The sequence below is a fragment of the Micromonospora sp. NPDC047738 genome (assembly GCF_040642675.1).
Taxonomy (GTDB): Bacteria; Actinomycetota; Actinomycetes; order Mycobacteriales; family Micromonosporaceae; genus Micromonospora.
Window position 1 is genome coordinate 112724 of sequence record NZ_JBEYSO010000002.1, and the last position, 226237, is coordinate 338960.

Here is a 226237-nt window from a genome sequence, read left to right on the forward strand (position 1 = left end):
GGCCGGAGCGCTGCTCGCCGCCCTCCAGCGGGGGGCGGGCGGCCGACCGGGCAGCCTCGTGGCGCCGCTGCACGACGCGGGTGCGGTGATCCGCCTGCCGGGTCGCCGTACCGGCCGGGGGCGCGCCGCCACGTCGGCGTCCGCTGCCGGCCAGACCGCCGACGAGTCCAGCCACCACTGATCCCCCGGCGTAATCCGCCAGCTCTTGGCGGTACGCGGAACCCACCGCCGCCGGCCGGCCCTGCGACGAGGAGCACGACCCGGGCGCCGGGGCGCCCGTCTGCCAGACTGGGCCGCGTGATCGTCGACCCCGATCGAAGCTTCCGTCGCTGGCGGGCCGTGGACTCCGCCGCCGGCGGGCTCGCCCTCGACCTGGGCCTCTACGCCGTCTCGGCGGTCTTCGCCGGGGTCACCGCCGCCACGTCCACCCTGCTCCCGCACCGGGCCTGGGGCACGTTCGCCGCCGTCGGCTACCTGGTGGCCGCGCTCGCCGTGGCCGGTCAACTCCTCGCCCGGCGGCACCGCTGCGACGCACCGCTCACCGGACTCGGCGCCCGCTGGGCGGTCACCGGGTTCGCCTGGGCCACCACCGCGCTGCTGCCGGTCGTGGCGCAGAGCATCCAGCGGGCGGCCGGGCGTACCGACCGGGCGCAGGAGGAGGTGGTCGTGGTCGAGCACGCCGGCGCCCGGCTGGCCGAGCACGGCACCCCCTACCTGGGGCACGACGCGATCGCCGCGCTACCTCCGGCGGAGCAACTGCTCGGCTACACCCCATACCAGCCGGGCATGGCGCTGTTCGGGCTGCCCCGGGCCGCCGTCGACGCCTGGTGGACCGACGCGCGGGTCTGGTTCGCCCTGGTCACCGCCGGTGTGCTGGCCCTCGCGGTGGCCACGCTGCGCAGCCGGCCCGCCCCGGCCGCGCCGCGCCGCCACGCCGCGCTGCTCCGGGCCGTCCAGGCGGCCACGGTGCTGCCGGTCTGCGCGCTCACCCTGGCGACCGGCGGCGACGACCTGCCCGTACTCGCGCTCTGCCTGCTCGGGCTGGCCTTCGCCGCCGCCGAGCGGCCCGGTCGGGCCGGCCTGGCGGTCGGCGCGGCGGGCGCCCTGAAACTCTTTGCCTGGCCGGTCGCGCTCGTGCTTATCTGCTGGGCTGCCACCCGTCGGGCCGGCCTCCGCACCGCCCTCGGTGCCCTCGGGCTGCCGGCGCTCGCACTGGTCCCCGCCCTGCTGGTCGACCGTGACGCGCTGGTGGAGAACGTGCTGCGCTTCCCGCTCGGGCACGGGCTGGTGACCAGTCCCGCGCAGTCCCCGTTCCCCGGCCACCTGATCGCCACCGCGCTGCCCGCCGGCCGGATCGTCGCCGCCGCGCTGCTGGTCGCGGCCGGGGCGGCGATCGCCGTCCGGCTCCTCCGCCGGCCACCGCACACCGCCGCCGCCATCGCGCTGATCTGCGGGTACGGACTGCTCGCGGCGATCCTGCTGATGCCCTCGACCCGTTTCGGCTACCTGCTCTACCCGGTCGCCCTGCTGGTCTGGGCCCCCGCGCTGGCACTCCCGGAAGCTGCGGTACGCCCGGAGGCGCCCGCCGGGGCCGCTTCCGCCAACTCCCGGACGCGGCCGGTCGGCAGGGCGTAAACCTGAGGACATGACCACCTATCGCGATCGAGCCGAGGCGGGCCGCATGCTCGCCGACAAGCTCACCGACCTCGCCGGGCGGCCGGGGGTCGTCGTGCTCGGGCTGGTACGCGGCGGCGTGGAGGTCGCCCGGGTGATCGCCGAACGGCTCGGCGTGCCCCTCGACGTGCTGGTGGTCCGCAAGCTCGGCGTGCCGTTCGCACCCGAGGTGGCATACGGTGCGCTCGGCCCCGGCGGCGTGCAGGTCCTCAACGAGATGGTCGCGAACCGGCTCAGCGAGGTCGACAAAGCCGAGGTCCGGCAGCGGGAACAGGCTGAACTGGAGCGCCGCGAGGGCCTGTACCGGGCCGGCAGGCCGCCGCTCGACCTCACCGGGCGAACGGCGGTCATCGCCGACGACGGGCTGGCCACCGGCGCCACCGCCCGCGCCGCCGTGCAGGTCGCCCGCCACATCGGTGCGGCCCGGGTCGTCGTGGCCGTGCCGGTGGGCTCCCGGGAGGCGTACGAGATGCTGGCCGGCGAGGCCGACCAGGTGGTCATTCTGGAGACGCCGCCCGACTTCATGGCGGTCGGCGCGTACTACGAGGACTTCCACGAGGTCTCCGACAACGAGGTGACGGAAACGCTGAAGGCCACCGCGTGAGGTCACCGGGTACCGTCGGTGCCATGCAGCTCACCTGTCCCAAATGTCATGGCGAAATGCGCCAGTACGAGCGCAGCGGAGTGATCATCGACCAGTGCGGCGAGTGCCGGGGCATCTTCCTCGACCGCGGCGAGCTCGAGAAGCTGTTCGAGGCCGAGGCGAACTGGAACCAGCAGCACAGCCCCCAGCCGGCCGCCCCGGCCGCCGGCGGCTACGCCCCGCCGCCCCCACCGCCACCCGCCGCAGCCCCGCACCAGCCCGGCTACGGCGCCGTCCCGCCCCCTCCGCCGCCGCCCGGCCACGGCTACGCGCAGCCCGCGTACGGCCACGGCCAGCACCACGGCTACCACGGCCACTACCGCCGCAAGAAGCGCCACGGCTTCCTCGGCGAGCTCTTCGACTGACCGGTGCCCGGCAGGGCCGGGGCGCATCCCGGCCCGCCGCGCGGCACCTCCGTCGAGGTGCCGCGCGGCGTTTCGTGTGCGACGCTCACCCCCATGAAGCCCACCGGGCAGCACATCGCCCTGGCGCAGGCCTACGACGGCATCACCCGAGTGGTCGCCGATCTCGACGACGCCGACCTGCAACGACCGACCCGCTGCCGGGGATGGCTCGTCGCCGACCTGCTCTTCCACATCCTGTGCGACGCCCAGCGGGCCCTGGTCGCGCTCGCCAGCCCCGCCGACCGCCCGGCCGACGTGGACGACGTCAGCTACTGGCGCGCGTTCACCCGGGGAGGCGGCGACGAGGCCAGCGTGCGGCACGCCTGGTGGGTCCGCCGCTCGGCCGCCGCCTTCGACCGGCCCAGCGAGGTGGTGCGGCTCTGGTGCGACACCGCCCCCGCCGCCGTCCGCGCGGCCGGCGCGGCCGTGCACGGCGCTGATCCGCACGCCTGCGTCACCACCCAGGGCCAGGTGATCGCCGTACCCGATCTGCTGGCCACCCTCACCACGGAGGCCGTCGTCCACCACCTCGACCTGGTGGTCGATCTGCCGGACGCACCGCCACCCGGCGCCGCCGCCGTCAGCGTCGCGGTGACCACCGTCGACGGCCTGCTCAGCGACGACGCGGTCCGGCCGACCGGCTGGGACGACCGGGAGTATCTGCTCAAGGCCACCGGCCGGATCCCGCTCACCGACCGCGACCGGCGGGACCTGGGCGAGTCCGCCGGCTGGTTCCCGCTGCTCGGCTGAACGCGGCGGGACGGGTCAGACGATGGCCATGTCGACGAAGCGGGACAGGTGCAGCTGGGCCGCGACCGTCACAGTGTCGGTGGGGCCATTCCTGTGTTTGGCAACGATGAAGTCGGCTTCCCCGGCCCGCGGCGACTCCTTGTCGTAGTAGTCGTCGCGATGCAGCAGGATGACCACGTCCGCATCTTGCTCAATTGATCCCGATTCACGCAGATCGGACAATTGGGGCCGCTTGTCGGTGCGCTGCTCGGGGCCACGGTTCAGCTGGCTCACCGCGATCACCGGGCACTCGACCTCCTTGGCCAGCAGCTTGAGGCCACGGGAAAGGTCGGCCACCTCCTGCTGCCGGCTCTCGGTGCGCTTGGGCGAGGTCATCAGCTGGAGGTAGTCGACCACGATCAGCTTGAGGTCGTGCTTCTGCTTGAGCCGCCGCGCCTTGGCCCGGATCTCCATCAGGTTCATGCTCGGCGTGTCGTCTACGAAGAGCGGCGCCTCACTGATCTCGCCCATGCAGCGGGCCAGCTTGGTCCAGTCGTCGTCGGAGAGCTGGCCGCTGCGCAGCACGTGCAGCGGCACGCGCGCCTCGGCCGAGAGGAGTCGCATGACGATCTCGACCTTGCTCATTTCCAGCGAGAAGATCGCCGACGCGTGGTTGGAGCGAATGGAGGCATTTCGGGCAAAATCCATACTTGCCGTCGACTTGCCCAAACCGGGCCTACCGGCCACGATGATGAGTTGGCCCGGGTGCAGGCCGTTCAACAGCCGGTCGAGGTCGCTGAAGCCGGTCGGCACCCCGGTCATCACGCCGCCCTGGGCACCCACGGCCTCGATCTCGTCCAGCGTCGGCTGGAGCATGTCGGCCAGGATGGCGAAATCCTCGCTGACCCGCTTCTCGGTCACCTCGTAGACCGCCTGCTGGGCGAGGTCGACGATGTCGTCGACGTCCCGGCTGCCGCCCTGGCCGGTGCCGTACCCGAGCTGGACGATCTTGGTGCCGGCCTCGACCAGCCGACGCAGCACCGCGCGCTCGCCGACGATGCGCGCGTAGTAGGCGGCGTTGGCGGCGGTGGGCACGCTGGCGATCAGCGTGTGCAGGTAGGGCGCGCCGCCGATCCGGGCCAGGTCGCCGGAGTCGGCCAGGGCGGCGGCGACGGTGATCGGGTCGGCCGGCTCGCCCCGGCCGTAGATGTCGAGGATCGCGTCGAAGATGGTGGCGTGCACCGGGCGGTAGAAGTCGTTGGACTTCAGGATCTCCACGACATCGGCGATGGCGTCCTTGGAGAGCAGCATGCCGCCGAGGACGCACTGCTCAGCGGCCACGTCCTGGGGCGGGGTCTTCTCGAACTGCGCGTCCCGTTGTGCCTGTGCGGGCGGCGGCCCCCCGGTCCGCTCCGTCCGCGCGTCGTCGGTGACCGACACGGGTCCCCCCTCGCTGCGTCGGATCGAGTCCAGCTCTACCGCCGGGGTATGACATCTCCGACGACCCTCCGGTCGATCGGGGGCCACCGCCCGGACGGTCGGGGGACCACGATACGGAACCCGAGGTCAGACCCTCAACAATGCCGGTGGACGAGCCTCGGGACAACCTGTGGACGCCCGGGGACGGACATGTGCGCAGCGTGTGCACAGGGTGTGGACAAGTGCTGGAGAATCCTGGCTCGACCGCCTCTGACCTGCGGTTCTGCAATCCACAGCCTGTGGACGACAGATTTCCGGTCGGGCCTGGGCACCGTTCGTCCCGTACCATCACCGCGAACGGCTACACCTGGGCAGCTGATTGCATTTTGGTTGAGAAGGGGTCACGCTCCGGCCGTGAGACACCGGGACTGGGGAGGCGGGGAGGGCAGCCCGCGCGAGCGCCAGCCGATCTCCCCGTGGGACGAGCCCGCCGAGTCGTTCCCGGTCGCCTCCAGCTCGGCGTCGTACGCGCCCGAGCGCTACCGCACCCCGAGCCGCCGCGCCATCGAGCGCGGCCAGCAGGAGCCGGTGGACACGTACCTTCCGCAATGGGCGGTGGAGTCGGGCGTCCGCCGGGCGGACGGCAGGGGTCGCCACGCCGCGCCCGACGACGATGAAGACGTCGAGCCGCCGTACCCGGATGGTGGCTGGCGGCCGGACGTCGGATGGCGCCGGGAGGCTGCCCGGCGCGGGCTGCCGGCCGGCGACGCCGGCCCAGCCGGCGAGCACACCGCCGAGTGGACCCTGGACACCCCGCAGGAGCAGGGGTACGTCGGGAGCCGACGGGCCGAGTCCACCGAGGACGAGCCGGGGTCGGGGCCGGCCGTGCGGAGCCGGCCGCGCCGCGCGCAGTCGCGCCGGCCGCCGGTGACCCGGTCGGGCCTGGAGGACAGCACCGCCTCGGGCGGGCAGGAGGACCGGTCGGATGCCGGGCGGAGCCGGCGGGGGGCCTCGGAGTCCTGGTCCCGGCCGGCGGTGGACCCGTGGGAGCGGGGCCGGTCGGCCGAGCCTGATCCGGTGGCGCCGCCGGTGGTCGACCCGTGGGACGCCTCGGGTGTGCACGCCTGGGCCCGTTCGGCCACGGGCCGGTGGGACCAGGCGGAGGGCGCCGACCGCTGGGACCGGACGGAGCACACTGGCGAGCAGGACCGGCTCACCGACACCGGCGAGTGGGGCCGGTACGCCGAGGTCGACCACCGGACGATGCCGCCGAAGCCGGTCCGGGAAGGTTGGGCGTCGCCGGAGCAGGCGGAGGGATTCTGGTCGGGGACCCGGCTGGCCGGTGACCTGCTGGATCCGGATCCGGGCGGTCCGGTCCGGTCGCTGGTCTACACCGCCGCCTGTTATCTGGTGCCCGCGCTGCTGGTCTTCGTGGGGCTGCTGTTCCTCGACGGGCAGGCCCCAACGGGGTGCGTCACGGACATCACCGGCGGGGGTTGTGATTCGCCGCGGGCGCACGCGTTCGCCTCGCTGGTCGCGGGTGCGCCGCGGTTCGGGCTGGCGCTGCTGAGCAGCCTGGTCGTCGCGGTGGTGCTGCGCGGTTTCGGGGCGACGTGGCGGTCGGGGGCGGTGGCGCTGGCGGCGGCGGTGGTCGGTGGCGGCCTGTCGACGGTGATGATCAGCGTGGTGACCGGGCAGCCGATCGGCTGATCGGCAACGGCGAAGTCGCCGGACGACGGCTCCAGGTCGCGGCGCGGCGTAAGACGCGCCGCTCTTGCGTTGTCGCAAGGAGCATGCGGAAGGGCCCGCACCGGGAGACCGGTGCGGGCCCTTCCGTCGTGCTGTCCGCTGTCAGCTCGGGGTGACGTTCAGGTTGAACTTGGCGGTCACCTCGGGGTGCAGCTTGATGCTCACCGGGTAGGAGCCGGTCGACTTGATGTGACCGGGCAGTTCCAGCCGGCGGCGGTCCAGGCTCGGACCACCGGCGGCCTTGACGGCCTCGACGACCTCGGCCGGGGTGACCGAGCCGAAGAGCCGGCCGCCGTCGCCGGCGCGGGCCTTCAGGTTGACCTTCAGGCCCTCGATCTGGGCCTTGACCTCGTTGGCGTGGCCGAGGTCGCGGATCTCCCGGGCCGCGCGGGCCCGCTTGATGACCGTGACCTGCTTCTCCGCACCCTTGGTCCAGGCGATCGCGAAGCCCTGCGGCAGCAGGTAGTTACGGCCGTAGCCGTTCTTCACCTCGACGATGTCGCCCGGAGTGCCGAGGCCGGACACCTCCTGAGTCAGGATGATCTTCATGTCCGTGCCTCCTCTCAGCGGGTCGTGGCCGTGTACGGCAGGAGCGCCATCTCGCGGGCGTTCTTGACCGCACGGGCGATCTGCCGCTGCTGCTGCGAGGTAACGCCGGTCACCCGCCGAGCACGGATCTTGCCGCGGTCGGAGATGAACTTGCGCAGCAGCGCGGTGTCCTTGTAATCGATGTAGGTGATCCCGTCCTTGTCGAGCGGGTTCACCTTCTTCTTCGGCTTGCGCAGTGCCGCAGCCTTGGCCATTGCTCTTGCTCCTGGTTTGCGATCGCGGGCGCTCGGCGCCATTAGAACGGGGGCTCCTCGTCGAAGTTTCCGCCGCCCGAACCACCGCGCGAGGGAGCCGGGGCAGCCGAGGCCCAGGGGTCGTCGAAGTTGCCTCCGCCGCCGCCCTGGCCGCCACCACCACCGAAGCCGCCACCGCCACCCGAGCGGGACATCTTCTGCACCTTCGCCGTGGCGTAGCGCAGCGACGGGCCGATCTCGTCGACCTCCAGCTCGATGACGGTGCGCTTCTCACCCTCGCGGGTCTCGTACGACCGCTGACGCAGCCGGCCGGACACGATCACCCGGGCGCCGCGCTGCAGCGACTCGGCGACGTTCTCGGCGGCCTGCCGCCAGACCGTGCACGAGAGGAACAGCGGCTCGCCGTCCTTCCACTCGCCGGACGCCTTGTCCATGAAGCGGGGCGTCGAGGCGACCCGGAACTTGGCGACGGCCGCCCCGGAGGGGGTGAACCGCAACTCGGGGTCATCGGTCAGGTTGCCGATGACCGTGATGGTGGTGTCTCCTGCCATGACCATCTCCTCGCGCACTCATCGTGTTGCCCTACAGGCTCTCAGAGCCCTCCGACACCATCGACGAGGCTTGATCCGGACGTGCCGGGTCGAATGTCAGCGCATCTCCGGCCGGATGACCTTGGTGCGCAGCACGGACTCGTTGAGCCGCAGCTGACGGTCCAGCTCGGCCACCGCCTCAGGCGTCGCCTGGAGGTCGATGACGGCGTAGATGCCCTCGGCCTTCTTGCTGATCTCGTACGCGAGGCGCCGGCGGCCCCACACGTCGGTCTTCTCCACCGAGCCACCCGCGGTCCGGATCACGTTCAGGTACGTGTCGAGCGACGGGGCGACGGTGCGCTCCTCGAGGCTGGGGTCGAGGATCACCATGATCTCGTAATGACGCAAGACGTGCTCACCTCCTGTGGGCTAAGCGGCCACGGTCCTTCCGTGGCAGGAGGTCGTGCGTCGTGGCCCGTGACCGGCAGCGGGGGGACCCGGCCGGGCGCGGACAACCGGACCAGGATACCCGGTCCGGACGATCATGCCCGGGCCGGTCGTGCGCGGCGCCCGGGCGCGGCGACAGGGGCCCACCGCCGGCGTCGCGTACCGGTGGTGGGCCCCTGTCCACAGGGCCGCGGGGCGTCCCGTCCGCATTCCTTGGGTGGGACCTGGGGAGGAACGACCACACCGATGAGGTTGGATCGAGGACGCCCCGCGGAGCTTTATCGTGTTGTCATCTGGTCTGACCATACAACGGCTCTCGTCACCTCTTGGGGGAAATGGAGGAATTTGCCCCACCGACCGGATGCTTGGCCGTCGGGTCTGACGAGTCGGAGGATCCCGCCCCGTCGTGCCGGGCCGCACGGCGGGGCGTCCCGTTTCCGGGGGTCTCCCCTGCACCAGTACCCGCTGTGGACCCGGGCCCGGGTGCAGGGTTGACCGTCGATCCCACCTGGAAAACGAGCGCCCGGCCGGCGGGTGACGCCCGGCGCGACGTGCCCGTCACACGCCGCCGTCGGTACGCCGGCCGGCTGCGGTCACCCCGCTCGTCAGGGGCGCGACGTAGGCTGCCCTGCATGCGAATCGGAGCCCACGTCGATCCGTCCGACCCGTTGGCCGAGGCCGCCGCCCGGGACGCCGAGGCCGTGCAGTTCTTCCTCGCCGACCCACAGGGTTGGAAGGCCCCGAAGCCACGGGAGGACGCCGACCGGCTACGTGACGCGGGCGTCGACCTCTACGTCCACGCGCCGTACGTCATCAACGTGGCCACCCTGAACAACCGGATCCGCATCCCCAGCCGCAAGCTGCTCCTCGGCCACGCCACCGCCGCGGCGGCCGTCGGTGCCAAGGGCCTGATCGTGCACGGCGGCCACGTCAACGCCGGCGACGACCTCGCCGCCGGATTCGACAACTGGCGCAAGACCTTCGCGTACGCCGCGGACTCGGGCGGCTTCCCGCTCCCGGTCCTGATCGAGAACACCGCCGGCGGTGACAACGCCTGCGCCCGTCACCTCGACGCCCTGGCCCGGCTCTGGGACGCCCTCGCCGACTACGAGGTGGGCTTCTGCCTGGACACCTGCCACGCGTACGCCGGGGGTGAGGAACTGCTCGGGCTGGTGGACCGGGTGAAGGCGATCACCGGCCGGATCGACCTGATCCACGCGAACAACTCCAAGGGCGCCTTCAACTCGGGGCAGGACCGGCACGACAACCTGACCGGCGGGACCATCGACCCTGAGCTGGTGGTGGCGGTGATCCGGGCGGCCGGCGCGCCGGTCATCGTGGAGACCCCGGGCGGCGTCGCGGGCCAGGCGGCGGACATCGCCTTCCTGCGGGAGCAGTTGGGCAAGGCGGCATGACCACCGAGCAGTCCGACACCACCGACGGCGGCCGCCCGGCCGGGAGCGACGGTCAGCCGACCGCCGGCGGCAGCGACCCGGACGGCCCCGTCGCGGCGACGCCCGAGCCGGTCATCCGGCAGCCGGGCGCGGACACCGCCACGCCGGCGAAGGAGCCGGCCACGGGTCAAGCCGCCACGTCGACGAAGGAGTTGACCACCGAGCCCGCCACCTCGAAATCCGCCGGCGGCAAGGCGAACGGGACGGCTCAGCCGACCGACGGGAACGGCACCGGAAAGTCCGCCGCGGAGCCGGCCGGAAAGGCTGGCCGCGACGACACCGCCGCCGACGCGTCCGGAAGAGCCGACGCGTCCGGGAAAGCCGACGCGTCCGGAAAGAAGGCCGACGGCAAGTCGGATACGGCGGCCGATCCGTGGTCCGCCTTCGGCCCCGCTCCGGACCCGGTGCTCACCCGGCCCCGCCGGGCGGTCCGCGCGGTGGGCCGCTTCCTGATCCACGAGTGGACCCTGGCCACCGTCGCCTCGCTGGCGGTGGCCGTCCTGATGACCTGGCCCACGCTGCGCTACCCGAACTACACGCTGCCGCAGGACTACTGGGACCCGAGCCTTCAGGCCTGGCAGATGGCCTGGTCCGGGCACATCCTGCTGACCAACCCGGCTCAGCTCTGGCACTCGAACAGCTTCTTCCCCGAGACCTGGAGCTTCGCCTTCTCCGACACCCTGCTCGGGTACGCCCCGGCCGGCATGCTCGGTCACGGTCCCGAGGCCGCCGTGCTGCGCTACAACATCATGTTCGTGCTGGCGCACGCGCTCGCCACGCTCGGGGCGTACGCACTGGCCCGGCAGTTGGGCGCGGGCCGGATCGGGGCCGCGGTGGCCGGTGCCGGCTACGCGTACGCCCCGTGGCTGCTCGCCCAGGCTGGGCACCTGCACATCCTCTCGAACGGCGGCATCCCGCTGGCGCTGGCGATGCTCGCCCGGGGCCACGGCTGGTCCCTGCGCTACGGCTACCGTCCGCACCGCCGCCACGCCGGTTGGGCGTTCACCGGCTGGCTGGTGGCGGCATGGCAGCTCAGCCTGGGCTTCGGCATCGGGCTGCCGTTCGCGTACCTGCTGGCCGGCGTCGTACTGGTCTCGGCCGTGATCTGGTTCGCCCGGCGCTGGGTGGTCGGGCGGGTGAAGCGCCCGTTCGGTTGGCGGCTGCTCCTCGCCGACGCGCTCGGCGGGCTGCTCTTCGCCGCGGTGGGCGCGCTGTTGGCGCTGCCGTACTTCACGGTTGCGCAGCAACACCCGAACGCGGCCCGGACCCTCGCCGACATCGAAATCTACTCGCCGCCGGTGAGCGGCTTCTTCACCGCCCCGGCCGAGTCACGGATCTGGGGTCCGCTGCACGAGGGGGCGCGGGCGGTGCTGCCCTGGCACCCCGAGATGACGCTGCTGCCCGGCTTCGCGCTGTACGCCCTGGCTGCCGGCGGGCTCTTCTTCTCCGTCTGGCGGGTCCGGCACCGGCTCTTCCTGCTCGCCGGGGTGCTGCTGACGATGGTCCTGGCCATGGGCACGCGGTTCTTCGGCGGCCGGTTCAGCTACGTGCCGCTGTTCGACTACCTGCCCGGCTGGAACGGGCTGCGGACCCCGGGCCGGATGATGCTCTGGACCACTCTCCTGCTCGGCCTGCTGGCGGCGGGTGCGGTGACCGCGTTCTGCGCCCGGGTACGCGAGGTGGCCGCCGAGCGGGTGCCGCCGTGGCCCGGCCCGTGGCTGCGCCTGGCCACTCTGCTGCCCCTGCTGCTGGTGATCGTGGAAGGGCTGAACGTCACCCCGCACCCGGTCGTGCCGGCGCAGCCGGCGGCGATGCGTACGGTCGACGGCCCGCTGCTGGTCCTACCCAGCAGCCAGAACCTGGACCAGCCGGTGATGCTCTGGTCGACCAGCCGGTTCCAGGAGATGGTCAACGGCGGCAGTGGCTTCACCCCGGACAGCCAGGCCCGGGTCCGCGACGCCGTCGTCAGCTTCCCCGACCAGCCCAGCATCGCCTACCTGCGCGAGCTCGGGGTGAAGAACGTGGTCGTGTTGCCTGGGAAGCTCTCCGGTACGCCGTGGGAGGGGCTTCTCGACCGACCTTCCGACGGGCTGGGGGTGACTCGCACAGAGGTCGGTGACGCTGTCGTCTTCCGCCTCTGAGGTGCTTGTTGCTCGCGGTGGGGCAACGGCAGGCCGTCCGGTACTTGTGTGGGCATGGGGACGACTCGGCTTGGTTCGGTCGTCCTGTCTGCGGGTCAGGCGGTGACGGGCTCGGCGGGACGGTCTGTGGCTGCGGGGCGATGGCGCCACCGGACGAACCAGGGGGCGTCGTCGGCACCGTTGAGGACGCCGCCGTCCGGGTCGTCGGCGTAGGTGGCCCGGACCGCGTCCCGCTCGGGGCGCAGGATGTCGCGGATCACCAGGCCGCAGAGCACCGCGACGGTGATCAGGCGCAGGCTGGCGGCCAGCACGAAGACCCCCTCGGGGAAGACCGGTCGACTGGTCGCCGCACCGAGCAGCTCGCCGTAGAAGGCGGCGAAGTAGCAGACCTCGGCGACCTGCCAGGCCAGGAACGCGCCCCAGCGCGGCCGAGCGAGCACCGCGAGCGGGAGCAGCCAGAGCACGAACTGCTGCGACCACACCTTGCTGAAAATCAGGAAGGCGGCGACCACCAGGAAGGCGAGCTGGGCGAGCCGGGGCCGACGCGGGGCGAACCATGCCAGCGCGGCCACGCCGAGGCACGCCAGGCCGAACAGCAGGTACGACACCCAGTTGAGGGTGGCGATGTGGGCGTTCAGCCACTCGAAGGGCCCGAGGTCACCGGGCGCTGCCGGGCTCACCTTGCCGTCCAGGTACCGGCCGATGTACCAGAGGGTGCCCCAGTCGATCGGCCGGGTGGTGTTCAGCTCGAAGAACCGCCCCCAGTTCTCCCGGTAGGGAATCGCCACCGGCAGGTTCACCACCACCACCGTCACCGCAGCCGTGATGACGGACAGGAGGGCGGCTCGGGCCCGGCCGGCGCGGACCGCGAGCACCAGGATCGGCCCGAGGAGGAACAGCGGCCACAGCTTCGCCGCGCCGCCGAGCCCGATCAGCACCCCGGCCAGGGCGGCCAGCAGGGCACCGATCCGGCCGGGTCCGGTACGCGCCCAGGCCAGCAGCCCGAACGCGGCCAGCCCGACGGCCAGCAGGTCCCAGTTGACCGTGGCGGTGAGCAGCAGCGCGGGGGCGAGCGCGAACATCGCCGCGTCCCACGGTCGTCGTCGGCGCAGCCGGAGGATGACCGCCACGGTGGCGACCGCGAGGACGCTGAGCACCAGCGCATTGAGGTTGTAGAACCACCGCCCCTGGTTGATGCTCGGGTTGTCCACACCGAGGGCGTGCACCGGCAGCCCGAGCGCGCCCATGAAGTAGCCGGTCAGCACCGGGTATTCCACCGGGTGGTCGGCGTAGGGCACCTTGCCCTCGTTGAGCCCTTCGGCGTAGTACAGGGCGAGCACATCCGTGTAGCACATCCGGGTGTACTGCGTGTTGTTCTGCCAGGCGCCGTCCTGGCAGGGCGACTTCTGCACCCAGTGCAGCGCCAGCGTCAGGCAGGCCAGGGCCAGCACGATCCGGGCGGCGGTCCAGAACCGTCGCTCGCCGCCCGCCGGCCGGTCCAGGGCGGCGGCATGGTCGCCCAGCGGGCCGCCGATCAGTTCCGAGGTGCCCCGCACGAAGCCATCCGAGCGGGACGGATGGTCGGCAGTCCCGGTGTCGTCGATGCCTGCCGTCGACTGGGTGCTCATGGAGAGGCATCCTGCCGTACGTCGGGCCTTCGCGTCCCGCCGCGACCACAGATTTCCGGTGCCCGGATACGCCGACGGCGGCCGGACCAGTGGTCCGGCCGCCGTCGTGGGTGCTGCGGTCAGTAGGTCTGCCGTGGAGGTGTGCTCGGCAGGATGCCGCCGCCTCCTCCACCACCGCCGTTGCCGGGTCCGGGTCCGGGCGGGAAGCTCGGGAAGCCACCGCCGTTGTTGCCGCCGCCGTTGTTCCCGCCGCCGTTGTTGCCACCACCGTTGTTGCCACCACCGTTGTCCGGGCAGAACAGGCCGAGCGGGTTGTCACAGCCCGGCTGGGTCGGGGCCGGTGGCGGCGGCATCTCGCCGTTGCCAGTGTCGTCCTTGCCGACGTGCGCGGCGGGTGGGAAGTCCATCTTCTCCTTGCCCTTGAGCGCGTCGTTCATGAACCGCTGGAAGATGGCACCCGGCATGCCGGCACCACTGATCTTCGTCCGGCCGTCCTTCATGACGAGCGCCAGGCGCTTGTCCTTGTTGCCGACCCAGACGGCGGTGGCGAGCTGGGGCGTGTAGCCGATCATCCAGGCGTCACCGTTGTCGAGCGGCTTCTTGTCATTCAGCTCCCAGGTGCCGGTCTTCTCGGCTGCCTTCCGGCCGCCAGCGAGTCGCCGTTTTACCTGTTCCGGGTACTGCTCCAGCACCGAGGTCACGTCGGCCACGATGTCCTTACCGATGCGCTGCTGCGGCTTGAGCTTCTCGCTGCCGACCTGCTTCCACGTGCCGGTCTGCAGGTCCTGCTTCTCCACCTTCCGCACGAAGTGCGCCTTGTTGTAGACGCCCTGGTTGGCAAAGGTGGCAACGCCATTGGCATGGTCCAAGACCGTGATCGGGTACTGGCCATAGCCCACCACGTGGTAGAACGGGTCCGGTGCCACGTCCTTCGGGTCCTTCTTGGTGAGGTCGTACGCCGTGGCCGGGTTGGTGTCGGTCCGCCACATCGTCGTGACGCCGGCACGCTTGGCCATGTCGATAACCTTGTCCGGGCCGATCTCCTGGGTCACGTAGTAGAACGGCACGTTCAGCGACAGCAGCGTCGACTTCTCCAAGGTGCAGGAGTTGCCACAGGACGGGTTGTCCTTGCCGGCGTTGCTGACCTTGAATTCGACGCCCTCCGGCGTGAACGCCTTGCCCTTCCACCGGGACTCGATGGACTTGCCCGCCTCGAGGGCTGCGGCCAACGTGTAGATCTTGAAGCTCGAACCCGGCGAGTGGCCGCCGCTGACCACGCCGCCGTCGTAGTTCTTGCCGGCGTAGTCGGTGCCGGTGCCGTTGTCGCCGCCGTAGTAGGCGAGCACCCGGCCGGTCTTCGGATCGACCGCCACCACGGCTGCCATCAGGTTCGGCTTCTGGCCATCCAACTCGGAGCCCTTGGTGGCCCGCTGGGCCGCGTCGAGCGCGGCCTGTTGCATCTTCGTGTCGATGGTGGTGGTAATCCGGTAGCCACCTCGGCTCAGCGCCTTCGAGCAGAGCGGCTTGTCGGCCGTGGCCTGGGCCTCGTTGTCGGTGCAGAGGTTCATGTCGCGCATCTCCTGCGCGACGTAGTTGACCACGTTGCCGTACGGAGTGTCGATGCCGAAGCCGCCACCGGCGCCCTTGGTGGGCTTCTTGATCGTCTTCGGGTACTCGGTGGGGTGCTGCTGCTTGCCCGGCGCGTCGAGCCACTTCTCGGTGATCATGCCCTGGATGACGTAGTTCCACCGGTCCAGCGCGGCCTGCGGGTTGATCGCCGGGTCGTAGCCCTGGTGGGTGGCGCTCGGCTCGGGCTGCTTGATCAGCGCCGCGAGCACCGCCGCCTCCGCCACGGTCAGCTTCGACACGTCCTTGCCGAAGTAGGTCTGCGCCGCGGCCTGGATGCCGTACGCGCCCCGGCCGAAGTAGATCACGTTCAGGTAGTGCTGCATGATCTCCGGCTTGGAGTACCGATCGTTCAGCTTGGAGGCGAGGATCGCCTCCTTCACCTTGCGCCCGTACGTGTCCTGGTTGAGGTTGTCGAACGCGTTGCGGGCGTACTGCTGGGTGATGGTCGAGGCGCCCTGCTTGTCGCCGCCGGTGAGGTTGTTCCAGGCGGCCCGCGCAATGCCCTTGTAGTCCACCCCGGAGTGCCGGTAGAAGTTCCGGTCCTCCGCCGCGGCCACCGCGTTCTGCACGTACTCCGGAATCTGGTTGATGGTGACGAACTGCCGGTTCTGGTCACCGACCTTTGCGATGGTCTTCTTGTCCGCCGAGAGGATCGTGGTGGACAACGGCGGGACGGTGTCCTGGGGCAGGACCACGTTCGTCGAGTAGTAGGTGAAGCCCACGACGCCGATGCCGGCAAGCATGATGAAGACGGCGAAGCTGGCGATCAGCAGGTTGATCCGCCGGCGCTTCTTCGCCCGGGCCACCGCGCCCGGGTCGTCACCGCGACCCCCGCGACCGCCCCGGCCAGGGCCGGTCGGGCCGCCCGGCCCACCCGGACCGCCGCCCGCCATGCCGGGCACACCGGCCCGGGCCACGGTGGCCCGGCCACCGACGGATGCCGAGCCGACGCTCGCCCGGCCGGCCGTACCCACGCTGGCCGCACCGACCGAGGCGCGCCCCGCCGGACCGGCGGGGGACACCGGCACCGAGGCGCGGCCCGCGCCGGCCTGGCCCATCGAGGCCGAGGCGCCGCGCGGCGCCGGGGCGACGCCGCCGACGGAGGCGCGCCCGCCGGACGCAGCGCCCCGGGGCGTCACCGAGGCACGGGCCGAGGCATTGCCTTCGGACCCGGATGACCAGCCGTTCCCGTGTGGGCCACCGCCGTAGTCGGGGTCACCGCCCGGGCCCGGGATCTGGGCCCGCCCACGCGAAGAACTGGAATCGCCGTAGTTCATTCCTCACACCCTGCCGCTCGCGGTGGGGCGCGAAGGCGCCGCCACCCGGTTGCCGTGAGCTGGAACACGAGACGCTACACCCCGGGCTTGCCGGGGCGCAGCCGTCGAATCCGACCTAATCGGACCAATCAGACCTAAAAGCTGTCGGTCGTCCCGCCCGGGGATCGGGCCGGATACGACCGGACCAGCCAAGTTCACCGTTGCGCCTCTCGCCTTCGACGAGGGGTGGAGCCGGCCGGCGCGGCCGAGCCGCTCACCGCTCCCTGCTCCGACCCGTCCTCCGTGCCGCCGGCCAGCCCGTCCCGGCCGAGCAGGAACTGCTCGACGAGATGGTTCCAGTCGCAGCCGGGGCACACCTCCACCACGAAAACCTGGAACTCACGCAGCGTCATCGCCAGCAGCGACAACTCGGCTCGGCTGCGCGCCTGGCCGGCGGACTGCTTGAGTTCGTCGCCGTAAATGTAGTGGACGTGGATGAGGTTCTCGCTGCGACAGATCGGGCAGCGCTCCTCGGTGGGCTCGCCGTGGAACCGGGCAGCGTTTTTCAGGTACGGCGAGGCGTCGCAGACGTCGTACGTGCCGATCCGGTTGGCGAGGAGGTCACGCAGCACCGCTCGCTTCCGGAGCGAGTAGTCGACGACCTGGCGCTGCGTACGCATGCGGCAAAGGGTACGCGACCCCGCCGGGCGAGGCGACCGTCGTCACGATCCGTGACGACAGGACCGCGTAAACGAGGGTTTGCCCTGATCATTCGTCTCCGCTAACGTGCGATGTATCGGTCCGATACATCGCGGCGGTTACGACTCCGCGCCGGGGGTAAGAAGGGGTGGCCCATGCTCGAGTTCGCCATCCTCGGCCTCCTGCAGGAGGCTCCGATGCACGGCTATGAGCTGCGCAAGGAGTTGGCCGCCAAGCTCGGCGCCATCCGGGCGGCGATCAGCTACGGCTCGCTCTACCCGACCCTGCGCCGGTTGCAGGCGGCGGGCTGGATCACCGAGGCCGCCGAGACACCCGCGACCGCCGAGGAGGTTCCCGCGCTGACCAGCCGACGTGGTCGGGTGGTCTACACCATTACCGCGGAGGGCAAGGAACGGTTCGCCCAGCTCATAGCGCAGGCTGGACCCGAGACGTATGACGACACGGGCTTCGGCGTGCACTTCGCGTTCTTCGCCCGGACCGACCAGGCCACCCGGCTCCGGATCCTGGAAGGTCGCCGTCGCAAGATCGAGGAGCGTCGCGAAGGCCTTCGTGACGTGCTCGGCCGGGCAGCCGAGCGGCTCGACGCGTACACCCTGGAGCTGCAGCGTCACGGCCTGGAGGCCTGTGAGCGCGAGGTCCGCTGGCTGGAGGAGCTCATCGCCAACGAGCGCTCCGGCCGAGCCCCGACGGTCCCGGAAGCCGGGACGGCCGGCGGCCGACGAGAAAACGACAGCCCGCCCCCGCCTGGCGAGTCCAGGAAAGAGCGGCCGTGATGAAAGAAGAAGGAGGCAGACGCTATGGGCTCCGTCCGCGTCGCCATCGTCGGCGTAGGTAACTGCGCCTCGTCCCTCGTGCAGGGCGTGGAGTACTACCGCAACGCCGACCCGACCGACCGCGTCCCGGGTCTCATGCACGTCACCTTCGGCGACTACCACGTGTCCGACGTGAAGTTCGTCGCGGCGTTCGACGTGGACGCCAAGAAGGTGGGCATGGACCTCGCCGAGGCGATCGTCGCCAGCGAGAACAACACCATCAAGCTGTGCGACGTGCCGCCGACCGGTGTGACCGTGCAGCGCGGCCCGACCTTCGACGGTCTCGGCCAGTACTACCGGGAGATCATCGAGGAGTCGGACGCCGAACCGGTCGACGTGGCCCAGGCGCTGCGCGACGCGCAGGTCGACGTGGTCGTCTCCTACCTGCCGGTGGGCTCCGAGCAGGCCGACAAGTTCTACGCCCAGGCGGCGATCGACGCGGGCTGCGCGTTCGTGAACGCCCTGCCGGTCTTCATCGCCTCCGACCCGGAGTGGGCGAAGAAGTTCTCCGACGCCGGCCTGCCGATCGTCGGTGACGACATCAAGAGCCAGGTGGGCGCCACCATCGTGCACCGCGCCCTGGCGAAGCTCTTCGAGGACCGCGGGGTCGAGCTGCTGCGCACGTACCAGCTCAACTTCGGCGGCAACATGGACTTCATGAACATGCTGGAGCGCAACCGCCTGGTCTCGAAGAAGATCTCGAAGACCCAGTCGGTGACCTCCCAGATCCCGCACGAGATGGCCAAGAGCGACGTGCACATCGGCCCGTCGGACCACGTGCCGTGGCTCGACGACCGCAAGTGGGCGTACATCCGCCTGGAGGGCCGCTCCTTCGGCGACACCCCGCTCAACGCGGAGCTCAAGCTCGAGGTGTGGGACTCGCCGAACTCGGCCGGCGTCATCATCGACGCCGTCCGGGCCGCGAAGATCGCGCTGGACCGGAAGATCGGTGGCCCGATCCTCTCCGCCTCCTCGTACTTCATGAAGTCCCCGCCGAAGCAGTACGCCGACCACGATGCGCACGCCGCCGTCGAGGCGTTCATCAAGGGCGAGGTCGAGCGCTGACGCGCTGACCGTCGCACCGTCGAGGGCCGGGTCCGCTGCGGACCCGGCCCTTCGCGCGTCCCGGCCGGTCTGCCGGGTACGTCAGGACCAGGCGCGTTGCAGGGCCACGCCCGCTTCCAACTCCAGCAGCGTCACCTTGCGCGGCAGGCCGCCACCGAAGCCGACCAGCTTGCCGCCGGCACCGACGATCCGGTGGCAGGGCACGATCACCGGCACCGGGTTCCGGTTGCAGGCCACCCCGACCGCCCGGGCCCCGCCCGGATCCCCGACCGCCTTCGCCACCTCGCCGTAGGTCCGCGTCTCCCCGTAGGGGATGAGGGCCATCTCCCGCCACACCGCGCGCTCGAACTCCGACCCCCGGGGCGCCACCACCGGCACAGTGAACTCGGTCAGCTCGCCGGCGAAGTACGCGCGCAGCTCGGCCAGCGCGCGGGCGGCCACCTCGTCGCCGGGCCGGTCGGTCGCCGACTCCACCCGGCCGAAGTGCGCCCCGCGGACAGCCTCGTCGTCGGTGGCGACGGAGAACTCCCCGATCGGCGAGTCGAGCACGGTCCAATGCATGACCCGATTGTCCCGCCCGGAGCTCGGCCGCCACCACCAGACTCACCGTCCGGGCAGCGCGACACCGAGCAGCGCCCCGCTGACGCTGAGGTTTCACCACTTCTCCGATCGATGGGGCAATATTCCGCGGGCGACGCGCGTCTTCCATACGGAGGTGGGCGGTGGCAGAGGTGACCGACGGGGAGTTCACCGCGTTCGTCAACGAACGGGGGCCCGCCCTGCTGCGCGTCGCGTACGCGCTCGCCGGGAACCAGCACGCGGCGGAGGACCTGCTGCAGAACGCCCTGGCCAAGGCGTACGCACGCTGGCCGCGGATCCGGGGCGACGCCGAGCCGTACGTGAAACGGATCCTCTACCACGACCAGATCTCCGGCTGGCGGCGCCGCTCACGGCGCCTGGAGGTCCCGGTCGCGGAGCTGCCGGAGCGGGCCGCGGTGGGGGACAGCGGCGACGACAGCGACCTGCGGCTGCTGCTGCGGGCGGCGCTTCGGTCGCTGCCGCCCCGGCAGCGGGCCGTGCTGACCCTGCGCTATCTGGAGGACCTCAGCGTCGAGCAGACCGCGGCGCTCCTCGGCTGCCGGGCCGGCACGGTGGCCAGCCAGTCCGCCAAGGCGCTGGCCCGGCTGCGCAAGTTGGTGCCGGGGCTGGACGAACTGACGAGCCGCGCGGAGGTGACGCGATGAGCCGGGCCCTCGACGCGACCCTGCGGGCGGCCGTGCACGACCTCGCCGACGAGGTCCGGCCAGCGCCCGACCTGGCCGCCGGCGCGCTCGGCCGGGGTCGCCGGCTGCGTCGCCGCCGGCGGGTCACCGCAGCCGGTGCCGCCCTGCTGGCGGTCGTCGCCGTGGCACTGCCCTTCGTGCTGCTCCGGCCGAGGCCAGCCGCGCACCCTGCCACGCCGCCCGTGACGGCCACCGCCACCCCCTCACCGACCATGCTGCCCATGTCGGGGCCGGACTGGACGAAGAAGCCGTTGCTGCTGCCCGGCGACTGGGTGGTGACCAGGGCGCAGGCCAGGGGCGGTTCCGGCACGGGCTTCCTGCTGGACCGGGGGCGGGGCCGCTACTACCCGACCGACCGCTACGACGGCATCTTCCCGGCGCCCACCGGCTCGCTCGTCGCGGTCACCGACGAAACCCGCCCCCGCGACGTCGGCCTGATCGACCTCACCGACGGAAACACCCGCTGGTACGAGGTGGGCCGGGCGCTCTCCAACCCGCAGTGGTCGCCAGACGGCCGTCGGCTGCTCTTTACCACCCAGCAGGTCGACCGCTTCGGCTTCATCGTGCTCGGCACGGACGGCACCAGGCACACATACCCGGTGAACAAGAGTGAGTTGCGCTTCCTCTGCACCGACTACTGCTTCTTCGTCTGGACGCGCGACGGCCGGGAGGTGGCGCTGCAACAGACCGACCCGAATAAGTCCCGGTCCGAAGCGGCCCGCCACCCCCGTCGGGGCGTGCAGCTCTTCTCCGTCGACGACGGCCGGCCGACCCGGTTCGAGCCGATGCCTGGGGACCCTGCCGGCCCGTGGGCCTGGTCGCCGGACGGGAGGTTCGTCGTGGTGCAGGGGCAGCAGGAGCCGCTGCTGGTCGAGACGGCGACCGGGCGGGTGGTGAACCCGCTGCCCGCTGCCAACGTGGCCTGGGTCTCCGCCGACCGGCTGCTCTATCGCAGGCCCAACGGGTCGGGGGATTTCGTGCTCGCCGACCTCACCGGTCGGGAGCTGGTCCGTCAGCCACTGCCGAAACAGCTGGTCGATCTTGAGCTGACCGTTGCTCCGCGCTGAGCGTTCGGACAGCCGTCGACCTTGCGCGACATCGATACGGTGCAGGTCGTGGCCACGGGGACGCTTATCTTCCTGATCATCGGTGGGGTCGGGGTCGGCGTGCTGGCGCTCGCCCTGCTCGGTACCGAGCTGTTCACCTTCGGCCATCCGGACGTCGACGGTCCGGTGTCGCTGGAGGCGGTCGCCGGGTTCACCGGCGCGTTCGGCTTCGGCGCCGCCATCGTCAACGAACTGCTCGGCGGGCGTACCCCCGGGATGATCGCGGCGGCGGTGGCCGGCGGCGTGTTCGCCGCGGTGCCCACCGGATGGCTGGCGGCCCGGCTCAGCCGAGCGGCCCGCAACATGCGCACGGATCCCACGCCAACCCGGGACCACCTGGTCGGCGCGATCGGCCTGGTGGTGACCCCGGTCCCCGCCGGCGGCTACGGCGAGGTCCGGGTACGCCTCGCCGGCCAACCGGTCAAGCTCAACGCCCGCGCCGACCAGCCGATCCCGGTCGGCGCCCGGATCTTCGTGGTCGAGGCGCTGAGCGAGACCAGCGTGCACGTCGAGACCTACTGATTCCCCCATCCAGAGACGGGAAGTCCCATGCTCCTGCTCGTCGCCATCGGCGGCGCGGTCCTCCTCGCCGTCCTCCTCATCCTCTTCGTGCTCTCCCGGATCAAAGTGGCCGGACCGAACGAGGCGTTCATCGTCACCGGCCGCAAGGGCCGGACCACCCAGACCGCCGACGGCGGACGCTCCACCGACATGTCCGGGCAGAAGGTCGTGCTCGGCGCGTCGGTCTTCGTCCTGCCCGTGGTGCAGAAGCTCCAGTCCCTCGATCTGTCCAGCCGCCGGATCGACGTCGGCATCCGGGGCGCGGTGAGCAAGCAGGGCATCCGGGCCGACCTGCACGGCGTCGCCATCGTCAAGGTCGGCGGCACCGAGGACGCGATCCGGGCCGCCGCCCAGCGGTTCCTGCACCAGCAGGACGAGATCGACAACTTCACCCGCGAGGTGCTGGCCGGTGCGCTGCGCTCGATCGTCGGCCGGCTCACCGTCGAGGAGGTCATCCGGGACCGGGCGGCGTTCGCCAGCGCAGTGGCCGAGGAGGCGGAGCACTCGATGACCAACCAGGGCCTGGTGCTGGACACCTTCCAGCTCCAGGACATCCTGGCCGAGGGGTCGTACCTGCAGGACCTGGGTCGGCCGGAGGCGGCCCGGGTGCTCAAGGACGCCGCCATCGCCGAGGCCCGGGCCCGGCAGCAGGCCGAGCAGGAGCGGCTGCTCGCCGAGGAGGCGATCGCCGAGGCGAACCGGAACCTGTCGCTCAAGCAGGCCGCCATCCAGGCTGAGATCGATGCCGCCAAGGCGAAGTCGGCGGCGGCCGGGCCGCTCGCCCAGGCCGAGCGGGACCAGGCGATCCTCTCCGAGCAGCAGAAGGTCGCCGAGCGGAACGCCGAGCTGAAGCAGCGCCAGCTCGACACCGAGGTGCGCAAGCCGGCCGACGCGGCCCGTTACAAGGTCGAGCAGGAGGCCGAGGCGGCCCGCAACGCGGCGGTGCTGCGGGCGGACGCCGAACGGCAGGCCACCATCGCCGCCGCACAGGCCGCCGCCGAGCAGGCCCGGCTCACCGGTGAGGGCGAGCGGGCCCGCCGGGCCGCGCTGGCCGAGGCGAACGCGATCGAGGGCGCCAAGGAGGGTGAGGCCGAGCAGCGGCGGCGTACCGCGATCGCCGAGGCGATCGAGCGCGAGGGCCAGGCCGAGGCCGCGGCCATCCTGGCGAAGGGGCAGGCGGAGGCGGAGGCGATGGGTCGCAAGGCCGAGGCGTTCGCCGCGTACGGCGAGGCCGCCGTGCTCGACCTGCTGGTGAAGGTGCTGCCGCAGGTGGTCGAGGCGGCCAGCGCGCCGATCGGCGCGATCGACAAGATGACCGTGATCTCCACCGACGGCGCCTCCTCGCTGACCAAGTCGGTGGCCGGCAACGTGGCCCAGGGCCTCCAGCTCGGCAGCGACCTCACCGGCATCGACCTCGCCGGGCTGCTCGCCAAGCTGGGCGGTACGCAGGCCAACGGCCGGACCGCGGTGGACAGCAGCGCGGTCGAGCACTGACCGGTGGCGGCCGGGCCCGTGGCGGGCCCGGCCGTCGCACCGGAGCAACGACGGCGCCCGCCGGAACCACCCCTGCTCAGGGGACTCCGGCGGGCGCCGTCGTGATCGTCAGTCGAGGACGCCCTGCTCCCGGGCCCACCGCAGCAGCGCCGCCTCGGCCTCCTCGCGGTCCAGCGGGCCGTGCTCCAGGCGCAGCTCCTTGAGGTGTTGCCACGCCTTGCCGACCAGCGGTCCCGGCGGCACGCCGAGCAGTTCCATGATCGCGTTGCCGTCCAGGTCGGGCCGGACCCGGGCCAGGTCCTCCTCGGCGGCGATCCGGGCGATCCGCTCCTCCAGCGCGTCGTAGTCGGCCGCGAGCTGGGCCGCCTTGCGCCGGTTGCGGGTGGTGACGTCCGAGCGGGTCAGCTTGTGCAACCGGGGCAGTAGGTCGCCGGCGTCGGTGACGTACCGGCGCACCGCCGAGTCGGTCCACTCGCCCCGGCCGTACCCGTAGAACCGCAGGTGCAGTGCGACCAGCTTGACCACCTGGGCGGTGACGTCCTTGGGGTAGCGCAGGGCCTTCATCCGGGCCTTGGTCAGCCGGGCGCCGACCACCTCGTGGTGGTGGAAGCTGACCCGGCCGTCCGGGCCGACCGCCTTGGTGGCCGGCTTACCGGCGTCGTGCATCAGCGCGGCCATCCGGAGCACGAAGTCGCAGCCGTCCGACTCCAGCGCCATCGCGTTGCTGACCACGGTGAGGGTGTGCTCGTAGACGTCCTTGTGCTGGGCGTGCTCGTCGATCTCCAGCTTCAGGCTGGAGAGCTCGGGGATGAACCGGTCGGCCAGCCCGGTGTCGACCAGCAGCCGCAGCCCGGTGATCGGGTCCGCGCCGCAGAGCAGCTTGGTGAACTCGTCCCGGATCCGCTCGGCGGTGATCCGGTCCAGGTCGGCGGCCATCCGGGTCATCGCCTCGCGGACGTCCGGGTGGACCGCGAAGCGGAGCTGGGCGGCGAACCGGGCCGCGCGCAGCATCCGCAGCGGATCGTCGCCGAACGACTCCCGGGGCGTGCCCGGGGTACGGATGATCTTGGCGGCCAGGTCGGCCAGCCCGCCGTACGGGTCGGTGAACCGGTGGTCGGGGACACTGACCGCCATCGCGTTGATGGTGAAGTCCCGGCGCTTGAGGTCGTCGACCAGGCTGGTGCCGTACTCGACGATCGGGTTGCGGCTGACCTGGTCGTACGCCTCCGCCCGGAAGGTGGTGATCTCCAGACGGAGCCCGGCGCGCTGGCAGCCGATGGTGCCGAACTCCCGCCCGGTCTCCCAGATCGACTCCGCCCAGCCCCGGACGATGTCGAGCGTCTGATCCGGGTGGGCGTCGGTGCAGAAGTCGAGATCCTCGCCGAGGCGACCGAGCAGCGCGTCCCGGACCGATCCGCCCACCAGGTGCAGTTCGTGACCGGCCCTGGCGAACCGCCGGCCGAGTTCGTCGGCGACCGGCGAGACGCGGAGCAGTTCGGCGACGGCGTTACGCTGCGCGGCGGTCAGCTCGCGGCGGTCGGCGGCGTGGGAGGCGGAGGCTTCGGACATGGGATCGCCAGCCTATCGGTCCGGGCCGGAGGGTACTGCGCCGGGCGTGGGTAAGCGGTCGAGGTTGACTAAGGTCATGGGCGTGCGGGCCCGGTGGTCCGGCTCCGACGTAGTACCCCTTGGAGGCTGGAGATGAGCGGCGGGCTGTACCGCAGCGCGAACGCGCACGGTGGCGGCCAGCCGCCGGACGACGGGGCCACCTTCATCTCCGCGGAGCCACTGAACCAGCCGGGCGTGGCGGCCACCGCGCCCCCGCAGGAGGTGGTCGCGGAGACCAGCGCCGCGGCGAACAGCGCGGTGATGGCGATCGGCAGCCTGGTCAGCCGGGGTACGGGCTTCGTCCGCAACCTGATGATCGGCGCCGCCCTCGGCAACGCGGTCGGCAACGTCTACACCACCGCCCAGTTCCTGCCGAACCAGGTGTACGAGTTCCTGCTCGGCGGCGTGCTCACCAGCGTGCTGATCCCGGTGCTGGTCCGGCGCCGCAAGATCGATCCGGACCGGGGCGAGGCGTACGCGCAGCGGCTGCTCACCCTCGCGGTGCTCGCGCTGGCCGGCGCCGCGCTGCTGGCGGTGGTCTCCGCACCGGTGCTCACCGCGATCTACGCCAGCGGCAAGGACGCCACATACAAGGGATTGGTCAACGACCTGTCCTACCTGATGCTGCCGATGCTGTTCTTCACCGGGGTGAGCGCGCTGATCGCCGCCGTGCTGAACACCCGGGGGCACTTCGCCGCACCCATGTGGGCGCCGATTCTGAACAACCTCGTGGTGATCGGCGTCTTCGGCCTGTACATCGGCGTCTACGGCGCCAAGGCGCTGCAGCCGGGGCAGATGACCCCTGGTCGGATCCTGCTGGTCGGCGGCGGCACCCTGCTCGGCGTGGCGGTGCAGGCCGCCGGCCTGCTGCCGGCGCTGCGCAAGGTCGGTTTCCGGTGGAAGTGGCGGTTCGACTTCCGCGAGCTGGGCCTGCGCGAGCTGGGCCGGCTCGGGGCGTGGATGTTCTGCTACGTCGCGATCAACCAGCTCGGCCTCTTCGTGGTGGTCAACCTGCTCACCCGGGCCGCCGGCAAGGAGAACGCCGGCCTGCTGATCTACAACAACGTCTTCCTGCTGCTGATGATGGCGCACGGCATCATCGCCGTCTCGATCATCACCGCGCTGATGCCCCGGATGAGCGCCGCCGCCGCCGAGGGCCGGTTCCGCGACGTCACCGCCGACCTGTCCCGGGGCACCCGGATGGTCAGCGCGGTCCTCGCCCCGGTCGCGGTCTGCTACGCGGTGCTGGCCGGCCCCATCTCGGTCGTGATCTTCCGGTACGGCGCCTTCACCGGCGAGAACGCGGTGGCCACCTCGACCGTGCTGCTGGTGGCGGCGGTCGGCCTGGTGCCGTTCGCGATCAGCCAGCTCTTCACCTTCGCCTTCTACGCGCTGCCGGACACCAAGACCCCCGCCATGATCAACATCCCGGTGGTGGCGCTGCGGGTGCTCCTCCAGATCGGCCTCTTCCTCGCCTTCTCGGCCACCTTCGCGGCCGCCGGCATGATGCTCGGCAACGCCATCTCCTACCTGGCGGCGGCGGTGGTCTCGGCGATGCTGCTGCGCCCCCGGGTGGGCCGGATCGGGCTGGGTGCGATCATGCGGACGCTGGGCCGGGTAGTCGTCGCCGCGCTGGGCGCGGCCCTGGTCGGGCTGCTGGTGGTCCGGCTGCTCCCCGGCGACCCGGCGAACCTGAGCTGGCTCGCCGCCGCGGTTCAGTTGGTGATCGGCGGCGTGGTGATCGGCGGGACGTACCTCGGGCTGGCCATGGCGCTGCGGATCGGTGAGATCACCGAGGTGGTCGGGATGGTCCGCCGCCGCCTCGGCCGCTGACCCGACCAACCTCGGCGACGGACAGTGAACGAGGATCACCAGCCTGGGGATACGGCTGTGGATAACTCGAAGTTTCCCGGCCCAGTGGGCCACTCGGCCTGTGGACAACCAACCGTAAGGATGAGGATGACCCTCCTGACCGGGGGAATCCGCCAAGGCGTCGCGGGGGCCTGCCCCACCGGGCGACGGCGCCAGGTCGCGGTGCGGCGCCAGACCGGCCTTCATTCGGTCCAGAGCACCGCGGCGGCCGAGTTGTGGCCGGCAGCCGAGCCGGAGTCGTCGAAGCCCCTGCGCCGACCAGTTGTCGCCAACCTCTAGATTGGCTGGTGCGTGTGCCAAGGCCGAAATGGGACGCGACCGTGACCCGGTCGACCGCCCCGGTCACTGGCGTCCCACCGGCTACGGCGGGAAGATGACATGTCGAGGAACCGGGCATCCCGGGTAAGGTCGGTCTCGACGGGTACGGCAGGTGGCGACGGGGACGTCGACGCCGGTGTGCCGGTTCCTTCGATGGCAGAGCAGGAAGCCACATGCCCAGCAGCACGGGTCCATCGATCGACACGATCACCGAGGGAGGACGGGTGACCCAGGTCGGCGAGGGTCAGGAGGCGGAGGAGACTGCCCCTCCGGTCATGACCTTCGGTGCTCCCACGGTCGGTGAGCTGCTTGCCGAGCGGTATGAGCTGGTCGAGCACATCAACAACGACAGTGCGGGTCGGCTGGTGTGGCGCGGTGTCGACGTCGTGCTGCGCCGTCCCGTCGCGGTGGTCCTCCGCTACCCGGGTGGCGACTCCGCCACCGAGATGCTCCAGGCCGCCGTCGCGGCCAGCCGGGTGATCCACCCCAATCTGGTCGGCGTCTACGACGCCATCGACGAGGCCGACCGGGCGTACGTCGTGCGCGAGTGGGTGGACGGCCAGTCCCTGCGCGAGATGGTCGCCGCCGACGGTCCGCTGGACCCGGCCCGGGCGACCGCCATCGGCAACGCCGTGGCCAGCGCCCTCGCCGCGGTGCACGCCACCGGCATGGTGCACGGCAACCTGCATCCCGGCACGGTCATGATCAGCGACGACGGCCGGGTGGTGCTCGCGGACGCGCGTACCGACGGCGCGGACAGCCAGGAGAACGACCTCCGGGCGGTCGGCGGGGTGCTCTACTTCGCCCTGACCGGGCACTGGCCGCACGGCGAGGCCCCGCTGCACGGCGCCACCGCCGGGCACGGCCGCGCCGCGATCCCGGACGCGGTCCGCGACGCCAGCGGCGCCATCGCCGCACCCCGGCAGGTACGCGCCGGCGTGCCGGCGTACCTCGACGACCTCACCATGGACCTACTCGACCCGGAGATCGCCCCGCCGTCGTCGGACGTGCTGGCCGCCGAGCTGAGCCGGCTGGACGTCCCCACCGACGACCACTTCCTGGAGCCGACCGGCCCGCTGCGCTTCACCGCCGAACCGGGCGAGGAGCCGTCGCCGCTGGCCGTCGCCGGTGGCCGCAAGGTGGCCGTGGGTGTCGCCGGACTGCTGGCGGTGGCCCTGGTCGGGCTGCTCATCGGGATCAGCATGCTCGGCGGCGACGACAAGAAGCAGCCGACCGAGCCGGTGGCCCGTCCGTCCAGCAGCGCGCCCGCCGGGGCCGGGAGCACGCCGGCCGCCCAGGTCCGCAAGCTCACCATCCAGGACGTCCGGATCATCGACCCGGTGGGCGACCGCCGCGAGGTGCGCGACGCCGAAAAGGTGATCGACGGCAACGTTGACGAGGGCTGGGCGACCGCCACCTACCGGAACAACGGCAAGTTCGGCGGGCTGAAGAAGGGCATGGGGGTCTGGATCGACCTGGGTGCCCCGCACACGGTCAAGTCGCTGGAGGCAGTGCTGTCGTCCCCCGGCGCCTCGGCCCAACTGCTCACGGGGACCGGAGACTTCCAGTCCAGCAAGTCCGGCGACACACAACTCGTCGCCAGCTACACGACCCAGATCGGCCAGCCGTTCGAGAAGCACAACGGCAACAAGATGACGTTCGTCGCGTTCGACCCGGAGCAGAAGTACCGCTACTTGCTCTTCTGGATCACCGAGCTGCCGGAGAAGGACAGCGGGGACGGCTGGAAGCTGGAGGTCCAGGAGATCACGGTCCAGGGGTCGTGAACCGTCAGCCGCGGCTTCCGCGCCGCCTCCCGTGGACGTGGTGATGGCGGGTCGCGGGGGGCGGACGCCCGAGCCGTCGACCGGGGACGGATCGCCGGCCGGGGGGTCCGACCTCGATCTGCTGCGCGCGCACGTCGCCGGCGACCGGGACGCCTTCAGCGAGCTGTTCCACCGGCACCGGGACCGGCTCTGGGCGGTGGCCCTGCGTACCCTCGGCGACCGCGAGGAGGCCGCCGACGCGCTCCAGGACGCCCTGCTGTCGGCGCACCGCGCGGCGGCCCGGTTCCGCGGCGACTCGGCGGTGACCACCTGGCTGCACCGGATCGTGGTGAACGCCTGCCTGGACCGGATGCGGCGACGCCAGACGCACGCCACCGTCCCGCTGCCGGACGGCGTGCACACCGACGGGGAGCCCGGCCGGCACACCGGCGGGGTGGAGCCGGCCGCCCCGGCCCACGACCACGACACCGCCCTGGTGGTTCGCCAGGCCCTGGCCGAACTGCCGGTCGAGCAGCGGGCCGCGCTGGTCCTCGTCGACGTGCAGGGCTATCCGGTGGCCGAGGTGGCCCGGATCCTCGGTGTCGCCGAGGGGACGGTGAAGAGCCGCTGCGCCCGCGGGCGGGCCCGGCTGGCCGTGCTCCTCGGGCACCTGCGTACCGGTTCCGACGAGAAGAGGGACGTGCCGCGCGTCACCGGGGGGAACCCCCGACCGCCCGAGGGCGTCGGATCGACGTCGGGGTGGTCCCGGCGGGACGCCAGCCAGGAGGAGACGTGACTTCCCGGGAGTTCAGCGGGGTCGACCCCGACCTGCTCGCCGACTACGTCGGCGGCGCGCTGGACGGCACCCCGGAGCAGGCCACGGTGGCCCGGCTGATCGAGTCGGATCCGGCCTGGGGCGACTCGTACGCCTCGCTGGCGCGGGCGGTCGACCTGGTGCACGCCGACCTGGCCGACTGGGCCGCCGCTCCCGCGCCGGAGCTGCCGCTGGCTGTGGCGGAGCGGATCACGGCTGCGCTCGCCGGCGCCGGGCCGGCCCCGACGGACGCCGCCGGGTCCGACGCCGAGGAACCGGCCGGCGTGCCCGCGCCGGGCGGCCACGAGGTAGTCGGTTCGGATCCGGACTCCTCCCGTCCGGCCGAGGTCCGCGCCGCTCGGACGTCGCCGCCGGCCGTCGTGCCGACGCAGCCCCGGCGGGCGGACGGGGCGACGCGGCCGGCCGAACGCCCGGCCCGCAACACGGGACCGGGCCGGCGCTCCCGGCGCTGGGCCCGGATCGCCGGGCCGGTCGCCCTGGCGGCCGCCTCGGTCACCGCGGTCGGGTTCGGGATCAGCCACCTGGTCGCCAACCGCGGCGTGACGTCGATGGCGGACAACGCCGGGCCGGCCGCCGGCCGGGCGCAGCCGGAGCTGGCCACGGCGGCCGGCGCGCCCTTCCGGACCGCCGCACCGCCCCAGCACAGCGGCACCAACTACAGCCCGGACCAGTTGCCCGGGAGCATCATGACGCTCACCTCGCCCTCGGCGGTTCACGGGCCGGGGTTGGCGCCCGACGACCGGCGCCAGTCCGACGCGGCCGGGCTGGAGCGGCTCACCCGCCCGGAGGCGCTGGAGTCCTGCCTCGGGGCGATCAGCGCCGAGCACCGAGCCGGGTTGATCACCCTCGATCTGGTCGACTACGCGTCGTTCCAGGGCCGGCCGGCACTCGTCGTCACCTTCGTCGACGGGAGTGGCGAGCGCTGGGCGTGGGTGAGCGGAGCCGAGTGCGGGGTGCCCGGGTCCGGCGCGGACACCCGCTTCCGCACCCGGGTAGGGTGAGGCCACGGTCACCCGGGCGTGTCCCGCCACGTGACGTGACCCACCGGATGACCGGCTCGGGAATCCCCACTTCGTACGATGACGTTCTGCAAGTCAGGCGCCGACGCCGCTGAGCCGTCGGCACTCGGGATCGACATCGGTGCGCGCCGGTGACGAACACACACATCGGGAGACGGCAGTGGACGAGGTCCGCAACCTGATCATCATCGGCTCCGGGCCGGCCGGTTACACGGCGGCGGTCTATGCCGCGCGCGCCAACCTCAAGCCGCTCGTCATCGAGGGCGTGCAGTCCGGCGGCGCGCTGATGACGACCACCGAGGTGGAGAACTTCCCCGGTTTCGCGGACGGCATCCTCGGCCCCGAGCTGATGGACAACATGCGCAAGCAGGCCGAGCGGTTCGGTGCCGAGTTCCTGACCGACGACGTGACCCGGGTCGAGCTCAAGGACACCGGCGAGACCGGCTCGGACGCGGTGAGCACCGTCTGGGTGGGCGAGACGGCCTACCGGGCGAAGGCCGTCATCCTCTCCACCGGCTCCGCCTGGCGCCCGCTGGGCGTGCCGGGTGAGCAGGAGTACCTCGGCCACGGCGTGTCGTCCTGCGCCACCTGCGACGGCTTCTTCTTCCGCAACCAGCACATCGTGGTGGTCGGCGGCGGCGACTCGGCGATGGAGGAGGCCAGCTTCCTGACCCGGTTCGCCGAGTCGGTGACGATCATCCACCGCCGGGACTCGTTCCGCGCCAGCAAGATCATGGCCGACCGCGCGCTCGCCAACGACAAGATCAAGGTCGAGTGGAACACCGTGGTCGAGGAGATCCTCGGCGACGACGGCAAGGTCAGCGGCGTCCGGGTGCGGAACGTGCACACCGGCGAGGCCAAGGTGCTCGACGTCACCGGGGTCTTCGTGGCGATCGGCCACGACCCGCGCAGTGAGCTCTTCCGCGGGCAGATCGAACTCGACGACGAGGGGTACGTGAAGGTTCAGGCACCGAGCACGCGGACGAACGTGCCGGGCGTCTTCGCCGCCGGTGACGTGGTCGACCACACCTACCGGCAGGCGATCACGGCGGCCGGTACGGGTTGCGCCGCCGCCCTGGACGCCGAGCGCTTCATCGCCACCCTGCAAGGCTGAGAAACATCTTCAGAAAAGTCCCGGAGGAGGGGTTCATAGTGGGAGCAACCAAGGCGGTCACCGACGCGAGCTTCGCGAGCGACGTGCTGAAGTCCGACAAGCCGGTCCTGGTCGACTTCTGGGCGGAGTGGTGCGGCCCGTGCCGCAAGGTCTCGCCGCTGCTCGAGGAGATCGCGGGCGAGATGGGTGACCAGGTCACCATCGTCAAGCTCAACATCGACGAGAACCCCGAGACCGCGCGGACGTACCGGGTGATGTCCGTGCCGACCCTCACCATCTTCAAGAACGGCGAGCCGGTGCAGTCCATCGCCGGCGCCAAGCCCAAGGGCGAGCTGGTCAAGCTCATCGAGTCGGCGCTCTGAGCCGATCGACGACCACCGGAACCCCCGTCGCCACCCGGCGACGGGGGTTCCTGCTTCCCTGCTCGGGTATCCCGACCTGCCCGAACGGGAAGCCGATAGTGACCGGCCACGGTACGCTCCGTAAGCGTCCCCAGCCATGGGGGCCACCTCCGTCGGAGTCTCCGGCCAGCCAGTGTCCGTGCAGAGGGGGTCGTCGTGCGTCCCATCCGACCCGGTGACCGGGGACCCGCGGTGACCGAGATCCGTACCGTCCTCACCGGCCTCGACCTGCTTTCGGCCGATGGAAAGGGCGACGACTTCGACGCCGAGACCGAGCGCGCCGTCCGGGCGTTCCAGCAGTCCCGCGGGCTGAGCGTGGACGGCCGGGTCGGGGCGGAGACCTGGCGGGCGCTGGACGCGGCCCGCTGGCGGTTCGGCGCCCGGACCCTGTACCACGCGGTGCCCGAGCCGCTGATCGGCGAGGACGTCCGGTCGCTCCAGGAACGCCTCCTGGAGATGGGGTACGACGTCGGCCGGGCCGACGCCATCTACGGCATCCGCACCTCCCGGGCGGTCGCCCAGTTCCAACGGGAAATGGGGCTGAAGCCGGACGGCGCGTGCGGCCCGCACACCATGAACGCGCTGCGCCGCCTCGGCCGGAAGGTGGTGGGCGGGCGGCCGCAGTGGCTGCGCGAGTCCGACGCCATCCGCCAGGCCGGGCCGACGCTGGTCGGGCGAACCGTGGTGATCGACCCGGGACACGGCGGCACCGACCCGGGGGTGGTGGTGCCGGACGGCCCGCTCCGCTGGACCGAGGCGGACATCGTGCACGACCTGGCCAGCCGGCTGGAGGGGCGGCTCGCCGCAGCCGGCGTACGGGTGCAGCTCACCCGCGGCCCGTCGCCGGAGACCTGCCTGCCGGACGCCGATCGTGCCCAGCTCGCCAACTCGCTCGGCGCGGACGTCTTCATCTCGCTGCACACCGACGGGCACGCCAACCCGGCGGCCAACGGGGTGGCCACCTACCACTACGGCACCGACAACGGCGTCACCTCGGCGACCGGGGAGCGGCTGGCCGGGCTGGTGCAGCGGGAGATCGTGGCCCGGACCGGGCTGCAGAACTGCCGTACCCACGCCAAGGCGTGGGATCTGCTGCGGCTGACGCGGATGCCGGCGGTCCGGGTCGAGGTGGGCTACCTGACCTCACCGGAGGATCGGGGCCGGCTGGTCGACCCGCGGTTCCGGGACAAGGTCGTCGAGGCCATCGTCGCCGCCGTGCAGCGGATGTACTTCCCGATCGAGCGGGACGTGCCCACCGGCTCCATCGACGTGAGTGAGCTGCGGGCGATCGTCGCCGCCGGCACGGTGGTGGACTGACGGCGCGGAGCCGCCACAGTGCGGGCTGGGCCGGGTCAGCGCATCGACCGGGTGGCCGGGGCGGGACGCACCGGCCGGAGCAACGTCTCCGGGCTCATCGAGCCGAGCAGCTTCTCCAGCGCGTACTCGACGTCGGACTTCCAGCTGAGCGCGGTGCGCAACTCCAGCCGCAGGCGAGGGTAACGGGGGTGCGGGCGGACCGTCTTGAACCCCACCGAGAGGAAGAAGTCGGCCGGCGCGAGGCAGGCCCGGGTGGGGTCGTCCCCGTCGTCCCCGAACTTCGCGTCGCCGAACGCCTCGATCGCCTTGATGCCGCGTTTGGTGAGGTCCCGGGCCACGCCCTGAACCAGCATCCGGCCCAGGCCGCCGCCGGCGAAGGCGGGCACCACGTTGGCGGTCATCAGCAGCGCGGCGTCCGCCGAGACCGGCGAGGTGGGGAAGGCCATCGAGCGTGGAACGTAGGCCGGCGGGGCGTACATGACGAAACCGGCCGGCATGCCGTCGACGTACGCGAGTTTGCCGCAGGAGCCCCATTCCAGCAGCGTCTGGGAGATCCAGGCCTCCTTCTCCAGCCCGGGGTCGCCGGCGGCGCACGCCCGATCGGCGGAGACGGGGTCCAGCTCCCAGTAGACGCACTGCCGGCACGGGCGGGGCAGGTCCTCGAGAGTGTCGAGGGTCAGACTGACCAGACGTCGCGACATGAGCGCCATCCCCACCAGTAGGCTCGGAGCGGGAACCAGCGACGGCTCCAGGTCGCGGCGCGGCGTCAGACCGGCCGTCATTCGGTCCGGACCGCCGCCCAGCGGCGCGGAGGCCGAACTATGGCCACCAGCCGAGCTGGAGTTGCCGGAGCTGACCACTCCGCCGCGTCCCTGCCCCCGACGAGCGATCGTACGCCGTTGTCCGCCGGTACGGGAGAGGACGCGCGTAGGCCCACCCGGGACGGGGAGGGCCGGTCCGGGATGTGGACTTTCTTCACATGGCGGCGCAGGTGGTGGGGGTCACGGACTACGATCGACCAACCGGTGTCCCGGGCCGCCATGGTTGCCGGTATCGCGGGTACCACATCCGGGCGGCAGCCCCGCCGACACCCGATCGAGGTGATGTCATGACCGGCACGACGCTCGACGACTACACCGACCGGTACGCCCGCCGGGTCCGGGGGATGACGGCCTCCGAGATCCGGGCACTCTTCGCGGTGGCCAGCCGGCCGGAGGTGGTCTCACTCGCCGGTGGGGCCCCGTACATCGCGGCGCTGCCGCTGGACGCGGTCGGCGAGATGCTCGGCCGGCTCGGCTCCGAGCACGGCGTCACCACCCTGCAGTACGGCATCGGTCAGGGCACCCTGGAGCTGCGCGAGCGCATCTGCGAGGTGATGTCCCTCTCCGGGATCGACGCCTCGTGCGGTGCCTCGCCCGAGGACGTGGTGGTCACCGTCGGCGGCCAGCAGGCGCTCGACCTGGTGGCCCGGCTCTTCCTGGACCCGGGCGACGTGGTGCTCGCCGAGGGCCCGACGTACGTCGGCGCGCTCGGGGTGTTCCAGGCTGCCCAGGCCCAGGTGGCCCACGTGCCGATGGACGAGCAGGGGCTGATCCCGGAGGCGCTGGAGAGCGCCATCGCCGACCTGGCCCGCGCCGGCCGGCGGGTGAAGTTCCTCTACACCATCCCGACCTACCAGAACCCGACCGGCGTGACGCTGAGCGAGGAGCGGCGCGAGCGGGTGCTCGACATCTGCGAGCGGGCCGGCCTGCTGGTGGTCGAGGACGACCCGTACGGCCAACTCGGTTTCGAGGGGGACGCGCCCGCGCCGCTGCGGGCCCGCCGGCGGGACGGGGTCTTCTACCTGAGCACCTTCTCCAAGACCTTCGCCCCCGGCCTGCGGGTGGGTTGGATCCTCGCGCCGCACGCGGTCCGCGACAAACTGGTCATCGCCAGCGAGGCGCAGATCCTCTGCCCCAGCGGTTACGCACAGGCCGCCGTCTCGACGTACCTCGGCACCATGCCCTGGCGGGAACAGCTCAAGGTCTACCGGGAGGTCTACCGCGAGCGCCGGGACGCCATGCTCGCCGCGCTGGAGGATCTGATGCCGGCCGACACTACCTGGACCAACCCGGGCGGCGGCCTGTTCGTGTGGGCGACCCTGCCCGACGGGCTCGACTCGAAGGCGATGATGCCGCGGGCGATCTCGGCCCGGGTCGCGTACGTGCCGGGCACCGGCTTCTACGCCGACGGCGCCGGCAGCGGCAACATGCGGCTCAACTTCTCCTTCCCGTCGCCGGAGCGGATCCGGGAGGGCGTCCGCCGGCTGGCCGGCGTGATGGAGCAGGAGATCGCGATGCGCCGGGTCTTCGGCGCGGTCGGCGGCTCGGGGCCGCGGCGTCGGCAGGGCGGCTCGGACGCGCCCGGTCCCGACTTGGCATGATTCCCGCATGGCCCTCAGCCCTGCCGAGCACACTTCCGTGACCGAATCCGCCGTCACCGACGAGCTGCACGTGCTGGTGCTCGCCGGTGGACTCTCGTACGAGCGGGACGTCTCCCTGCGATCCGGCCGGCGCGTGCTCGACGCGCTGCGGGCGGTCGGTGTGGAGGCCGAACTGCGGGACGCGGACGTGGCCCTGTTGCCCGCCCTGGCCGCCGACCCACCGGATGCCGTGGTGATCGCACTGCACGGCGCCACCGGCGAGGACGGCTCGCTGCGCGGGGTGCTCGACCTGTGCGGCGTGCCCTACGTCGGCTGCGACGCCCGGGCCTCCCGGCTCGCCTGGGACAAGCCGTCGGCCAAGGCCGTGCTGCGCGAGGCCGGCATCCCCACCCCCGACTGGGTGGCCCTGCCGCACGACCGCTTCTCCGAGCTGGGCGCGGTGGCCGTGCTGGACCGGATCGCCGACCGGCTCGGCCTGCCGCTGATGATCAAGCCGGCGCAGGGTGGCTCCGGACTGGGCGCCGCGGTGGTCCGGGACGCCGCGTCGCTGCCGGCCGCCATGGTCGGTTGCTTCGCGTACGACCAGACCGCGCTGGTGGAGCGCTACGTGCCCGGGATGGACGTGGCGGTCTCGGTGGTGGACCTAGGCGAGGGACCGCAGGCGCTGCCTCCGGTCGAGATCGTGCCGCGCAACGGCGTGTACGACTACGCCGCCCGCTACACCGCCGGCCGGACCACCTGGCACGCACCTGCCCGGTTGGACCGGGAGACGACCGAGCGGGTGGCCGAGGTGGCGCTCGCCGCCCACGGCGCACTCGGCCTGCGCGACCTCTCCCGGGTCGATCTGATCGTCGACGCGGACGGCCAGCCGCACGTGCTGGAGGTGAACGTCTCCCCGGGGATGACCGAGACCTCGCTGCTGCCGCTGGCCATCCAGGCCGCCGGGCTGGATTTCGGGCGGGTGCTCGGCGCACTGGTCACCCGGGCCGCCGCCCGTCGCCCGTAAATCGCCAGCTCGGTCGCTCAGCCGGCGGGCTCCTTGCCCGCCTGCTCCTTGCCCGCCTGCTCCTTGCCCGCTGCCGCTTGCTCGCGCTCCAGCTCGGTGCTCGCCGCCGGATCGCTCTCCGGCTCCGGGATCTCCTCCGCCGCCTCGATCACCGACACGCTCTCCTCCTCCTCGGCCGTCACCCGCTCCGGGGACGGCGAGGAGAGGCTCGACGGAGCCTGCCACTGGATGCGGGGCGGCTCGGCGAGCGGGCGGCCGCCGAACTCGGCCAGCCACGCGGCGACCAGGGCCAGATTTTCCCGCCACTGCGACTCGGCGATCGGGGGCAGGATCGAGTCCCACAGGGAGAGAAACGTGCCGCGCAGTTGCAGGCGCCCGTACGGCCGCGCCAGGAACCACATGTGCAGGTGCGCCGAGCCGTCGCCCCAGCGGTTGACGTGTACCCGGGCGACGCCGTCCAGCGAGCGGATGGCCCGCTCCAGGCGGACGGTCATCACGCCCAGCTCGGCGGCGAGCAGGTTCGGCAGGTCGCCGAGATCGAGATGGGAGCGGGACTCCAGGATCAACACCATCGGCAGGCCGGTGGGTCGGTCCATCGCGCGCACCCGCCACCGCTCACCGACCCAGATGTACGCCTCGTCCGGGGCGTTGCAGGCGGTGCATTCCCGGTTTCCCTCGCCCCGGCGGGGCGGTTCGACCGGTACCGGATCGTCGAGCTGCTTGACACGGAGGTCGCCCTCGAAGGGGAAGGAGGGCCACTGGGTGAAGTCCGGCACTGAGGGAGGGGTGTCCTGCACGAGGCTGACCCTAACCGAGTCGGCGACGCCTGTCCCTACCCGTTTCGTCGGTTGACGAGCGTCCGTCGTCGGCCACCGCGATGTTTGTCCACCGCGTTGTCCACAGGCCGCTGAGCTCACCACCACACCGCGTCATCCACAGCTCAACACGGCTTTCGCAGCGCTGTTTCACGTGAAACGAGGGCACCCTGTGGACAACGACTGTGGATAACCCACCGGGGATCGAGGCTGGTTGTCCACCGGATGTTCACCCCATGGCCGGGCCTTCCTACCTAACGAGCGACGGGCCGATGGGCATCGGCCTCGCTCGTTTGGTTCCAGGGCCGGGCTGCCCTGGTTCGGCCCTGACCAGATGCTCGGCTTGACTTCCCGAGGCTGCCTCCCGCCCTGCCGCGCCTCGCCCCCGGAGGCGGTTCTGTCCCAGCCGCGAACCCGGCCGACGGCGCTCCGCCTCGGATGCCCCTGGGCGTTGCATCTGCCCCGCCCGCAGGGCTGAGGCGGCACCGGTTCGCCGGGCGGCGTCACATGGGGCCCTAGCTCCGGACGCCGGTGAAGCGCGGTCGGCTTCGGCAGCGTGCGTTGGCTCGGCCTCGGCCAATCCGGCCGGATCGCGATGGGCACCCGCATACCGTGCCGCCGGGCCGGTTGGCGACGGTGAGGTGGGCCACCGGGGCGTCGCCGTGGAGGCCCTCAACAGGGTGCGCCAGCGGCCCTTCGTCGTCCGACACCGCCCGTCGGCCAGCCCATACCCCCCGATCGGGGCATCAGCCGCCTCCCGACTCGCCGGGGCCGCCGCACTCCATGGGGGCCGCCGTGCGGGCGATGGTGCTGCCACGACCGCCACGGCCACGGCCGGTCCCGCCCGTCGGGGGGCGCGCCGGTGACGGCACGCCTCGGCGGTGGGGACCCCGGGCGCGGCCGGCCGGAGGTAGACCAACGATGCGGACGGCCGGAGGACGACCAAGGGTGCGGACGGCCGGAGGACGACCAACGGTGTCGCCGACGGGCGATTCGGCTGCACTCCAACCCAGCCCGAGCCGGGGTCGTCGCCGGGGTCGTCGCCGGGGTCAGGTCCGGCGCCCCGGAAGGCCGCCGGGCGGGCATGGGTGTTCACGCCCGCGAGGTCGGACTTCCCCGGCCAGCGGAACCACGTCTTCCCCTCCGCCACACAGGGGCGGAGTGCCGGTTGCGCTCGCGAGCGCGCGATGCGGCTTTGCACTGCGGCCCGGTCGGCGGTTCGCGCAACGTCGGGTCCGGGTCAGTGGTGCAACTGTCGAGGCGGCCGAGGAAGCCAGCTGACTGCTGACCGCCGGCCGCCGGCGGCGACGCGCGCGGCAGCCGTTGACGGCAGGTCCTTGGCACCGCCGCCACCATGTCCGGCCTGAGTCGACCCCTGGTGGGCTCCGCCCGTGCCGACGCCGGCGACCGCTGCTCGTTGCTCTGAAACGCGCCGGTTACTCCTCCCGCCAGCTCGCCTGTTTCACGTGAAACGGCCGGCCTGCCGACGTGGCTTTGTTCCTCGCTCCGCCCGTGCCCCTTTGAGCAGGGACGGCAAGGCGGGGACCGGGCCGCCGAAGAAAGGGAGGCGGGCACTGACAATAAGTTGGGCCCAGAGCCACGTTAGAGCGCCGCGCGTCACATCACGGAGGCAGGCAGAAGGCAGGCCCTAGTGCGGTGCTGGCGACGACCAAAGTCCGGCCAGCGAGCGACCTGCAATCGGTCACATGCCGGCGAGCGCCAAGGACCAGGTTCTGCTCTCGCCCGGACGAGCGGCCTCGTTTCACGTGAAACCAGCGAGTGCGGGGATGGACCCGAAGCGCCCTACGTCCTACCGGCGCAGCCGGCCCGACACACGGCCGGCTTCGGAGCCGAGGCGCGCGCCGGCGCAACCCCAACGGCCAACCCCGCAACCACCACCCACGTCGGACCGCCCACGCCGGCGTCGCGACTGGCACGTCGCCGCGCACCGCGCTACCGGCCTGCGCCAATCCGCTCCGCCGGTGCCGTTTCACGTGAAACCCGCGATGCTCCGGCCGATGATGCCGGTGAGCCCGCTGAACAGCCGGCCTACCCAAACCGCCGCCAACCCCGGTAACCCCCAGCAGCCTCTCCTCGCCACCGCTCCACGTGAAGCGTCGGCCGCAAGCGTCAGCGGTCCCCACGATGGACTAGAAGCGCCAGAGCGACCGGGACTCCTCGACGAGGCCGCCTGTCGATCCACCGACCCGGAGGTGTGCGCCCCACCGTCGGCCACGCTGTGGATCGCGGCGAGCAACTCTGCGAGATCACCCGGCTCGAGTCCTTCACGCGGACCGCCAAGGGCCCGCTACCTCGCCGTCCGAGCCTCCCAGAGGCCCGTGAGCACAACGGCAGGGCAGCGGGCCAGTAGAGGGCACCTCCACGCCGGAATTGGCGGCAGGCGGGCCGCAGAGCGGGGTCGTCTGCATTCCGGCGCCAGCCAACCGAGCCGCGGCAACCGAGCGGCGGCAACCGAGGCGTCCCGGCAACAGCCAGTCCGCCTTCCCGTATCCCGCCACAGGCTCGCCCGTCCCGGCGCCGGGCGGTGCCGGTGTCGCCGGACGGCGGGACGCGGCGCAGGCCGCCGGGGCCATCGGCATCAACGGACCACTCTCCGGCGACCTCGACGAGCAGTCGCAGCCCCCAGACAAGTCGGCCGCGCCGCCACAGGGACGACGCGGCCGAAACCGACGAGCTGGTGCTCACTCGCCTGGCTGTTCCTCCTGGCCCACTCCGATGATCCCGACGATCCGCTCCAGGTCGTCGACCGTGGCGAACTCGATCGTGATCTTGCCCTTGTTGCGGCCGATGTCGACCTTCACCCGGGTGTCGAACCGGTCGGAGAGCCGGTCCGCGAGGTCCGTCAGCGCCGGCGCGTGCGGCTTCGGCCGGCGCTTCGCGGTCGACGTCTTCGCCGGCCCGTCGGCGAGCGCGAGGGCCACCATTTCCTCGGTGGCGCGTACGGAGATGCCCTCGGCGACGATCCGCTTGGCGAGCTGTTCCTGGGCCTCGGCGTCGTCGAGGCTGAGGAGCGCCCGAGCGTGGCCGGCCGAGAGCACCCCGGCGGCAACCCGGCGCTGCACCTGAGCGGGCAGGTTCATCAGCCGGATGGTGTTCGAGATTTGCGGCCGACTCCGGCCGATCCGGCGGGCCAACTCCTCGTGGGTGGCCCCGAACTCCTCAAGGAGCTGCTGGTACGCGGCCGCCTCCTCCAGCGGGTTCAGGTTGGCGCGGTGGATGTTCTCCAGCAGCGCGTCCCTGAGCATCGCATCGTCCTTGGTGTCCCGGACGATGGCGGGGATGCTCTCCCGGCCCACCGCCTGGGCCGCCCGCCAGCGCCGCTCGCCCATGACGAGTTCGTACTTCTCGCCGTCGAGCTGGCGTACGACGATCGGCTGGAGGAACCCCACCTCCTGGATCGAGGTCTTCAGCTCTTCCAGGGCCTCCTCGTCGAAGACCTGCCGGGGCTGCTTGGGGTTCGGCACGATGGCGTCGACCGGGATCTCGGCGAAGCGGGCTCCCGGCACCGGGCTCAGCTGCGGCTCGGACTCCTCGACCGCTGCCGCCGCCCCGAGGACGGCAGCGGCGGCGCCCGCCACGGCGGGGGGCGGTACCGGCGCAGCCGCCGTACTTTCGGGCTCGGCGACCGTCGGGCTGCTGCCCGGCACCGGCCCGGTGGGGATGAGGGCACCCAGCCCTCGGCCCAGACCGCCGCGAGGACGGTTCTTCATGCGACGCCTCCCAGCGACTTCTTCGCACTACGCATTCCGGCTCACCGGCTCCTTGACGCCTCGCTCGGCGATCTCCTGGGCGGCCTCGAAGTAGCTCGTGGCCCCGCGGGAACCGGGATCGTAGGTCATCACCGACTGCCCGTAGCTGGGGGCCTCGGAGACCCGGACGTTCCGGGGGATCACGGCCTGGAGCACCTTGTCCCCGAAGTGGTTCCGGACGTCCTGCTCCACCGCGTCGGCCAGCCGGGTACGCCGGTCGTACATGGTGAGCAGGATGGTGGAGACCTCGAGTCGCGGGTTGAGGTGCTGGCGGACCAGGTTGATGTTGTTGATCAGCTGGTTGAGGCCCTCCAGCGCGTAGTACTCGCACTGGATCGGAATCAGCACCTCCTGCGCGGCGACCAGCGCGTTGACGGTCAGCAGACCGAGCGAGGGCGGGCAGTCGATGAACACGTAGTCGAAGTGCCCCGGGTACGCGGCGATGGCGCGGGCCAGCCGGGACTCCCGGGCGACGACCGAAACCAGCTCGATCTCGGCGCCGGCCAGGTCGATGGTGGCCGGTACGCACCACAGGTTCGGGATGCCCTCGACCGTCTGGGCGACGTCCGCCAGGGGCACGCCCTCGATGAGGCAGTCGTACACGTCGGGGACGCCGGTGTGGTGCGGGACGTTGAGCCCGGTGGAGGCGTTGCCCTGCGGGTCGAGGTCGACCACCAGGACCCGGTTGCCGTGCAGGGCGAGCGCCACCGCCAGGTTCACCGTGGTCGTGGTCTTCCCCACGCCGCCCTTCTGGTTGGCGACGCACATCACCCGGGTCCGTTCGGGCCGAGGCATGGTCACCTCGCCACTGGGATTCAGGATCTGCACGGCGCGCATAGCCTCCATAGCCAACGGTGGATCATCCTCTTCGCGCGTCGGGGTTTCACCTGAAACGTACGTGCTGTCGGCGACTTCGGCACCGTAGGCGGCGGCCGGTGGCGTGTCGGCCGCGACATCCGGGGCGCTCTGCGGAGTGAGCTGCTGCGGCACCGCCGAGACCGGCGGCTGCGGCTCGTAGCGCCCCGGAACGCCCGCGTTGCCGCGTACCGGGGTGGGACGCGAGCTGGGGGCGTTCACGGGGTGCCCGGTCGGCTCGTGTGGATCCCGGGTCGGCGGCACGTTCGCCGTCACCGCCGAGGGGGGCCGGGTGCCTGCTCCGGCCGGTACGTCCCGGCGTGCCTCCGGGTCGACGTCCGGCGGGCGCGTGGACGGGTCGTGGGACTCGCCACTCGCCGGCCAGCCCGGGTAGTCGGTTTCACGTGAAACGGGGTCGGCGGCAGAGGGTCGTCCTCCTGGCCCGGTCACCCGTGGATCTTCGTACCTGCCGTCGTCATGCACCTGTCATCCCTGCCCGCTCCGGATGGTCGGTCCGCACCCCGTCAATCAGGCCCCCGCGCTCGCGGCGCGGCCTACGGCCCGGCGGGAACGTCGGGTTCGGTGCCACCCGGCACCGCCGTTCCACATTATCGACGCGCGGCCAGCCTACGGCCGACGGGCGCAGCCGGTCCACGTCGGGTTCGGATCGGTCGGCCATCTCGCGTCGCGGCAACGGCAAAATCGGCGTCAGCGATCCCGGCCGTGCCCACCACGGCGGCGGCCGCCGCGCGAGCGCTTGGGGCCCTTCTTACGGACCGAGCCGACCACTCGCTCCCGCACCACCTCGATCACCGTGGCCGGCGGGTCGATCACGCCCACACCGCACCGGTGCAGCTCCGGCTCGCCACCGCCGAGCCGGGCGACCGCGTCGGCGTGCTCGGCGATCTCCTCGGCGGCGGAGGCCCCCTTGAGTGCCACCAGCCGGCCGCCCGGCGCCGTGAGCGGCAGGCACCACGCGGCGAGCCGGTCCAGCGCGGCCACCGCCCGCGCGGTCACGATGTCCGCGCTGAGCGCGGCGACGTCCCGGGACCCGGCCGCCGCCTCCTCCGCCCGGCCCCGGAAGACCCGGACCGATGCAGTCAGGCCGAGCTGCTGCACCGCTTCGATCAGGAACGCGGTCCGTCGGGCGAGTGGCTCGACCAGCGTGACGGTGAGGTCGGGACGGGCGATCGCCAGGACCAGGCCGGGCAGTCCGGCGCCGGAGCCGACGTCAATCAGGCTCGCGCCCTCCGGAATCCGCTCCGCCATCGCCGCGCAGTTGAGCAGGTGCCGCTCCCAGAGCCGCGGCGTCTCGCGGGGGCCGATCAGGCCGCGCACCACGCCGTCCGTCGCGAGCAGTTCGGCGTACGCGGCAGCCAGGTCGAGTCGGTCGCCGAAGAGGGTGCGGGCGGCCGCCGCCAGCTCGGGCGGCAGCGTCGCCGTGCCCGGGGACGGCGTCCCCTCACCGTTACCGCCCTCTGGAAGGGAAGGCGTCGCCGGCTCGGCGAACACCGGTTCGACGGCACCCACCGGCGCCGCCGGGGCCGTTTCCTCTTCCGCCACCGGTTCGGTCGAGAAGGCCGGAGTCACGGCATCCGAGGAATCGACCGGAATCGAAGGCTCGTCAGCAGGTCCGCCACCGGAGAAGGTGGGGTCCGCGGCCGACGGCGTGCCGGTAAACGACGGCCGGGCCGGGGAGGCGGCGTGGTCGTCGGAGAAGATCGGGTCGACCGTCGGGTCGGGCCGGACAGGCGACGGCCCGGGCGGCGTACCACCCGGGCCGGCCACGGCACCCGCCGTCGTCTCGTCGTGGGTCACCCCGTCAGTCCGCCGCCGGCCGGACAACGATGCGGCGGTTCGGCTCGACGCCCTCGGACTCGCTCTCCACGCCGCTCATCGCGTTCACCACGTCGTGCACGCACTTGCGCTCGAACGCGGACATCGGCTCCAGGCGCACCGGCTCGCCGTACTCCTTGACCTTCTCCACCGCGTTCTTCGCGACGGCGGCGAGTTCCTTGCGCCGGGCGGCCCGGTAGCCGCCGACGTCGAGCAGCAGGCGGCTGGGCGAACCGGTCTGCCGGAACACCGCCAGCCGGGCCAGCTCCTGGAGCGCCTCCAGGGTGGCGCCGCGCTGACCGATCAGGTTCTGCAGGCGGCCGCCGACCACCTCGACGACCGGACGGCCGCCGGAGACCAGCTCGTCGATGTCGCCGTCGTAGTCGAGGATGTCGAGCAGACCCTCGACGTAGTCCGCCGCGATCTCGCTCTGCCGGAACAGGTCGCTGTCGGCCGGGGCCTTCTTCTCCGCGGCCGCCGACTCGGCCTCGGTCTCCTCGGCCTCCTCGGTGGGCACGGTCTCCTCGTCCAGGGACTGCTCGGCGCTGGGGATGCTGGTGTCGGTCACGGTCTCATCTCCGTACTCGCTCGGCCGGACCGTCGGGTCCGCTGGTCTCCCGGGGCGGCGCGGGGTTCGCCGATGCCCTCGGGCACGTCTGTACGGGCCAGTTTCGCCCGTGACCGCGCTCCGCGCGGCGGTTCCGGCCCGGCGCCGACCGTACGGCGGCAGCTCGGGGGCCGGAACGGGCCGCCACCGGGATCCCGGTGGCGGCCCGGAGGCTCAGCCCTGCCGCTTGGCGGGGCGGTTCTTCTTCGGGTTGGCCGGCTTGGCGCCGGGCTTCGGGCCGGCCACCTTGGGCGCGGTCGCCGGGGCCTTCACCGCCGGCTGGGCCTTGCGGCCGAGCAGGCCACCGGTCTTGGCCGGCTGGGCCGTGGTGCGGGCCGCAGCGCCGGTCTTCGCGGTGGGCGGCGGGGGGAACTTCCGCAGCACCCACTGCTGCTGGCCGAGGGTGAAGAGGTTGTTGGTGACCCAGTAGATGATCACACCGATCGGGAAGATCGCGCCGGACACCAGCAGCGACACCGGGATGCCGTAGAGCATCAGCCGCTGAACCATCCGCTGCTGCGGGTCCTCCGCCCAGCCGGTCTTGAGGATCATCTGACGGCTGGTGAGGTACGTCGTGGCGATCATGATCAGCACCAGGACGCCGGCGATCAGCTTCACCGTGTGACCGTTCGCACCAAGGCTGGCCAGCTCGGCCGGGGTGGAGCCGAACTTGCCGGAGATCGGGGCGGTGAAGAGCTTGGCGTGCGAGGCGCTCTCGAACTGGTCGACCGTCCAGCCGTAGAGCGTCTTGGCCTGCTTGTTGGGGTCGAGGCGCCGCAGCACGTGGAAGAGGCCCAGGAAGACCGGAATCTGGAGAAACATCGGAAGGCAGCCCATCAGCGGGTTGGCCTTTTCCTTCCGGTAGAGCTCCATCATCTCCTTCTGGAGCGTCTCCCGGTCACCCTTGTGCTTCTCCTGGAGCTCCTTGACCCTGGGCTGGAGCGCCTGCATCGCCCGCTGCGACTTGATCTGCTTGACGAAGACCGGGAAGAGGATCACCCGGACCGTCACCACCAGGAAGACGATGGCGAGGATCCAGGGCCAGTTCGTCCCGATCACCGCCTCGGCCGGAACGATGGCGTCCCAGGCCGAGTGCCAGGTCAGCAGGATCCACGAAATGGCGTAGTAGACCCAGTCGAGGCTAAACACTCAGGCTCCAGTCACGTCGGCACGGCGGCGGTCGCCCGGCTCCGGCACCGGGTCGTGTCCACCAGGGTGGAAGGGGTGGCAGCGCGACAGCCGCCGGACCGTCAACCAGGCTCCCCGCAGTGCGCCGTGCCGGGAGACCGCCTCGACGGCGTAGGCACTGCACGACGGGTAGAACCGGCAGCGGGCCGGCAGTGCCGGACTTATCCACCGACGGTACGCGATGATGGGCACCAGCAGCATGCGGGCACCGCTAGTCGTCGGCCGCGGCGCGGCGTTCCCGCCGCTCACCGGGCCCGCCGACCCCGGGGGGTACGCGCGGCGGCGACGGCGGCGTCAAGGTCGGCCCCCAGCCGGGCGTACGACACGTCGGCGGCCTGAGGCAGTGCGCGTACCACCAGCGTGGCACCGGCCGGCAGGTCCGCCAGGCGCTCGCGGACCAGGTGCCGCAGCCGGCGTCGGACCTTGTTGCGGACCACCGCGTTACCGACCGCCTTGGACACGACGAAGCCGGCGCGGCTCGGTGCGGTGGACTCCGCACCGCTGGCCCGCGCCGGCTCCGGCGAGGTTGTCGCGGTGGGTCCGGTCTGCTCGGGGAGGGTCAGGTGCACCACGACGGCACCACGGCCGACGCGTCGGCCACCCCGGACCGCTGCGGCGAAGTCGCTACTGCGCCGCAGTCGCTGCGCGGCGGCCAGCACCTCTGCCCACGTCCCCGGACCGGACCGGTCGGCCTCAGGCCGCCAGGCGGGCGCGGCCCTTGGCGCGACGGGTCGAGATGATGGCGCGGCCGGCACGGGTGCGCATGCGCAGCCGGAAGCCGTGGGTCTTCGCGCGCCGGCGGTTGTTCGGCTGGTAGGTGCGCTTGCTCACGTCAGGCTCTCCGTTGTCGTACGCCCCGCGCGGGGGATCGCCCGGGGTCGTGTGGTGGTCCAGGCCACCTTCCCGGTGACCTCCGATCGGTGCTGCCCGACGACGCGGGACCTCGGCGATACGGGGAAGCGACCGCGGACAGCAAGCACCCATCACCCTAGCAGAGGGCGAGAGAGCAGCCGCTCCAGCCTACGCAGGGGGGCAATAGCCGTCAAACATCACACACTCCCACCCCGGCCGCCCTTGGGAGCGCGACCGAAGGGGCGGTTTTCGCGGATGTTGACAAGGCTGCCACGGTGTCGACGGTTGAACGCGCGGGGTCCCCGCTGTTAGCGTGCCCGATTGCGGTCAGCGTCGGGCTCCGGGTTGTCGCTGATCGGCAAGACCGGACAAGGTAGTGAATCGTTCGGCACGGTGAACCCGCTTCAGCGCCTCCCGGGAACCAGGGGGCAGGTCCGACCCGCGTCCGGTGGGCGGCCACAATCGGTCGGTACACACAGGCTGTGGATAACTTGTGGATGACGACCGGTCAGCCGTCCGGGTGGGCGTGGCGTACGCCCGCGCGTACGCGGTGGCGGGCCGGGACTGCCGATGGACAGCAGCGGTGGTCGGGAGCAGAGGCGAGGGGGTGGCACGACGGTGACCGGAGCGACCGACCTTGCCGCGGTGTGGACGGCGACGACCGAGGAACTCGCCGACGAGATCATCTCCGCGCAGCAACGGGCGTACCTCCGGCTCACCCGGCTGCGGGCGATCGTCGAGGACACCGCCCTGCTCTCGGTACCGGACGCCTTCACCCGGGACGTGATCGAGTCGCGGCTGCGCCCGGCGATCACCGAGGCCCTCAGCCGGCGGCTCGGCCGGCCCATCCAGGTGGCCGTCACCGTGCGGGTCGCCGAGGAGGCGGGCAGCCGCGCGGCCGGCACCGTCTACCGCACCGGTCCCGAATCGGCGGACCGCGACGTCCCGCTGGACCTGCTCGCCGGCCTCGAGCCCGGCCCGCCAGTCGAGGCACCCGGTTTCCCCAAGCTCGGCTACCCGGGCCGGCCCGAGGCCCCGCCGTACGCCGGTGAGCCGGCCGACCTCCCGATCGAGGAGCCGGCGCCGCGGCAGCGCACACCCGACGGCGGCCGGCCGCACCTGATCCCGGCCAGCCGGGACGGTCAGGACACCCTGTTCAGCACGGCCTTCACCGAGCCGATGCGCGCCCCCGAGCGCCGCGGCTTCGACGAGCGGTCCCGGGTCGAGCCCCCGGCTCCCGACGCCGGCGGGTACGAGCCCCGCTACCGGGAGCACCCCGGCCCGGCCGACACACCGCTGCGCGGGCTGCCCCGGGACGGCGCCACCGACAGCGGGCCGGGTCGGAGTGGCCCGGACCACCGCCCCGGCGGCCAGGCCGACCGGCGGCTACCCGGTGGCGGGGAGACCGGCGGCAACCGGCTCAACCCGAAGTACATGTTCGAGACGTTCGTCATCGGCTCCTCGAACCGCTTCGCGCACGCGGCGTCCGTCGCGGTGGCCGAGTCGCCGGCGAAGGCCTACAACCCGCTCTTCATCTACGGCAGCTCCGGGCTGGGCAAGACCCACCTGCTGCACGCCATCGGGCACTACGCCACGACGCTGGGCAACGCCCGCTCGGTCCGGTACGTCTCGACCGAGGAGTTCACCAACGACTTCATCAACTCGCTACGCGACGACAAGACCAGCGCGTTCCAGCGCCGCTACCGGGACGTGGACATCCTCCTGATCGACGACATCCAGTTCCTGGAGAACCGGGAGCGGACCCAGGAGGAGTTCTTCCACACCTTCAACACCCTGCACAACGCCAACAAGCAGATCGTGATCACCTCCGACCGGTCGCCGAAGCAGTTGGCGACGCTGGAGGACCGGCTGCGGACCCGGTTCGAGTGGGGGCTGCTCGCCGACATCCAGCCGCCGGACCTGGAGACCCGGATCGCGATCCTGCAGAAGAAGGCGGCGCAGGAGCGCCTGTACGCGCCGCCGGACGTGCTGGAGTTCATCGCCTCGCGGGTGTCGAACTCGATCCGGGAACTGGAGGGCGCGCTGATCCGGGTCACCGCGTTCGCCAGCCTCACCCGCTCGTCGGTGGAGCTGTCGCTCGCCGAGGAGGTGCTGCGGGACTTCATCCCGGACGGCGCCGGCCCGGAGATCACCGCCGACCAGATCATGGTCTCCACCGCCGACTACTTCGGGGTGAGCCTGGAGGACCTGCGCGGCCACTCCCGCTCCCGGGTGCTGGTCAACGCCCGCCAGGTGGCCATGTACCTGTGCCGCGAGCTGACCGACCTGTCGCTGCCGCGGATCGGGCAGGCGTTCGGCGGCCGGGACCACACCACGGTCATGCACGCCGACCGGAAAATCCGCCAGCAGATGGCGGAGCGGCGCTCGCTCTACAACCAGATCGCCGAGCTGACCAACCGGATCAAGCAGACCACCTGACTCCTTCGCCGCCGCAGAACGGTGGCGCAGGGCCCGGCCGGACTTCCGGCCGGGCCTTTTTCGTGCCGGCGGACGTCGGAAACTTGACCCTCCACCCGGTCGAGGGCCCACGATCGGCGTCGGGTTCGTCCACAGCACGGCTTCGTTGTCCACACCCCCTGTTCCACAGACGGTGGAAAACCACGCTACGTCCCGGCACGGTTACCCACAGACTGTGGACAACTCCTGGGGACGACGCTGTGGACGCCTGGGGACGACGGCCGGGTTGTCCACGGCCGACGGTCGGCCTGTGGGCGGCCTGTTGAAGGTTCTGGGGATGACGTCGATCGACGCGGGCCAGCCCGTCCACAACACTGGGGAGAAACCCCGTGGATTAGCGGTGGACAACCGGTGGACAACCGTGGACAACCTGGGGGCCGGCGCGGGCTGTGGACCAGAACACGGGTTGTACCCCTGGTTCTCCACAGCCAAACCACTGGTGGATAACCTGTCTGACCTGCGCGGACGCCGGTTCTCCACAGTTTGCACAGGTGCGATGAAGACGATGAGTTATCTCTTCTAAACAACAAAAACCAATCATCACCGTTGGACTTCCTGTGGATCGGGCCGGAACGCTGCCATCGGCAGTCGCCCCGGCACCTGGATCCACGGGGTCGGGCGCACAGCCGATGCCCGCGCGACCTAAGGTGCGAGGGGTACCCGCCGGTCGGGCGGGACGGGTGGCAGCGGTCGGCATGAGAGAGTTGTCGCTGACGTCGACGCGGAGGCATTGATGAAGTTCCGAGTGGAGCGCGACGCGCTCGCCGAGGCGGTCGCGTGGACCGCCAAGAGCCTGCCCAACCGACCCTCCGTACCGGTGCTGGCCGGAGTGATGCTCCGGGTCACCGACGGCAATCTCCAGGTCTCCGGTTTCGACTACGAGGTCTCCAGCCAGGTCACCGTTGAGGTGCAGGGCGACGCCGACGGCGCCGCGCTGGTCTCCGGCCGCCTGCTCGCCGAGATCACCAAGGCGCTGCCGGCCAAGCCGGTGGACATCGCCGCCGTCGGTGCCCACCTGGAGCTGGTCTGCGGCAGCGCCCGCTTCACCCTGCCGACCATGCCGGTCGAGGACTACCCGGCCCTGCCGGAGATGCCGGAGAGCGCCGGCACGGTCGACGCCGCCGCCTTCGCCGCCGCGGTGGCCCAGGTGGCGGTCGCCGCCGGCCGGGACGAGACGCTGCCGATGATGACCGGCGTCCGCATCGAGCTCTCCGGCAGCACCCTGGCGATGCTCGCCACCGACCGCTACCGCCTCGCGCTGCGCGAGATGGAGTGGAACCCGGACGACCCCGAGGTGAGCCTTAACGCGCTGGTGCCCGCCCGGACCCTGCACGACACCGCGAAGGCCCTCGGCCCGCTCGGCGGCCAGGTGACCATGGCGCTGTCCCAGGGGGGCGCGGGCGAGGGCATGATCGGCTTCTCCGGTGGCACCCGCCGGACCACCAGCCGGCTGCTCGACGGGGCCAACTACCCTCCGGTCCGCTCGCTCTTCCCGGCCAGCCACAACGCCGAGGCCCGGGTGCCCGTCAGCACGCTGATCGAGGTGGTCAAGCGGGTCGCGCTGGTCGCCGAGCGGACCACACCGGTGCTGCTGAGCTTCAGCGCCGATGGCCTGGTCGTGGAGGCCGGCGGCACCGAGGAGGCCCGGGCCAGCGAGGCCATGGAGGCCACCTTCACCGGCGACGCACTCACCATCGGCTTCAACCCGCAGTACCTGATCGACGGCCTGGCCAACCTCGGCGCCCAGTACGCCCTGCTCTCGTTCGTCGACGCCTTCAAGCCCGCGGTCCTCTCTCCCGCGGGTGAGGATGGCGAGGTCATCCCGGGGTACCGGTACCTCATCATGCCGATCCGCGTGTCCCGCTGATCGCGCCCCAGCAAGACAGACGTACGGAGGTAGGAGCAGATGCAGCTCGGCCTGGTAGGACTCGGCCGGATGGGCGGCAACATGCGGGAGCGGTTGCGCGCCGCCGGCCACGAGGTGGTCGGCTACGACCGCAACGCGGAGCTGAGTGACGTCGCGAGCCTCGCGGAACTGGCCGAGAAGCTGGAGTCGCCCCGTGCGGTCTGGGTGATGGTCCCGGCCGGAGTCACCGACGCCACCATCGACGAGCTCGCCGGCGTCCTCGGCGAGGGCGACATCATCATCGACGGCGGCAACTCCCGGTTCAGCGACGACGCCCCGCGCGCCGAGCGCCTGAACGAGCAGGGCATCGGCTACGTCGACGTCGGCGTCTCCGGCGGCGTCTGGGGCCGGCAGAACGGGTACGCCCTGATGGTTGGCGGCGCCCAGGAGCACGTCGAGCGGCTGATGCCGATTTTCGAGGCGCTCAAGCCGGCGGGTGAGTTCGGCTTCGTGCACGCTGGCCCGGTCGGCGCCGGCCACTACGCCAAGATGGTGCACAACGGCATCGAGTACGGCCTGATGCACGCGTACGCCGAGGGCTACGAGCTGCTGGCCAAGTCGGAACTGGTGACCAACGTGCCGGGCGTCTTCAAGTCCTGGCGCGAGGGCACGGTGGTCCGCTCCTGGCTGCTCGACCTGCTCGACCGGGCGCTGGACGAGGACCCGGAGCTGGCCGAGCTGAGCGGCTACACCGAGGACACCGGCGAGGGCCGCTGGACGGTGGACGAGGCGGTCCGGCTGGCCGTGCCGCTGAACGTCATCGCCGCCTCCCTGTTCGCCCGGTTCGCGTCCCGCCAGGACGACTCGCCCGCCATGAAGGCCGTCGCCGCGCTGCGCCAGCAGTTCGGCGGGCACGCCGTCGTCCGTCGCGCCAGCTGACCGGTATCCACCGCCTGTGTACGTCCGCCGGCTCGAACTGGTCGACTTCCGCTCGTACGAGCGGGTCGGCGTCGACCTGGAGCCGGGCCCGAACGTGCTGATCGGCCCCAACGGGGTCGGCAAGACCAATCTGGTCGAGGCGCTCGGCTACGTGGCGACCCTGGACTCGCACCGGGTCGCCACGGACGCCCCGTTGGTCCGGATGGGCGCCGCCTCGGCGGTGATCCGTTGCGCCGTGGTGCACGAGGGCCGGGAGCTCCTGGTCGAGCTGGAGATCGTCCCCGGCAAGGCCAACCGGGCCCGGCTGGGCCGGTCACCGGCCCGGCGCGCCCGGGACGTGCTGGGCGCGCTGCGGCTGGTGCTGTTCGCCCCGGAGGACCTGGAGCTGGTCCGCGGCGACCCGGCCGAGCGCCGCCGCTACCTCGACGACCTGCTGGTCACCCGGCAGCCCCGGTACGCCGGGGTGCGCGCCGACTACGAGCGGGTGGTCAAGCAGCGCAACGCCCTGCTGCGGACCGCGTACCTGGCCCGCAAGACGGGCGGGTCGCGGGGTGGGGACCTCTCCACCCTCGCGGTCTGGGACACCCATCTGGCGCAGCACGGTGCCGAGCTGCTCGCCGCCCGGCTGGAGCTGGTCGCCGCGCTCGCCCCGCACGTGGCCAAGGCGTACGACGCGGTGGCCGCGGGCAAGGGCGCGGCGGGGATCGCCTACCGGCCGTCGGTGGAGCTGACCGAGCCGACCACCGACCGTACGGTGCTGGCGGACGCGCTGCGCGCCGCGCTGACCGAGAACCGGTCGGCGGAGATCGAACGCGGCACCACGCTGGTCGGCCCGCACCGCGACGACCTGGCTCTCACCCTCGGTCCGCTGCCGGCCAAGGGGTATGCCAGCCACGGCGAGTCCTGGTCCTACGCGCTGGCCCTGCGCCTCGCCGGGTACGACCTGCTGCGCGCCGACGGCATCGAGCCGGTGCTGGTGCTGGACGATGTCTTCGCCGAGCTGGACGCCGGCCGCCGGGAGCGGCTGGCCGAGCTGGTCGGCGGTGCCAGCCAGCTCCTGGTGACCTGCGCGGTCGACGAGGACGTGCCGGCGGCCCTGCGCGGCACCCGGTACGCGGTGGGCGAGGGGACGGTGCGCCGTGTCGGATGAGGTCCAGCTTCCGCCGGCCCGGCTGGGGCCGGGACGCGGCGGGCGTACCCCCGAGGACGGCCGCGGTGCGGACGGCGCCGCTGGTGTCGAGTCGGGCGCTGCGGGCGATCTGCCGGCCGGGGCGTCCGGGCCGGAGCTGGCCCGGGCGGTGCTGGACGCGGCGAAGGCCCGCCGGCAGGCAGCTGCCACTAACCGCCGGCGCAGCGCGGTACGCGGGGACGGGGAGCGGCGGCTGCGCGGTTACTCCGGTCCCGGACCGGATCCGCGCGACCCGCAGCCGCTCGGTGCGGTGCTGGACAAGCTCGTCAAGGCGCGCGGCTGGCAGCAGCCGGCGGCCGAGGCGACGGTCTTCGGCGCCTGGGAACGCGTGGTCGGGCCGGAGGTGGCGCAGCACAGCCGGCCGGTCAAGCTCGAGGACGGCGAGCTGACCGTGGAGGCCCGCTCCACGGCGTGGGCGACCCAGCTGCGGCTGCTTGCCGGCTCACTGCTTCAGCAGATCGCCCGCGAGGTCGGTCACAACGTGGTGCGTAAACTCCACATCCACGGCCCGGCCGCGCCGTCCTGGTCGCGCGGCCCGCGCCGGGTCCGCGGCCGCGGACCCCGCGACACTTACGGCTGACCGTCCGGCGGCCCGGGTCGACGGCCACCTCGCCGAGGTGGCGGCTTCCGAGCGCGGCCGACCCCGCCGCTTCGCCGACCTGCGGACATCCGGCCGAGACCGATCCCCTCCCCCGGGAGGGGCAGCGGCCGGGGGAACAGGCGTCGGTCAGGCGTCGGCGTAGACGGCGAAGCCGCGGTCGGCGCAGCGCCGGTAGAAGGCCGCGAGCACGCCCAGCTCGGCGCAGGTGAAGTTCCACTGCGGCGGGTCGCCGTTCTCGTCGCGCAGCCGGTCGAGCCGGCTGTCCAGCCAGCGCAGCTGCTGCTCGGCCAGGCGGCCGTCGCCCAGCAGCGACCGGAGCACCTCGCTCACCGACTCGAAGGTCACCGCCTCGCCGATCGGCCGATGTCGGGCGACGAACTTCTCCAGCCCGTCGGCGATCCAGGAGCAGCCGTCCGGGTCGATCACCGGGTCCTCGTCCTCGGCCGCGTTCTCCGTGGCGTAGAGCACATTTTCCAGGCCGAGGATCAGGTCGACCAGCTCGGTGTACGCGGTCGCGCGTACCGTGCCGGTCTTGGCGATCAGCTCGGCGAGCGCCGCGGTGGGGGCGGAGATCCGTGGCAGGTCCACGATCTCGCCGAAGTCGACGAACTCGGCCGGCGCGACCGGGTCGTAGAAGCGGCCGGTCCGCGGCCAGTGCACCGCGACGTTGTCCAGCCCCATCTGGCGTCACCTCTTACCAAGCGCGTTGTCGGACCGATCGGGTCGATCGTCCCGGTTCCGTCCGCCAAAGATCAAGACCGCTGCGGCGGCGCCGCAAAGGTACGGCACGGCGGGGCCCGCCGCGACCCCCGGTCGGTTACGCGCCGGTACCGATGGGATGGCACCCTGGATCGGGGCGCAGCGACGCTTCAGCTCGACTGGCGGCCACGATCCGGCCTCCGGTGCCCCCGACCGAATGAAGGCCGGCCTGAAGCCCCGCCGCGACCGGAAGCCGTCGTTGGTGTGTAGGGGGAGTCGCGGACGACGCGATTCGGCCGGCTACGGAGTTCTCAGCCGCCGCGCAGGGGTGCCGAGTGGCGGTTTAGTCGTGCGCGCAGAGTAAGATTGACGGCGAGACGAAAAACCCGACACGGAGCGACGGACAGGGGCCCGAGGGCCCTTGATCATTGTCCCGGATCGGGTCGAGCCGATCGCGATCCGCGGGCGACCGCGGCGCCCGGCGCACGCGATCCGTGACCTGGAGATCCGGGGACCGGTACGTGCGCCGACGTCGCGTGCTGTCCGCCGAACCCGCGCCCCGCGCCCTGGCGTGGTCGGTGCGAGAAAGTGGCCGAGGGTGGCAGCGGAGGACAACAAGAAGTACGGCGCCGAGTCGATCACCGTTCTCGAGGGGCTGGAGGCGGTCCGGAAGCGGCCCGGTATGTACATCGGCTCCACCGGCGAACGCGGTCTGCACCACCTCGTGTGGGAGGTCGTCGACAACGCGGTGGACGAGGCGCTGGCCGGATACTGCGACACCATCGACGTGGTGCTGCTGGCCGACGGCGGCGTACGGGTCACCGACAACGGGCGTGGCTTCCCGGTCGACCTCCACCCGAAGCTGAAGAAGCCGGGTGTCGAGGTCGCGCTGACCGTGCTGCACGCAGGCGGCAAGTTCGACGGCAAGGCGTACGCAGTCTCCGGTGGTCTGCACGGCGTCGGCGTGTCCGTGGTGAACGCCCTCTCCACGAAGATGGCGGTGGAGATCCACAAGGACGGCTTCGTCTGGCGGCAGCAGTACCACCACTCCAAGCCGACCACGCTGGAGAAGGGTGAGCCGACCGACCGCACCGGCTCGGCGGTCTCCTTCTGGCCCGACCCGGACGTCTTCGAGACCGTCGACTTCGACTTCCAGACCATCTACCGGCGCCTGCAGGAAATGGCCTTCCTCACCCGTGGCCTCACCATCCACCTGCTCGACGAGCGGGTCGAGGAGACCGAGGAGGGCAAGCCGCGCGAGGTGACCTTCCATTACGAGGGCGGTATCGCCGACTTCGTCCGGCACCTCAACGCGTCGAAGACCCCGATCCACAAGACGGTGGTCGAGTTCGGCGCCGAGGAGGAGGGCATGTCGGTCGAGATCGCCATGCAGTGGAACGAGTCGTACGGCGAGTCGGTCTACACCTTCGCCAACAACATCAACACGCACGAGGGCGGCACCCACGAGGAGGGCTTCCGGGCCGCGTTGACCAGCGTCGTCAACCGGTATGGCGCGGACAAGAAGCTGCTCAAGGGCGACGAGAGGCTCTCCGGCGAGGACATCCGTGAGGGGCTGGCCGCGATCATCTCGGTCAAGCTGACCAACCCGCAGTTCGAGGGCCAGACCAAGACCAAGCTGGGCAACACCCCGGTGAAGAGCTTCGTGCAGCGGGTCTGCAACGAGTCGCTGGTCGACTGGTTCGACCGGAACCCGGCCGAGGCGAAGATCATCATCACCAAGGCGTCCCAGGCGGCCCGCGCCCGGATCGCCGCGCAGCAGGCGCGGAAGCTGGCCCGGCGCAAGTCGCTCCTGGAGTCCGGCTCGATGCCGGGCAAGCTGGCCGACTGCCAGTCCACCGACCCGCGCGAGTCCGAGGTCTTCATCGTCGAGGGTGACTCGGCGGGCGGCTCCGCCAAGCAGGGCCGCGATCCGCGTACCCAGGCGATTCTGCCGATCCGCGGCAAGATCCTCAACGTGGAGAAGGCCCGGATCGACCGGGTGCTGAAGAACAACGAGGTCCAGGCGCTGATCACCGCGCTGGGCACCGGCATCCACGACGACTTCGACATCGAGAAGCTGCGCTACCACAAGATTGTGCTGATGGCCGACGCGGACGTGGACGGCCAGCACATCCAGACGCTGCTGCTCACGCTGCTGTTCCGGTTCATGCGGCCGCTGGTCGAGCTGGGGCACGTCTACCTGGCCGCCCCGCCGCTCTACAAGATCAAGTGGAACAAGAAGGGCGACGACGCCCAGTACGCGTACTCGGACCGGGAGCGGGACGGGCTGATCGCGCTGCGCCAGCAGAAGAAGCCCAACGCCAAGCCGGACGACATCCAGCGGTTCAAGGGTCTCGGCGAGATGAACTACCCCGAGCTGTGGGAGACCACGATGAACCCGGCCACCCGTACCTTGCGCCAGGTGACGCTCGACGACGCCGCAACCGCCGACGAGCTGTTCAGCGTTCTGATGGGTGAGGACGTCGAGGCACGCCGTTCGTTCATCCAACGCAACGCCAAGGACGTGCGGTTCCTGGACATCTGACGGGTCCGGCCGGGCCGGCCGGAGATCCACCGGCCGGCCCGGCGGTCCACAGAGTTATCCACAGTCTGGCCGGTTTCCACAGCCGTTATCCACAGCACGAACACGACTCTGAGTCTGATAAGGGTTAACAGTGACCGATACTCCCGAGTCCACCCCGAACGAGCCGGAGACCCCGGAGACACTGGCCGCGGTCGTCGCGCACGACCGGATCGAGCCGGTCGGCCTCGAGGTCGAGATGCAGCGCTCGTACCTCGACTACGCGATGAGCGTCATCGTCGGGCGGGCCCTGCCGGACGTCCGGGACGGGCTCAAGCCGGTTCACCGCAAGATCCTCTACGCCATGTTCGACTCCGGCTACCGGCCGGACCGCGGCTACGTGAAGTGCTCCCGGGTCGTCGGCGACGTGATGGGTCAGTTCCACCCGCACGGTGACTCGGCCATCTACGACGCGCTGGTCCGGATGGCGCAGCCCTGGTCGCTGCGCTACCCGCTGGTCGACGGCAACGGCAACTTCGGTTCGCCCGGCAACGACCCGGCCGCGGCCATGCGGTACACCGAGTGCAAGCTCGACCCGCTGGCCATGGAGATGCTGCGGGACATCGACGAGGACACCGTCGACCTGCAGGACAACTACGACGGCCGGGCCAAGGAGCCCACGATCCTGCCGTCCCGCATTCCCAACCTGCTGATCAACGGCTCCGAGGGCATCGCGGTCGGCATGGCCACCAAGATCCCGCCGCACAACCTGCGGGAGATCGGCGCGGCGGTGCAGTGGTGCCTGGAGCACCCGGAGGCCGACGAGCCCACCACGCTCGAGGCGCTGCTGGAGATCGTCAAGGGCCCGGACTTCCCGACCTACGGTCTGATCGTCGGCCAGGCCGGCATCCAGGACGCGTACCGGACCGGGCGCGGCTCGATCCGGATGCGGGCCGTGGTCGAGGTCGAGGAGGACAAGCGGGGCCGCCCGGCGCTGGTGGTCAGCGAGCTGCCGTACCAGGTCAACCCGGACAACCTCGCCGAGCGGATCGCCGAGCTGATCAAGGAGGGCAAGCTCGGCGGCATCGCCGACATCCGCGACGAGTCCTCCGGGCGTACCGGCATGCGGATCGTCCTGGTGCTCAAGCGCGACGCGGTCGCCAAGGTGGTGCTGAACAACCTCTACAAGCACACCCAGCTCCAGGAGACCTTCGGCGCCAACATGCTGGCGCTCGTCGACGGCGTGCCGCGCACGCTCAACCTGGCCCAGTTCATCCGCTACTACGTCGAGCACCAGATCGAGGTCATCCGCCGGCGGACCGCGTTCCGGCTGCGCAAGGCGGAGGAGCGGGCGCACATCCTGCGCGGTCTGGCCAAGGCTCTCGACGCGCTGGACGAGGTGATCGCCCTGATCCGGCGCTCGCCCACGGTCGAGGACGCCCGCCAGGGCCTGATCCGGCTACTGGAGATTGACGAGGTCCAGGCGACCGCGATCCTGGACATGCAGCTGCGCCGGCTGGCCGCCCTGGAGCGGCAGCGGATTCTCGACGACCTGGCCAAGCTCGAGCTGGAGATCGCCGACCTCAAGGACATTCTGGCCAAGCCGGAGCGGCAGCGGAGGATCGTCTCCGAGGAGCTGGGCGAGATCGTCGCGAAGTGGGGCGACGACCGGCGCACCAAGATCGTGCCGTTCGACGGCGAGGTCTCGATGGAGGACCTCATCGCCCGCGAGGACGTCGTCGTCACCATCACCCGCACCGGGTACGCCAAGCGCACCAAGGTCGACCTGTACCGCTCGCAGCGGCGGGGCGGGAAGGGCGTCAGCGGCGCCACCCTCCGTCAGGACGACATCGTCAGCCACTTCTTCGTATGCTCTACGCACGACTGGATCCTGTTCTTCACCAACAAGGGTCGGGTCTACCGGGCCAAGGCCTACGAGCTTCCCGAAGCCAGTAGGGTGGCCAAGGGCCAGCACGTGGCCAACCTGCTCGCGTTCCAAGCGGACGAGCAGATCGCGCAGATCATCGAAATTCCGAACTACCAGGTGGCGCCCTACCTGGTACTGGCCACGAAGAACGGCCTGGTGAAGAAGACGCGGCTCGAGGAGTTCGACTCCCCCCGGTCAGGCGGCATCATCGCGATCAACCTGCGCGATGAGGACGAGCTGGTCGGTGCTGCCCTGGTGAGTTCGACGGACGACCTGCTGCTGGTCTCCAAGAACGCTCAGGCCATCCGCTTCAACGCCACGGACGAGGCGCTGCGCCCGATGGGCCGCGCCACCTCCGGTGTCATCGGCATGCGGTTCAGCGACGACGACGAACTGCTGGCCATGGAGGTCGTCCGCGAGGGTATGGACATGGACGTGCTGGTCGCGACGAACGGCGGATACGCGAAACGTACCCCGATCGAGGAATACCCGGTCCAGGGCCGGGGAGGTAAGGGCGTGCTGACTGCGAAGATCACCGAGCGACGTGGCGGTCTGGTCGGAGCTGCGGTGATCAGCCCCGACGACGAACTCTTCGCTATCACCAGCAACGGGGGCGTCATCCGGACTCCGGTGAAGCCTGTACGCCGTACGCGTGATCGGAACACAATGGGGGTCAAGCTGATGGACCTCCCGGACGGCGTGACTATCGTGGCAATTGCTCGCAATGCCGACGAGCCTGACGAACAGGACTAGTTGATGACGGAGACACAGGCGAAGTCGGGGAACACGGGGGCCTCGGCCAACCCGGTCGACGAGGAGGCCGCGCAGGGCGGTACACCAGCGTCGGGCCGGGCGGCCGTGGGCCGGGCCACGGTCCCCGCCGACGCGCCTGCCCCGAAGTTCACCCGGGCCCCCGGCATGGCACCCCCGCCGGACAAGCCCGGGGAGGACTCGGGGACGAGCGAGAAGGCCGAGAAGGCCCCGGTCGACGCCCCGACCTCCGCCGACGGGCCGGCCGGGCCGTCGGTCACCACGGCGAAGCCCGGCACCACCCAGGCGATCAAGACACCGGGTACGGGCCGGCCGTCGCCCGGGACTCCCGGCACCCCGCCGAAGGTGGGCGCCGGTCTCGGCACCGCGCCCAAGCCGTCGCCGGACGGCGCCCGCGCCGGCGCCACCGGCCGCCCCGCCAACGGTGGTGGCCTGCCGCCGAGTATCAGCGGTGCGGCCGCCGTCGGGGCCGCGCGCGTGGGTGAGGCGGTACGCGCTGCGCGTACCTCGGTCAGCTCGGCCGCGTCGCGCGGACCGCGCCGGGCCCGGCTGAACCTCAAGCGGATCGACCCCTGGTCGGTGATGAAGTTCGCGTTCGCGGTCTCGGTGGTGCTCTTCATCGTGGTGGTCGTCGCCACCTCGGTGCTCTATCTGGCCCTGGACGCGATGGGCGTGTTCAAGAGCGTCAACGACAGCCTGACCGACCTGGTCAACGCAGGTGGCGGCTCGGGCGGCTCCGGCGGCTTCCAGATCACCGCCAAGGGCGTGATCCTGAGCTCCGCGCTGATCGGCCTGGTCAACGTCGTGCTCTTCACCGCGCTCGCCACGCTGGGCGCGTTCGTCTACAACGTCTGCGCCGACCTGGTCGGCGGGATCGAGTTGACGCTCGCCGAGCGGGACTGACTCCGACGACGCCGGGGCACCGCGTAATGCGGTCGCCCCGGCATCGCATATCCGGGTAGGTTCTTCATTGGCGCGGCGCACCGGCCCCCGATTTGGGGCCGGAGGCGGCGATGGGTTAACCTTGCTCGTCGCTACGCGGGGCTATAGCTCAGTCGGTTAGAGCGCAGAGCTGATAACTCTGAGGTCGCTGGTTCGATTCCAGCTAGCCCCACCGCACATCGTCCGACGATAGTCGAGCGCGAGGGGTCGGCCCATGTTCAAGAAGCTCCTGATCCTGGTCGGCGTGGTCGGGGTGGCCGCCATGGTGGCCAAGAAGGTGAAGGCGGCGAACGACGAGCGCGCTCTGTGGCACGAAGCGACCACCGCGCCTGACCTGCGCTGAGCGTTCCCTCCGACTGCCAGCACCGGGCGACTCCGCCCGCCTCGGGGCCCTAGCTCAACTGGCAGAGCACTGCCTTTGCAAGGCAGGGGTTAGGGGTTCAAGTCCCCTGGGCTCCACCATCTCCACTCCTCACCTGCGGTTTCTTAACCGGCATGATCGACTAGCACAACGGCAGTACAGATCAGGCTTGATCTTGGATTGAGAGCGCCGCCCGTAGGGCCGCTCCCGACGATGCCGCGCGGTCGGTCCCGCTTCGGCCACCAGTGCACGTATGTCTCCAGCGTGATCCGCAGCGTCTTGTGCCGGAGCGTCCGTTGGACCTCCTGCGGCTCGGCGTGGTTCGTGATTAGCGTCGTGGCGAAGAAGTGCCGAAGCGCGCCTGATCGTCGCTGATCACGGTCACCTCAAGCGCCGGCTAAGACCGATGCGCGGCCGGCCGGCAGCTTGATCGGTATGGCCAGCGAGGCGAATGCGTACCCGAACGGGGGTCCACCACCCGCAGGTCCCACTGCGCGACGCACTCCGCCAGTTGGTCCGGCAGCACCGCCCGCCAGGGCCGGCCCGCCGGGATCTGGTCGGTCCACCGAAGGCTCTCAGGGATCTCCATCCGGCCATCCTCGGGCCCTTTTCCATGATCGCGTACAACCGTTTCCGGCACGGTGCCGTCTGGAACAAGTGAACCCCAGGGAGGTAGCCGGATGCCGGACGCATCGGACCAGGAATACGTCGAGTACGTCACGGCGCGCCTGCCGGCGCTGCGGCGGCTCGCGTACGGACTCTGCGGCGACCGCGACCTGGCCGACGACCTGGTGCAGGAGACCGCCACGCGGCTCTACCTGCGCTGGGCGCGGATCGCCGAGGTCGAGCAGCTCGATGCGTACGTCCGGACGGTGCTGGTCCGGCACTTCCTGGACACCCGGCGGCGCGGCTGGTGGCGGGTGCACCTGTTCGGCGGGCCACCCGACGTGCGGTCCACCGAGGACCGGAGCGTCGAGGAGCAGACCGTGCTGCGCGACGCACTGGCCAAGGTGCCGCCCCGGCAGCGAGCGGTGCTGGTGCTGCGTTTCCTGCACGACCTGCCAGTGGAGGAGGTGGCCCGGACGCTGGGCTGCTCGCCCGGCACGGTGAAGAGCCAGACCTCGCATGGTCTGGCGGCGATGCGACGGCTGCTCGGGGACCGCGAGATGGCTGGCCGGACCGGAAAGGAGCGGTGGGCATGAGGACCGATGACGAACACGTCGCCGACCGGCTGCGGTGGCTGGACGACGAGCCGCCCGGCCCGCCCCGGATCGACCTGCCGGGGGCGATCCGGGAGGCCCGCCGGCGGCGGCGCAACCGCCGGGTGGCGGCGGCCGGGGCGGCCGCGCTGGGTGTGCTGGCGATGGCCGCGCTGCCGGCGGCGCTGGGCGGGGACGGGCGGGCGGCGCCTGCGCCGGCCGCGAGCCCCAGCCCGTCGATGCCGTTGCCGGACCCGCAGCTGACCGGCCCGTGGCAGGGGGTGTGCACGGCCACACTGCTGCCTGTGCCGGGCGATCCACGGGCCGCGGTCACCGGCGGTGACCCGGACGGCCGGTGGCTGTTGGGCCGTCGGGCCCCGCAGGGGCAGGGGCGCATGGATTTCGGCCTGCTGATCTGGGAGGGGGACCGGGTCCGCGAGGTCGAGCTGCCGGGCTCGATGCAGAAGTTGACGGATGTGAACCGGGCAGGCCTGGCTGTGGGTTCGTCGTTAGGGGCCGGCAACGAGGGGCGGGCGTGGGCGGTGCGCGACGGCGAGGTCATCCGCCTGCCCGGGGGAACGTCCGAGGGCGCGACGGCCGTCAACGACGCTGGCCGGATCGTCGGCTACCGCAGCCTGGGGGCTCCCTGGGAGCCGGGGTTCAAGCAACTGCCGGTGGTCTGGGACTCGTACCAGAGCCGGCCGGTCGACCTGCCACTGCCCGGCCCGCAGTGGGAGGGCACGGCCATCGACATCGACGAGGACGGCACCATCCTGGGCGCGATGTCCGACGGGCATCCGGACAAGCCCACCCGCGCGGTGGTGTGGCGTCCGGGCGCCGCCCGGCCGGAGGTGCTGCCGCTGCCGCAGGTGCCCGGCGGGAAGGCCGACCGGTTCCTGCCCCTGTCGTTGGCCGGTGGCTGGGTGACCGGCACCGCCGAACGCGACACCAAGGTGGTTCCCCGGAACGGCATACCCCGCTACCCGGTGCGGATCGACCTGCGGACCGGGCAGGCGGACGTACTGAAGGGCGTCCTCTGGGCCGGGACCGGCAACGGTCGGGGCTGGATGGCCGGTTGGGTCTCCGATGATGTCCCCAGCGTGATCACCGACACGAGGTCGGTGAAACTGCCCATGCCGGACGGCTGGCGCGGCCAGCGGCAGGGCGCGGTGACCAGTTTCAGCGACGACGGTCGGGTGCTCGGCGGGAAGCTCGAGTCCGACGACCAGGTCCGGCCGGTGCGCTGGACCTGCCGGTGACCGGTCCGGGGGCGGCCCCGCACCGCCCCCGGACCGGAGCCATTCAGCGCGGCCGGCGGATGTCGCCGTACGCCCGGTGGGCGAGACCGTCAATTGGGCGGAAGCCGGTCGGCAGGGGCGTTCGGGGTCTGCGGCCAACGCCAACGCAGGTACCGCCGTAGACGCTACTCACGACAGTCTTCGAGTATCGGGGCGGGCGAACGGTTAGTTCTGTCGGCGCCGGATCCACCAGAAGCAGGTACCGGCCAGCGCCCCGGCGAGCACGAGGAAGATCCCGGTTTCCATCCACTGCAGGGGCCAGTAGTTGCTCGCGGGGTGGTAGGTGACTGTCTGGTGGAGGTTGTCCTTGGCGAGGCAGGCGCCGATCTGACTCAGGTCTGGGGCGTCGCCCTGGCTGCTTGGGAAGCATTCGGGGTAACTGTCGATGCGGACCACCTGGCCGGCCGGGTTCTTCACGGGCGGCTGGGATGTCAGCCAGGCGCCTCGCGGTGCCGGCAGGTCGAAGTGGAATTCCGTCTGCGTGCCCCGGAAGTCGTGGAACTGGCTCGTGCTGGCCTGGTTGATCGGGAAGGTGGTTGTGGTCGAGGAAAGCAGGTGGGGTCGGATAAGGGTGGGTACGAGAATCTGGAAGGCGATGAACACGGCGAGGGTGATAGCCATGGCCGGCAGAGTGCGGCGCAGCAGTAGTCCCAGCGTGGTACCCAGGGCGAAGGCGAACGCGGTGTAGCCGAGCGGGACGATGTCGCGTGAGGCGAAGGTCATCGCCGCCCACCGGTTGCCGTTGAGGTTGTCCAGCGGCCCGGCCCACCAGGTCAGCAGCCAACTGAGGATCGCGGTGGTGGCGATCGCGGTGACGCCGACGACGGTGAGTTTGACCGCGAGCCACCGGGTGCGCGTGACGGTTTGGTTCCAGGCGAGTTGGTGCGTGTCGGTTTCCAGTTCCCGGCCGATCAGCGGCGCGCCCAAGAAGATGCCGATCAGCGCCGGTACGGCGATCACGAGGAGTTGCAGGAGCATCAACATGGGCTCATAGCTTCGCTGCAACTGGCTGAGCTGGGCACCCAACGCCCGCGCCGCGGGGGTCGCGCCGTCGCAGGCGTCCAGCGGGGCGCACGCGGCCAGGGCCGCGGTGTAACTGTGGTGCATCGGCAACCCGGTGACCAGGAACACGATCGCCGCGGCGGCGAGCAAGGCCAGGACGGTGAGGGCCTGGGCACGGAACTGCCGCCAGGTCAGCCAGAGCATCGCGCTTCTCCCGTCGGTTGCATCGCGGTATCGGCGCCGTGGTCGACGGGCCGCTCCAGGTAGGTCAGCACGAGGTCCTCCAGTTCGAGGTGTTCGGCGGACCAGTCCCCGGCGGGCAGTTCGCTTTCGCTTCGCACCACGAACGTGGACTGCCGGTCGGTGTGCTCCGCCGAGATGACCTTCAACCCCGTGGGCAGGTCGGACTCCTGGCGCCGCGTGCACACGATCCGGTGGTGCTGCGCGAGCAGATCGTCGGTTTCGCCGGCGAGCTGTACGCGGGAGGAGACCAGCACGACCAGGTAGTCGCAGACGCGTTCGAGGTCGGAGACCAGGTGCGAGGAGAGGATGACGCTGGTGTCGTGCTCGGCGACCGACTCCATCAGGTGGCGCAGGAAGTCGCGGCGGGCCAGCGGGTCGAGGCTGGCGACCGGTTCGTCGAGGATGAGCAGTTCGGGTCGCTTGGCCACCGCGACGGTCAGGGCGAGCTGGGCGCGCTGCCCGCCGGAGAGCTTGCCCGCCTTCTGCTTCGGGTTCAGGCCGAGTTGCTCGATGCGGGCCTGTGCGAGCTTCGCGTCCCAGGCCGGGTTCATCTTGGCGCCGAACTTCAGGTGGTCGGCGACGGACAGGCTCGCGTAGGTGGGGGTGTCCTGGGCGACGTACCCGACCCGGGCCAGTTGCGCGGTTGCGCCGTTGGGTTGTTCGCCCAGCACCTCGATCCGCCCCGTGGTCGGCGCGAGCATGCCGCAGGCGATCTTCAGCAGGGTGGTCTTGCCCGCGCCGTTGGGCCCGATCAGGCCGACGACGTGTCCCGGTGGGAGCTCCAGGGTGCAGTCGGCCAGCGCCTGGCGCTGGCCGTATCTCTTGCCTAGCGCGTGGGCTTGCAGGATCGCGTTCATTTCTCCCCTTCGGCGCTCTCGCGCAGGGTGTTCTGGAACATCGCCTCGATGCCCGGCTCGGTCAGGCCCGCAGCGCGGGCCTTGTCCATCCAGGCGCGCAGCTCCTGCTGCAGCGGACCGTGTTCGGTGAGCGATGCGTGGCCGAGCGATTGGGTGATGAAGGTGCCCACCCCCGGCTTTCCCGCGGCCAGGCCGAGGTGTTCGAGTTCGCGGTACGCCTTGCTCACGGTGTTCGGATTGATCGCCACCTTGGCGACCACCTCCTTGACCGTGGGCAGCTTGTCGCCCTCGGTGAGCAGCCCCAGCAGCAGCGCTTGCCGTACCTGCCTGACGATCTGCAGGTACGGCGCCATGCCCGAGCGCGCGTCGACGTGGAAGTCGATCACCCATAATTCCGTTTCACTAGATTACTAGTGAAATCAGGATGTATGAATGCCGGGTGCGTGTCAAGCGGTGAGCACCCCGGTGTCCATGCCTGACCCAGCAGGCCGGCCAGCGCATCCTGGACGGCCCGCTGACGCCCTGAGGATCCCGTCAGCAGGCGGCGTCGGCGAGGACCTCGGCCAGCGCGTGCGACGCCTGACGGACGATCCCCGGGTTGGTGTCCCAGTAGTACGGCAGCGCGTTCACCGCCTGGACCAGGGCCCAGCCGCGGCCGCGCAGCCACGAGGCGTCGTCCACGTCCAGCTCGGCGCGGAACCGTTCCCGGCTGCGACCGGCGAAGACGTTCCAGGCCGGTTGCAGGTCGCAGGCCGGGTCGCCGACGTTGAGCCCGCCGAAGTCGATGACGGCGGAGAGGCGGCCGGCCACGACCAGCAGGTTGCCGGGCAGCAGGTCCCCGTGCACCCATACGCCCGGCCCGTCCCACGCCGGGGCGTCCAGCGACTCCTGCCAGGCGCGCAGCGTCGCCGCGCCGTCGACGCGGTCGCCGAGCTGCGCCACCGACCGGCGTACGCCGTCGTCGAACTCGACCAGGTCGCTGCCCCGGCCGCCGGGCTTCCGGGGATACGCGCCGGTGGTGTCGATTCCCCGCAGCGCGGTGATGAACGCGGCGAGGTCGACCGCCGCCTGGTCCAGGTCGGCGAGGGTGCCGTTGGCGTTCTCGCCGGGCAGCCACTCGTACACCGACCAGTCGAACGGGTAGCCCTCGGCGGGGCGTCCGCGCACGAGTGGCACCGGCAGGGCGAGCGGGAGGTGCGGGGCCAGCCGGGGCAGCCACTCGGCCTCCCGCGCCGCCTGCTCGGTAGCCCAGCCGATCCGGGGCAGCCGGACCACCAGATCCGCGCCGAGCCGGTAGATGTCGTGGTCCGTCCCGTACGAGGGGACCAGCCGGATCGCCAGGTCGGCCCAGTGCGGGAACTGCCCGGCGACCAGTCGACGGACGAGGGCGACGTCGGTCTCCACCTCGTCGACATGCATCTTCACCCGGGCCATGGCGAACATCCTGGGTGGTTCCGCCGAGCCGGACAACCCGGTTTCGGGGCCGACGGCAACAGCTCGGTCGACCCGGCGCGACCCGCCTCCGGCGGCAGGCTAGCGTCGGGGCGTGAGCACCGGATCCCCGCGCGTCCTGCCGGCCGACAGCGGCATCGCCGAGGCCGCCTCCGTCCTGCGAGCCGGTGGGCTGGTCGCCTTTCCCACCGAGACGGTCTACGGGCTGGGCGCGAACGCCCTCGACGCCCGGGCGGCCGCCCGCATCTTCGAGGCGAAGGCCCGGCCCAGCTTCGACCCGCTGATCAGCCATCTGGCCGACGCCGCCGACCTGGCCGGCCTGGTCGGTGCGGTGCCACCGGCGGTCGCCGCGCTGGTCGAGCGCTTCTGGCCCGGCCCGCTCACTCTGATCGTGGACCGGCCGGCGGCGATCCCGTCGATCGTCACCTCAGGCCTGGACACCATGGCGGTCCGGGTGCCGGACGAGCCGTCCGCCCGCGCGCTGATCGCTGCCGCCGGGGTGCCGGTGGCCGCGCCGAGCGCCAACCGGTTCGGGCAGCTCAGCCCGACCCGGGCCGAGCACGTGGTGGCCGGGCTGGGCGACGCGGTGGACGTGGTGCTGGACGGCGGGCCCACCCGGTGCGGGATCGAGTCGACGATCGTGGACGCCCGCGGCGAGCGCCCGGTGGTGCTTCGGCTGGGTGCGCTGCCGGTCGAGGCGCTGGCCGAGGCGGTCGGGCCGGTCGAGGTACGGCCGGGCAGTTCGGGGCAGCCGGTGGCACCCGGGACGCTGGCCGCGCACTACGCCCCGCGTACCCCGTTGCGGTTGGGGACGGCGGAGTCGGCGCCGGGGGACGGCGGCCGGCGGGGTTTCCTGGCCTTCCGTGAACGCCCGACGGCCGCCGGGTGGGCGGCGGTGGAGGTGCTGTCGCCCGAGGGTGAGCTGACCGCAGCGGCCGCGCGGCTCTTCGACGCCCTGCACCGGCTCGACGCGGCCGGGGTGACCGAGATCGTCGCCGAGCCGGTCCCCGAGGTCGGCGTGGGTCGGGCGATCAACGACCGGTTGCGGCGCGCCGCCGCCACCTGGCACTGACCGTCACAGGTCCAACTCGCCGACCACCTGGTCGCCGCTCGTCTCACCGGTCAACCGGAAGCCGAGCTGCCAGTAGAACCGCTCCGGACCGTGGTCGCCCGGCACCCAGGTGACGGTCAGCCTGGTGCAGCCGCGCTGGCGGAGTTTCGCCGCCAGCGCCTGGACGGCGAACCGCCCGTACCCCTTGCCCTGCTCATCGGCGGCGATGTTGAGCCGCCAGAGCCCCGAGCGGACGTCGGTCGGATCGTCGTCGGGGCGCCACGGCACGTCGAGGAAGCCCATCACGAAGCCCACTGGACGGTTGCCGTCAACGATCAGCCGTGGCCAGGCGACCGCCGGCTGGGCGTACGCCTCGGCGAGCGATCGGGCGACCGGCGCGACCAGGCCCTCCTGGTCGGGTCGGATCGCGATGGCGCAGGCGGCCAGGACGTTGTCCGGCGTGATCTTCTCGAGGCGGGGCGAGGACATGCCGGCACTCTAGTGACGGTCGGCGACGACGGCCGATGGCATTACCGGGCATGGCTGCCGTGCTGCGGGAGGCGGTCGACCAGCCGGGTGAGCGCGCCGTTGGCGAAGGTCGCGCCGAGCGCGGAGCCGGCGGCGATCGTCCAGCTCACCGGGCCGAGCGGGGTGCAGCCGAAGAACTGGCTGACCCCGGGCGTCTGCACCACCGCGACCAGGACGCCGATGGACGCGGCGGTGGACGCCAGCACGGTGGGGCTGGTGCCGCCGGCCAGCACGGTCTGGCCGAGTTGTGTGCCCACGAGCGAGGCCAGCGCGACCGTGCCGGCCGTGCGTTGGCTGCCGGTCCACCGGGCCAGGCTCCAGCCGGCGGTCGCGCCCAGCGTGGTGGCGCTCGCCCGCAGCCCGATCTCCCGGGTCATCGTCGCGCCGAGTGAGGTGTCCGGCCCTTCCCGCAGCAGGTGGTCGGCACCGTGGGCGGCCGGCGGGCGGACCGCGATGGCCAGCGCGGGTGCCAGGTCGGTGAGCAGGTTGACCAGCAGCAGTTGCCGTCCGGTCAGCGCGGACCGGCCGGTGGCGGCGGCGGTCAGCACGCTGAACGCGATCTCGCCGAGGTTGCCGCCGACCAGGATGCTCAGCGCGTGGCGGACCGACGACCACATCGCCCGCCCCTCCACCAGCGTGGCGATGATCGTTTCCAGCCGGTCGTCGGTGACCACCAGGTCGGCAGCGGCGCGAGCCGCCGGGGTGCCGCGCTGGCCCAGCGCGATGCCCACGTCGGCCAGCCGGATCGCCGGAGCGTCGTTGGCGCCGTCCCCGGTCATCGCCACGGTCCGGCCGCGGCGCTGAAGCGCCTGGATGATCCGGACCTTGTGCGCCGGGGTGCAGCGGGCCACCACGTCGGTCGCCATGAGCCGCTCGGCCAGCGCCTCGTCGTCGAGCCGGTCCAGGTCGGTCGCGGTGACCACCCGCTGACCGCCGTCGGCGGGGCTGATGGTCGCGGCGATCGCCTCGGCGGTCGCCGGGTGGTCGCCGGTGATCATGATGGTGTGCACGCCGGCCTGCCGGATCCGCCGGACCGCGGGCTTCGCGCTCTCCCGCACCCCGTCGGCGAGCGCCAGGAAGCCGACGAAGACCAACCCCTCGACGTGCTCGTCGGTCACCGACTCGCTGTCCACCGGGCACTCTGCGACGGCGAGGATGCGGTTTCCGGCCGCGGCCCGCTCGGCGAGCATCGCGTGCAGCGCGTTCCGGCCCGCCTCGTCCAGCGGCTGGTCACCACCGGCGGCACGCCGCGCCGCGCAGCGCGGCACCACCGACTCGGGTGCCCCCTTGACGCTGAGCAGCAGGCCGTCCGGGGTCCGGCCGATGGTGGCGTGGTAGCCGCGGGACGGCTCGAACGGCAACCCGCCCACCGCCGTCCAGTCCGCCGCGCCGGTCTGCTCGACCACGCCGGCGGTGTCCGCGCCCCGGCGTACCGCCCGGTCGGTCTGCTGGGGCAGCTCGTCCGGGTCGGCCGCCGCCGGAGTGGCCCGCAGCGCCGCAGCCAGGGTCAGTCGCAGCGGCTCGTCCAGCCGGTCCGGTGGCGCGTACCGGTCGCCGGCACCGTCACCCACCCCGGCGAGCAGCAGCTTGCCCTCGGTGAGGGTGCCGGTCTTGTCGAAGCAGAGCACGTCCACCCGGCCCAGCGCCTCAATGGTCCGCGGGTTGCGGACCAGCGCGCCGTGCTCGGCCAGCCGCCGGGCTGCTGCCAGCTGCGCGGCGCTGACCAGGAATGGCAGTCCCTCCGGCACCGAGGCGACGGCCAGGTTCGCGGCGGTCGCCGCCGTCTCCGCCAGGGGTACGCCCCGAAGCAGTCCCGCCCCGGCCACCGCGATCGCCGAGCCGGCGGCCAGCGGTACGGCGGCACTGGTCAGCTTCCCGAGCCGCGCCTCCACCCCGCTGGGCGGCGGGGCCTCCCGGGCCAGGGCGAGACTGCGCCCGGCCTCGGTCTCCTCGCCGGTCGCCACCACCACGGCGGTGCCCCGGCCGGCCGCGACGGTGGTGCCTTCGTACAGCATGGAGCGCCGCTCGGCGACGGCTGCCGCCACCACCGGTTCGGCGGTCTTGCTCACCGGCAGCGACTCGCCGGTCAGGGACGACTCGTCGGCTTCCAGCCCGTCCGAGCTGAGCACCCGGCAGTCCGCCGGGACCGCGTCGCCGGGGCCGATCGCGACCACGTCCCCCGCCACCAGCTCCTCCGCCGGCACCACCTGTTCGGCGCCGTCGCGGAGCACCCGCGCGGTCACCGCGGTGCGCGACAGCAGCTCGGCCAGGGACCGCTCGGTGTTGCGCTGGTGCACCGCGCCGATCAGCGCCGAGCCGCCGACCACCCCGCCGACCAGGGCCGCGTCGACCAGCGAGCCGAACGTGGCGGAGAGCACCGCCCCGGCGGCGAGCACCGGGGTGAGCGGGTTCGTCAGCTCGTCCACGAACGCCTTCAGCAGACCGGCCGGGCCCGCGTGGTCCCCGGCGACGGCCCGCCGCCGGCGGCCCGCCTCCGCACTGGCCAACCCGGCCGGGCGGGTGCCCAGCTGGTCGAGGACGGTCTCCACCGGCATCAGGTGCCAGGCGGTCAGCGCGGGCACCGGCGTGCGGGTCCGGTCCGGCAGCCGGCGGGCCCGCCACACGCCGTGCCCGAAGGCGAGCGCGCCGGCGGCGTTCACCGCGGCGAGGGTCCGGCCGGGCAGCAGCATCGGGTCGGCGGTGAGCGCGCCCAGCGCCCCGAGCCCGCTGCCGGCCATCGAGATCCGGATGTTCTGCCTGGTCATCCGGCGGGCAACCCCGGCCGCGTCGATCAACAGTGCGGGGATCCGCAGGTCGTCGCCGACCAGCAGGTGGGCACCCCAGGGCGGGAGAGCCTCCGGGGCGGAGACGCCGAGGGAGCAGTCGGCGGCACTGAGCGCGGCGCGGTCACCGGAGATGAGCATGACCACCGCACCGTCTCGTTGGAGGGCGCGTACCGAGTCGACGAGCTGGTCGCCGCCGGGCACCACGGCGTCGGCGAAGCCGTACCGCTCGTAGTCGTCCGCGGCCACCACGAGGCGCAGGCCCGCCTGGCGGGTGGCGGTGGGCAGGGCGTCGACCCCGGGCGCGGGTTCCGGATCCACTCGGAGCACGGCGGCGAGCGTGTCGCCGTCCGCGAGGCCGAGCAGTAGCCCGCCGTGCTCGGTGAGCCGGCGCCGGTCCGGGGTGTCCCCGGGGTCGCGGGCGTCGATCCGGTCCAGCGGCCCGAGCCGCCAGCCGTCGGCCTGCTGTACGGCGTCCGGGGCCTCCGGGTCGAAGAGGGCGAACGCCCGGGCGGCCACCTGCCCGGTGTCGGCCCCCGCCAGCGGCGCCAGGTCGGCCAGCACGCCCCGGTCCGAGCCGAGGATCGCGCTGTCCAAGACCACCGTGTCGATGCCGTCCAGCTTGCGCAGCACGCTGCGGTCCATGGCGATCACGCCGCGCCGGGCCAGCATCCGACCGAGCTGGGCCGCGTACCCCTCGCGTCCGTTGTTCGGCGCCTTGGGCAGCGCGGACAGGGCCAGCGAGGCGGCCCGCTTCGGGCCCACCACGGGCACCGCCGCCGCGCCGGCCGCCGCGCCGGCGGCGAGCACCCGCTTCACGTACCGTTCGGCCGGGCCGTCGGGGACCGGACGGGGCCGCTCGCCCTTGGGCACCCGGGCCACCGCCCGCTCCGGGTCGCCGGTCAGCCTCGGTTCGGCCTTGGTCCAGGCGGAGAGTTGGGCTCGCGCCTCGCCCCATTGCACCACCCGCTGCGCGCCGTCCAGCACTATCCCGGCCCAGCCGCCGGTGAGGCCCTGCACCACCGCCTCGGCGAGCGGGAACAGCACGTCGGCGCGGGGGTCGGCGCGCAGCCCCCGGTCGGCCAGGGCGTGCAGTTTCGGGTGCAGGTCGATCGCGGCGAGGAAGCCGGCCACCTCGCCGGGGACCGGGGTGAACGGCAGGATCCGGGTGGCCGCGGAGATGGTCAGGCCGAGCGCGTCCGAGACCAGGCCGCCCAAGGTCCGGGGCGTACGTGGGCCCTCCTCGGCCGGGTGCGGCGGGGGGATCTCCGGGTCCGGCTCGTACGGGCAGACCCGCTCGGTACGCGCCACCGTGGCGATCAGGTCGCGCAGCCTCGGCTTCGGCTCCTCGACCGCCACCACCACCCGGCCGGAGGGCGCGTTGACCCGGGCCCAGGCCACCCCGGGCATTCGCTCCAGCGCCTGCTCGACCTGCCGGGCCAGCTTGTTCGCGCCGTCCTGGCACACGCCGTGCACCTCGATGTGGTGCCGGCCGTCCCGGGTCCAGACCCGGCGCTTGCTCAGTCCGGCCAACTGGGCCAGCCGGGCAGCTCCGTGGCCCACCTTGCCCGCCGCCTCGGCGACGCCGCGCGGCACGGCGGCTCCGCCGGCCCGGGCCGCTCCCGGCAACGCTTGCGGCAGGGCCGACCCGACCGTCCGGGCCGCGTCCGGCACGGCCCCGACGACGGTACGGGCGACCCGCGCGACGGCGTCCGGCGCGAGCAGGAGGCCGGCGTACCGGCCCAGCGAGGTCATCGAGGCGTACGGCCGAGCCGCCGGCCGCGCTCCCCGGTGCTCCCGCCGCCGCGCCAGCCGTACGCCATCTCGCCTCCCGTACCCCTCGTCCCCGGCGGCCCCGACTTCCCGGCGTCGCGTCCGTTATGCCCCCTGAGCGAGGGAAGTTTCCCGGCTGCGTGGGGCATGGACCGGGTCGCCGGTGGAATGCCTGGTCGGACATCGATGTGGTCGTCGGATCCGGGGAGGCGGAATGAGCGCAGTGACGCGACATCTCGGCGGGACGTGCGAGATGGTCAGGAAGTACAACCGGCGGGTGGAGATCCCGGTGCTGGGCGAGGTGGCGGTGCCGCCGCCCGACAAGCTCGCCTACTACGCGGGCCTGGGCGTGCTCGCCGCGCTCCAGGTGATCGAGTGGCCGATCGCCCTGGTCATCACCGCCGGGCACCTGCTGGCCGACCAGCACCTGTCCGGGGTGGCGAAGGGGGTCGGCGAGGCGCTGGAGTCGGCCTGACGAGACCGGTGTCACCGTTGACCTCAATCCGGGTTGAGGTCGCAGGCTTGATCCCATGTCGACCGCACGTACGCCGGGCCGCCGGTGACCGCCACCGCCGCGCCGGCGGCCCCACCCGCGCACCTGTACTCCCCGCGGTTGCGGGCGATGACCGTGGGCAGCGTCGCCCTGGTGTCGCTGCTGGCGTTCGAGGCCCTGGCGGTCGGCACCGCGATGCCCACCGTCGCCCGCAGCCTCGACGGGCTCACCCTGTACGCGCTGGCCTTCGGCGGCCCGTTCGCCTCCGGTGTGGTGGCGATGGTGGTCTCGGGGATCTGGTGCGACGCGCGTGGGCCGCGCGCCCCGATGTGGCACGGGGTGGCCTGGTTCGTGGCGGGGCTGGTCGTCGCGGGCGCCGCCCCGACCATGGGGTTGCTCGTCGTCGGCCGGGTGGTGCAGGGCTTCGGCTCGGGTCTGCTGTCGGTGGCGCTCTACGTGATCGTCGGGCAGGCGTACCCGGAGGAACTGCGGCGGCGGGTCTTCGCCGCGTTCGCCGCGGCCTGGGTCGTGCCGTCGCTGGTCGGCCCGGCGCTGGCCGGCCTGATCGTCGAGCACCTGGGCTGGCGCTGGGTCTTCCTCGCGGTGCCGGCCGTCGCGGTGCCGGCGGTGCTGCTGATCCAGCCCGGGCTGCGGGCGCTCGGCGCTGAGGTCCCGGTCCGGCCACCGGCCGGGGCCCTGGCCCGGATCGGCTGGGCCTGCGGGGCGGGGGCGAGCGCCGCGCTGCTGCATCACGGGGGGCAGCAGCGCGGCGTGCTCGGCGGGGCGCTGGTGGCGGTGGCGCTGGCCGGCCTGCTGGTCTGCGCCCCGCGCCTGCTGCCGGCCGGCTTCCTGCGCGCCGGCCGGGGCCTGCCGACGGTGATCGGCCTGCGTGGGCTCGCCTCGGCGGCGTTCGCCGGCGCGGAGGTGGTCATTCCACTGATGCTGTCCCGGGAACGCGGCTTCTCACCGACCGCGGCGGGCCTGGTGCTGACCGTCGGCGCGCTGTCCTGGTCGGTGGGCTCGTGGCTGCAGGGCCGGATCGCCGCGCCGCGCTCGGCCGCCACCCTGCCCCGGACCGGGCTGGGCTGCATCGCCCTCGGTACGGCCACCGTCGCGTCGGCCGTCCTGCCGGGGGTGCCGGTGGCGGTGGCGGTGCTCGGCTGGGCCGTCGCCGGACTCGGCATGGGCCTGCTCTACCCGTCCCTGTCGGTGCTCACCCTGGAGCTCTCCGCCCCCGGCGAGCAGGGGCGCAACAGTTCCGCCCTGCAACTGGGCGACTCACTCGCCGCAGCCACCGTGTTGGCGCTGACCGGCGCGGTGCTGGCTGCGGGCCCGGCCCCCGGTCCGGCGAGCTACGCCGCCACCCTGGCCGTGGCGGCCGGCTGCGGGCTGCTCGGCGTGCTGATCGCCGCCCGGGTGGTGGTCCGCCCGGCCACCGCCTGACCGGGTCGGCCGGAGGCGCTTGTCACGAACCGCGTTGCCGGCCCGTCCGGGGTGTCCCGGTCACGACCACGGTGGGGCGGATGCTGATCAGCCTCGATGCCGACGATAGCCCTGTGCAGCTGCTGTCCGCGCCCCCCCCGTGCCGTGAGTGGGCACCGTGCACACTCCGCTGAGGAATCCGAGCATCGTGCACGGTGGCTGCGGCAGGATGCCGCGTCATAGCGTGCTCCCTGTGCGGACAAGTCCCGAGTGCAGCCCGCAGGTTGCTGCTCACCTCCGGCGCCGGGATCACCGCCGGAAAGCTGCCTGACCACAAGGCCAGGCCGGAGTAGTAAGAGAAGGAGCACCATGTCCGTGAAGAACCGGCTCATCCCGTCCGCCCTCGGCCGCAGCACAGCATCTCGCGCCGCAGTATGTGCCGTTGCCGTCGGCGCCGCGGTTTTCGGCTTGCCGTCACCGAGCTGGGCCGACGACAACTACTACGGCTCTTGCTCCTACTCCTTCGTTGCGTGTCAGACCGGAGTCGAGGTAAGCCCGCCCACTGGCGTCGATTGGTGCAAGTCGAAAGACTACGCCGCCGACACGCAGGTCTGCATCAAATTCGACGGCGACATCGTCTATGTGAAGGATGGCAAGTCTGACGGCCATTCGGCAATGGGGTGGATTGGCACGCCCTATGCGGGCTCTCTTTCTGAGCGGTTCTGCCGTAACCCCCATGGGGCTGGCACGTGGGCCAAGTGCAACTTTGACTGGGTAGAGGACACCACGAAGGACGTCATGGGCGGGATTCGTAAAGACTCCAGCACGATGGATCTCTATCCGTATGGGGCGTTCTACGACGGCTAGTGTGAACGGTGACCACGATTCGCGGCCTTGGCGCGGGCCGGCGAGCTGCCCACCGGGCAGCGGGCGGGGCGATGGCCGGCGGCGCTGGTCGGCCTGCTGGTCTGCGTCGCCCTCGGTACGGTCGCGGCGGCCGCCTGAGACAGGGTCGCCTCGGGTGTCCGCCTGTCACGAACCGCTTGGGCGCTCCGTCCCTGAGAGGGTACGTCGGGGAGAGGAGCGGGCGATGCGGGTGCTGGTCACCGGGGCGAGCGGGCGGCTCGGGCGGGTGGTGTTGCCGCGCCTGCGGGACGGATTCGCCGTGCGGGCGGTGAGCCGGCATCCTCGCGGGGGCTCCGACGTGGAGTGGGTGGTGGCCGATCTCGCCACCGGCGAGGGGCTGACGGCTGCGGTCGCCGAGGTTGAGGCGGTGCTGCACCTGGCGTCCTCGCCGACCCGGCGTACCCACGAGGTCGACGTGCTCGGCACCAGGCGGCTGGTGGAGGCGGCCGGTCAGGCCGGTGTGGGGCATCTCGTGTTCGTCTCGATCGTGGGCGTCGACCGGGTGCCGTTCGCCTACTACCGGCACAAGATCGCCGCCGAGCAGGTGGTGACGGCCGGCCCGGTGCCGTGGAGCATCCTGCGGGCGACCCAGTTCCCGGAGTTCCTGGAGGAACTGCTGCGCGCCGCCGGCCGGCTCGGCCCGGTGATCGGGGACCCGGCGGTGCTGGCCCAGCCGGTCGACCCGGCCGACGTGGCGGCCCGGCTCGCCGGGATGCTGGCCGCCGGCCCGTCGTACGCGGTCGAGGAGTACGGCGGCCCGCAGGTGCTGCGCTTCGACGAGGCGGTCCGAGCGTGGCGGGCGGCCAGCCGCTCCCGCCGCCCGCTGCTGCGGGTACGCATCCCGGGGCGGCTCGGCCGGGCCCTACGCGCCGGCGGGCTCACCACCACCGCCACCCCGACCGGCACCCGGACCTGGGCCGATCACCTCGCTGACACGTATGGGGGAACCGGCCGAAGATGAAACCTTCAGCCGCTCATGTTCGCCTTACCGTGGCCGCATGCTGGTCTTCGTCACCACGGTGATCCTGTACGTGTTCGGTTTCGTCTTCCTCTACGGCGTGGTCCGGCTGGGTGTCCGGCACGGCATGGAGGACGTCGAGGCGCATCGGCCCGAGGTACTGCAGCGGGCGCATCTCGCTTCCGCCCAGGACCGCGAGTTCGCCCGCGAGAACGCCTTCCTCTCCAACAACTGACGCTGGTCCCGGGCCGCCCGGCACCGGCGCGGCGGACAGGTTTCCCGACCGGCGGAGTCTCCCGACAGGCGGGCAGGGCGGCAGGTCAGTGAGCGGAACCCCGTCACGGATGCGAGGATCGCAGCCGTGATGGGGACGCTGAAGACAGAGCCGGCCCGTACCCGGCTGGACCTGCTGGCACCGCCGGTCGCCGCCGCGGTCGAGCGGTGGCCGGGTGAGGCGCCGGTGGACGTCGACGACGTGCTGGTCGCCCCGATCGACGCGGAGCTGGCCGACACGGCCGCGTTCTGCGCCGCGTACGAGGTGGGGCTCGAGGAGTCGGCGAACTGTGTGGTGGTCGCCGGCAAGCGGGGTGGCGAGACCCGGTACGCGGCCTGCGTGGTGCTGGCCACCACCCGGGCCGACGTGAACGGCGTGGTCCGCCGGATGCTCGACGTCCGCAAGGCGAGCTTCGCGCCGATGGCCGACGCGGTCGAGTTGACCGGGATGGAGTACGGCGGGATCACCCCGATCGGCCTGCCGGAGGAGTGGCCGATCCTGGTCGACTCGCGGGTGGTCGCGATGCCGCACGTGATCATCGGATCCGGCGTACGGCACAGCAAGATCGCGCTGCCCGGGCCGGCACTCGGCGTGCTGCCCGGGGCGACGGTGGTGGAGGACCTGGCCAGACCGGCCTAGGGAGTCAACATCATCGATCTTGTTTCACGTGGAACAAGATCGATGAAGGTTGCTCGCCCGACTCGCGCTGCTCGACCTCGCGCAGGGCGGCGAGCAGGGTCTCCGGCTCCTGGGCGCCGGTGACGGCGTACTTCCCGGCCAGCACGAAGGTCGGCACGCTGGAGACTCCGAGCTGGCGCGCCTCGGTCAGGTCGGTGGCCACCTCGCGCCGGCCCAGGTTCGACTCCAGGTACTCCCGGGTCTCGGTCTCGTCCAGGCCCACCCCGGCGGCGACCTTGACCAGCGCGTCGGTCGAGCCCACGTCCACCCCGTCGGTGAAGTGCGCCTGGTAGAGGGCCTCGACCAGCTCGGCGGCGCGGCCCCGCTCGGTGGCGAACCGGATCAGCCGGTGCGCCTCGACGGTGTTGGCGTGCACCGCGCGGTCGAAGTGCAGGTCGAGCCCCACGCCGGCGGCGACCTGGGTTACGTGGGTGAACATCCCCTCGGCCCGCTCCCGGCCGCCGAACTTCGCGGCCAGTGCCTCCACCAGCGGCTTCGGCTCGGTCACCGGCGTCGGGTCGAGCTGGAACGGCCGGAACCGGACGGTCACCTCACCGTCGTACGACGCCAGCGCCTGCTCCAGCCGGCGCTTGCCGATCCAGCACCACGGGCACACGACGTCGGCGTAGATCTCGATCTCCATGACCGGGAACAACCCGTCGATCAGGAATTCTGTTCCCGGACCTGGCGCTTGAGCCGGGCCAGGATCGCCGTGCCGCCGCGTACCCGCAGTGGGCTGATCGCCTGGGCCAGCCCCATCCGCTGGTAGAGGTCGTCCGGCACGGCCAGCACCTCGTCGGCGGTCGCCCCGGCCAGCCCCTCGGCCAGGATGCCGGCGAACGCGCGGGTGGTCGGTGCCTCGGGCGGGCAGTCGAACCAGGTGATCACGGTGTCGTCCGGCTGGACCTGGGCCCGCAGGAAGAAGGGTGTCTGGCACTCGGGCACCTGCTCCATGCCCTCCCGGTCCATGCCCTCCGGCAGGGGCGGGATGACGTCGGCGTACTCGAGGAGCATCTCCAGCACGACGTCGCGGGGCGCGGCGGCGAACTCGTCGACGATCTCGGCCAGCTTGCTCGGCATCTCGGGCATTCCGCCAGGCTACCGCCGGCCGCACGCCGGCCGGGTCGCCGCCGTGGGGAGGGGTGGAGAGGGCCTCGCCACTACCGGAGGCGTCAACGGGCCCCTCCACTCACATGTTCGGGGCGGCCTCGCTGATGTCGCTGAGGGCGGAGTTCGGGTCGAGCTGCATGGCCAGGTCGCCGAGGCTGACGATGCCGACGAGCTTCCGGTCGCTGTCGCAGACCAGCACCCGCCGGATGTTGCGCTCCCGCATCAGGGTGGCCGCCTCGCTCGCCGTGGCGTGCTGCTCGATCATCACCACCTCGCGGGTGATGACCGACCCGATGGTGGTGGTCGCCGGGTTGGCCCGCTCGGCGACCGCCCGGACCACGATGTCGCGGTCGGTCAGCATGCCGGCGAGGGTCGCCCCGTCAGTGACGACCACATCGCCGATGTCCGACTCCTTCATCACTCTGGCCGCCTCGTCCAGCATGGTCTCGGCCGGCAGGTAGACCACCTGCTTGGTCATCACGTCGCTGACCCGATACATGAGAGCCTCCGAAACACTCGATCCGGGAGCGGTACCCGGTGGCGCGTCCGCTACACCCGGTCGCGGCGCGTCCCGGGCACCTCGTCGAGCAGGCGCTCGACCAGGCCGTCCACCGGCAGCTCCATCCGCTCGCCGGAGGACCGGTCGCGCAGCTCGACGTACCCGTCGGCGAGCCGGCGGCCGACCACCACGGCGCGCGGGATGCCGACCAGCTCGGCGTCGGTGAACTTGACCCCGGCCGAGACGTGCGTGCGGTCGTCGACCAGCACCCGCAGGCCGGCGGCGGAGAGCCGCCCGCCGAGGTCCAGCGCCGCGTCGAGCTGCGGCCCCTTCCCCGCCGCCACCAGGTGTACGTCGCACGGCGCGACCGCCGCCGGCCAGACCAGCCCCCGCTCGTCGTGGTGCTGCTCGGCGACCGCCGCGACCGCCCGCGAGACACCGATGCCGTAGCAGCCCATGGTGGGCCGGACCGGCTTGCCCTCCGGGCCGAGCACGTCGACGGCGAAGGCGTCGGTGTAGCGGCGGCCGAGCTGGAAGATGTGCCCCACCTCGATGCCCCGCCGCATGGTCAGCTCGCCGGTCACGCAGGCCGGGCAGGGGTCACCGGGCCGCACCTCGGCGGCCTCGATCGTGCCGTCCGGGACGAAGTCCCGCCCGCACACCACGTTTACCGCGTGCCGGCCCGGCTCGTTCGCCCCGGTCAGCCAGGCGGTGCCGGCGACCACGCGGGGATCGACCAGGTAGCGGACGCCGTGCTTGGCGAGGATCTGCGGCCCGAGGTAGCCGCGGACCAGCTCGGGATGGTCCGCCCAGTCCTCGAAGACCGCCACCGTGGCCGGGGCGAGCACCGCCGCCACCCGCTTGAGGTCCACCTCGCGGTCCCCCGGCAGCCCGATCACCAGCAGCTCCGCCTGTTCGGCGCCCGGCCGGCGGACGGTCAGCACCACGTTCTTCAGCGTGTCGGCGGCGGTCCAGTCCGTCCGGCCGCCGAGGGCCCGGGCGTTGGCCAGCTCGACCAGGGCGGCGATGGTCGGCGTCTCCGGGGTGTCGTGCACCTCCATCAGCGGGTGCGCATCGGGATCACCGGCGGCCGGCGCGCGGGTCACCACCGCCTCCGTGTTGGCCGCGTAGTCGCAGGCGGTGCAGCCGACGAAGGTGTCCTCCCCGACCGGGGTGGCGGCCAGGAACTCCTCCGACGCCGAGCCGCCCATCGCCCCGGACATCGCGTGCACGACCGTGAAGTCCAGCCCGAGTCGGTTGAAGATTTTCTCGTAGGCCGCCCGATGCCGCTCGTAGGCTTTCCGGAGCCCGGCTTCGTCCAGGTCGAACGAGTACGCGTCCTTCATCAGGAACTCGCGCCCGCGTAGCAGCCCCGCCCGGGGCCGGGCCTCGTCCCGGAACTTCGTCTGGATCTGGAACAGGGTCACCGGGAAATCGCGGTACGAGGTGAAGAGGTCCTTCACCAGCAGCGCGGCGATCTCCTCGTGGGTCGGGGCGAGCAGGTGCTCGGCGCCCTTCCGGTCGGCGAGGGTGAAGATGTCGTCGCCGTACTCCGTCCACCGTCCGCTGGTCCGGTAGGGCTCGGCCGGCAGCAGCGCCGGGAAGTGCACCTCCTGGTCGCCGATCGCCGCCATCTCCGCCCGGACGATCTCGGTCACCCGGTCCAGCACCAGCTTGCCCAGCGGCAGCCAGGTGTATCCGCCCGGGGCGGCGCGGCGGACGTAGCCGGCGCGGAGCAGGAGGCGGTGGCTCGGCACCTCGGCGTCGGCCGGGTCCTCGCGCAGGGTCCGGAGCAGCAAGGTCGACATGCGCAGCAGCATTGCCGCAGCGTACGGCGGGCCGGCCGGACCGGCGAACCTATTCCGGACGCGTTGCTTGATCGACTCCGGGGTCGCCGATGTCGCGGTATCCGACCGACCGGTATACCGCGACATCGCGTATCTGGAGTGGGTCAGGCGATGAGCTCGGCCAGGTCACGGAGCCGGCGGTAGTACGCGGCCTCCTGGCCGGCGAGCAGTGGCTGGACGAGATCGAGTTGGCGTAGGCAGGACGCCACGGCTGTGCGCCGCCAATCGTCGAGCTGGCCGTTGCTGTCGAGCCAGACGCTGACGCAGCCGGCGATGTCGGCGTCGAGCAGGATCATCTCGACGCCGGCGATGTCCAGGCCGCGTAGCCGAGGCGGAAACGGGGCCCGCAGGTGTGCTTCCCACAGCCGCGCGACCGCCTCGATCCGCTGGTCCGCCGGCAAACCGGCGTAATCCCCGGCGCGATCCGCCGCCGCCGATCCTGCGTCCTGCCCTTCGATCACCGGCACATCATGTCGCCTCACCGGGAAACACATGACCCCATGCCGGCACGGCTCAGGTCGGCGACGGCGACGGCGACATGCGGCACGGTCCCGCCGCAACCTCATCCAGGCCCGCATCGACACCGAGGGCAGTTGTCGGGTACGCAAACACAGCGTGCTGATCACGGCCACGCGCTGACGAAGCCGGTGGACTTGTGCTCGGCCGCCTGGCTCTGGCCGCCTTTCTCCGGCCGGGACAGCCACCGCTGGTCAGACACTACGAACTTGATGGCGTAGACGATTCAAGCGCTACCGCGGTCGCCCGGTCCGGAGTCGCCCGGCCTTGATCGTCTGCGTCGTCAAGTCTCGTTGGCGGAGTGGAGAGTCGTCGTCGGATCAGGAGCGCTTGACGTGTTCGACGAAGGCGCGCCAGGTCCGGGGGTCGAAGGCGAGGACCGGGCCGGCCGGGTCCTTGCTGTCGCGCACGCCGACGACGCCGGGCACGTTGTCGGCCACCTCGACGCACTCGCTGTTACCGCTGCGAGTGGCCTTGCGCCAGGTAGCGCCGATCAGCTCCATGACGTCATCACTTCCTTCATCAGCTCGATCGACTGCCGGCGAGGCAGCGCCTCGCTGCGGACGCTCTCCCATCTCCCGACCACGATAGCCACGTCCTCGTCCTTGTCGACCGTCGTGCCGCCGAGCTGGTTTTCCAAGTAGCCGATCCACCCGCCGTCGTCGCCACGTGCCAGGGTGAACGGGCCGGCGAGTCCCACGTGCGTGCTGACGTCCGCCGGGATGACGTGCACGCTGATGTGCGGCCGCTCGGTGCACTGGATCAGGTGGGCGATCTGCTGCGTCATCAGCCCCCGGAAGCTCTCGTCGGCTCGGCGGAGCGCGGCCTCCTCGATCACCGCCACGAGCTTGGGCGGCTGTGGCCGGCTTAGCACGGCCTGCCGATCGAGGCGAACAGCCACCCGCCGCTCCACCTCGTCGTCGCTCAGCATGTCGTCGGCTCGGATCACCACGCGTGCGTAGTTCTCCGTTTGCAGCAGACCGGGAATGAGTGTCGGGTGGTAACACCAGAGCTGCTGGGCATCGCGCTCGGCGTCAAGCCAGGGTCGTAGCCAGCTCGGTTGGCCGTCCCGTTCGGCCATTTTGAGCAGCGCCAGCAACAGGCCGCCGGTGTCCAGCACCTCATCGGCGCGCTTGAGGAAGAACCGGTCGAGCGGCCGTTGCCCCAGCTCGACGGCGGACACCTGCGAACCCGAGAAGTGCACGAGCTTCCCGAACTCCTCCTGGCTCAGCTCGGCCTTCAACCGCAGCCGCCGGAGTTGTGCCCGGATCAGCTCTGCGGTCGGTGCACTCTCCACGCGTCCTCCACGATTCCTCGGCGACCTCTGCGGCGCTTCCGTCCATTCGCGACGGCCGACCTGACCCTGCCCGGACCGGCCCCGACGGCTTCCGAGCGTAGTGCCGCCTTCAGCAGACTGTCACGCAGCGAGCCGTCTCCCGTCCGGCCCGCTGCGGGGCCGCCCTTGGATCCCCCGATGCCGGGGCGGCCCCGCCCCGTACCGAAAGAGGAGGTCGGAATGCGCAACCCGCTCCGCTGGTTCCGGTGCCGAGACACCGTGCCCCCGCCGGCGCTGCCCCGCCGGGCGAAAGGCGCCAACCTGCCGGACTGGATGCGCGAGCCGACCCGAGTCATCCCGACCATGCGGCCGGGCAGACCCGGCCGGCTGACCCGGGCTCAGGAGTGGCGGGCCAACGGCGGTCGCTGGTGACCGGCGAATGGCGGGCCCGCATGCTTCCGGTGCCGCGCCTCGGGCCGTACCCCGATCGGCCTCGCGCCTACCCGCCCGGCCATCCGCCGCACCTGCCGATCCGCCCACTGTGGCTGTGCCGGGCCTGCGGGCAGCCGTGGCCCTGCGCCCAGGCCCGCCTGCTGCTCCGCGCCGAGTACGACAACCAGCCCGTCGACCTGGCCATCTACCTGTCCGGGCTCTATCACGAGGCGACCCACGACCTGTTCCGGCTCAACCCGCAGGACGGCCCGACGCCGCGCGAACTATTCGAGCGGTTCGTCGCCTGGGGCCCGTACCGGAGACCGCTGGTCGAGCCGCCGGGGTCGCCGGACTCTTAGCCGCGGTGCCGTCCGCACCCACCGGCTCTCAGCTCGCGCGAGGTTCACGGCAGGCCCACTCGAATGCGTCGGCGGGTGCGTTGGGTGAGATCGAGGGTGACGGGCAGGTCCGGTCTGCCGAGGGCGTAGCGGATGCGGGGCAACACGAGGGCTTCGAGCCGCTCGCGCAGCGCGGCGATGTCGGCGTCGGGATCGGCCGTGACGGTCAGCGCGAGGCGGGGAGTGTACGGGCTCCCCGAGAGCCTGGTGTCGACCTCGTCGACGCCCGGGCAGTCCTCGACCTCCGCTCTGACGGCGTCGGCGAGCGCACCGGAGTCGAGGACGGTCCGTCCGCTGTCGCCGTTGGTGCCGATGTTGATGCGCCGCTGGCCGGGTTCGGTGGTGACGACGGCGGCCAGCCAGCGCAGGCCGAGCAACGCGACGATCGCGGCTGCCACGCCCGCCACCGGCCAGAACCAGCCGCCGTGGGCACCGACGAAGCGCGTGGCCGGGTTGTCGAGCAGGTGCCGCCGGCTGAAGCCTCGGCCGTACACGTCGGCGCCTGCGAGGAGGATCGCGACACCGGCGGCGAGCAGCACCAACGCGAGCAGGGTGAGCACGATCCGGTTGAGGCGATCGGCGCGAATCACTGCAGCTCCTCCTTGCTGATCCGCACGGACAGGGTCGGTGCCGGGTCCAGGCGCAGGGCGTCGAGGCGGTGCTGGGCGGCCGAGGCCACCGCGCCGTTCAGGTAGTCCCCGTTGGGTGCCGCCCCGTCGAGCACCTCGGCGTGAACGCGCACGAGGTGCCGGCCGACTGTGACGTGGGCGTCGTGGACGCCCTCCACCTCGATGGCCGCGTCCCGCAGCGTCCGGGCCAGGCCGCGCCGGGTGATGGCGGCGTCGGTGGCGGGATCGATGGGCTGCAGGTGCAGCCGGTGGGGCCGGCGGGGTTTGAGCTGCGCGGCGAGCAGCAGCAGCCCGATGACGGCGAGGCCCACACCGACCAGCCGTACGATCCCGCTGCCCCAGGTGGTGCCGGACGCCCAGCGGTAGAGGCCGGGCCAGTTCATCACGATCGCCTTCGCCCCGACCGCGTAGGCGACGATCTCGATCAACACGAGTACGGCGCCGAGGGTCAGCGCCAGGCTCAACAGGAACGCGAACAGACGGTTGGTGATTCTCACGGGGGCCCCGATTCAGTGCACCCGGCTGGCCGGGGTCCGGTCGGTGACCAGGTCGGTGACGGTGATTCCCACCTCCTGGACCCGCAGCCCGGTCAGGTCCGACACGCGGGTCCGGACGCGGTCGCGGACCCGGGCGGTGACCTCCGGGATGGATGCCGGCCAGCGGACGCTGATGGACAACTCGATGCGGGTCACCGATCCCTCGATGGCCGCGGACGCCGTCGGGGCAGCGCCCTGGTCGGCACGGCGGATGCCGAAGCGACCCGCGCCGGGCAGGGACCGCCCGAGCACGCGCGGCCGTGCGCTGCCGGCCTCGGCGACCTCCCGTGCCGCCTGCGCGGCGATCTTCTCCACCACCCGGTCGTGGATGTGCAGCCAGCCCAGATCACCGTGTGCCGGTGCCGACCCGCCGGCCGGGGCGTCGGTCACCGCGGTCACCGGCTGGTCCGCCGGCCCTGGACGTACGCGCCGAGGTCAACCTCGCCGGCGAAGAACTTCGACACCCCGTAGCCGATTGCCGCGAACAGCGCGACGATCAGCATCTGACCGAAGCTGCCGAATGCCAGGGCGAAACCCAATGCCAGGCCGACGACGGACCCTGTCAACTTGGTCATGCGGTCGTCTCCTCCCATCATGCTGTATCGACTGTGAAGCGATGAGCGCCGTCCGGCGGCGGATCGCACGGGCGCGACAGGCGGGCACGCGGATCACCGGTGTGTACCGGTCACGGACCGACGAGGTTCTTACCCCCACCGCGGCCCCCGTCCGCCCCGGCCGGCGGCGGGTCCTCCAGATCTGCGACCACCACGTCGACCCGACGGCCGGCCGCCAGCGGTGCCACCGCCGACCGGACCTGGCCGGCCAGTGTGCCGGCGGTGACCCCCCACCGGCTCCGGACCTGGACCACCACGGCGTCGGCGTCGACGGCCACCCCCTCGACCCGACGGCCGGGCAGGTAGGTGGCCCGGCCCCCCACCCAACCCGCGGTCAGGCCAACCACGTCCGGACAGGCGCAGACCGCGGCCGCCACGGCATCCACGTCGACGCCGTCGACCACCGCGTCGCGCCGGCCAGGCGTGGCGGTCATGACACCCGCGGCTGCTGCTGTTGACCCTGCCGCTGGCCATCGGCCTCGGGCAGGTGCACGTCGTCGACGCTGATGTTGACCTCGACGACGTTCAGGCCGGTCATCCGTTCGACGGCCGTCTTCACGTTGCGCTGGATGTTCCGGCCCAGATCGGCGATGCTGACCCCGTACTCGACGATGACGTCGAGGTCGACCGCCGCCTCGGTCTCGCCGACCTCGACGCCGACCCCCTGGGACACGTTCGGCCCGCTGCTGCCCGGAATGCGCTCCCGGATGGCCGTGAATGCGCGGGTGCCAGCGTTGCCCATGGCGTGGACGCCGGCCACCTCCCGGCACGCCATCCCGGCGACCTTCTGTACCACGTTCTCGGCAATCATGATCTTGCCGTCCTCGTTGGTGAGCTTGTTCTGGCGGGCTGACTGGTTGCCACCAGTGCGTCCAGCCTGCTCGGTCCTGGTTTCCTGACTCATGGGGCGTGCACTCCTCCGGCTGCTCGGCGTCCGGCCGCATTCAGGCGCTTTATAAGAGTGGGAGCCCGGCGGAAATTTGTTGGCCATTCGCCCGGCACCTCCACCTTTCGGGGCAACGTCGTCTTCCCGATCACGCCAGGCGCTCCGGCCACCACGCCCAAGATTCCTTCAACCGCGACGGCAACCCTGCCTGTTCAAAGTGGCGTCTGGGGAGGCGTCACGATGGTGCAACACCTCACCCCAAGGATCGGCTCGTGTGGACCCTCTCCTGAGTGAGTTCGACTCGTTCGTGCGAACCCGCACCCCCGCACTACTGCGGTCGGCGTACCTGCTGACCGGGGACCAACACCTGGCGGAAGACCTCGTCCAGTCCGCCCTGGCCCGCACCCACCGCTCGTGGAGCCGACTGCATGACAGCGGCAACGCCGAGGCGTACACCCGCAAGATCATGTACCACCTGCAGGTTTCCTGGTGGCGGCGGCGCCGGGTGGCCGAGTCGATGCCGGGCGACCTGCCCGAGCCGCGCGGAGGCGACTCGGCCCCCGACCACGCCCACCAGGCCACCCTCCGGCTCACCCTCCGCGCCGCGCTGGCGAAGCTCTCCGCCAAGCAGCGGGCCGTGCTGGTCCTGCGGTTCTTCGAGGACCGCACCGAGGCCGAGGCCGCCGACCTGCTCGGCGTCACCGTCGGCACCGTCAAGAGCCAGACCTCGAAGGCCCTGGCCAAGTTGCGCACCGTCGCCCCGGAACTCGCCGAGCTGTACGTCCTGGAAGGGAGCGCCCGATGAACCACGACCGCCTTCGACTCGACCTGGCCGGCCTGGCCGAGGAGGTCACCCCGGTCGACCTGCGCGACCGGGCCCTGCGTACCTCCCGCCGGCTCGGCATCCAGCGGGCCGTCGCCACCTCGGCCGCCGCGCTGGTGATGATCGCCGCCGCCACCGGCACCGCCCTGGCGATCCGGCCCGACGGGCAGGCACCCGTGCCACAGCCTGCCGGCCCGTCGACCACCGTCACCCCGCCCCCGGCCGACGGCACCCCGACTCCGGACCCGTCAACCAGCTCCGAGCCGACCAGTTCGCCGACGAAGCCGGCGTCCGTCCTCGCCGGCACCCGGTACTACCTGGAGAGCACGTCCACCAGGGTCCGGATCCACGCGGTCCGAGGCAGCTCGGACCAGGTGGTCCGCCAGATCGCGTACGACACGTACGGCTGCGAGTGGAACACCATCACCGTCTCGCCGGACGGGACGTGGGCGGCCTGGGTGCAGGACAGCACGGACGGCGACACCAGCGGTGTGCTCCTGGCCAGCAGGATCGGGGAGCAGGGGGCGACCAGGCTGCTGGACGACGTCAGCTGCCTCGACAGCAGGCCGCTGCGCTGGCAGGGAGGCGGCCTGCTGATGGTGCGCAACAAGACCGGGCAGTCCGTGCTGTTCGATGTGGCGGCCAACAAGCGGGTCAACGGTGACCCGGGCCAGGAGACCAATCGGTGCTGGTCGGCGGACGGCAGGTGGCTGGCCGCGGTGTCGGAGGGCAAGCCGTACGTGACGGACGAGACGCAGTTGCGCCAGTACACCTACACACCGCCGAAGGACGAGGCCGCACAATGGGGCGGCTGGGAGGCCCGGAGCGTGTCGATGGACGGCCGCTACGTCTCCGTCGGCTGGATCGGCACCGACCCGTCCCGCCGGGACGACAGCTTCGCGGTGGTCGACACCACCACCAGCAAGGTCGTCGACCTGCCGGGCAGCGGCGACATCCGCAGCGTCATGTTCACCATCGACAACAAGGTGATCGTGAAGCGGGCGACCGGCATCACCGTGTTGGACAGCACCCTCACGCCGCTCGGCACGGTCACCGAGCCCGCCTCGTTGCGGAACATGGCGATGCTGGCGTACGTGCCCTGAGCCGTCGAGCCACGGCCCTCAGCAGGCCCTCAGCACCTGGTGCTGGGGGCCTGTGTCGTGGCTGGACCGCGTCTCGAACGTTCCCCAAAATTCCTTCACCGATACGGCAACCCTCCCTTGAGAACTCAACGTCTGGGAGTGCGTCAACCCGTTGCGCCATCGAAACCGAGGACTGGAACCGTGAACGTTTTCGCCGCCGCCGCCCCCGCCGCCCGCACTGGTCGTCCGCGTAGCCTCCGCCACGGCGTGGGCCTTGCGGCCGCCGCCATCACGACGGTGAGCCTGGGCGCCTGCGGCGGAGGAACGACCACTCCGGCCACCGCTCCGACCTCCGCCGCTCCGACCTCCGCCACCCCGGCAGCCGTCGCCAGTGCGGCTCCGGCCAGCAACTCCAACGCCTCGGCCACCGTGCTCACCGGCACGCGCTACTACCTGGGGATGACCGGCCAGGAAGCGGTGGTCCACGCCGTCCGGGGCGAAGTCGACCAGGTGACCGCGCGGATTCCCCTCGGCTCCGGCCACTGCGTCCGCAACACGATCACCATCTCGCCGTACGGCGAGCGGCTGGCTTGGGTGGAGGGCGGCACTGGCCAGGACAGCGGCGCCCTGGTGACGTCGATGATCGACGGATCCCGGAAGCGGACCGTCGCGCGGGCGGCGCCCTTCCGGGGGAAAGCCAACTGCCTCGGCAGCAATTCGCTGGTGTGGAACTCCAACGACCTGCTGATGGTGCAGGACGGCCGGCGGTCGGTGCTGATCGATGTGGCGGCGAACAAGCCGGCCGATGGCGACGCGGGCAACGAGACCCTCAAGTGGTGGTCCGCCGACGGCCGTAGCTGGGCTGCGGTCTCCGAGGGCAAGCCGTACGCCACCGACGGGAGCGGGGGGCACTTCTACCACTACACGCCGCCGAAGGCCGAAGCCGCGCACCACGACGGCTGGCGAGTGCGGAGCGTGTCGATGGACGGCCGGTACGTCTCGGTTGGCTGGATGAACACCGACGTTTCGCGCAACGACGGCAGCTTCGCGGTGGTCGACACCACCACCAGCAAGGTCGTCAAGCTGCCCGTCACCGGGGAGATCAAGAGCATCCAGTTCGCGGCGGACGGCAAGGTGCTGGTGCGGCAGGCGACCCGGGTCGTGGTGCTGGACACCGGATTCCGCCAGATCGGCGAGGTGGCGGAACCCCAGGAGGTGCAGCGGATGACGCTGCTGGCGTACGTGCCCTGAGCATGCGCCACCGCCGAGCGGGCCGCCCCACGAGGGCGGCCCGCTCGACGTTCAGCGCACCTCGGCCTTGAGGTAGGCGGCCCAACCCTTCTCGAACTCCTCGTACGACACGCCGAGGACGTCCCGCGTCACGGTGTCGATCGGCCTGCCGCGGTAGTGCTCGGCCACGAGCTGGAACATCTTCTGCTCCCCGTACCGCTCGACGAGGTAGCCGATGGCCGAGTGGCCCAACCAGTAGTGGTACTCGACCCGGCCCTTCAGGTCCCACGCCGGGCCTCCCGGCAGCGAGGACGGGTAGCCGGTCTGGCGGATCACCGCCCGGGAGCTGGCCGTGCGTTCGCTGGTCAGCCAGGGCTTTCGGCCGTGGCCCAGGTATTCCGCGAACCCCTCGACCACCCATCGCTCCCGCTCGCCCACGAGCGAGGATCCGGGGGCGCGGCCGGTGAGCCGGCCGACCAGGGCGTGCCCGATCTCATGCCGGAACAGGTTCAGCTGCCGCTCGCGGGTTCCCCTCGTGAAGTGGTATTCGTCGCGGACGTCGACCACCACCCGGGTCGCCCCGACGACGGGGTCGTTCTCGTCGCCGTCGAGCACACCCTCCGGCGGCACCGGGATCGCGACCCCGGACTCGGCGGGGGTCTCCTTCGTGGTCCGGTAGAGGGATCCCAACTCGGACCGCCCCTTGACCAGGGAGATGACGAAGCCCGGCGGCGTCTCGCCGGTCACCCCGCCGGCCCGCCAGGCGGCCAGGTCGTCCGCCGCGGCCTGCTCGGCGATCGGGGCGTACCGTTGCGCCTCCGCCCGCAGCGACGCGTCGACGATCAGCAGCGTGTGCGGCGTCCGCTCGACGTGAATGTCCCGCCACTTGTCCCAGGGGGCCGGGTAGTGGGTGACCGTGTCCCGCCTGCGCTGCTCCGGAACGCCCCCGGCCCGAATGACCTTCAGCGGCGCGTCCTGGCCGGCCTGGGCGATCGTCCACTGGTACCACTCCTCGACCGGGCCGAGGTCGAAGCCGTCGAACCGGTGCACGAACGCCACCGTCACGTCGACCTCGTGCCCGCCGCCCACCGGTCGGAACTCGCCCTTGTGGAGGTACGCGAAGCGGACGTCGGCCAGCGGCAGCTTGCTGAGGTTGCGATAGAGGCTGGTCTGCGCGGCGACCAGGTCCTTGTCGGCCGGGTCGAACGGCGCGACGAACGCCTTCTCGTCCCGCTTGGTGAGCGCCCTGGTGTGCTCAGCCAGCAAGGACTCGATCTTCGCCTGCCGGATCGGGTTCGGGTCGTCGAGCGCGGCAGAGCTGTCGGTCCGCTCGTCGAGATACGACACCAGCCCGACCAGCCCGACCGTGGCGCACAGGGCCAGGACCAGCACCCCCGCGCCGAGCCCGATCCACAGGCCGCGCCGGGACCGCCGGGCCGGTGGTGCCGGCGGCGGAGCGTACCCGCCCGGCGGCGGGTAGGGCAGCTGCCCGTACGGCCCGGGTGTGCCGGGCGGAGCCGGGCGGGCGGGTGGCCCGGCGGGCGGTGGGGCGTACGGTCCGGGGTGTCCCGGCGGGGGAACGGCAGGCGGTCCCTCGGTCATGGCGTGCGTCCTCGCTCGTGTCCGACGCGTCGGGTCGCCGCCCACTCAGGGGCCGTCCCCGACTGGGGTCGCGCCATTATTTCCGCCCGAGCGTCCGGTTCTCTGCCCCGTGTCAGCCACCGGCGGCGTGGGCAGCACCACGTCCGCACGTGGCAGGAGCGCCGGTCGACCGTCTCCGGTGCCAGAATGGCCGACACCGATGGGAATTCCGGTAGCCGGGGGGACAACAGGTGCGCTGGCGCAGCTTCGTGGCGGTGGGTGACAGCTTCACCGAGGGCATGGATGACGCGTATCCGGACGGGACGTACCGGGGCTGGGCGGACCTCGTCGCCACCCGGCTCGCCGCCGAGGCCGGCCCGGACTTCGGGTACGCCAACCTGGCCATCCGGGGCCGCCTGTTCCCGAACATCGTCGCCGAGCAGGTGCCGGCCGCCCTGGCCATGCAGCCCGACCTGATCAGCTTCGCGGCCGGCGGCAACGACGTGCTGCGCCGGTCCTTCGACGCGGAGTCCTTCGTGCCCCGCTTCGACGCCGTGATCGGCCAGCTGCGGGGCAGCGGCGCCGACGTGGTCCTGTTCCGGTTCGCCGACGTGATGGCCCGGCTCCCCGGGCAGCGGCTTGTGGCGCCCCGGGTGGACCTGCTCAACCGGGTGGTCGGCGAGGTCGCCGAGCGGCACGGCGCCATCCTGGTCGACCTGTACGCCGACGACACCTACCTGAACCCGATGCTGTGGAGCACCGACCGGCTGCACCTGTCGGCGGCCGGGCACCGGCGGGTCGCCGGGCAGGTCCTCGCCGCCCTCGGGGTGGGCTGTGACGAGGAGTGGCTGCTGGTGCCGCCGCACCCCGCGCCGACCCCGTGGCTCGCCGCCCGCGCCGCCGACCTGCGCTGGGCCGGCCAGCACCTGGCGCCATGGATCAAGCGCCGGTTGACCGGCCGCTCCTCCGGCGACTTCGTCACCGCCAAGCGGCCCATGCTCGGGCCGATCGCCGACTGACCGGTGCGGACGATCCACGCCGCACCGCTGCTGCGGCTGACCCTGGACGACGAGCCCCGGCCGGATCACGCGGTCCTGGTGTCCGGTGACCGGGTCGAGGCGGTCGCGCCGCTGGCCGAGCTGACGGAGGCGTACCCGGGGGTGCGGGTGCGGCGGTGGGCCGGGACCCTCGGGCCGGCGCTGGTGCACGACGGGCCGCTGCCGCCCGCCCCCACCCCGCGCGAGCGGGTGCACGCCCTGTTCCGCCGCGGCGCCGCCGCGGTGCTCGCCGCGCACGTGGCCGAGCCGGGCCTGCGGGCCGCCGCCGCCCGCAATGACATCGCGGTGCTCGACGCCGTCCGGCCGCCGGCGCTGGCCCCCGGCGGTCGGGCCGATCTCGCCGTGTTCGCCGACGGCGGCTCCTGCCTGGCCACAGTGGTTGCCGGGCGCCTCGTGCAGCGCCGCGCCTGACCATCGGTGCGCGCTGTCGTGCGACCCGCCACATCCGTCGTACCCGATGCGCGATGGCCGGTCGTGCCCGGACGATCGGGCGTACCTTGGGGCTCATGCCTGTGCCGAGCGATCCGAATCCACGCTTCCAGTCGTACGCCGACCCGCAGCGCCTGGTCACCACCGAATGGCTGGCCGAGCACCTGGGCGACGAGGGCCTCGTGGTGGTCGAGTCCGACGAGGACGTGCTCCTCTACGACACCGGCCACCTCCCGGGCGCCGTCAAGGTCGACTGGCACACCGAGCTGAACGACCAGGTGACCCGGGACTACCTGGACGCGAAGAGCTTCGCCGAGCTGTGCGCCGCCAAGGGCATCGGCCGGAACGACACGGTGATCTTCTACGGCGACAACTTCAACTGGTGGGCGGCGTACGCCCTCTGGGTGTTCTCCCTCTTCGGCCACCCGGACGTCCGGCTGCTCGACGGCGGCCGGCAGAAGTGGATCGCCGAGGGGCGCGAGCTGACCCGGGAGAAGGTCACCCGGCCGCGCGCCGACTATCCGGTGCCGGAGCGGAACGACGCGCCGATCCGGGCGTACCGGGAGCAGGTGATGGCGCACATCGCCGCCGGCCGGCCGCTGGTCGACGTCCGCTCGCCCGGCGAGTACACCGGCGAGATGCTGCACATGCCGGACTACCCGCAGGAGGGCGCGCTGCGCGGCGGGCACATCCCCGGCGCGGTGAACAAGCCGTGGAAGTCCGCCGCGAACGACGACGGCACCTTCAAGTCCGCCGAGGAACTGCGTGTCATCTACGCCGACCAGCTCGGGCTGAGCCCGGCCGACGACGTGGTCGCGTACTGCCGGATCGGTGAGCGGTCCAGCCACACCTGGTTCGTGCTGCACCACCTGCTCGGGTACCCGCAGGTCCGCAACTACGACGGGTCCTGGACCGAGTGGGGCAACCTGGTCCGCGCCCCCGTCGTCAAGGGCGATCAGCCCGGCGGCCTCACCGGCTGACCGCCCGTCCGGCCCGGGGATGACGCTTCCGGGCGGCAATCCGGCGTTGCCCCGCCGTGCCCACGCACGGCGGGGCAGGCTGCTAAGCAGCCGTCGGATCGCCGAGGAGGGGGCGTGGGGCGCCTGGACAAGCGGTTCGTCGCGCTGCTCGTGCTGGCCGCCGTGCCGCCGGCCGTCGAGGGTGTCATCCTCGACGCCTCGGGGTTCCGCGCCGCCGACGGGCTGGCGCCGCAGGTCACCGCGGTCTGGCCGTACGACACGTACCACGACCTGCGATGGCTGTTCGTCTACCACGACTCGTGGCTGACCTTCGCCGTCGGGCTCGTCGGGCTCATCGTGTTCCGGGCATCGCTCACCACCGGGCTGGTCGCGCTGGCCTGGCCCCGGCAGGTGCCTTGGCCAGGCCTGGGTTGGCTGATCCGGCGGAACCTCGTGCTCACCGTGGTGATCACCGTGGTGGTCTCGCCCTGGGCGGCCCTGTCGATCGCCGCCTCGGTGGTCGCGCTCTCCTGGCTGTTGTTCGCCTCGCTGCTGCCGCTGTTCCTGCTCGCGCCGTTCCTGCAGCGCGCCGCCGTGCGCGGCGCCTGGTGGCGTGGGCTGCCCTCGATCGAGTTGGTCGGCTGGTCCCTGCTCAACTTCGTGGTGCTCACCATGAGTGGGGCGCTGGTCTGGGCGGCGCCGACCGGGTGGTCGGCACCGGTGGCGGCGGTCGCCGGGGTGATCAACGGGCTGCTCTGGCAGCGCACGGTGCGGGCCGCCCTGCTGCCGCGCCGCCCGGTGAAGTGGGCGCGGGTGCCGGTGGCGCCGCTGGCCGTGCTGCTCGTCTTCGCCGTGCCGGTGGTGGTGCAGCCCGTGTTGCAGCTCGTGCCCGGGACGTCGCCGAAGGGCCGCGCCATGGTGCTCGACCGGTCCCTGCCGGCCGGCGTCCGGCACGCGGTGATCTTCCTCGACGGCCACGGCAGCACGTCCGGCGGGCAGCCGGCCGTCGACCCGAACGTGCAGCAGTTCTCCTATCGGGGCCTGGACCCGCAGGGCCGGCCGCTGCCGTACTCCGCCCGGGACACCTACCGGTCGATCGAGTCCAGCGTGGGGCTGCTCGCCACCCAGGTGGACCTGCTGCATCGGCGGACCGGACGGCCGGTGGCGCTGGTGGGGCAGAGCGAGGGGGCTCTGGTGGCCCGGACCTACCTGGCCGTCCGGCCGCACCCGGCCGTGGACACGCTGGCCATGTTCAGCCCGCTGATCAATGCCGGCCGCTCCTACTACCCGCCCGCCGGGGCGTCCAGCGGCTGGGGCGTCGCCGCCGGGTGGGAGCTGCGGTTCGTCTTCGGCGTCCTCGACTCGTTCGCCCACACGGGCAGCGGGCCGGAGGAGCCGTTCATCCGGTCGGTGCTGGACAACGCCCCCTTCTACCGCAACGGCCTGATGTGCCCGGTGCCCGGCGTACGCATCGTGGCGTTCCTGCCGACCACCACGGCGATCGAGGCGCCTCCCGGCCAGTACAGCCGCGTTCCGGTCTTCCAGATGCCGGCCCTGCACGGTGGCCTGCTGGCCACACCGGTCGTCCAGGCGCGCCTGGTCCACTTCCTCGAGGGCGAGCCGGTCAGCCGGCCGCAGCGCGGCTACAGCGAGCTCCAGAACGCCGCCGCTGCCTGGCACGCTCCGCCGCTGCCGCTCTCGCTCAACCCGGTCTGGCGGGCCAAGCACGTGCCCGACCCGGCCTTCAGCGAGGAAATCTGCCAGCCGAGTTGACCGGTTCGCTCGGCGTCTCCCGCCGGCACCGCCGGAGCAGCACGAGGGCCGCCACCGCCAGCCCGATCACCATCAGCGCCCAGATCGGCCGGAAGGGCAGCAGGAGCACGTGCAGGCCGATGCCCACCACCGCCACCACCGCGGCGAACCGGATCGACCAGCGGCGGCCGGAGAAGAGCAGCACCCCGCCCAGCACCATGAGAATCCCGGTCACCAGGTGCGCCCACAGCCAGCCGGTCAGGTCGAGGTGGTAGAGCCCTTCCTTGGTGATCACCACGTACGGGTCGTCGTCCAGGTCGGTGACCCCGGAGACGGCGTCGGCGAGGCCGCCCCCGGCGAGCAGCACGCCGGCCAGCATCCGCTGCCGGTCCCGCGTACGGACATCGTCGGATTGCGTCACCCCGTCCTCCTGTCGCTGTCCGGTCCAGCCTAGGGACGCGGCACCGGCTCCGTCCGGCGCTCGGCGCGCGAAACCCCCTCCCGCAACGTCCGCCACGCACCGGCGGTGACCAGGGCGAACACTCCTGCCGCCGCCCAGCCGACCGGAGCCACCCCGTAGACCTGACCGGCGAACCCGGCGACGGCCGCGCCGACCGGCGCGCTGACCAGACCGACCGTCCGCTGCGCCGCGCCGACCCGGCCGAGCAGCCCGGCCGGCACGTGCCGCTGCCCGTACGCCGACCACAGGCTGTTCCAGACGGTGGTGCCGGCGGCGAAGCAGGCCAGGGCCAGCCCGCCGGGCACCGGGTGCCGGGCGACCGCGAACCCGGCCAGGGCCAGCGTCTGCGCCAGCAGCACCCCGCGCAGCGCGGGCAGGGTGCCGAACCGGGCCGCCAGCCGGCCGGCGCCGAGCGCCCCGACCAGGCCACCGACCACCGCCCCCGCCGCGAACAGCCCGTACGCCGCCGGCGGCACCCGCAGCACGGTCAGCGCGTACAGCACCAGTACCGCCATGACTCCGCTGATCGCGAGGTTCGACCCCGCCGTAGCCACGGTCACCCGCCACAGCACCGGGTCCCGCCGCAGCCAGCGCATCCCCGCCCAGGCCTCCCGCCACACGCTCGCCCGTCCCGGCGCCGGGCGATTCCGGTGCTCGTCGGACGGCGGGACGCGGCGCAGGGCGAGGACGAGGACGGCGGCCGCGGCGAAGGTGACGGCGTCGAGGGTGAACGGGAGGGCCGCGGAGATCGCGAAGAGGACCCCGGCCAGCGGGGCGCCGAGGAAACCACCGGCGACCGCGGTGCCGGCCTGGAGGCGGCCGTTGGCGGTGGGCAGCGCGGCCGGCGGGACCACCGACGGCAGCAGCGCGAAGGAGGCCGCGTCGAAGACCGTGCCCAGGGCGGCGAGCAGGAAGGCGGCGATCACCAGCGCGGCCACCCCGGCCCGGCCGGTGGCGACCAGTCCGGCCAGGGCGGCCACCAGGGCGGCCCGCAGCCCGTCCACCACCGCCATCGTCCGGCGGCGGTCCCACCGGTCCGCGTACGCGCCGCCGAGCAGGCCGAGGAGCAGCGGCGGGAGTTGGGCGGCGACGGTCACCGCGGCGACGGCCCGGGGATCGCGGGTGAGCATGGCGGCCAGCAGGGCCAGTGCCGGCGTACGCAGGGCATCGCCGAACCGGGAGGAGACGGCGGCGGACCAGAGCAGCCGGTAGTCGCGGCCGAGGACGGAAGCGGTCATGTCGCCGGAGCCTGTGGCCTGAAGCGGGTCGAGGGTCAAGCCAACGTGAGGCAACCGACGGGTAACCGAGCCTCCACCTCGCCGCGCCCGAGGTCTAGGCTGGCCCGGTGGCGGTGGAACAGCAGGCGCGGGGCGCGGCGAACGGCGCGACGGGTGCGGGCCGACGCCGGTCCCGGCGGGACGAGATCCTGGAGATCGCGGTGGGCCTCTTCGCCTCCCGTGGCTATCACGGTGTGTCGATGGACGACATCGGCGCTGCTGCGGGGGTCACCGGTCCGGCCCTCTACCACCACTTCGCCGGCAAGGAGGCGATGCTCGCCGCCGCGCTGATCCCGGTCAGCGAGGGGCTGCTCGCCGGTGGCCGGGAGCGGGCCGCCCACCACCCGGACGACCCGCGCGGGACCCTGGAGTCGTTGATCGACTTCCACGTGGAATTCGCGCTGGCCAACCCGGCGGTGATCGCCCTGCACCTGCACGAACTGGACCGCCTCCCGGACGAGCCGCGTCGACGGATCCGCCGGCTGCAGCGGCTCTACGTCGAGGAGTGGGTGACCGTGCTCACCACGCTGCACCCCGGGCTGCCGGACGGTGAGGCCCGGGTGCTCGCCCACGCCGCTTTCGGTCTGATGAACTCCACCCCGTTCCTCGCCGGCGAGGTGGACCGCCGCCGCCGTGCCGAGCTGCTGCGCGGCGCCACCCTCGCCGCCCTCCTGGCACCCACCGACCCCGCCTGACCCCAGTCCGCGGGGTGGGTCGGGGTAACTCGTGGGTAACCCGGGGGGCGTGGTTGGCTGACAGCGTCCTCACCCCTGGACGCTGGAGGAGAGCATGATCGAGTCGCTGCTGGTCGCCAATCGGGGCGAGATCGCCCGCCGGATCATCCGTACCGCCAAGCGGCTCGGGATCCGTGCGATCGCGGTGCACTCGGAGGCGGACGCCGGCCTGCCGTTCGTGACCGAGGCGGACGAGGCGGTCTGCGTCGGCCCGGCCAACCCGGCGCAGAGCTACCGGAACGTCGAGGCGATCCTCGCCGCCGCCAAGTCGACCGGCGCCCAGGCGATCCACCCCGGCTACGGCTTCCTCTCCGAGAACGCGGACTTCGCCCGTACCGTCGAGGCCAGCGGCCTGATCTGGGTCGGACCCGGCGCGGACGCGATCACCGCGATGGGCGACAAGATCAATGCGCGGAACCTGATGGCGGCGGCCGGGGTGCCGGTCGCGCCCGGCACCACCGACCCGGCGGCCGACCTGGCCGCGGCGGTGGCCGCCGCCGCCGAGATCGGCTACCCGGTGATGGTCAAGGCCGCGGCCGGCGGAGGTGGCATGGGCATGGGCGTGGCCACCGACGAGGCCGCGCTGCGCACGGAGTACGACAAGGTCCGCTCGTTCGCCGAGCGGATGTTCGGTGACGGCTCGGTGCTGATCGAGCGCTACTTCCCCCGGGTACGCCACGTCGAGGTGCAGATCCTCGGCCTGGCCGACGGCCGGGTGGTGGCCCTCGGCGAGCGCGAGTGCTCGGTGCAGCGGCGCAACCAGAAGCTGGTCGAGGAGTCCCCGTCCCCGGCGGTCTCCGCCGAGCTGCGCGAGCGGTTCCTGGCCGCCGCCGTGCGGGCCGGCGAGGCGGTCGGCTACCGCAACGCCGGCACGGTCGAGTGTCTGTTGGTTCCGCGCCAGCGGGACTTCGATGGTGACGGCTCCGAAGAATTTTTCTTCCTGGAGATGAACACGCGGCTGCAGGTCGAGCACCCGGTGACCGAGTACGTCTACGGCGTCGACCTGGTCGAGGAGCAGCTGCGGGTGGCCGCCGGCCTGGCCCCGACCTTCGACCCGGACGCGCTCGCGCCGCGCGGGCACGCCATCGAGCTGCGGATCAACGCGGAGGACCCGAAGCGCTTCCTTCCCGGCCCGGGCGCGATCACCACCTGGAACGAGCCGGCCGGCGAGGGTGTCCGGGTCGACTCCGGCTACGTCGCCGGCAACACGGTCACCCCGTTCTACGACAGCCTCATGGCCAAGCTGATCGTCAGCGGGGCGACGCGCGCGGAGGCCGTCGCGCGGGCCAGGGCGGCGGTGGCCCAGTTCGAGATCGCCGGCCCGAAGAACAATCTCCCCTTCTTCGCCGAGTTGCTGGAGAACCCGGAGTTCCTCTCCGGCGACTACGACACCGGCATCGTCTCCCGCATGCGCTGACCCCGGCGCTTCTCGTTGACCAAGGAGTTTGCGTCAGCCCGGGCTGGGATTTTGCCGCAAACTCCTTGATCAACCCCGGCTGGCGGCTGGGGTGACATGCTGGAGGGCACCCATCACGTAAGACCGTCACAGTGAGGTGACCCCTTATGGCGGAACTGCCGGACTTCGTCTCCATTCGGGAGGTCGGGCCCCGGGACGGACTCCAGAACGAGGAGCCCATCCCCACCGACGCCAAGGTACGGCTGCTCGACGCGCTGTCCCGTACCGGAGTGCGACGGATCGAGGCCGTCTCCTTCGTGCATCCCAAGGCGATCCCACAGATGGCCGACGCCGACGAGGTGTGGCAGCGGGCCACCAAGGTCGACGGGGTGCGCTACTCCGCGCTGGTGCCGAACACGCGGGGCGCCCAGCGGGCCCTGGCCGCCAGCTTCACCGAGATCGAGGTGGTGGTCTCGGCCAGCGACACGCACAACCGGCGCAACGTCAACCGCTCCACCGAGGAGTCCCTCGACGACATCGCCGAGCTGATCGACCTGCTGCACGGCGCGGGCGCCCGGGCCGAGGTGATCGTCGCGACCAGCTTCGGCTGCCCGTACGAGGGGGACGTCGACCCCCAGCGGGTCGCCGGCATCGTCGACCGCGTCGTCCGCGACGGCGCCGACCGGGTGGCCTTCGGCGACACCACCGGCATGGGTACGCCCCGACGGGTCCGCGAGCTGATCACCGCGGTACGTGACCGCAACGCGCACATCCCCGTGCTGCTGCACTTCCACAACACCCGGGGCACCGCGCTGGCGAACCTGCTGACCGCGATGGAGTTGGGCGTCACCGAGTTCGACGCCAGTGTGGGCGGCCTCGGCGGCTGCCCGTACGCCCCGGGGGCCAGCGGCAACCTGGCCACCGAGGAGGCCGTGCACATGCTGCACGACATGGACATCGACACCGGGATCGACCTGGACGCCCTGATCGAGGCCGCCGAGCTGGCCGAGGAACTGGTCGGCAAGAAGCTCCCCTCCGGCGTCCTCCGCGCCGGCCCCCGCACCCGCCTGACCCCCCTCCCCGCCTGAGCAACGCGTCGATCAAGGAGTTTGCGTCTGGATCCGGGCCCGGACAGACGCAAACTCCTTGATCAACAACGCCGGGGTGGTGCGGTCGGCCGGCTGCCGGCGGGGCGGGTGGCTGCTGCGGGCTGGGTCGCCGGAGCTGGTCGGCGTGCGCTACCCTAACGATCGTTCAGGTCGGTGGGCGCGCTCACGAGGCGCGGGTGGGCGAGGGAGTCGGCGTGACGCTCGACGGTGAGGCTCTGGAGCAGCTGCGCAAGCGCGCCAAGGCCGGCGGTGCGGACAAGTACCACGCGGCGAACGCCGCCAAGGGCAAGCTCTTCGCCCGGGAGCGGGTCGCGCTCCTGGTCGACGAGGGCTCATTCGTCGAGGACGGCCTCTACGCCAACGCGCTGGCCGAGGGGCTGCCCGCCGACGGCGTCGTCACCGGCACCGCCACCATCGACGGCCGCCCGGTCTGCCTGATGGCGAACGACTCCACGGTCAAGGCCGGCAGCTGGGGCGCGCGTACCGTCGAGAAGATCATCCGGATCATCGAGCGGGCGTACACCACCGGGGTGCCGATGGTGTATCTGGTCGACTCGGCCGGGGCCCGGATCACCGACCAGGTCGAGCTCTTCCCCGGCCGGCGCGGCGCCGGGAAGATCTTCTGGAACCAGGTCCGCGCCTCCGGCTCGATCCCGCAGGTCTGCGCCCTCTTCGGGCCGAGCGCGGCGGGCGGGGCGTACATCCCGGCGTTCTGTGACGTGGTGGCCATGGTGGACGGCAACGCCAGCATGTACCTCGGCTCCGACCGGATGGTCGAGATGGTCACCGGCGAGAAGACCACGCTGGAGGCGATGGGTGGGGCCAAGGTGCACTGCGCCGAGTCCGGCGTCGGGCACTTCCTCTGCAAGACCGAGGCCGAGGCGCTCGACGTGGTCCGCCGCTACCTGTCCTACCTGCCGGCCAACTGGACGCAGCAGCCGCCCGCGGCGCCCGCCGTGGAAGCGTCCGAGAAGGCCGACCTGGCCGCGCTGGTCCCGGCCAGCGAGCGGCAGGCGTTCGACATGCGCCGGTACGTCAAGGGCCTGCTCGACGAGGGCAGCTTCTTCGAGATCCAGGCGCTCTGGGCCAAGGAACTGACCATCGGCTTCGGCCGGCTGAACGGCGAGGTCGTCGGCGTGGTCGGCAACAACTCGATGTTCAAGGGCGGCGTGCTCTTCGTCGACTCGGCCGACAAGGCGACCCGGTTCGTGCAGCTCTGCGACGCGTTCAACGTGCCGCTGCTGTTCCTCTCCGACGTGCCCGGGTTCATGGTCGGCAGCGCCGTGGAGAAGCAGGGCATCATCCGGCACGGCGCCAAGATGATCACCGCGATCAGTGAGGCGACCGTACCCAAGATCTGCGTGGTGGTCCGGAAGGCGTACGGCGCCGGGCTCTACGCGATGGCCGGCCCCGGCTTCGAGCCGGACGCGACGATCGCGCTGCCCACCGCCAAGATCGCGGTGATGGGCGCGGAGGCCGCGGTCAACGCGGTCTACGCCAACAAGATCGCCGCGATCGAGGACGAGGCCGAGCGGGCCGCCTTCGTCAGCGCGAAGCGCGAGGAGTACGAGCGGGACATCGACATCGTCCGGCTCGCCAGCGAGCTCGTCGTGGACGCCATCGTCGAGCCGCACGAGTTGCGCGCCGAGCTGGTCCGCCGGTTCGCCGCCGCGCGCGGCAAGGACCGGCACTTCTCGAAGCGCCGCCACGGCGTCACCCCGGTCTGACACCCGCGCCGTGTGCGGTCACCGCCGCACGTGGCCCCGCACGACCCGTCCCGGCGTCACGAGCGCCCGGCGGACCATCCACACAGGAGGATCAGATGGACTTCCGGCTCAGCGAGGAACAAGAGGCGCTGCGGGAGAGCGTGCGGGACTTCGCCCGCGAGGTGGTGGCGCCGGCCATCGCGGAGCACTACGAGCAGCACACCTTCCCGTACGAGATCGTCCGGCAGATGGGCAAGATGGGCCTGTTCGGCCTGCCGTTCCCCGAGGAGCACGGCGGCATGGGCGGCGACTACTTCGCGCTCTGCCTGGCCTTGGAGGAGCTGGCCCGGGTCGACTCCAGCGTGGCGATCACCCTGGAGGCGGCGGTCTCCCTCGGCGCGATGCCGATCTACCGGTTCGGCACGGACGAGCAGAAGGCGCAGTGGCTGCCGAAGCTGCTCAGCGGCGAGGCGCTCGCCGGCTTCGGGCTGACCGAGCCGGGTACCGGATCGGACGCCGGCGGCACCCAGACGCGGGCGGTGCTGGACGGCGACGAGTGGGTGATCAACGGCTCGAAGGCGTTCATCACCAACTCGGGCACCGACATCACCTCGCTGGTCACGGTCACCGCGGTCACCGGGACGAAGCCGGACGGCTCGAAGGAGCTGTCCAGCATCATCGTGCCGTCGGGTACGCCCGGCTTCACCGTCGCCCCCGCCTACTCCAAGGTCGGCTGGACCGCCTCGGACACCCATGAACTGACCTTCGACGACTGCCGGGTCCCGGCAGCCAACCTGCTCGGCCAGCGCGGTCGGGGCTTCGCCCAGTTCCTGCGTACCCTCGACGAGGGCCGGATCGCCATCGCCGCGCTGGCCGTCGGCCTCGCCCAGGGCTGCGTCGACGAGTCGATCAAGTACGCGAAGGAGCGCCACGCCTTCGGCCAGCCGATCGGCAACTACCAGGCGATCCAGTTCAAGATCGCGGACATGGAGCTGAAGGCGCACACCGCCCGGCTGGCGTACTACGACGCGGCCGCCCGGATGCTCGCCGGCGAGCCGTTCAAGCGCCAGGCCGCGATCGCCAAGCTGCACGCCAGCACCATCGCGGTGGACAACGCCCGCGAGGCCACCCAGATCCACGGCGGCTACGGCTTCATGAACGAGTACCCGGTGGCCCGCTTCTGGCGGGACGCCAAGATCCTGGAGATCGGCGAGGGCACCAGCGAGGTGCAGCGCATGGTCATCGCCCGCGACCTGGGCATCTGACGGCGGGCTCGCCCCGGCTCGCTGGCTTCGCACGCTCAGCGAAAGCGTGGTCACTCCGCCTCGGATGACCACGCTCTCCGGTGAAGCTGCGCGCTCGGCCGGCTGTCGGATATCGGCGCCCGACGGTCGGTTGGGCGACGATCTGGTGTGGCGGGTCGTACCCCGTCCGTAGTCTTCGTCCCCATGACTCCGGATCATGATCGCTCGCCGAGCACGGGTGGTCGTACCGGCCTGTCCGATCTGCTGCGCGGGCACCGGCTCGCCGCCGGCCTCACCCAGGCCGAGCTGGCCACGCGGGCGGGCGTCGGAGTGCGGACGATCCGTGATCTGGAGCGGGGCCGGTCCGCGCGGCCCCAGCGCACCACCGTCGACCTGCTCGCCGGCGCGCTCGGCCTGACCGGCACCCGCCGGCAGGCGTTCCTCGCCGCGGCCCGGCCGGCCCCGTCCGCCGCGCCGCGTCCGGCCGCACGGCACCTCCCGCTCACCGGCTCCGGCATCACCGGAAGCGGTACGCCGGTCGCGCTGCCGCAGCCGGTGCCGCTGATCGGCCGGGACCGGGACGTCGTCGAGGTGGCCGCCCTGCTCGCCGCCGACCATCCGGTGGTGAGCCTGGTCGGCCTGGCCGGCGTCGGCAAGACCGCGCTCGCCCTCACCGTCGCGTACGCCGTGGCCGCCGACCACCCGGCCGGCGTGGCCGGTGTGCTGGTTGGCGAGGGCTCCGACGTGACCGACGTGCTGGCCGCCTCGGTCGCGGTGCTCGGCGTGCACCGGCTGACCGACCTCCCCGGGCGGCTCGCCGGCCGGCCGGCGTTGCTGCTCGTGGACGCGGTCGAACGGGCACCCGGGCTGGTGGCCGAGGCGCTGCGGACGATGGTCACCGCGGCACCCGGGCTGCGCGTGCTGGTGACCGGCCGACGTCCGGTCGGCCTCCCGGGCGAGCTGGTCCGGCCGGTCGCGCCGCTCGACGTCCCGCCGGCCGGGGTGCTGCCGGCGGACCCGGCGGCGCTGGCCCGCTGGCCGGCGGCGGCGCTGTTCAGCGCCCGGCTCGCCCAGGTGCGCCGCGAACCGCCCACTCCGGCCGAGCTGCCGGCGCTCGCCGCGCTGGTCCGGCGGCTCGGCGGTCTCCCGCTCGCCATCGAGCTGATGGCCGCGCGCGGTCGGATCCTCGACGTCACCGAGCTGCTCGACCGGTACGGCGACCGCGTCCTCGACCTTGCCACCAGCGGCCCCACAGGCTGGGCGCCGGTCGACCGCGCCACCGGCATGGTGACCCTGCGCGAGGCGGTGGCGACCAGCTACCACCTGCTCGCGTCGGCCGACCGGGCGGCGCTGCGCCGGCTCTCCGCCTTCCGCAACCGGTGGTCGGTGGAGCTGGCCGAGGACCTGCTGGCCGACGGCGGGCCGCGGGCGGACGCCGTCCCGCTGCTGGACCGGCTGCTCGAACTCGGCCTGCTCAGCGTCCGGGGCACCGGCCCGTTCCGGTTCCGACTGCTGGACGCGGTACGCGACTTCGCCGCCGAGCAGGCCGCGGCCGAGGGCGAGCTGGCCCGGATCCGGCGCCGGCACGCGCTCGTCGTCACCGGGCTGGTGGTCCGCAACGCACCGGACCTGCTCGGCGTGGAGCCCTCCGCCGCCGTGCACCTGCTGGACGAGGCGACCAGCGACATCACCGTCGCCTTGGCGCACGCCGCCGACGACGATCCGGTGGTCGCGCTGCGACTGGCAGCGGCCCTGCCCCGGTGGTGGCGGCTGCGTGGGCGGGACGTCTCCGGGCGGCGGTGGCTGCGCCGGTTGCTGGACGACCCGCGTACCGCCGACGCCGACCCGGTACTGCGGGCCTGGGCGCTGATCGGCTCGGCCCGGCTGGCCGCCGAGCACGGCGCGGGCGCGGAGGAGGTGCCGGCGGCACGGACCGCGTTGGCCGCCTTTCGCGAGGCCGGGGAGGTGACCGGCGAGCTGTGGAGCCGCTTGGTGCTCGGCATGCTGCTGCCCGCGGCGGGGGCACACGACGAGGCCCGGGAGCAGGCCGAGGCGGTGCTGAAGCTGGCCACCCGGCACGGCCGGGTACGCGAGACAGCATTCGCCCAGACGTGCCTGACCTGGCACGACGTACGCGTGGGCGACCTGGCCGGGGCGCGGCGCCGGCTGGCTACCGTGGACCGGCTGGCCGCGCAGTCCGGTGAGCAGCGGCTGCGGCTGCTGGCCCGGGCCAACCTCGCCGAGGTGTCCCGCCTGGAAGGCCGGTACGCCGACGCCGTGGAGCAGGGGCGGCGGGTGGCGGCGGCGCTGACCGAGCTGGGCGACCCGGGGCGGCGCCGCCGAGTGCTCGGCACGGTCGGGTTGGCGCTCGCCCAGGCGGGACGCGGAGACGAGGCGTTGGAGGTGCTCGCCGAACTGCGGCCCGCGGTTCCGGTGCCGGCGCAGCGGCGGCCGTCCGGCGCCGGGCACGCGGACCGGGCCGGTGTCGCGGCGGAGCACACCCGGCCGGAGGACGCGGTCTGCGCGCTGATCGAGGGCCAGCTCGCGTTGCACCGGGGTGACCGTGAGCTGGCGGCGGAATGGTTTGCCGCGGCGGCCGAGGCGGCCGCTCCCGGCCAGCATCGGCGGGACGTGATCGAGGCACTGGTGGGGCTGGCGGCGAGCACGGCCGACGTGACCGTGCTGGATCGGCTCGACCAGGCTCGCCGAGCCAACGGGATCAGCCTGCTGCCCCGGGAAGAGGACCTGCTGTACGCGTTGGTGGCCGGCCGGGCCCTCGGCATCCGCCGGCGCTGACCGACGGTCGACCGCTGGGGTTGCGCCGCCGGGTTGCTCGCACGGGAGGGCGCGGGGGTGGCGCGAGCGAAGTAGCCCCCTGGTGTTGCCCCTCGCTCATCCGCTCGCGCCGGCACCCCCCGGTGCGCCCCCGCTGCACTGGAACCCTATCCGCGACGCGTGGGTGATTTGCGACCGCTTGAGGGGTATGTTCGGTCGCTTAGCCGGTTCTGCCGGTCTTTCTGCCGGTGATCGCCCGGGCCGGCTCAGCAGCCGGCGGGAGCGGGTGCGGGCTCGCTGCTCCCAGCGGTCGCCCCCGGGTGGACCGCGTCACGCACCCGGCGCAGCCCGTCCAGGAGGGCCTCCAGCTTTACCGGTTCGAGCTGGCCGGTGAACCACTGCTCGATGATCTGCAGGTGCCCGGGCAGGGTCTCGTCCAGCCGGGTCAGGCCGGCGGCGGTGACCACCGCGTACGAGCTGCGTCGGTCGGAGGGGCAGGCCCGGCGGCGGATCAGGCCGTCGCGCTCCATCCGGTCGACCACCCGGGTCACGCCGCTGGTGGACAGGGAGGTCTGGGCCGCGAGGTCGGTCATCCGGAGCTGGTTGCCGGGTGAGCGGGCGAGTCGGGTGAGCACCTCGAACTCGACCGGGGAGAGGCCGTGTTCCTCGAACTGGGCGGCGAACCGGGCCGACAGCCCGGCGTGCGCCTCGACGAGGAGGCCGACGGCGGTGATCCGGGGATCGTCGAACACGTTCTGGTCCACGCCACCATCCTAGCAGTACTTGACATAGGGAATGTTGTCGTGCCTATAGTTGCTTAGTCAGTCGTTGGACTACTCAACAATCTCCCTGGAGGACAGCACCATGACCAGCAGCACCGAAGCGGTTACCCGCGACTGGGAGGGTCTCACCATCCCGGCTGCCGGCACCTACCTGCTGGACGCGGCTCACAAGCGGGTCGGCTTCGTCGCCCGCCACATGATGGTGAGCAAGGTACGCGGTGAGTTCGGCGACGCGACCGCCACGATCACCGTGGCCGAGGACCCGATGCAGTCCGCGGTGACCGCCACCATCCAGGCGGCCAGCATCGACACCACGCAGGCCGACCGGGACGGGCACCTGCGCAGCGGCGACTTCCTCGATGTCGAGAAGTTCCCGACCCTGGAGTTCCGCAGCACCGGCGTGAAGTCGCGGAACGGCAACGAGTTCGTGCTCTCCGGCGAGCTGACCATCCGCGACGTCACCCGCCCGGTGGAGCTGGAGGTCGAGTTCGAGGGCGTCGGCCGCAGCCCGTTCGGCCAGGACATCTTCGGCTTCTCCGCCAGCACCGAGATCGACCGCGAGGACTTCGGTCTCACCTGGAACGTCGCCCTGGAGACCGGCGGCGTACTGGTCGGCAAGAAGATCAAGATCGAGATCGAGGGCGAGGCCATCCGCCAGGCCTGATCTCCCCGTACGACCCCACGGGCCCGTGTCGTCACCCGACGGCACGGGCCCGTTTCGTCGTCGGCCGAAGAGGTGCGATTTGTCACGTCCCGTTCACAGGTTGCCGGCGGTGCGGCGGGGTGTGACCTGGGTAGGAGTCTCGACCTGGGCCCCGCCCCTGGCTCCGTCAGCCGGGGCGCACTTAACGTGAATGGTTCACAATGCGTTTCGGGACGGTACGGTTCCGTTGCGCCTCGCGCCGGGAGGACAGATGGGCAGAGACGTCGAGCAGGGCGCCTTCTCCCGGGAGGACCGGGTCCGCTACCGGCAGAAGGTCCGGCGGTGCCTGGACGTCTTCGCGCTGATGCTGGACGACTTCGGCTTCGACGCCGACCGGCCGATGACCGGGCTGGAGATCGAGCTCAACCTGGTCGACTCCGCCGCCGAGCCGGCGATGCGCAACGAGAAGATCCTCGCCGACATCGCCGACCCGCTCTTCCAGACCGAGCTCGGCCAGTTCAACCTCGAGCTGAACGCCCCGCCGCGGCTCATCGAGGGCACCGGCTTCGGCGACTACGAGCGGGACCTGCGCAACAGCCTGGCTCGCGCCGACGAGCGGGCCAGCCGGTCGGACGCCAAGATAGTGCTGGTCGGCATCCTGCCCACGCTCACCGAGCGGCACCTGATCGCCGACAACCTCTCCACCGACGAGCGCTACCGGGCGCTCAACGACCAGATCGTGGGCGCGCGGGGCGAGGACTTCGAGCTGGACATCCGCGGTGTCGAGCGGCTGCAGACGCACAACGACTCGATCGCCCCCGAAGCGGCCTGCACCAGCCTCCAGTTCCACCTCCAGGTCGCGCCGGACAGCTTCGCCGACTACTGGAACGCCTCCCAGGCCATCGCGGGCCCGCAGACCGCGGTCGGCGCGAACTCGCCGTTCCTCTACGGCCGGCAGCTCTGGGCGGAGACCCGGATCGCCCTCTTCCAGCAGGCCACCGACACCCGGCCCGACGAGCTCAAGGCCCAGGGCGTACGCCCCCGGGTGTGGTTCGGGGAACGCTGGATCACGTCAATCTTCGACCTGTTCGAGGAGAACGTCCGCTACTTCCCGCCGCTGCTGCCCATCTGCGAAAGCGAGGACCCGGTCGAGGTGCTGCACGCCGGCGGGGTGCCCAAACTGGGCGAGCTGCGGCTGCACAACGGCACGGTCTACCGGTGGAACCGGCCGGTCTACGACATCATGGACGGCCGCCCCCACCTCCGGGTGGAGAACCGTGTACTCCCGGCCGGGCCGACCGTGGTGGACATGCTCGCCAATGCCGCCTTCTACTTCGGACTCGCCCGCAGCCTCGCCGAGGCCGACCGTCCCATCTGGAGTCAGCTCACCTTCAGCTCGGCCGAGGAGAACTTCCACGCCGCCGCGCGGCGGGGGATGGACGCCGTCCTGCACTGGCCCCGGCTCGGCGAGGTGCCGGTGACCAAGCTCGTGCTCGATGTCCTGCTGCCCAAGGCAGCGCAGGGCTTGGACCGGTTCGGCGTCGCCCCGGTCGAGCGCGACCGCCTCCTCGGCGTGATCGAGCAGCGCTGCCGTACCGGGCGCAACGGTGCCGCCTGGCAGACGGAGACGGTGTGGGCGGCCGAGCGGCACCGGGGCATGGATCGGGAGGCGGCGCTGCGCCACATGCTCCAGCGCTACGCCGAACTCCAGCGCAGCAACGAGCCCGTGCACACCTGGCCGGTCGACTGACCACCCCCCGGCGTGGGCCCGGCCGGCCCGGCATTCCGGGTCCGCCGACCGCAGGCCGGTGCACGGCCCGACCGGCGGCGACGTCCGCCGGGCCGGCCAGCAGATCGCGGTGAGAAATCAGCGGCTGCGGCGGCGGGACTTGGCCCCGGCGGTCGGCGAGCCGCCCTCCGCGCTGCGGCTCGTGACCTCGCCCGGTGCGGGGCCGTCCCCGGCGTCCGTGCGGGTGGCCCCCGGCTCGCTCCCTCCGGCCTGCGCCGGCGTCCGCTGCGGCGGGACCGCCCGGCCACGGCGGGTCGCGCCGGGAGCCCGCGCCGAGGTGCCGTCCTCCGGTGGCCCGGCCGGCTGCCCGTCCCCGGGCATCGCCTCGGCGGATCCCGGCACGTCGGCGGGGACCACCGGGACGGCCGGGCCCGCCTCGACGGCCGGGCGCGCCTCGACGGCCGGCGGGGCGAGGTCGTCCGGCTCACCGGTGCGCTGCCGGGGCACGATCGCCGCGGTGCGCGCGGCGGCCCGGCGGTCGGCCCGCTGGGCCAGCGCGGCCACCAGGGCCGAACCCCCGACTCCCGCGATCAGGGCGTACGGGGCGATCAGGTGGGCGGACATCTGCTCGGCGGCGATCGCCGCGAGCCTCGGCACGGCCAGCAGGTACGCCAGCGCCACCAGGAGCGGTCCGGCCGCCCCGGAGGCTGCCGCGCCGACCCGCTGCTCCGCCACCCGGGCGGTACGCCGGGCCGCCAGCGCGCCGATCACCAGGGCGGAGCCCAGCGCGAGCAGGGCACCGGGCCAGTAGAAGTAGTCCCGGATCCAGAAGCGTTCGCTGTCCGCGCTGATCTGCCAGATGCCGAGCTGGGCGGTGCCCAGGCCACGGCCGGACAGTACCCCGTCCAGCACCGACACCACGGCGAGCAGCCAGAGCCAGCTCGTGGTGGCGACGAGGTTGGCGGCAGCGGCCCGGGTGTGCAGCGCCCAGGTTGCGAGCAGCAGACCGAGCAGCATCCCGGCGAGGGCGTACCCGGCGGCGACGGCCTGCGGCGACGAGGTGTCCGGCACCCGGGCCGCCCGGGCCGGTACGGCGACCAGCAGTACGGTGATCAGCGCGCCGACCGCGGCGGCGAGGGCCAGGCCGAACTTCCGCGGCGTCCCGTCCGGCTCCTCGTCGGCCGTCCCGCGCAGCCGGTGGGCGCAGACCGCCCCGGCGATCACCGAGGTGGCGGAGATCCAGGTGGCCCAGGCGAGGCTCGCCACCCAGGCCGCCTCGACCCGGCCGGTCGCGGCCGGTGCCCAGTTGATGATGCCGAGCCCGTAGCCGAAGCCCAGCTGAGCCGCCCCCGTACCGGCGGCGACGCCGAGCGCGGTGGCGGTCGATCCTCCCCAGCCCCGTCTGGCCATGTCGGGGAGCGTAGCGTCCCAAGGTCGACGCGGCGAGTCTTGACGGAGCTCGATCTGCCGCGGGTGGACTTGGCGGCGCCGGATACGGTCGCCCGTGATTGAGGCGGTGGAGGCGATGACGGACGACGGGTACCTGGGCCGGCAACCCGGGTTGGCCGGCGAACCCGGACCGGACCGGACGAGGTTGTTCCTCGGTGGTGGCCTGGCGGTGGTCCTGCTGGCGGTGATCGGGGCGAGCGGCGGATGGATCCTCGCCGGGGACGCCGATCCGCCCACGCCACCGGTCACGGCCGGCACCAGCGCACCCGCGTCGAGCGACCGTACGCCGACCGAGGCCACGCCCAGCAAGCCCGAGCGGAGCCCGTCCGGCACCCGCACCACCACCCCGGCCGGGCTGACCGTCCCCGATCTGGTGGGCACCGACTTCGTGCAGGCCCGGCGGGAACTGCACGACCGGAAGCTCGGCTGGCGGCTGGTCTTCGGCACCGGCTCCGGCCGCAACGTCGAGCGCACCAGCCCCGCGCCCGGTACGCCGGTCCGGCGCGGCGTCACCGTCACCCTCTGGGTCGCCGGTCCGCCGCCGGCGGTGCCCGTGCCCGACCTGATCGCCCAGGACTGCGGCGACGCGGCGAACGACCTGGTCGCGGCGGGACTGTATCCGCACTACCGCACCGGTCGCCGGGGCCCGGTGACCGCCCAGGACCCGGCCGCCGGCAGTTCGGCCCGGTGGAACGACCAGGTCGCCCTCACCTGTGGCGACGACCCGTCGGCGGGGCCGACTGCCACCCCGCCCCCGGCACCGTGACGGCCGGCTCGCCGCGCTGATCCGGGCCGATGGTGCGGCCGACCGTTACCGTGGACGATCGAGGGCCAGGGCGCCCGTCCCGGTGGGGAAAGGACGTGCCGATGAGCGACGACCGCCAGGAGCCACCCGCCGGGAACGACGACGCCACCCGGCCCCTGCCGCCGGATCGGAGCGGTGGCGCGGACGCGACCGCCTGGCAGGAGCCCTTGGCCGCCGCGCCGGCCTGGTCCGGCCGGGCCGGGGTGCCCCCGCCGCGCCCCGCCGGCTACCCCGAGCCCGGCACGGAGTGGTACGCCGAGGAGCAGTCCGGGCGCCGCTGGTGGATGCCGATCCTGCTCGGCATCCTGGCGCTGGTGCTGATCGCGCTGATCGGGTTGGGTGTCTGGCTGGCGCTCACCGCGGCGGAGCGGAACTCCGGGCCGCCTCCCGTACCCTCGGCCACCTCGAGCAGCGCGCCGGAGACCAGCGCGGCACCGACCACCACCGCGCCGAGCACGTCGCCACCGACCACTCCGCCCACCACCGCTCCCGCCCGGGTGCCGGTGCCGCCGCTGGTCGGGCTGCCGGAGGACGCCGCCCGGGCGGTCCTCGACCGGCTGAATGTGGACTACCGCGTGGTGCGCCGGCCGTCGGATCGGCCCGCCGGCACGGTGATCGAGACTGACCCGGCCGCCGGTGAGCTGGTCTCCGCAGACGATCAGGTCACGGTCGTGGTGGCGAGGGCCGGCGCGCCGACCACGGCCACCGCGACCCCGACACCCGGCCCGACGGCCACCCCCACCCCCTGAGCGTCACCACTGCCGGCGTCTGGTGCAGATCAGGCCCAGGCCGGCCAGTGAGATGCCGAGGCCCAGCAGCCCCGAGTAGAACAGCGACCGGCTGAGGTCCCTCGCGTTCGGCATGCCATCCGCGCCGGCCAGTACGCCCTCGCCGGCGCCGCCTCCCGCCCGATCCGGGGTGGTCGGTGCACCGGCGCCGGCCCCCGAGGCGCCGGCCCGGGGCGTACCGGCCCAGCCCGGCTCCGCCTCCGGGTCGGCGGGCGGTGCGCTGCCCTCCCCGACCACCGTGATCTCCGGAGCCGGTTGCGGCTCGGTCAACTGGTCGGTGGAGGAGAAGGCGGGGTGGCGGACCACGAGCGCGAGTACGGTCGCGGCGCCGAGGAGCGTCAGGAGTCCGAAGGTGTAGCCGATACGGGACCGGTGGTGCCGCCGCGCGGCGGGCAGATTGACCATGACCATCCCAGGTTCAGGGTCCGGGACGCGCGGGGTGGAGACTTCGCCGGGGTGGGCGTACCGATTCTATGGCGGCGGTAGCTGCCGCGACCCGGCAATCGGGAGGTCAGCCGACCCGGACCGGAGTCCGGACGACCGGCCGTCGGGTCCGTACGGTGTGGGGCCGTGGCGCCGGCGCGGCCTGGAGCTGCCGCAGCCCCGCCTGCTGTACGAAGATCGACCGCCGGTTGACCGCGTCCCCCGCCGCGTTCAACTCGTAGCCGTCGAGCCAGAGCCAACCGTCGTAGGTCGGCCAGTCGAGCACCCGGATCACCCGGAACATGATCGGTCGGAGGAACTGGACACTCGCCGCGCGAGTCACGTGCAGTACGTCACCGGAGCGGGGAAGCACATGGGCTCCTGGGAGGATCGGCCGGCGGGGAGCCGGCGGGGAAGCTGATCTGGGGGACATCTCCGGCCCGGTGACGGGGTCCTGCCGCGTGGGCCGGCTGATCAGGTGGTCGGTGTTGGTCGGGTCGTACCCGCGGTCACGGGTCGACGCCCGACCATCACCCGGCTGCTCCCGGTTACCGCTCCCACCGCCGCAGCCAAGCTGGCGTGCAGCGGCGGGGTCTTCACCCCGGGGCAGGTCGCGAGGCGCGGGACGGCTCCCCTCCCGCCGTCCCACCCCTCGTGGGATCACCACGCCGGGAGATCATGCGAAGACGGTGAGTAACCCGTGCCATATCGACAGAGTGCACCAGCGGCGTGCTTCATGCAAGTTGCACGTCGAGTTTTGCCGATACGCGAGCAGGACACGTGAACGGGACGCTTGAAGCGCGTGCCATCCAAACGGCACACTGGACGCCGGTTTCGCCCGTCGCGGCCGGTCGACGACCGGCATCACCCCCTGCCGCGAACGACCGCCCGCCGTACGACGGCCGCGCCCCAGCGGGTGTCGCATCGGGCGCGATCGACCGGAGGTGGTCGGGTGAGCGAGCGGATCGAGCGAACCGTGATGCTCGGCGGCGCGGTGCGTCGCGACGCCGCGGGGTGGAGCGAGGCGGCAGCGTGAGCACGAGCAGTCAGCATCCCCGTCCAGCGGGCCGCGGAGCGGCGTCGTGAGCGAGCGGCGCAGCCCGACCATCCGGCGTCGACGGCTGGGGGCGGAACTCCGCCGCCAGCGGGAGGCCGCCGGCATCACCATCGAGGTGGTCGCCGAGCAGTTGGAGTGCTCGGCCTCCAAGATCTCCCGGATCGAGACCGGCCACACCACGGCCACGCCCCGCGACGTGCGGGACATGCTCCGCATCTACGGGGTGGTCGGCGCCGAGAGCGACGAGCTGGTGCAGATCGCTCGCGAGGCGCGGCAGAAGGGATGGTGGCACCCGTACAGCACGGTGCTGGTCGGGGCGTACGTGGGGCTGGAGGCGGCGGCCAGCTCGATCCGGGCGTATGAGCAGCAGGTCGTGCCGGGCCTGCTGGAGACCGAGGAGTACGCCTCGGCGATGATCCGGGCCGCCCGGCCCGACTTCACCGCCGAGGAGGTCGCACAACGTGTCCGTGTCCGCCTCGGTCGTCAGTCGTTGCTGACTCAGGACGATCCGGTCGATCTGTGGGTGGTGCTCGATGAGGCGGTGCTGAGCCGGCCGGTCGGCGGCGACGCGGTGATGCGTGGCCAGCTGACCCGGCTGGTGGAGGTGGCCGAACTGCCGAACGTGACGTTGCAGGTCCTGCCCTTCGAGGCGGGCGCACACGCCGGCATGGACGGGACCTTCACGATCCTCAGCTTCCCCGAACCGAGTGATCCCGATGTCGTGTACGCGGAGAACGCCACGGGTGGGCTCTTCCTGGAGAAGAGTGACGAACTGCAGAAGTACAGCTTCATCTTCGATCACATCCGAGCAGCAGCCATTCGCCCGGAGGAATCAATCGCACACATCGCAAAACTGGCAGAGGAGCCACTGTGGAAATGGCGACCAAGGAGTTCCCCGTGGACCTGACGCAGGCGACCTGGTTCAAGAGCTCCAAGAGCGGGCCGAACTGTGACAACTGCGTGGAGGTCGCATACGTGACCGGGGCGATCGGCGTCCGGGACTCGAAGGACAAGACGGGCCCCGCCCTGGTCTTCGCCCCGGGCGACTGGCACGCCTTCGTCGCCGGCGCCAGGGACGGTGTGTTCGTCCGGGACTGATCCGGCGACCCGGACCGCGTGCATGGTCCCGCCCGGCAGCGTCGCCGGGCGGGACCATTCCGTGTTCCGAGCCGGCCCACTCCGGCCGCCCGTCGCCAGTTCCGTTCCGCCTCGTTGAACCGCACAGATCGGCAACCGAACGAGGCAGGCGAGACGGATGACGACGATCGGTTCAGAGAACCTCACCAACGGCCCGGGCAAGCCGGAGCGGTTCGGAGGCAAGTACCGCGGGGCGCGTCGGGACACCGTCCTCACCGAGGTGGTCTCCACCGACGCCGAGGTCGGGGGACGGGAAGGCGACGCCCCGGAGCAGAGCTCCCCGCCGCTCTCCCTGCCGTCGCTGGATCCGAACCCGCTCACCGAACCGTCGTTCCCGCCGACCGGCTGGCCGTTGGAGCCGGCCGAGTCCCTGGCGGACCACCCGCTGCTGCGCGGCCTGCTGATGGAACTGCCCCCGCGCGGCAGCGTGCCGCCGCCCGGCTGGCTGGACCGCTGGTTCGAGGCGACCCGGGCGATCCTCGAACTGCTATACGTGCAGGGGGCCAGCCGCTCGCGCTGACACCGGGACCGCCGGCGTCGGTGTCGCCGGCGGCTGCGCCGGCATCGTGGCCAGCGGCTGCGCCTGCTCGGCGAGCCGGTTGTGCCGCAACGCGTGGCGTACCCCGATGGCGAGGACGCCGAGCACGCCGACGGTGATCGCCGGGCCGGCCACGGCGGGGGTCGCGAGCAGGTCGACGCCCCCGGCCGAGATCACGGCCGGGACGACGGCGAGCGCGGTCACCTGGAGCGGAAGCCCGATCAGCGGGTGCGCCGCGGCGGCGCGCAGCCCGTGCGGGGCCGGGGTGTCCGGTGCGGCGGTGAAGGCACCCGCGCCGGCCCGTAGCCGCCGTACCCGCCGGAGCGTGCAGACCGCGACGACCAGCGCCGGGGCCGCGGCGAGGGTGAGGCCGCCGGCGGCCCGGTCGATCGGCGTCGTCCCGGCGCTCTGCAGGCCCAGGACCAGCACCGCCGCCGTCAGCACCAGGCCGGCCAGGGTCAGCCCGGACAACCATCCGGTACGTCGGCGCAGGGCGCGGGCGCGGTCCAGCCGGGGCAGTCCGTCCGCGACGACCCCGGCGGCCAGCCAGGTGGCGGCGACGGGGAGCAGCACGGCGAGATGGTCGTCCATGTCTCTCAGCTTTGCCCAGTTCGGCCGGCATCGAATCGGGGCACGACCCCGGTTGGCCCCGTACCTCGTCCCGTAGGGGCCATCCCATCAGCGTTATTGAGAATTCGACATCTTCACATTGGCGACACTTCGATCTAGCCTCTTCTCGATCGGTCGACGTCGATCTGCCTGTCCCCGGCGGGCCGACCTGCGCCGGTCGGAGGGAGGTAGGGAGATGGTTCTCCCACACAGGTCCGTACTCGTCGGCGTAACCGCCTTGGCAATGATCACGGCGGCCACGCCCGCACTGGCCGCCGAACCCCGCGGAGTGATCCGGAACGGTGGCGGTGCCACCGCGGTGGCCGACAGCTACCTCGTCGTTTTCAAGGACAGCGCCGTCGCCGCGACGGGCGTCGGCGACACCGCGCAGCGGCTGACCGCCCGGCACGGCGGCACCGTCGCGCGGACCTGGACGGCCGCGCTGCGCGGCTTCGAGATCCGGGTCGGTGCACCGGCCGCCGCGCGGATCGCCGCCGATCCCGCAGTGGCGTACGTGGAACAGAACCACGTCATCTCGATCGCCGGCACCCAGACCAACCCGCCGTCCTGGGGCCTGGACCGGATCGACCAGCGGAACCTGCCGCTGAACAGCTCGTACACCTACCCGAACACGGCCACCAACGTCCGGGCGTACATCATCGACACCGGCATCCGGACCACGCACAGCGACTTCGGCGGCCGGGCCAGCTGGGGCACCAACACCGTCGACAGCAACAACACTGACTGCAACGGCCACGGCACCCACGTCGCGGGCACCGTCGGCGGCTCGTCGTACGGGGTGGCCAAGGGCGTGCAGCTGATCGCGGTCAAGGTGCTCAACTGCGCCGGCAGCGGCACCACCGCCGGGGTCGTCTCCGGTGTCAACTGGGTGACCCAGAACGCGGTCAAGCCCGCGGTGGCCAACATGAGCCTCGGTGGCGGCGTGGACACGACCCTCGACACGGCGGTGCGCAACTCCGTCAACGCCGGCATCACCTACGGCCTGGCGGCCGGCAACGACAGCGGTGCGAACGCCTGCAACACCTCACCGGCCCGGGTCACCGAGGCGATCACGGTCGGCTCGACGACCAGCACCGACGCGCGGTCGTCGTTCTCCAACATCGGCACCTGCCTGGACATCTTCGCGCCGGGCTCGTCGATCACCTCCGCCTGGAACACCAGCGACACCGCCAGCAACACGATCAGCGGTACGTCGATGGCGACCCCGCACGTGGTCGGCGCGGCGGCGCTGGTGGCCAGCGCCAACCCGTCCTGGACGCCGCAGCAGGTCCGCGACTACCTGGTGAACAACGCCACCAGTGGCGTGGTGACCGACCCGGGGACCGGCTCACCCAACAAGCTGCTCTACGTGGTCAACGGCACGCCGACCAACGACTTCTCCGTCTCGGTGTCGCCGACGTCCGGCTCCACCGCACCGGGCGGCTCGGTGACGGCCACCGTCAGCACCGCCACCACCAGCGGCTCGGCCCAGTCGGTCAGCCTCTCCGCGAGCGGCCTGCCGACCGGTGCCAGCGCCTCGTTCAACCCGGCCACGGTGACCTCCGGCGGCTCCTCCACCCTCACCATCACCACGTCGACCAGCACCCCGGCCGGCAGCTACCCGGTGACGATCAGCGGTACGGCCGCGTCGGGCACGAAGACGGCCACCTACACGCTCACCGTGGGCAGCGGTGGTGGCTGCACGGGTGCCGGGCAGAAGCTGGGTAACCCCGGCTTCGAGTCGGGTAACACGGTCTGGGCGGCCTCGTCCGGGGTTATCGGCCAGTACGGCGCCAGTGGCCAGCCGACCCACGGTGGCACCTGGAACGCCTGGCTGGACGGTTACGGCACCACCCACACCGACACGCTGTCGCAGTCGGTGAGCCTGCCGGCCGGCTGCTCGTCGTACAACTTCAGCTTCTGGTTGCACATCGACAGCGCCGAGTCGACCACCACCACGGCGTACGACACGCTGCGGGTGCAGGTGCTCAACTCCTCCGGCACGGTGTTGGCGACCCTGGCCACCTACTCGAACCTGAACAAGGCCGCCGGGTACAGCCAGAAGTCGTTCTCCCTGGCCGCGTACGCCGGGCAGACCGTCACGCTGAAGTTCACCGGCAGCGAGGACATCTCCCTGCAGACGTCGTTCGTGATCGACGACACCGCGGTCAACGTCTCCTGAGCCAACCTTCCCACCGGCGTCCGGCGGTCACCTCTCGGTGGCCGCCGGGCGTCGTTGCCGGCTCCTGCACGAGGTGCCGGCGGACCGATTCCGGCGTCAGACGTCGAAGCCGGCGGGGCGCTGGGTGGCCGGTGCCGGCGGGGCCGCCTTCCACAGGCCGGTCTTCTGCGCGGTCAGCCGGGCCAGGTAGGCCGGGTTGAGGATCACGTACCGGCGCCAGAGCCGCTTCGGCTCCAGCCCGAGCCGCCAGAACCACTCCAGCCCGGCCCGCTGCATCCACGGCGGCGGGTTGCGCAGCAGGCCGGCGTGATAGTCGAACGCCGCGCCGACCGCCATCAGCGGCATGTCCAGCAGCGGGCGCATGGCGTAGGTGAAGACCTCCTGGCGCGGGCAGCCCAGCCCGACCAGGACCAGCCGGGCGCCGCTGGCCTTGATCCGGTCGGCGATCTCGACATCCTCGCCCGGCTGCAGGGACCGGAACTTGGACGGCTCGACTCCGGCGATCTTCAGCGCCGGAAACTTCCGCTCGAGGGCCGGGACCAGCCGGGACAGGGTCGCCTCGGTGGAGCCGTACAGGTAGACCGGCAGTCCCTCGTCGGCGAACCGGGCGAGCACCCGGAGGGTGAGCTCCGGGCCGTAGACCCGGTCGGTGAGCCCGGCGCCGTGCAGCAGGTTGAGCGCCCAGCGGACCGGCTGCCCGTCCGGGGTGACCACGTCGAACGCGTTGAGCCGGGCGTTGTGCGCCGGGTCGAGCACCCCGGTCATCACGCCGTGCACGGCCAGCGCGGTCAGCGCCAGCGGACGGCGCTCCTGCGCCGCCGCGACCACCGCCTCGGTCGCCCGGGCGTAGTCGGTCGCGTCGACGAGTACGCCGAGCACGTTCCGCTTGGTGCTGCCGGTGGTCATGCCTTTGGCACCCACTTGTCGACGTTCGCGTCGTAGATCTCGCGGAGGATCATCGGCACGTCGTAGGTGATCTTCCAGTTCGGGTAGTGCTCCTCGAACCGGGCCATGCTGCTGACGTACCACTGGTGATCGCCGGTGCGGGCCTGTTCGACATAGTTGATCTTCGCCTCGTGACCGGTGATCTCTTCGGCGATCCGGAACGCCTCGATGTGCGAGGTGTTCGAATGCCGGCCGCCACCCAGGTTGTAGACCTGGGCCGACCGTGGCTCGCGGAAGAACGCCTCGAAGGCGGTCAGCACGTCCCGGGAGTGGATCGCGTCCCGGACCATCTTGCCCTTGTAACCGAAGAGGTTGTACGTCCGGCCCTCCATGACGCAGCGCATCAGGTAGGCCAGGAAGCCGTGCAGTTCGGCCGCCGAGTGGGCCGGGCCGGTCAGCGTGCCGCCCCGGAAGCAGGCGGTCCTCATGTCGAAGTACCGGCCGTACTCCTGGACCATCACGTCGGCGGCGACCTTCGAGGCGCCGAAGACCGAGTGCAGCGACTCGTCGATCGACATGTCCTCGGTGATGCCCTGGTGGTAGGGGTGATCCTCGGGCAGTTCGTACCGGGTCTCCAGCTCGACCAGGGGCAGGCTGTTCGGGCGGTCGCCGTAGACCTTGTTGGTCGAGCAGTGGATGAAGGGCGCCTCGATGGCGTGCCGGCGGGTGTTCTCCAGCACATTGAGGGTGCCGCCGGCATTCACGTCGAAGTCGGTGTACGGCTCCTTGGCGGCCCAGTCGTGGCTCGGCTGCGCGGCGCTGTGGATCACGACGCCGATGTCCGAGCCGTACTTCTTGAAGACCTGCTCCAGGCCGTCCCGGTCCCGGATGTCCACCGCGTAGTGGGTGTAGGCGCTGCCCAGTTCGGCGGCGAGCCGATCCAGGCTCCAGGATGTCGATCCGTCCTCGCCGAAGAAGTACCGCCGCATGTCGTTGTCGATACCGACCACATCGAGACCGAGGCCCGCGAAGTGGCGGGCCGCCTCAGAGCCGATCAGACCGCCGGAACCGGTCACCAACGCGACAGTCACACGCCACTCCTGATCGATAGGGGGCAGGGAAACCATCGGAGCATAGCGTGACGTCCGGCATGCCCCGATATGGCGCGAGGGCCCCGCTATGTGCGGAGCCCTCGTGATGGTGGGGAAGGGGGGAGTTGAACCCCCACGCCCTTTCGGGCACACGGACCTGAACCGTGCGCGTCTGCCATTCCGCCACTTCCCCGTGGCCTTGACCTGGAACACCGTAACTCATCCCGGTCCCACCGTCTGCGGCAGGTGCCGAGACATATTACGCTGTTCCCGGTCATCGCTACGAGCGATCACCGTTCGTGGCGGACGAAACTGTAGCACGACCGCAGGGCCGGCCACGAACGGGCCGCCGGCAGCCGGCCGAGCGGCGTGTGAGCTGCGGAGGCGGTGTCCGGATACCATCATTGCCTCGGAACCCGAGGAGGAGCCGGTGAGCGTGCTGCAACGCTTCGAGAAGCGTCTGGAAGGCCTGGTCGAGGGGGCCTTCGCCAAGGTCTTCAAAGGGGTGGTCCACCCCGTGGAGATCCTCAACGCCATGCAGCGGGAGGCCGAGGCGCACAAGGCGATCCTGGCCGGTGGGCGCACGTTGGTGCCCAACCGCTACGTGATCGATCTCTCGCCGTACGACCACAGTCGGCTGGCGCCGTACGCCGCCGCGCTGGCCCAGGAGTTGGCCCAGTCGCAGGCGGAGTTCATCGGCGAGCAGGCCTGGACGGTCTACGGCGACGTGATCGTCGAGGTCGAGCGTGGCGAAGGGCTGGACACCGGGATGTTCCGGGTCACCGCCGAGGTCTACACCGGCGGCGACGTCGCCCCGGTCTCCGCGCCCGGCGGCTACGACGCCGGCCCGGCCTACCCGTCGTACGACCAGGGTGGCGGCTACGGCCCGCCGCCGGGGCACGGCGGCGGTCGCAACGTCCGGCTGGTCTCCGGTGACGGCCGCACGTACCCGCTCCAGATGGGCTCGACCGTGATCGGCCGCGGCGACCAGGCCAACCTGCGCCTGCCCGACGTCGGCATCTCGCGGCGGCACGCCCGGCTCGACTTCGACGGCGGCCAGGTCGTGCTGACCGACCTCGGCTCCACCAACGGCACGATGGTCAACGGCCAGCGCGTCTCCGCGGTCGCCCTCAACCCGGGCGACATGATCCAGTTGGGCACGACCACCCTGACCTTCCGCGTGGACGGCTGATCCGCCTTGCCGGAACTCGTCATCACCGTCGCCCGGTTCGGGTTCCTCATCCTGCTGTGGATCTTCGTGTTCACGGTGGTCGGGGTGATCCGTCGAGATCTCTTCGCGGGGGCCCGGTCGGGTCGGCTGGTGGCCGCGCCGCGCGCGGTCGGGGCCTCGACCGGGCAGGCGGCGAGGCCGGCGAAGGTGAAGCGGGGCAGAGCCGCGCACCAGCTGGTGGTCACCGCCGGCCAGCTGGCCGGCACCCGGATCACCCTCGGCGAGTCGCAGATCACCATCGGCCGGGCCGAGGATTCGACGCTGGTCATCACCGACGACTACGCGTCAGCGCGACACGCCCGGCTGGTGCCGCGCGACGGGCAGTGGTTTGTCGAGGACCTCGGATCGACTAACGGCACCTACCTGGATCGCGCTAAGGTCACCGGACCGACCCCCGTCCCCCTCGGCGTGCCGATCCGGATCGGCCGCACCTCCCTCGAATTACGGCCATGACTTTGACCCTGCGCTATGCGGCCCACAGCGACCGCGGTCTGATCCGAGACGGTAACCAGGACTCCGTCTACGCCGGGCCGCGGCTGCTCGCCGTCGCCGACGGCATGGGCGGCATGGCCGCCGGTGACGTCGCCAGCAACATCGTCATCGGTGCCATGGCGCCACTCGACGAGGACGTCCCCGGGGACGCCCTCGTCGACGCGTTGCGTTCCGCCGTGGGCACCGCCAACCAACAACTCCGCGACACCGTGGACGCCAACCCACAGCTGGAGGGGATGGGCACCACGCTCACCGCCACCCTCTTCTCGGGCAGCAAGCTCGGCATGGTCCACATCGGCGACTCGCGCGCCTATCTCCTGCGGAACGGCGAGTTCGCGCAGATCACCAAGGACGACACGTACGTCCAGATGCTCGTCGACGAGGGCCGGATCAGCGCGGAGGAGGCGAGCAGTCACCCCCAGCGGTCGCTGCTCACCCGGGCGCTGGACGGCCGCGACATCGACCCGGAGTACAGCGTCCGCCAGGTGCTCCCCGGCGACCGCTACCTGATCTGCTCCGACGGGCTGTCCGGCGTGGTCAGCGCGGACACCATCGCCGACACGATGCGCGAGTACGCCGATCCGCAGCAGTGTGTCGAGCGCCTGGTTCAGCTCGCCCTGCGCGGCGGCGGCCCGGACAACATCACGGTGATCATCGCTGACGCCACCGACCAGGACATCGTCGAGGCATCCCCGATCGTCGGCGGCGCCGCCGCCCGGGACCGGGGCATGGCCACCTCTGCGGACGGGTCCACCCCGGCGGCCCGCGCCTCGGCCCTGTCCGCGCCGCGGCCGCCCGCGCCGGAGGATCCGGTGGACCGCGAGGACGAGCCGGAACGCCGTCGGCACCGCCCGGTGCGCACCGCGGCGATGCTGCTGGCGCTGCTGGTCATCCTCGGCGGTGGCCTCTTCGGTGGGTGGAGCTACACCCAGCGCCAGTACTACGTCGGCGCCACCGAGGACGGCAAGCTCGCGGTCTTCCGCGGGGTGCCGGGCCAGATCGCCGGGCTCGACCTGTCGAACGTGCACGCCACCAGCCCGGCCAAGCTGGACGACCTCACCCTGGCCGCGCAGGAGCAGGTGAAGCAGGGCATCCAGGCGAAGAGCGAGCCGGACGCCGAGCGTCGGCTGGCCGAGTTGACCAGCGACGATCCGGCCAACCCGAACCTCAAGCCGACCTGCCCGCCCAGCCCGACGGCGGTCGCGGTCAGCCCGACGCCGACCGTCTCCCCGACCGCTGTCCCGACCGGGACGGCCAGCCCGCTGGCCCCGGCCGTCAGCGCCACCGCCAGCGCGCCGGCCACCGCCCCGACCGCGCCCACCACCACGCCCGACGTCGCCCCCTCCGACACGGTCCCGCCGGTCGACCCGGCAGGCTGCCGGTCGCCGGAGTGACCGTCGGCTCGAGCCCGAGGACTCATCCGTGACCGCAGCCGCCGTACCGGCAACCTCGCCCGTCTCGACGGGCGAGCAGCCTGGCGTGCGCCTGGCCCGGTCCCGGCGTAACGCCGAGCTGTCCCTGCTCCTGCTCGCCATGGTGCTGGTGGCGGCATACTCGGCGACGGTCGAGGCGACCGTGCTGGACACGGTCACCCCGGACTTCTGGATCCCGGCCGCCGCGCTGGGGCTGGTCTTCCTCGGCCTGCACCTGATCATCCGCTGGCTGGCGCCCTTCGCCGACCCGGCGTTGCTGCCGGCGGTCGCCCTGCTCAACGGCATCGGCGTGGGCTTCCTGCGCCGTTACGACCTGGCCCAGGCCGCCCCGGCCGACCGGGAGCACCTCGCCATCTTCGCCGGTACGGGCGGCCGGCAGCTCGCCTGGACGCTCGCCGCGGTGATCCTCGCCGCCGCCCTGCTGGCGATCATGCGGGACCACCGGTCGCTCTCCCGGTACGCGTACACCCTGGGGCTGGCCGGCATCGTGCTGGTGATGATCCCGGCGGTGCTGCCGGCCCGGTTCTCCGAGATCAACAACGCCAAGCTGTGGATTCGGATCGGCGGGTTCTCGATCCAGCCGGGTGAGTTCGCCAAGCTCGCCCTGCTCGCCTTCTTCGCCTACTACCTGGTCCGCAAGCGGGAGGTGCTGTCGCTGGCCAGCCGGCGGGTGCTCGGCATCGACTTCCCGCGCGGGCGGGACCTCGGGCCGGTCCTGGTGGTTTGGATCATCAGCCTCCTGGTCCTGGTCTTCGAGAAGGACCTGGGCACCTCGCTGCTCTACTTCGGCATGTTCGTGGTGACGCTCTACATCGCCACCGAACGGGTCAGTTGGCTGCTCATCGGTCTGATCCTGTTCTTCGGCGGCGCCTACCTGGCCTACCTGCTGGGCGGGACGGTGGGCGGTCCATTCGCCAACTTCTACCTACGGGCGGAGATCTGGCTGGACCCGTTCGGTGACCCGTACGACAAGGGTTACCAGCTCGTCCAGGGTCTGCTCACGCTCGGTACCGGCGGCCTCTTCGGGGCCGGACCGGGCGGTGGCCAGCCGACCCTGCTGCCCGAGGTGCAGACGGACTTCATCTTCGCCGGCATTGGCGAGGAGATCGGACTCTTCGGCCTCTCCGCGCTGCTCGTGGTCTACCTGCTGATCGTCGAGCGGGGGCTGCGGGCCGCCCTCGCGGTGCGGGACTCGTTCGGCAAGCTGCTCGCCGGCGGCCTGGCCTTCACCCTGGGCCTGCAGGTCTTCGTCATCGTCGGCGGGATCAGCAAGCTCATCCCGCTGACCGGTCAGACCACCCCGTTCCTCTCCGCCGGTGGCTCGTCGCTGATGGCGAACTGGCTGCTCATCGCGGTCCTGCTCCGGGTCTCCGACGGCGCTCGCCGGCCGGTGGCGCCCGGTGGCCCGGCGGTCCGGCCGTCCGGCGGCCCGCCCGAGCAGCTGCACGGTGCTCCCACGGAGGTGATCCGGCCGTGAACGCACCCCTGCGCCGCGTCGGCGTGGTCGTGATGATCCTTTTCGGGCTGCTCTTCGCGAACCTGAACTGGATTCAGGCCTACAAGGCCGACGAATACCGCAACAGCGACTACAACGGCCGGGTCCAGGTCGCCGAGTACGAGCGCAAGCGCGGCAACATCGAGGTCGGCGGCACCGCGTACGCCCTCAGCAAGGAGACCGGCGGGAAGCTGAAGTTCCAGCGCAGCTACCCGGACGGCGAGATGTACGCGCACGTGCTCGGCTACAAGCCGGTCAACCTGGGCGACATCGGCATCGAGCAGGTCGAGAACGACTTCCTCGCCGGCACCAGCGACCAGCTCATCGGCGACCGGGTGAAGGACATGTTCACCGGGAACAAGACCGGTGGCGGCAACGTGCTGCTGACCCTCTCCAAGGGGGCGCAGGCGACGGCCTTCAAGCAGCTGCAGAACAACCGGGTCGGGGCCACCCGGGGCGCGGCGATCGCGATCGACCCGCGTACCGGGGCGGTGCAGGCGCTGGTCTCCATGCCGAGCTTCGACCCGAACCCGCTGGTCAGCCACGACACGGAGGCGGCCCAGACGGCGTACAACAAGCTCAACAAGGATCCGGACCGCCCACTGGCCAACCGGGCCCTGTCCGAAACCCTGCCCCCCGGCTCCACCTTCAAGATCGTGATGGCCGCGGCGGCCCTGGAGAGCGGCATCGGCCCGCAGACCGAGATCCCGGCCGGGTCGACCTACACCCCGCCGACCTCAGGCTCGCCGATCAAGAACGCCGCCACGACCATCTGCCCCGGGCCGACCGGCACCCCGGTGACCCTCAAGGACGCCGTCACGTTCTCCTGCAACACCGGCTTCGCCCAGCTCGGCGTAAAGCTCGGGGCCGACAAGGTCAAGGAGAAGGCCCGCCAGTTCGGCTTCGAGCAGGACGACCTCACCGTCGGGCAGCTCAACGAGGGCGGCCTGCCGGTGGCGGCCAGCCGGACCGGTGACATGCAGAACCCGGACGGGGGCACCGACCCGGCCGCGCTGGCCCAGTCCTCGATCGGGCAGAACAACGTGCGGATGACGCCGCTGCAGGGCGCGCTGATCGCCGCCTCGGTCGCCAACGGCGGCAGCCAGATGCGGCCGTACCTGGTCAAGCAGTTGCTCGCCCCGGACCGCACCACCAGCTACTACACCGCCAAGCCGCGCGAGCTGCGCCGGCCGGTGAGCGGCCAGGTGGCTGCCGACCTGCAGGACATGATGGTCAGCGTCGTCAAGAAGGGCACCGGCGAGAACGCCGCCATCAAGGGCTACACGGTCGGCGGCAAGACCGGTACCGCCCAGTCCGGCCCGGACACGCCCGACCACGGCTGGTTCATCGGCTTCGCGCTGGACAAGAACGGCACCCCGATCTCCGCCGTCTGCGTGGAGCTGGAGCGGGCCGGCAAGGGCGGCAGCGCCGAGGCGGCCCGGATCGCCGGCCGGATCATGGAGGCGGCCATCGCCGGCTCCGGAGGCCGCTGACATGCTCAGCCCAGGGGTGCAGCTCGGCAACCGCTACCGCCTCGACGAGCGGATCGCCAGCGGTGGCATGGGCGACGTCTGGCGCGGCACCGATCAGGTGCTGGGTCGTACGGTCGCCGTGAAGAGCCTGCTCCCCGCCCTGCTGGACGAGCCCGGCTTCGCCGAGCGGTTCCGCGGCGAGGCTCGGACCATGGCCACCATCAACCACCCCGGCGTGGTGGACGTCTACGACTTCGGCAGCGACCAGCAGATCGCCTTCCTGGTCATGGAGTACGTCGAGGGCGATGCGCTCTCCGCCACGCTCAGCCGGGTCGGGCGGCTCACCCCCGCCCGGACGATGGCCCTGCTCGCGCAGGCCGCCGACGCGCTCCACGCGGCCCACGAGAAGGGCATCGTGCACCGCGACGTGAAGCCGGGCAACCTGCTGGTCCGGCCGAACGGCACGCTGGTGCTCACCGACTTCGGGATCGCCCGTTCCGACCTGGTCGGCCAGCTCACCGCCGCCGGCTCGGTGCTCGGCACGGCCTCGTACATCTCCCCGGAGCAGGCCACCGGCGCCGTCGCCACCCCCGCCTCCGACGTGTACGCGCTCGGCGTGGTCGCGTACCAGTGCCTCGCCGGCCGGCGGCCGTTCGAGGGGGACAACCCCCTCGAAATCGCCATGAAGCACGTCCGGGAGGCTCCCCGGCCGCTCCCCGCCGACATCCCGCCCCAGGTCCGCGCCATCGTCGAGCGGGCCCTGGCGAAGGACCCCGCGGCCCGCTGGCCCAGCGCCGCCGCCCTGGCCAGCGTGGCCCGGCAGGCCAAGCTCGCCCTGTCGCAGCAGGCACGTGCCGGCGGACGTCCCGGGCCCGTCTCCGCCGTACCCTCCTCGTCGGCGGCACCGGCGGCCCGGGCGCAGGTCCCGGCCGCGCCGCGACCGCAACCCCACCCGCCCACGGTGGCCGGCCGCCCGCCGGTCGCCGCCCGGCCGGCCGCGGTGGCACCGCCCGCCCCGCAGCCCCGCCCACCGCTGGCCCCACGCGGCGCGGCGACCGTCCCGCCGCCCCGGCAGCCCAACCCCCTCGGGTACGCCAGCCCGCCGGCCGCCCCGGCTCCCCGCGGGTCCCGGTCCGGGCGGTGGGTGATCGCGATCGTGGTGGCCATACTGGTCGTGCTCTGCTCGGGCGTGATTTCGTACAAGTACAAGAAGGGCACGTTGGCCGGGGACCCCGGCGCGCTTGCCCCGGTGAGCGTGACCTCCGGCGCGGTGCGGGCCCACGGAGGGGACGATCTGGTCCGGACGTCGTACCGTCGTGAGGTACGGCTCCAGCCGACTGGCGGCGACACGACGACGAGCGAAGGACGAGAGACGCGATGACAGCGCAGGCCCGCCTGCTCGGTGGCAGGTACCAGGTCGGCGAGCTGCTCGGCTACGGCGGCATGGCGGAGGTGCACCGCGGTCGCGATCTCCGGCTCGGTCGGGATGTCGCGATCAAGATGCTCCGGGCGGACCTGGCCCGGGACGCCACTTTCCAGATGCGGTTCCGGCGTGAGGCGCAGAACGCCGCCTCGCTCAACCACCCGGCCATCGTCGCCGTGTACGACACCGGCGAGGAGACCGCGCCGACCGGCGAGACGCTGCCCTTCATCGTGATGGAGTTCGTCAACGGGCGGACCCTCAAGGAGGTGCTGGGCGCCGAGGGTCGGCTGCAGCCGCGGCGGGCGCTGGAGATCTGCGCCGACATGTGCGCGGCGCTGGAGTTCAGCCACCGCCACGGGATCATCCACCGGGACATCAAGCCCGGCAACGTCATGCTCACCCAGACCGGCCAGGTCAAGGTGATGGACTTCGGCATCGCCCGGGCGCTGGCCAGCGGGGCCACCACGATGACGCAGACCAGCGCCGTCATCGGCACCGCGCAGTACCTCTCCCCCGAGCAGGCCCGCGGTGAGGCGGTCGACGCGCGCTCCGACGTCTACGCGGCCGGCTGCGTGCTCTTCGAGCTGCTCTGCGGGCACCCGCCGTTCGTCGGGGACAGCCCGGTCAGCGTCGCGTACCAGCACGTGCGGGAGGCCCCGCCGACGCCGAGCAGCATCAACCCGGACGTCAACCCCGCGGTCGACGCCATCGTGCTCAAGGCGCTGTCCAAGAATCCGCTGAACCGCTACCAGAGCGCCGGCGAGATGCGGGCGGACCTGCTCCGTGCCGCCGCCGGCCGGCCGGTGCTGGCCACCCCGGTCATGCCCGCCGACGAGACCGCCCCGATGGCCCCGGCCGGGGCGGGGGGCTACCAGACGCAGGTGATGGGGCCGCAGACCCGGCAGCAGGTCCCGGCCCGGGTCGGCGACCCGCGCAAGCGCAAGAGCTCTGCCTGGGTGATCGCCACCTTCGCCGCGCTCGGCGTACTCGCGGTGATCGCCCTGGCCGCCGCCCTCTGGCTCAGCCAGGCCGGCGCCGACAAGGTCCAGGTCCCGGGGGTGCAGGGCAAGAGCCAGGTGGAGGCGCAGGCGGTGATCCAGCAGGCCGGGCTCCGCTGGGAGCTCGGCGACCCGGTGCAGAACGCCACCTGTGAAAAGGACACCGTCGTCGGCCAGAGCCCAGATCCGAACACCGAGGCGGCCAAGAACTCGGTGGTGACGCTCCAGATCTGCGGCGGCCCGAAGATGGCCACCATCCCGACCGGGTTGGAGAACTCCCAGTTCACGAATGTTGAGCAGCAGCTCAAGAAACTCGAACTCAGAGTCGACTCCGAGAACGTTGACAGCGGCCTGCCTAAGGGCATCGTCGTCAACGTCGATCCCAAGGAGGGCACCACCGTGCCGGTGGGCTCCACCGTCAAGGTGCAGGTCTCCAAGGGGAACGTCAACGAGGTGCCGGATGTCCGTGGCTACACCAAGGAACAGGCCATCAAGCGCCTGAAGGACGCCGGCTACGAAGTACGCACCCGGGATGGCGATCTGGTGCCGCCGGACCAGGCCGGCAAGGTGAGCGGACAGAACCCGAAATCGGGCACGAAGCTCCCCAAGGGCAGCACGGTTACCATCGATGTCGACATCCCCGAGCCGGAGCCGTCCGACTCGGCGACCGCGACGCCGGACCCCACCGGTTCGCCGACCGGGGGCGGCGGAGGCTTCCCCTTCCCGACCCCGCCGACGGCGTACAACGCCAGGCCGTGACGAATCGGGGCCCCGACCCCGTGTCGGGGCCTCGATTCGGTCGGGCCTTGGCCCATCATGATCGACTCAATGTCGCCGACATGGCGGCGTCCGAGTCCATACGACACCGCGATGTCGCGTAAGCGGAGTGGATCAAGCCGGGCGGCGGCGCCCGGGTCGGGGAGCTGACGGTCAGGCGGCGGCGAAGGCGGCCCGGCGGCGGGCGTCCACCTCGGCGGCGAGTTCCGGAGCCCGCTCCAGCGCCTCCGGGAAGCCGCACGTGGCCAGCCAGTTCGCCAGCATGAGGTGCCCGCCCTCGGTCAGCACCGACTCGGGGTGGAACTGGACCCCCTCGATCGGCAGGGTCCGGTGCCGCATCGCCATGACCACGCCGGAGCCGGTCCAGCCGGTGACCTCCAGCTCCTCCGGAAGGGTCTCGGGCAGCACGGCGAGTGAGTGGTACCGGGTGGCGGTGAACGGGTCGGGCAGGCCGGCGAGCACGCCGACCCCGTGGTGGCTCACCTCGGAAGTCTTGCCGTGCAGCAGCTCGGGCGCCCGGGTCACGGTCGCGCCGAACGCCTCACCGATGGCCTGGTGGCCGAGGCAGACCCCGAAGAGGGGCAGCTTGCCGGCGTACTCCTTGATGACGTCGAGGCAGATGCCGGCGCGGTCCGGACTCCCCGGCCCGGGCGACAGCAGCACGCCGGCCGCGCCCACCCGGCCCACCTCGGCGACGTCGATCTCGTCGTTGCGCCGGACGTCGCAGTCCACGCCGAGCTGGCCGAGGTACTGCACCAGATTGAAGACGAACGAGTCGTAGTTGTCGATCACCAGGACGCGCATCGGAGTCACCTGTTCGGGGTGGGGGGCGGGGCGTTGTTCGTCTCCGTGCTGTACGGGATCTCCTCGTGGCTCGGGGTCACCCCCGGGTCGTTGAGCCCGCCGCCCGAATCCTCACCCGGTACGCCGGACTCCTGGGTGACCTGCACGTCGTCGAAGGGGAGCAGGGGCTCCGCCCACGGGAAGACCACGAACCAGAGCAGGGCGACCGCCGCCGCGGTGAGCAGCACCGAGCCGGCCAGCTTGCCCGCCAGCCTGAAGGGGAGTTTGCGCCAGATCCACCCGTACATCGTCAACCTTCCAGCTCGGCCGGGCGGCCCGCCGACTTCGCCTGCACGTGGTCCAGCCGGGCATGGATGATCAGCCGCTGGTAGTTGTCGAACTTGGGGTTGCAGGTGGTCAGGGTGAGCAGCTTCTCGGTCGGCTTCGCGCCCGGTTTGCCGGGCACCGGGGCCACCACCTCGACCTGGTTCGGCCGGACGATGCGCTGCTCGTAGACCTTGTAGACGAACCAGTCGCTCTTGGACTCCACCACGATGTTGTCACCGGTGCGGAGCTCGTCCAGCCGCCAGAAGGTGGCCCGGATGCGGTGCCCGGCCACGGAGAAGTTGCCCACCTGGCCCGGCAGGGCGCTCTTCGGATAGTGGCCGGGGGCGTACCGGATGTCGGCCGGGCTGACTCCCTCGACCACCACCCAGTGCTTGTCGAACTTCGGGATGTAGAGCCCGGCGACCGGCTTGCCCTCCGCCGGTGGCGTGGGCTTCGCCGCGGGCGCGCTCGGGCTGACCGTCGGGTCCCCGGTGGGCCCCCACTCCTGGGCGAGCTGGCTGTTCAGGTCGTTCTGGTGGGCGTCGACGATCACCGTCTTGCCCCAGATCTCGTACCCGGCGAAGAGCAGCACCACCAGGCCGAAGGTGATCAGCAGTTCGCCGGTGCCCCGCACGACGGTACGCAGGCGGGAACCGACGGTGGGCCGGGTCAGCTCCGAGTAGACGCTCTTGTAGCCCTCGCCGGTCTGCTCGGGGCGTAGCTGCACCACCCGCTCGCCCCGACGGGGCGTGGGCGGCGCGGCGGGGGTGTCGGGCTCGTCGCCGGAGTCCTGGACGGGGGGCACCGCACCCATCAGCGCGGTCGAGTCCAGGGCCGGGTTCCGGGCCGGCCGGTTCGGGACAGCGGGGATCAGGGCGGTCGCGCCCGGGTCCGCCGGGGCGCCGGCCGGTCCACCCGGGCCGCTCCCGGTCGGACCCGCCGCCCGGGGGACGCCGGCGGCCGGTGACCCGCCCCGAGGGGCGGCGCCGGCCGCGTCTCGGCCGGGCCGTCCGGTCGGCGGAACGCCATGGCCCTCGTACGGGTGCCCGGCGGAGCGGCGTGCGGGTCGGTCGCCGACAGGGGGGATGAACGCGGTCGGCCCGTCGCCCGGCGCGGCCGGTCGTACCGCCGCGGTGTCGAACCCGCGGGCGACCGGCTCGTCGGGGGCGCGGTGGCCCGGTACGTGCGTAGGGAGCCCGGGCGCGCCGGTGGGGCCGTCCGCCCGGCGGGTGCCGGGGCCATCGGGGGCGCGGTGCCCAGGCGCGGCGGTGGGACCCTCTGTCCGGCGGGCGCCGGGGCCGTCGAAGGTGCGGTGGCCGGGCGTGGCGGTGCGGCCCTCCGGCCGGCCTGCGCTCGGCTCGTCGGCGGCCCGGCGGCCCGGCGTGTGGGTGCTGAGCCCTGACCGGGCGATGGGGTCGTCGCCACTCCAGCGGCCCGGCGCGGTGCCCCCCGGGCCCGGCGGCCCCGGCCGGCGGTCGAACCGGTCGTCGGCTGTGTTGGTGCGTGGGCCGGCGGTGGCCGGGTCCGCCGGCCAGCGGCTGGCCGGCTCGGCGGGGCCGCCGGCCGGCTGGATGTCCGCCCAGCTGCCCGAGGCCGGCTGGCGGGGCTCGTGGTGGCGGCGCTCCGGGCCGGCGGCGGGCGCCGGCGGGCGGGCCTGTGAGTCACCGGTCCAGGGCGGGGGCGGGGACGGGAACCGGGCGGCCGGCCGGCCGCCCGGCGCATCGAGCGCCTCCGCCTCCGGCCAGGGCAGGTCGAGCGCGGGCCGGGCCGGGGGCGGTGCGGGCCGGTCGACCTTCGGGATGAACGCGGTCGGCCCCTCGCGGTCGTCGTGGCGCTCCCGCGCGTCCTCCGGCCTCACTGCAGCACCTTCGCGGACTGGAGCGCGGTCGAGTCCTCGAACGCCGGCACGGTGACCGTGGAGGCGGTCTCCTTGTACCCGAGCTGGTAGTGGTCGACCGCTTCCCTGAACAACCGGACTCCCTCGGAGGCGGCGAGCGCGCGCTGAAGAGCGGCGGGGTCGCCGATTGCCACGATCTTGAACGGAGGGGAGTACACCCGGCCGTGCAACAGCAGGGTGTTACCGACGCAGCGTACCGCGCTGGTGCTGAGGACGCGGACGTCCATGATTGACATCGCCTCGGCTCCACCCGCCCAGAGCGCGTTCACGACCGCCTGGACATCGCCCTGGTGGACGACCAGGTCGTCATTGCTGGCACCTTTGGGCAGGGCCTGGTCGGCCCGCCGGGGCGCGTCGTCCAGCTCGATGGTGACCCCGGTGCCGGTGAGCGCGGTGAACCCGGCAGCCTGCCGGCTGGCGGCGGCCCGGTCGCGCTGGGCCTTGATCGGGCCGTCGGTGTCGGCCAGCGCGGCGGTCTGCTCCTCGACCTCGGCGCGCAGCTCGGCGGCCTGCTTCTCGCTCGCCGCAACCTCTTCCCGCCGGTCCTCGATCAACTGGGTGAGCTGGGGCCGGCGGTCCTCCCGCAGCGGCGTGCCGCCGGCGGTGGTCGCGGTCGTGGTGAACAGCAGCCCCGCCGCGGCGGCAATCAGGGGTACGCCGATCGACCAGCCCGGGCGGCGTTGCCGCGGCCGTCGGGGCAGCAGGCCGGCGACCGCCCGCCGGAGGACCTTCTGCCAGGAGGCGGCGCCGGACGTGTACTCCACCGGGCGTTCCCTTTCCCGTCGTCTCGTTCCGGTCCGCGTCGACCCGGACCGGTGTGTTCGACCCGAAAAGTCCCGCCTTTTCGGTCACTCCGCGCACTGGCCTGACCCCATTCGTGGCCTGGACGCTCCGTCGGGACTACGCTAGCTGTCGAACCATTATTGGCCATGGACCGTCGCCCCCGCGCCCGGTTGTCAGGCCGGACGAGGTCGTACCCCCCTCTGGAGAGCGTCGTGCCCAAGTCTCAGGTCCGCAAGAAGAAGGTGTACACCCCGCCGACGGACGTTCGTCCCACGGCAACGGCGGCGACGCGCAAGCCGAGCCCCATCTGGCTGCCGATCACGGCCGTGACGCTGATCGTCGTCGGCATCGGCTGGCTGGTCGTGTACTACCTCTCCGAGCAGGCATACCCGGTCATGTCGTGGGGTTACTGGAACCTCGCGGTGGGCTTCGGCGCGATGGTCGCCTCGCTGATCCTGCTCTCCCGCTGGCGCTGACCGGTCGACGTCCGGCCCGCCCCCCGCGACCCTTCAGTTCGGCGCGGCTGACGCCGCACAGCGATCTGAAGCTGTCGTACCGGGGCGGGCCGTCGGCCCTGTCCTGCCCCGGGCGGCCGCCGCTGACCGGTTCCACCATCCGCTCCATGGGGTTATGTCACGCCGCGACGCCCCTGCCCGGCGGACGGCGCCCGGTCCCCCTAAGGTGTCGGCAGGGCGGCGTGGCCGGATGCGAGATGACTCACGTTACTGCTGGGTAACCTTGCGCGTAGGCTGCACTGCATGACCGAGCGGAGCGAGGTCATCGACCGGTCGGGTCGGGGTGGTGGGAGCGGCGCAACGCCGGCCCAGCCCTGAGCCCCGCGCGGTCGCCGAGCCGCTCGACAGGCAGCAGACCGGGAGGCCAACTCGATGGGCAGCGTCCAGATCGTCACCACGATCCTCGCGGCCGCCGTCACCGCCGTGGCGGTGGGGCTTGCGGTGCGCGCGGTCATGCAGATGGTGGCCGTCATCCGGCTCGGGCAACCGGCCCCGGAGCGGTTCGCCGACAAGGGCGCCCGCACGACGAAGATGCTGGTGGAGACCGCCGGTCACACCCGCATGCTCAAGTGGAGCGTGGTGGGCACCGCGCACTGGTTCGTGATGGTCGGGTTCATCGTGCTGTCGCTGCTGGTGCTCGAGGCGTACTTCGAGGTGGTCACGCCCGGCGGCGGCCTGCCGATCATCGGGCACTGGACGTTCTTCGGCCTGGTCACCGAGCTGATCGGCATCTTCGGCCTGCTCGGCATCCTGGTGCTGATGGCGATCCGGCTGCGCAACCGGCCGAACCGGCCCGGCAACCGGTCCCGGTTCACCGGCTCCACCATGTGGCAGGGCTACTTCGTGGAGTGGGTCGTCCTGCTGGTCCTGATCTTCGGCTTCGTGATCCGGGGCTTCAAGGTCGCCACCGACCACTTCGAGTTCCCGGTCTGGGCCACCCCGCTCAGCCACGCGGTCGGCGCGGCGCTCCCGGCTTGGACGGCCGGCGTGAGCATCGCCGCGCTCGTCAAGATCGTCATCTCGATGACCTGGCTCATCGTGATCTCGCTGAACGTCACCATGGGCGTCGCCTGGCACCGCTTCCTCGCGTTCCCCAACATCTTCTTCAAGCGCGACCCGGAGAAGCCGGCCGGCTCCGGCCTCGGCCCGCTGCGGCCGATGACGAGCGGCGGCAAGCCGCTCGACTTCGAGGAGGCCGACCCGGAGAAGGACCAGTTCGGTGTCGCCCAGGTTGAGCAGTTCACCTGGAAGGGCCTGCTGGACTTCAGCACCTGCACCGAGTGCGGCCGCTGCCAGTCGCAGTGCCCGGCGTGGAACACCGGCAAGCCGCTGTCGCCGAAGCTGCTGGTGCTGAGCCTGCGCGACCACGCGTACGCCAAGGCGCCGTACCTGCTGGCCGGCGGCGGCAAGGACCTGACCGGTGAGGAGAAGGCCACCCAGGAGCAACTGGCGAACGTCGACGTGCTGGCTCTGGCCGAGGCCGACCGGCCGCTGATCGGCACCGCCGCCGACGGTGGCGTCATCGATCCGGACGTGCTCTGGTCCTGTACCACCTGCGGCGCCTGCGTCGAGCAGTGCCCGGTGGACATCGAGCACGTCGACCACATCGTCGACATGCGCCGCTACCAGGTGCTGATCGAGTCGAGCTTCCCGTCCGAGGCCGGCGTCATGCTCCGCAACCTGGAGAACAAGGGCAACCCGTGGGGCGCCCCGCAGAACACCCGGGAGGACTGGACCAAGGGCCTCGGCTTCGAGGTGCCCCGGGTCGGCGAGGTCGAGGACTTCGAGTACCTGTTCTGGGTCGGCTGCGCCGGCGCGTTCGAGGACCGGGCCAAGAAGACCACCCGCGCGGTCGCCACGCTGCTGCACGAGGCCGGCGTCCCCTTCGCCATCCTCGGTGAGGGCGAGACCTGCACCGGTGACCCGGCCCGCCGGATCGGCAACGAGTTCGTCTTCCAGATGCTCGCCCAGCAGAACGTCGAGACGCTGAACGAGGCGTTCGAGGGCCGGGAGCGGAGCAAGCGCAAGATCGTCGCCACCTGCCCGCACTGCTTCAACACCCTGGGCAACGAGTACGGCCAGCTCGGCGGCGAGTTCGAGGTGGTTCACCACACCCAGCTCCTGGCCCACCTGGTCGCCACCGGCAAGCTCACCCCGGTGCAGCCGGTGGATGGCGGCCTCACCTACCACGACCCCTGCTACCTGGGCCGGCACAACCGGGTCTTCACCCCGCCGCGCGAGGTGTTGGGCGCCGCCCTCGGCGGCGGCCAGGGTGGCGCAGCTGGCGCTTCCGGTGCGGACCGCGACAGCGGCCTGATCGAGATGCCGCGGAACAGCGAGCGCTCCTTCTGCTGCGGTGCCGGCGGTGCCCGGATGTGGATGGAGGAGAAGATCGGCAAGCGGATCAACGTGGACCGGGTCGAGGAGGCCATGTCCACCGGGGCGAGGACCATCGCGGTCGGCTGCCCGTTCTGCTCGACGATGCTCAACGACGGGGTCAACGGCAAGGGCGCCGGGGAGCAGGTCGAGGTGATCGACGTCGCCAGCGTGCTGCTCCGCTCGGTCAAGCCGGAGAGCACCCGGGGCGACAAGGAAGCCGAGCCGGTCGCCGGCTGAGGCGTACGCCGGGACGGCCCGGCACTCGACGGCGGTGGCCCCCGGCGGTGCCACCGCCGTCGTGGTGTCTAGGTGGCGGCGGTGGTGGCGATGACGGCGGCCGTGATGGCCGTGAGCACCGCCGCCTGGGTCTCCTCGATCGCCTTCCGGGTCGCCACGGACGCCCAGTCGCCGGCCGTGATCTCGGCCAGCCGGGCCTTGACCCGGTCCTTCGGCAGGTCCGGGAAGAGTTTGCGGTCCAGCCCGACCGATCGGCTCAGCGCGATCAGCGCGGCGGTCCGCGCGTCGACCGGCCCGTCGGCCACGACTGCGGCGTGCATCCGCCGCCGGGCCTCCGTCTCCGGCACCGGCTCGCCGCCGGTGGGCGAGGGATACCGGGTACGCGGGAAGAGCCCGAGCACCCGGTCCGACTCGCGTCGGAGCACACCGGCCTCGACCAGCCCGGCCAGCACCCGGTCGGAGAGCTGCCGGGCCAGCCGCCCGACCCAGTCCTTGGGCCGGCGGCGCTTGCCCTCCGCGCCGACCCTGGCCAGGGCCTCGTCCAGCACCGGGTGCCCGACCGGGGTCGGGTCGACGACGGCCAGCCGGCCCTCGACCACCTCGACGCGGCCGGCGAGGGTCAGCTCCAGCAGCACCGCCCCGGCGAGCCCGTAGTCCAGGTGCGGGCGGCCCAGCCGGTTGGTGCCGGCGTCGTCGTAGGCGAGGAGGACCAGTTCGTCGGCGAGAGTGAGCCCGTTCATGGCCGCCACGCTAGCCCGGCCGGGCCACCCCGGGCTCACGCCACTCGTGCCGCTGGCGGGGCCGTGGAAGAATCGCGCCGAGGTGAGCCGATCATCGATGCCCTGTTGGTCACCACGCTGTTGCCCCTGGTCGGCTTCGTCCTGCTGACCGCCGGCAACGCGTTCTTCGTCGCGGCCGAGTTCGCCCTGGTCACGGTGGACCGCGCGGAGATCGACCGGCGGGCCGGCGAGGGCGACGGCCGAGCCGCCACGGTACGCCGCGCGCTGCGCGAGCTCTCCTTCCAGCTCTCCGGCGCGCAGCTCGGCATCACCATCACCGCGCTGCTCACGGGCTACCTGGCCGAACCCGCCCTGGCCCGGCTCTTCGCCCCGCTGCTGCGCCCGCTCAACGGGGCGGAGCGGTTCAGTACGCTGCTCGCCCTCGCGCTGGCCACGCTGATCTCGATGCTCTTCGGCGAGCTGGTGCCGAAGAACCTCGCGCTGGCCCGGCCGATGCCGGCCGCGCTCGCCACCGCCGGGCCGATGCGGACCTTCGCCCGGACCTTCGGCTGGCTGATCCGGTTGCTGAACGACTCGGCGAACCGGCTGGTCCGCCGGCTCGGGGTGGAGCCGCAGGAGGAACTGGCCAGCGCCCGGTCGCCGGAGGAACTGGGCCTGCTCGCCGCGATCTCGGCCCGGGCCGGTGCGCTCCCGCCCGACACCGCGATGCTGCTGCGCCGCACCATCCGCTTCGGCGACAAGCGGGCCGCGGAGGCGATGACGCCCCGGGTGGACGTGATCGCGCTGCGGGCCACCGCGACCGTCGCCGAGCTGCTGGACCTGTCCCGGGAGACCGGCCGGACCCGGTTCCCCGTCTACGAGGAGACGCTGGACCTCGTCACCGGCGTCGCCGGGGTGCCGGACGCGCTCGGCGTACCGCTGGCGCAGCGGACGAGGACGACCGTCGCCGCGGTCGCCCGCGAACCGGTGTACGTGCCGGAGAGCCTCGATCTGGACGGCGTGCTCGCCGCCCTCAAGTCGGCCGGCGCCGACCTGGCCATCGTGGTCGACGAGTACGGCGGCACCGACGGCGTGGTGACCGTGGAGGACCTGGTCGAGGAGCTGGTCGGGGAGATCGCCGACGAGTTCGACCCGGACGCGGTGGACGAGCTCGGGCCGGTGGAGCTGACCGTGCCGGGTGGGGAGCGGACCGTCCTGGTGGACGGCGTGCTGCGCGCGGACGAGTTGGCCGAGCAGACCGGGTTCCGGCTGCCCGAGGGCCCGTACGAGACCCTCGCCGGCTTCCTGATGGCCCGCCTCGGGCATATCCCCGTACCCGGGGAGACCGTCGAGGCGGGCGGGTACGAGTTCACCGTGGTCGAGGTCGAGCGGCACCGGATCGAGCAGGTCCGGGTGGTCCGCCCCGAGGAGCCGGACGACGATGAGTGAGCTGGCCGTCGCCGTCCTGCTGCTGTTCGGCAACGCCTTCTTCGTGGGCAGCGAGTTCGCGCTGATCGCCTCCCGCCGTACGGTGATCGAGCCGCTCGCGGCGACCTCGAAACGCGCCCGGTGGGCGCTCGCCGCGATGAACCAGATCCCGCTGATGATCGCCGGAGCGCAGCTCGGCATCACGGTCTGCTCGCTCGGCCTCGGCGCGATCGCCGAGCCGGCGCTGGCCCACCTGCTGGAGACGCCGTTCGAGGCGCTCGGGCTGCCCGCCTCGGGGGTGCACCCGGTGGCCTTCGTGATCGCCCTGGGCGTGGTGGTCTACCTGCACACCGTGGTCGGCGAGATGGTGCCGAAGAACATCACCCTGGCCGGTCCGGAGCTGTCGGCGCTCTGGCTCGGCCCGGCGATGCTGGCGTTCTGCCTGGCCACCAAGCCGCTGCTGCTGGCCATGAAGTGGTCGGCCCGGCAGGTGCTGCGGTGGTGGCGGGTCGAGGCGACGGACGCCGTGAAGACCGTGTTCACGGCCGAGGAACTGGCCGGGCTGGTCTCCCAGGCGCGGACCGAGGGGCTGCTGGACGCCGAGGAGCATGCCCGGATCACCGGCGCGCTGGCCCTGCACAGCCGTACCGCGGCGGACGCGCTGCAACCCTGGTCGACGGTGACCACGGTGGCCGAGGACGTGTCACCGGCCTCGCTGGAGGTGCTGGCGACCCGTACCGGCCGGTCCCGGTTCCCGGTGGTGCAACGGTCCACCCGGCGGGTGCTCGGCTTCGTCCACGTGAAGGACGTGCTCGGGTACGCGGGCGCGAGTCGGCGCGCGCCGGTGCCCGCCGAGGTCTACCGGCCGCTGGCGGTGGTGCCACCCGACCGTACGCTGGCCGACCTGTTGCTCTCGATGCGGCGCGAGCGACGGCACATGGTCCTGGTGAGTGACGGACGTCGACCTCTGGGTGTGGTGACGCTCGACGATGTATTGACGGCAATCGTTGGGAAGTGATTGAACACCGTTTGTGTGCAAGCGGTTGCGCATACGTGATATAGCGATACGCCGCCTTGATTCCACCCCGTCGCCTTCCCTAATGTGGGGCACCGACCGCTGTGGTCGTCTGCCTCGACTTTCCCTCTCGCGAGGCGCCCGGCGGTCGGTTGCAAAGGAGTCCGTGCCGGTGGCAACCATGCCCCCTCATCGTCACGCCCCGAGCCAGCCGCCCGCCCCACCGGTCGGGGCGCGCCGGGTCGTACGCCGTCTCCTCACCCTGGTCGCGGCTGTCGCGGTCGGTGCCGGGCTGCTGGCGGCTCCGGCGCACGCGGCGCCGTCCGTGGATGAGATCGACGCGCAGATCGACAAGCAGTGGGAACAGCTCGAGCCCACGATCGAGAACTACAACAAGGTCCGCGCCCAGCTCAAGGTCAACAAGAAGAAGTCGGACGACCTCGAGAAGAAGATGGTGCCGTTGCAGCTGCAGTCGGACCTGGCGATGAACCAGGTTGGCGACATGGCGGCCCGCTACTACATGCGCGGGCCCTCGCAGGAGATCGGCGCCCTGCTGACGAGCACCAAGCCGGGCATCCTCGGTGAGCAGCTCGTCATCCTCGATCACCTGGCCGCCGAGCAGAAGAAGCAGGTCGCCAGCGTGCTCGCCGTCCGGGACAAGTACAACCGGCAGAAGCGGAAGCTGGACGAGCTGATCGCCACCCAGACGAAGCAGAGCAACGAGCTGGCGGCGAAGAAGAAGCAGATCGACAGCGAGATCAAGCGGCTGACCGCGATGCTGCCGGTGACGTCGATCCGTCCGGCGGGCTGCCCGGCCATCGACGGCGTGGTGAGCAGCGCCGCGCGGACCGCGATCAAGACCGCGTGCGCCCAGGTCGGCGACCCGTACGTGTGGGGCGCCACCGGCCCGAACGCCTTCGACTGCTCCGGCCTCACTCAGTACGCCTACAAGGCCGCGGGCATCTCCCTCACCCACTTCACGGGAGCGCAGTGGAACGAGGGCAGGGCCGTGTCCCGCAGCGACGCGCGCCCCGGTGACCTGGTCTTCTTTTACAGCGACCTGCACCATGTCGGCCTGTATCTCGGCAACGGCATGATGGTGCACGCGCCACGGACCGGCAAACCGGTCCAGGTAACCAAGATCAGCTACATGCCGGTCGCCGGCTTCCGCCGGGTCAGCTGACCCTCTCGAGCAGCACGAAGGCCCCCGGTCCACACGGACCGGGGGCCTTCGTCGTGTCCGTACGTCAGGTCGTGCCGGTCACCGTCTGCACGTCCACGCGCTCGTGGGCTTCGGCCGGCAACGGCTGCTGGAGTTCGACCAGGATGTCGTACTCGCCGATCATGGGTACGTTCGTCAGGGCGCTGTAGGTGCCCCGCTTGCCCGGGACCTCCATCAGCGTGATCGGCCCCTGTCGGTGGGATGTCGGCATGGCGATCATGTCCGTCCAGGCGACCATCCGACCCATGGTGATCGGCTGGTAAGCCCCGGGGCTCACCGCCCGCACCTCGATCTGCACCTGCAGATCCCCGACGTGCCGGGCCTTGACGTCCAGGACTGCGGCGGTCGAGCCGGTCGGACGGGCTGGTGCCGGGTGCGTCGTGGTCGCCGCGGCCGGCCGCCCCTGCGGTCGGTTGGTCAGCAGGGCCACACCGCTGATCGCGACCGCGATGGTCATGCCGGTGGCGACTCCGGCCAGGAAGCCGGGCCGGTGCCTCGGCGGTGGCTTGGGGGGCCGGTGGTTCCGCCGCTGGCGGCCCGGCACTTGCTCGACCAGCCGCCATTTGGAGGTGGTTGTCATGGAGATTCCGGTTCCTCTCCGGGTGCGGGCGGCCGACCGGCCGCCCGCACCCGTGCTCGGTCAGCCGACGGGATGGTCCGGAAGCTGGATCAATCCGGAGCGGGGTGTCCCGTACACCCGGAAGATCCCCCACTGCCCGCCGGTGAGATGCGGGGAGAGGGTGTTGGACCGGTAGAGGTAGTCCCCGGGCTTGGCACCCGGGCCCCCGGCGCCGCCGGTTACGTCCGGGTCGAGCACCACCGGGTACACGACGCCCGGATTGAACTCGCCCTGGAACGCCTTGATCTGCGACTGCGGATCCTTCGGTGCAGCCCGCCAGGTGTGGCCGTGCAGGGTGAACCCGGTCGAGCGGGGTTTGCCGACCGCCTGACCGACCCACAGCACGGTCTTGTCGCCCGCGTACGCCTCCAGCAGTGGCGTGCTCGGGTCGCCGTGCGGGTAGCTGCTGAAGATGGTCGCCACGTCGCCGGTGGCCGCGTACCGGTGGTTCCAGGGTTCGTTGCGGTAGTTCACCGCGACCTCGCCGGAGTCCTCGGTGTCGTCGGTCTCCCGGCTTGGCGCGACCGCCAGGTTCACGTTGTCGGGGACGTCCGTGCCGTCGGCCCGGAACAGCGCCAGGTCGCTGTTGAGCAGGACCACGTTCTCCCGGTAGTCCTTCCCGTTGGGGTCAACGATGACCGCCTGGGTTCCGGACTTCAAGGCAGTGCCGTCCTTCGGGTTGAGCCAGCTGGTGCCCTTGGGTTCGATCACCAGGCCGCCGAAGAGCCCGTGGTGCCCGTGGTGCAGCGGATCGGCCTGGTCCTGCAGCAGGGCCAGCCCGGTGATGTTCTCCGGCACCGGCCAGCCGAACGTCCGCTCCTCGCCCACGCCGACCGTCAGGTCACCGAGTCCGTACGTGTCATCGCCGGTGTTGGTGCCTCGCGAGCCCAGGTTGTATTCGAGCAGGGTGGGAGTCAGCGATACGCGGGAGCTGACCGGGTACGGCTTGAAACCGGGCACGTTTCGCTCGTTCTTGGGCGGTTGGTCGAGGCAACCGGGGAGCGTGCTGCCATGACCCCGTCGCCATCCGAGTTGGCCGGGCTCGGTGGCCTCGAAGCAGGTCGGTTGCATCTTGGCCGGATCGAGCCGGTTCTTCAGTGTCAGGTTGACGCAGTCGCCGGCATGTGCCCGGAGCACAAGTGGTTCCGGTGGCTTCTGCCCGGATTTGATGGCGTCGACATCTTCTTCGAGAGCGAACATCGCGCCGTTCGGATCGTGGTCGCCGGCCTCGTTGTAAACGATGTCGTGGTTGAAAGCGACGACAGTGAAATGTTGGTACGTCCCCGTGCCGTCGTCGGAGCAGATGCTGTCGGGCCAGCCTATGTTGCCGGTGCAGGGGTTGGGGCTGTCCGGTAGTGGCGTCACCTCATAACGGCCCTTGCCGGATGGATCGTCGCAGTCCGTCACCTGAAGTTGGCCCCAGGCGCCGAGGAAACGGTCGTCGGATCCGGTCAATCCGTACACGTAGTGTCTTCGATCGACGAAGTCACGCCACGGTAGTTCGGCGCCGACGTCCACGGTCATGTCGAAGTATTCGAGCACGCCGAGGTGTTGAGCCTGGACGACGTTCGACTCCGGATCTCGCGTCTCCGACTTCCACGGGAAGCGATCGATGCTGAACCCGTGAGATTCCTCCTGGGAAAGCTGGAAGACCCGCCATTTCACGCGGTCACCTTCGTGTGCCATGAAGACCGGGGTGTACGGATCGCCGTGGACGCTGGTGTCGTACACCCGGGACGGGTCCGCGTTCCGCCGCCCCTCAAACGGCTCAAGCCGGTAGCTCAGGCCGACCACACCCTGGTCGTCCGGGCTGGAGGGGAACTTCGCCGGATAGATGGGCACGCCGTCCGGGGTGACGAACTGGTCGTCGTTCGGGTCGTTCGGATCCTCCGGCTTGAACATCGGCACGTGGTCCTCGACGAACAGCGAGAAGTTCCGGTAGTCCCGGTCGTCGATGGCCTTGCCGTGGTAGTCGGTGCCCGGTTGGCAGTAGATGTCGACAATGGTCCCGACCCGGACCGGGGCGTTTGTCTGCGGGTTGTGGTAGGTGCACCCGGCCGGGTGCACACTCGCCCCGCCCAGCAGTCCGTTGTCCTGGTGCACGTTCGGGAAGAAGTGGTCATGGAAGCTGCTGGTGGCAAGGTCCTCATGGACGAAAGACCGGTAGGTGATGGTCTGGCCGTGATCGGCGCCCTGGTCGTAGTTCCAGCCGTTGGCGGCACCGTCCGAGGTCAGCACGTCGAACTGGACGAGGTGCTGGTGGATGCCGGCCTCGTTGGTGATCTGCGCCCGGTCGAAGACGTTGCCGCCGAAGTTCTCCGGCAACTCGTTGGTGAAGTTGTAGACCACGCAGTCACCGACGTTGAACAGCGGCGCGAACGGCTCCGGTTTCTGCCCGCCGAGGACCGCCTGTTTGTGTTCCTGTAGGACGTAGACCCGGGCCTGCGGGTTTTTCCATTTCAGCTTCTCGTTGTAGTACTGCGCGACCTGGATGGCCGCGACGTCGAAGGTCTTCACCGGGGTCGGCTGACCATCCGACCGGGTGGCCGGGCACGGGTTCTGGAAGAAACCGCCGGGGGTCTGGGCACCCGGATCCGCCGCGTCCTTCTCCTTCTGGGTGGGCGGGAACACCCCGCCGGCCTGCCGGCTCGCCACCCCGAGCGGCGGTTTCGGTGCCTTGAAGCCGAACTTGCCGGGCACGAAGTGCGGGTAGCCCGGCTTGGCCTCCGTCGGCGGGGGCGGTGGGTTCACCCCGGCGACCCCCGGCTGGTAGTCGAAGTCCTCCAGTGGCAGCAGGGCTGGCACGGTGGTGCCGTCCGGGAGCGTGCGGCTGCCGTCCTCCAGCTTGTCGTGGGTGCGGTTCAACGCCCACATGCCGTTGGCGAAGTGCGGATAGAGGTGGCAGTGGAAGATCACGTCACCGAAGGTCGCCGGCTTGTTGTCGTGCGATGAACCGGCGCCGCCCTCCGGGATGAGCGCATAGTGCGCGCCCGGGGAGACGGCCTGCACGTCGAGGATGTTGGTGACGCCGATGTGGTGCGTCGGCTTGCTCACCTCGGCCAGCCCGCCCTCGTCCTTCGGGTCGAACGGCCACCGGTTGACGTGCCAGTGGAACGTGTGGGTCTCGCGCTCGGCCGCGTGCAGCAGCCGGATCTGCATCGGCTCGCCGCGGTAGTTCGCGAAGACGAGGTCGCCACCGCCTGGGTCGCCGTACGCCCAGGAGGACAGCGCGGTCTCCTCGCCGTGGCACTCCTTCGCGTCGAACCCCTGAGCGCCCCGTGTCGCCGCCGGGCAGCCGACCTCCTCCCGGTTGAAGCCCGGCTCGGCCCGGTAGTTGAAGGCGAACCACTCCAGCTTCACCGGCACCTCGCCCTGGACGAGGGCGTCCGCGTCGCCGCCGGACAGCCCGGGCAGGGTGCCCTTCTTCAGCTTTGCCAGCTCGTCGGCCGTCGGGTCCACGCACTCCCCGTTGGCCCGGTCCTCGGCCACCCCGTCCTGCCCGTCCCGACAGAACCGGGTGAGGATGCCGGCGGCCGCCTCCACCTCGTCGTGCATGAAGATGACGTGTTCCCGGTGGTCGGGAGCACCGGGTGCCGGGTCCTTGATGACCGCGCGCGTCCCGGACGGGAGCGGCTCGCCGGTACGGGCGTCCACCCAGCTGGTGCCGGGTTTCTCCACCACGATCGCGCCGAAGGCCCCGAACGAGTGCGAGCCGATGGCGCTGCCGGCGCCGGTCTCCACCGAGGTGAGGTCGGCGCCGTCGTTGAAGTGGAACTCACCCTCGACCGCCGCCGAGTACCGGTAGGTGCCGGCGGCGCCGGGGAGTACGGTCGAGTCGGGGTTCTTGCCCGCCGCCGTACCGTCGGAACCCTTCGGATCGAAGGCCAGGCCCTCCATGTGGATCGACGCCGGCGGCGCCGCATTCGGGTCGAAGTCGTTGTGCGGGGTGGTGCGGGCCGGCGCGAAGCGACGGGGCTCCGGCGTCACGGTCCCGGGAGCGGCCAACTGCTCGCCGGGCAGCAGGAAGATCGAGTCGTTTCGGACGAACGACGGCGCTTCTTCATGTAGCCGGTTGGTGAAGTGGATCGTCACGCAGTCGCCCCGGTGCGCCCGCAGCACCAGGGGCTCGATCAGGTCCGGCTGGTCGTGCGGGTCGGCCGCCTTGGCGAAGTTGGCCCGGACGGTGGCGATGTTCTCATCGAGGACGTACATCCGCCCCTCGGGGACGACGTCCCCGAAGCGGTTGAGGAAGATCGGAATGTTGATCAGTGAGACGTTGAAGCTGCGTGCCGGTGCCCCGGACACACACGGATTACCCGGGTCGGTGGCCTTCGGCGGCAGGTCCGCGGCCATGGAGCTGGACATCGCCCACACCGCTCCGCCGGTCACCGCCAGCCACGCTCCGGCCAGCAGGCCCCCGGCGAGGTAGGTCCAGCGACGTCTCCGCTTTGCCCGGATGAACACGGCCATCGCCACCACGCCCAGCAGGGCTAGTGGGACGACCTCCACCATTCCTGTACGCACCGCATCTCCCTTCGTCGACGGTGCCGTGCACGTCGGATCGCGGGAGAACACAGCTGTCCCAGGTGTCGAAGATGTACGCCCCCCGTGATCTATCGACACATGGGAATCTATCGAATACGAAACGTCCTGTAAATGACTTACCACTTTCGGTCACTGGTTGAAGCCTTTTGCCGTCAGAACGGAGGAAGGGTTCCCGGTGACCGGGAACCCTTCCTGCGTCGACGGCAAGCGGTTCTGCTCAGGAGGTCCGCGCAGCGCCTGGAACGATGTCCACGTCGTCGAGGTTCACGTACATCACCCGGTGGCCGAACTGCACCTGGACGTACTTGTTCTCGCCGCGGACCACCGTCCGGTCACCCGGCGCCGAACCGTCGAAGGAGACGGCCCGGTAGTACTCGCCCGGCAGGACGCCGCCGACCGCGTACCGCTGACCGGCCGGGAAGGTGTACTGCAGCGGCGAGATGGCCTGGTACGGGATCGTGGCCGGGTAGGCGGCCCGTTCGGGGTAGGCCCGCCCGTACACCGGGATGCTGGTCTTGCCCGGCTTGGGGGTCACCACGAAGCCGTTCGCCCACTTCGCCGTCGGCGCCGAGGTCGGGTTGTAGAACCAGGCCTTCTGGCCGAGGTACCAGATCGCGGTCCAGTCGCCCTGGATGCCCGCGAGGGCGTACGTCTGACCGGCCGAGGCGCGGGCGCCGTGATCCTTGATGTACATGGTGTTCGGCGTACCGTTCGGGCGCAGCCCCAGGTCGTTGACCAGCGGCGCGGTCGGGCTCGGGGCGGTACGCAGGATGACGGAGGAGGAGCCGCGCAGCGGGCAGGGCTCGGCCGTCGGCGGCACCGGTCCCGGTGGCAATGGGGGCTGCTGGTTGCAGCCGGTGAAGGCCGGCTGGTTGCTGGCGTAGTCCGGGTCGATGGTGACCAGGCCGGTGTTCGGCGTGCCGGTCGAGTGGAACGGCGCCTTCAGCAGATCGAAGTAGTGCGACCAGTCCCAGTACGGGCCCGGGTCCCAGTGCATCCCGGCGACGTTCCCGGCGAGGATGCCGGGGACGTTGTCGTGGCCGAGGATGTGCTGCCGGTCCAGCGGGATCTGGAACCGCAGCGCCAGGTGCCGGACCAGCTTGGCCGAGGCACGGTACATCGCCTCGGTGTACCAGGTGCCGCGGCCGGCGTAGCCCTCGTGTTCGACGCCGATGGACTTGGCGTTGACGTACCAGTTGCCGGCCTGCCAGCCGACGTCCTTGGCCTTGATGTGCTGGGCCACGTAGCCGTCCACCGAACGCAGCGTGTAGTGCCAGCCCAGGTAGGTCACGTCCTGGACCGCGTTCACGCTGCCCCGGAAAGAGCCCTCGGTGTCGTGGATGATGATGTATTCGAGCTTCTGCTGGGCCGGCCGGTTGCCGATGTCGTAGTTGCCGTAGTCCACGATGTTCGTCTTGGGGATCGTGTACTCCCCGTACGGCGCGGGAATCCACTCGCAGGCGAGGCGGACCGGGCACTCCAGGCCGTCCGGCCGCTCGGCGCGGCGCAGGCCGAGCTTGTGCAGCCCGGACTGGTCCGGCGTCACCGCGGTGGCGGCGAGGGTCACCCGCTGGCCGTCGTCGGTGGTCCGGCTGGCGCCCTGGCCGATCTGGTCGTACACCTCGTCGGCGAAGGCCGCCGCGGCGTCCTCGGTGTCCGCGCCGGAGTACCGGGCCACCGCGCCGTACCAGGCCGCCGGGTCGCTGCCGGCGCCGACCGGTCCGCCCAGGTCCTGCTGGTACGAGGCCAGCAGCGCCGCGCCGCCCCGGATGTTGGCCGCTGCCTCGTCGCGCAGGGTCTCCTTCGACACGCCGGTGAGGTCGGCGGCGGCGTCGAGGGTCTGCAGGGACGCCTCGGGCAGGGTGTCCCCGGAAGGCGCGGCGGCGGCGGTCAGGTCGACGGTGAGCGGGCGGGAGTCGTCGCCGCGGGGGTCCTCGTTCTCGTCCACGTGCGCGCTGGACGGAGTCGAGGCGACCTGCTCGGCGTCGGTGAGGTGCATCGGGCCGTAGCCGCCGCTGGTGCTGGGCTGGCCGGAGTGGGTGTCCCAGCGGGACTCCAGGTAGGAGACGCCCAGCAGGACGCTCTGCGGCACGCCGTACTCCGCCGCCGCGGCGGCGTACTGCTGCTGGCGGTCCGGGCTGTCGGTGGTGCCGGCGGCGGTGAGAGGCGCCGCCACAGTGGGACCGCTGGTCGCGAGAGCGGTGGCCGCCGCGACGGCGGCGGCCAGCAGTATCCGTCTGCGCGATGGCAGGGCTGAGAGGTGCATCGAACCTCCAGATAGGGATGGGGGTGACTGCGTCCCCACCCTCACTCCGCAGATGGCCCCAGGTCAATACCTTTCCAGGTGGTGATGATGGGCGTAAAAAACCTTCACCGTCGGGTGGTTTCCGAATCTGCGTACGGAGTGTCACGGCGGATCGGGTTGCGGATTGATAACGACGGTCCCTACTCTGGTCAGTTGTCGACCGGTAGGTTCACCGTCCATCCCGGGTGGTGACGGTCCGACACCGCCGAGTCGCCGCCAGGCGAGCCGGGGACCCAGGTACCTGGGGTGAATCCGCAGCCACTGCGGTAGGGCGGCTCCCTTCCCGCCCGAACCCGTCAGCTAACCCGGTAGGCGGGCAGGAAGAAGGAGTACGGAGCCCGGTGGCACACCATGCCCCGCGGCCACCGTCGGACCGGTCGGTCGACCGGTCGACGGCTGCGCCGCGTTCACGCTGGTCCCGCTTCACCACCGCCCTCGCCGCCCTGGTCGGCACCGCCGTCGTCCTGACCGGCGGCGCCACGGCGGCCCACGCCGAACCGTCGGTCACCGAGATCGAGCGCCAGATCGACCAGGACTGGAACAAGCTCGAACCGATCATCGAACAGGTCAACTCCACCCGCGAGAAGCTTGCCGTCCGGCGCAAGCAGGCCGACGCGCTGGAGAAGCAGATCGCCCCGCTCGAGGCCCAGGTCGACGCCGCCCTCGGGCAGGTCGGCGGGCTGGCTGCCGACGCGTACAAGGGCAACAACCTCAGCACCGTCAACGCCCTGCTGGGCAGCCGGTCGCCGAGCGAGGTGGTCAACAGCCTCGAACTGCTCGACCGCTACGCGCACCACCAGCACGAGCAGGTGCAGGCCGTCATGGAGCTGCGCGACCAGTTGGCCGCGAAGAAGAAGCCGCTGGACGCGATGGTCGCCCAGCTGGCCCGTACCGAAGCTCAGCTCGCGGCCCAGAAGAAGCAGATCGACGCCGAGATCGCCCGGCTCCAGAAGCTCCGGCTCAAGGTGTACGGCAACGGCGGCGGCGGACCGCTGCGTCCCGCGCCCTGCCCCGCCGGCTACCCGGGCGGCCCGGCCGGTGTCGCGGTCAAGTTCGCCTGCGCCCAGATCGGCAAGATCTACGTCTGGGGCGCCGCCGGCCCGGACCACTACGACTGCTCCGGCCTGACCATGGCGGCCTGGGCCGAGGCCGGGGTCTCCCTGCCGCACAACGCCCGCGAGCAGCACGACGTCACCCGGCGGGTGAGCCGCGGCGAGCTACGCCCCGGTGACCTGGTCTTCTACTACAGCGACCTGCACCACGTCGGGATGTACGTCGGCGGCGGCTGGGTGGTGCACGCCTCCCAGTCCGGCAAGCCGATCACGATGAAACGCGTCGACGACGGCCAGATCAACAGCTACGGCCGCCCGGGCTGACGGGTACGCAGGGGCTTCCGCGTCGCGGAAGCCCCTGCGTCGTGCTCAGCGGGTCGGCCAGGTACGCCAGTTCTGCCAGGACCGGCTCGGGGTCGGCCCGCGCTGCCCCTGGTAGCGCGAGCCGTAGACCGCCGAGCCGTACGGGTGCTCGGCCGGCGACGAGAGCCGGAAGATGCAGAGCTGGCCGATCTTCATGCCGGGCCAGAGCGTGATCGGCAGATTGGCCACGTTGGAGAGTTCCAGCGTGACGTGCCCGGAGAAGCCCGGGTCGATGAAACCGGCGGTGGAGTGGGTGAGCAGCCCGAGTCGGCCCAGGCTGGACTTGCCCTCGAGCCGGCCGGCCAGCTGGTCGCCCAGCGAGATCACCTCGAGCGTTGAGGCGAGCACGAACTCGCCCGGGTGCAGCACGAACGGCTCGCCCTCGGGTACCTCCACCATCGAGGTCAGGTCGTCCTGCTGCTGGGACGGGTCGATGTGCGTGTAGAGGTGGTTGTTGAAGACCCGGAAGAGCCGGTCCAGGCGTACGTCGATGCTGGACGGCTGCACCAGCGTAGGCTCGAAGGGCTCCAGCGCGAGTGCGCCCGCCTTGATCTCGGAGACCAGGTCGCGGTCGGAGAGCAGCATCGGAACACCATAGCGACCGGTACGGGCGACCTGCGTGTCGGACTACATCTTCGTACACGTGTTCGATAGAATGTCCGCATGGCTTCCTGGTCCGAATTCGCCGCCGACGAGCCCCGGCTCGCCGACGAGATCCGCGTTCTCCTGCAGCAGTACGGGCCGGGCTTCGGCTACCTCGCCACGGTCCGCGCCGACGGCGGCCCCCGGGTCCACCCGGTCTCCCCGGTCATCACCGACGACGGGCTCTACTGCTTCGTCATCGACTCGCCCAAGCGCCGCGACCTCGAACGCGACGGCCGCTACGCGCTGCACTCGTTCCCGCCGGAGGAGAGCGACGACGAGGCGTACGTCGCCGGCCGGGCCCATCCGGTGACCGACCCGGCGACCGTGGCCCGAGTGGCCGGGATCGGCCGGGCCGCGCCGCACGTCGACTGGCGGCTGTTCGAGTTCACCGTCGACGTGGCGATGCTGACCCGGCGCGACCAGGCGGCCCACCTCGGCGCGGGCCGGCCGCAGGTGCGGGTCTGGCTCGACCCGCAGGCGGCCGCTCCCGCTCGGCGTGCCCCGGCTGTGCCCGAGGGGCGGCGCGGCCGTCACGGCTTCGACACCCGCCGCCCGGCCGCCTGACCGTATGAATACCGGTGCCGGCCCCGTCCGAGGACGAGGCCGGCACCGGTTCGCTGTGCTCGGCGGTTACGCCGCGCGGTAGGCGTTCCACGCGGTCAGCATCCGGCTCGCCTGGCCCGAGGTGAACTGGTACATGCACGAGTCGTAGGTGTAGTCCATGAAGTTGGTGATCGGGTCCAGGCCCGGCGCCGTGCAGGTGTCCCGACCGGTCGGGCACTGGTACGCCGGCGAGGCCTCGGCCGCGGTGTCGTCGACGCTGTCGCCCGAGCCCGAGCAGCCGCCCTGGAAGGTGTGGTAGAGGTTCAGCCAGTGGCCGATCTCGTGGGTGCCGGTGTCGCCCTGGTTGTAGTTGGTGGCGGTGCCACCCGGCAGCGACTCGCTCAGCACGACCACGCCGTCCATGCTGTCGAGCTTGCGCTTCGGGAAGGTTGCCCAGCCGAGTAGGCCGTCGCTGAGTTCGCCGAGGTACATGTTCAGCGTGTTCTTGCCGCCCTCGCGCAGGGTGGTCTTCATCGACCGCTCAGCCGAGGAACCCGAGATGATCGGGTACCAGGACGGGTTGGTGACCCGGTTGATCTTCTGGAGCTGGAAGCTGAACGCGGTGGGTGCGCCGCCGGTGGCGCCGCTGTAGGCCTGGTTGAGCACGCTGATCTGCTGCGTGATCATCGAATCCGGGATGTTGCCGCCGGCGCGGGTGCTGTCCCGCTGGATGACGTGCACCACGACCGGGATGGTCACGGTTGCCAGGGGTGCGGCCCCGGCGCCGGCCCGGAACCGGGCCCGCTCGGCCTGGGCGGCGGCGAGGTCCGCCTCCCGCTCACGGACCTGGGCGGCGGTCAGCTCGTTCGGCTCGTGCTTGGCGTGCGCGCCGGCCTTGACCCGGGCGTCCGAGTGGACGTCGGCCGGCTCGACGCAGCCGCCCGCCGGGGCGGCCGAGAAGGCCGAAGCGGCCGGGACGACGCCCACCGCCGCGGTGCTGAGCAGCAGCGCGAGCGTCGTCGACGCGACACCGGCGGTGCGCCGGGTCAGCAGGTTGGGACGAAGTCCCATGGGCCCACCTCTTTCTGGCGGCGCGACCGGGGGTGTGTCACGCCGTGGCTGAAACGTTGGGGAGACGTTACAACCGATCGACAGATTTGAGAATGGCCATGTTTTGCCGCCGTGAAACTTTCTCCTGCTGAGGCCGGGCGCTCAGGTTGCAAGATCGTTTCGAGCCGGTTCCGGCGCGTGGGAGCCGCCATGGGGTACCTGGGTGCACGGAGGCGGTGACCTCAGGTACAGTGGTGCCGCCTGCGGGTGTAGTTCAATGGCAGAACATCAGCTTCCCAAGCTGACAGTGCGGGTTCGATTCCCGTCACCCGCTCCAACCGAAAGGCCCTGGCCGGGACGGCAGTCCCAGCCAGGGCCTTCGACGTTGTCCAGCCAAGTCAGGGGCGCCCGGCTCACCGCCCCGGCCAGAACGGATCCCGGCCGATGAACCCCATCAGTCTGGTCTGGGTATCCGCATCGCCGGGTACCTCGACCCGGGTGCCGAACTGGCCGGACGAGCGGAGAACCTGCTCCATCTGCTCCATCTGGCCGAGGAGTTGAGCGCAGAAGTCGGGGTCCAGCCGATCGTCCTGGCCGGTGGCCCTGGAGAGATCCCAGGTGTGCATGAACACGTCAGCCGTGTAGAACTGGTCGATCGCGTTCTGCAGCGGCATGTGGCCGATGTGCGGGTTGGTGAGTTTCCGGTGCGCCGTCTCCGGATCGTCCAGCACCGCCTGCACACCGTCGCAGTGAACCTGCCACGCGGCGACCGGGTTCTCGTCCACCGACGGTCCGTGGGGCAGTTCGATGCCGGCACCGGAGGCAAGAAAGCCGGAGCACCATTCGGTCAGGTGACGTACGACGTCGCGGGCGGTCCAGCCGGCGACCGGGGATGGCACGTCCCAGGACCGGGTACCGCGGACCCGGTCGGTGAAGAGCCCGGCAACCTGCCGGTGTCGCTCGGCTGGGCGGTCAGACAGCGCCATTGATCAGCATCCTGTCCAGCTTCGCGTAGCCCTCGTTGATACCGACCTCCATGCCGCTGCGCAGCCACGCATCGCGGCCTTCGAAGCTGTCGACCAGCGACTGCGTCCGCAGCCGCGTACGGCCGTCGCCCAGGTCCTCGAACCACAACGTCTCCAGCGCCACTCCGTCGGGATCGCCCTCGAAGGTGAAGGTCTGCACGATCCGGTCCGGCCGCACCTCATGGAAGCTGCCGTGGAACCGGTATTCGGTGCCGTCGCGTACCGAGGCGTACCGCCAACTGCCGCCGGTGCACGCGTTCCAGTGCTCGATCCGGGTGGCCATGGCGTTGGGACCGACCCACTGGGCGAACAGCGCGGGATCGGTGTGGGCGCGGAACAGTTGCTCGGGCGTTGCCGCGAAGTCACGAGTCGTCCGGATGACCGGCAGCCTCGGGTCGGCTTCGATGACTGTATCCGTGATCCTGTTCATGCTCGTCTCTCTTCATCTCCGCGAGGATGGCGTCAAGGCGGCGATAGCGCTGCTCGACGCGGCTCCGGTGGCGCTCGATCCAGGTGTCCATCAGGTCGAAGGCCTGGGCCTCCAGGCGCACCGGCCGGGGCTGCGGGCCTCGCGGTCGGCTCACGAGCCCGGCGTCCTCCAGCACCCGCAGGTGCTTGTAGACGGCCTGCAGCGTCATCCGGTACGGCTCGGCCAACTGGCTTACGGTCGCGTCGCCCTCGGAGAGCCGGGCGACCATGTCGCGCCGGGTCGGATCGGCGAGAGCGGCGAAGGCTCGGGACAGCGCGTCCGTGGTCATCCCCCTCAGTTTCAACCCAATGGTTGAAAGGTAGATCGGAAGTCGCCCAGTCGTCAACCCTGTGGTTGAAAGTGCTGCTCATCCTGTGCGTCAGCCGAGGCGACACGCAGGCAGGCCGCGCCGGTCCGGCCCCGGCCCGCTGGCGGCCTCCGGCCCTCAGGCGGGGGCGGTCAGGTCGCGGACGTGCCGGAGGCCGGGCTTGTCGTTGAGCAGCACCTCGCCCGCCGGGACGAACCCGGTACGCCGGAGCACCGCGAGCGACGCCGGGTTCGCCAGCGCGGCGGAGGCGACCAGCCGGCGCAGCCCGTACTCGTCGCGGGCCAGCTCGCAGACCTGGCGGACGCCGCCCTGCGCCACGCCCCGGCCGGTCGCCCGTTCGGCCACCCGGTAGCCCAGCTCGGCGCTGCCGTCGGCGACGTCTACCAGGTTGAACCGCCCCAGCACGGTGCCGTCGTCGTCGACCAGGACGTGGAACTGGCACCGGCCGGTGGCCTGTTCCGCGAGCAGCGCCGCGTGCCGGGCGGTGAACTCCCTGAAGTAGTCGTCGCCCCGGTCCGGCACGGTCCGCGCGAAGTACGCCCGGTTCTCCCGCTCGAAACGGAGCAGCGCGGGAGCATGGTGGACGTCGAGTCGCTGGAGTTGAGGCATCGCGCCACGCTAACGGACAGCCGCCCGCCGGCCCCGACGGCTACTGCGGGTAGCAGCGCAGCTCGACGGTGTTGCCGTCCGGGTCGCTTACGTAGATCGAGGTGCCGGTGCCCCGGGCGCCGAAGCGTGGCACCGGCCCGGTCAGCACGGTGAACGCGCCGGAGTCGAGCACCGCCGACCAGTCGACGGGCTCCACCACCAGGCAGATGTGGTCGACGTTCGACCCGGTCGGCTCACCGCGTACCAGGTCGATGATCGTCTCGGGGCTGACGCGTACCGAGGGGAAGGGCGCCTCGCCGGCCCGCCAGCGGTCGACCCGTACCGGCGCCAGGCCGAGGGTGCCGCAGTAGAAGTCGAGCGAGCGTTCCACGTCCGCGACCGTGAGGACCAGGTGGTCGAAGGCCGTCACCCGCACCGCGCTCACTGCGCCCCCTCCAGGGCGTACGCCTGCCGGAGCCAGCCGGCGAACAGGTCCGGGTCGATCTCGTCGATGGTCCGGAGCTTGACCGAGGCCATCCGCCGCGCGCCCGGAGTGAGCCGGCCGGAGGTGTCCGCCACGTCCTGCCCCCGCCACAGCCCGAAGGTGACGTACGACGGGTACGCCTTGACCAGGCAGACCGGCGTCTTCCCCGGCCGGTCGCCGGGGCCCCAGACCGGGTGGCCGTGCCACATCGCGCCGCTGGCCTCGGGCAGCGCGGCGTCGATGACGGTACGGAGCTTCTCGGCGGTCTCGCGCAGCGGGGCGTCGAGGCCAGCCAGGTAGTCGGTGACGGGGTCCATCAGGTTCCTTTCCTTGAAGGGGTCGTCCTCCACCCTCGTCCGGACGCCGCCGCCGACCAAGCCGCGATCGGACTACGATCGTTGACCCGGATTCAACGATGGGAGTGGGTGTGCTGGAGCGGTACGAGATCGAGACGTTCCTGACCCTTGCCGAGGAGCTGCACTTCGGGCGTACCGCCGAGCGGCTGCGGGTGACCACGGGACGGATCAGTCACGTGATCCGGAAGCTGGAACGCCGGATCGGCGCGCCGCTCTTCGAGCGCACCAGCCGGGTCGTCCGGCTCACCCCGATCGGCGCCCGCCTCGCCGAGGAACTGCGCCCGCTGGTGGCCGGCATGGAGGACGCCGTCCGGCGGGCCGTCGAGGCCGGGCGTGGCCTCTCCGGCGAGCTGCGGGTGGCCTTCGTCGGCGAGTCGACCGCGCCGGTGCTGCTGCGTGCCGTCAGCCTCTTCACCGAGCGTCACCCGGAGTGCGTGGTGCACGCCCACGAGGCGCCGCTGGCCACCACCCGGTCGAGCCTGCGAGACGGCACGGTCGACGTGCTCATCGCGTCGTACCCCTTCGACGGGATGGCGAACGGCCCGGCGCTGCTCCGCGAGCAGCGGGTGTTGGCGGTGGCTGCGGGCCACCCGCTGGCCGGCGAGGAGTCGGTGTCGCTGGAGGTGCTGGCCGAGCATCCGGTGGTGCAGTATCCGGCGGTGACCTCCGCCGAGTTCAAGCGGGACCGCACCCCGGAGCGCACCCCGTCCGGCCGGCCGGTGCCGAAGGGGCCGGTGGGCGACACCTTCTCCGAGATGCTGTCCCTGGTCGCGATGGGCCGGGGGGTGCTGCCGGTGGGTGCGGAGACCCGCCGCTACTATCCCCGGCCGGATCTGGCGTACGTGCCGATCCGCGACGCGCCGCCGATCCGCCGCGGGCCGGTGTGGCGGGAGAGCAACACCACGGCCCGGGTACGCGAGTTCGTCCGGGCCGCGGTCGACGCCAACCCCGCGTCCGGCGACTGACGGTGTCAGACCCGCCTGGCAGCATCCCAGCCGTGCGGGACGAGATCCGGGCGCTGGTCGAGGCGCTGACGCCGGGCGACGAGTTGGAGGCGCGGCACCGCGCGGAGACCCTGGCCTGGCTGGCCGGCACGGACGACATCTTCCGCCGGCGGAAGCCGGGCACGCCCTCGCCGCACCTGGTCGCGTACTTCCTGCTGCGGGACGAGGCGGACGGCGCGGTGCTGCTGGTCGACCACCGCAAGGCGGGGATGTGGCTGCCCAGCGGCGGTCACGTCGAGCCGGGCGAGCACCCGGCGGAGACCGTACGCCGGGAGGTGGTGGAGGAATTGGGCGTGCCGGCGGTCTTCTCCCCGGCCGTCGGCGAGCGACCCGCGTTCGTCACCGTCACCGAGACGGTGGGCGCGCCGACGGACCGGCACACCGACGTCAGCCTCTGGTTCGTGCTGAGCGGCAGCCGCGGCCAGCAGTTGGTGCCCGACCCGGGCGAGTTCCGCGCGGTCCGGTGGTGGACGCCCGGGGAGGTGTCCGTGGCCGAGCCCGGGACGGTCGAGCCGCACCTGGGCCGGATGCTGGCCAAACTCACCCCTTGACCTTGCCCTTGCGGCAAGCCCGAGCGTGGTCCGTGCCGGTCGCCGGGACCGGCACGAGGAGGATGCGTCCGTGGAGCTGCTGACCATCGGGGCGTTCGCCCGCGCGGCGCGGCTGACGCCGAAGGCGTTGCGGCTCTACGACGAACTGGGGCTGCTGCCGCCCGCCGCCGTTGACCCGCACTCGGGCTACCGCTATTACGCGCCGGCCCAGCTCGACCGGGCCCGGCTGATCGCCGCGCTGCGCCGGGCCGGGATGCCGCTCGCGGACATCCGGGCCGTCTGCGGCCTGCCGCCCGACGCGGCGGCCGGGGCGGTCGACGCCTGGTGGCGCCGGGTCAGCGCCGACACCGCGGCCCGCGGACGCGTCGTCGCGCTCCTCGTCGACCAGCTCTCCGAGAGGGGCACCACCATGTCCGAACCCACCCTCCGGTACGCCGCCCGCTGCGAAACGGGCGCGGTCCGGGACTCCAACGAGGACACCGCGTACGCCAGTGCGACCCTGCTCGCCGTGGCGGACGGCATGCGCGGCCCAGGCGGGGCCGCCGCCAGCGCCGCCGCCGTGGACGCGCTCCGGCCGCTGGAACTCTCCGCCGCGCCGGCCGCCGAACTGCTCGCCACGCTGGCCGACGCGGTGGCCGCGGCCGACCGCAGGGTACGTGCCTCCGCCACCGACGGGCACCAGCCGGGCACCACGCTCACCGCGATCCTGCGGCGCGGCTCGCAGCTCGCCCTGGTGCACGTCGGGGACACCCGGGCGTACCTGCTGCGCGGGGGCGAGCTGGTCCGGCTGACCCAGGACCACACGTACGTGCAGTCGCTGGTCGACCAGGGCCGGCTCAGCCCGGCCGAGGTCGCCGCACATCCGCAGCGGGCCCTGCTGGTGCGGGCACTGGGGACGGGTCCGCAGGTCGAGGCCGACCTGGCGCTGCGGACCGCGATTGCCGGTGACCGGTACCTGCTCTGCTCCGACGGGCTCTCCGCGGTGGTCGCCCCGGAGGCGCTGCACGCCGCGCTCGCCGGGGCGGACGGTCCGGAGACCGCCGTCGGGCGCCTGGTCGACCTCGCGTACGCGGCGGGCGCGCCGGACAATGTCGCCTGCGTGGTCGCCGACGTGGTGACGGCGTAGTACGGACCGGGTCGGCCGGTCCGCTCGGTCCGGCCGGCCAGGCCGTAACCTGGCGATCATGCGGATTGGCATCGTGATCCTGCCGGACCAGCGCTGGTCGGAGTCCCAGCGGCGCTGGCGGCAGGCGGACGAGTGGGGCTTCGACCACGCCTGGACGTACGACCACCTGGGCTGGCGGGATCTGGTCGACGGTCCCTGGTTCGACTCGATGACCACGCTGACCGCCGCCGCGACGGTGACCTCCCGGATCCGGCTGGGCACCCTGGTCGCCTCGCCGAACTTCCGGCACCCGGCGGCGTTCGCCCGGCAGGTGACCACCGTGGACGACGTCTCCGGCGGCCGGCTGCTGCTCGGCATCGGCGCGGGCGGCATCGGGTTCGACGCCACCGTGCTCGGCGGGGAGACCCTGCCGCCCCGGCAGCGGGTCGACCGGTTCGCCGAGTTCACCGAGCTGCTGGACCTGATCCTGCGGGAGGACGGCACCAGCTGGCGGGGCGAGTGGTTCGCCGCCGTGGACGCGCGGAACAATCCCGGCTGTGTCCAGCAGCCTCGGGTGCCGTTCGTGGTCGCCGCGAACGGGCCCCGGTCGATGCGCCTGGTCGCCCGGTTCGGGCAGGGGTGGGTGACCACCGGGCTCGGCGGTGACGACCTGGAGAGCTGGTGGTCGTCGGTCGCGGACCTCGCCGGCCGGATGGACGAGGCCCTGGAGCGGGCCGGCCGGGACCTGGCCACCCTGGACCGCTACCTGTCGCTGGACTCGGCGCCGGTCTTCTCGCTCCGCAGCGCGGACTTCTTCGCCGAGCAGGTCGCGCGGGCCGGCCGGTTGGGCTTCACCGACGTGGTGACGCACTGGCCCCGGGCCAGCAGTTGGTACGCCGGCGACGAGGCGGTGCTGGTGGAGGCGGCCGGCCTGCTGCCCGAGCTGCGCCGGGTCTGATCCCCCGCGGGGTCAGGTGCCCAGGTCGCTGGTGCTGATGCCGCCGTCCCCGGCGGACACCAGCCGGAACCGGATGCAGACCACCTGGGAGTCGTCGTCGACCGTGAAGCCCTCCCGGGCCCAGTAGCGGCGGTGCCCCTCCCGCCACTCCTCGATCGACCGGTCACCCTCCCCTTCGGAGCGGGCGAAATCCCAGGACACGTCGGCGAAGCGGACCACCTCCACGCCGGTGACCTCGACGAGGCCGACCAGCGCGTCGTGGTCGTCGACCAGGACCAGCCGTTCACCGACGTGCTCCAGCTCCTCGTTCTCGTCGGCGTACTCGCTGGTCAGCAGGCCGGCGGTGGCGGTCTTCACGCCGGCCAGCACGAGGGTGTTGAGGTTGGTGCGCATCTCGCCGGGCGTGCCGAGGGCGAGCGTGCGAAGTCCACCGATGCGGGGCCACATCCTGCCGAGGCTACTGGCGGCACGGCGGCCCGTTGTGGGATTTCGTCCGCCCGACGCCAGCCTGCGGACAGGGCGGGCCCCGCACCGTCGTCGAGGGCTTCGTCAGATGAGCTGACCGGCGTAGCCGGCTGCCGCGAGGACCCGGGCGTCGCCGGTCGCCGCGTGCGCGTCCAGTACCGCGTCGGCCAGCTTCACCACGTGTGCGTCGCCGTGCCGGGCCGCCCGGGCGAACACCTCCGCCGGCTCGACCGGCGTGACCGCCGGTGGGGCGGTCGGCGCCAGTGGGGCGTACACCGAGGTCACGGCGGCCGTGGCCGACCAGGCCGCGGCGACGCTCGGCGCCCAGAGCGCCGGATCCAGAGCCGGCAGGGTACGCAGCACCGCGGTCGGCGCGGTCACCGCGTGCACCAGCATCACCGGGTTGCCGTGCCCGAACCGGAGGTAGTCCAGGCCCGCGCGGTGCACCAGCTCGGCGAGGGTCCGCTCGGCCTCCGCCGGGCCGTCCGGCGGCCGCAGCGCCGCCACCGCCCCGGGCCAGTCCGGTACGTCGGGCAGCCGGCCCAGCCGTTCCCGGATGCCGCCGCTCTGCTCGGGGATCCGGGGCACCCCGGCCAGCGCCGCCACCACGCCGGACCGGCCGGTGAGCGGGCCGGCCCCGGGCACCGGCTGCCAGCGTGCCGCCCAGTAGCCGAGCGCCTGGCCCAGCTCGGCCAGCCTTTCCTGGTTCACCCCGTCGGCGCGCAGCACCCGCACCGCGTGCCCGACCCGGATCACGCCATGGGTGGCGCCCGCCGCGATGCCCGGCAGCAGCCGTGGCCACCAGGTGCCCAGCACCTCCCGCCAGGGGCGTTCACGCACCTCCCGGTCGAAGTGGGCGAGCCAGTCGCCGGCCCGCTTCGGGTCGCCGAGCGCGGTCGGCCAGTCGTCGATCGGCCGCAGTCCGCGGGGCCGCTCGTCCAGCTGGCGCAGGTAGTCGTCCAGCCAGCGGTGCACCCGTGCGCCGTGCCCGTGCCGGACCATCGCCTCGACCGCCATCGGGCCGTGGTTGGAGAGCCAGCCCTCGAACTCCGGGCCGGTGCGGTGCAGCCGTTGGTACGCCTCGTCCAGGATGCCGTCGTCCATGTGGCGATCCTCGACGTTCAACCGTGCTTGAGGTCAATACCGCCGTCGCTCAGGGCAGCTGGGCCGGGCTGAGCAGCGTACGCAGCCGGAGCCGTTCGGCCACCTGGGGCGGGCAGGTCGCCATGACCGCGGCGGCGCCGACCGGCTCCGCCCCGCTGTCCCGGATCACCCGCTGGAGCGCGTCGAGCTGGGCGCCGGTGGCCACCCAGTCGTCGACGAGCAGCACCTGGTCACCGGGGCCGAGCCGGCGCGCGTCCACGCCGATCCGCAGTCGCCGGCCCCGGTAGTCCGGTGGCGTCTCGGCCCAGCGCATCGGGCCGACCCGCCGCCGCCCACCGTCCTGCTTGTACGCCGGCAGGAAGCCGGCGCCGGCGGCCACCGCCACCAGCGGGCCGAGCAGCAGCCCGGTCACCTCGGGGGCGATCACGACGGTGGGGCGGGTGTCCGGGAACAGGCCGGCCAGGGCCGGTCCGATGCCGGCCAGCACACCGGGATCCCGCCACCAGCCGGAGATGTCGCTGACCAGATGACTGCTGTCCGGGCCGGGGTCGACCCAGCGGAACAGCTCGACGAGGCGGCGGCTCAGCATGCCTCCCATCCTCGGGCACCGACGCCGGACGATGCGGCACCGGCCCCGGCCAGCGACCCTTCCTCCGTTCGGATGAGGAATGTTCACACGAGTGGATAGACGTATCGGGGTAAATACGGGCATAGCACCATGATCACGTTGACTTCGGAAGTACTTCTCTCGTTACGGTCCGAGCCGGTTTGCTCCGCTGACGAAAGGACCGCGCGGTGGCTGGTAGGCACCTCCGTACCCGCAAGTTCTCCTCGCCCGCCGGCATCGCCGCCACCGCGGCCGTCGGCGTGCTGCTCGCCGTCGGCGGCACCGTCGGCGCGGTGCGGCTCACCTCGGGCGAGCCCTCGGCCGGGCCCGCCGTCGCCGAGGCCCTGCCCAGCGCCGTCGTCCCCACCTCGGCGGCCTCGTCCCCGAGCGCGTCCGCCTCGCCGAGTGCCTCCGTATCGCCGAGCCTCAGCCCGTCGCCGAAGGCCACCCCCAGCCCGAAGGCGACCCGCACCAAGGCGGCCTCCCGGAGCCTGACCCGGACCGCGAGCCCGAAGCCCACCGCGAAGAAGACCACCCCCGCGCCGAAGGTGGTCGACAGCGGCTCCTGCGGAGCGTCCTTCTATGACGAGGGCCAGATGACCGCGAACGGGGAGACGTTCAACCCGAACGCCATGACCGCCGCGCACAAGACCCTGCCGTTCGACACCAAGGTACGGGTGACCAACCCGGCCAACGGCAAGTCTGTGGTCGTCCGGATCAACGACCGCGGCCCGTTCATCGCCGGCCGGTGCCTGGACCTGTCCCGCGCGGCCTTCGCGGCCATCGCCTCGACCGACCTCGGCGAGGTGACCGTCCGGTACGAGGTCCTCGGCTGACCGGGTGACCGACGGCGATCGTGCCGCCGGAGCGATCCGGCCGGGCAGAATACCGTCGGACGACGGGTCAGGTTCATTCACCCGTTCACCTCCATCAGGCATGCTGTCCGATGTACGCACGCAACCCTTCCAGTCGGGCCCCCGCCCGCTGAGCCCCGGATCCCGCGCCGGCCTCGGCGCGGCCCTCGGGCTGCTCGCAATCGTCTCCGCCGTGGAACTGGCGGACGGCCGGACTGCGCACTTCATCGCGCTGATGGCCGCCGCCCCGTTCCTCGCCGCCGCGCTGGCCTCCTGGCGGGTGGTGTTCGGGGCGGGTGTCCTCGGCACGGCGATCGGGGGGTCCTTCGCCCTCGCCGACCCGGCCATGTCCCTCGTCACGGCCGTCAACGTCGCGGGCATCGCGCTGGCCACCGCGATCGCCACCGCCGTGGCGGCGGCCCGCCAGCGCCAGTCGGAGCGGATCGCCGAGCTGTCCCGGCTCGCCTCGGTCGCGCAGCAGGCGGTGCTCCGGCCGCTCGGTCCGCAGGTGGGCACCCTCGCGGTCGCCGCCCGCTACATCTCCTCCACCGCCACCGCGGTGATCGGTGGCGATCTGTACGAGGTGATGGACACCCCGTACGGCGTCCGCATGATCATCGGCGACGTCCGTGGCAAGGGGCTGGACGCGGTCCGGCTGGCCAGCATCGTCCTCGGCTCCTACCGGCACGTGGCGTACGAGCGGGCGGACCTGCGCGCCGTGGTGACCGATCTGGACCGGGCGGTGGCCCGCAACGTGGGCGACGAGGACTTCGTCACCGCCGCGTTGGTCGAGGAGCGGGGCGGTACGCTCACCATCGTCAACTGTGGACATCCGCCACCGCTGCTGCTGCGTGGAGGTGCGGTGATCCCGCTCGAACCCCCCGCGCCGGCGCCCCCGCTCGGCTTCATGCCGGTGGTCCGACCCCGGGTGGAACGGCTCGAACCGGGCGACCGGCTGCTGCTCTTCACCGACGGGCTGGGCGAGGCCCGCCGGGACGGCGAGTTTTTCCCGACCGCCGACCGGGCGTGGCGGCTGCTCGGCCACGGCACGGTGGCCGACGGCCTGGCCTCGCTGGAGACCGCCCTGGTCGAGTGGGTGCACGGCCGGCTCGACGACGACATCGCGCTGGTCCTGATGGAATACGCCGGCCCGGCCAGCGGCGCGAAGGCGCCCGTGCCGAGCTGGGAGGTCGGCGCGGCGGAGAGCTGACGGTCCGCATCCTTCGTCGGCCGACGGGCTGCTCGTGCTGGTCGCGGGCGCACTGCTGCGCGAGTGGCCGCAGGCTGGACCGGGGGTGTGTAATCGCCGTCACTTCGGTGATCGGCTTGTCGCTGGCTACCGGTGAGTAATAGAGTCTCAGTTACTGATCGGTAATATCTGTCCGGAAGCGGGGCCAGCGAGCATGACCCACTACAAGAGCAACCTTCGGGACCTCGAGTTCAACCTGTTCGAGGTCTTCGGGGCGGACCGGACGTTCGGCCAGGAGCCGTACACGGACCTGGACGTCGACACCGCCCGCAGCTTCCTCTCCGAGGTCGACCGCCTGGCCCGCGAGGACCTGGCCGCCAGCTACTCGGACAGTGACCGCACGCCGCCGGTCTTCGACCCCGCGACGCACACCGCGCCGCTGCCGGAGTCGTTCAAGAAGTCCTACCAGGCGTTCATGGACTCGGAGTTCTGGCGTCTGGACCTCCCCGAGGCCCTCGGCGGCACCAACGCCCCGCGCGCGCTCTGGTGGTCGCTCGCCGAGCTGGTGCTCGGCGCCAACGCCCCGATCTGGATGTACGCCTCCGGCCCGTCCTTCGCGCACGTGCTGCACGTCGAGGGCACCGAGCAGCAGCGGAAGTGGGCCAAGCTCTTCATCGAGAAGCAGTGGGGCTCGACCATGGTGCTCACCGAGCCGGACGCCGGCTCGGACGTGGGGGCCGGTCGCACCCGGGCCATCCCGCAGCCGGACGGCTCGTGGCACATCGAGGGCGTCAAGCGCTTCATCACCTCGGGTGAGCACGACCTCTCCGACAACATCGTCCACTACGTGCTGGCCCGCCCGGTCGGCGTGGCGGGCGCCGGGGGCCCCGGCACCAAGGGCCTCTCGCTCTTCGTCGTGCCGAAGTACCACTTCGACGAGGAGACCGGCGAGCTGGGCGAGCGCAACGGCGTCTTCGCCACCAACGTCGAGCACAAGATGGGCCTGAAGGTCTCCAACACCTGCGAGATGACCTTCGGCGAGCACGGCGTTCCGGCCAAGGGCTGGCTGCTGGGCGACAAGCACGACGGCATCCGGCAGATGTTCATGATCATCGAGTACGCGCGAATGATGGTCGGCACCAAGGCCATCGCCACCCTCTCCACCGGCTACCTGAACGCCCTGGAGTACGCCAAGAACCGGGTGCAGGGCGCCGACCTGACCCGGTCGACCGACAAGACCGCCCCGCGGGTGACCATCACCCAGCACCCGGACGTGCGTCGCTCGCTGCTGCTGCAGAAGTCGTACGCCGAGGGCCTGCGGGCGCTGGTCTGCTACACGGCCGGCTGGCAGGACAAGGTCGCCATCGCCGAGGCGGCCGGCGACGAGCCGGCCACCAGGCTGGCCAAGCGGGTCAACGACCTGCTCCTGCCGCTGGTCAAGGGCGTCGGCTCGGAGCGGGCGTACGAGCTGCTCGGGCACGAGTCGCTGCAGACCTTCGGTGGCTCGGGCTTCCTCCAGGACTACCCACTGGAGCAGTACGTCCGGGATGCCAAGATCGACACCCTCTACGAGGGCACCACGGCGATCCAGAGCCTCGACCTGATCTTCCGGAAGATCGTCCGGGACAACGGCAAGGCCCTGCTGGCGGTCGCCGGTGAGATCCAGGAGTTCATCACCTCCGAGGCCGGCAACGGCCAGCTCAAGGAGGAGCGGCAGGCGCTCGGCAAGGCGCTTGCCGAGATCCAGAACATCCTCGGCGTGCTGACCGGCTGGCTGGGCGAGGCCCAGGGCGGGGACGCGCGGGCCCTCTACAAGGTCGGCCTGAGCAGCCGCCGGTTCCTGCTGGCGATCGGCGACCTGGTGGTCGGCTGGCTGCTGCAGAGGCAGGCCGACGTGGCCTTGAAGGCGCTGGGTGGCGAGGTCTCCGCCGCCGACAAGGCGTTCTACACCGGCAAGGTGGCCGCCGCCCGGTTCTTCGCCCGCGAGGTGCTGCCCCGCATCGGCGCCGACCGGCGGATCATCGAGGGTGCCGACCTGGAGATCATGGACCTCCCGGAGGAGGCGTTCTGATCCCCCGTGGGGTGATCCGACCGGTTCGACGACGGCGGCCGGTGAGCGGACAGCTCGCCGGCCGCCGCCGTTTGTTTCGCCGCCCGGCCGGTAGGCCGGCCGCCTGACGGGTAACCATCGCGGACCACGACAGGACACGCCCAAGAGCCATCGCACGGGGGAGTGCAGCGCACATGGGCATTGGAAGCGGAATCTTTCTCATCGCCGTCGGCGCGATCCTGACCTTCGCCATCCGGGCCAACGTCTGGTGGATCGACCTGCGTGCGGTCGGTTGGGTGCTGATCCTGGCCGGGCTGGCCGTCCTGCTCACCACGCTCTGGTTCTGGCAGGACCGGCGTAAGCGGGCCCGCACGCTGATCGTGGAGGAGAACCGGCTCTCCCACCCGACCGCGATGATGCCCCCGCCACCCGATCCGCCGCCGCCCACGGCGCCGCCGTCCTGACCTTGGGCCTGCGCAACCAATGCTGAGAGAGCCCCTTCTTCACCCGAGGCGTGACGAAGGGGCTCCTCCTTGCGCCTCAGCCCCGGGCGGTGTGGCGGGCGGTGATGGGTGCGCCGCCCGGTCCCAGGTTCGTCCAGCTGGTGGTCGGGCGGTGCACCGCCAGATCGGTGGTACGCAGCCCGTCCGGATCCGCCCCCGCTGGATCGAGCAGCGACGAGAGTAGCGAGATGCCCGGGTTGTGGGCGATCAGCAGGACCGTGCCGGTCTCCGGCGGGACCGCCCGGACCAGGGTCAGCAGATCCTCCGGCTGCCCCTCGTACGCGGTCGCCGCGTAGCGCACCACCGGCGCCGGGCCGGCCGGTCCGCCCTCCGGCGGGGAGCCCGTCATGCCCAGTGCCACCCCGTGCCAGGTCTGGCGGGTTCGCCGGGCCGTGGAGCAGATCACCACGTCGGGGAGGAGGGCGTGCCGGGCCAGCCAGGCTCCGGCGGCTGCGGCGTCGGCGTGCCCCCGCGCGGTCAGCGGGCGTTCCGCGTCCGGGACGTCCTGGGACTGTTCGGCCTTGGCGTGCCGGAGCAGCACCAACGTGCGCTCCTGGATCCTGCCCTCCGTCATGCGCTCAGCTTGCCTGATTCGCGATCGGACCGCCTGGGTAAGTCGATGGGTGCCGCTACCTCAGCCATGGCCGCGGCGGTAGGAAACGCCAGCAGAACGCCAAGGAGGCGACGTCATGGGCATCGGTGCCAGCATCTTCCTCATCGCGCTGGGCGCGATCTTCGCGTTCGCCATCGACGCCAACCTGGGATGGCTCAACTTGAACGTCGTGGGCTGGGTGCTCATGCTCGCCGGTGTCGTCGGGCTGCTCATCACGCTCTACTTCTGGAACAACCGCCGCCGTACGGTGGTCGCCCGGCCGGTGCGCGAGCGGGTTGTCGCCGAGCCCGTCGTGCCGGTGCAGGACGACCGGGTCGTGCGGGAGGAGTACCGCGAGGTGCGCCGCCCGGGCTACCCGGCCTGAGCCGTTCCGAGACCGTCGAGGGCTCCGCGCCGCGCCCGTGCGGGGCCCTCGCACGTTTCCGGGGCCGCCCGGGCCGGCCGGGCCACCGCGCTCAGGCGAACAGGGCGAAGTAGATCGCGATGTGGTGGCAGATCGCGGCGACCAGGGTGCAGGCGTGGAAGAACTCGTGGTGGCCGAAGACGGTCGGCCACGGGTTCGGCCGGCGCAGCGCGTAGAAGACCGCGCCGACGCTGTAGACGGCGCCGCCGACGATCAGCAGCACCAGGGCGGTGATCCCGCCGGCGTGCAGGATCTGCGGCAGCATCACCACCGCGACCCAACCGAGCGCGAGGTAGAGCGGCGCGGAGACCCAGCGCGGGGCGTGCGGCCAGATCATCTTGACCGCCACCCCGAACAGCGCTCCGCCCCACACCAGGGCGAGCATGATCTCGGCCGGACGTCGGTCGAGCAACAGCGCGCAGAACGGGGTGTACGTGCCGGCGATGAACACGAAGATCATCGAGTGGTCCATCCGGCGCATGATCTGGTAGCCGCGTTCGGACCACACTCGCCGGTGGTAGAGGGCGCTGGTGCCGAAGAGGCCGCACACCGTCAGGCTGTAGACAAGGCAGCTCAGCAGGGGTGCCCAGCCGGGACGGGCGGCCGCGATGGAGCAGAGCACGATGCCGCAGACGAGCGCGACGAAGAACGCGTAGGTGTGCAGCCAGCCGCGCATCCGGGGTTTACCGATGTCGACCGGCTTGAGCCGAAGCGGTGCGGAGGTGGTCACGCCAATAGGTTACGGCACCGTAGGTTACCTACAAGTAGTGCGTACCGTCCCGCCTCCTGAACGGCCGGCGGACCCCGGTGGACGGATGATCCGCGAGGATGACGGGATGCGGATCAGACCCGTCGGCGCACACGCCCTGCTGCTCGACTGCGACGACCCCGACCAGGTCCAGGCGTGGCGGGCCGAGCTGTGGCGCCGGCGGGCGGCAGGTGAACTCAGCGCCGTCGAGATCGTCCCCGCGGCGACCACGGTGCTGCTCGACGGCGTACCGGACCCGCAGGCGGCCACCGCGCGGATCGCCGGGTGGACCCCGCGGGCCGACGCCGTTCCGGCCGCCGCCGCCGAGGTCGAGGTCCCCACGGTGTACGACGGGGCCGACCTGCCGGCCGTCGCCGGGCACTGGGGCGTCGACGTGCCCGCCGTGGTGGACCGGCTACGGCGTACCGACTTCCGGGTGGCGTTCTGCGGGTTCGCGCCCGGGTTCGCGTACCTGACCGGGCTGCCGGCGGAGCTGGCCGTGCCCCGGCTGGCCACCCCGCGTACCCGGGTGCCGGCCGGGTCGATCGCGCTGGCCGGCCCGTACGCCGGGATCTACCCGACCGCCTCACCCGGCGGCTGGCTGCTGGTCGGGCGGACCGACCTGGTGCTCTTCGACGTGCACGCCGACCCGCCGGCCCGGCTCACCCCCGGCACCCGGGTCCGGCTCGCATGATCGAGGTGCTTCGGGCCGGTGCCCTCACCACCGTGCAGGACCAGGGCCGGCCCGGGTACGCCCACCTCGGCGTGCCCCGCTCCGGCGCGCTCGACCCGGCCGCACTGCGCCTGGCCAACCGGCTCGTCGGCAACCCGGAGACCGCCGCCGGACTGGAGATCACCCTGACCGGCTGCGCGCTCCGCGTCACCCGGGCCGTCACCGTGGCGCTCACCGGCGCCGAGGTGGACGTCCACGCCGACCGGAGGGCGGGCGACCTGGGCCGGCCGCTGTCCCTGCCCGCCGGGGCGGTGCTGCGGATCGGTCCCGCCCGCGCCGGGCTACGTACCTGGCTGGCCGTGTCCGGCGGGATCGACGTGCCGCCGGTGCTGGGTAGCCGCGCCACCGACACGCTCTCCGGCCTCGGCCCGCCCCCGGTACGCGACGGCGACCGGCTGCCCCTCGGCCGGCCCGCCGGCCACCCCGCCCCGGTGGACGTCATCGCCGGCCCGCCCCTCCCCGACGAGGTGCGGCTGGCCGTCCGCCCCGGCCCGCGGCACGACTGGTTCACCCCGGCCGCCCTCGACATGCTGTTCACCACCCCGTACGCGATCAGCCCGGCGAGCAACCGGGTCGGCGCGCGACTGGTCGGCGCGGCGCTGCCCCGCGCGGTGCCCGGCGAACTGCCCAGCGAGGGCCTCGTCCTCGGCGCGGTGCAGGTGCCGCCCGACGGCCAACCGCTGATCTTCCTGGCCGACCACCCGACCACCGGCGGCTACCCGGTGATCGGGGTGGTGGACGACGTGACGCCGCTCGCACAGGCCCGCCCAGGGACTACGGTGACGTTCCATGGACCTCAACGCTGACCTCGGCGAGGGATTCGGCATCTGGCGGCTCGGTGACGACGAGGCGCTGCTGGACCTGATCACCTCCGCCAACGTCGCCTGCGGCTTCCACGGCGGCGACCCGTCCACGATGCACCGGGTCTGCGCCGGGGCCGCCGACCGCGGGGTGGCGGTCGGCGCCCAGGTCGGCTACCGGGACCTCGCCGGCTTCGGCCGGCGGCACATCGCGTACGACTTCGCCGAGCTGCACGACGAGACGATCTACCAGCTCGGCGCGCTGGACGCCTTCTGCAAGCTGTTCCGCACCCGGGTGCGCTACCTCAAGCCGCACGGCGCGCTCTATCACGCGGCGGCCTGCGACGAGGCGCAGGCCGCCGCGCTCGTCGCCGCCGTCAGCCGGTACGACCGCGAGCTGCCGCTGCTCTGCCCGCCGGGCTCGGTGCTCGCCCAACTCGCCGTCGGCGCGGGCCTGCGCGTGGTGGCCGAGGGCTTCGCCGACCGCAACTACCTGCCCAACGGCTCGCTGGTGCCCCGGACCGCCGGCAACGCGCTGGTCAGCGACCCGGAGCAGGTGGCCGCCCGGGCCGTCCAGATGGCCACCGAGCGGACCGTGGTCGCGGTCGACGGCAGCGTCGTCCCGTGTGTGGTCGAGTCGATCTGCCTGCACGGGGACACCCCGGGCGCAGTGCGCTGCGCCGAGCTGGTCCGGGCCGCCCTCATCGACGCCGGGGTGCCCCTCCGCCCGTTCGCCTGATCCCCGTCGCCCGTCACCCGGGTGAAGATTCGCAACTCCAGGGAAGAGTCCCCTCAGCGCGAGCAGGCGACAGTTTCCGGGAACGGATCTTGAGCGCGGGTCAGGCCTCGTCGAGGCCGCGGAGGATCAGCGGGAGGCGGCTGGTGCCCCCGTCGACCACCCGCACCGGTACGCCCCAGTCCTGCCGGGTCAGGTGGCAGGCCGCGTGCTCGACGTCCGCGTCGCAGGTGGCCGCCTGAGCGGTCACCTGGAGCACGCCCTGCGCGACGGCACCGTTCAGCACCAGCCGGCGGGACAGGTCGGTGGTCGTCCCGGCCCCCTCGACCAGCAGCTCCGGCGGGGAGGCCGACACCACCAGCCGGGTCGACGGGCCGTACGTCTCGTCCAGCTTCTGCCCCGGCGCGGGCGTGAAGATCACGTCGAGGGTCAGCTCGCCGGCCGCCACGTCGGTGGGCTTGCGCTCCAGCTTGTGCCGGGGGCCGTCCACGGTGTTCGCGCCGGCCGCGGTGAGCGCCCCCGGGGCCAACCGGGTCAGCCGGTGCGCGGCCGACTCGAGCACCAGCACCTCGCCCTCGGCGGTGAGCACCACGTCGCTCGGCTCGGCCAGCCCATCCGCCACCGTGGCGACCTGCTCGGTCTCCGGGTCGAAGCGGCGTACCGCGCCGTTGTACGTGTCGGCGATCAGCACCGAACCGTCGGGCAGCGCGCACACCCCCAGTGGATGCTGGAACAACGCCCGGTCGGCCGGGCCGTCGACGTGGCCGAAGTCGAAGAGTCCCTGCCCGACGGAGGTGTGCATCACCCCGTTCTCGACGTAGCGGACGGCGCTGGTCTCGCTGTCGGCGATCCACAGCCGGGTGCCGTCGGCCGAGACCGAGAGGCCGGAGGGCTGGGCCATCCAGACGTCCGGCAGCGGACCGTCGCGCAGCGCCTCGACCGTGGTGCCGGCGTACACGCCGGCGGTCCGCTTGATCGGGTCGAACCACCAGAGCTGGTGGATGCCGGCCATGGCGATGACGACCTTGTCGTCGAACCAGGCGACGTCCCAGGGCGAGGAGAGGTCGATTGAGAGTGCGTCATGGGCGTGGTCGTCGACCGTCGAGCGCCACTGCCGCCCGGTGCCGGCGACCGTGACCACCTCGCCGGTGGCCAGCTTCACGCCGCGCAGCCGGTGGTTGACGGTGTCCGCGACGACCAGGTCATAGCCGGCCACCTCGCCGACGTGCCCGGGAAGCAGGCAGAGCCCCTGCGGCTCGGAGAAGGTGGCACTCTCCGCCGGGCCGTCGTCGGCTCCCCGCGGACCCGACCCGATCCGACGGAGCACCTTCTCGCCGTCCGCGGCCAGCTCGACCAGGGAGTGCCGGGCCGAGTCGGAGACCAGCAGGTTGCCGCCGTCGAGCACGACGGCCTTGCCGGGGAAGCGCAGTGTCGTCTCCGGCTCGGCCGGCGGCACGTACGGGCCCTCGCCCCGGTGCAGGGTGCCCTTCGCCTCGTGGGCGGCGATCAGCTCGTCGATCAGCCGGGCCAGCCCCTCGGCGTGCCCCTCGCCGGCCATGGTCGCCACCACGTACCCCTCGGGGTCGACCACCGAGAGCGTCGGCCAGGCCTTGGCCGCGTACTGCTGCCACATGTCCAGCTCGGGGTCGTCGAGCACCGGGTGGTGCACGCCGTACCGCTCGACGGCCGCCGCGAGCGCCGCCGGGTCCTTCTCGTGCTCGAACTTCGGCGAGTGCACGCCGATCACGACCAGGATGTCGCCGTACTTCTCCTCGAGCGGGCGCAACTCGTCGAGTACGTGCAGGCAGTTGATGCAGCAGAAGGTCCAGAAATCGAGCAAAACGATCTTGCCGCGCAGGTCGGCCAGGGTGACGGCCTTCCCGCCGGTGTTCAGCCAGCCGCGGCCGCGCAGCTCAGGTGCCCGTACTCGTGCGCTCATGCCTTCAGTCTGCCGGACCACGGGCCCCGATTCGGCCGGCACCCCCGGCGGGGTGGATCACATCCGGGACGGACGACGGCGGGGCCACGGACCACCGTGACCCCGCCGTCGGAGAGCTGCTACTTGCCGGCCGGCTTGAGGCAGAGCACCCGGTTTCCCTCGACGCCTTGGAGCTCCACGCTTGGCTGCGTTGGGTCGGCGCACTTGTCCTTGCTGTCGACCTTCGAGACGACCTTGAACGCGCCCGGCTCGGCGCAGTCGGCATCCGCCGCGCCCGTGCCGGACTGCTTGATGCAGGCGCCCACGGCCGGGTTGAACGGAGCCGGCTTGTCGTCCCCGCCGATCTTGCCGAGCAGGGTGAGCAGGCCGAGCGGGACGGCGAGGATCAGCACCGCCACGATCAGCACGACCGCCAGCACCCGGCCGTTGCGAACCTTCGGCGTGGGCGCCTCGGTCTTCGGCTCGGCCTCCGGCTTGAACGCGTCGAAGCGGCCCTGCTCCGGTCCGTTGGCCGGGCCCTGCTGCCAGGCCGGCGGCGCCTGCTGGGGCGGCGGCGGGAACGGGGGAGGGAACCCGCCCGGGCCCGGTTCACCCATCGGTCCCTGCCCGGGTGCGGCAACCGCCGCGCGACCGCCCCCCGGCGCGCCGTACGGGTCACCCGGGCCGGCGGGGGACCCGCCGAACGGGTCGTGCGGACCGCCGGGCCCGCCGTACGGGTCACTCGGGCCGGTGCCGCCGAACGGGTCGGGGTGACCGCCGGGAGCGCCGTACGGGTCGGGGTGACCGCCGGGAGCGCCGTACGGGTCGGGGTGACCACCGGGAGCGCCGTACGGGTCGGCGTGACCACCGGGAGCGCCGTACGGGTCGTGCTGGCCGCCAGCGTGCCCGTCGCTCTGCGGGTGCACCCCGTTCACCGGGCGGGTGCTGCCGGACGGGTTGGCGAAGGACGGCACGCCGGGCGGGAACGGCGGCGGGGCAGCGGGCGAGGATGGCGGGGCGGACGGCACCGGGGGCGCCGCGGCGAAGCCGTGCGGACGGTCCGGCTCGTCCGTCCGCGAGTGCTCGTCGAAGCGCGGGCCCGGCTCCGGGAAGCCGTCCGCTCCGGGGGCCTCCTCCGGCTCCGGGCGGGTGGGCCGGCCGTACACCCGGGGCTGCGGGGCCGGCACGCCGGCCGCGTGCAGGGCCTGGTCGGCCGGGGGCGTCACCCGGCTGGTCACCGGCACCGAGGCGCTGGCGGAGACGTGACCGCCTGCCTCCGGTGAGGTACGCGGACCCGGCACCACCGGTCCGGCCGGCGACTGGTGCTCGTCGTGCGCCGACTCCGGCCCACCCCAGCCGCCCGACTGCTCCGCCTCGTACGGGTCCCGGTCCGCCGGGGCGAACTGCGCGGGCGGCACGTAGTCGGCGGGCGGCGCCGCGGCCAGCGCGGCGCCCGGCACCCGCTGCTCCTGCGGCGGGAGGGGCACGGCGTTGGCCGGGGAGATGCCCGGACCTGGGGCCGGCTGGTAGCTCGGCGACTCCTCGGGCTGGGCCTCGGCGGCCCGGCCCCACGCCTCGCCGGGCGCCCACGGGTCGGCGTCCGGAATGGCCGGCCGGTCGGGCGTCCACGATGCGGGGCCGTCCTGGTTGTCGCCCCAGGCCGGCGAGTCGGGGGACGGGACCGAGGCGCTGGCCCGGGCTGGCGACTCCGCCGACGGCCAGGCCCCGGACTCGGGCCGGTCGCCAGGCGGCGGGACGGCGGCAGAGGCCCAACCGGGCTGCTGGCCGGCCTCGGCGGCACGGCCGGCGGCCCAGCCGCCGGACCGGTCCGGGTTGTCGTCGTGCGGGGCGGCCGCTCCGGTGTCCCAGCCGCCCGAGCGGGCCGGGTCGTCCTGGCCGGGCCAGGCGTTCTCGGCCGGCACACCCGGTACGGAGACCTTGGCGGCGGCGCGGGCGGACGGCTCGGCGGGCGACCAGGCGGGGGTGCCGTGCTCGCCCGGCTGGCCCCAGGCCGGCTGGTCCTCCTGCGGAGCGGCACCCCAGCCGCCCGAGTGGTTCGCGTCGTCCTGCTGCTGGGCGCCGGTCCCGACGGCCCAGCCGCCGGAGCGGTCGTCCTGCGGGCCGGCCGCGGCGGGCCAGCCGTCCGAGCGCGCCGGGTCGTCGCCCTGCTGGCCGGTGGCCCACGCCTCGTGCGGGGCCGTGGCCGGCGCGGGGACCGAGGCGGCGCCGCGGGCGCCCGCCTCACCGGACTGCGCCCAGGCCGGCTGCTCGCCGGGCGAACCGGCCGGCGGAGCCGCGGCGGCCCAGGCGGGCCCGCCCGGCGCGGCCCCCCAGGCGGGTGGGCCGGGCTCGGCGGAAGCACTCGACGGGCCGGCGGCCCAGGCGGGCGCGCCCTGCTCCTGGGAGGCAGCCTGCGGGGCGGCGGTCCAGGCGGGCGTGCCCTGCTCCTGGGCTCCCCAGCCCGGCTGCGCGGGGCCACCCCAACCCTCGGCGGGCGGCGGCACCTGCGCGGTGGCCCGGCCGGCGGCCTGGCCACCCGGTGGCGCCCAGGCGGCGGGCTGGTCGTCCGGTGCGCCCCAGGCGGGGGCCGACGGGGCGGGCCGCCCGGCCGGCGGCGGCGGTGCCCAGCCCAGGTCGGGAGCGCCGCCGTACCCGTTGCCCTGCTGCGCCGGGCGGTCGCCGTACGGTGCCGGTCCGCCGGCGCCCGACGACGCCTCGCCCGGCTCCTGGCCAGGGCGGTTCGGGGCCTCGGACGTCATGGGTACGCCTCCTCCATCACATGTCGGCCACCGATACCGATCGGGACCGTCGGCCGGTTGCCGGCGTTGCCGGCGGGTAACCGGCCGTGCGGGCTCCCCGCACCGTATCGGGTGGCCGCCGGGAGGCGCCTGGGGGAGCCCCGGTCGCCACTTACCGTGACCGGATGTTGTCGATCGGCTTCTGTCAGTGCGATCGGTCCAGCGGCGGGCGGGTGGCGACCGAGCCCCACCGTACCGGGCGGTGCGGCGAGGTGGAATCCCGGTGTCAATCGACGTGAAACGCCGAAGACCCGCCCGGGGTGACCGGGCGGGTCTTCGAACTGGAGGAGGTGAGGAAAGTTGGGGGGCGTCAGCTCATGTGACGCTGGGCGATGGCGAGAAGCTCCTCGCGGACCGCCGGGGAGTTGGCGGAGCGCAGCGCCTGCTCGATGGCGCGGGCGCGGCGGTTGGCGTCGCGGCGGGTGCGGATTCGCTCGATCATGCTCATCTGGGTCTCTCCTCCTGGCTATTCGGTTGTCAGCCCCTTGATGTCTCTTATTGAAGCACGTAACGCGGCCAACTTCCATCGATTATTAGGTGAGCTGAGCCACGTGCCGAAGGATCGTAGGCTGCCGCCCTTCCGTCGCCGATGATTTCATCCCCCAACGGCAACGGCCGGTGTGCCGGGCGTTCACCCGTGGCACACCGGCCGTTGCCTGGTGTCGTGGACCGTCAGGTCCAGGCGAGCAGCGCCGCCTCCGGATCGGCCAGGAAGTCCCCGATGTCGCGGAGGAACTTCGAGCCCAACTCGCCGTCGATGATCCGGTGGTCGAAGGAGAGGCCCAGCGTGGTGACCAGGCGCGGCTTGACCTTGCCCTTGTGCACCCACGGCAGCTCCCGTACGGCGCCGAAGGCGAGGATGGCCGACTCGCCCGGGGGCAGGATCGGCGTACCGGTGTCGACGCCGAAGACGCCGACGTTGGTGATGGTCAGCGTGCCGCCGGACATGTCGGCCGGGGAGGTGCGGCCGGCCTTCGCCGTCTGCACCAGCGCGGTCAGGGCATCCGCCAGCTCGCGCAGCGAGAGCCGGCCGGCGTCCTTGATGTTCGGCACGATCAGGCCGCGCTCGGTGGCCGCCGCGATGCCCAGGTTGACGTAGTCCTTCACCACGATCTCGTCGCCGGCCCAGGTCGAGTTGACCATCGGGTGGCGCTTGACCGCCAGCAGCACCGCCTTGGCGACCAGCAGCAGCGGCGAGACGCGGACGTCCCGCCACTCGCGCCGCTCGCGGAGCCGGTCCAGGGCCTTCATCGCCCGGGTCACGTCGACCGTCAGGAACTCGGTGACGTGCGGCGCGGTGAACGCCGACCGGGACATGTTCTCCGCGGTGAGCTTGCGTACCCCCTTGACCGGGATGCGCTGCTCGCGGTCGGCGCCGAAGCTCGCGGCCACCGGGGCCGCGACCGTCAGCGGCTCGGCCGCCGCCGGGGCCGACGCGGCCCGCTGGACGTCCTCCCGGGTGATCGAGCCCAGCGGGCCCGAGCCGGCCAGCGCGGCCAGGTCGACGCCGAGGTCCTTGGCGAGCTTGCGGACCGGCGGCTTGGCCAGCACCGGCCCACCGGCCCGGCCGGTGCCGTTCACCACCGGCGCGGGCGACACCGGAGCCGGAACCGGGGCGGCCTGGGTCGGGGCCGCAGCGGCCTGGGCCGGGACGGCGCCCTTGCGCGGCCGGCGCTTGGCCGGCGCGTTCCGCGGGCCGTAGCCGACCAGCACGGCGGTCCGCCCGCCCGGTGCCGCGCCGCCGATGAGGCCCGGTTCGACCATGCCCTCCTCGGGCGCGATCTCGACGGCGGCCAGCGAGGCCGCCGACGGGGTGGGCAGGCCACCGGTCGTGGACTCCTCGATCGGCCCGGCGCCCGGGTCGGTGTCGATCGCGATGATCGGGGTGCCGACTTCGACGGTGGCCCCCTCCGGGTGGAAGATCGCCTGCACCTGGCCGGCCCACTTCGCCGGGATCTCGACCGCCGCCTTGGCGGTCTCCACCTCGACGATCGGCTGGTTCAGCTCGATCACGTCGCCCACCTTGACCAGCCAGGCGAGGATCTCGCCCTCGGTCAGGCCCTCGCCCAGGTCGGGGAGGTTGAACTCCTTGATCCGGGACATCGCGCTCACCAGCCGAAGGTGCGGTCGACGGCGTCGAGCACCCGGTCGAGGTCGGGCAGGTACTCCTCCTCCACCCGGGCGGCCGGGTAGGGGGTGTCGAAGCCGGTGACCCGCAGCACCGGGGACTCCAGGGAGTAGAAGCACTCCTCGGTGATCCGGGCCGCGATCTCGGCACCGAGGCCCAGGTTGCCTGGGGCCTCGTGGACGACCACGCACCGCCCGGTGCGCTTCACCGACTCGTACGCGGAGGTCAGGTCCAGCGGGGAGAGTGAGCGCAGGTCGATGACCTCCAACTCCCGGCCGTCCTCGGCGGCGGCGGTGGCCGCGTCGAGGGCGGTGCGGACCATCGGGCCGTACGCCAGCACGGTGGCGTCGGTGCCCGGCCGGGCGACCCGGGCGGCGTGCAGCGGGTACGCCTCGGCCAGCGGGGCGTCCACGTCGACCTGGCCCTTCTCCCAGTAGCGTCGCTTCGGCTCCAGGAACACGATCGGGTCGTCCGAGGCGATCGCCTGCTGGATCATCGAGTAGCCGTCCTGGGGGCTCGCGCAGGTCACCACCTTCAGGCCGGCGGTGTGCGCGAAGTACGCCTCGGGCGACTCCGAGTGGTGCTCGACCGCGCCGATGCCGCCGCCGTACGGGATCCGGATGACCATGGGGATCCGGACCTTGCCCTGCGAGCGGTAGTGCATCTTCGCCACCTGCGCCACGATCTGGTCGTACGCCGGGTAGACGAAGCCGTCGAACTGGATCTCGCAGACCGGCCGGAAGCCGCGGATGGCCAGGCCGACCGCGGTGCCGATGATGCCGGACTCGGCGAGCGGGGTGTCGATCACCCGCTGGTCGCCGAAGTCCTTCTGCAGGCCGTCGGTGATCCGGAACACGCCGCCGAGCTTGCCGACGTCCTCGCCCATGATCACGACCTTCGGGTCGTGCTCCAGGGCCTTGCGCAGGCCGGCGTTGAGGGCCTTGCCGAGGGTGAGCGTCTCCGTGGCCATCAGTGCGCGCTCCCCTCGAACGACTCCAGGTACTTGGTGAACTGGGCCCGCTGCTCGTCGAGCTCCGGGGACCCGGTGGGGTAGACGTGGTCGAACATGGTCACCGGCTCCGGGTTCGGCATGGCGAGCACCCGCTCGCGCAGGTGCACCGACTCGGCGCGGGCCTGCTCGTCGACCTCGGCGAAGAACGACTCGTCGGCGATCCGCTGCTTGGTCAGGAACGCCTTCATCCGGGCGATCGGGTCCTTGGCCCGCCAGGCCTCGACCTCGCTGGCGATCCGGTAGCGGGTCGGGTCGTCGGAGGTGGTGTGTGCCCCCATCCGGTAGGTGTACGCCTCGATCAGGCTCGGGCCCTGGCCGTGCCGCGCGTTGTCCAGCGCGTGCCGGGTCACCGCGTACGACGCGAGCACGTCGTTGCCGTCCACCCGGACGCCGGGGAAGCCGAAGCCGCCCGCCCGCTGGTAGAGCGGGACGCGGGTCTGCCGCTCCAGCGGCTCGGAGATGGCGTACTGGTTGTTCTGGCAGAAGAAGACCAGCGGGGCGTTGAAGACGCTGGCCCAGACGAACGCCTCGTTGACGTCGCCCTGGCTGGTGGCGCCGTCACCGAAGTACGCGATCACCGCCTCGCCGTCGTCGCTGCCGGTCTTGCCGTCCATGGCGACACCCATGGCGTACCCGGTCGCGTGCAGGGTCTGCGCCCCGATGACGATCGTGTACATGTTGAACTTGAACTCGTTCGGGTCCCAGCCGCCCTGGTCGACGCCGCGGAACAGGCCGAGCGGCATGATCGGGTCGATGCCCCGGCAGTAGAGGACGCCGTGCTCCCGGTAGGTGGGGAAGGCCATGTCCTGGGTACGCAGCGCGCGGCCGGAGCCGACCTGCGCCGCCTCCTGGCCCAGCAGGCTGGCCCACAGGCCCAGCTCGCCCTGGCGCTGCAGCGCCGTGGCCTCCGCGTCGAGCTTGCGGACCAGCACGAGGTCGCGGTACAGCCCGCGGTACTCCTCGTCGGTGAAGTCGACGCGGTACTCGGTCCCGTCCGGGCCGAGTGCGCTCTCGATCCGCTCGCCCTCAGGCGTGAGCAGCTGTACGAGTTCCGGCTCGCCTGCTACGGCGGCACGCTTGGAACGGGGTGCGGCCCGCCGGCCGCGGCTGGTGACCCCGGGGTCGCCCTTTGCCATCCGTCTCTCCCTGTCTGGTCTGCGCCGGCGCCGGGGGTGACCCGTGCCGCGCACATCGTGCGCCGCCCGGCTCGAGCCGGGCTGGTTCCTGGCGGCCGCGCCTAGCCCCGGTGAGGGTTGCCGCGCGGCGTGAGCCGGGTCCGTGGGGGAACCCGACCCGGGAGCGCCGGCGCCGTTCCGCACCGCCGCGAGGTATGCGGAGGTGGCGGCTGCGTTGCCGTCGTGCCTGAATGATTGCAGAGGTCGTGAGCGGGCCCACAGTATGGCCTCCCCCGCCGGTGAAGTTCGGTCTGGTTCGCGACGCATGGGTTTTTTGTCGCGCAAGTTCTCATGAGTCGACGGACACCGGGTGTGTCGACACGCGGTGACGGCTGGTGAACTGAGCGTCGCTGGTTCAAGCTGACTGGTGTTCCATGACGAGGCGTTTGATGGCCTTTGTCCAGCTTGGATGAGCGTGCCGTCGTGTCGACGTACGAGGAGTGTGCGGTGTCCCAGCCAGCAGAGGGTCCCGGTGCCCCGCTCCTCGGCCACCACCGCGCGTCGCCCCGGGCCGCGTACCGACGGGTGGTCGGGGCGCACCGCGCGCCCGGCCTGAACTCCCCGAGCCGGGGCTATCTCTTCACCGTCGCGTTGCTCGCCGGCACCGCGTCCATGCCGATCCTGGCCGCGATCAGCGCCGGGTCGGCGACCGTGGGCAACAGCGCCCTCCCGGACAGCAGCACCCCGTTCATCCCGACCCCCTCGGTCGGCCCGGTGGTCATCCAGGGCACCCAGCCCCCGGTCGTCCCCACCCGGACGCCCGTGGCCGACGCCGCCAGCCTGCCGGCCCTCGCCGCCGCCCCCGCCCTGCCCGACGACGCCGACCTGGGCTCGCGCCGGCGGCCCCGGCCGACCGCACCCGCGAAGGTGCCCAGCCGCCCCAGGCCGACCATCCCGCCGCGCCCGTCGCCGGTCCCGTCACCCTCGCCGTCGGCCTCCGACCCGGCCACGCCGGACCCGACGCCGAGCCCCACGGCCGAGCCGACCAGCACCCTCTCCGAGCCGGCGACCGATCCCTCCACCACCCCGAGCGCGCAGCCCAGCGCGACCACGTCACCGGACAACTCGCCGCCGCCGACCAGCGCGCCGCCCGAGGAGACGCCCGGGCCGACCCTCCGCCCCACCGCCGAACCGGGCCCGAGCGCCACCGTGCCGGCCACCCACCGGCTGCGTACCGGAGCACCCTGATTCACGGAAGGAGTGGCCTCCAGCGCGGAAGGCCACTCCTTCTGGGAATCTGCGCGATCGCGGGCGGGGTGCCCCGCCGGCCGCCTCAGGCCGGGTCGTCGGTGAGGCGGTGCCGATTGGCCTCGATCCACGCGTCCAGGGCGGCCGGATCGTCGGGGTCGACGCCGTCCGCCATGAGCTGGGCGACCGCGGCGGTGGCGGGGCTGCGCCGCTCCCCGGTGGTGTAGAGCCGGGCGAACTCCGGGACCATCTCCTCGATCGCCTCGTCCGTCCGTCGGACCGCCGCCGCCGGCAGGCCCCGCTGGCGGGCCGCGTACGCCGCCCAGCCGCGCAGCACCCGGGGCAGCATCGCCGCGTCGTCCATGTCCAGCACGGCCCGGCGGTGCACCCAGTCCAGCAGGAACAGCTCGGCCACGGTCGGGCTCCAACGCATCGGGTCGGCGTCCGGGAAGCTGGCCGCATGGTCGAGCAGCAGGCCCAGGCAGAAGTGCAGCGAGGCCAGCTCCGCGTCGGCCACCGTGTCCAGGCCGAACCGGGCGGCTTCCGGCGCGGCGAGGAAGGCCCGCACCAACCGGGTCCGTTCCGCGTCGGTGGGCGGCGGGGCGTCCCCGACGCCGCCCCGGGCCGGGCCCGGCAGGGCGGCCAACCGCGCGCCGACCAGCGCCCGGTCGGTGGCCAGGGAGCCCTGGGCGGGCAGCTCCCCGAGGTCGTCGGTGACCGCGAGGTGTCGGCGCACCTCCGCGTGCATCCGGGCCGGGTCCTCGGTACGGAACCAGGTCAGCTCGTCCTCGGTGCAGATCTGGCGGGCCTGCTCGACGATCCGCCCGGCGGGACCGCCGACGAAGACGTCCTTGGTGATGCCGATGTTGTGGTCGACCAGGGCCACCAGGGCATGCTCCGGGCCGCCCTCGGCGTCGTCGTAGGCGAACGTGGCCAGGTAGGAGGTCTGGTCGCCGTACACGTCCCCGTACGCCCAGGCGCCGGTGAGGTGCACCCGCCCGAGCTGTCCGGCCCAGTTCGGGGCGTACGCGCCGGGGCGTACCCGGGTGGCGCCCTCGGCGTCCGGTACCAGTGCGGCGAAGACTGCGCGGATCGTGGTGGCGGCGGCGCTGCGGCGGCGGGACGTGGCGGCCAGGAAGCCGGCCACGAACTCGCGGACGGCGTTCTCCCGGTCGGACTCCGCCACCGCGTAGACGCTGCCTAGCAGCGCGGCGCCGAGCATCTCGGCGTCGAGGGCGGAGTCGAGCCTCGTCACGTCGCGAGCGGCGTGCAGCACCGCCTCGTAGGGGGTCTGTGGCGTGGCCATGCACCGACCCTACGCCGGTCGGCCGGTCCGGACACGGTCCAGCGCGCGGGCTCAGCGGCGGGTGGCGTCCTGCAGCGCCTGCCGGGCCTCGGCGTAGTGGCCCAGCACCGCCCAGACCGGGTCCAGCACGTACTTCTCGCCGACGCGGCCCACCGAGGTCAGCAGCCGCCCCTCGGCCCGCTGCCGGGCGCGCCCGGCAGCCCACCTGATCACCGGCCGGCTCAGCGCCGCCAGCAGCAGCCCGGCGAGCAGGCCGCCGAGAAGCAGCACGGTCGGCCAGGGCACCTCGCCGAGCCTCGGCTGCTCCAGCGCTGGCAGGCCCAGCGCGCGCAGCGCGTAACCCAGCGCCAGCCAGCCCAGCCCGGCCAGCGCGGCGAGGGTGACCAGCCACTGGAGGCCGCCCACCACCCGCCACCAGGTCGGTCGTCGGGCCATCCCCAGGTCGGTGGCGGCGACCGCGTGGTCCAGCGCGTCCGGCAGGTCGGCCAGCCGGGACCGGGCCGCGGCGGTCATCGCGGCCGGCCAGGGTGCCGGCAGGCCCGCGGCGGCACGGTCGGCCACCGCGCGGACGGCCAGGTTGAGCGCCGAACGCTGCGCGGCGGTGGCATCGGGTACGGAGGTCGCCGCGACCAGGCTCTCCGCCGGCGCGGCGGCGTCCCCGCCGGGCAGGTGCAGCCGGCGCAGCGGGTCCGGCCGGAGCCTCCGCCAGCCGCGGACCAGCGGCCAGCCGGTCGTTCCGCCGGCCCGGTGCCGGTACGCCGCCTCGACCGCCTCGGCCACCGTCGGCACCCCGGCCGCCCCGGCCAGCGCCGCGGTGAGTTCCTTCGTCGCGCGGTCGTCGGGGCCGGTGCGTGGCGGCTCCGGCCCCACCAGTTCCGCCAGCCCGGCCACCACCGCGTCCACGTCGCCGGTCAGCCGGCGTAGGGCGGCCTGCCGTTCGGCGACCGTCTTCTCCAGCTCGGCGCGGAGCCCGTCCAGGCTGGCCGGGTCCACCGCCACGGTGGGCAGCAGCGGCACCCCGGTCAGCCCGTCGGCGTCGAGCAGCCGGCGCAGGTCACCGAGGACCCGGGGCAGCTCGGCCGAGGGCAGCCGGTCAGCCTGGTTGAGCACCACCACCGTCACGTCCTTGTGCCGATGGAACTCGCGCAGGTAGCTGGTGTGGATCACGCGGTCCGCGTACTTCTGCGGGTCGACCACCCAGACGACCAGGTCGACCAGGCCGAGCAGCCGGTCCACCTCCAGCCGGTGGGCGCGCTGCACCGAGTCGAAGTCGGGCAGGTCCAGCAGGACCAGGCCGTGCAGGGCCGACTCGTCGTCGCCGTCGAGGGCGCTCTCCCGGACGAACCGGTGCCGGGGCAGCACCCCGATCCAGTCGAGCAGCCGGGCCGCGCCGTTCAGCGGCCCCCAGACGCAGGCGTGCGCGACCCCGGTGGTCGGCCGGCGGACGCCGACCGGCGAGAGGTCCAGCCGGGCGAGGGCGTTGAACAGGCTCGACTTGCCGCTGCCGGTCGCCCCGGCCAGGGCGACCACGGTGTGGTGCCCGGACAGCGCGAGCCGGGTGCCGGCCCGTTCGACCACGGTGTGCGCGGTGACGAGTTGGGAGTCGGGCACCTGGCCGCCCACCGCATCGAGGAAGCGCTGGACCGCCTGCAGGCGCGTGACCAGGACGTCCGGGTCGACCCGCTGGTCGCCGCGGAACGCCTCGCGCATCCGACCGACGATGTTGCTCACCTCGGCCCACCTTCGTCTCCGGCCCACCCGGCCGAGCGGCGTCCCGCCCGGGCCCCGGCCCGGCCTGTGGTCGGCGTGCTCACCGGTGGCCACCCTGGTCGACGGCGGGCAGCACCGGCCCGTCCGCACGGGTCAGTCCGCTGCGGTGCCGGGCCTTCTCCACCTCGTTGGCCGCCCGGCGCAGGTCGGCGCCGGCCTCGACGCCCGGGCGGGCCGCCTCGGTGCGGGCGAGGAACCGGGCCGCCTCCTCCGCCAGCAGCGTGCCGATCCGGTCGAGCAGGTCCGCCCGGGCCTTGGTCGCCAGGTTCCGGACCGCCTGGTCCCCGAAGATCGCCTGCAGGACCGCCTGCCCGGCGACCGCGGTGCCGGCGCCGGTGGCGACCTCCAGCCCGGTCGGGATGAAGGCGGTGGAGGCGAACACCCCGATCATGACCGCCAGCCCGGTGGCGTTGACCGCGTACGCGGCCGTGCGGGCCACGAAGCGGCGGTCCCCGCCCTCGGCCCGGACCAGCTCCAGCACCCCGCGCTGCCAGTCGCGGACGAGTCGCTCGGCGCGCGCGGGCAGGTCGGCCGAGGCGTGGGCCAGCTCCGGTTCGAGCAGCGCCGCACCGGCCGGGTGCGCCTTCCACCCGGTGTACGCGTGCTCCGCCGCCTCGGCGGCCACCCCGCGCAGCAGCGTCACGAGCTGAGACTCGATGGCCGTCCGCAACTCGGCGGCGGGGGCCGGACGCCCGGTGAACCTGCCCACCACCCGGTCGCGCAGCCGGCTGATCCGGGCTTCCAGGGTGCGGAAGAACTCGCCCGTGCCGACGAACTCCTGCCAGCGGGCCAGCACCTCGCCGCGGAGCAGCCGGCCGTCCTTGAGCCCCTCCGCGACGGTCCGCTCCGCCCCCCGGTAGGCCGCCCGCACCCGCTCGTCCAGCGCGTCGGCGGCGGCCACCTGCTCATCGGCGGCGTCAGCCAGCCCCTCCACGGCGGGGTGCAGGGCGGCGAGCGCGCCGTCCAGGGTCTGCCGGACGACGGCGGAGCGGGCCTCGGCGTCCGCCGCGAGCCGGGCGAACCAGGTGCTCAGCGGGGCGGTGACCTTGTCGGGGAGCAGCCCCTGCCCGTCGACCCAGGTCTCCGGCAGTACGAAGAGCGGCGCGGCGCCGAGGTCCTGGGCGGCGAGCATCTCCGACAGGTGGGCGGCGATCTCGTCGGCCGCCTCCGGCGGCACCCGGTCCAGGACCATGGCGATCACCGTGCCGCGGGCCCGGGCGCCGCGCAGCAGCTCCCAGGGGACGGCGTCGGCGTACCGGGCGGCGGTGGTGACGAAGAGCCAGAGGTCGGCGGCGGCCAGGAGCTGCCCGGCGAGCGCCCGGTTGGCGTCGACCACCGAGTCGATGTCGGGCGCGTCGAGGAAGGCCAGCCCGGCCGGCAGCGCGGGCGCGGTGATCAGGTGCAGCGTGCCCGGGTGCTCGCTCGGCTCGTTGGTCCGGGTCAGGCCCGGCAGCAGGTCGCCCCGGCGGAACCACGCGGCGTCGGCCGGGTTGCAGACCAGCACCGGCGACCGGGTGGTGGGGCGGAGCACCCCGGCGGCGCTCACCCGCGCCTGGACGAGGCTGTTGACCAGGGTCGACTTGCCGGCGCCGGTCGAGCCGCCGACCACCACGAGCAGCGGGGCGTCGAGCCGGGCGAGCCGAGGGAGCAGATAGTCGTCGAGCTGGTCGGTGAGGCTGGCGGCGGCGCGCCGGGCGGGCTCCGCCGCGGGCAGGGTGAGCGGGAACCGCGCCGCCCCGATCGCGGCCCGCAGGCCGGCGAGCGCGGCGGGCAGGCCCTCGGCGCCGGTGGCGGGCGGGTCCTCCCCGGCGTCGGGTCCGGAGCGGGCTGCGACGGCGGGCGTGCCGGAATGGGTGGCGGAATCGCCATGCGTCGTCACCGCTAAAGCGTGCCCGACCGATGCAAGGGAAGACAACCGGACGGTAATAACGGTCAGGTTGCGTCGGGTCGACTCAACCTCGACTTGCGGATTGTCGGCTGCGTGGCACTATTGAGTCCGGTCCACTCAACTTGTGGTGCGGTCGCTGCGGGCGACCCGCCGGGCAGCTCGGGGGCGAGGCTCCTGACCTGCTCACCGTTACGAAGCGAGGAAGCGAACATGGCACGTGCGGTCGGCATCGACCTCGGCACGACGAACTCCTGCGTCAGCGTTCTCGAGGGCGGTGAGCCCACCGTCATCGCCAACGCTGAGGGCTCGCGGACGACCCCCTCGATCGTCGCGTTCGCCCGCAACGGGGAGGTGCTCGTCGGTGAGGTCGCCAAGCGCCAGGCGGTGACCAACCCCGACCGGACCATCCGCTCGGTCAAGCGGGAGATCGGCACCAACTGGACCGTCGACATCGACGGCAAGAAGTACACCCCGCAGGAGATCTCGGCCCGCACGCTGATGAAGCTCAAGCGGGACGCCGAGGCGTACCTGGGCGAGCAGATCACCGACGCGGTGATCACCGTCCCCGCCTACTTCAACGACGGGCAGCGCCAGGCCACCAAGGAGGCCGGTGAGATCGCCGGCTTCAACGTGCTGCGGATCGTCAACGAGCCGACCGCGGCCGCCCTGGCGTACGGCCTCGACAAGGGTTCCAAGGAGCAGACCGTTCTGGTCTTCGACCTGGGTGGCGGCACCTTCGACGTCTCGCTGCTCGAGCTGGCCGAGGGTGTCATCGAGGTCAAGTCCACCAGCGGTGACAACCACCTCGGTGGTGACGACTGGGACCAGCGGATCATCGACCACCTGGTGAAGACCTTCCGTGGCGAGCACGGCATCGACCTGTCCCAGGACAAGATGGCGATGCAGCGGCTCAGGGAGGCGGCCGAGAAGGCCAAGATCGAGCTGTCCGCGGCCACCACCACCAACATCAACCTGCCGTACATCACGGCCGGTTCCGCCGGCCCGCTGCACCTCGACGTGACCCTGAGCCGCGCCGAGTTCCAGCGGATGACGCAGGATCTGCTGGACCGCTGCAAGGGCCCGTTCGAGCAGGCCGTGAAGGACGCCGGGATCAAGGTCTCGGACGTCGAGCACGTCATCCTGGTCGGCGGCTCGACCCGGATGCCGGCCGTGACCGACCTGGTCAAGCAGCTCACCGGCAAGGAGCCCAACAAGGGCGTGAACCCGGACGAGGTCGTCGCCGTCGGCGCCGCCCTGCAGGCCGGTGTGCTCAAGGGTGAGGTGAAGGACGTCCTGCTGCTCGACGTGACCCCGCTAAGCCTGGGCATCGAGACCAAGGGCGGCATCTTCACCAAGCTGATCGAGCGCAACACCACCATCCCGACCAAGCGCTCCGAGGTCTTCACCACGGCGGACGACAACCAGCCGTCGGTGCTGATCCAGGTGTTCCAGGGCGAGCGGGACATCGCGGCCTACAACAAGAAGCTCGGCACCTTCGAGCTGACCGGCCTCCCGCCGGCGCCGCGCGGCGTGCCGCAGATCGAGGTCACCTTCGACATCGACGCCAACGGCATCGTTAACGTGCACGCCAAGGACCTGGGCACCGGCAAGGAACAGAAGATGACGATCACCGGCGGCTCCTCGCTGCCGAAGGACGACATCGAGCGGATGCGCCGGGACGCCGAGGAGCACGCCGAGGAGGACAAGCGGCGCCGCGACGAGGCGGAGACCCGCAACGTGGCCGAGGCGCTCCAGTGGCAGACCGAGAAGTTCCTCGCCGAGAGCGGCGACAAGCTGCCCAGCGAGAACCGGGACCAGCTCAACGAGGCGCTCGGCGAGCTGCGCAGCGCGCTCGGCGGCCAGGACATCGACAAGATCAAGGCGGCCCACGAGCGGCTGGCCCAGGTCTCCCAGCAGGCCGGCTCGCTGCTCTACTCGCAGCAGCAGGGCGAGCAGGGTGCGCCGGGCGCGGCCGGGCCGGGCGCCGGTGCGACCGGTGCGACGGGTGGCGCGAAGGCCGGCGGCGCCGACGACGTGGTCGACGCGGAGATCGTGGACGAGGACAAGAAGTGACCTTCCGTCCCGGACACGAACGCACGGCAGAAGGATGAGGTAACCGCATGACGGAGAAGCCACGAGCGGCCGACCCGGGCTCCACCGGGTCGGCGCCGGGTGGCTCGGCGAGCGCCGGGCCGGGCGCCGGCGACGAGCCGCGGATCGTCATCCGAGACAAGCGCAGAATCGGCAAGACCACCGAGCAGCCCGCGGCGGACGCCGCAGCCGCGGACGCCGCGGCCGACGCGCCCGCCGAGGGGCTGGTCGAGGAGACCGAGGTCGTGGTCGACGAGATCGAGACCGAGGCGCCGGTCTCCGGTCCGCCGGTCGTCGACGCGCCGGCCGAGCCGACCGAGGAGGTCGAGGAGGTCGTCAAGCCGGGCGGGCCGCTCGGTGCCGAGCTGGAGGCGCTCCGGGCCGAGCTGGACGAGCGGACCCGGGATGTGCAGCGGGTGTCGGCCGAGTACGCCAACTACCGCAAGCGGGTCGACCGGGACCGCGCCCTGGTCCAGGAGCAGGCGACCGGCTCGGTGCTGACCGCGCTGCTGCCGATCCTCGACGACCTGGACCGGGCCCGCGAGCACGGCGACCTGGTGGGCGGGTTCGGCTCGGTGGCCGAGCAGCTCACCACGGCGCTGGGCAAGTTCGGCCTGACCGCGTTCGGCGAGCAGGGCGACCCGTTCGATCCGACCCGGCACGAGGCGGTGGCCCACCAGACCTCCGCCGACGTGACCGAACCGACCTGCGTGCAGGTCATGCGCCGGGGTTACCAGCTCGGCGAACGGCTGCTGCGGCCGGCCCTGGTCGCGGTCGCCGACCCCGAGTAGTGCCGACCCGTGACGTCCCGCCCGCCCGCACCGGGCGGGCGGGACGACCGGGGTACGTCCCGTGGAAGGGGGTGGACGGGTGAGTTCCAAGGACTGGATCGAGAAGGACTACTACGCCGTGCTGGGCGTGGAGAAGTCCGCCTCCTCAGACGAGATCAAGAAGTCGTACCGGAAGCTGGCCCGGGAGTCGCACCCGGACCACAACCCCGGCGACCCGAAGGCCGAGGAACGGTTCAAGGCCGTCTCCGAGGCGTACGCCGTGCTCGGCGAGGAGAAGAAGCGCCGCGAGTACGACGAGATGCGGTCGCTGTTCGGCTCGGGCGCGTTTCGCCGCAGCGCCCGTACCGGTGGCCAGCCGGGCGGCATGCCGTTCGACGTCTCCGACCTGTTCGGCGGCGCGGCCGGCGGCACCGACACCCGGTTCGGTGGCGGTGGGTTCACCGACCTGTTCAGCTCGATCTTCTCGGGCGGCGGCGCCGGTCCGGCCCGCGCTCGCGGCCCGGCACGCGGCCGGGACGTCGAGGCCGAGGTGGCGCTCGACTTCGAGGACGCGGTACGCGGCGTCACTCTGCCGCTGACGCTGCGCGCCCCCGGGGTCTGCGACACCTGCCACGGCAATGGCGCCAAGCCGGGCACCCAGCCGGTGGCCTGCCCGGTCTGCCAGGGCGCCGGGGTGACCACCCGCAACCAGGGGTCGTTCAGCTTCTCCGAACCGTGCCGCAACTGCCAGGGCGTCGGCACGATCGTCGAGGAGAAGTGCCCGGAGTGCCACGGCACCGGCGGGGTCACCAAGACCCGCACGCTGAACGTGCGCTTTCCGGCCGGGGTGGCCGACGGCCAGCGGATCCGGCTGGCCGGCCGGGGCGAACCGGGCGAGCGGGGCGGCCCGGCGGGCGACCTGTTCGTCCACGTGAAGGTCCGCCCGGACGAGATGTTCGGGCGCTCCGGGGACGATCTGACCCTGACCGTGCCGATCACGTTCGCCGAGGCGGTGCTCGGCACCGACCTGCGCGTACCGACCCTGGACGGGACGGTGACCCTGCGGGTGCCGGCGGGTACTCCGAGCGGCCGGGTGCTGCGGGCCCGGGGCAAGGGCGTGGTACGCAAGGACGGCCGCGCCGGTGACCTGCTGGTCACCCTCGACGTGGTGGTCCCGGCGAAGGTGTCGGACGAGGCGCGGGCGGCGCTTGAGGCGTTCGCGGAACAGACCCCGCCCGCCGCGCGGGAACATCTCGACGCCCGGGTGCGTCGGTTCAGTTGACCGGTGAAGGCAGCGGAGGTGAGCGGGGATGTCGGAGGAGTTCGTCGGCTCGGGTGACCCTGCCTACGAGGCCAAGGTCTTGATGATCTCGGTGGCGGCCCGGATGGCGGGGATGCACCCGCAGACCCTGCGCCAGTACGACCGGCTCGGCCTCGTGCAGGCCGGCCGGGCGTCGGGCGGTGGCCGCCGGTACAGCGTCCGGGACGTGGTGCTGCTCCGCGAGGTGCAGCGACTCAGCCAGGACGACGGCATCAACCTGGCCGGGGTCAAGCGGATCATCGGCCTGGAACGGCTGCTGGAGGAGGCCCAGCAGCGGGTGGCCCGGCTGGAGGCGGAGCTGGACGCCGCGTACCGGCGGATCGCCGAGCTGGAGTCGCTGGGCCGGTTGTCCCGTGGCGACCTCGTGCCCACCAACCGCACCTCGACGGCGCTGGTCGTCTGGCGGCCACGCCGCACCGGCGACCGCTGATCCCGCCCTCCGCCGCCAGTAGCCACTCATTCCGCGCAGCTCCACGGGATGAGTGGCTGTTCCACGTCCGACAGCCACTCTCTCCGCTAACCTGTGAATCAGGCCCAACCAACTCAATCCGGACTCCGAACTGGCAGGGGGAGCCATGACGGAATCGGCGAAGAAGGTGGCGCAGGAGGCGGAGGACCGGCTGGAGAAGATGGCCGTGAACATCCGCGAGCGGTTCGATCGGATAACCGAGAGCCGCTTCACCGACAAGATCAAAGAAGGTCGCTTCGCCGACCAGCTGGACCACGGCATCGACCGGGCCAGGCTCGACGAGCGGCGCAAGAAGCAGGGCGGATCGACGAGCTGACGATCCGGCGACGTGCGGGCCGGGACCCACGGGGGGTCCCGGCCCGTTCGCCGTCAATAGACGTGCGGGCCGGGACGCGGTGATGCCGCGCCGGGGTAAAGGGGACTAGAGGCGACGGTTCTCCCGCACCAGGCCGCCCTCGCACCAGTCGGGGTAGGCGAAGAGGTCCGGCCGGGCGAGCAGCACCCGGCTGTTGTGCGCCCAGTTGCGCATCAGCTCGTCCCCGGTCCGCTCGGCCTGCTCGACCAGTTTGCGGAAGCGGCGCTTCGGGTGGGCCCGGAAGTTCGTGCGGATGCCGTCGGCGGCGTAGATGTAGAGGCAGTGCAGGGCGAACCGGCGGGCTGGGCAGGCCGTGTCCATGGCCAGTTGGAAGAGCGTGTGCACCAGGTGGTCACCGGCGACCAGCAGGTCCCAGTCCGGAGGCATGGAGGCCAGCGGGACGGAGTCCGGCTGGTAGGCCCAGGCCCGCAGCTCCGCCGGCGAGGGGTCGACGGGGTTGGCGAAGCCGCGGAACGTTGACTCCTGCACGCTCACCGGCCAACCTTCCGTTTCCGCTGGCGGGGGCACCGGCCACCCGCGGACGCTGGCTGCTGGGGCGACACGGTAACGCGGTTGCGCGTACCTGCGGTAGACCTTCCCGGAACCAATTCGGCGACCGTTGGCCGGGCCGGGTCCACCGTACGGTCGACCCGGCCCGACCAGGGTCAGTCGGCCGCCCCCACCGGGACGGGCTGCCGGGCGGCGGTGCGCTGGCGCAGCCAGCGCTTGAACCAGGGCAGGTCGGGCAGGCGGGCCAGCATCGGCCCGGTCACCACGGTGATCAGCACGTACGCGGTGGCGAGCGCCGCCAGCTTCGGTTCGACCGGTTGCGCGGCGGCGACGGCGAGCCCGGCGATGACGATGGAGAACTCGCCGCGTGGGGTGAGCGCGAAGCCGGCCCGCCAGCGACCGGGCTCGGCGATCCCGGCCCGCCGGGCCGCCAGATAGCCGGTGAGCAGCTTCGTTCCCATGGTGACCACGGCTAGCCCCAGCGCCGGCAGCAGCACCGGGGGCATGTCCAGCGGGTTGGTGACCAGCCCGAAGAACACGAAGAAGACCGCGGCGAAGAGGTCCCGCAGCGGGGAGAGCAACTCCGTCGCGTGGTGCGCCACCGGGCCGGAGAGCGCGATGCCGACCAGGAACGCCCCGACCGCCGCGGACACCTGCAGCTTGGCCGCGACGCCGGCGACCAGCAGGGTCAGGCCGAGCACCCCGAGCAGCAGCGCCTCGGGGTCCTTCGCGGAGAGCGCCGCGGAGATCAGGTGGCCGTACCGGATGGCGACGGCCAGCACGACGACCACGGTGAGCACCGCGACGGCGAGCGCCACACCGCCCTTGACCAGGCCGACCCCGGCGAGCAGCGCGGTGAGCAGCGGCAGGTAGAGGGCCATTGCCAGGTCCTCGATCACCAGCACGGAGAGGATCACCGGGGTTTCCCGGTTACCGACCCGGCCGAGGTCGCCGAGGACCTTGGCGATCACCCCGGACGACGAGACCCAGGTGACGCCGGCGAGCACCACGGCGGCGATCCAGCCCCAGCCGAGCAGCAGCGCGAAGGCGAAGCCGGGCAGCGCGTTGAGCACCGCGTCGATCAGGCCGGCCGGGGCCGCCGAGCGGAGGTTGCCCACCAGCTCGTTGGCGCTGTATTCCAGGCCGAGCATGACCAGCAGCAGGATGACGCCGATCTCCGCGCCGACGGCGAAGAACTCCTCGCTGGCGTTGAGCGGCAGCAGGCCGCCGTGGCCGAAGGCGAGCCCGGCGAGCAGGTAGAGGGGGATGGGCGAGAGGCCGACCCGGCGACTGAGCCGGCCGAGCAGGCCGAGCAGCAGCAGCAGCGCGCCGACCTCGATGAGCAGAATGGTGGTTTCGTGCATCCGCGTCAGCCGTCCGGGTCGGTGTCGGCAAGGATTGCGCTCACCCCGTCGAGGCCCTGGCGGGTGCCCACCACGACCACGACGTCACCGGCCGCGAAGCGGAAGGTCGGGTCCGGCGAGACGATGACCTCGCCGTCCCGTAGCACCGCCACGATGGAGGCGCTGGTGCGGGTACGCGCCTTGGTGTCGCCCAGCCGCTTGTTGACGTACTTCGAGCCGGCCGGGATGGCGATCTGCTCGGTGAGCAGCCCTGCGGCCTGCTCACGCAGCCCGGAGAGCTGGCCGAGCATCAGCGACGCGCCGAGGATGTCGGCGAGCGCCTCCGCCTCGTCGTCCGTCAGCGGGATGTCGGCCTGACAGGAGTCGGGATCGTCCGGGTCGTAGAGGACGAGATCCCGTCGGCCGTTGCGGTGGGACACCACGCCGACCCGGCGGCCCGATTCCGTCACCAGGTCGTGACGTACGCCGATCCCCGGTAAGGCAGTCTGTTCGACACGTACTCGCACGCAGGCGAGGTTACCCGGTTGGAGCTCGGATGGATTCGGCAAGATCCCGCCGCCTGGTCGTCCTCCTGCTGCTGCCCGTGCTGACAGCCTGCTCGATCGGCGACGTCCGCCGGCCACCGCCGGACCGGGCCTCCGCGTCACCCCGACCGTCGGTGACCGCGCCGCCGGTCGCCGACGTCGATGAGGTACGCCGCGTGCAGGTCGCCGTCCCCGACCGGTACGACCCGCCGTTCGTCGAGTTCGTCGACGCCGACCAGGCGTACGCCCTCTTCGCCACCTGCGACGGCCGGCCCCCCGGCCGGGACTGCCCGGCGCTGCTCTTCGCCACCGGGGACGGTGGGCGGTCCTGGCGGGCGCTGCCGCATCCCCGGCCGGTCGCCGACAACCAGCAGCTCTACGCCCCGAAGGGCCTGCTGGTGCTCGCCGCCGAGCCGTTCGGCTGGTACGCCTCGACCGACGGCGGCGTCACCTATACCCACCACCCGGGAAACGCGCCGCCGCCGGTGCTGTCGGGTGCCAACGGCCAGTTCCAGGTCGCCGAGCAGGACGGCCGGGTGGCCCGCTGGGACGGCCACCGGCTGCGGCCGTTGGCCGCCCAGCCGGGACTGCCGGCCGTGAACACCGTGCGCGAGGTCGAGGATCTGCTGGTGGCGGCCGGCGCGAGCGACGGGAGGCCGTACGCCGCGGTCTCCGCGGACCAGGGACGGCACTGGCAGCGGACGGAGGTGCCGGCGCTCGACGGCGAGGTCGGCGTGGTGCGGGTGATGCGCTCGCCCGACGGCGAGGCCTGGCTGGTCGGGGAGCGACCGGACCGGACGGGCTTCCCGGCGCTCTGGCGCTACCGGGGCAACTGGCAGTTGGTGCGAGCCGACGGCCGCCCGGACCGGATCCACTCGGTGGCCCCCGCCGGCGCCGGGCGGGTGGCGGTGACCGGGCCGGACGGCGTGGGGGTGGTGGTCGACGGCCGGTACGAGCGGGTCAGCTGGCCGGTCGGCCCCGAGCACTACCTGTCGCTGCTCGCCGACGGCACGCTCGCGGCCCGCGCCCCGGACGAGACGGTCCTGTCCGTCGGGCCGGTGGGCGCCCGCCGCTGGATCAGGGTGGTCCTGGTCGGCGACTGACCGCTCGGCCTTTGGGGCCCGCGCTCGTCCCGGGCGGCGCTCCGGCGACCGGCACCTTCGGTGGTGGCCTCCTTTGGAGCTGAATCGCTTGTGCCGGCCTGGCCTACTTCGGCTCGGCGACGAAGACGCCGACCCCTTCGAGGGTCTCGGTCAGACCGGTCGCGCGCAGGATCATCATCGCCTTGCCGACCACGGTGTCCGACACGCCGTATTCCTTGCACAGTTGTGACCGGCTCGGCAGCTTGGTGCCGGGCGGCCACTCTCCCGAATCGATCTTGCTTTTCAGCTCGTCTGCGAGCACCTGGTACTGCTGCTTGGGCATACACACTCCCCGGATGGCATGCCCATTCGATCACGCAGCAACGTCCAACCTCAAGCAATCGCGGGTTGGTCGTTGACCTACAACCGCTACCGATTGTAGGTTCCCCTGTGAACGCTTCCGGATGGCACTGGGGCGCTCATCTGGTCGGGACGGGCATCCCCGTGCTCCGTCCCGACCTCGCGGATGTCGAGAAGGGATCAGCATCGTGCGTAACCTCCTGCGACCCCTGTCGAAGCGCCGGAACGTCGGCCCGATCAGTCAGTCGCCGGCCAGCGCCTACCGCTCGGCGTCGTACCTGCCGCTGCGGCCGTGGCAGGTGCGGAGCCGCACCTTCGCCACCCGGCGGCGCGGCCTGGACCCGGTCGAGGTTGCCGCGTTCCTCGACCGCGTCGCCGGCGATCTTGCCGCGGCACAGGCCGAGGTGGTCCACAGTCGGGCGGAAACGGCCCGGATCAAGGACGCGCTCCGCGAGTGGCAGTCCCGCCAGGCCCCCACCATGCGTGACTTGGCCCGGCGCCCGTGACCAGCCGCTACGTCATCCACCTGCCGGTCCGGGCACCCGACCTGGCTCGGGCGAAGATGCTCGGCCGGACCGCCGCCCGCTCGCTGGCCTTCCTTACCCACGTCGACTCCGGCGAGACCACCGTCTCCACCGAGGACAACCAGGGGGTACGCCATCGCGTGTTCTGCGACCTCCGTCTCGACGACGGCCGCCGATGCATCCTGCGCGCCGACCACGAGACTCCCTGTACGGCCCGCCTGCCCCGCTGACCGCGGTGGGTTGCCCGGTCGGGACCGGATTCCCGACCGGGCGCGTGAGCGGCCGATGCTCAGCGAAGCGAGGCGAAGAATTCCCGGATATCGCCGACCAGCACGTCGGTCGCCTCGTGGGCCGCGTAGTGCCCGCCGACGTCGCCGCGCCCCTCGACCTCGGTCTGGTATGCCGTCCACCGCACGATGTTGCCGTGGTCCCGCTCGGCGAAGCGGCGGATCGACTGGAAGTCGCCGGGGAACATGGCCAGCGCCGTGGGCGTGGTCGTCGGCCCGGTCGGGTGCTCGGCGGTGTGCGCGTCCTCCCAGTAGAACCGCATGGACGAGGCGGCCGTGCCGGTGAACCAGTAGATCGCCACGTTGGCCAGGATGAAGTCGGCGTCCAGGCTCTCGTCGAAGAGTTGTGCGTTCCAGGCGAGCAGCCCGACCGGTGAGTCGGCCAGCGCGAACGCCAGGGTCTGCGGCTGCTGGCTGTGGACCTGGTTGAAGGAGAACTTGTTCTCGTAGAACCACTGCAGGTGCTTGAGGGCGGCCTGGTCGGCCGCGGAGAGTCCGGCGAACTCGGCCGGGTCGCCGGACGGGAACGAGAAGAGCTGGGTGACGTGTACGCCGAGCACGTGCTCGGGGTCGATCCGGCCGACCTCGGGCGACACCAAGGAGCCACCGTCGTTGCCGACCGCTCCGTAGCGGTCGTAGCCGAGGCGGGCCATCAGCTCCGCCCAGGCGCGGGCGGTGCGGTAGCGGTTCCAGCCGGCGCTGCGGGTCGGCCCGGAGAAGCCGAAGCCGGGCAGCGACGGGATGACCAGGTGGAACGCCGGCGAGCCCGGGTCGGCCGGCTCGGTCAGCGGGGCGATCACGTCCAGGTATTCGACCACCGAGCCGGGCCAGCCGTGGGTGAGCACCAGCGGGGTGGCGTCCGGCCGGGAAGACCGGATGTGCAGGAAGTGGATGTCCTCGCCGTCGATCTCGGTGACGAACTGCGGGTACGCGTTGAGCCGCGCCTCGACCGCCCGCCAGTCGAACTTCTCCAGCCAGTACGTCGCCAGCTCGCGGACCCGACCGGTCGGCATCCCGTACGCGGAGCCGGCGCCGGGCAACTCTCCGGGCCAGATGGTGCGGCGCAGCCGGGCGGCCAGGTCGTCGAGCGCGGACTGCGGGATCTCGACGCGGAACGGACGGATGGCGGTGCTGGACATGCGCTGCTCCTTCAGAACGGAATGTTTCGTTCCGATTCACAGTAGCAGAGCGGAACGATCCGTTCCACTGCTAGTCTGGAGCCATGTCGAACCCGACCGACGCCCCCCAGTTCCCCGGCCGCCGCGCCCAGGCCGCCCGGAACGACGCGGTGATCCTGGAAGCCGCCCGCGCCGTCTTCCTGGCTGACCCGAAGGCGCCCATCGCCACGGTGGCCGAGCGGGCCGGCGTCGGTATCAGCGCTCTCTACCGGCGCTACGCCGGCAAGGAGGACCTGCTCCGCAAGCTCTGCCACGACGGCCTGCGGCGGTACATCGCCGTGGCGGAGGAGTCCGCCGCCGACCCGGACGGCTGGCGGGCCTTCGCCGGGTTCCTGGAGCGTGTCGTCGATGCCGACGTGCACTCGCTGACCGTGCATCTCGCCGGCACCTTCACGCCGACCGAGGAGATGGGGCGGGACGCGGTGCGCTCCGGTGAGCTCACCGCGGAGTTGGTCGAGCGGGCCAGGGCGGCCGGCCGGCTCCGCGCGGATGTGGTGGTGCAGGACGTCGGGTTGCTGCTGGAGGGGTGCGCCGCGATCCGCGTACCCGATCCGGAGCGGACCCGGGAGCTGCGTCGCCGGCACCTGGCGCTGCTGCTGGCCGGTCTCGCCGTGGCCGAGCCGCCACTGCCCGGGCCGCCGCCGGCGGCCGGGGAGTTCGACTGGCGGTGGCGACGCTCCGAGTGAGCCAGTTCACACCGTCGGAGTTGAGCGGAATAGACTCAACTCTGGTTGTGTCGATTCCAGTGGACACGCCGATCCCGGGGGAGCCCATGAACACGGAACGCCTCACCACCAAGAGCCGCGAGACCATCACCGGCGCCGTCGCGCTGGCGAACCAGCGCGGCCACGCCACCGTGGAGCCCTGGCACCTGCTGCTGTCGCTGCTCGACACCGAGGGTTCGACCGCCGCCGGCCTGCTGCGCGCCGTCGGGGCCGACCCCGCCGAGCTGCGCCGGGTCGCCCAGCGCTCGGTCGACGCCCTGCCCGCCGCGCACGGCTCCAGCATCGCCGAGCCCACCCTGGCCCGCGAGTTCGTCAACGCCATCGGCGCCGCCGAGCAGATCGCCCGGCCGCTGGGCGACGAATACACCTCGACCGAGCACCTGCTGGCCGGCCTGGCCCGGGTGGGTGGCGCGGTCTCCGTCGCCCTCAAGAACGCCGGGGCCACCGAGGAGAACCTGGTCGCCGCCTTCCCGACCGTCCGCGGCGGGGACCGCCGGGTCACCACCGCCGACCCGGAGCAGACCTACCAGGCCCTCGCCAAGTACGGCGTCGACCTCACCGCCAGCGCCCGCGAGGGGAAGATCGACCCGGTCATCGGCCGGGACTCCGAGATCCGCCGGGTGATCCAGGTGCTGTCCCGGCGTACCAAGAACAACCCGGTGCTGATCGGTGAGCCGGGCGTCGGCAAGACCGCCATCGTCGAGGGCCTGGCCCAGCGCATCGTCGCCGGTGACGTACCCGAGTCGCTGCGGGACAAGAAGCTCGTCTCGCTCGACCTCGGCGCGATGGTGGCCGGCGCGCAGTACCGCGGGCAGTTCGAGGAGCGGCTGAAGTCGGTGCTGGAGGAGATCAAGAACTCCAACGGCCAGGTCATCACCTTCCTCGACGAGCTGCACACCGTGGTCGGCGCCGGCAAGGGCGAGGGCTCGATGGACGCCGGCAACATGCTCAAGCCGATGCTGGCCCGGGGCGAGCTGCGGATGGTCGGTGCGACCACGCTGGACGAATACCGCGAGCACATCGAGAAGGACCCGGCGCTGGAGCGCCGCTTCCAGCCGGTGCTGGTCGGCGAGCCGACCATCGAGGACACCATCGGCATCCTGCGCGGCCTCAAGGAGCGCTACGAGGTGCACCACGGCGTACGGATCACCGACGCCGCGCTGGTCGCCGCCGCCTCCCTGTCCGACCGCTACATCACCGACCGGTTCCTGCCCGACAAGGCGATCGACCTGGTCGACGAGTCCGCGTCCCGGCTCCGGATGGAGATCGACTCCCGGCCGGTCGAGGTGGACGAGATCGAGCGGGCGGTGCGCCGGCTCGAGATCGAGGAGATGGCGTTGGCCAAGGAGCCGGACGCCGCCTCCGCCGAGCGGCTGGAGCGGCTCCGCAAGGAGTTGGCCGACAAGCGGGAGCAGCTCACCGCGCTCTCCGAGCGCTGGCAGCTGGAGAAGAGCCACATCACCAAGCTCTCCACCGCCAAGGAGGAGCTGGAGCGGCTCGGCGGCGAGGCCGAGCGGGCCGAGCGCGACGGCGAGCTGGAACGCGCCGCCGAGCTGCGGTACGGCCGCATCCCCGCCCTCAAGGCCGAGCTGACGCAGGCCGAGGAGGAGCTGGCCCGGCTCCAGGCCGACGGCGCGATGCTCAAGGAGGAGGTCGGCGCGGACGACATCGCCGCGGTGGTCGCCTCCTGGACCGGCATTCCCGCCGGCCGGCTGCTCGAAGGGGAGACCGCCAAGCTGCTCCGGATGGAGGAGTCGCTGGGTTCCCGGGTGGTCGGCCAGCGCGAGGCGGTCGGCGCGGTCGCCGACGCGGTCCGCCGGGCCCGGGCCGGCGTCGCCGACCCGGACCGTCCGACCGGCAGCTTCCTCTTCCTCGGCCCGACCGGTGTCGGCAAGACCGAGCTGGCCAAGGCGCTCGCCGAGTTCCTCTTCGACGACGAGCGGGCCATGGTCCGCATCGACATGAGCGAGTACGGCGAGAAGCACTCCGTCGCCCGCCTGGTCGGCGCCCCGCCCGGCTACGTCGGCTACGAGGAGGGCGGCCAACTCACCGAGGCGGTGCGCCGCCGGCCGTACTCGGTGGTGCTGCTCGACGAGGTGGAGAAGGCCCACCCCGACGTCTTCGACGTGCTGCTCCAGGTGCTCGACGACGGCCGGCTCACCGACGGTCAGGGCCGCACCGTGGACTTCCGCAACGCGATCCTGATCCTCACCTCGAACCTGGGGTCGTCGGTGATCAGCGATCTGACGCTGGCCGAGGAGCAGCGCCGGGAGGGTGTCCTCGCGGTGGTCCGGTCGCACTTCAAGCCGGAGTTCCTCAACCGCCTCGACGACATCGTGGTGTTCGCCGCCCTGCAGGGCGCGGATCTGCGGGCCATTGTCGACATCCAGCTGGACCGGATGCGCCGCCGGCTGGCCGACCGCCGGCTCGGCCTGGCGATCACCGACCCGGCCCGGAGTTGGCTCGCCGAGCACGGGTACGACCCGATCTACGGCGCCCGTCCGCTGCGCCGGCTGGTGCAGTCGGCGATCGGCGACCAGCTCGCGAAGGCGCTGCTGGCCGGCCAGATCCGCGACGGCGACACGGTCAAGGTCGACCTGGCCGACAGCAAGGAAGGCCTGATCGTCACCGCCGCCTGATCCACCCGTCCGGACCGGCCCCGCCCTCGGGCGGGGCCGGTCCTGTCCCCGGGCCTCGATCCACCTGCGTCCGGTGTTGCGGCCTGCGACAGCTTTCCGATCAACGAGTGGTGGGAGGGGCGTTCGGGGAAAGGATGAGGGGCATGGTGGGGATCGGAAAGGACCGGGAGTTGGACTCGGCCGTCGAGGAGTTGGCCCGGGCGGACACGCTCGCGTTCGGCGGAGTCGGGTTCGCCGGGACGCTGCTGCCGGAGACCGAGGCGTACCGGAGGGTCGAGCAGGCGCTGGACGAGCATCCCGACGCGGCCCGGAAGCAGGTCGACTGGCTGCTCCGGCACGGGTCGCCGGCCGGGAAGGCGTACGCCGCCACGCTGCTGGACAAGGCCGACGCGGCGGCGGGGCGCGCGGCGTGGACGAGGCTGCGGACCGACGAGGCCGAATTCACCACGTTCACCGGCTGCCTCATGGGTCGGGCGAGCCTGCGCGAGTACGCCACGGAACGCCTCGCCGGGAATTGACCGGCGGTCCACCCGGAAACGGGACTGCGGAAACCGGTGGGGCCCCGTAGCTTTCCGGGATGACCTCGACCGCCACTCCGCCGACCCGCCCGCCCCGCCCGAAGGCCGTCACGACGGCCTCCTGGTTGCAGCTCGCTGCGTCGGCCCTGCTGCTGGTGGCGGTCGGCCTGGTGGTGTGGCACGCGATCTGGTGGAACGGCGAGATCGACCACGCGGCTCGACTGGTGCCCGCCGCCGATCCGGCCGAGGTGGACGGTGAGCGCTTCGGCAACATCATGATGTCCTGCGTGGTGGGGGTGCCGGCGCTGCTGCTCGCGGCCCTCCTCGGTGCCGCCGCCTGGGGTGTCCGCCGCGGCAGTGTCGGCGCCCGGATCGCCGTCTTCGTGGCCGGCGGTCTGCAACTGCTGGTCGGCCTCGGCCAGTGCCTCTGCGCGGGCGCGGCGCTCCCGTTCCTCTTCGCGTTCGGCGGCCCGCCCGAGGCGGGGGACATGCCCCCCGAGTTCTTCCCAGAGGAGTCGAGGTTCATCCAGACCCTCTACGACACCGATTCCTATCCGGCCGAGGACCTCCTCTTCGCCGGGGGCGGACTGATCGCGCTGCTGGTCTTCGGGCTCACCGCCACCGCCATCGTGCTGCTGGCGCTGCCCACGTCCCGCCACTGGTTCGTGCCCCAGGCCGCCCAACCGCCGCACCCGCCGGTCGTCTATCCGGCGCCCTACCTGCTGCCGCCGGGCTACATGATCTGCCCCGACCCGCGGGCCCACGGCGTCCCGTGGCAGTACCCGGCCGCACCGGAAGGCAGCGCGCCCGCCCCCGCCGCGCCGGTCGATCCCACGGGAGCGCCCGACGGGCCGCCCCCGCAGGCCGCCGATCCCAACCGGGATTGAGCGACGCCGGGTAGCTGACCAGCCACTCAGCGAACGTCGTTTCGGCGGGCGTGCGTCCGGTTGTTACCGTCTCCGCCGACGCGTGTGGGGAGGCGGTCGTGAACGGAACGGTGGCGTATCTGCTGGTGACCCTGGGGTGCCTGCTCGGGGCGGCCGGTGTGGTGATCGCCCTGGTGGCGCTGCGCAAGGCCCGCACCGGGCCCCGCCCGCCCGCCCCTGGCGACCCGTTCCACGATCGGGACGCGGACGCGCTCCGCGGCGACCCCCGCCGGCTCAAGCCCGGCGACATCGTGGAGATCCGCCAGGTCCCGTACACCGTCCGTGGCTCGGTGCACCTGGTCGAGGGCGGCTGGAGCTGGGCGGAACACCTGCTCGACGATGCCGGCGGGGTGAAGCGCTGGCTCTCCGTCGAGACGGACCCGGATCTGGAGCTGGTGCTCTGGACCGCCGAACCGTCCGCCACGGTCACCCCCGGCGCGCCCACCCTCGACGTCGCCGGCCGCCGCTACAGCTGGGACGAGTCCGGCCAGGCGCGCTACACCGCCACCGAGGGCACCGGCCTCGACCCGCGCGGCACCATGCGCTACCACGACTACCAGGCGCCCGGCGGGGCCCGGCTCTCGTTCGAGGCGTACGGGGAGTCCGGCTGGGAGGTGGCCCTCGGCGAGAAGCTGCACCGCGCCGAGGTGATGATCTATCCGCAGGGCGACCCGGAGCAGGCGGGCTGAGCGTGCTGGTCGCCCTGGACGCCCCGTACGTCGACACCAGTGCCGCCGACCTGAGCCTGGCCCTCGGCGGCCCCGAACGCCCCGCCCTGCACGTCCGCGAGCTAGCCCTGCCCGACGGCGTCCGGCTACGGCTGCGCCTGCTCGGCGCCTCGCACCAGGTGGTCTGCGGCGCGCTGGTCGAGACCGTCGCCTGCCTGCCCGGCCGCGCGCCGCACCTGCCCGACACCCTGCACGACCCGGTGGCCGGCTACCGGTTCACCGCCACGGTGCTGCGGCCGGCCGGCGACGGGCTGCGTACCCAGGTCGCCGCGCTCCGCGCCGAGCTGGCCGACGACCCGTACGCGCTGGTCGGGGTCTTCCCCGGCGACGTGGACGCGGTCACCGCGCTCTCCGTCCGCCCCGACCCGCCGGACGGCTCGGTGGCCTGGCGCACCTGGCACGCGTATCCGCAGACCAACGAACTGGTCCTGACCGAGACGGTGGTGGAACTGTGACGTACCGACGGTGGTTCGTGGTGGGGGTGGCCGTCGCGGTGGTCGGCGTGCTGGTCGCCGTCTTCGCCGTCTTCTACGGCAGCTTCTCGCCGCGCGGCTACGTCGAGGACCACTACACCCGGGCGGCCGGCCGGGACATCGGCTCCGACGCGCTCGCGTACACCTCGACCCGCTCACCGAGCCAGGTGGCGGAGGATGTCACCGACGCCTGGCAGCCGGCTGACGAGTACGTCGACGGCGGCGGCGTCTACCTGCGCTACGACGACGACTCGGTGGTGATCCTGCCGGTTGCCGCCGGGTCGCTGATCCTGCTGGAGCGGATGACCACCGCCTACCCCCGCTACCACCACGTCGTCGGCCGCGGCTGGGGCTGGGGCCGTGGCAGCACCGTCCGGGGCGGCGGCCCCGGCGCCGGCAAGTAGCCCGTCCGACCCCTCACCCTGGAGTCCCCTGTGCAGCATCTCGTCACCGATCTGCTGGTCACCCTCGCCTACGGGGTGGTCGGCGTCGTCCTGATGGGCATCGGCTACCTGCTGGTCGACCTGGCCACCCCGGGCCGGCTCAACCAGCTCATCTGGACCGAGCGCAACCGCAACGCGGCGCTGCTGCTCGCCTCCAACCTGGCCGGCGTCGGCATCATCGTGGTCGCCGCGATCGCCGCCAGCCCGGACGACTTCGTGCTCGGCCTGGTCGGCGCGGCCGCGTACGGCATCCTCGGTCTGGTCATCATGGCGGCGGCCTTCGTGCTGCTGGACGTGGCCACCCCGGGCAAGCTGGGTGAACTGCTGGTCGACCCGGAGCCGCACCCGGCGGTCTGGGTCTCCGCCGTCGTGCACCTCGCCACCGGCGCGATCATCGCCGCCGCGATCAGCTGATGGCCGGCGGGACGCGCCCGGCCCAGGCGAAGCCCCCGGCGAAGGGGAAGTCGCACGGGTGGCAGGCGGCCCTGGGCGCGGCGGTGCTCCTGGGCGCCGTCGGCCTCTGCGTCGTCGGGGCCGTCAGCGGCGGCTCCGACGACCTGAGCGTCCCCGCCCCGGCGACCGACGAGCGGACGGACACCGTGCCGATCCTCCGGGACGCCTTCGCCAGCCAGGGCATCTGCTACGGCTGGCGACTGACGGACGGGTACGACGTGGTCAGCGTCGGATCGAACCTCGGCGACGGGACGGCGGTCGGGGACGCGCCGGGCTGCCCGCGCTGGATCGAGGTCAGCGCGGACATCACCTACACCTCGGAGAGCAGCGAGGCCAACGACTCCGCCTGGATCCGGGTGCGGGGTTCCGACGACCTCGGCCTCGCCGACCTGCAAGCCGTCGAGACCGGGCTGGGCCGGTTCGAGCTCGACGAGGACGCCTTCGTCGACGACCCGGGCTGGGCGATCACCCGCGCCGCCACCACGTTGCCGCTGCTCGCCGCCGAAGCCGGCCTGGCCGGGCCGGCCGCCACTCCGAGCGCCGACCCGGCGGCCCCGGCGAGCCCGCTGCCGTCCGCCGGCGACGACTTCTGGCGGGACCGCTGGGGCTGGCTGCTCGCCGCCGTGGCGCTCCTCCTGCTCGCCGCACTCTTCATCACCGTGGGCGTGGTGCAGCGCCGCCGGACGACTGCTCCGGGTCGCGGCGCGGCGACAGACGCGCCGAGCCGGAGTGGTCGCAAGCTCCGGTCGCGCACGCCCGCGCAGCGCGCCGGGGCGGAAGCCGCCGGGCGTACCCGGGAGAAGGCGTGACCACCGACGCGCCGGCGCCGCCGCGACGGCGCGCGGCCCGCGCGGCGGTGCTGCTCGCGGTCTTCGTCTGCGCGGCCTGCGGCCTGGTGTACGAGCTGGCGCTGGTCGCCCTCGGCAGCTACCTGATCGGCGACGCGGTCGGCCAGGCGTCGATCGTGCTCGGCGTGATGGTCTTCGCGATGGGCATCGGCGCGCTCGCCGCGAAGCCGTGGCAGTCCCGGGCGGCGGCCGCGTTCGCCGCGGTCGAGCTGACCCTCGCCCTGCTCGGCGGCCTCTCCGTGCTCGGCCTATACGCCGCCTTCGCCTGGCTCGACCTCTACGGGCCGGCGCTGGTCGGCACCGCGTTCGTGCTCGGCCTGCTGATCGGCGCGGAGATCCCGCTGCTGATGGTGCTGCTGCAACGCATCCGCGAGCAGTCCGCCGGCGACGCGGTGGCCGACCTCTTCGCCGCCGACTACGTCGGCGCGCTGCTCGGCGGGCTGGCCTTCCCGTTCCTGCTGATACCGGTCTTCGGCCAGCTCAAGGGCGCCCTGGTGGTCGGCGCGGTGAACGCGGTCGCCGGCCTCGCGCTGGTCTGCACGGTGTTCCGGGCCGACCTCGGGCGCCGGGCGCGGCTCGCGCTGGGGGCCGGCTCCGTCGTGGTCGCCCTCCTGCTCGGGTACGCCTGGATCACCGCGCACGACTTCGAGGTGACCGCTCGCCAGCAGCTCTACCGCGACCCGGTGGTGCACGCCGAACGCAGCCGCTACCAGGAGATCGTGCTGACCCGGTCGGTGCGCGAGGTCGGCCACGCCGACAGCGACCTGCGGCTCTTCCTCAACGGTGACCTCCAGTTCAGCTCGGTCGACGAATACCGCTACCACGAGTCGCTGGTGCACCCGGTGCTGCGCGGCCCGCGCGGCGAGGTGCTGGTGCTCGGCGCCGGGGACGGGCTGGCGCTGCGGGAGATCCTGAAGTACCCGGACGTGCGCCGGGTGACCGTGGTCGACCTCGACCCGGCCGTGGTACGGCTGGCGATGCGCGAGCCGCAGTTGCGCGAGCTCAACGGGAATTCGTTCGCCGACCCCCGGGTGCGGGTGCTCAACCTGGACGCGTTCGGTTGGCTGCGTACCGCCACGGAACGCTTCGACGTGGTGGTGGCCGACCTGCCCGACCCGGACGAGACGGCCACCGCCAAGCTCTACACGATCGAGTTCTACGCGCTGGTCCGCTCGGTGCTCGCCGCCGGCGGGCGGCTGGTGGTGCAGGCCGGGTCGCCGTACTTCGCGCCGCGGTCGTACTGGTCGATCGAGCGATCGGTCCGCGAGGCGGGCTTCGCCACCGTGCCGTACCACGTGGACGTGCCGAGCTTCGGCGACTGGGGGTTCGTGCTGGCCGCACCAGGCACCGGCGCGCCGGCGCTGGAACTGCCCGCCGACGCCCCGCCGCTGCGTTTCCTCACCCCGTCGGTGCTGGCCGCGGCGGCCACCTTTCCGGCCGACCGGTCCCGGGTGGACGTGCCCGCCTCCACGTTGCTGCAACCCCACGTGCTGGAGTACGCCCGCGCGGAGTGGCGCGGCTATTAGGTTCCGGGCGCGGCGGGTCCCCGCTCTCGTGTCGTGCCCTCCTGGCCTGGTCTCGTTACCGTGGTCGTGTGATCTAGGGAAGGAGAAACAATGGTCGATGCCCAGGGCCCCCCGGCCCGCACCCGCCCGGGAGTGGTGACGCTCTCCAGTTGGCTGCTCATCCTCGTCGCCGCCATTCAGGTGGTGAACCTGATCCTGACGCTCGCCACCATCGGCACTGTCCGGGACGTCCTGCGGGACGCCTATCGGGGCAGCGCCGCCGAGCAGGCGGGCGATTTCGCGTACGCGGCCGCCATCGGCGGCGCCGCGCTCACGCTGCTGCTCGCGATCGCGCTCGTCGTGCTCGCGCTGCTGAACAACCGGGGAAAGAACGGCGCCCGGATCACCACCTGGGTGCTGGGCGGCATCCTGTTCTGCTGCAGCGGCGCGGGCCTGGTGAGCAACGCGACCGGCGGCCTGACCGGCGGTGGCTCGACCGGCGGCAACATGCCGAGCCCGGAGGACCTGCAGCGCCGGCTCTCGGACGCCCTGCCGTCCTGGTACGGGCCGGTCAGCAACCTGCTCGGCCTGGTCGCCCTGCTGGCCCTGCTGGCCGCGCTGATCCTGCTGGCGCTGCCCAGGTCCAACGAGTTCTTCCGCAAGCCGAAGCCGGCCTGGGAGCCGCCCCTGCCGGGTGGCACCTACCCGGCCTACCCGCCGGCCCCCGGGTACCCGCCCGCGCCGGGCTACCCCGGCCAGCCGCCGGCGCCCGGCTACCCGCCGGCTCCGGGTCAGCCACCGGCTCCGGGTCAGCCTGGCCAGCCCGGTCCGTCGTCGGCTCCCGAGGACCGGCCCGGTCCCCAGCCGCCATCCGGAAGTTGACGCTCCGATAAGAGCGACTCGGACGATCCCTCCGAGTAGGTTGCAAGCCGACGCCTACCGGAGGGATCTGTCGTGTCGCACCCCGTTCAGGCTCCGCCCCGCCGTCCGGGGGTGGTTGTCGCGGCGGCGGCGGCGGTGCTGCTGCTGATGGCGGCCGGCGCCGTGGCGTACGCGGTCGCCAACCTGGCGGTCACGCCCGGCACGGTGGACCGGTTCCGGGTGGCGGCGCGCGCCACCGGGGCCCGCGAGAGCGAGATCGACCCGCTGGTGTCGCTGCTGCGGGGCTCCACCGCACTGTCGGCCGTGGTCGGGGTGCTCGTCGGGCTGGTGCTCGTCGGGCTCGCTCTCGGCCTGCTCGCCGGCCGCCCCGGAGCGCGAGTCGGCACCTGGGTGGTCGCCGGCCTGGGCCTGTTCTGCGGCTGCTGCGGACTGGCGGTGCTGGTCGGTCAGCGGGCCGCCCCGCTGCGTCTCGGCGCCGACGAGCGGGTGACCGCCGACCTGCTCGCCCGCCTCGGCGACGCGTACCCAGGCTGGTGGATTCCGCTGAACGCGGCCCTGTCGGTGGCCCAGGTGCTCGGGTACCTGGTGGTCGCCGCCCTGCTGACGCTGCCTGGCGCGAGCGCCTTCTTCCGCCGACCCGCGCCCACCGGTCCCACCGCCGGCCCGGCGGCCCCCACCGGCCCCGTCCCGCCGGCCGGTCCGCTGCGCCCGATGCCGTCGGCCGGTCCGCTGCCGCCGGCCGGGCCGGCCACGCCGGCATCCGGTCCGGCCTACGGCCCGCCGTCGTCCGCGCCGCCCGCGTCCGCCGGCTCGGCTCCGCCGTATTCCGGCCCGCCCGCTTCGACACCGCCGTATCCCGGTCCATCCGCGGCCCACGGAGCCCGCTCGCCGTGGGCGCCACCCGCACCTCCGCCGGCCGGGCCGGGACCGGGCGGCCCGCCGCCCACCCCGTCCGGACCGACGCCATCCCCTGAGGATCGCCCGTGACCGACGAACCGCTCCCCTCCCCGCGCCGCGCGTTGATCACCGGCGCCAGCCTGGGCATCGGCGAGGCGTTCGCCCGCCGGCTCGCCGCCGACGGCTGGGATCTGGTCCTGGTGGCCCGGGACGCCGGCCGGCTCGCCGCCACCGCCGCCGAACTCAGCGGGCGGTACGACCGCCAGGTCGAGACGATTTCCGCGGATCTGTCCACCGACGACGGCTGTTCGGTGGTGGAACGCCGCCTCGTCGCCGAGCCGCCGGTCGGGCTGCTGGTGAACAACGCGGGCATCAGCCTGAACACCCCGTTCGTCCGCTCGACGGTCGAGGACGAGGCCCGGCTGCTGCGGTTGAACGTGCTGGCCGTGCTCCGGCTGACCCACGCGGCTCTCCCGCCGATGATTGAGCGGGGCAGTGGGGCAGTGATAAATGTCTCTTCCGTTGCGGGTTTCGGCGTGCCCATGCCCGGATCGACGTACTCGGCCAGCAAGGCCTGGGTGACGAATTTCAGTGAGTCGATCGGCCAGTCGGTGGCGCCGCTCGGCGTGCGGGTAATGGCGCTCTGTCCCGGCTACACCCGCACCGGCTACCACGAGCGCGCCGGCATCGACATGTCGCGCACCCCCGGCTGGATGTGGCTGCGGCCCGCCGAGGTGGTCGAAGAAGGGCTGCGTGACCTGCGGAAAGGCAAGTTGGTCAGCGTGCCGAACTGGAAGTACAAGCTGGCCGTGGCGGGCCTGCGGCACGCGCCGCGACGGCTGCTGCGCGGCGTCTCCCGGGACACCCGGGGGCGGGCCGGCCGGGGCCGGGACTGACCGCCGGCCGGTCGCGTGGGCGTTTCCGTCGCCGGGATCATCGTCCGGCAACCCGGATGGACGGTCGCACAGCGTAGTCGGGCATAGCCACTCGTCGGTCGCCCGCAGGGTTGACGCGGGAGGACCCCACACACACCTCCCAGACTCGCGAAGTACCCTCTATCGCCATGGAGGACCACGACGACCTGCGTAAATTCATCACCGACCTGGCTGTGGTCCATGGCCGTGTGGTGCTCTCGTCCGGCCGCGAGGCGGACTGGTACGTGGATCTGCGTCGCGTCACGCTCCATCACCAGGCGGCGCCGTTGGTCGGCCGGGTGATGCGTGACCTGACCGCCGACTGGGCGTACGACGCGGTCGGCGGGCTGACCCTCGGGGCCGATCCCGTCGCCGCCGCGATGCTGCACGCCTCGGCCGGGACCGACCGGCCGCTGGACGCGTTCGTGGTCCGCAAGGCGGGCAAGGCGCACGGTCTGCAGCGGCGCGTCGAGGGGCCGGATGTCGCGGGTCGCCGGGTCCTGGCGGTGGAGGACACCTCGACCACGGGTGGCAGCGTGTTGACCGCCGTCGAGGCGTTGCGTGAGGCCGGGGCCGACGTGGTGGGCGTTGCGGTTATTGTTGATCGAGGCGCCGGCGACGCGGTGCGAGCCGCCGGACTGCCGTATCGGGCGGCCTATACGTTGGCTGACCTCGGCCTTGTGGCCTAAAAGTTTGCCGATTCGGATCTGCTGATATGCAGGCGGATCGATGCTGCTGGTGGAAGGATGGAATACGTGGGAACTGCGTTGGCTGAAATGACCATGCCTCAGATCTCGCCGCTTGCCGGCGAGCCGATCGAACGTGCCGACGCCGAGCGGCTCGCGGGGGTCCTCAAGGCCCTCGCCGACCCCGCCCGGCTGCGGCTGCTCAGCCTGATCCAGTCGGCCCCCGAGGGCGAGGCGTGCGTGTGTGACCTCACCGCGCCGCTCGGCCTCTCGCAGCCGACGGTCAGTCACCACCTGCGTATCCTCACCGAGGCCGGCTTGCTGGAGCGGGAGAAGCGCGGTGTCTGGGCGTACTACCGGCTGGTGCCGACCGCGATCGCCACGATCGCGGATCTGCTGACCCCGCCGCGTAAGCGGGCCACCAAGAAGGCCCGCTGAAACCGGACGTGTCCGAGCTTCGGGGTTGACTGTCCGGGCTAAGGGCGCGGCGTCAGACGGCCTTCATTCGGCCCGGCGTGCCGCCGAGCGGCGCAGCGGCCGAATTATGGCCGCCGGCCGAGCCCGGATGTCCGTAGGCCGCCCCGATTGAGTGCGGCGATGGGTGGCGTGCCAGGGGTGGCGCCACCACCGGACGGTGACGGCTGCCCGTCATCCGTTCCACCCGCAGAGCGGCAGGTTATACGCGGATGGCCGGCCCCCCGGTGAGGGGGACCGGCCATCCGGCGTATGTCGGTCAGCGGTCCTGCGGGCCGCGGCGTCGGTGGTCGTCGTCCCGCAGGGCGTCCCGGTACGCCTCGGCCGCGCCCGCCGCGCTGGAAGCGGCGACCACCGCGGCGGCCTCGCCGCGCTTGCGCGCCCGCCGGTCGCGGAGGAACTCGAAGAAGATCGGCAGCACCGAGATCACGATGATCAGGGCGACCACCGGCAGGATGTACCGGTCGATCTTGTCGCCGATGGCGTTGTAGATCTGGTCGGCCAGCAGGTAGCCGACCAGCAGGATGCCGTCCACCCAGAGGATCGCGCCGACGACGTTCCAGAGCAGGAACTGCCGGGCCGGCATGCCGAGCACCCCGGCCACCGGGTTGAGGAAGGTCCGCACGATCGGGATGAAGCGGGCCAGCACCACGGCCTTCGCCGGGCCGAACTTCTGGAAGTAGTACTCGGCCTTCTCCACGTACTCCCGCTTGAACAGGCGGGAGTTGGGGCGCTCGAACATCCGCCGGCCGTACCGGGCCCCGAACCAGTGCCCGAGCTGCGCGCCGATGATCGCGCAGAGCGGCCCGCCGACCAGCAGCGCGACCAGGTTCAGCCGGGTGCCGGCGCCGAAGATCGCGTCGGCCACCGGCGAGGCGGCTACCCCGGCCAGGAAGAGCAGCGAGTCGCCCGGGAAGAAGAAGCCGACCAGCAGGCCGGTCTCGGCGAAGAGGATCACCCAGACGCCGACCAACCCGAAGGTGTGGATCAGGTCCTTCGGATCGAGCGGGTTCAGCGCCACGCTTTCGGAGAGCATCCGGGTCTTCTCTGCTGTGTCCACGGCCACAAAGGGTACCTGGGCCCGGCCCGGCCTCACGCCGGACCGGGCGTACCGGTCACAGCCGGGGGTCGACCGGCTCGGACTCGCAGGCCAGGATCGCGAAGACCAGCTCGTGGCGGCGCCAGAGCGGGGCGTCCTCGGCCAGCGCATCCAGGGCGGCCAGACCGAGGCCGTGCTCCCGCAGGGCCAGCCCCCGCTTGCGCCCCAGCGAGCGCTTGCGCAGCGCGGCGAGCTGCCCCGGCTCGGTGTAACCCGGGCCGTAGATGATCCGCAGGTACTCCCGGCCCCGGCACTTGATCCCGGGCTGGAGCAGCGCACCCTTCGGCGAGCGGGCGGCGAGACCGGCGTACGGCTTGACCACCATGCCCTCGCCGCCGGCCGCGGTGAGCGCCAGCCACCAGTCGGTCGCCGCCGCCACCGCAGCCTCGTCGGTCAGGTCGACCACCTGCCGCCGGGTCGCGGTGAAGAACTCCGGGTCCGCCGCGCCGAGCCGATCCGCCACGTCGAGATGCCAGCCGTGGTCTCGGTCGGCGTAGCTCGCCCCGGCCCCGGCCAGCACGGCGAACGGTGCCAGCGTCACCCCGCGCAGCCCGTCGGTCGGCCCGACGTACGCCCGGTACGCCGCCGAGTACGCCCGGACCTCGGACTCCCGGTCGGCCATCCGGCCGCGCAGCTCCGCGACCGGCAGCCCCCGCCCGGCGGCGGCGTCCAGCGTGGCGAGCACCGCCGGCAGCGCCGCCCGGCCGGCCGCGCCGACCCCGGCGTACTGCTCGCGGATCAGCCCGCCCGCCTTCGCCGACCAGGGCAGCAGCTCGCAGTCGAGCAGCAGCCAGTCGGTGTCCAGCTCGGCCCAGAGCCCGGCCGTGGTCACCGCGGCGCGTACCCGGGCCAGCAGCTCGTCGTCGAGCGGTGGCCCGAAGAAGGGCCGGCCGGTGCGGGTGTGCACCGCCCCGCCGGCGAACCGCCCCGGCTCCTGTTCCACCAGCACCACGGCCCGCGAGCCCATGTGCTTCTCCTCGCAGACCACCCGCTCGACACCGGCCGAGCGGTAGTCGGCGAACGCCTGCTCCGGGTGCTCCAGGAACCCCTCGACCGCCGACGTCGAGCAGGGCGCCATGGTCGGCGGCAGCCAGACCAGCCGGCCCGGGTCGACCGCGTACCGGCTCATCACCTCCAGCGCGGCGGCGGCGTTCTCCGCCGGCACGGTCAGCGTGCCGTACGCGTGCGTGAGGTGCCGCCGCCCGGTGACGTCGGCCAGATCCAGCACCGTGTCCGGGCGGGTGGCGGCGGGCGCGACCAGCGGTCGGGCCGGGGCGTACCACTCCTTCACCGCCGGGACGGAGACCAGCTCCTTCTCCGGGTAACGCAGCGCGGTGAGCCGGCCGCCGAAGACGCAGCCGGTGTCGATGCAGATGGTGTTGTTCACCCACTCCGGCTCCGGCGTGGGGGTGTGCCCGTACACGACCATGGCCGATCCCCGATAGTCGCGCGCCCACGGGTAGCGCACCGGCAGGCCGTACTCGTCGGTCTCACCGGTGGTCTCCCCGAACAGCGCGAAGGCGCGGACCCGGCCGGACGCCCGGCCCTGGTACGCCTCCTTGAGGCCGGCGTGCGCGACCACCAGCCGGCCGCCGTCCAGCACGTAGTGGCTGACCAGGCCGTCGATGAAGGCGGCCGTCTCGGCGACGAAGCGCTCCGGCTCCGACTCCAGCTGGGCCATCGTCTCGGCCAGGCCGTGGCTGAGCCGCACGTCCCGGCCGCGCAGCTTGCGCAGCAGCTTCTGCTCGTGGTTGCCCGGCACGCAGATCGCGTGGCCGGCCGCCACCATGCCCATCACCAGGCGGAGCACGCCGGGGGAGTCCGGGCCGCGGTCCACCAGGTCGCCGACGAAGACCGCGGTACGCCCCGCCGGGTGCACCGCGTCCACCGGGCGGCCCGCGTCGTCCCGTCGCAGTGACCAGCCCAACCGGAGCAGCAGCTCCGCCAACTCCTCCCGGCAGCCGTGCACGTCGCCGACGATGTCGAACGGCCCGGTCAGCTCGCGCCGGTCGTTGAACAGCTTCTCGTAGCGAATCTCGGCGGCGTCGATCTCCTTGACCCCGCGCAGCACGTGCACCTTGCGGAAGCCCTCCCGGGCCAGCCGCCCGTAAGACTGCCGCAGGTCGCGCTGCATCCGGGCGAGCACCTGCCGGCCGTGCGTCCGGTCGGCCCGGCCCTGCGTACGCTCCCAGGCCAGCGCCTCCGGTACGTCGAGCACGACCGCCACCGGCAGCACGTCGTGCTCGCGGGCCACCCGGACCAGGGCGGCCCGGGCGTGCGGCTGCAGGTTGGTCGCATCGACCACGGTGAGCCGGCCCCGGCGCAGCCGGAGCCCGGCGACGTGGTGCAGCGCGTCGAACGCGTCGCCGGATGCGGACTGGTCGTTCTCGTCGTCGGCCACCATCCCCCGGAAGGCGTCCGACGAGAGCACCTGGCTGGGCCGGAAGTGCCGCCGGGCGAAGGTGGACTTGCCCGACCCGGAGACGCCTACCAGCGCCACCAGGGCGAGCTCGGGAATGTCCAGGATGGTCATGCGCTCGTCTCCTCCTTCCGGGTCAGCACGGCGAGCTGCGTGGGGGTGCCCACCTCGGGGTCGTCGTCGCCGACGCCGTCGATGGTGGCGGTGTAGCCGTGGGTCGCCGCCACCCGCTCGACCCACGCGGCGAACTCGGCCCGGGTCCACTCGAACCGGTGGTCGGCGTGCCGGAACCGGCCCGCCCCCAGGCCCTCGTAGCGGACGTTGTACTCGACGTTCGGGGTGGTCACCACGATCGTGCCCGGTCGGGCGTGCCCGAACACCGCGTCCTCCAGCGCCGGCAGGCGCGGCGGATCGACGTGCTCGACCACCTCCATCAGCACCGCCGCGTCGTACCCGCGCAGCCGGTCGTCCCGGTAGGTCAGCGCCGACTGCCACAGCCGGATCCGGTCCCGCTGCCGCTCCGGCAGCCGGTCCAGCCGCAGCCGCCGGGCGGCCAGGGTGAGCGCCTGGCTCGACACGTCGGTGCCGACGATCTCGGTGAACCGCCGGTCGGCGACCAGCGCGGTGAGCAGCGCCCCGCCCCCGCAGCCCAGGTCCAGCACCCGGCTGGCGCCGCTGGTCCGCAGCGCGGCCAGCACCGCCTCGCGCCGGCGCACGGCCAGCGAGGCACGTGGCGCCTCGCGCGGCTGGTCGCTCTCGACGCTGTCGTCGACGGGTACCTCGTCGGCGAGGCGCAGCTCGGCCAGGCGGGCCAGCGCCTCGCCCGCGAGGGCCCGGCGGTGGGCCAGGTAACGGCGGCTGATCAGGGACCGCTCCGGGTGGTCGGCCAGCCAGCCCGCACCGGCCCGGAGCAGCTTGTCCACCTCGTCCGGCGCCACCCAGTAGTGCTTGGCGTCGTCCAGCACGGGCAGCAGCACGTACAGGTGGTTGAGCGCGTCGGCGAGCCGCAGCGTGCCGGAGAGCGTCAGGTCCACGTAACGGCTGTCGCCCCACTCCGGGTACGTCTCGTCCAGCGGGATCGGAGTGGCCGTCACCGTCCAGCCGAGCGGGGCGAAGACCCGTACGGCCAGCTCGGCGCCGCCCCGGCAGCGCAGCACGGGCACCCGCACCTCCAGCGGGATCGGGGTGGCGGCCAGCTCCGGCCGGTCCCGGGACTCGCCGCGCAGCGCCGACCGGAACACCTTCGCCAGGGCCGAGGAAAGCAGGCTGGACGCGGCGTACGGGCGGTCGTTGACGTACTGGCCGAGGGTGAAGGTTTCCGGGGTGGTCGCCTGTGCCCGGCCGCGACCCCGGCCGCCGCCCAGCCGCAGCGGGTCGATCTCGACCAGCAGGGCCGCCGTGCACCGCTGCTCGTCCGCCTCGGGGTAGAGCACGTGCGCGGTGCCCGCCGGCAGGTCGAAGCTCTGCACGCGGTCCGGGTGCTTGACGAGGAGGTGGCCGAGGTCGGTCGCGGGGCGGTGGGTCGTGGTCAGGGTCAGCAGCACGGTTTCGATGCTCTCAGGGGTGTCGATCTGATTTCGGGTCTCCCCTTACCTGTGGGGGTTCCCGCTCGCGGTGGGGGTCCGGGGAACCCCGCCCGCTCCGGGCGGTCAGGCTTGATCCCTCCGCAGGCGGGAGCCCCGGAAACCCGTTGGTGGTCGTCCGGCGTCCGTGCGGTTCAATGCTGCTGCCGCTGGTGGGGTACGTCTGCCGGGGTGACCCGGAAATGCAAGGTGCCCCGCCGACCGGGGGTCGGCGGGGGCACCTTTCGTTGGGTGCCTCTGGTCAGGCGACGAAGCGGGTCTTGCGGCGACGGGCCACCAGGTAGCCGCCCAGCCCGGCGACCAGCAGCAGGGCACCGATGCCGGCGATCAGGCCGGTGGAGCTACCGGTAATCGGCAGGGAGCCCCCGTCACCGCCCTCCCCACCGCCGTTACCGCCGCCGCTGCCCGGGCTGTTGTCGCCATCGCCTGGGTTGTCGCCACCGCCGGGGGCGTTGACCAGGATCTTGGCGGTGTCGTTGGCCGGGTTGAGATCGGTCTCGCCGGGGCCGGGGTTCACCGCGATCACACCGGTTAGCGGACCCGCCTTGTCGATGCGGAGCGCGAACTCGAGCGTCACCTTGTCGCCCTTGTGCAAGATGGTCGAGTCCTGGCAGACGTACGCCGGGAAGCCGGGCATGTTGACCGGCTTACGGTCGAGGTCGCCGTTGTAGCCCCTGGGCACGCACCGGTCCGGCACCTTCGCCGCGTAGGCACCGGCCGGGATTTCCACCAGCGCCGTGGCGGTGGCGGCCGCCGGCCCGTTGTCGGTCCAGCCGACCGTGACCGGGACGGTGCGGCCGACCGTGCCGGTGACGCTGGCGCCGTCGGCGACCACGTCTGCCTTCTGGTCACCGGTCACCACGAGCCACATGTTGGCGCCGTTGTCCGGGTTGGTATTGGTCTGCGGCGTCGACTGGGCCCTGGCCGGCGTCGCCAGCTTCAGCGTCGGTCCGGTGCCCTTCTGGAATTGGCCGAAGACGCTTGGCTCGTCCCGGAAGTCCTGCCACTCGGCCCGGGTCAGCCAGCGGTGGCTGGCCTCCTGCGCGTTCGGCGCCCAGGCGTCGGACGGAATGGTGAAGCCGAACGACGAGTCGACGACGGCACTCACGCCCGGCGCGAGCGGGTCGTCGAAGGTGCAGGCGAAGGCGTGGTCCTTGAAGCGCGTGACGGAGTACTCGCAGTTCTCGTAGTGCTCCGAGGGGATGAAGTGGGCGGGGCCGTAGAAGAAGAGGACGACTCCGTCCGCGGTCGTCCTACCCACGTTGAAAACCCTGATCGGGGCCCGGACCGTCTCGCCGGGCGCGCCCTTCATCTCCATCGTGGGCCCGGCGGCCAGGTCGACACCCTCGCCGACGATGACCGTGGAGCGGAAGGTCTGGGTGCCCGCGTAGGGGGTGGAGACGGTGAAGGTGAGGTCACCGTGCTGCCCGAGCTTGGCCGTGTCCTTGGCGAACACGGGCAGCACGAGCAGTCTGCTGTCGCGCTCGTCGTCGTCCTCGACCGTGCAGCTCAGGATCGGGCCGTCCTCCCGGCAGACGCCGTTGTTGAACCCACCTGACTGCACATGGGCGAAGCTTTGGACCGCGCTGCGGTCCACCTTTACCGTGTAGCTCGTCAACGGCTCGGTTGCCAGCGAGTCGAGCCGCACCCATTTCATGGATCCGTCCGAAGCGACGATGACGTTGTTCGCGTACAGCCCGAACTCGGTGGCCTGTCGGTCCGACAGTGGGACCCCGGGGGCCGCGACGGCGGGGACGGCGGAGGCGGCGATCAGCGCGCCTGCGACGCCGAGCCCGGCCAGCCAGCGCCGGGTGGGGTTGCTGAGCATGTGCGGGATCCTCTCGAGGGATGGATGTAGCGGTGCCCCGCCGGCCTTGGGCCGGCGAGGCACCTTCGTCCTACTGAGGTGTCCGGATCAGGCGACGAAGCGGGTCTTGCGGCGGCGGGCCATGACGTAGCCACCCGCGCCGGCCGCGAGGATCAGGGCGCCGATGCCGGCGATCAGGCCGGTGGAACTGCCGGTGATCGGCAGGGTGCCGCCGTCACCGCCGCCCTGGCCACCGTCGCCCTTGATGACCAGGGCCGCGGTGTCGTTGCGCGGGTTGAGGTCAGCCACCGGGCCGTCGCTCTCCAGGTCGAAGTGGATCAGCTTCACCGAGCCCGGCGCGGCGTCGACCTTGTCGATCCGCAGGCCGAACTCGAAGAGGGCCTGGTCGCCCTTGTGCAGGGTTTCGAACCACTCACAGAAGTAGACCTTGGCACCCGCCTCGGCCGGGCCGCCCTCGATGTCGGTGGCGCACCCGTCCGGTGCGGTCACGACGGTGGCGCCAGCGGGGATGGAGACCTGTGCAACGGTCACGATCTCCCCGCCCGGCGAGTACGAGTTGGTCATGGCCGGGCCGTTGTTCACGAAGCCGACCTTGGCCCGGACCGTCTTGCCCTTGGTGCCCGGCAGCTCAGCGCCGATCGCGGCTACGTCGGCCCGCTGCTCGCCGGTCACCTTCACCTCGATGCCGGCGCCGTTGTTGGTGGTGTCCTTGTCGGTCTGCCGCAGCGGCTGCAGCTGCGCCTTCGTCGCGGGGGCCAGCTTCAGCGGCGCACCGGTGCCCTGCTGCCAGCCGTCCAGCTCCTTGAGCTCGGTCTCGATGTCCTCCCAGTCGCCCTTGGCGTACCACGACGCGAAGCCGAACAGCTCGCCCGGGGCCCAGGCGTCCGGGGCGATCCGCAGCCCGGACGTGCTGTCCAGCCGCATCCCGGCACCGGGGGCGATGTCCTCGTCGAAGGTGCACTGGGCGAAGTGCGACCCGAAGCCGTCGAGGTAGGAGCAGTTGCTGTAGCGCTGGGTGGGGGCAAGTGCCTCCATGGTGGCCAGCAGGAGCACTGCGCCGTGGGTGGTCGTGTCGCCGACGTTCGCGACCATGATCGGAGCCGTGATGGTGGCGCCCGGAGCACCCGCCGCGGTGATGTCGGCCCCGGCCGCGAGGTCGACGCCCTCGCCGATCTCGACGGTGGAGTGGGTGGTTGCCTTCCGGCCGTCGCCGGCCAGGCTCAGTACGATGTCGCCCTTCGCGCCGACCTCGGCCTTCTCCTTGGCCTGGACAGTCAGGTCGACGACGTAGTCGACGAGGTCCTTGTCCTTGAAGGCACAGGTGATGACAGCGCCGCTCTCGGTGCAGTTCTTCAGGTCGTCGGTCAGGGTGACCGAGGCGAAGCCCTGGACAGCGGTGCGGTCGATGGTGAGGGTCAGGTTCTTGGGCAGGGCCTCGGCGTAGGCGAACAGGGCGACGTTCCGGGCCTCACCGCCTGGAGCGACCAGGGCGTTGTTCGCGTAGAGCAGCATGTCGTCCGAGGCCGGGGCGGCTGCGGCGGGGGTGGCGGAGGCGGCGACGAACGCGCCTGCGACGCCCAACCCGGCGAGCCAGCGCCGAGTGGAGTTGCTGAGCATGTGGGGGGGTTCCTCCCGTGGGAATTTCAGGCGGAGTCGGTGGAGCTTAAAGAATCTTTAAGTCGCGCCGCTGCCCTGACTGGCTGGTTGGCCTGCCGAACCGACCGAAAGGTTGATCGCCCGGGTGTGCAATCTTCGGCCGCCCCGGGTCCGTCAATGAGTCGGGACACCGGGAGGTGCAGATGACGTACGAGGAGTTCGCCGACGCGCGGCTGGATGCCCTGCTGCGGTACGCGGTCATGCTGACCGGCGATCCGCACCAGGCGCAGGACCTGGTGCAGGACACCATGGTGCGGGTCCACCTGAACTGGCGGCGGGTGGCCCGTAGCGACTCCCCGGAGCGGTACGTCCGCCGGATGCTCACCAACCAGTACGTCGACTGGCGGCGCGGCTCGTGGGCTCGCCGGGTGCTGCTGCGCGGCGAACCGGACGCGGCGGTGCCGGCGCCGACCGACCACGCGCAGGCCGCGGTGGATCGCGACCAGGTCTGGTCCTGGCTGTCCCGGCTGCCCCGACGGCAGCGCGCCACGCTGGTGCTCCGGTACTACGAGGACCTGCCCGACGCGGAGATCGCCGAGATCCTCGGCTGCGCCGTCGGGACCGTCCGGTCCTGCATCTCCCGCGCGCTGGCCACCCTCCGAGCCGAGTACGTGGAGGTCTGCTCATGATCGAGGACGACCTGCGAGCCGCCTTCGCGCGGCACGAGTCGCTGGCCCCGCCCGCCGGCCCGGTCCGGGCCGCCATCGACCGGGCCGTGGTCCGCCGCCGGCGACGCCGATTCCGCCTCCGCCTCGGCGGCACCGCGCTGGCGGTGGCGGCCGCCGCTCTGGCCGGCTTCACGGCGGTCGTGCCGCGCCAGCCGCCGCCCGCGGCCCTGCTCGGCGAGCCGGCACCGCCGGCCCCCACCGGCGCGCTGAACGTGCTGCTGCTCGGCATCGACTCGACGTCGGCACAGCGCCCACCGCGGGCCGACTCGGTGCTGCTCGTGCACATCCCGGCCGACCGTGGCCGGCCGTACCTGATCTCAATCCCGCGCGACCTGGAGGTCGACATCCCCGGGCTGCACCGGGACAAGATCAACGCCGCCTTCGCCTACGGTGCGGGCTACGACCCGGCCGACCGGAGCAAGGGCTACGACCTGACCCGTCGGACGGTCGCCGCCCTGACCGGCGTACGCGTCGACGCCGGCGCGGTGCTGACCTACCCAGTGCTGCGGAAGGTGACCGACGCGCTTGGCGGGGTGGAGGTCTGCCTGCCGCAGCAGATCACGTCCTCCCACACCCGCCGGGTCTACCCGGCCGGCTGCCAGCGCCTCGACGGTGCCGCCTCGGTCGACGTGCTGCGCCAGCGGCGCGGGCTGCCCGACGGCGGTCTGGACCGTGACCGCAACGCCCAGCGCTTCGCGGCCGGCCTCCTCCGGCGCGCCGGGGAGGAGGACGTGCTGCGCAACCCGGTGTGGCTCTCCCGCGTCGTCGCCGAGGTCGGTCCGGATCTGACCGTGGCCGGCGGATCGGTGCTGGACCTGCTGCGGGTGGTTCCGGAGCTGGCCGCGATGGAGCCGGTCGGGCTCAGCCTTCCGGTCAGGGGTCCGGAGGGCCGCGACCCGCGGCTGCGTGCGGATCCGGAGAGTGCTCCGGCCTTCCTCGCCGCGCTGCGCGAGGACCGGCTGGCCGAGTGGGCGGCGGCGCACCCGGACGAGATCACCCCGACCCGCTGACCGGGCGCCGCCCGGCCTGTTTGCCGGGCGGCGCCTGCGCGAGCGCGGTGCGACGTCGGGCCGGTGTGCCGGCCGCCGGGAACGGCGTCAGCGGTAGTCGTCCTCGTCGGCGGTGACCACCCGGGCCTGTTCCATCGCGTCCCAGTCGCCGACCTCCAGGCCGCGGTTCGGCTCGATGTCGCCGTCCTCCGGGTTGATCGCCGCCGCCTGCTCGACCGCGTCGGCCGGCTCCGCCTCCAGGTCCCGCTCCTCCGGAGCGAGGTGGTCGCTCGGGGCGAAGTCCTCGTCGGGCTGACCCATCGTCCCTCCCTGGATCTCGGTGCGGACAGTCACCACCACACCGTACGGGCTGGCTCCGGGTCCCGCTCGGTGCCGGCCGAACCGCAGGGCGGGGCCCGGCGGCGGGTGCGACCTGACCCCCGCCCGGGCGAGTCGGCGGATTGTCCCTCCGGGCCCGGTTTCCGGTGCCAGGATGGTGGCGTGGGCCTTCTGATCCGACTGGTGATCACCGCGTTCGCGCTGTGGATCACCACGCTGATCGTGCCGGGGGTGGAGGTGACCGGGCGCACCGGTACGGAGACGGTGCTCACCCTGGTCGTGGTGGCGGTCATCTTCGGCGTGGTCAACGCGGTGCTCAAGCCGGTCATCAAGGTGTTCGGCTGCGTGTTCTACCTGTTCACGCTCGGTCTGTTCGCGCTCGTGGTCAACGCCCTGCTGTTCCTGCTCACCGGCTGGATCGCCCGGCAGCTGCAGCTGCCGTTCCAGGTGGACGGATTCTGGGCCGGCTTCTGGGGAGCGATCGTGATGGCCGTGGTGAGCTGGCTGATCAATGTCGTGGTGCCGGACCGGCCGGGCCGCCGGTGAGCCGTTCCCGGGCCGGTTGTGCCGGTCGCCGCCTGCTACGGGATACTGCCCGCGGTGGACAGCGCGGTCCGGCGCACCCAAGGAAGACAGCGGCCTGCACGGCCGACAGCGGTAAGTAAGGAGCGTTCGACATGCCCATCGCTTCCCCCGAGGCTTACGCGGAGATGCTGGATCGCGCCAAGGCCGGCCACTACGCGTACCCGGCCATCAACGTGACGTCGTCGCAGACGCTGAACGCGGCGCTGAAGGGCTTCGCCGACGCGGAGAGCGACGGCATCATCCAGGTCTCCACCGGTGGCGCCGAATACCTCTCCGGCCCGTCCGTTAAGGACATGGTCAGCGGCGCGGTCGCCTTCGCGAAGTACGCCCACGAGGTGGCGAAGCACTACCCGGTCAACATCGCCCTGCACACCGACCACTGCCCGAAGGACAAGCTGGACAAGTTCGTCCGGCCGCTGATGAAGATCTCCCAGGAGCGGGTGCAGCGCGGCAAGGAGCCGCTGTTCCAGTCGCACATGTGGGACGGCTCGGCCGTGCCGGTGCCGGAGAACCTGCAGATCGCCGAGGAGCTGCTCACCGAGGCCGCCAAGGGCAAGATCGTCCTCGAGATCGAGGTCGGCGTGGTCGGCGGCGAGGAGGACGGCGTCGAGAACGCCATCAACGAGAAGCTCTACACCACCGTCGAGGACGGCCTGGCCATGGTCGAGGCGCTCGGCCTCGGCGAGAAGGGCCGCTACATGGCGGCGCTGACCTTCGGCAACGTGCACGGCGTCTACAAGCCGGGCAACGTCAAGCTCCGCCCCGAGGTGCTCAACCACATCCAGGTGGCGGTCGGCGCCAAGTACGGCAAGGAGAAGCCGCTCAGCCTGGTCTTCCACGGCGGTTCCGGCTCGCTGCTGTCGGAGATCCGCGAGGCGCTGGACTACGGCGTGGTGAAGATGAACATCGACACCGACACCCAGTACTGCTTCACCCGCCCGGTGGCGGACCACATGTTCCGCAACTACGACGGCGTGCTCAAGGTCGACGGCGAGGTCGGCAACAAGAAGATGTACGACCCGCGGGTCTGGGGCAAGGCCGCCGAGGCCGGCATGGCCGCCCGGGTCGTCGAGGCCTGCGAGGCGCTGCGCTCCACCGGCACCACGATGAACAAGTAGTCCACCAGCCCGTCACGGCGGCCGGCTCCCCGCAACGGGAGCCGGCCGTTCGGGTCTCACGCGGCGGTGAGCAGCCGGACCGCCTCCCGCACGTCGTCGGTGAGGTGCACCGTGGACGACAGGTCGCCGAATGGGGAGGCGGCCAGCAGCGGCCGCAGCAGCGACTCGACCGGCAGTTCGGTGGTCCAGTAGGTCCGGTCGAGGAACACGTACGCGCCGCTGGCCCCGTCGGTGCCGTAGTAGGTCTTGGTGGCCGCCTGGAACACCTCCTGCACCGTCCCGGCCCGACCGGGCGCGAAGACGATCCCGCCGCGGGCCAGCCGCAGGATGGTGTCCTCCCGGATCGCGTTGGAGAAGTACTTGGCGATCCGCCCGGCGAACAGGTTCGCCGGCTCGTGCCCGTATAGCCAGGTGGGGATGGCCAGCCCGCCGGAGCGGGCCCACTCGGTGCCGGCCGCGGCGGGACGGGGCGTGGGCAGCGTCGGCCCGGCGGCGTACCGCTCCCGGACCCGGAGCGCGACCTCGGTGTAGCGGTCGTGGTCGGTGAAGTCGGGGGCGGTGGCGAGCAGGTCGATCGCCGCGGTCAGCTCCTCCGCCGGCCAGGCCGCGAGGAAGGCGCCCAGGTTCGCCGCCTCCATCACGCCGGGCCCGCCGCCGGTCACCACCAGCCGGTCGGCCCGCGCCAGCTCCCAGCCCAGCACCGCCGCCATCCGGTACGCGGCGCTGCCGCGCGGCACCGCGTGCCCGCCCATCACCCCCACCACGGACTGCGGCCCGTGCACCGCCAGCCAGGTCCGGGTGGCATCGGCCAGGGCGTTGTCCACCCCGTGGTCATGCAGCCGCTGGCCGAGCGCCTCCCGGACGTCCGGCAGCGCGCCGCCGTGCGCCCGGAAGTGCGCGTACACCCGGGTGTCGTACATCCCGGCGAAGCCGCCGTCCGGGAAGCCGGCGGCCAGTTCGTCGGCGGTGTAGAGGTGGGCCGGCTGGGTGGGGTAGGGCAGCCCGGAGAAGGGCGGGACCACGTTGGCGCCGCGCCGGACCAGGTCCGCGCCGACCTCCCGGCCGGCGAACCGGCAGCCCACGAAGAGGGTTCCGGCGACCTCGACGCCGCGCAGGTCGGGGACCGGGTCGAGGTCGAGGCGGAGGCCCTGCACGGTCAGCCCGGCGAGGGTGCCCTCGGCCAGCCGCCGGTCGAACTCGGCCCGGGTCTCGATCTCGTCGATGCTGGTGTCGTGCGGCTCGATGACGTCCGCGGGAGGTGGGGTCGGCACGAGATCATCCTGCCCCGGCCGGGCAAGCCGGCCAAACGTCGGCCGGACGGACAGGAGCCCGGCGGCCAGGCCACCGGGCTCCTGCATAACCGGGTCCTGGGGAGGCTCCGGATCTTTAGTTGTAGTGGAAAATATCTCCGGGTGGCATGGGCCGGGGGTACGTGCCGGCCCGCCGCAGGCGTGACGAACCCCTCAGCCGTTCAGTTGACCGGCTCGCCGGACCCCCTCGCGTACCCCTACGCGAAGCGGGTTGAATGGGGCGATGCAGAACCTGTTGCCTGAGCCACCGGCCACCCTCCTGCCCGCGCACGAGGAGGCCGACGCCGCGCTGGCCGCCGCCGCCGAGCAGGACACCGACGAGGCGTACCAGGACGTCGCGGCCCGCTTCCCGGCCCACAGCGCGGCCTGGGCGGCACTGGCCGCCCGGGCGCTCGCCGCCGGCCAGGTCGTCCCGGCCTACGCCTACGCGCGTACCGGCTACCACCGCGGGCTGGACCAGCTGCGCCGCGCCGGCTGGAAGGGGCACGGCCCGGTGCCGTGGTCGCACAAGCCCAACCGGGGCTTCCTCCGCTGCCTCTACGTGCTCTCCCGGGCCGCCGGCGAGATCGGCGAGGCCGACGAGGCGGCCCGCTGCGCCCAGTTCCTCCGCGACTGCGACCCGGCCGCCGCGGACGCCCTCGCCACCCTCTGACCTGCGGCGACGGCCGGTCCGACCACCGGGTCGGGCCGGCCGTCGCGCCTGTTTACAGTCCTTCCGCCACGGCGGCGGCGATCTTCAACCAGGCGTCCCGGGTGGCCGAGGAGAGCTGCCCGTACCGGATCGGCTCGCCGGTGTCGATGAGCCGCTCGTACGGCGCGAGCAGCACCGCCCGGGTCCGGGCGGCGAAGTGCCCCTGGATGGCCGGCAGGTCGATCTCCTTGCGCGACGGCGGCATCGACACCACCGTCACCGCCTGCCGGACCAGCCGCTGCCGGCCGCTCTGCTCCAGGTGGTCGAGCATCCGCGCGGCGGTCTCCGCCGAGTCGTTCCGCGCCGACATGGTGACCACGAGTTGGTCGGTGGCGTCCATCGCGGCCTGCCAGTTCTGCGCCCGGACGTTGTTCCCGGTGTCCACGAAGATCAGCTTGTAGAAGCGGCTGACCACCTCGCGGATCTCGGCGAACGCCGCCGCCGTGAGCATCTCGCCGCCGGTCGCCGACTCGTCCGAGGCGAGCACGTCGAACATCCCCTCGCCCTGCGAGCGGACGTACTGCGACAGGTCGCCGACCCGGCCGTGCGCGCCCTGGAACTGGGCCAGGTCGCGCAGCATGTCCCGCACCGTACGCGAGTGGAAGTCCTGCTGGGCCCGCATCCCGAGGGTCCCCTGGGTCTCGTTGTTGTCCCAGGCCAGCACGTATCCGCCGCGCTTCTGGCCGAAGGTCATGGCGAGCAGCAGGATGGCCACCGTCTTGCCGGCGCCGCCCTTCGGGTTGACCACGGTCACCTGGCGCAGCCCGCCGAAGTTGCGGCGGACCATCTCGATGTCGCGCCGTACCTCCTGCTCGTGCTGCCCTGGTGGGAGCCGGACCAGGCCGAGCCGGTTCACCACCGCGCGGACGCCCATGGTGGCCACCGGATCGAGCGGCCGGGCCTGCCGGCGTCGGGCGAAGTCCTCGGCGGTCGGGGGCGCCCCGCCCTCCGGCGTCCAGGCCGGCTCCGGGTACGCGGCGGGCGCCGGCTGCTGCGGCGGGCCGGGCTGCGGCGGCGGGGTGCCCTGCTGGGGCCAGGCGGACGGGTACCAGCCCGGTGTCGGGGTGGGCGACACGGGCCCGCCCGCCGCGGGTGGCGGCGGGTACGCCGACCCGTCCGGCTGCCCGTACCCGCCCGGCCCCGGCGGATAGCCCGTGCCGTTCCCGTACGCGGACTGCGGGAGCGGCACGCCCGGCGACGGCGGGAACGGCCCGAGTCGGGGCGACGGCGGAGCGTCCGGCTGCCCCTCGGCGGGCGGCACGGCGTCCGGACCTGGCGCGTCGGTGGCCGGCTCGGCCGGCCCGGTGGTCGACCGCTGCGGCGGCTGGGCCCAGGGCGAATCCGTCCGGCTGCCGGTGCCGGCCGGGGGGTCGTCGGCCTGCCCGGACCCGTTCGAGGAGCGGTCCGGGGCGCCGGATCCGCCGCCCGCCCCCGCGCCGGCCGATGCCGACCCGGCCGCCGGGGTGCCGGCCGACGGGCCATCGGCGCCCGTGGACCTGCTCGGGGCGACCGCCGGTTGGTCGAGGGTGAACGGGAGGTCCAGGTCGACCGGAGGCTGTGCCGGGCGGGGCGTGGGCACCCCGTGGCCGGCGCCGCCCGCCCGCGTCACGTCGTCCGTCGCCGCGCCGGTGGCCGTGGCGTCCCGGGCCGGCCCCGTGGGCGGGCCGTCCACCGGCACGCCGGGCGCCGGTGCGGCGGCGTCCGGGGGCGGGGCGGGCCCGGCGGGCCCGGCGGGCGCGCCTGGTTGGCTGGGAGCCGCCCAGGGCGGAACGGCGGTGGTCGGGTCGGTCTGCTCCGGCGGCCAGAGCGGTTCGATGTCCCGCTCCGGCACCTGCGGATGGCCCGGTACGTGGGCCCGGTCGGCGTTCTCGTGCACCACGGTTCCTCCCCCTTCCTCCCGCCGAGGATAGGCCGTCCGGTCAGCCGGGGAGCCGCACGAGATCGACGGAGGTCAGGACGTCCAGACCGCCCAGGCGCCCGGCTCGGTCCACCAGGACCGCTTCCGGTTCAGCTCGCCCTCGACGCCGTCGTCGAGGAAGGGCACCTTCTCGTCGCGGGGCACGACCGCCACCGCCCGGCCCCGGGCCCGGCGCACCTCGAGGCGTACCCGCCTGCGGCCCAACCTGGAGCGGGTGACCACCGGAACGGCCACCGCCACCTCGACCCGGCCGTCGGTCGGGTCCGGGCCGGCCAGCAGCGTCACGTCGTCGAGGCGCGCGTACCCGGCGGCGTTGCCGATCGCGCAGGCCATGATCGCTTCCTCGCCGTCGGAGAGGATCGCGTCGTCGACCTCGACCCGGCCGCGCCAGTGCAGCGGCCGGCCCGCGTCGTCGGCCGCGCCGAGCAGCGCGCCGTCCAGGGTCACCGAGCCGCCGTCGTTGCGCAGCAGGTCGAGCCGGCGGGCGGTGCCGTCCAGCACCGTGGCGGCCACCGCCGCCGGGTCGCGCGGCAACCCGAGCTGCGCGGCCAGGTCACGGGCCGTCCCGGTCCGGGCCGGATCGAGCGGGAGTACGCCGACCGGCGGCAGGTCCGGGACCGTCCGGTTGCCGGGCAGGTCGGCCGGACGGCGGCTCGGCGGCGGAGCGTACCG

The 226237-nt window shown here is 72.4% G+C and carries 211 protein-coding genes, 4 tRNA genes, 2 pseudogenes and 1 riboswitch (2 of these 218 cut by a window edge); of the genes and pseudogenes, 122 read left to right on the top strand and 95 right to left on the bottom strand.

The annotated features are described in order from the left end of the window. From ABZ783_RS03840 to ABZ783_RS03860, 5 genes are all read left to right on the top strand, one after another. Positions 1-181 carry the 3' end of a bifunctional diguanylate cyclase/phosphodiesterase gene (locus ABZ783_RS03840; RefSeq protein WP_357434396.1) on the top strand. It extends 2372 nt beyond the left edge of the window, so the window shows 181 of its 2553 coding nt (coding positions 2373-2553); the start codon falls outside the window, past its left edge; its stop codon occupies positions 179-181. 119 nt (positions 182-300) lie between these two features. Then, positions 301-1635, top strand: coding sequence for a glycosyltransferase 87 family protein (locus tag ABZ783_RS03845; RefSeq protein ID WP_357434762.1), 1335 nt, complete (start codon positions 301-303; stop codon positions 1633-1635). Positions 1636-1645: 10 nt separating this feature from the next. Next, a complete protein-coding gene (locus ABZ783_RS03850; RefSeq protein ID WP_357434397.1) occupies positions 1646-2278 on the top strand; it encodes a phosphoribosyltransferase family protein in 633 nt (210 codons plus the stop codon). A 23-nt stretch (positions 2279-2301) separates the two neighbouring features. Next, entirely contained in the window at positions 2302-2682 is a 381-nt protein-coding gene (locus ABZ783_RS03855; RefSeq protein WP_357434398.1) for a zf-TFIIB domain-containing protein, read from the top strand. Positions 2683-2775: 93 nt separating this feature from the next. Next, positions 2776-3471 (top strand): maleylpyruvate isomerase N-terminal domain-containing protein, encoded by a 696-nt coding sequence (locus ABZ783_RS03860; protein ID WP_357434399.1) that lies wholly within the window; start codon positions 2776-2778, stop codon positions 3469-3471. A gap of 15 nt (positions 3472-3486) precedes the next feature. Here the strand turns inward: ABZ783_RS03860 and dnaB are convergent, their stop codons facing one another. Further along, positions 3487-4890 (bottom strand): replicative DNA helicase, encoded by a 1404-nt coding sequence (gene dnaB / locus ABZ783_RS03865; protein ID WP_073836995.1) that lies wholly within the window; start codon positions 4888-4890, stop codon positions 3487-3489. 393 nt (positions 4891-5283) lie between these two features. Between dnaB and ABZ783_RS03870 the strand changes: the two genes are divergently transcribed. Beyond that, entirely contained in the window at positions 5284-6579 is a 1296-nt protein-coding gene (locus ABZ783_RS03870; protein ID WP_357434400.1) for a hypothetical protein, read from the top strand. 141 nt (positions 6580-6720) lie between these two features. Here ABZ783_RS03870 and rplI read toward each other — a convergent pair whose 3' ends face one another. From rplI to rpsF, 4 genes are all read right to left on the bottom strand, one after another. Continuing rightward, a complete protein-coding gene (gene rplI, locus ABZ783_RS03875; RefSeq protein ID WP_357434401.1) occupies positions 6721-7167 on the bottom strand; it encodes a 50S ribosomal protein L9 in 447 nt (148 codons plus the stop codon). A gap of 14 nt (positions 7168-7181) precedes the next feature. After that, complete coding sequence (gene rpsR / locus ABZ783_RS03880) at positions 7182-7421, bottom strand: 30S ribosomal protein S18 (protein ID WP_013289355.1); 240 nt, start codon at positions 7419-7421, stop codon at positions 7182-7184. Positions 7422-7462: 41 nt separating this feature from the next. Then, entirely contained in the window at positions 7463-7990 is a 528-nt protein-coding gene (locus ABZ783_RS03885; RefSeq protein ID WP_198940427.1) for a single-stranded DNA-binding protein, read from the bottom strand. A 78-nt stretch (positions 7991-8068) separates the two neighbouring features. After that, on the bottom strand, positions 8069-8359 hold the full coding sequence (rpsF, locus tag ABZ783_RS03890) for a 30S ribosomal protein S6 (RefSeq protein ID WP_073836992.1): 291 nt from the start codon (positions 8357-8359) through the stop codon (positions 8069-8071). 671 nt (positions 8360-9030) lie between these two features. Here rpsF and ABZ783_RS03895 point away from each other — a divergent pair. Beyond that, a complete protein-coding gene (locus tag ABZ783_RS03895; protein ID WP_357434402.1) occupies positions 9031-9813 on the top strand; it encodes a deoxyribonuclease IV in 783 nt (260 codons plus the stop codon). Next, complete coding sequence (locus ABZ783_RS03900; protein WP_357434403.1) at positions 9810-11993, top strand: hypothetical protein; 2184 nt, start codon at positions 9810-9812, stop codon at positions 11991-11993. Before ABZ783_RS03895 ends, ABZ783_RS03900 begins: the two co-directional genes overlap by 4 nt. Positions 11994-12088: 95 nt before the next feature. On the opposite strand, the gene ABZ783_RS03905 is transcribed toward ABZ783_RS03900, so the two are convergent. The 3 genes from ABZ783_RS03905 to ABZ783_RS03915 all read right to left on the bottom strand — a co-directional run bounded on the left by ABZ783_RS03905 (position 12089) and on the right by ABZ783_RS03915 (position 17186). Further along, positions 12089-13621, bottom strand: a complete 1533-nt coding sequence (locus ABZ783_RS03905; protein WP_357434404.1) for a glycosyltransferase 87 family protein — start codon at positions 13619-13621, stop codon at positions 12089-12091. Positions 13622-13740: 119 nt separating this feature from the next. Next, positions 13741-16527 carry a transglycosylase domain-containing protein gene (locus ABZ783_RS03910; protein ID WP_357434405.1) on the bottom strand — a complete coding sequence of 929 codons (2787 nt, stop codon included), beginning with the start codon at positions 16525-16527 and terminating at the stop codon, positions 13741-13743. Between the two features lie 194 nt (positions 16528-16721). Beyond that, on the bottom strand, positions 16722-17186 hold the full coding sequence (locus ABZ783_RS03915; RefSeq protein ID WP_357434406.1) for a DUF5318 domain-containing protein: 465 nt from the start codon (positions 17184-17186) through the stop codon (positions 16722-16724). Positions 17187-17360: 174 nt separating this feature from the next. On the opposite strand from ABZ783_RS03915, the gene ABZ783_RS03920 reads away from it, so the two are divergent. Next, complete coding sequence (locus ABZ783_RS03920) at positions 17361-17999, top strand: PadR family transcriptional regulator (protein ID WP_357434407.1); 639 nt, start codon at positions 17361-17363, stop codon at positions 17997-17999. 24 nt (positions 18000-18023) lie between these two features. Next, on the top strand, positions 18024-19103 hold the full coding sequence (locus ABZ783_RS03925; RefSeq protein ID WP_357434408.1) for an inositol-3-phosphate synthase: 1080 nt from the start codon (positions 18024-18026) through the stop codon (positions 19101-19103). Positions 19104-19184: 81 nt separating this feature from the next. Here the strand turns inward: ABZ783_RS03925 and ABZ783_RS03930 are convergent, their stop codons facing one another. Then, entirely contained in the window at positions 19185-19664 is a 480-nt protein-coding gene (locus ABZ783_RS03930) for a methylated-DNA--[protein]-cysteine S-methyltransferase (RefSeq protein WP_357434409.1), read from the bottom strand. Between the two features lie 161 nt (positions 19665-19825). Between ABZ783_RS03930 and ABZ783_RS03935 the strand changes: the two genes are divergently transcribed. From ABZ783_RS03935 to ABZ783_RS03950, 4 genes are read left to right on the top strand one after another with little or no spacing between them, the layout of a single operon-like run. Next, the gene (locus ABZ783_RS03935; RefSeq protein ID WP_073836983.1) at positions 19826-20347 is read left to right on the top strand and encodes a SigE family RNA polymerase sigma factor; all 522 of its coding nucleotides are present in this window, start codon (positions 19826-19828) and stop codon (positions 20345-20347) included. Then, a complete protein-coding gene (locus ABZ783_RS03940; protein WP_357434410.1) occupies positions 20344-21453 on the top strand; it encodes a hypothetical protein in 1110 nt (369 codons plus the stop codon). The genes ABZ783_RS03935 and ABZ783_RS03940 overlap by 4 nt, the downstream gene beginning before the upstream one ends. Positions 21454-21492: 39 nt before the next feature. After that, the gene (locus tag ABZ783_RS03945) at positions 21493-22014 is read left to right on the top strand and encodes a hypothetical protein (protein WP_357434763.1); all 522 of its coding nucleotides are present in this window, start codon (positions 21493-21495) and stop codon (positions 22012-22014) included. 27 nt (positions 22015-22041) lie between these two features. Continuing rightward, positions 22042-23547: an SPFH domain-containing protein gene (locus tag ABZ783_RS03950; RefSeq protein ID WP_357434411.1), complete on the top strand. Its 1506-nt coding sequence runs from the start codon at positions 22042-22044 to the stop codon at positions 23545-23547. 108 nt (positions 23548-23655) lie between these two features. Here ABZ783_RS03950 and ABZ783_RS03955 read toward each other — a convergent pair whose 3' ends face one another. Further along, a complete protein-coding gene (locus ABZ783_RS03955; RefSeq protein ID WP_357434412.1) occupies positions 23656-25116 on the bottom strand; it encodes a CCA tRNA nucleotidyltransferase in 1461 nt (486 codons plus the stop codon). 132 nt (positions 25117-25248) lie between these two features. On the opposite strand from ABZ783_RS03955, the gene murJ reads away from it, so the two are divergent. From murJ to ABZ783_RS03990, 7 genes are all read left to right on the top strand, one after another. After that, on the top strand, positions 25249-26988 hold the full coding sequence (murJ, locus tag ABZ783_RS03960; protein WP_357434413.1) for a murein biosynthesis integral membrane protein MurJ: 1740 nt from the start codon (positions 25249-25251) through the stop codon (positions 26986-26988). A gap of 530 nt (positions 26989-27518) precedes the next feature. Then, positions 27519-29129 (top strand): protein kinase family protein, encoded by a 1611-nt coding sequence (locus tag ABZ783_RS03965; RefSeq protein ID WP_357434414.1) that lies wholly within the window; start codon positions 27519-27521, stop codon positions 29127-29129. 43 nt (positions 29130-29172) lie between these two features. Next, positions 29173-29904 carry an RNA polymerase sigma factor SigM gene (sigM, locus tag ABZ783_RS03970; protein WP_357434415.1) on the top strand — a complete coding sequence of 244 codons (732 nt, stop codon included), beginning with the start codon at positions 29173-29175 and terminating at the stop codon, positions 29902-29904. Beyond that, positions 29901-30944, top strand: coding sequence for a hypothetical protein (locus tag ABZ783_RS03975; RefSeq protein ID WP_357434416.1), 1044 nt, complete (start codon positions 29901-29903; stop codon positions 30942-30944). The genes sigM and ABZ783_RS03975 overlap by 4 nt, the downstream gene beginning before the upstream one ends. A gap of 178 nt (positions 30945-31122) precedes the next feature. Continuing rightward, complete coding sequence (gene trxB, locus ABZ783_RS03980) at positions 31123-32076, top strand: thioredoxin-disulfide reductase (protein ID WP_357434417.1); 954 nt, start codon at positions 31123-31125, stop codon at positions 32074-32076. A 38-nt stretch (positions 32077-32114) separates the two neighbouring features. After that, positions 32115-32438 carry a thioredoxin gene (trxA, locus tag ABZ783_RS03985; protein WP_073836974.1) on the top strand — a complete coding sequence of 108 codons (324 nt, stop codon included), beginning with the start codon at positions 32115-32117 and terminating at the stop codon, positions 32436-32438. Positions 32439-32633: 195 nt separating this feature from the next. Continuing rightward, positions 32634-33794: an N-acetylmuramoyl-L-alanine amidase gene (locus ABZ783_RS03990; RefSeq protein ID WP_357434418.1), complete on the top strand. Its 1161-nt coding sequence runs from the start codon at positions 32634-32636 to the stop codon at positions 33792-33794. A 35-nt stretch (positions 33795-33829) separates the two neighbouring features. Here the strand turns inward: ABZ783_RS03990 and ABZ783_RS03995 are convergent, their stop codons facing one another. Next, positions 33830-34495 (bottom strand): GNAT family N-acetyltransferase, encoded by a 666-nt coding sequence (locus tag ABZ783_RS03995; protein ID WP_073837123.1) that lies wholly within the window; start codon positions 34493-34495, stop codon positions 33830-33832. Between the two features lie 407 nt (positions 34496-34902). On the opposite strand from ABZ783_RS03995, the gene ABZ783_RS04000 reads away from it, so the two are divergent. Continuing rightward, entirely contained in the window at positions 34903-36216 is a 1314-nt protein-coding gene (locus tag ABZ783_RS04000) for a PLP-dependent aminotransferase family protein (RefSeq protein WP_357434419.1), read from the top strand. A 7-nt stretch (positions 36217-36223) separates the two neighbouring features. After that, positions 36224-37222: a D-alanine--D-alanine ligase gene (locus tag ABZ783_RS04005; RefSeq protein WP_357434420.1), complete on the top strand. Its 999-nt coding sequence runs from the start codon at positions 36224-36226 to the stop codon at positions 37220-37222. Between the two features lie 65 nt (positions 37223-37287). On the opposite strand, the pseudogene ABZ783_RS04010 reads toward ABZ783_RS04005, so the two are convergent. The 9 genes and pseudogenes from ABZ783_RS04010 to rpmH all read right to left on the bottom strand — a co-directional run. Beyond that, positions 37288-37998: pseudogene (locus ABZ783_RS04010) on the bottom strand (hypothetical protein); the annotation flags it as partial. A gap of 2741 nt (positions 37999-40739) precedes the next feature. Further along, positions 40740-41768: a ParB/RepB/Spo0J family partition protein gene (locus ABZ783_RS04015; protein WP_357434421.1), complete on the bottom strand. Its 1029-nt coding sequence runs from the start codon at positions 41766-41768 to the stop codon at positions 40740-40742. A 27-nt stretch (positions 41769-41795) separates the two neighbouring features. Then, entirely contained in the window at positions 41796-43145 is a 1350-nt protein-coding gene (locus tag ABZ783_RS04020) for an AAA family ATPase (protein ID WP_357434422.1), read from the bottom strand. A gap of 225 nt (positions 43146-43370) precedes the next feature. Beyond that, the gene (rsmG, locus tag ABZ783_RS04025; protein ID WP_357434764.1) at positions 43371-44096 is read right to left on the bottom strand and encodes a 16S rRNA (guanine(527)-N(7))-methyltransferase RsmG; all 726 of its coding nucleotides are present in this window, start codon (positions 44094-44096) and stop codon (positions 43371-43373) included. 388 nt (positions 44097-44484) lie between these two features. Next, positions 44485-45066 (bottom strand): R3H domain-containing nucleic acid-binding protein, encoded by a 582-nt coding sequence (locus tag ABZ783_RS04030; RefSeq protein WP_357434423.1) that lies wholly within the window; start codon positions 45064-45066, stop codon positions 44485-44487. 213 nt (positions 45067-45279) lie between these two features. Continuing rightward, positions 45280-46254 (bottom strand): membrane protein insertase YidC, encoded by a 975-nt coding sequence (yidC, locus tag ABZ783_RS04035; protein WP_357434424.1) that lies wholly within the window; start codon positions 46252-46254, stop codon positions 45280-45282. Then, a complete protein-coding gene (gene yidD, locus ABZ783_RS04040) occupies positions 46255-46494 on the bottom strand; it encodes a membrane protein insertion efficiency factor YidD (protein ID WP_222870422.1) in 240 nt (79 codons plus the stop codon). A gap of 44 nt (positions 46495-46538) precedes the next feature. Then, entirely contained in the window at positions 46539-46952 is a 414-nt protein-coding gene (rnpA, locus tag ABZ783_RS04045) for a ribonuclease P protein component (protein ID WP_357434425.1), read from the bottom strand. Positions 46953-46986: 34 nt separating this feature from the next. Further along, on the bottom strand, positions 46987-47124 hold the full coding sequence (gene rpmH, locus ABZ783_RS04050; protein ID WP_073836962.1) for a 50S ribosomal protein L34: 138 nt from the start codon (positions 47122-47124) through the stop codon (positions 46987-46989). 639 nt (positions 47125-47763) lie between these two features. Here rpmH and dnaA point away from each other — a divergent pair. The 5 genes from dnaA (at position 47764) to ABZ783_RS04075 (ending at position 54177) form a co-directional block, all read left to right on the top strand. Further along, entirely contained in the window at positions 47764-49584 is a 1821-nt protein-coding gene (gene dnaA / locus ABZ783_RS04055) for a chromosomal replication initiator protein DnaA (RefSeq protein WP_357434426.1), read from the top strand. Between the two features lie 772 nt (positions 49585-50356). Continuing rightward, complete coding sequence (gene dnaN, locus ABZ783_RS04060; RefSeq protein ID WP_357434427.1) at positions 50357-51490, top strand: DNA polymerase III subunit beta; 1134 nt, start codon at positions 50357-50359, stop codon at positions 51488-51490. 39 nt (positions 51491-51529) lie between these two features. After that, the gene (gene gnd / locus ABZ783_RS04065; protein WP_357434428.1) at positions 51530-52408 is read left to right on the top strand and encodes a phosphogluconate dehydrogenase (NAD(+)-dependent, decarboxylating); all 879 of its coding nucleotides are present in this window, start codon (positions 51530-51532) and stop codon (positions 52406-52408) included. A gap of 16 nt (positions 52409-52424) precedes the next feature. Then, the gene (recF, locus tag ABZ783_RS04070; RefSeq protein ID WP_357434429.1) at positions 52425-53558 is read left to right on the top strand and encodes a DNA replication/repair protein RecF; all 1134 of its coding nucleotides are present in this window, start codon (positions 52425-52427) and stop codon (positions 53556-53558) included. Between the two features lie 109 nt (positions 53559-53667). Continuing rightward, complete coding sequence (locus ABZ783_RS04075; RefSeq protein ID WP_357434765.1) at positions 53668-54177, top strand: DciA family protein; 510 nt, start codon at positions 53668-53670, stop codon at positions 54175-54177. A gap of 147 nt (positions 54178-54324) precedes the next feature. Here the strand turns inward: ABZ783_RS04075 and ABZ783_RS04080 are convergent, their stop codons facing one another. Beyond that, complete coding sequence (locus tag ABZ783_RS04080; RefSeq protein ID WP_357434430.1) at positions 54325-54879, bottom strand: hypothetical protein; 555 nt, start codon at positions 54877-54879, stop codon at positions 54325-54327. 616 nt (positions 54880-55495) lie between these two features. Between ABZ783_RS04080 and gyrB the strand changes: the two genes are divergently transcribed. The 8 genes from gyrB (at position 55496) to ABZ783_RS04120 (ending at position 63877) form a co-directional block, all read left to right on the top strand. Beyond that, positions 55496-57442 carry a DNA topoisomerase (ATP-hydrolyzing) subunit B gene (gyrB, locus tag ABZ783_RS04085; protein WP_357434431.1) on the top strand — a complete coding sequence of 649 codons (1947 nt, stop codon included), beginning with the start codon at positions 55496-55498 and terminating at the stop codon, positions 57440-57442. 130 nt (positions 57443-57572) lie between these two features. After that, positions 57573-60098, top strand: a complete 2526-nt coding sequence (gyrA, locus tag ABZ783_RS04090) for a DNA gyrase subunit A (protein WP_357434432.1) — start codon at positions 57573-57575, stop codon at positions 60096-60098. Between the two features lie 3 nt (positions 60099-60101). Beyond that, positions 60102-61019 carry a DUF3566 domain-containing protein gene (locus ABZ783_RS04095; RefSeq protein ID WP_357434433.1) on the top strand — a complete coding sequence of 306 codons (918 nt, stop codon included), beginning with the start codon at positions 60102-60104 and terminating at the stop codon, positions 61017-61019. A gap of 137 nt (positions 61020-61156) precedes the next feature. Further along, positions 61157-61230 (top strand) — tRNA-Ile (locus ABZ783_RS04100). Positions 61231-61272: 42 nt separating this feature from the next. Next, entirely contained in the window at positions 61273-61401 is a 129-nt protein-coding gene (locus tag ABZ783_RS04105; protein ID WP_357434434.1) for a DLW-39 family protein, read from the top strand. Positions 61402-61444: 43 nt separating this feature from the next. Continuing rightward, a tRNA-Ala gene (locus ABZ783_RS04110) sits at positions 61445-61520 on the top strand. A gap of 579 nt (positions 61521-62099) precedes the next feature. After that, on the top strand, positions 62100-62621 hold the full coding sequence (locus tag ABZ783_RS04115; protein ID WP_357434435.1) for a SigE family RNA polymerase sigma factor: 522 nt from the start codon (positions 62100-62102) through the stop codon (positions 62619-62621). Further along, positions 62618-63877, top strand: a complete 1260-nt coding sequence (locus ABZ783_RS04120; protein WP_357434436.1) for a hypothetical protein — start codon at positions 62618-62620, stop codon at positions 63875-63877. Before ABZ783_RS04115 ends, ABZ783_RS04120 begins: the two co-directional genes overlap by 4 nt. Positions 63878-64081: 204 nt before the next feature. Here the strand turns inward: ABZ783_RS04120 and ABZ783_RS04125 are convergent, their stop codons facing one another. From ABZ783_RS04125 to ABZ783_RS04140, 4 genes are all read right to left on the bottom strand, one after another. Continuing rightward, positions 64082-65122: an ABC transporter permease subunit gene (locus ABZ783_RS04125; protein ID WP_357434437.1), complete on the bottom strand. Its 1041-nt coding sequence runs from the start codon at positions 65120-65122 to the stop codon at positions 64082-64084. Beyond that, positions 65110-66018, bottom strand: a complete 909-nt coding sequence (locus ABZ783_RS04130; protein ID WP_357434438.1) for an ABC transporter ATP-binding protein — start codon at positions 66016-66018, stop codon at positions 65110-65112. Before ABZ783_RS04130 ends, ABZ783_RS04125 begins: the two co-directional genes overlap by 13 nt. Then, positions 66015-66404: a GntR family transcriptional regulator gene (locus ABZ783_RS04135; protein WP_357434439.1), complete on the bottom strand. Its 390-nt coding sequence runs from the start codon at positions 66402-66404 to the stop codon at positions 66015-66017. The genes ABZ783_RS04130 and ABZ783_RS04135 overlap by 4 nt, the downstream gene beginning before the upstream one ends. A 148-nt stretch (positions 66405-66552) precedes the next feature. Then, positions 66553-67452 carry an aminoglycoside phosphotransferase family protein gene (locus ABZ783_RS04140; protein WP_357434440.1) on the bottom strand — a complete coding sequence of 300 codons (900 nt, stop codon included), beginning with the start codon at positions 67450-67452 and terminating at the stop codon, positions 66553-66555. A 136-nt stretch (positions 67453-67588) separates the two neighbouring features. On the opposite strand from ABZ783_RS04140, the gene ABZ783_RS04145 reads away from it, so the two are divergent. Next, on the top strand, positions 67589-68542 hold the full coding sequence (locus tag ABZ783_RS04145) for an L-threonylcarbamoyladenylate synthase (RefSeq protein ID WP_357434766.1): 954 nt from the start codon (positions 67589-67591) through the stop codon (positions 68540-68542). Between the two features lie 3 nt (positions 68543-68545). On the opposite strand, the gene ABZ783_RS04150 is transcribed toward ABZ783_RS04145, so the two are convergent. Both ABZ783_RS04150 and ABZ783_RS04155 read right to left on the bottom strand, forming a co-directional pair. After that, positions 68546-69010 carry a GNAT family N-acetyltransferase gene (locus ABZ783_RS04150; protein ID WP_357434441.1) on the bottom strand — a complete coding sequence of 155 codons (465 nt, stop codon included), beginning with the start codon at positions 69008-69010 and terminating at the stop codon, positions 68546-68548. Between the two features lie 41 nt (positions 69011-69051). Next, positions 69052-73587, bottom strand: a complete 4536-nt coding sequence (locus tag ABZ783_RS04155; protein ID WP_357434442.1) for a cation-translocating P-type ATPase — start codon at positions 73585-73587, stop codon at positions 69052-69054. A gap of 232 nt (positions 73588-73819) precedes the next feature. Here ABZ783_RS04155 and ABZ783_RS04160 point away from each other — a divergent pair, with 232 nt between their 5' ends. The 6 genes from ABZ783_RS04160 (at position 73820) to ABZ783_RS04185 (ending at position 78297) form a co-directional block, all read left to right on the top strand. Beyond that, a complete protein-coding gene (locus tag ABZ783_RS04160; RefSeq protein WP_357434443.1) occupies positions 73820-74080 on the top strand; it encodes a hypothetical protein in 261 nt (86 codons plus the stop codon). Positions 74081-74164: 84 nt separating this feature from the next. Next, positions 74165-75541, top strand: a complete 1377-nt coding sequence (locus ABZ783_RS04165) for an MFS transporter (protein WP_357434444.1) — start codon at positions 74165-74167, stop codon at positions 75539-75541. Between the two features lie 348 nt (positions 75542-75889). Further along, complete coding sequence (locus tag ABZ783_RS04170; protein ID WP_357434445.1) at positions 75890-76387, top strand: hypothetical protein; 498 nt, start codon at positions 75890-75892, stop codon at positions 76385-76387. Positions 76388-76610: 223 nt separating this feature from the next. Continuing rightward, positions 76611-77387, top strand: coding sequence for an NAD(P)H-binding protein (locus ABZ783_RS04175; protein WP_357434446.1), 777 nt, complete (start codon positions 76611-76613; stop codon positions 77385-77387). Positions 77388-77424: 37 nt separating this feature from the next. Further along, on the top strand, positions 77425-77619 hold the full coding sequence (locus tag ABZ783_RS04180; protein WP_357434447.1) for a hypothetical protein: 195 nt from the start codon (positions 77425-77427) through the stop codon (positions 77617-77619). A 129-nt stretch (positions 77620-77748) separates the two neighbouring features. Next, on the top strand, positions 77749-78297 hold the full coding sequence (locus ABZ783_RS04185; RefSeq protein WP_357434767.1) for a YbaK/EbsC family protein: 549 nt from the start codon (positions 77749-77751) through the stop codon (positions 78295-78297). 10 nt (positions 78298-78307) lie between these two features. Here ABZ783_RS04185 and ABZ783_RS04190 read toward each other — a convergent pair whose 3' ends face one another. From ABZ783_RS04190 to ABZ783_RS04220, 7 genes are all read right to left on the bottom strand, one after another. Next, the gene (locus ABZ783_RS04190; RefSeq protein ID WP_357434448.1) at positions 78308-78979 is read right to left on the bottom strand and encodes a DsbA family oxidoreductase; all 672 of its coding nucleotides are present in this window, start codon (positions 78977-78979) and stop codon (positions 78308-78310) included. A 20-nt stretch (positions 78980-78999) separates the two neighbouring features. Next, positions 79000-79425 (bottom strand): SufE family protein, encoded by a 426-nt coding sequence (locus tag ABZ783_RS04195; protein ID WP_073836942.1) that lies wholly within the window; start codon positions 79423-79425, stop codon positions 79000-79002. Positions 79426-79525: 100 nt separating this feature from the next. After that, positions 79526-79945: a CBS domain-containing protein gene (locus tag ABZ783_RS04200; RefSeq protein ID WP_357434449.1), complete on the bottom strand. Its 420-nt coding sequence runs from the start codon at positions 79943-79945 to the stop codon at positions 79526-79528. A 50-nt stretch (positions 79946-79995) separates the two neighbouring features. Continuing rightward, complete coding sequence (locus tag ABZ783_RS04205; protein ID WP_357434450.1) at positions 79996-81765, bottom strand: proline--tRNA ligase; 1770 nt, start codon at positions 81763-81765, stop codon at positions 79996-79998. Between the two features lie 131 nt (positions 81766-81896). After that, on the bottom strand, positions 81897-82253 hold the full coding sequence (locus ABZ783_RS04210; protein WP_357434451.1) for a hypothetical protein: 357 nt from the start codon (positions 82251-82253) through the stop codon (positions 81897-81899). A 375-nt stretch (positions 82254-82628) separates the two neighbouring features. After that, positions 82629-82811 carry a DUF397 domain-containing protein gene (locus tag ABZ783_RS04215; RefSeq protein ID WP_357434452.1) on the bottom strand — a complete coding sequence of 61 codons (183 nt, stop codon included), beginning with the start codon at positions 82809-82811 and terminating at the stop codon, positions 82629-82631. After that, positions 82802-83605 carry a helix-turn-helix transcriptional regulator gene (locus tag ABZ783_RS04220; protein ID WP_357434453.1) on the bottom strand — a complete coding sequence of 268 codons (804 nt, stop codon included), beginning with the start codon at positions 83603-83605 and terminating at the stop codon, positions 82802-82804. The genes ABZ783_RS04215 and ABZ783_RS04220 overlap by 10 nt, the downstream gene beginning before the upstream one ends. A 219-nt stretch (positions 83606-83824) precedes the next feature. Here ABZ783_RS04220 and ABZ783_RS04225 point away from each other — a divergent pair, with 219 nt between their 5' ends. Continuing rightward, positions 83825-84016 carry a hypothetical protein gene (locus ABZ783_RS04225; protein ID WP_357434454.1) on the top strand — a complete coding sequence of 64 codons (192 nt, stop codon included), beginning with the start codon at positions 83825-83827 and terminating at the stop codon, positions 84014-84016. 20 nt (positions 84017-84036) lie between these two features. Then, positions 84037-84375, top strand: a complete 339-nt coding sequence (locus tag ABZ783_RS04230; RefSeq protein ID WP_357434768.1) for a hypothetical protein — start codon at positions 84037-84039, stop codon at positions 84373-84375. A 44-nt stretch (positions 84376-84419) separates the two neighbouring features. Here the strand turns inward: ABZ783_RS04230 and amaP are convergent, their stop codons facing one another. The 6 genes from amaP to ABZ783_RS04260 form a co-directional block, all read right to left on the bottom strand. Further along, complete coding sequence (gene amaP, locus ABZ783_RS04235) at positions 84420-85004, bottom strand: alkaline shock response membrane anchor protein AmaP (RefSeq protein ID WP_357434455.1); 585 nt, start codon at positions 85002-85004, stop codon at positions 84420-84422. Beyond that, positions 85001-85540 carry a DUF6286 domain-containing protein gene (locus tag ABZ783_RS04240; RefSeq protein WP_357434456.1) on the bottom strand — a complete coding sequence of 180 codons (540 nt, stop codon included), beginning with the start codon at positions 85538-85540 and terminating at the stop codon, positions 85001-85003. Before ABZ783_RS04240 ends, amaP begins: the two co-directional genes overlap by 4 nt. Before the next feature lie 12 nt (positions 85541-85552). Next, positions 85553-85978 carry an Asp23/Gls24 family envelope stress response protein gene (locus ABZ783_RS04245; protein ID WP_357434457.1) on the bottom strand — a complete coding sequence of 142 codons (426 nt, stop codon included), beginning with the start codon at positions 85976-85978 and terminating at the stop codon, positions 85553-85555. Continuing rightward, positions 85975-86154 carry a hypothetical protein gene (locus tag ABZ783_RS04250; protein WP_357434458.1) on the bottom strand — a complete coding sequence of 60 codons (180 nt, stop codon included), beginning with the start codon at positions 86152-86154 and terminating at the stop codon, positions 85975-85977. Before ABZ783_RS04250 ends, ABZ783_RS04245 begins: the two co-directional genes overlap by 4 nt. Before the next feature lie 110 nt (positions 86155-86264). After that, a complete protein-coding gene (locus tag ABZ783_RS04255) occupies positions 86265-86627 on the bottom strand; it encodes a hypothetical protein (RefSeq protein ID WP_357434459.1) in 363 nt (120 codons plus the stop codon). After that, the gene (locus ABZ783_RS04260) at positions 86624-87184 is read right to left on the bottom strand and encodes an Asp23/Gls24 family envelope stress response protein (RefSeq protein WP_357434460.1); all 561 of its coding nucleotides are present in this window, start codon (positions 87182-87184) and stop codon (positions 86624-86626) included. The genes ABZ783_RS04255 and ABZ783_RS04260 overlap by 4 nt, the downstream gene beginning before the upstream one ends. A 169-nt stretch (positions 87185-87353) precedes the next feature. Here ABZ783_RS04260 and ABZ783_RS04265 point away from each other — a divergent pair, with 169 nt between their 5' ends. The 3 genes from ABZ783_RS04265 (at position 87354) to ABZ783_RS04275 (ending at position 90235) form a co-directional block, all read left to right on the top strand. After that, positions 87354-87884 (top strand): SigE family RNA polymerase sigma factor, encoded by a 531-nt coding sequence (locus tag ABZ783_RS04265; protein ID WP_357434461.1) that lies wholly within the window; start codon positions 87354-87356, stop codon positions 87882-87884. Continuing rightward, positions 87881-89005 (top strand): hypothetical protein, encoded by a 1125-nt coding sequence (locus ABZ783_RS04270; protein WP_357434462.1) that lies wholly within the window; start codon positions 87881-87883, stop codon positions 89003-89005. The genes ABZ783_RS04265 and ABZ783_RS04270 overlap by 4 nt, the downstream gene beginning before the upstream one ends. 180 nt (positions 89006-89185) lie before the next feature. Next, on the top strand, positions 89186-90235 hold the full coding sequence (locus ABZ783_RS04275) for a hypothetical protein (protein WP_357434463.1): 1050 nt from the start codon (positions 89186-89188) through the stop codon (positions 90233-90235). Between the two features lie 51 nt (positions 90236-90286). On the opposite strand, the gene ABZ783_RS04280 is transcribed toward ABZ783_RS04275, so the two are convergent. Continuing rightward, a complete protein-coding gene (locus ABZ783_RS04280; protein WP_357434464.1) occupies positions 90287-91816 on the bottom strand; it encodes a hypothetical protein in 1530 nt (509 codons plus the stop codon). A gap of 230 nt (positions 91817-92046) precedes the next feature. Here ABZ783_RS04280 and ABZ783_RS04285 point away from each other — a divergent pair, with 230 nt between their 5' ends. The 4 genes from ABZ783_RS04285 (at position 92047) to ABZ783_RS04300 (ending at position 96014) form a co-directional block, all read left to right on the top strand. Next, positions 92047-92814 carry an SGNH/GDSL hydrolase family protein gene (locus tag ABZ783_RS04285; RefSeq protein ID WP_357434465.1) on the top strand — a complete coding sequence of 256 codons (768 nt, stop codon included), beginning with the start codon at positions 92047-92049 and terminating at the stop codon, positions 92812-92814. Between the two features lie 3 nt (positions 92815-92817). Further along, positions 92818-93264, top strand: coding sequence for a hypothetical protein (locus ABZ783_RS04290; protein WP_357434466.1), 447 nt, complete (start codon positions 92818-92820; stop codon positions 93262-93264). 95 nt (positions 93265-93359) lie between these two features. Continuing rightward, on the top strand, positions 93360-94262 hold the full coding sequence (locus tag ABZ783_RS04295; RefSeq protein WP_357434467.1) for a sulfurtransferase: 903 nt from the start codon (positions 93360-93362) through the stop codon (positions 94260-94262). Between the two features lie 114 nt (positions 94263-94376). Then, complete coding sequence (locus ABZ783_RS04300) at positions 94377-96014, top strand: hypothetical protein (RefSeq protein ID WP_357434468.1); 1638 nt, start codon at positions 94377-94379, stop codon at positions 96012-96014. On the opposite strand, the gene ABZ783_RS04305 is transcribed toward ABZ783_RS04300, so the two are convergent. Beyond that, positions 95986-96414 carry a hypothetical protein gene (locus ABZ783_RS04305; RefSeq protein ID WP_357434469.1) on the bottom strand — a complete coding sequence of 143 codons (429 nt, stop codon included), beginning with the start codon at positions 96412-96414 and terminating at the stop codon, positions 95986-95988. The genes ABZ783_RS04300 and ABZ783_RS04305 overlap by 29 nt on opposite strands. Positions 96415-96443: 29 nt before the next feature. Further along, a complete protein-coding gene (locus ABZ783_RS04310; RefSeq protein WP_357434470.1) occupies positions 96444-97691 on the bottom strand; it encodes an MFS transporter in 1248 nt (415 codons plus the stop codon). Between the two features lie 107 nt (positions 97692-97798). On the opposite strand from ABZ783_RS04310, the gene ABZ783_RS04315 reads away from it, so the two are divergent. The 6 genes from ABZ783_RS04315 to ABZ783_RS04340 all read left to right on the top strand — a co-directional run bounded on the left by ABZ783_RS04315 (position 97799) and on the right by ABZ783_RS04340 (position 106715). Further along, positions 97799-98425 (top strand): helix-turn-helix domain-containing protein, encoded by a 627-nt coding sequence (locus ABZ783_RS04315; RefSeq protein WP_357434471.1) that lies wholly within the window; start codon positions 97799-97801, stop codon positions 98423-98425. Between the two features lie 94 nt (positions 98426-98519). Then, the gene (locus ABZ783_RS04320) at positions 98520-99881 is read left to right on the top strand and encodes a biotin carboxylase N-terminal domain-containing protein (protein WP_357434472.1); all 1362 of its coding nucleotides are present in this window, start codon (positions 98520-98522) and stop codon (positions 99879-99881) included. Between the two features lie 146 nt (positions 99882-100027). Next, positions 100028-100948: a hydroxymethylglutaryl-CoA lyase gene (locus ABZ783_RS04325; RefSeq protein ID WP_357434473.1), complete on the top strand. Its 921-nt coding sequence runs from the start codon at positions 100028-100030 to the stop codon at positions 100946-100948. Positions 100949-101163: 215 nt separating this feature from the next. Then, a complete protein-coding gene (locus tag ABZ783_RS04330) occupies positions 101164-102696 on the top strand; it encodes an acyl-CoA carboxylase subunit beta (RefSeq protein ID WP_357434474.1) in 1533 nt (510 codons plus the stop codon). Positions 102697-102791: 95 nt separating this feature from the next. After that, complete coding sequence (locus ABZ783_RS04335; protein WP_357434475.1) at positions 102792-103940, top strand: acyl-CoA dehydrogenase family protein; 1149 nt, start codon at positions 102792-102794, stop codon at positions 103938-103940. Positions 103941-104123: 183 nt separating this feature from the next. Beyond that, positions 104124-106715: a helix-turn-helix domain-containing protein gene (locus ABZ783_RS04340; RefSeq protein ID WP_357434476.1), complete on the top strand. Its 2592-nt coding sequence runs from the start codon at positions 104124-104126 to the stop codon at positions 106713-106715. 245 nt (positions 106716-106960) lie between these two features. On the opposite strand, the gene ABZ783_RS04345 is transcribed toward ABZ783_RS04340, so the two are convergent. After that, entirely contained in the window at positions 106961-107458 is a 498-nt protein-coding gene (locus ABZ783_RS04345; RefSeq protein WP_357434477.1) for a MarR family transcriptional regulator, read from the bottom strand. A 100-nt stretch (positions 107459-107558) separates the two neighbouring features. On the opposite strand from ABZ783_RS04345, the gene ABZ783_RS04350 reads away from it, so the two are divergent. Together ABZ783_RS04350 and ABZ783_RS04355 are read left to right on the top strand one after the other, a co-directional pair. Further along, complete coding sequence (locus ABZ783_RS04350; RefSeq protein WP_357434478.1) at positions 107559-108140, top strand: YceI family protein; 582 nt, start codon at positions 107559-107561, stop codon at positions 108138-108140. A 250-nt stretch (positions 108141-108390) separates the two neighbouring features. Beyond that, on the top strand, positions 108391-109869 hold the full coding sequence (locus ABZ783_RS04355; RefSeq protein WP_357434479.1) for a glutamate--cysteine ligase: 1479 nt from the start codon (positions 108391-108393) through the stop codon (positions 109867-109869). A gap of 117 nt (positions 109870-109986) precedes the next feature. On the opposite strand, the gene ABZ783_RS04360 is transcribed toward ABZ783_RS04355, so the two are convergent. After that, positions 109987-111258: a hypothetical protein gene (locus ABZ783_RS04360; RefSeq protein WP_357434480.1), complete on the bottom strand. Its 1272-nt coding sequence runs from the start codon at positions 111256-111258 to the stop codon at positions 109987-109989. Positions 111259-111373: 115 nt separating this feature from the next. On the opposite strand from ABZ783_RS04360, the gene ABZ783_RS04365 reads away from it, so the two are divergent. Further along, positions 111374-112063 (top strand): PASTA domain-containing protein, encoded by a 690-nt coding sequence (locus tag ABZ783_RS04365; protein WP_357434481.1) that lies wholly within the window; start codon positions 111374-111376, stop codon positions 112061-112063. A 101-nt stretch (positions 112064-112164) separates the two neighbouring features. Next, positions 112165-112851 carry a PASTA domain-containing protein gene (locus ABZ783_RS04370; RefSeq protein WP_357434482.1) on the top strand — a complete coding sequence of 229 codons (687 nt, stop codon included), beginning with the start codon at positions 112165-112167 and terminating at the stop codon, positions 112849-112851. A 3-nt stretch (positions 112852-112854) separates the two neighbouring features. On the opposite strand, the gene ABZ783_RS04375 is transcribed toward ABZ783_RS04370, so the two are convergent. After that, the gene (locus ABZ783_RS04375; protein WP_357434483.1) at positions 112855-113301 is read right to left on the bottom strand and encodes a hypothetical protein; all 447 of its coding nucleotides are present in this window, start codon (positions 113299-113301) and stop codon (positions 112855-112857) included. A 100-nt stretch (positions 113302-113401) separates the two neighbouring features. After that, positions 113402-113686, bottom strand: coding sequence for a hypothetical protein (locus ABZ783_RS04380; RefSeq protein WP_357434484.1), 285 nt, complete (start codon positions 113684-113686; stop codon positions 113402-113404). Positions 113687-114395: 709 nt separating this feature from the next. Here ABZ783_RS04380 and ABZ783_RS04385 point away from each other — a divergent pair. From ABZ783_RS04385 to ABZ783_RS04395, 3 genes are all read left to right on the top strand, one after another. Continuing rightward, positions 114396-115277 carry a helix-turn-helix transcriptional regulator gene (locus ABZ783_RS04385; RefSeq protein WP_073836915.1) on the top strand — a complete coding sequence of 294 codons (882 nt, stop codon included), beginning with the start codon at positions 114396-114398 and terminating at the stop codon, positions 115275-115277. Beyond that, positions 115247-115468 (top strand): DUF397 domain-containing protein, encoded by a 222-nt coding sequence (locus ABZ783_RS04390; protein WP_357434485.1) that lies wholly within the window; start codon positions 115247-115249, stop codon positions 115466-115468. Before ABZ783_RS04385 ends, ABZ783_RS04390 begins: the two co-directional genes overlap by 31 nt. Positions 115469-115625: 157 nt before the next feature. Beyond that, complete coding sequence (locus ABZ783_RS04395; RefSeq protein WP_357434486.1) at positions 115626-116027, top strand: hypothetical protein; 402 nt, start codon at positions 115626-115628, stop codon at positions 116025-116027. On the opposite strand, the gene ABZ783_RS04400 is transcribed toward ABZ783_RS04395, so the two are convergent. Beyond that, positions 115995-116636: a hypothetical protein gene (locus ABZ783_RS04400; RefSeq protein ID WP_357434487.1), complete on the bottom strand. Its 642-nt coding sequence runs from the start codon at positions 116634-116636 to the stop codon at positions 115995-115997. The two genes, ABZ783_RS04395 and ABZ783_RS04400, sit on opposite strands and share 33 nt — an antisense overlap. A gap of 214 nt (positions 116637-116850) precedes the next feature. On the opposite strand from ABZ783_RS04400, the gene ABZ783_RS04405 reads away from it, so the two are divergent. Further along, a complete protein-coding gene (locus tag ABZ783_RS04405; protein WP_357434488.1) occupies positions 116851-118836 on the top strand; it encodes a S8 family serine peptidase in 1986 nt (661 codons plus the stop codon). A 96-nt stretch (positions 118837-118932) separates the two neighbouring features. Here the strand turns inward: ABZ783_RS04405 and ABZ783_RS04410 are convergent, their stop codons facing one another. From ABZ783_RS04410 to ABZ783_RS04420, 3 genes are all read right to left on the bottom strand, one after another. Beyond that, on the bottom strand, positions 118933-119742 hold the full coding sequence (locus ABZ783_RS04410; protein ID WP_357434489.1) for a WecB/TagA/CpsF family glycosyltransferase: 810 nt from the start codon (positions 119740-119742) through the stop codon (positions 118933-118935). Then, positions 119739-120812 (bottom strand): NAD-dependent epimerase/dehydratase family protein, encoded by a 1074-nt coding sequence (locus ABZ783_RS04415; protein ID WP_073836911.1) that lies wholly within the window; start codon positions 120810-120812, stop codon positions 119739-119741. The genes ABZ783_RS04410 and ABZ783_RS04415 overlap by 4 nt, the downstream gene beginning before the upstream one ends. 107 nt (positions 120813-120919) lie before the next feature. Beyond that, a tRNA-Leu gene (locus tag ABZ783_RS04420) sits at positions 120920-121005 on the bottom strand. A 237-nt stretch (positions 121006-121242) separates the two neighbouring features. On the opposite strand from ABZ783_RS04420, the gene ABZ783_RS04425 reads away from it, so the two are divergent. The 7 genes from ABZ783_RS04425 (at position 121243) to pknB (ending at position 130115) form a co-directional block, all read left to right on the top strand. Next, complete coding sequence (locus tag ABZ783_RS04425; RefSeq protein WP_073836910.1) at positions 121243-122004, top strand: DUF3662 and FHA domain-containing protein; 762 nt, start codon at positions 121243-121245, stop codon at positions 122002-122004. Positions 122005-122010: 6 nt separating this feature from the next. Next, a complete protein-coding gene (locus ABZ783_RS04430) occupies positions 122011-122496 on the top strand; it encodes an FHA domain-containing protein (RefSeq protein WP_357434490.1) in 486 nt (161 codons plus the stop codon). Then, the gene (locus ABZ783_RS04435; RefSeq protein WP_357434491.1) at positions 122493-123929 is read left to right on the top strand and encodes a PP2C family serine/threonine-protein phosphatase; all 1437 of its coding nucleotides are present in this window, start codon (positions 122493-122495) and stop codon (positions 123927-123929) included. Before ABZ783_RS04430 ends, ABZ783_RS04435 begins: the two co-directional genes overlap by 4 nt. Before the next feature lie 139 nt (positions 123930-124068). Beyond that, on the top strand, positions 124069-125445 hold the full coding sequence (locus ABZ783_RS04440; RefSeq protein ID WP_357434769.1) for an FtsW/RodA/SpoVE family cell cycle protein: 1377 nt from the start codon (positions 124069-124071) through the stop codon (positions 125443-125445). Beyond that, the gene (locus tag ABZ783_RS04445; protein ID WP_357434492.1) at positions 125442-126956 is read left to right on the top strand and encodes a penicillin-binding transpeptidase domain-containing protein; all 1515 of its coding nucleotides are present in this window, start codon (positions 125442-125444) and stop codon (positions 126954-126956) included. Before ABZ783_RS04440 ends, ABZ783_RS04445 begins: the two co-directional genes overlap by 4 nt. A gap of 1 nt (position 126957) precedes the next feature. Further along, the gene (locus ABZ783_RS04450; RefSeq protein WP_357434493.1) at positions 126958-128316 is read left to right on the top strand and encodes a serine/threonine-protein kinase; all 1359 of its coding nucleotides are present in this window, start codon (positions 126958-126960) and stop codon (positions 128314-128316) included. Continuing rightward, positions 128313-130115 (top strand): Stk1 family PASTA domain-containing Ser/Thr kinase, encoded by a 1803-nt coding sequence (gene pknB, locus ABZ783_RS04455; RefSeq protein WP_357434494.1) that lies wholly within the window; start codon positions 128313-128315, stop codon positions 130113-130115. Before ABZ783_RS04450 ends, pknB begins: the two co-directional genes overlap by 4 nt. A 171-nt stretch (positions 130116-130286) precedes the next feature. On the opposite strand, the gene ABZ783_RS04460 is transcribed toward pknB, so the two are convergent. Genes ABZ783_RS04460 through ABZ783_RS04475 form a run of 4 tightly spaced genes read right to left on the bottom strand, consistent with a single transcriptional unit; the run spans position 130287 to position 133904 of the window. Further along, entirely contained in the window at positions 130287-130937 is a 651-nt protein-coding gene (locus tag ABZ783_RS04460) for an aminodeoxychorismate/anthranilate synthase component II (RefSeq protein ID WP_357434495.1), read from the bottom strand. A 5-nt stretch (positions 130938-130942) separates the two neighbouring features. After that, entirely contained in the window at positions 130943-131224 is a 282-nt protein-coding gene (locus tag ABZ783_RS04465) for a hypothetical protein (RefSeq protein WP_357434496.1), read from the bottom strand. Between the two features lie 2 nt (positions 131225-131226). Beyond that, positions 131227-133101, bottom strand: a complete 1875-nt coding sequence (locus ABZ783_RS04470) for a class E sortase (protein WP_357434497.1) — start codon at positions 133099-133101, stop codon at positions 131227-131229. After that, a complete protein-coding gene (locus tag ABZ783_RS04475) occupies positions 133098-133904 on the bottom strand; it encodes a DUF881 domain-containing protein (RefSeq protein ID WP_357434498.1) in 807 nt (268 codons plus the stop codon). Before ABZ783_RS04475 ends, ABZ783_RS04470 begins: the two co-directional genes overlap by 4 nt. Positions 133905-134135: 231 nt before the next feature. Between ABZ783_RS04475 and ABZ783_RS04480 the strand changes: the two genes are divergently transcribed. After that, a complete protein-coding gene (locus tag ABZ783_RS04480) occupies positions 134136-134399 on the top strand; it encodes a cell division protein CrgA (protein WP_357434499.1) in 264 nt (87 codons plus the stop codon). Between the two features lie 411 nt (positions 134400-134810). Beyond that, positions 134811-137054 carry a (Fe-S)-binding protein gene (locus ABZ783_RS04485; RefSeq protein ID WP_357434500.1) on the top strand — a complete coding sequence of 748 codons (2244 nt, stop codon included), beginning with the start codon at positions 134811-134813 and terminating at the stop codon, positions 137052-137054. A 68-nt stretch (positions 137055-137122) separates the two neighbouring features. On the opposite strand, the gene ABZ783_RS04490 is transcribed toward ABZ783_RS04485, so the two are convergent. Then, on the bottom strand, positions 137123-137794 hold the full coding sequence (locus tag ABZ783_RS04490) for a GPP34 family phosphoprotein (RefSeq protein ID WP_357434501.1): 672 nt from the start codon (positions 137792-137794) through the stop codon (positions 137123-137125). A 120-nt stretch (positions 137795-137914) separates the two neighbouring features. On the opposite strand from ABZ783_RS04490, the gene ABZ783_RS04495 reads away from it, so the two are divergent. The 3 genes from ABZ783_RS04495 (at position 137915) to ABZ783_RS04505 (ending at position 141399) form a co-directional block, all read left to right on the top strand. Further along, on the top strand, positions 137915-139222 hold the full coding sequence (locus ABZ783_RS04495) for a hemolysin family protein (RefSeq protein ID WP_357434770.1): 1308 nt from the start codon (positions 137915-137917) through the stop codon (positions 139220-139222). Then, positions 139215-140219, top strand: coding sequence for a hemolysin family protein (locus ABZ783_RS04500; protein WP_073836898.1), 1005 nt, complete (start codon positions 139215-139217; stop codon positions 140217-140219). Before ABZ783_RS04495 ends, ABZ783_RS04500 begins: the two co-directional genes overlap by 8 nt. Positions 140220-140382: 163 nt before the next feature. Continuing rightward, positions 140383-141399, top strand: coding sequence for a C40 family peptidase (locus ABZ783_RS04505; RefSeq protein WP_357434502.1), 1017 nt, complete (start codon positions 140383-140385; stop codon positions 141397-141399). A gap of 64 nt (positions 141400-141463) precedes the next feature. On the opposite strand, the gene ABZ783_RS04510 is transcribed toward ABZ783_RS04505, so the two are convergent. The 3 genes from ABZ783_RS04510 to ABZ783_RS04520 form a co-directional block, all read right to left on the bottom strand. Then, on the bottom strand, positions 141464-142018 hold the full coding sequence (locus tag ABZ783_RS04510; RefSeq protein ID WP_357434503.1) for a hypothetical protein: 555 nt from the start codon (positions 142016-142018) through the stop codon (positions 141464-141466). Between the two features lie 60 nt (positions 142019-142078). Beyond that, positions 142079-146581 carry a hypothetical protein gene (locus tag ABZ783_RS04515; protein WP_357434504.1) on the bottom strand — a complete coding sequence of 1501 codons (4503 nt, stop codon included), beginning with the start codon at positions 146579-146581 and terminating at the stop codon, positions 142079-142081. A 238-nt stretch (positions 146582-146819) separates the two neighbouring features. Next, positions 146820-148868, bottom strand: coding sequence for a peptidoglycan recognition family protein (locus tag ABZ783_RS04520; RefSeq protein ID WP_357434505.1), 2049 nt, complete (start codon positions 148866-148868; stop codon positions 146820-146822). 232 nt (positions 148869-149100) lie between these two features. Next, a riboswitch (cyclic di-AMP (ydaO/yuaA leader) is annotated at positions 149101-149236 on the top strand. A 12-nt stretch (positions 149237-149248) separates the two neighbouring features. On the opposite strand from ABZ783_RS04520, the gene ABZ783_RS04525 reads away from it, so the two are divergent. Next, positions 149249-150283, top strand: a complete 1035-nt coding sequence (locus ABZ783_RS04525) for an NlpC/P60 family protein (protein WP_357434506.1) — start codon at positions 149249-149251, stop codon at positions 150281-150283. A 45-nt stretch (positions 150284-150328) separates the two neighbouring features. On the opposite strand, the gene dcd is transcribed toward ABZ783_RS04525, so the two are convergent. After that, positions 150329-150907: a dCTP deaminase gene (gene dcd / locus ABZ783_RS04530; protein WP_073836893.1), complete on the bottom strand. Its 579-nt coding sequence runs from the start codon at positions 150905-150907 to the stop codon at positions 150329-150331. A gap of 78 nt (positions 150908-150985) precedes the next feature. On the opposite strand from dcd, the gene ABZ783_RS04535 reads away from it, so the two are divergent. After that, entirely contained in the window at positions 150986-151531 is a 546-nt protein-coding gene (locus tag ABZ783_RS04535) for a pyridoxamine 5'-phosphate oxidase family protein (protein WP_357434507.1), read from the top strand. Between the two features lie 66 nt (positions 151532-151597). Here the strand turns inward: ABZ783_RS04535 and ABZ783_RS04540 are convergent, their stop codons facing one another. Beyond that, positions 151598-152581: a zinc metalloprotease gene (locus ABZ783_RS04540; protein WP_357434508.1), complete on the bottom strand. Its 984-nt coding sequence runs from the start codon at positions 152579-152581 to the stop codon at positions 151598-151600. 242 nt (positions 152582-152823) lie between these two features. On the opposite strand from ABZ783_RS04540, the gene ABZ783_RS04545 reads away from it, so the two are divergent. Beyond that, a tRNA-Gly gene (locus ABZ783_RS04545) sits at positions 152824-152897 on the top strand. Positions 152898-152973: 76 nt separating this feature from the next. On the opposite strand, the gene ABZ783_RS04550 is transcribed toward ABZ783_RS04545, so the two are convergent. The 6 genes from ABZ783_RS04550 to ABZ783_RS04575 all read right to left on the bottom strand — a co-directional run bounded on the left by ABZ783_RS04550 (position 152974) and on the right by ABZ783_RS04575 (position 155771). Then, on the bottom strand, positions 152974-153546 hold the full coding sequence (locus tag ABZ783_RS04550; RefSeq protein WP_357434509.1) for a TIGR03086 family metal-binding protein: 573 nt from the start codon (positions 153544-153546) through the stop codon (positions 152974-152976). Continuing rightward, positions 153533-154015: an SRPBCC family protein gene (locus ABZ783_RS04555; RefSeq protein WP_357434510.1), complete on the bottom strand. Its 483-nt coding sequence runs from the start codon at positions 154013-154015 to the stop codon at positions 153533-153535. Before ABZ783_RS04555 ends, ABZ783_RS04550 begins: the two co-directional genes overlap by 14 nt. Beyond that, positions 153948-154343: a metalloregulator ArsR/SmtB family transcription factor gene (locus ABZ783_RS04560; RefSeq protein WP_357434511.1), complete on the bottom strand. Its 396-nt coding sequence runs from the start codon at positions 154341-154343 to the stop codon at positions 153948-153950. Before ABZ783_RS04560 ends, ABZ783_RS04555 begins: the two co-directional genes overlap by 68 nt. A gap of 156 nt (positions 154344-154499) precedes the next feature. Continuing rightward, positions 154500-154991: a GNAT family N-acetyltransferase gene (locus ABZ783_RS04565; protein WP_357434512.1), complete on the bottom strand. Its 492-nt coding sequence runs from the start codon at positions 154989-154991 to the stop codon at positions 154500-154502. A 40-nt stretch (positions 154992-155031) separates the two neighbouring features. Further along, a complete protein-coding gene (locus ABZ783_RS04570) occupies positions 155032-155415 on the bottom strand; it encodes a VOC family protein (RefSeq protein WP_357434513.1) in 384 nt (127 codons plus the stop codon). After that, complete coding sequence (locus tag ABZ783_RS04575) at positions 155412-155771, bottom strand: DUF1801 domain-containing protein (protein WP_357434514.1); 360 nt, start codon at positions 155769-155771, stop codon at positions 155412-155414. The genes ABZ783_RS04570 and ABZ783_RS04575 overlap by 4 nt, the downstream gene beginning before the upstream one ends. Positions 155772-155881: 110 nt before the next feature. Here ABZ783_RS04575 and ABZ783_RS04580 point away from each other — a divergent pair, with 110 nt between their 5' ends. From ABZ783_RS04580 to ABZ783_RS04595, 4 genes are all read left to right on the top strand, one after another. Continuing rightward, positions 155882-156775, top strand: coding sequence for a LysR substrate-binding domain-containing protein (locus ABZ783_RS04580; protein WP_357434771.1), 894 nt, complete (start codon positions 155882-155884; stop codon positions 156773-156775). Between the two features lie 32 nt (positions 156776-156807). Next, complete coding sequence (locus ABZ783_RS04585) at positions 156808-157365, top strand: NUDIX domain-containing protein (RefSeq protein ID WP_357434515.1); 558 nt, start codon at positions 156808-156810, stop codon at positions 157363-157365. 70 nt (positions 157366-157435) lie between these two features. Beyond that, positions 157436-158491 (top strand): MerR family transcriptional regulator, encoded by a 1056-nt coding sequence (locus ABZ783_RS04590; protein ID WP_357434516.1) that lies wholly within the window; start codon positions 157436-157438, stop codon positions 158489-158491. 58 nt (positions 158492-158549) lie between these two features. Then, positions 158550-159428 (top strand): LLM class flavin-dependent oxidoreductase, encoded by an 879-nt coding sequence (locus ABZ783_RS04595; protein WP_357434517.1) that lies wholly within the window; start codon positions 158550-158552, stop codon positions 159426-159428. Positions 159429-159440: 12 nt separating this feature from the next. Here ABZ783_RS04595 and ABZ783_RS04600 read toward each other — a convergent pair whose 3' ends face one another. The 3 genes from ABZ783_RS04600 to ABZ783_RS04610 all read right to left on the bottom strand — a co-directional run bounded on the left by ABZ783_RS04600 (position 159441) and on the right by ABZ783_RS04610 (position 161595). Then, on the bottom strand, positions 159441-159875 hold the full coding sequence (locus ABZ783_RS04600; protein ID WP_357434518.1) for an ASCH domain-containing protein: 435 nt from the start codon (positions 159873-159875) through the stop codon (positions 159441-159443). A gap of 102 nt (positions 159876-159977) precedes the next feature. After that, on the bottom strand, positions 159978-160997 hold the full coding sequence (locus tag ABZ783_RS04605) for a hypothetical protein (RefSeq protein WP_357434519.1): 1020 nt from the start codon (positions 160995-160997) through the stop codon (positions 159978-159980). Between the two features lie 49 nt (positions 160998-161046). After that, entirely contained in the window at positions 161047-161595 is a 549-nt protein-coding gene (locus ABZ783_RS04610; RefSeq protein WP_357434520.1) for a phosphoribosyltransferase, read from the bottom strand. A 197-nt stretch (positions 161596-161792) separates the two neighbouring features. On the opposite strand from ABZ783_RS04610, the gene ABZ783_RS04615 reads away from it, so the two are divergent. The 4 genes from ABZ783_RS04615 to ABZ783_RS04630 all read left to right on the top strand — a co-directional run bounded on the left by ABZ783_RS04615 (position 161793) and on the right by ABZ783_RS04630 (position 166161). Beyond that, entirely contained in the window at positions 161793-162440 is a 648-nt protein-coding gene (locus tag ABZ783_RS04615) for a septal ring lytic transglycosylase RlpA family protein (protein WP_357434521.1), read from the top strand. A 100-nt stretch (positions 162441-162540) separates the two neighbouring features. Next, positions 162541-163668 carry a PP2C family protein-serine/threonine phosphatase gene (locus ABZ783_RS04620; RefSeq protein WP_357434522.1) on the top strand — a complete coding sequence of 376 codons (1128 nt, stop codon included), beginning with the start codon at positions 162541-162543 and terminating at the stop codon, positions 163666-163668. Between the two features lie 193 nt (positions 163669-163861). Continuing rightward, positions 163862-165718 (top strand): acyl-CoA dehydrogenase, encoded by a 1857-nt coding sequence (locus tag ABZ783_RS04625; RefSeq protein WP_357434523.1) that lies wholly within the window; start codon positions 163862-163864, stop codon positions 165716-165718. A 173-nt stretch (positions 165719-165891) separates the two neighbouring features. Next, positions 165892-166161 (top strand): DUF6458 family protein, encoded by a 270-nt coding sequence (locus tag ABZ783_RS04630; RefSeq protein ID WP_073835076.1) that lies wholly within the window; start codon positions 165892-165894, stop codon positions 166159-166161. 76 nt (positions 166162-166237) lie between these two features. On the opposite strand, the gene ABZ783_RS04635 is transcribed toward ABZ783_RS04630, so the two are convergent. Then, positions 166238-166774 carry a histidine phosphatase family protein gene (locus ABZ783_RS04635; protein ID WP_357434524.1) on the bottom strand — a complete coding sequence of 179 codons (537 nt, stop codon included), beginning with the start codon at positions 166772-166774 and terminating at the stop codon, positions 166238-166240. A gap of 115 nt (positions 166775-166889) precedes the next feature. On the opposite strand from ABZ783_RS04635, the gene ABZ783_RS04640 reads away from it, so the two are divergent. Beyond that, positions 166890-167177 (top strand): DUF6458 family protein, encoded by a 288-nt coding sequence (locus ABZ783_RS04640; RefSeq protein ID WP_073835074.1) that lies wholly within the window; start codon positions 166890-166892, stop codon positions 167175-167177. Between the two features lie 91 nt (positions 167178-167268). On the opposite strand, the gene ABZ783_RS04645 is transcribed toward ABZ783_RS04640, so the two are convergent. Further along, a complete protein-coding gene (locus ABZ783_RS04645; protein WP_357434525.1) occupies positions 167269-167946 on the bottom strand; it encodes a hemolysin III family protein in 678 nt (225 codons plus the stop codon). A 106-nt stretch (positions 167947-168052) separates the two neighbouring features. Between ABZ783_RS04645 and ABZ783_RS04650 the strand changes: the two genes are divergently transcribed. From ABZ783_RS04650 to ABZ783_RS04660, 3 genes are read left to right on the top strand one after another with little or no spacing between them, the layout of a single operon-like run. Next, on the top strand, positions 168053-168658 hold the full coding sequence (locus ABZ783_RS04650) for an allophanate hydrolase subunit 1 (RefSeq protein ID WP_357434526.1): 606 nt from the start codon (positions 168053-168055) through the stop codon (positions 168656-168658). Beyond that, entirely contained in the window at positions 168655-169503 is an 849-nt protein-coding gene (locus tag ABZ783_RS04655; protein WP_357434527.1) for a biotin-dependent carboxyltransferase family protein, read from the top strand. The genes ABZ783_RS04650 and ABZ783_RS04655 overlap by 4 nt, the downstream gene beginning before the upstream one ends. Beyond that, positions 169487-170236, top strand: a complete 750-nt coding sequence (locus ABZ783_RS04660; protein ID WP_357434528.1) for a 5-oxoprolinase subunit PxpA — start codon at positions 169487-169489, stop codon at positions 170234-170236. The genes ABZ783_RS04655 and ABZ783_RS04660 overlap by 17 nt, the downstream gene beginning before the upstream one ends. 100 nt (positions 170237-170336) lie before the next feature. Here ABZ783_RS04660 and ABZ783_RS04665 read toward each other — a convergent pair whose 3' ends face one another. The 6 genes from ABZ783_RS04665 to pdhA all read right to left on the bottom strand — a co-directional run bounded on the left by ABZ783_RS04665 (position 170337) and on the right by pdhA (position 179225). After that, entirely contained in the window at positions 170337-172172 is a 1836-nt protein-coding gene (locus ABZ783_RS04665) for an NHL domain-containing thioredoxin family protein (RefSeq protein WP_357434529.1), read from the bottom strand. 119 nt (positions 172173-172291) lie between these two features. Continuing rightward, positions 172292-174910 (bottom strand): hypothetical protein, encoded by a 2619-nt coding sequence (locus ABZ783_RS04670; protein ID WP_357434530.1) that lies wholly within the window; start codon positions 174908-174910, stop codon positions 172292-172294. Between the two features lie 349 nt (positions 174911-175259). Beyond that, complete coding sequence (locus ABZ783_RS04675) at positions 175260-175397, bottom strand: hypothetical protein (RefSeq protein ID WP_187413317.1); 138 nt, start codon at positions 175395-175397, stop codon at positions 175260-175262. A 224-nt stretch (positions 175398-175621) separates the two neighbouring features. Beyond that, positions 175622-177052, bottom strand: coding sequence for a dihydrolipoamide acetyltransferase family protein (locus tag ABZ783_RS04680; protein ID WP_357434772.1), 1431 nt, complete (start codon positions 177050-177052; stop codon positions 175622-175624). A gap of 5 nt (positions 177053-177057) precedes the next feature. Then, the gene (locus ABZ783_RS04685; protein ID WP_357434531.1) at positions 177058-178047 is read right to left on the bottom strand and encodes an alpha-ketoacid dehydrogenase subunit beta; all 990 of its coding nucleotides are present in this window, start codon (positions 178045-178047) and stop codon (positions 177058-177060) included. After that, positions 178047-179225: a pyruvate dehydrogenase (acetyl-transferring) E1 component subunit alpha gene (gene pdhA, locus ABZ783_RS04690; RefSeq protein WP_357434532.1), complete on the bottom strand. Its 1179-nt coding sequence runs from the start codon at positions 179223-179225 to the stop codon at positions 178047-178049. The genes ABZ783_RS04685 and pdhA overlap by 1 nt, the downstream gene beginning before the upstream one ends. A gap of 486 nt (positions 179226-179711) precedes the next feature. On the opposite strand from pdhA, the gene ABZ783_RS04695 reads away from it, so the two are divergent. Beyond that, positions 179712-180452: a hypothetical protein gene (locus ABZ783_RS04695; protein WP_357434533.1), complete on the top strand. Its 741-nt coding sequence runs from the start codon at positions 179712-179714 to the stop codon at positions 180450-180452. Positions 180453-180537: 85 nt separating this feature from the next. Here the strand turns inward: ABZ783_RS04695 and ABZ783_RS04700 are convergent, their stop codons facing one another. The 3 genes from ABZ783_RS04700 to ABZ783_RS04710 all read right to left on the bottom strand — a co-directional run bounded on the left by ABZ783_RS04700 (position 180538) and on the right by ABZ783_RS04710 (position 185407). Continuing rightward, entirely contained in the window at positions 180538-181758 is a 1221-nt protein-coding gene (locus ABZ783_RS04700; RefSeq protein ID WP_357434534.1) for a hypothetical protein, read from the bottom strand. A gap of 51 nt (positions 181759-181809) precedes the next feature. Further along, on the bottom strand, positions 181810-183468 hold the full coding sequence (locus ABZ783_RS04705) for a GTPase (protein ID WP_357434773.1): 1659 nt from the start codon (positions 183466-183468) through the stop codon (positions 181810-181812). A 100-nt stretch (positions 183469-183568) separates the two neighbouring features. Beyond that, a complete protein-coding gene (locus ABZ783_RS04710; protein WP_357434535.1) occupies positions 183569-185407 on the bottom strand; it encodes a GTPase domain-containing protein in 1839 nt (612 codons plus the stop codon). Positions 185408-185626: 219 nt separating this feature from the next. Here ABZ783_RS04710 and dnaK point away from each other — a divergent pair, with 219 nt between their 5' ends. The 5 genes from dnaK to ABZ783_RS04735 all read left to right on the top strand — a co-directional run bounded on the left by dnaK (position 185627) and on the right by ABZ783_RS04735 (position 190383). After that, on the top strand, positions 185627-187489 hold the full coding sequence (gene dnaK / locus ABZ783_RS04715; protein ID WP_357434536.1) for a molecular chaperone DnaK: 1863 nt from the start codon (positions 185627-185629) through the stop codon (positions 187487-187489). A 47-nt stretch (positions 187490-187536) separates the two neighbouring features. Then, a complete protein-coding gene (gene grpE, locus ABZ783_RS04720) occupies positions 187537-188298 on the top strand; it encodes a nucleotide exchange factor GrpE (RefSeq protein ID WP_357434537.1) in 762 nt (253 codons plus the stop codon). A gap of 79 nt (positions 188299-188377) precedes the next feature. Then, the gene (gene dnaJ / locus ABZ783_RS04725; RefSeq protein ID WP_357434538.1) at positions 188378-189559 is read left to right on the top strand and encodes a molecular chaperone DnaJ; all 1182 of its coding nucleotides are present in this window, start codon (positions 188378-188380) and stop codon (positions 189557-189559) included. A 28-nt stretch (positions 189560-189587) separates the two neighbouring features. Continuing rightward, a complete protein-coding gene (locus tag ABZ783_RS04730; RefSeq protein WP_073835059.1) occupies positions 189588-190028 on the top strand; it encodes a MerR family transcriptional regulator in 441 nt (146 codons plus the stop codon). 145 nt (positions 190029-190173) lie between these two features. Further along, positions 190174-190383 carry a hypothetical protein gene (locus tag ABZ783_RS04735; RefSeq protein WP_357434539.1) on the top strand — a complete coding sequence of 70 codons (210 nt, stop codon included), beginning with the start codon at positions 190174-190176 and terminating at the stop codon, positions 190381-190383. A 105-nt stretch (positions 190384-190488) separates the two neighbouring features. On the opposite strand, the gene ABZ783_RS04740 is transcribed toward ABZ783_RS04735, so the two are convergent. The 3 genes from ABZ783_RS04740 to ABZ783_RS04750 all read right to left on the bottom strand — a co-directional run bounded on the left by ABZ783_RS04740 (position 190489) and on the right by ABZ783_RS04750 (position 192802). Then, positions 190489-190917 carry a hypothetical protein gene (locus ABZ783_RS04740; RefSeq protein ID WP_357434540.1) on the bottom strand — a complete coding sequence of 143 codons (429 nt, stop codon included), beginning with the start codon at positions 190915-190917 and terminating at the stop codon, positions 190489-190491. Positions 190918-191087: 170 nt separating this feature from the next. Beyond that, on the bottom strand, positions 191088-192296 hold the full coding sequence (locus ABZ783_RS04745) for a cation:proton antiporter (RefSeq protein WP_357434541.1): 1209 nt from the start codon (positions 192294-192296) through the stop codon (positions 191088-191090). Between the two features lie 5 nt (positions 192297-192301). Next, positions 192302-192802: a cation:proton antiporter regulatory subunit gene (locus ABZ783_RS04750; protein ID WP_073835053.1), complete on the bottom strand. Its 501-nt coding sequence runs from the start codon at positions 192800-192802 to the stop codon at positions 192302-192304. A 29-nt stretch (positions 192803-192831) separates the two neighbouring features. Here ABZ783_RS04750 and ABZ783_RS04755 point away from each other — a divergent pair, with 29 nt between their 5' ends. After that, complete coding sequence (locus ABZ783_RS04755; RefSeq protein ID WP_357434542.1) at positions 192832-193923, top strand: hypothetical protein; 1092 nt, start codon at positions 192832-192834, stop codon at positions 193921-193923. 103 nt (positions 193924-194026) lie between these two features. Here ABZ783_RS04755 and ABZ783_RS04760 read toward each other — a convergent pair whose 3' ends face one another. Then, positions 194027-194245, bottom strand: a complete 219-nt coding sequence (locus ABZ783_RS04760; protein WP_357110118.1) for a winged helix-turn-helix domain-containing protein — start codon at positions 194243-194245, stop codon at positions 194027-194029. A gap of 217 nt (positions 194246-194462) precedes the next feature. Here ABZ783_RS04760 and ABZ783_RS04765 point away from each other — a divergent pair, with 217 nt between their 5' ends. Continuing rightward, positions 194463-194768, top strand: coding sequence for a DivIVA domain-containing protein (locus ABZ783_RS04765; RefSeq protein ID WP_357434774.1), 306 nt, complete (start codon positions 194463-194465; stop codon positions 194766-194768). Next, positions 194765-195016, top strand: coding sequence for a hypothetical protein (locus ABZ783_RS04770; protein ID WP_357434543.1), 252 nt, complete (start codon positions 194765-194767; stop codon positions 195014-195016). Before ABZ783_RS04765 ends, ABZ783_RS04770 begins: the two co-directional genes overlap by 4 nt. A gap of 59 nt (positions 195017-195075) precedes the next feature. On the opposite strand, the gene ABZ783_RS04775 is transcribed toward ABZ783_RS04770, so the two are convergent. Next, positions 195076-196212, bottom strand: coding sequence for an epoxide hydrolase (locus ABZ783_RS04775; RefSeq protein WP_357434544.1), 1137 nt, complete (start codon positions 196210-196212; stop codon positions 195076-195078). Between the two features lie 83 nt (positions 196213-196295). Between ABZ783_RS04775 and ABZ783_RS04780 the strand changes: the two genes are divergently transcribed. From ABZ783_RS04780 to ABZ783_RS04850, 15 genes and pseudogenes are all read left to right on the top strand, one after another. Next, positions 196296-196937, top strand: coding sequence for a helix-turn-helix domain-containing protein (locus tag ABZ783_RS04780; protein WP_357434545.1), 642 nt, complete (start codon positions 196296-196298; stop codon positions 196935-196937). An 86-nt stretch (positions 196938-197023) separates the two neighbouring features. After that, the gene (clpB, locus tag ABZ783_RS04785) at positions 197024-199615 is read left to right on the top strand and encodes an ATP-dependent chaperone ClpB (RefSeq protein WP_357434546.1); all 2592 of its coding nucleotides are present in this window, start codon (positions 197024-197026) and stop codon (positions 199613-199615) included. Between the two features lie 143 nt (positions 199616-199758). Beyond that, positions 199759-200133, top strand: coding sequence for a hypothetical protein (locus ABZ783_RS04790; protein ID WP_357434547.1), 375 nt, complete (start codon positions 199759-199761; stop codon positions 200131-200133). Positions 200134-200192: 59 nt separating this feature from the next. Next, positions 200193-201020: a hypothetical protein gene (locus ABZ783_RS04795; protein WP_357434548.1), complete on the top strand. Its 828-nt coding sequence runs from the start codon at positions 200193-200195 to the stop codon at positions 201018-201020. A 98-nt stretch (positions 201021-201118) separates the two neighbouring features. Beyond that, positions 201119-201748: a DUF4178 domain-containing protein gene (locus tag ABZ783_RS04800; RefSeq protein WP_357434549.1), complete on the top strand. Its 630-nt coding sequence runs from the start codon at positions 201119-201121 to the stop codon at positions 201746-201748. A gap of 2 nt (positions 201749-201750) precedes the next feature. Next, entirely contained in the window at positions 201751-202242 is a 492-nt protein-coding gene (locus tag ABZ783_RS04805; protein ID WP_357434550.1) for a DUF2617 family protein, read from the top strand. After that, the gene (locus tag ABZ783_RS04810; protein ID WP_357434551.1) at positions 202239-202664 is read left to right on the top strand and encodes a DUF4247 domain-containing protein; all 426 of its coding nucleotides are present in this window, start codon (positions 202239-202241) and stop codon (positions 202662-202664) included. The genes ABZ783_RS04805 and ABZ783_RS04810 overlap by 4 nt, the downstream gene beginning before the upstream one ends. Before the next feature lie 30 nt (positions 202665-202694). After that, a complete protein-coding gene (locus tag ABZ783_RS04815; protein ID WP_357434552.1) occupies positions 202695-203117 on the top strand; it encodes a DUF350 domain-containing protein in 423 nt (140 codons plus the stop codon). Continuing rightward, positions 203117-203965, top strand: a complete 849-nt coding sequence (locus ABZ783_RS04820) for a hypothetical protein (RefSeq protein ID WP_357434553.1) — start codon at positions 203117-203119, stop codon at positions 203963-203965. Before ABZ783_RS04815 ends, ABZ783_RS04820 begins: the two co-directional genes overlap by 1 nt. Further along, entirely contained in the window at positions 203962-205530 is a 1569-nt protein-coding gene (locus ABZ783_RS04825) for a polyamine aminopropyltransferase (protein ID WP_357434554.1), read from the top strand. The genes ABZ783_RS04820 and ABZ783_RS04825 overlap by 4 nt, the downstream gene beginning before the upstream one ends. Positions 205531-205620: 90 nt before the next feature. Further along, entirely contained in the window at positions 205621-206391 is a 771-nt protein-coding gene (locus ABZ783_RS04830; protein WP_357434555.1) for a hypothetical protein, read from the top strand. Positions 206392-206463: 72 nt separating this feature from the next. Next, a pseudogene (locus ABZ783_RS04835) lies at positions 206464-207039 on the top strand (hypothetical protein); the annotation flags it as partial. A gap of 335 nt (positions 207040-207374) precedes the next feature. Next, positions 207375-208184, top strand: a complete 810-nt coding sequence (locus ABZ783_RS04840) for an SDR family oxidoreductase (protein WP_357434556.1) — start codon at positions 207375-207377, stop codon at positions 208182-208184. Positions 208185-208351: 167 nt separating this feature from the next. After that, complete coding sequence (pyrE, locus tag ABZ783_RS04845) at positions 208352-208891, top strand: orotate phosphoribosyltransferase (protein WP_357434557.1); 540 nt, start codon at positions 208352-208354, stop codon at positions 208889-208891. A 57-nt stretch (positions 208892-208948) separates the two neighbouring features. Beyond that, the gene (locus ABZ783_RS04850; RefSeq protein ID WP_007073957.1) at positions 208949-209326 is read left to right on the top strand and encodes a metalloregulator ArsR/SmtB family transcription factor; all 378 of its coding nucleotides are present in this window, start codon (positions 208949-208951) and stop codon (positions 209324-209326) included. A gap of 295 nt (positions 209327-209621) precedes the next feature. On the opposite strand, the gene ABZ783_RS04855 is transcribed toward ABZ783_RS04850, so the two are convergent. The 5 genes from ABZ783_RS04855 to ABZ783_RS04875 form a co-directional block, all read right to left on the bottom strand. Further along, positions 209622-210398 (bottom strand): VTT domain-containing protein, encoded by a 777-nt coding sequence (locus tag ABZ783_RS04855; RefSeq protein WP_073835101.1) that lies wholly within the window; start codon positions 210396-210398, stop codon positions 209622-209624. Positions 210399-210477: 79 nt separating this feature from the next. Continuing rightward, positions 210478-212994 carry a polynucleotide kinase-phosphatase gene (locus tag ABZ783_RS04860; RefSeq protein WP_357434558.1) on the bottom strand — a complete coding sequence of 839 codons (2517 nt, stop codon included), beginning with the start codon at positions 212992-212994 and terminating at the stop codon, positions 210478-210480. Beyond that, on the bottom strand, positions 212991-214424 hold the full coding sequence (locus tag ABZ783_RS04865) for a 3' terminal RNA ribose 2'-O-methyltransferase Hen1 (protein ID WP_357434559.1): 1434 nt from the start codon (positions 214422-214424) through the stop codon (positions 212991-212993). The genes ABZ783_RS04860 and ABZ783_RS04865 overlap by 4 nt, the downstream gene beginning before the upstream one ends. Positions 214425-214704: 280 nt before the next feature. Continuing rightward, positions 214705-216291, bottom strand: a complete 1587-nt coding sequence (locus ABZ783_RS04870) for an LPXTG cell wall anchor domain-containing protein (protein ID WP_357434560.1) — start codon at positions 216289-216291, stop codon at positions 214705-214707. Between the two features lie 87 nt (positions 216292-216378). Further along, on the bottom strand, positions 216379-217908 hold the full coding sequence (locus ABZ783_RS04875; RefSeq protein ID WP_357434561.1) for an LPXTG cell wall anchor domain-containing protein: 1530 nt from the start codon (positions 217906-217908) through the stop codon (positions 216379-216381). A 182-nt stretch (positions 217909-218090) separates the two neighbouring features. Between ABZ783_RS04875 and ABZ783_RS04880 the strand changes: the two genes are divergently transcribed. Next, positions 218091-218576, top strand: coding sequence for a SigE family RNA polymerase sigma factor (locus ABZ783_RS04880; protein ID WP_357434562.1), 486 nt, complete (start codon positions 218091-218093; stop codon positions 218574-218576). After that, the gene (locus ABZ783_RS04885) at positions 218573-219625 is read left to right on the top strand and encodes an LCP family protein (protein WP_357434563.1); all 1053 of its coding nucleotides are present in this window, start codon (positions 218573-218575) and stop codon (positions 219623-219625) included. The genes ABZ783_RS04880 and ABZ783_RS04885 overlap by 4 nt, the downstream gene beginning before the upstream one ends. 87 nt (positions 219626-219712) lie before the next feature. Here ABZ783_RS04885 and ABZ783_RS04890 read toward each other — a convergent pair whose 3' ends face one another. Beyond that, positions 219713-219925 carry a hypothetical protein gene (locus ABZ783_RS04890; RefSeq protein WP_357434775.1) on the bottom strand — a complete coding sequence of 71 codons (213 nt, stop codon included), beginning with the start codon at positions 219923-219925 and terminating at the stop codon, positions 219713-219715. 180 nt (positions 219926-220105) lie between these two features. Between ABZ783_RS04890 and ABZ783_RS04895 the strand changes: the two genes are divergently transcribed. Both ABZ783_RS04895 and fbaA read left to right on the top strand, forming a co-directional pair. Further along, complete coding sequence (locus tag ABZ783_RS04895; RefSeq protein ID WP_357434564.1) at positions 220106-220489, top strand: phage holin family protein; 384 nt, start codon at positions 220106-220108, stop codon at positions 220487-220489. 131 nt (positions 220490-220620) lie between these two features. Then, positions 220621-221646 (top strand): class II fructose-bisphosphate aldolase, encoded by a 1026-nt coding sequence (fbaA, locus tag ABZ783_RS04900; protein ID WP_073835029.1) that lies wholly within the window; start codon positions 220621-220623, stop codon positions 221644-221646. Between the two features lie 56 nt (positions 221647-221702). Here the strand turns inward: fbaA and ABZ783_RS04905 are convergent, their stop codons facing one another. Then, complete coding sequence (locus tag ABZ783_RS04905) at positions 221703-222917, bottom strand: hypothetical protein (RefSeq protein ID WP_357434565.1); 1215 nt, start codon at positions 222915-222917, stop codon at positions 221703-221705. Positions 222918-223179: 262 nt separating this feature from the next. Here ABZ783_RS04905 and ABZ783_RS04910 point away from each other — a divergent pair, with 262 nt between their 5' ends. Next, positions 223180-223608, top strand: a complete 429-nt coding sequence (locus tag ABZ783_RS04910) for a DUF3151 domain-containing protein (protein ID WP_357434566.1) — start codon at positions 223180-223182, stop codon at positions 223606-223608. Between the two features lie 52 nt (positions 223609-223660). On the opposite strand, the gene ABZ783_RS04915 is transcribed toward ABZ783_RS04910, so the two are convergent. Together ABZ783_RS04915 and ABZ783_RS04920 are read right to left on the bottom strand one after the other, a co-directional pair. Then, complete coding sequence (locus ABZ783_RS04915; RefSeq protein ID WP_357434567.1) at positions 223661-225526, bottom strand: chromosome partitioning protein; 1866 nt, start codon at positions 225524-225526, stop codon at positions 223661-223663. 72 nt (positions 225527-225598) lie between these two features. Then, positions 225599-226237 carry the 3' portion of a diacylglycerol kinase family protein gene (locus ABZ783_RS04920; RefSeq protein ID WP_357434568.1) on the bottom strand. It continues 360 nt past the right edge of the window, so the window shows 639 of its 999 coding nt (coding positions 361-999); its start codon lies off the right edge, out of view; the stop codon is at positions 225599-225601.

Excerpts from the sequence above, each read along its gene's own strand:
- ABZ783_RS04885 (WP_357434563.1), top strand. The coding sequence starts at position 218,573 with ATGATCGAGGACGACCTGCGAGCCGCCTTCGCGCGGCACGAGTCGCTG.
- dnaN (WP_357434427.1), top strand. The coding sequence starts at position 50,357 with ATGAAGTTCCGAGTGGAGCGCGACGCGCTCGCCGAGGCGGTCGCGTGG.
- ABZ783_RS04605 (WP_357434519.1), bottom strand. The coding sequence starts at position 160,997 with ATGGACGACGGCATCCTGGACGAGGCGTACCAACGGCTGCACCGCACC.
- ABZ783_RS04755 (WP_357434542.1), top strand. The coding sequence starts at position 192,832 with ATGGATTCGGCAAGATCCCGCCGCCTGGTCGTCCTCCTGCTGCTGCCC.
- ABZ783_RS04130 (WP_357434438.1), bottom strand. The coding sequence starts at position 66,018 with ATGAACGCGATCCTGCAAGCCCACGCGCTAGGCAAGAGATACGGCCAG.
- ABZ783_RS04000 (WP_357434419.1), top strand. The coding sequence starts at position 34,903 with ATGACCGGCACGACGCTCGACGACTACACCGACCGGTACGCCCGCCGG.
- ABZ783_RS04435 (WP_357434491.1), top strand. The coding sequence starts at position 122,493 with ATGACTTTGACCCTGCGCTATGCGGCCCACAGCGACCGCGGTCTGATC.
- ABZ783_RS04560 (WP_357434511.1), bottom strand. The coding sequence starts at position 154,343 with ATGACCACGGACGCGCTGTCCCGAGCCTTCGCCGCTCTCGCCGATCCG.
- ABZ783_RS04250 (WP_357434458.1), bottom strand. The coding sequence starts at position 86,154 with ATGACCAAGTTGACAGGGTCCGTCGTCGGCCTGGCATTGGGTTTCGCC.
- ABZ783_RS04790 (WP_357434547.1), top strand. The coding sequence starts at position 199,759 with ATGGTGGGGATCGGAAAGGACCGGGAGTTGGACTCGGCCGTCGAGGAG.
- ABZ783_RS04660 (WP_357434528.1), top strand. The coding sequence starts at position 169,487 with ATGGACCTCAACGCTGACCTCGGCGAGGGATTCGGCATCTGGCGGCTC.
- ABZ783_RS04745 (WP_357434541.1), bottom strand. The coding sequence starts at position 192,296 with ATGCACGAAACCACCATTCTGCTCATCGAGGTCGGCGCGCTGCTGCTG.
- ABZ783_RS04555 (WP_357434510.1), bottom strand. The coding sequence starts at position 154,015 with ATGAACAGGATCACGGATACAGTCATCGAAGCCGACCCGAGGCTGCCG.
- ABZ783_RS04735 (WP_357434539.1), top strand. The coding sequence starts at position 190,174 with ATGACGGAATCGGCGAAGAAGGTGGCGCAGGAGGCGGAGGACCGGCTG.
- ABZ783_RS04115 (WP_357434435.1), top strand. The coding sequence starts at position 62,100 with ATGCCGGACGCATCGGACCAGGAATACGTCGAGTACGTCACGGCGCGC.
- ABZ783_RS03900 (WP_357434403.1), top strand. The coding sequence starts at position 9,810 with ATGACCACCGAGCAGTCCGACACCACCGACGGCGGCCGCCCGGCCGGG.
- ABZ783_RS04775 (WP_357434544.1), bottom strand. The coding sequence starts at position 196,212 with ATGTCCAGCACCGCCATCCGTCCGTTCCGCGTCGAGATCCCGCAGTCC.
- ABZ783_RS04675 (WP_187413317.1), bottom strand. The coding sequence starts at position 175,397 with ATGAGCATGATCGAGCGAATCCGCACCCGCCGCGACGCCAACCGCCGC.
- grpE (WP_357434537.1), top strand. The coding sequence starts at position 187,537 with ATGACGGAGAAGCCACGAGCGGCCGACCCGGGCTCCACCGGGTCGGCG.
- ABZ783_RS04215 (WP_357434452.1), bottom strand. The coding sequence starts at position 82,811 with ATGGAGCTGATCGGCGCTACCTGGCGCAAGGCCACTCGCAGCGGTAAC.
- ABZ783_RS04860 (WP_357434558.1), bottom strand. The coding sequence starts at position 212,994 with ATGACCATCCTGGACATTCCCGAGCTCGCCCTGGTGGCGCTGGTAGGC.
- ABZ783_RS04015 (WP_357434421.1), bottom strand. The coding sequence starts at position 41,768 with ATGAAGAACCGTCCTCGCGGCGGTCTGGGCCGAGGGCTGGGTGCCCTC.
- ABZ783_RS04540 (WP_357434508.1), bottom strand. The coding sequence starts at position 152,581 with ATGGGACTTCGTCCCAACCTGCTGACCCGGCGCACCGCCGGTGTCGCG.
- ABZ783_RS04450 (WP_357434493.1), top strand. The coding sequence starts at position 126,958 with ATGCTCAGCCCAGGGGTGCAGCTCGGCAACCGCTACCGCCTCGACGAG.
- ABZ783_RS03850 (WP_357434397.1), top strand. The coding sequence starts at position 1,646 with ATGACCACCTATCGCGATCGAGCCGAGGCGGGCCGCATGCTCGCCGAC.
- ABZ783_RS04140 (WP_357434440.1), bottom strand. The coding sequence starts at position 67,452 with ATGGCCCGGGTGAAGATGCATGTCGACGAGGTGGAGACCGACGTCGCC.
- murJ (WP_357434413.1), top strand. The coding sequence starts at position 25,249 with ATGAGCGGCGGGCTGTACCGCAGCGCGAACGCGCACGGTGGCGGCCAG.
- ABZ783_RS04795 (WP_357434548.1), top strand. The coding sequence starts at position 200,193 with ATGACCTCGACCGCCACTCCGCCGACCCGCCCGCCCCGCCCGAAGGCC.
- ABZ783_RS04870 (WP_357434560.1), bottom strand. The coding sequence starts at position 216,291 with ATGCTCAGCAACCCCACCCGGCGCTGGCTGGCCGGGCTCGGCGTCGCA.
- ABZ783_RS04630 (WP_073835076.1), top strand. The coding sequence starts at position 165,892 with ATGGGCATTGGAAGCGGAATCTTTCTCATCGCCGTCGGCGCGATCCTG.
- ABZ783_RS04160 (WP_357434443.1), top strand. The coding sequence starts at position 73,820 with ATGAGCGCAGTGACGCGACATCTCGGCGGGACGTGCGAGATGGTCAGG.
- ABZ783_RS04355 (WP_357434479.1), top strand. The coding sequence starts at position 108,391 with ATGGGCAGAGACGTCGAGCAGGGCGCCTTCTCCCGGGAGGACCGGGTC.
- ABZ783_RS04155 (WP_357434442.1), bottom strand. The coding sequence starts at position 73,587 with ATGACCTCGCTGGGCCGGTACGCCGGCCTCCTGCTCGCGCCGGACGCC.
- pdhA (WP_357434532.1), bottom strand. The coding sequence starts at position 179,225 with ATGGCAAAGGGCGACCCCGGGGTCACCAGCCGCGGCCGGCGGGCCGCA.
- ABZ783_RS04320 (WP_357434472.1), top strand. The coding sequence starts at position 98,520 with ATGATCGAGTCGCTGCTGGTCGCCAATCGGGGCGAGATCGCCCGCCGG.
- ABZ783_RS03965 (WP_357434414.1), top strand. The coding sequence starts at position 27,519 with ATGCCCAGCAGCACGGGTCCATCGATCGACACGATCACCGAGGGAGGA.
- ABZ783_RS04700 (WP_357434534.1), bottom strand. The coding sequence starts at position 181,758 with ATGGCCACGCCACAGACCCCCTACGAGGCGGTGCTGCACGCCGCTCGC.
- ABZ783_RS04465 (WP_357434496.1), bottom strand. The coding sequence starts at position 131,224 with ATGTACGGGTGGATCTGGCGCAAACTCCCCTTCAGGCTGGCGGGCAAG.
- ABZ783_RS04535 (WP_357434507.1), top strand. The coding sequence starts at position 150,986 with ATGGCTTCCTGGTCCGAATTCGCCGCCGACGAGCCCCGGCTCGCCGAC.
- ABZ783_RS04175 (WP_357434446.1), top strand. The coding sequence starts at position 76,611 with ATGCGGGTGCTGGTCACCGGGGCGAGCGGGCGGCTCGGGCGGGTGGTG.
- ABZ783_RS04230 (WP_357434768.1), top strand. The coding sequence starts at position 84,037 with ATGCTTCCGGTGCCGCGCCTCGGGCCGTACCCCGATCGGCCTCGCGCC.
- ABZ783_RS04205 (WP_357434450.1), bottom strand. The coding sequence starts at position 81,765 with ATGCTGCTGCGCATGTCGACCTTGCTGCTCCGGACCCTGCGCGAGGAC.
- ABZ783_RS03895 (WP_357434402.1), top strand. The coding sequence starts at position 9,031 with ATGCGAATCGGAGCCCACGTCGATCCGTCCGACCCGTTGGCCGAGGCC.
- ABZ783_RS04195 (WP_073836942.1), bottom strand. The coding sequence starts at position 79,425 with ATGCCCGAGATGCCGAGCAAGCTGGCCGAGATCGTCGACGAGTTCGCC.
- ABZ783_RS04550 (WP_357434509.1), bottom strand. The coding sequence starts at position 153,546 with ATGGCGCTGTCTGACCGCCCAGCCGAGCGACACCGGCAGGTTGCCGGG.
- ABZ783_RS04360 (WP_357434480.1), bottom strand. The coding sequence starts at position 111,258 with ATGGCCAGACGGGGCTGGGGAGGATCGACCGCCACCGCGCTCGGCGTC.
- ABZ783_RS04500 (WP_073836898.1), top strand. The coding sequence starts at position 139,215 with ATGAGTGAGCTGGCCGTCGCCGTCCTGCTGCTGTTCGGCAACGCCTTC.
- ABZ783_RS03910 (WP_357434405.1), bottom strand. The coding sequence starts at position 16,527 with ATGAACTACGGCGATTCCAGTTCTTCGCGTGGGCGGGCCCAGATCCCG.
- ABZ783_RS04405 (WP_357434488.1), top strand. The coding sequence starts at position 116,851 with ATGGTTCTCCCACACAGGTCCGTACTCGTCGGCGTAACCGCCTTGGCA.
- ABZ783_RS03860 (WP_357434399.1), top strand. The coding sequence starts at position 2,776 with ATGAAGCCCACCGGGCAGCACATCGCCCTGGCGCAGGCCTACGACGGC.
- ABZ783_RS04280 (WP_357434464.1), bottom strand. The coding sequence starts at position 91,816 with ATGACCGAGGGACCGCCTGCCGTTCCCCCGCCGGGACACCCCGGACCG.
- ABZ783_RS04105 (WP_357434434.1), top strand. The coding sequence starts at position 61,273 with ATGTTCAAGAAGCTCCTGATCCTGGTCGGCGTGGTCGGGGTGGCCGCC.
- gnd (WP_357434428.1), top strand. The coding sequence starts at position 51,530 with ATGCAGCTCGGCCTGGTAGGACTCGGCCGGATGGGCGGCAACATGCGG.
- ABZ783_RS04325 (WP_357434473.1), top strand. The coding sequence starts at position 100,028 with ATGGCGGAACTGCCGGACTTCGTCTCCATTCGGGAGGTCGGGCCCCGG.
- fbaA (WP_073835029.1), top strand. The coding sequence starts at position 220,621 with ATGCCCATCGCTTCCCCCGAGGCTTACGCGGAGATGCTGGATCGCGCC.
- ABZ783_RS04365 (WP_357434481.1), top strand. The coding sequence starts at position 111,374 with ATGACGGACGACGGGTACCTGGGCCGGCAACCCGGGTTGGCCGGCGAA.
- dcd (WP_073836893.1), bottom strand. The coding sequence starts at position 150,907 with ATGCTGCTCTCCGACCGCGACCTGGTCTCCGAGATCAAGGCGGGCGCA.
- ABZ783_RS04565 (WP_357434512.1), bottom strand. The coding sequence starts at position 154,991 with ATGCCTCAACTCCAGCGACTCGACGTCCACCATGCTCCCGCGCTGCTC.
- ABZ783_RS04830 (WP_357434555.1), top strand. The coding sequence starts at position 205,621 with ATGGTCGATGCCCAGGGCCCCCCGGCCCGCACCCGCCCGGGAGTGGTG.
- ABZ783_RS04760 (WP_357110118.1), bottom strand. The coding sequence starts at position 194,245 with ATGCCCAAGCAGCAGTACCAGGTGCTCGCAGACGAGCTGAAAAGCAAG.
- ABZ783_RS04340 (WP_357434476.1), top strand. The coding sequence starts at position 104,124 with ATGACTCCGGATCATGATCGCTCGCCGAGCACGGGTGGTCGTACCGGC.
- ABZ783_RS04640 (WP_073835074.1), top strand. The coding sequence starts at position 166,890 with ATGGGCATCGGTGCCAGCATCTTCCTCATCGCGCTGGGCGCGATCTTC.
- yidD (WP_222870422.1), bottom strand. The coding sequence starts at position 46,494 with ATGCTGCTGGTGCCCATCATCGCGTACCGTCGGTGGATAAGTCCGGCA.
- ABZ783_RS04850 (WP_007073957.1), top strand. The coding sequence starts at position 208,949 with ATGGAATACGTGGGAACTGCGTTGGCTGAAATGACCATGCCTCAGATC.
- ABZ783_RS04485 (WP_357434500.1), top strand. The coding sequence starts at position 134,811 with ATGGGCAGCGTCCAGATCGTCACCACGATCCTCGCGGCCGCCGTCACC.
- ABZ783_RS04005 (WP_357434420.1), top strand. The coding sequence starts at position 36,224 with ATGGCCCTCAGCCCTGCCGAGCACACTTCCGTGACCGAATCCGCCGTC.
- ABZ783_RS04400 (WP_357434487.1), bottom strand. The coding sequence starts at position 116,636 with ATGGACGACCATCTCGCCGTGCTGCTCCCCGTCGCCGCCACCTGGCTG.
- ABZ783_RS04670 (WP_357434530.1), bottom strand. The coding sequence starts at position 174,910 with ATGACGTCCGAGGCCCCGAACCGCCCTGGCCAGGAGCCGGGCGAGGCG.
- ABZ783_RS04260 (WP_357434460.1), bottom strand. The coding sequence starts at position 87,184 with ATGGCCAACAAATTTCCGCCGGGCTCCCACTCTTATAAAGCGCCTGAA.
- rplI (WP_357434401.1), bottom strand. The coding sequence starts at position 7,167 with ATGAAGATCATCCTGACTCAGGAGGTGTCCGGCCTCGGCACTCCGGGC.
- ABZ783_RS04335 (WP_357434475.1), top strand. The coding sequence starts at position 102,792 with ATGGACTTCCGGCTCAGCGAGGAACAAGAGGCGCTGCGGGAGAGCGTG.
- ABZ783_RS04270 (WP_357434462.1), top strand. The coding sequence starts at position 87,881 with ATGAACCACGACCGCCTTCGACTCGACCTGGCCGGCCTGGCCGAGGAG.
- ABZ783_RS03950 (WP_357434411.1), top strand. The coding sequence starts at position 22,042 with ATGCTCCTGCTCGTCGCCATCGGCGGCGCGGTCCTCCTCGCCGTCCTC.
- ABZ783_RS04520 (WP_357434505.1), bottom strand. The coding sequence starts at position 148,868 with ATGCACCTCTCAGCCCTGCCATCGCGCAGACGGATACTGCTGGCCGCC.
- ABZ783_RS04310 (WP_357434470.1), bottom strand. The coding sequence starts at position 97,691 with ATGACCGCTTCCGTCCTCGGCCGCGACTACCGGCTGCTCTGGTCCGCC.
- ABZ783_RS04080 (WP_357434430.1), bottom strand. The coding sequence starts at position 54,879 with ATGGGGCTGGACAACGTCGCGGTGCACTGGCCGCGGACCGGCCGCTTC.
- ABZ783_RS03925 (WP_357434408.1), top strand. The coding sequence starts at position 18,024 with ATGGGCTCCGTCCGCGTCGCCATCGTCGGCGTAGGTAACTGCGCCTCG.
- ABZ783_RS04575 (WP_357434514.1), bottom strand. The coding sequence starts at position 155,771 with ATGGACCCCGTCACCGACTACCTGGCTGGCCTCGACGCCCCGCTGCGC.
- ABZ783_RS04635 (WP_357434524.1), bottom strand. The coding sequence starts at position 166,774 with ATGACGGAGGGCAGGATCCAGGAGCGCACGTTGGTGCTGCTCCGGCAC.
- ABZ783_RS04120 (WP_357434436.1), top strand. The coding sequence starts at position 62,618 with ATGAGGACCGATGACGAACACGTCGCCGACCGGCTGCGGTGGCTGGAC.
- ABZ783_RS04390 (WP_357434485.1), top strand. The coding sequence starts at position 115,247 with ATGGCGACCAAGGAGTTCCCCGTGGACCTGACGCAGGCGACCTGGTTC.
- ABZ783_RS04625 (WP_357434523.1), top strand. The coding sequence starts at position 163,862 with ATGACCCACTACAAGAGCAACCTTCGGGACCTCGAGTTCAACCTGTTC.
- ABZ783_RS04095 (WP_357434433.1), top strand. The coding sequence starts at position 60,102 with ATGACGGAGACACAGGCGAAGTCGGGGAACACGGGGGCCTCGGCCAAC.
- ABZ783_RS03955 (WP_357434412.1), bottom strand. The coding sequence starts at position 25,116 with ATGTCCGAAGCCTCCGCCTCCCACGCCGCCGACCGCCGCGAGCTGACC.
- ABZ783_RS04200 (WP_357434449.1), bottom strand. The coding sequence starts at position 79,945 with ATGTATCGGGTCAGCGACGTGATGACCAAGCAGGTGGTCTACCTGCCG.
- ABZ783_RS04880 (WP_357434562.1), top strand. The coding sequence starts at position 218,091 with ATGACGTACGAGGAGTTCGCCGACGCGCGGCTGGATGCCCTGCTGCGG.
- ABZ783_RS04855 (WP_073835101.1), bottom strand. The coding sequence starts at position 210,398 with ATGCTCTCCGAAAGCGTGGCGCTGAACCCGCTCGATCCGAAGGACCTG.
- ABZ783_RS04395 (WP_357434486.1), top strand. The coding sequence starts at position 115,626 with ATGACGACGATCGGTTCAGAGAACCTCACCAACGGCCCGGGCAAGCCG.
- ABZ783_RS03855 (WP_357434398.1), top strand. The coding sequence starts at position 2,302 with ATGCAGCTCACCTGTCCCAAATGTCATGGCGAAATGCGCCAGTACGAG.
- ABZ783_RS04650 (WP_357434526.1), top strand. The coding sequence starts at position 168,053 with ATGCGGATCAGACCCGTCGGCGCACACGCCCTGCTGCTCGACTGCGAC.
- sigM (WP_357434415.1), top strand. The coding sequence starts at position 29,173 with ATGGCGGGTCGCGGGGGGCGGACGCCCGAGCCGTCGACCGGGGACGGA.
- ABZ783_RS04685 (WP_357434531.1), bottom strand. The coding sequence starts at position 178,047 with ATGGCCACGGAGACGCTCACCCTCGGCAAGGCCCTCAACGCCGGCCTG.
- ABZ783_RS03915 (WP_357434406.1), bottom strand. The coding sequence starts at position 17,186 with ATGCGTACGCAGCGCCAGGTCGTCGACTACTCGCTCCGGAAGCGAGCG.
- ABZ783_RS04595 (WP_357434517.1), top strand. The coding sequence starts at position 158,550 with ATGCGGATTGGCATCGTGATCCTGCCGGACCAGCGCTGGTCGGAGTCC.
- ABZ783_RS04370 (WP_357434482.1), top strand. The coding sequence starts at position 112,165 with ATGAGCGACGACCGCCAGGAGCCACCCGCCGGGAACGACGACGCCACC.
- ABZ783_RS04295 (WP_357434467.1), top strand. The coding sequence starts at position 93,360 with ATGCCTGTGCCGAGCGATCCGAATCCACGCTTCCAGTCGTACGCCGAC.
- ABZ783_RS04375 (WP_357434483.1), bottom strand. The coding sequence starts at position 113,301 with ATGGTCATGGTCAATCTGCCCGCCGCGCGGCGGCACCACCGGTCCCGT.
- ABZ783_RS04255 (WP_357434459.1), bottom strand. The coding sequence starts at position 86,627 with ATGACCGCCACGCCTGGCCGGCGCGACGCGGTGGTCGACGGCGTCGAC.
- ABZ783_RS04190 (WP_357434448.1), bottom strand. The coding sequence starts at position 78,979 with ATGGAGATCGAGATCTACGCCGACGTCGTGTGCCCGTGGTGCTGGATC.
- ABZ783_RS04620 (WP_357434522.1), top strand. The coding sequence starts at position 162,541 with ATGCTGTCCGATGTACGCACGCAACCCTTCCAGTCGGGCCCCCGCCCG.
- ABZ783_RS04150 (WP_357434441.1), bottom strand. The coding sequence starts at position 69,010 with ATGTCCTCGCCCCGCCTCGAGAAGATCACGCCGGACAACGTCCTGGCC.
- ABZ783_RS04705 (WP_357434773.1), bottom strand. The coding sequence starts at position 183,468 with ATGCGCGAGGCGTTCCGCGGCGACCAGCGGGTCGACCCGGACGTCCTG.
- ABZ783_RS04665 (WP_357434529.1), bottom strand. The coding sequence starts at position 172,172 with ATGAGCGCACGAGTACGGGCACCTGAGCTGCGCGGCCGCGGCTGGCTG.
- ABZ783_RS04410 (WP_357434489.1), bottom strand. The coding sequence starts at position 119,742 with ATGACCACCGGCAGCACCAAGCGGAACGTGCTCGGCGTACTCGTCGAC.
- ABZ783_RS03905 (WP_357434404.1), bottom strand. The coding sequence starts at position 13,621 with ATGAGCACCCAGTCGACGGCAGGCATCGACGACACCGGGACTGCCGAC.
- ABZ783_RS04730 (WP_073835059.1), top strand. The coding sequence starts at position 189,588 with ATGTCGGAGGAGTTCGTCGGCTCGGGTGACCCTGCCTACGAGGCCAAG.
- ABZ783_RS04185 (WP_357434767.1), top strand. The coding sequence starts at position 77,749 with ATGGGGACGCTGAAGACAGAGCCGGCCCGTACCCGGCTGGACCTGCTG.
- ABZ783_RS04510 (WP_357434503.1), bottom strand. The coding sequence starts at position 142,018 with ATGACAACCACCTCCAAATGGCGGCTGGTCGAGCAAGTGCCGGGCCGC.
- ABZ783_RS04350 (WP_357434478.1), top strand. The coding sequence starts at position 107,559 with ATGACCAGCAGCACCGAAGCGGTTACCCGCGACTGGGAGGGTCTCACC.
- ABZ783_RS04180 (WP_357434447.1), top strand. The coding sequence starts at position 77,425 with ATGCTGGTCTTCGTCACCACGGTGATCCTGTACGTGTTCGGTTTCGTC.
- ABZ783_RS04610 (WP_357434520.1), bottom strand. The coding sequence starts at position 161,595 with ATGGGAGGCATGCTGAGCCGCCGCCTCGTCGAGCTGTTCCGCTGGGTC.
- ABZ783_RS03940 (WP_357434410.1), top strand. The coding sequence starts at position 20,344 with ATGAGCCGGGCCCTCGACGCGACCCTGCGGGCGGCCGTGCACGACCTC.
- ABZ783_RS04225 (WP_357434454.1), top strand. The coding sequence starts at position 83,825 with ATGCGCAACCCGCTCCGCTGGTTCCGGTGCCGAGACACCGTGCCCCCG.
- ABZ783_RS04170 (WP_357434445.1), top strand. The coding sequence starts at position 75,890 with ATGTCCGTGAAGAACCGGCTCATCCCGTCCGCCCTCGGCCGCAGCACA.
- pknB (WP_357434494.1), top strand. The coding sequence starts at position 128,313 with ATGACAGCGCAGGCCCGCCTGCTCGGTGGCAGGTACCAGGTCGGCGAG.
- ABZ783_RS04890 (WP_357434775.1), bottom strand. The coding sequence starts at position 219,925 with ATGGGTCAGCCCGACGAGGACTTCGCCCCGAGCGACCACCTCGCTCCG.
- ABZ783_RS04780 (WP_357434545.1), top strand. The coding sequence starts at position 196,296 with ATGTCGAACCCGACCGACGCCCCCCAGTTCCCCGGCCGCCGCGCCCAG.
- ABZ783_RS04460 (WP_357434495.1), bottom strand. The coding sequence starts at position 130,937 with ATGCGCGTCCTGGTGATCGACAACTACGACTCGTTCGTCTTCAATCTG.
- ABZ783_RS03920 (WP_357434407.1), top strand. The coding sequence starts at position 17,361 with ATGCTCGAGTTCGCCATCCTCGGCCTCCTGCAGGAGGCTCCGATGCAC.
- clpB (WP_357434546.1), top strand. The coding sequence starts at position 197,024 with ATGAACACGGAACGCCTCACCACCAAGAGCCGCGAGACCATCACCGGC.
- ABZ783_RS04490 (WP_357434501.1), bottom strand. The coding sequence starts at position 137,794 with ATGAACGGGCTCACTCTCGCCGACGAACTGGTCCTCCTCGCCTACGAC.
- ABZ783_RS03930 (WP_357434409.1), bottom strand. The coding sequence starts at position 19,664 with ATGCATTGGACCGTGCTCGACTCGCCGATCGGGGAGTTCTCCGTCGCC.
- ABZ783_RS04655 (WP_357434527.1), top strand. The coding sequence starts at position 168,655 with ATGATCGAGGTGCTTCGGGCCGGTGCCCTCACCACCGTGCAGGACCAG.
- ABZ783_RS04440 (WP_357434769.1), top strand. The coding sequence starts at position 124,069 with ATGGTGCTGGTGGCGGCATACTCGGCGACGGTCGAGGCGACCGTGCTG.
- ABZ783_RS03995 (WP_073837123.1), bottom strand. The coding sequence starts at position 34,495 with ATGTCGCGACGTCTGGTCAGTCTGACCCTCGACACTCTCGAGGACCTG.
- pyrE (WP_357434557.1), top strand. The coding sequence starts at position 208,352 with ATGGAGGACCACGACGACCTGCGTAAATTCATCACCGACCTGGCTGTG.
- ABZ783_RS04600 (WP_357434518.1), bottom strand. The coding sequence starts at position 159,875 with ATGTGGCCCCGCATCGGTGGACTTCGCACGCTCGCCCTCGGCACGCCC.
- ABZ783_RS04820 (WP_357434553.1), top strand. The coding sequence starts at position 203,117 with ATGGCCGGCGGGACGCGCCCGGCCCAGGCGAAGCCCCCGGCGAAGGGG.
- ABZ783_RS04910 (WP_357434566.1), top strand. The coding sequence starts at position 223,180 with ATGCAGAACCTGTTGCCTGAGCCACCGGCCACCCTCCTGCCCGCGCAC.
- ABZ783_RS04125 (WP_357434437.1), bottom strand. The coding sequence starts at position 65,122 with ATGCTCTGGCTGACCTGGCGGCAGTTCCGTGCCCAGGCCCTCACCGTC.
- ABZ783_RS04680 (WP_357434772.1), bottom strand. The coding sequence starts at position 177,052 with ATGTCCCGGATCAAGGAGTTCAACCTCCCCGACCTGGGCGAGGGCCTG.
- rpsR (WP_013289355.1), bottom strand. The coding sequence starts at position 7,421 with ATGGCCAAGGCTGCGGCACTGCGCAAGCCGAAGAAGAAGGTGAACCCG.
- ABZ783_RS04875 (WP_357434561.1), bottom strand. The coding sequence starts at position 217,908 with ATGCTCAGCAACTCCACTCGGCGCTGGCTCGCCGGGTTGGGCGTCGCA.
- dnaK (WP_357434536.1), top strand. The coding sequence starts at position 185,627 with ATGGCACGTGCGGTCGGCATCGACCTCGGCACGACGAACTCCTGCGTC.